The organism is Caproiciproducens lactatisolvens (genome assembly GCF_052443335.1).
In the GTDB taxonomy this organism is placed as follows: domain Bacteria; phylum Bacillota; class Clostridia; order Oscillospirales; family Acutalibacteraceae; genus Caproiciproducens.
Genome location: NZ_CP195750.1, coordinates 1,323,481 through 1,554,166, shown reverse-complemented (window position 1 = coordinate 1,554,166; position 230,686 = coordinate 1,323,481). Strand labels below are relative to the sequence as shown.

The window sequence follows — 230,686 nt, the reverse complement described above, 5'->3', positions numbered from 1 at the left end:
ATCGGCGGCAGACAGAGCAATATCAAAGAAAGTATTTTACTTGCCTGTGCCGAAACTGAAGAAATGGCTGATTTTGACGGTTTGGTCAGAACCTATGAGCTGATCGCAGCCTATCTGAAATGGACTGACCTTGCTCGTATATTGATTCCGTCCGTCGTGGAAAAAGGAGATATTCTGCAGACGGATGCACTAAAAAGGGTGGAAAGACTTGGATTATCAATAAAGTAAACCAGATTAGTATGTCTCTTTCCGATTGTTCCGGACCCGGTCCGGCGCGAGAGCGATGTTTCCCCCGTCTGCCCATAGCAAAAAACAGCAGTCAAACCTTACCGGTTAAACTGCTGTTTTTGTAAAAATGGTAGAAAAAATTTTTGAACTAAGCCGGAAAAATGAAGCCTGCAATCTTTCAGTTATGCTCCAAATCTCATAAGCTAAAATTATTTTTTACTTTTTGTGTCTAACAGACCATAGAATAAACGCACCCATGGTGGCAATTGCAGCGATGCTGCCGGCTCCAGATATATGAGATCCTGTACCAATAGACTCAGCAAACACACCCAAAATGATGGTTGCCACAAATGCAATGATTTCAAACATAAAGACTACCTCTTCCCCTATTTGTGTTTCACCATTTATCGGCGAATACAAAAATACCACTGCATCCATAATATCACATGCTTTATAAAAAAGAAGACATACATTCCCCTAAACGGAAAAAGTATGTCTTCTTGGTGCGAGGGGGGGGACTTGAACCCCCATGAAATTGCTTTCACATGGACCTGAACCATGCGCGTCTGCCAATTCCGCCACTCTCGCGTGACGACTCAACTATATTATCATATCAGTGCCCATGTGTCAATATCAAAAACGAAGTTTTTAACAGAAAATGTCGTTTTCCATTTAGTAAAGAGTTGACCGATGACGGGCTGATCAAATTCCGCCGCAGGAACCGTTTTTTGTTTTCAATTTTTTGCGAAAGAGATAATAGCGCGGCTGCTCCTCTTCAAAAATCCAACAGCGCAGGTAATCGTCCAGAACAATTCCCACCGCAGAAAGAAAATACCATCCTATACTGGAAGACAGGCAAATCTGCCCGAACAGATTGAACGGCTTTTGCGAGTAATCCCAAACCTCCCAGCCAAAATGGACATTGACAATCATGCCGGTGATAAATTCCAATGCCGTTATCAAAAGCATTCCGATCAGCATCTGTAAAACCAGCGGCGTTTCCCAGGACAGGAAACGGTTGATATATCCCAATCCTAAAAAGCAGACGCCGCCTAAAACAAACATGCTCCAATGGGAGTATCCCCGGTAACAGATTTCCATTATGAGATAAATGTCCCCGCCGATCACAAGCAGAAGGGCATCCTTCAACAAGAAATTCCGAACCTTACACAGCATAACATCACCCCCTTGATTGTATTCCGGAAACGGTTTCCCTATTCCCGGAACAGAAAGAAAAGAATGTTATGCATTACATAACCAAAATGAGCATGAACAGTATAATCGCTTTACAGTTTCGACAGAATCATTCATAATTAAAATAAAATTACAGATGGAGAATCCTGTTTTCTTTTGTATCAAAGCGGCTCAAACAGTGTTGAACAAAATATCTGTATCAAGCAGCAATCAGGAGCCGGCAAATACTTACCATCTGTAAAGTTCTATGGCTTTTCAGATGGTAAGCATTCTTCCTGCTTTTACCAGCAAAATTCATTATGCTTCCTTTTTAATTTTATTCATCTGATCAATTACTTTTCTGGAATAGGGCGTAGAATAAACCCCCTGTTTCCAAAGCTTCTGCGCACCGGCTTCTCCGTTGTTGTAAACCATCAGCGCCTGATTCATGTTGCTGTACTTATTGACGATCCACGAAAGCATGTGGACGCCGGCTTTAATATTCTGCTTGCTGTCCAGCAGATCCGTAACCTGCAGGTCCCGCTCCAAAGATTCCCTGTGACAGATATTAATCTGCATCAGGCCGTAATCATTGGTTTTGCTGATGCTTTTTGAATTATAATGGCTCTCCACACCAATCAGGGCGATTACGAGATCCTCCGGGACATTTTTTGTTTTGCATTCCCTGAAAATAGCATCCTGTATATCTGCATCCAGTGGAATGTCATAATATTTCGATGACTGAATCTGTTCCGTTTTTTCCTGCGGTTTTGGTTCCTGCAGTTCCGTCGTTTTTTCTGCCTTTGACTCGGGCTTTTCTGCCGTAGAATTCTGTTCCTGCCAGCTGGTTTCCTCAGATACCGCCTCGCCGGACGCCTGAGAGGAACTTTGTGAAAGCTGACTTTGTGAGGACGAGCTTTGGGTGACAATATGAGTTTCTACCGGAAGTGTCTGATTATGAAAGGATCGCCCGATACAGAAGATCGCAGCTATCATGCACAGCGCATAAATAGTTTCTATCCTGCAATGTATTTTTTCTGGAGTTTTCATTCTTTCTCCCCCGTTATTTTTAAAGAACCTTTCCTTTGAAATAGTTAGCCGATACGGCAATTGGGAGCTTCCTTTGATTTAGAATCTCCTATTTTGCAATTTTTGACCTTTCTTTCAGAAAATATTCAGAAAACGGCTGAGATGCAAAAATCAGTCCCCCTAACCGCCGTAGCGGCCGGAGGATGAAAAGCTTCTGAAACTCCATATTATAAAGCAATTTTGATGGTTTAAACTCCTATTTTCTGAACCCACATCATAGAATTTAATAAAAAGGAGGGATACCATGCAAAATTTGCTCGCTTGGGAAACCATCGGTTTTATTTTCGTGATGATCTTTGGCACTATTCTGCATTTCCTTTACAATTGGACGGGAAACAACCGGTTGATCGGAATGTTCAGCCCGATCAACGAAAGCGTATGGGAACATTTAAAAATGCTCTTTTTCCCCATGCTGATGTTCAGTATCGTGGAATATTTCGCCGTCGGAAAAGAGTACGGAAATTTTATTACAGCAAAATCGCTCGGCATCCTGCTCGGACTGCTTTTTATCATCGTCTTCTTTTACACTTATGCCGGAATGATCGGAAAAAATTATCTCTGGCTGGACATCCTCACCTTTATTTCAGGGGTGCTGATTGCTTTTCGTTACAGCGGAAGAAAGATTTCCGAATCCTCCAAGTCCGGTACCAAAACAGGCTGGGAAGGCCTGCTGTTCCTTGCGGCGCTTACTCTCAGCTTCTTTGTTTTTACCTTCCGCCCTCCACACATCGGATTGTTTTCCGCCCCGGCTTCAAAAAAATCAAGTAAATAATGGGTATTCAGCAATCATAAAGAAGAGGCTCCTTCTTTGCCTTAAGAAGGAGTCTCTTCATAGACACCCCGAAGAAGCTTGATTTCTGCGGCGTAACCGTCAAGATTGTTCGGCGTCTCCAGATAAAACGGCAAATGCCGTAAAGCGGGATGGTTGATCACGCGGGTGATCGCCTCGAGTCCGATCTTCCCTTCCCCGATTCTGGCGTGACGGTCTTTATGGCTGCCCAGAGGATTGAGGCTGTCGTTCAGATGGATGGCCTTCAGCCGGTCAAGTCCGATGACTTCGTCAAAGTGGTTCAGAACGTCGTCAAGACCGTTTACAATGTCATACCCGGCGTCAAACACATGGCAGGTGTCGAGACAGACACCCATTTGTTCCTTCCGCTCGACCCCGTCCAGAATCAGCCTTAGCTCCTCAAAAGTACGGCCTACCTCCGTGCCTTTTCCGGCCATTGTCTCCAGCAGAACCGTCGTATGCTGCTCCGGCTTCAAAATCGAATTGAGCATTGCGGTAATCCGTTCTATTCCCTTTTCCGCCCCCTGTCCCACATGGCCGCCGGGATGGAAGTTATAAAAATTCCCCGGCAAAAACTCCATCCGGTTAAGGTCGTCCGCCATTGTTTCCATGGCGAAGCTTCTGGTCCTCTCATCAGCCGAACAGGCGTTCAACGTATAGGGAGCATGCGCAAGGATGGGTGCGAACCGGTTTTCTTCCATCAGCTCCAGCAATGCCCGGACATCCTCCGGATTGATTTCTTTTGCTTTACTCCCTCTGGGATTGCGTGTAAAAAACTGAAAGGTATTCGCCTGTATGGTAAGGGCATCCTTTCCCATGGCCAGAAATCCTTTGGATACGGAAAGATGGCAGCCTATTTTCAGCATTTTATTGACTCCTTTCAGGACTTTTCTCTATTTTCCCTTATCCCGCTGCTTTACGGAGAAAACGGAAAATCGAAAGAAACGTCCATGGAAAATATAGCATAAAGCCTGATTTTCCGCAATACATTAGTACCATGAATCAATGAGCGGTTTTCAAAAAAGGATTTTGAGGTGAACCATCATGAGAACACTGCGATTGGGGATGTCCGGGACGGATGTCATGGAAATTCAGGCAATGCTGCAAAAGATCGGCTACAATCCCGGCCCCATTGATGGAATCTTCGGCCAGCAGATGCGCCGGGCAGTCCTGCAATTTCAGCGTGCGTTCGGTCTTACTCAGGACGGCATCATCGGCCCGGCCACCTATAGGGTCATGGAACGATACCTGCTGGGATATGACCTGTACCGGATCAGGCCGGGCGATACCTTCTACAGCATCGCCCGCCGGTACCATACGTCCCTTCCCCTGCTGCTCGGAGCAAATCCCGGTCTTGACGCCGAAAACCTCACGGTCGGCCAGCAGATTGTTGTTCCTTACGGTATGGACGTGGTCGACACCAACATTGACTATACTTATCAGATTTTAGAGCGGGACATTCAGGGACTGAAAGCACGGTACCCTTTTTTAGAGGTTGGTATTGCCGGGCTCAGCGTCCTTGGTAAAAACCTGTATTATTTAAGGCTCGGCTCGGGTCCGAATCAGGTTTTCTATAATGCAGCCCATCACGCTCTGGAGTGGATCACTTCCCCACTGCTGATGAAGTTTACGGAAAATTTCCTATATACCTATACCCTGAACCAAACGCTGGGCGACGGATATAGCCCCAGGGAAATCTGGAACCAGAGCAGTATTTATATCATTCCCATGGTCAACCCCGACGGAGTGGATCTGGTACTGAACGGCCTGCAGCCCGACAACCCTTATTATCAGGACCTGATTGTCTGGAATAACGGCAGTACCGATTTCTCTACGGTATGGCAGGCAAACAACCGCGGCGTGGATTTAAACCATAATTATAACGCCGCGTGGCAGGAGTCAAAGGATGCGGAAGCAGAATACGGCATTACCGGTCCCGGTCCGACAAGATATTCGGGACCATTCCCCGTGTCGGAGCCGGAAACACAGACTGTCGTCAATTTTACGCAGACCCACGATTTCCGGCTGGTGATCGCCTACCACACGCAGGGCAGGGTCATCTACTGGAATTTCATGGATATGGCTCCTCCGGAAGGCAGAACCATTGGAGAGGAATTCGCGGCAATCAGCGGCTACCGGCTGGACCAGACTGCCGGAATTGCCTCTTACGCAGGCTACAAGGACTGGTTTATTCAGGATTACCGCAGGCCCGGCTATACGATTGAAGTCGGTCTGGGCAGAAATCCGATTTCCATTTCGCAGTTTAACACCATTTATCAGGAAAACATCAACGTGCTGCTTCATGCCGCCACCGTATAGAACAATTTCTTATACAAAGCCCGCATAGATAAATCTATGCGGGCTTTCAAAAAATTGGAGCGCCATACCGAACGGCATGACGCTCCAACAATGGAAATTTTTACTTCATGTTCTGCTCGTAGCTTTTAATCATATTTTTGACCATCTGGCCACCGACGGAACCGGCTTCTCTGGAAGTCAAATCGCCGTTATAACCTTGCTTTAAGTTGACGCCGACTTCAGAAGCGGCTTCCATCTTAAACTTGTTCAGAGCTTCTCTTGCTTCAGGAACTACATTCTGTTTACTTGCCATAATCAAAACACTCCTTCAATAATTTTCAATTCTTTTGAATTTTGATTTGTTTTGCGTTTGCTTTCCTATTTTGTGTATGTGGGGTGTTTTTATGAATGTTAATTTTTGCATGTTAAAGTTCATAACCATTTGCGGAATCGATACCGGACAGCAACAGCACGGCGCACACTGCTAAAATACGTGTAGGACTGAGCTTTGGCGGGAATCTGACCGTAAAATCGCGGGGCTCTACCATTTTTCCGTCAAGCGTCATCACACTGCGCTGAAGGCTCAGCGCAGCACTCGTTTCATCGATACCGGCAATGCTGAGCGTATCTTTGGAGCTTGTGCCGCAGGTAATCGCCGCGGCTCCGGTTCCGTTGAGCAATTCTGCCGCGCTTGCATTTTTCATTTCCAGAATGGACAAGAATCCCTCCGGAATCAAAATTTTTTCTGAAGAATGAAAGCTGTTTTTAAACAGAATGATGCCGCTTTCCAGCTCGATTTGCGGCAGTTTTTCACAGTCGTAAAGAAGGAATTTGACTTTGTCGCTTCCAAGGCGCACAAGATGCCGCGTACTGAAATACTGTACTCCACCGTATTTTTCCAGCGCCGGAAGCAAAGCACATGAAACAGATGTGTCGGTTGATTTGCCACACAAAATAATGTTTGTCATTTTACACTCACTCCCGTAAATCAGTACAAACATTATTTGCGTTTGCTCGTAAAGTATGTAGCTAAGAAAAGAATTCATTCATGATTTATTTAAAAATTCATTTAAATAATTCCGAAGTCTTTCAGCCATTTCCGTATTCAGCTGCACATTCAGCGGACAGGTTTCCAAACCGGATTCCTGTCCTGCGGCGTGAACCCAAATGGAGAAATATTCCTGATTAAAGTTAACGTCCATTGCGGTCTTGTTATAGACGCTGATCAGTCTGCCGCACTTTCTGATATCCGTTATTTTCGCCATTTTTGTCCTCCTTTTTCTTACCATCACGATTTCCTTGACGAAACATGGCATGTCGTTTACATAAATCCATTGGAACTATTGTAGCATTCGTGCATTCACAAAACAAGCATATTTCGTGAAATGATTTTTTGCCTATTTTCCGCTTAATTCGTCCAAGGTCCCAAAGGTATACCCGGCGGTTTCCCATTTGGAGAGCAATTCGTCCAATATCGCGGAATTTGTTTTAGAGGTGCTGTGCAGCAGCACGATTGCCCCAGGGTGGATACGGGGAATCAGCTTGTCAAAAGCCTGTTCCTTTGTCGGCTGCTTATCTTGGTACCAGTCCACATAGGCAAGGCTCCAGAAAATCGTTTTATATCCGAGCTCGTTGGCCTGCTTCAGGTTATTTACACTGTATTTTCCCTGTGGGGGGCGATAATATTTCTGCATATCCTGCCCGGTGATTTCCTTGAATTTCGTTTCCACCGCTGAAATTTCCTTTTGAAACGATGTCATATCCGAAATTTTTGACATGTCGGGATGCGTATTGGTGTGGTTTCCGACAATATGGCCTTCCTCAATCATCCGTTTCACGAGATCTGGGCTCGTATTCAAATAATTTCCCACTACAAAAAAAGTTGCTTTTACATTGTGTTTTTTCAGCGCATCCAAAATCGCCGGTGTATACCCATTTTCATACCCAGCATCAAACGTCAGGTAAATCACCTTTTTATCTGCCGCCCCCACATAATAGGCGTTATACTGCTTTAAAAAATCCGCAGAGGCATTTCCTGTAGGCTGCTTGCCGTCCTCCCCAAAACCGAGCCCCCAGTTGGTATTGGCGGCAGCCGTCTGTACAGCGATTTCCTGCTGCTGATGGGTAAGCGTAAGAATGCCTGCCAGCAGAAAAAGAAAGACTGCCATGACAATTTCGATTTGCTTTTTTCTAACGGTTATATACACGGTATTTGTCACCTGCCTTACAGTAAAATATATTATGCCGTCACAGATAATATCAGAAAAATTTTCAGAAAATAAAAAAGTCCCTCCCAACCGCAATACAGGGTTGAGCAGGAACGGATAAGAAAGCTGGGATGATACCATAACAGGAACGAAGCGTAATTCGGTAATATAAAAACAGATTTTTTAAAGATGTGGATATCCGACCGCAAATTTAATACTGAACAAGATTTATTTTCCTTATAAATTGACAAATTTCCTTTTCCAGAACTGTATTCAGCTAAAATATTATCTATATTTCAATAAAACTTCCCCAAAATATATGTTGACATTCATAAAAAAGTGTAATATTCTTTAATCGTAAATAAGAATGATAATCGGGAGTTTTGCGTTATGAAAACAATCGAACCGGAGTAGTATCGTCAGATGGCGGATCTGTCCCCCAAAAAGTAATATTCCTCCATATTGACAACCGGTTGCTTGCAATTGAATTTATGGAGGGCCTTTCATGACCACTCCCTACTGGATTGGTCATTTTTATTATAAATCATCCTATCAAGATTCGAGGTGAAAAAAATTGGACATTCTCAGAAACCTGTTCACATCTGTGCGTTCGCCATAAGAAAGGAGATTCATTATGAAAACGAATGCCCGTTCCGTGGTCATCTGGAAAAAAACCTACGACACCGTTACAAAGGATGAAGGAAAACGTCATGAAGTGAAAACGATTCAATGGTGTCTGCCGAACATTAATTCAAAAAACCTTCTGAAAGCTTTGAATGTCTTTCTGCTCATTCTTTTACTGATCGCCATTCTTACGGACAAAATGAAAGAAGTTGCCCCAATAATGACGTTCATATTGGAGCAACTTCGCTGAAGAAAAAGCACATAAGCCCATACACATTATCCTGCAATGTGTATAAACTCTAATTTTTAAATTAACATAAAATTCATATTCTGTCAATGCTTATTTCACAACAATAATTATATTCCGGCACAAAAGGGTACCGCATGAATCCGCGGTGCCCTTTTTCTATCGATTTCCCTCCTCCAAAAGGCAAGGCGGAATGGATTTTTATCCGTTTTCTTTCACCTGCATTCCGGTATGGTCTATGGTGTAGTTGTCTTTATAGATCAGCTGTGATGCGGGGACGATCTGGTAACCCTGATTCTGCAGTGCTTCTATGATTTTGGGAAGGGCCGCCGGTGTATTTTTCGCACCGTTATGGAACAAAACGATGGAGCCGGGTTTTACCGTGGTGGTCACCCGGGTAACGATATCGTTGGGCGGCGGGTTTTTCCAATCCAGACTGTCCACGTCCCACTGGATACAGTACATATTAAGAGATTTTACGGTTTCAATCACAGCATTGTTATAATCGCCGTAAGGCGCACGGAAAAGCAGCGGACTGGTACCGGTTACATTTTTGATTTTATTGTTGCATTCCGTCACCTGTGCCGCCATTTCCGTCTGCCCGAGTTTCGGCATATGGGGATGCGTATTGGAATGGTTGCAGACCTCATGCCCGGCGGCCGCAAGCGCCTTGACAGATTCGGGATATTTATCCACCCAGGCGCCCACCACAAAAAAGGTCGTCTTGACGTTGTATTTATTCAGGATATCGATCAGCGTCTGTGTCTCTTCATTTCCCCACGCCGCATCGAAGGAGATCGCAATTTTCTTTTCATCTGTTTTTACACAATAAATTGGGATCAGACGCTTACTGGAAGATGCCTTGATTGCCGCTACGCCCTGAAATGCCAGAAATACAGCCAATATGCCGCAAATCAGGCAGCATAAGACCGTCAGTATTCTTTTTCTGGTCAGAATCAAAAATCTCATGAAAATGCCCCCTTGGCACAATTATATGCACCAAGAGGGTTTTCCTATTTTCTTTTTTACCCAGATTCTTAAATTCCTGTTTATTCTTTCAAGCGGCTCCCTGTGTTAAAGTTCTTTTGAATACACGGTGTCTTTCATTTGTTTTTTATTCTCATACATCAGCTTATCCGCACGATTCAGTGTTTCAAATAAATTTTTGTCATTTGGCTCGTATTCCGCGTAGCCGTAGGCGATTTCGATCCGGCTGGGATTTTTTTGGTTGTATTCGTTTAACAGCCTACTGAAATCATGGATACATGCTTTGGTACTGCTGACCAGATCGTTTTCAACAATCACTGCAAATTCATCCCCGCCGATACGGTAGCAGCTTCCATATCCTTCAAAGCTCTGCTGAATCACGTCCGAAGCCGCCAGAATCAGTTCATCCCCGCATTTGTGTCCAAAGTTATCGTTGACCGTCTTTAAATTATTTACATCAAACGCCACAATCGCCACATGGGAACAGTCACGCTGAAGATTTAAAGCTTCCATTTTGATTTCAAAGGCTGTCCGGTTCTTTTTCTGTGTCAGCACGTCAAGATAGGCAAGACGTTTCAGAACGCGGGCTTCCATGCCAAGCTCAATCATCGAAAAATATTGGGAAACCGTATCAATAGAAGGAAGAACGACAAAGAGGAAAAGCCCCGAGCGGCAAAACAGCGCCCCATCCTGATAAACACCCGTGTAATACCGGACCATATCGACCATAAAAAGAATAAACATCAAACCAAGTCCGGTTAAAAAAGGAATTACTTTATGGTCTTTGTACTTCAATAAATTTTCAAGCGCGGTATAAACAGAAAGGACGAGAGCCAACGCCATAATAATATGGGTCAAAAAGACTGTTTCAGGAAAATCCGACAGATTGAATACCTGCAAAAACGTGCAGATCAAAAAATTCGCCACGGCGGCGATACAAAGCAGATCGAACAGCTCCGCGTGGTGTTTCGCATAAACCGTTTTGATGAACAGTAAATAGGGAATGGAACAGAGCATGAGCGAAAAATACATGATATAGCCAAGCGCCAGAACATTTCCGGTTACAAGCTGCAGAACCGACGTTTCCGTCAATGCGGAAACAGAGATGCTGATGGCAAACAGGCTCTGATACAGAAGAGAAAGATTGTTTTTCATCCTTGTCCGGGCAATAAAATACAGCATCAACAGCAGAACTCCAAAAATCAGGACCAGAGAACTAATCATCGTGCTGAGAAAAAATTTCTGCATCAAATAGATAATATTCGCACTTCTCGTCCCGATGGTAATTGCATTGAATGTAGATGCATATTTCGTATAAGGAGAACAGATTTCAATGGTAACCGTCTTTCCTGCCGAGCCTTCCGGCAGAGGAACAATATGCCACGCCGTACATGCCGGGGATTTTCCAAACAGGAGATGCGTTTGATACCCAAACTCATCAATTAATTTGTCTCCTACAAAGACACGCATCCTCGCATGATAGGTCGGAAAGGAGAGCGTCATTTCACTGCCGAGATCAGAAGGAAGCTTGTTGGAAATAGAATCGGCCCTGTTTTTTTCAGCTCCCGGTACGGAGTGCACCGGCAAATCGATCTTCAGACTGCTCCCATCACTGCCTGTAAACAGCCATCCCGTGTTAAAATCGGTTACTTCTCCCCCATCCAGCCTGATTTGTTCCACTTGAAAAGTGATATAAATAAAGGCGATGACCACCGCAGACAAACTTACAAGAAAGAACTGAACATACAGCATTTTGGGTCTGCTCAAACGGTTCACCGCCTTTTTATTTTACACACGAAAAATTATAGCATATTCGACCTTAATCAGCAATCATTTATTGAATCAGACATTTTGTGACTATTATTTTTAAATATTGTATTCATCGCCAAATTTTAGTATTTCATAAGTAAATAAAGGATGCTATACTTAGAAAAGATTGTCAAAAATAAACCGGAGGAATGAAAATGTCGAAATTGTATTTCAAATATGGCGCAATGGGCAGCAGCAAAACGGCACAGGCGCTGATGGTGAAATTTAACTATGAAGAAAAAGGATACCGGGTAGGGTTATTAAAACCCTCTGTGGACAACAGGGACGGCCTTACCGTTGTAAAATCCAGGATCGGGCTGAAAGATACCGGTATTTTAATGGATAAGAGCGTGGACCTGTATCAATGGTTTCAGCAAAACCGTTACGATGTCCTGATTATAGACGAAGCGCAGTTTTTATCCGCCCCGCAAATCAATCAGCTCAAGGATATCGCGATCGAGTTTGTCCCCGTTCTCTGTTTCGGATTAAAGACCGATTTTCAGACGCATATGTTTGAAGGCAGCAAACGCCTGTTCGAAATCGCGGACTCACTGACGGAAATCAAGTCCGTTTGTACCTGCGGACGCAAGGCGGAAGTCAACGCAAGGATTTGCAATGGAAAAATCGTCCGGGAAGGGGAACAGGTCTTCATCGGCGGAAACGAAAGTTATATCGGCCTATGCTACGAATGCTGGAAAAACGACAGAATAGACAATCCACGAAAACAGAAATAGAACGAGGAAAGCCCGCGGTCAGTGAATGGACTGACCGCGGGCTTTATTCATGAAAATCAATTTGCAAGAGCGTCCGTCTCTTCGGCGTGGCCGGAATAAGTCGGTACCAGCTCATGAACGATATTCATCATTTCCACATTATTGGAACCGGCGACCTCCCTCAGCTGTTCAATCTGATTGATAAACGTATCCTCATTGAACGGGATCGGCGTACCAATATAGATCAATTCATGGGAAGTCTTCTGGCATCCGCCTTCGCTGTCCAGAAGAAGTTCTTCATAAAGCTTCTCACCGGGGCGCAGTCCCGTGTATTCGATTTTAATATCAACATCCGGCTGCAGACCCGAAAGGCGAATCAGGTTTTTTGCCAGATCAACAATTTTCACCGGCTGGCCCATGTCCAGCACAAAGATCTCACCGCCGCGCGCCATGCCTCCTGCCTGGATCACCAGACGCGCCGCTTCGGGAATCGTCATAAAATACCGGATGATATCCGGATGGGTAACGGTGACCGGGCCTCCGGCCGCAATCTGCTTTTTAAAAAGAGGAATGACACTGCCGTTGCTGCCCAAAACGTTGCCAAAACGGACAGCAACATAATCGGTCTTGCTGTGACGGCTGCTGTACTGAATGATCAATTCACAGATACGTTTCGTCGCACCCATGATATTCGTCGGGTTGACCGCCTTGTCGGTTGAAATCAGCACCATGCGCTTCACGCCGTATTTGTCGCAGGCCTGCGCCACATTCAGCGTACCGAACACATTGTTTTTCACCGCTTCTCCGGGGCTCAGCTCCATCAAAGGCACATGCTTATGGGCGGCAGCGTGAAAAACGACGTCCGGTTTGCAGACAGAAAAAATATGCTCGATCCTTGCCTTGTCCCGGACGGAGCCGATCAGGACTTCTAAGTTCAAATGTTTGAAGCGCATCAGAAGCTCATTCTGCAAATCGTAGGCGTTGTTCTCGTATATATCGAAAATAATCAGTTTTTTCGGATTAAAATAAGCGATCTGGCGGCACAGCTCGCTGCCGATGGAGCCGCCCCCACCGGTTACCAGCACAGTTTTATTTTTGAGATACCCGCTGATTTCCGCAATATTCAGCTTGATTTCATCTCTTCCCAGAAGGTCGACAATATCGACGTTCCTGACTTTCAGGGGATCGGCGCTGTCCTCGATGATTTCATACAGCGCGGGAATCGTCTTCAGCTGACAGCCTGTTTTCGCACAGATGCTCAGGATATCCTGCTTGTCCTTTTTACTGGCCGATGCAATAGCCAGCACAATCTGGTCGATATTATAGCGAACGGCCATTTTCGGAATGCTTTCACGGCCGCCGACCACCTTGACGCCATGGATTCTGGTTCCTCGTTTGCTTTTGTTGTCGTCGATGGCGATCACAGGAATGCCTTTGCTTTCAGGTGCGGCCTTCATATCCTTGATGACCATGGAGCCCATTTCTCCCGCACCGATAATCATCACGCGGTGAAATTCCTCGCCGTCTTCCCTGTTGATCTGACTCCTGCGCTTCATTCTGCGGATCAGCCGGAAGCTGAACCGGGAAGCGCCCACCAAAAAAATGGTCAATACCCAGCCGATGACATAGACACCCCATGGAAAACGCCTTACGTGAAAAACCCCCCATGAAATTTGCTGCGCAAAGGTAAAACCTAAAATGGTTACAAGCAAGGCCGCAAAGGTTGTCCCGTAAAAAATCAGCAATAATTCATCAAGGCTGGCAAACTGCCACATTGTCTTGTAAAAACGAAAGACCGTAAAAGAAGCAATATAAATGATTGAAATCCACGGAATCCATGTACAGAAGGATTCCCAGTCATAAGCGGGGAGATAAATCTTCCCATCATAACGTAAAACATAAGCAATCCAGTAGCTGAAAAACACACAGAGAACATCTATTATGATTTGAGCGAATGTTCTTCCAAAAGTAGCCCTTTGATTCTTCATATCATAAATTACCCCTACTAAAACGAATTTAACTGCATTAGTATAGCACAAACCCTGCACGAATGAAAGATGCAATTTGTAAAGAAACACAGCGGTATTGGAAGAATATGCAGATTTATGCAGGTTTTTTTACAATTATGTCAGCAATTCTGACCGGAGGGCCTTCCAGAATATAAATGACGTCGGCCAGCTTTTCCGCCTCCTCAAAATCGTGGGTAACAATGATTTTCAGCGCACCGGCCGTTTCCTTTTGAAGCAAAGCGATCATTTCATCCCTGCGCTCCGCGTCCAGCCCCTGAAAGGGCTCATCCATAAGATACAGGTCCCCGCCGTAAGCGAGCGCTCGCGCAAGGGCGACCCGACGCCGCATTCCGCCGCTCAGCTCCGCCGGTCTTTTGTCCCCCGCTTCCGCCAGACCGACCAGTCCGAGCCACTTTTCCGCCTGCTCCTCGTTCTGCCGGGCTTTGCCGCGAAGAACAGCGGTAATATTATCTTTGGCAGAAATCCATGGCAGTAGGCGGTTTTCCTGAAAAAGATAGGAAATCTTCCCGGTGCCGGCTCCTTCTATTTCACCGGAGTCAAAGGGCTCCAGACCCGCTATGCAGTTTAAAAGCGTCGTTTTTCCACAGCCGGAAGGGCCGAACAGACAGACTGTTCCGGTTGAAGGAAGCTGGAGAGAAAACTGATCCAGTACCATTTTTCCATTATAATTTTTGGTCAGATTATGAATTTTCAATTGACATCGCTCCATCACTGCACAACATTGTATTTCTGTCCCACTTTTTTCATGAACCGGACCATCAGCCATTCCAGAATGACGCTCATGGCGATGACGATCACCGTCCATGCAAACAAATCATCCGTTTCAATATAGATTTTGGAATTGTAGATTTGCCTGCCGATCGACAGCGGAGTGACGGAAAGCACTTCGGCGGAGATGCCGGCCTTCCAGGCAAGCCCCATCCCGGTTGTACAGGCTGCGGTAAAATACGGCATAACGGAAGGCAGGTAGACGCGTTTGACGGTTTTTACCAGTCCGAACCGATAGGACGCGGCCATCTGCAGAAGGTTTCTGTCGGTTTTTTTAATGCCGTTGACCATGTTTGCCCATATGATCGGCGTCACCATCAAAAAGGACGTGAAGGACGGCACATGAGTGGACGGAATCCACACAAGCGCGAGAATGATAAACGAAGCCACGGGCGTCGCCTTGATGATACTGATGACCGGATAAAAAAGTTCGTACATCATACGCGAAACGGAAGTCAGCACCGCCAGCACACTTCCGAAAACCACGCCGAGTAAAAAGCCTTCCACGATACGGAGCATGGACAAAAACGCGGTCAGCCAGAATTCTTTGGTCCGGGAAAGCTCAGACAGCCTTTGCAAAACACGAACAGGAGATACGATCAGTATCTCCTGCTTTACAGTGAAATAGGCCAGCTGCCATAGTCCAATCCAGAACACGGCGGCCAGAAAGGTTCTGAATCCCTTGTATTGAAAAAGATTCCTATTTTGTGTAGTAGAAGTCATCACCCGGTAATTTACCTCCAACGGACTTCTGATTGGCTGTGAACAGAACATTCAAAAAATCAGGAATTTTCGCTTTCATTTCGTCTCCGTCCATGTAAACGATATTGCAGTTGGGAATCGCCTTTTTGGCAACCGCAGCAGGCATGATATCGTATTTTTCGGACAGGGCAGCCGCTTCCTCCACCTTTGTGTTGGTATAATCGGTGGACTCCTTGTACTCCTTGAGGAACGCGTCAAAAGCTTCCTTATGCTGCTCTGCAAAATCCTTGCGGACAATCAGGCATCCCATGGTCAGAACGCTCTTTCCATCCGCAATCTTATTCCATTCATCCGTTATATTCAGCGCAATTTTTACGTCCTTATCTTTCGCCGTCACCTGAGTGACAAACGGTTCAGGCAGAACGGCAATCTTTGCTTTGCCGGAAACCATCAGCGCGGCAAGCTCCGCATGTTCCGCTTTATATTCTACCTTAACATCCTTACCGACTTCAAGACCGTTTTGGCTTAAAATGTAATTGAATGCATATTCCGGTGTAGAGCCCTGACCGGAAGAATAGACGGTTTTCCCTTTGAGGTCCTTGATGCTGGAAATGTCCTCCCCCTTTGTCAGGACGGAAAGCACGCCGAGCGTGTTGACAGCGGCCATCTGAACCTTTCCCTCCGTCTTGTTATACAGCGTAGCGGCAAGGTTGGTGGGAACGGCGGCCACATCCACTTCCCCTTTGGAAATCTTGGATACGATTTCATCCGGAGCGCCCACAATCGTAAATTCATAGTTTTCGGCGGCGGTCTTGGCGTCGTTGTCACTCATCAACTTTAACATGCCCAGTCCGGTCGGCCCTTTGAGCGCCGCAATCTTAATGGTCGTCTTTTCAGCAGCGGCAGAGCTCGGCTGCGCGCTTGATACCGCTTCGCTGGAAGCCGGCCCGCCGGAGGATGCCGCCGCAGGCCCGGCGCATCCGGCAAGGACGGACAAAGCCATACATGCGCTTAATCCCAGTGAAATTATTTTTTTCGTCAGTCTCATTTTTCTCCCTCTTTATCTATCATTGAATTATGATTCATCATCAAACTGACCGGACCGCAGCCGCTCAATCTGATTGATTGTCATCTTTCTTCCTTCGCGGGTGATGACGCCTGTATCGGACAAATCATCGAAAGCGCGGTACAGGGAAGCGCGTCCGATGTTCAGCGTATTGGCAAGCTGCGTCAGCGTACACGGCAGCTCCAATACAAGGGAATATTCATTCTGGGCGGACAGAGAAAGAAGAAACGTCGCCAGGCGGCAAACAGCAGTTCCCCCGGTAAAATTGTCAATCCTGCTATTTAAGAAACAGATCCGATCCGACAGATAGCTGATGTAATTCTCAGCAATCCTTGTATGATTCTCGAAAAGCTCATGCAGAAGCTGCTGGGACAAAAACAAAACGCGGCTTTTCTTGACAGCGATAATCTCGGAGACATACCGGCGCGAGTTGTTAAAAAGGCAGGCGACCCCAAAAATTCCTCCCGAATAAAAGGTATTCATAATCAGGTTTTCGTTTTCCGGCTTCATGGCCTTTACGACCCCGGAAAAAACGATTCCCAGGCTTTTTTTATAATTGCTTCTGGTGTATATTTTCTCACCGGCTTCGTATTCCATGCAGCTGAATTCGCTGTTTTGAAAAGCGGCTTCCGCTACGCCCTTCTCAATCCCATTGAACAGAAAACTCTGTGCCAACAGCAGACAGTATTTGTTTTGCTTTTTAATCAGTTTCATAAATGTTCACTTTCTGTTTCATTTGGTACACTTTTCCTATTATTATAAGCATGTTACCGAAATCTGTCAATACAAAAGCAAAAAGAGCACCGCACAAAGCAGTACTCTTTTCGTTCAGCCAAAAAGCTTTTTATTCGTGATTGCAGTCCTCGCAGCCGCAATCGCATTCCTCTTCGTCAATATCGAATTCCAGCGTTTCGCCGCAATTCGGGCAATCCATCTGGCCATCCTCAATAATATCTTCGGACAGGCAAATCGTTTCATGGCAATTTGGGCAGGTTACTTCATAGTAGCAGTCCCCGTCGTCCTCATCGTCATCTTCGTCCTCATAAAAATCTTCTTCCAGAGAACCAAGATCCTCGTCGACCGCGTCCAGCTGGTCGGCCAAGTCGTCAACGCTGTCCTGCATGTCGGATACGGATGCCGCCATGTCGTCCAATAAATCAATTATTGCGTTAATGACCTTTACTTCTTTTTTGTTCTCATCAAGCTCAAGGCCTTCCGCAAGGCCGCGAATGTAAGCAACCTTCTCTGTGTTTGTCATAATTCTGCCTCCTTAAACATCATTTACTGAACATGCATAGTGTTGGTTATGCGCGTTCCATATATTCGCCGGTACGGGTATCGATTCTGATTCTTTCGCCTTCCTCGATAAACAGAGGAACATTGATTTCAGCGCCGGTTTCCACTGTGGCAGGTTTCAGGGCGTTGGTCGCCGTGTTGCCCTTGAAGCCCGGGTCCGTTTTGGTGATTTCCAGCTCTACAAAGTTCGGCGGCTCAACGCCGAAGACGTTCCCTTTGTAGGAAAGCACCTTGCAGGTCATATTCTCCAGAACAAACTTGAAGTTGTCACTGAGAACGCTGTGGTTGATCGGAGTCTGCTCAAAGGTCTCCAGATCCATGAAGTAATAGAGGTCGCCGTCATTATAAAGATATTGCATATCCTTACGCTCGATATAAGCGGCAGGGTATTTATCGTTTGGATTGAAAGTTCTTTCTGTCACGCTGCCGGTAATGACGTTTCTGATCTTTGTGCGGACGAAAGCCGCGCCCTTTCCCGGCTTAACATGCTGGAACTCAATAATGGAAACGACGTTTCCATCCATTTCAAAGGTAACGCCATTTCTAAAATCGCCTGCAGATATCATCGTATTATCCTCCAATAATTTTTTCCGACTATTATCTTATAATAATTTCAGAAAATTTTCAAGATATTTTTATATGGAACTACATTAAATCCCTTAACGCCGCCAGCGCCAGAAAATAGCTGTTTTTCCCGAACCCGGAAATCTGGCCCGCGCACACTTCGGAGATCACACTTTTATGCCGGAAATCCTCACGCGCATAAATATTGCTCATGTGGGTTTCCACGAAAGGAATCCTGACACAGGCGATCGCATCGCGCAGCGCATAGCTGTAATGCGTAAGAGCGCCGGCGTTGATCACCACGCCATGATAGACCCCGCGCGCGCTGTGGATTTTGTCAATCAGATCGCCTTCGTGATTGGACTGAAAGATATCGCAGTCATAATCCAGCTTTTTAGCATTCTCAATAATCTGAAGATGAATACTTTCGGCGGTTTCGTCCCCGTAGACACCCTTTTCCCGAACGCCGATCATATTGAGGTTCGGCCCAAGAAGCACAAGGACTTTTTTCCTGCTCATTCAAACACCTTCTCAACTAAAATATTTCTTTCCACGCCCCGTCGCTTTGATTATGTAACGGATCGGTTTTTCCAAACCACGGCGTATTTTGAAAGAAAATGATTTTTCCTTGCCCGTTGGAACGAGCAGAATCGATTTCATAAACGACAAATTGGAGCCGATTACATCCGTAAAAACCTGATCCCCCACTACGACCACTTCGCTGCGCTTTACACCCATTTTACGGATGGCGCGGAAATAACCCAGGGGGATCGGTTTTAACGAAAGGGACAAAAAAGGAAGATCGTATTTCGCCGCAAATGGTTCAACCCGTTTTTTAGAATTGTTTGACATAATGATAATGCTGATACCGTTTTCGCGCATGTGGCGCGTCCACTCCACAGTACCCTCGAAAGGAGTCGGAGAACCGTGAATAGCCAAGGTGTTATCCACATCAAGAATAAGGGCCCGGGCGTGCATGGCACGGATCAGTTCCGGAGTAATATCCGTAACTTTGTCCACAGCAACAGTAGGCAGAAACAATGCCAATAACCATACCTCCGTTTCGGAGAAAATAAAATCAGGCTAAAAAAGCGGGCAATCAAGCCCGCTTTTCCGAATCATTTTTGTACTGTCACTTAAACTTGCGTTTGCGGGCTGCTTCGGACTTCTTCTTACGCTTAACAGAAGGCTTTTCATAAGCTTCTCTCTTACGAACCTCAGCAATAACCCCGGCTCTTGCGCACTGTTTCTTAAACCTTCTCAGAGCACTGTCCAAGGACTCATTGTCTTTAATTCTAATTTCAGCCATTTATCTTTTCCCTCCCATCCGCCATAAGGCAGGGGTATTAGTAAGTCATATTACATAAAAATAATTATACATAACGCACCGGAATATGTCAAGCCCAATGTGCTAACTTTACGTAAGTTCGACCGAGTTGTGAAATTTATATTGACAGGAAAAACAGAAAATGATAAGATAGTATCCGCAGTCTGAAAAGGGAACCATATAGGGGTATAGCTCAGTTGGTAGAGCAGTGGTCTCCAAAACCACGTGCCGAGGGTTCAAGTCCTTCTGCCCCTGCCAGTCAAGAGTCTCGATACGCAATTCGCGTACGGGGCTCTTTTCTTTACACCGGACGGGGCTGCACAAGATTCGCGCTCACAGCTTTGTGGGCGCGTTTTTTTGCGCTCAAAATAAATCAACCGTCATTTCCCCGGTCAAAAAGGTCGTTGACAAGCGGCAGAATATTGATTACCGGCTCTTCATAGGGATGGATGCTTTTGATCACCCGGACCGCGTTCGCGGCCAGTTCCCTTCTGCAGCGGATTTCCATCTTGCACTCTTTTCCCGAACAGATTTCTCCAGCCGTACCCTGATAGGGATGAGCGCCGTCCAGCGGGCGCCAGTATCCGCTGACCTTCGACACGGAAACACAGTGATCGTAGCTCCCGATCTTCCCTGCTCCCACACGGCTTAAAGCATCCCGGATAGGAACCACAAACTCCTCCGGCACAAAAATCTCCAGCTTTACTTCACGGAACTCCAACGGTAAGCCCCCTATTGGTTGGATTCGTTATGCATACAGTTGTCAATGGCAATCACCATGCTGGTAAAGAATGCGGCATCCTCCGGATTTGCCACCGTCAGGCAGTAAGTATCCCCCCAGGAAAGCCATTTTTTATGAATTTCACCGAAAGCCTGCCCGTTGTGATAAATGGAAAAATCCATTTCCATAAAGCCGCCCTCAATTTCAAAATCACCGTAGCTGCTCTGCACATTCAGCCTTGGGGTGAAGAAGGAAAACTCCTTCTTGATTCTTGCGCAAAACTGTTCACCGACAAAAATTTCATATTCGGGCAGAAAGGTCAGCACCTTCTGTTTAATATAATATAGCTCTCTGCCCATCAAATCATACAGATGAATTTTCGCTCCCCAGGTGAAAAGCTCTCCCTCCACCGTATAAACCGGTTCACCAAACTCATTACAGACGCTGTATTTATCTCTCAGAGAAAATATTTTTTGCTTAATGTACAGATCCAAAGAAATACCTCCATGATCAGGCGGCAGTGTCCGCTCTTTTATATTAATCTTATCATAAACAGAAGAATATGCAAGCATGACTTTTATTTTCTGAATCAGAATGATTACATATTTGTTTGTTGTTTTCATACGGGAATCATATTAGAATAGAAATTACCAAAATATTACTTTTTTCTTTTCTTAATTTAATATTGATTTAAGTTTGGAGAATCCGTATGAGCCTGATTTGTTTAAAAGATGTCCGCAAGGTTTACCATGTGGACAAAGAAAAAATTGTAGCGCTCGGCCGAATTAATATCACGATTGAGCCTCGGGAAATCTGCTGCGTGCTCGGGACCTCCGGCTCCGGAAAATCGACTCTGCTGAATATGATGGCAGGACTGGAAAAAGCGACCAAGGGCAGTATTATCATCGACGGAAAGGATGTCACGAATTTTTCCGAAAAACAGTGGGCGCTGTTCCGGCAGAAAAATATCGGTTTCGTCTTTCAGTCCTATAACCTGATGCCGACGATGACCGCGATCGAAAATGTGGCGATGCCCCTGATGTTCAAGGGCATGGGCAAAAACGAGCGGATCAAAAGGGCGGTACATATGCTGAAAATCGTCAATTTGGGCGATCGGCTGCTGCACAAGCCGATCCAGATGAGCGGCGGACAGCAGCAGCGCGTTGGAATCGCCCGCGCGTTTATCGCACGGCCCAAAATTGTGTTTGCGGACGAACCCACGGGAAATCTGGACAGCAGGACCAGCCGTGAGGTAATGGAAATCATGGTGGCCATGGCAAAAAAATACCATGAAACTTTGATTATTGTAACGCACGACGGGGAAATCGCCAAATATGCCGACCGGGTGATTACGATTCACGACGGCAGCGTGCAAAGCGACGTAAAGAATCTGTCTGTTAACAGTGGGGTAAACGAGGAGGAATTAAGTTCATGAAAAGAACAGGAAACCAGCGTGTTTCACTCATTTTGACGGTATTGCTGATTGCGGCATTTTGTTTTGGCGGTCTTCCCGCTTCCGGGGCAACTTATGCGGAACCGGCACCGACAGTAAGCAGTGAAAAATTGACTGTCTCTAAAGGAAGTCCTTTTGAAGCTACTTTCTATTTTAATCACCCTTCAGAGCATTTTAATAAAATTACAATCACTGTCGAAAGCTCCAATGACTCCATATCACTGAAGAAAAAAACATTCACCTCTGACAATGATGAAATTAGGCGTGTCGATGAAGACTATGAAGGCAATGACGCCGACTATAGCCTTACCATTCCGGAATTATATATGAAACGGATTGGCGACGGAGCGGGTACTCTGAAATTCACAATTTATTACGATGACGATAAATCAAAAACCTATTTGGCACAAAAGACCATTTTTGATCCTATCAGCACCAGCAGCGACACGGAGGATCAGGGAAAACTGGTCGTGCAGTCCTATCAGCTTGACCACACACCGGTCAAGGAGGGCGAAAAATTCAATCTGACCTTCACGCTGAAAAATACCGGCAGCGTCGTCTGCGACAACATCATGGCCGTGCTGGACACCTCCACGGCGGAAGGAGTCAGCATCAACGGAGTCACGGACACACAGTACATCAATACGCTGGACACCGGCGCTACCGCCACCATTTCCTATCCTATGACTTGTCTCTCAAAAATGACTACCAACAACTACGTCGTAAGCCTGATTCTTTCTGCGGATGAGCTGGACAAATCCGTTACTTCAAAAGTCTTTATTCCCGTGACCGGTACCAAAACGGACAAGGATGAAACCACCAACGAGAGCAAACCGCTGATTATCATAGAAAATTACGATTACGGCGGAAAAGCGGTGATGGGCGGCAAAGAATTCAATCTTGCCATGCGGTTTAAAAATACCAGCGTCAACACGCAGATTGAAAACCTGAAAATCACCGTCTCTTCCGTGGCCGGGGACGACGACAAATCCGTGGCGGGCGCGTTCACCCCCGCGAAATCCTCCAATACCTTTTATATTCCCAAAGTCGGTCCAAACGCGGTCTTTGCCGAACAGATCGCCCTGATTCCCAAAGCCGACGCCACCCCGAATTCCTACGGCGTTTCCATCGCCTTCAATTATGAGGCCGTTCTGGACGGCAAGCGGGAGGTCATTGAGGCAACAGAGACCATCGCCATCCCGCTGACGCAGTCCGACCGCTTTGAAGCAAACGAAGCGGAGCTGCAGGGACCGATTTTTCTGGGCGATTCCGGCCAGCTGAATATCAATTACGTAAATAAGGGAAAAAGCAAGATATTCAATCTTTCCGTCAAGCTGGACGGGAACTTTACCACGGGCGAGTCAAACACCTATATCGGCAATGTAGACTCCGGCGTCGGCGACACGTTTCAGGCTACGCTGAATCCCGCCGCCGAGGGAACCCTGACCGGCACGGCGACCTTCAGCTACGAGGACGCAAACGGAGAAATCAAAAATCTGGTCAAGGAATTTTCCTGCGAGGTAATGCCCGCAATGGCTCCGGGAGAAGGAATCGATTCCGAGCCCGCCGTCCCGGCAAACGCGGGCGCCTCTTCCCCGCCGCTCTGGGGAATTCTTGCGGGAATCGGTGGAGTAATAGCGGGAATCATCATATTGGCCGTCCTACTTAAAAAACGGAAGGCAAAGAAGCTGAAGCAGTTGGAGGAAAGCGACGATTACGATGACCTTCCCATACAAGCCAGTCAGTCTGCCAATGAGGAAAAGCCATGAAATGGAAAGACATGCTTTCAATGGCGCTCGGCAATCTGTTCAAACGCAAGGTCCGAACCCTTCTGACGGTGATGGGCGTTGTGATCGGGACCTGCGCCATTGTCGTCATGATGTCGTTCGGCATCGGGATTAAGCAGTCCATGGAAACCATGATGCAGAACATGGGCGACCTGACGGTCATCACAATCAAGAATGACTCCCGGACTCCGGATTCGGCGGCGCTGGACGACAAAGCACTGGAAAATGTAAAAGCAATGAAGGATGTTGTGGCCGTCACCCCCGTCTTTTACCTTGACCCTTCCGTTGTCACCATTAAAAGCCGGAAATACAACTATCAGGGAATGATTTACGGCGTTTCGATGAGCGCGCTGAAAGACTTCGGGTATCAGGCGGAAGCCGGAACGCTCCCGGCGGAAGGAGCCCCGGAAACGGCCATTCTGTTTGGCAAAGACGCGGAATACGATTTTATCGACAGCCGGAAATCCAGCAACAATATGATTTTTCCGCAGGCCGGCAAAAACGGAAAGATGCCCGACCCTTATGTTTCCGCCCTCACCGACAAATTTCAGGCCGAGATCAACCTGCCGGAGGACTCCACCGCGAAAGTCAAGCCGGTCAAGCTTCAATGCGCCGGTACTCTAATGGAAGACTGGGGAAAGGACCCTTCCCCCAGCCATTCCGTTTTTATGGATGTCACCCTTGCGAAGCAGCTTCGGGATAAATACAACAAGCTGAACAATATCAAAAAGGACCCCAACAAAAAAGACGGATACGACAGCGCAAGCGTGAAGGTCGCTTCCGTTGAGGCTGTCCCGGCCGCGGAGAAGGCAATACAGGATATGGGATTCTCCACCTACAGCATGGAAAGCGTCCGAAAACCGCTTGAGGAGCAGATGAGAACCATTCAGATGATTCTGGGCGGCCTTGGCGCGATCTCGCTTTTGGTGGCGGCTCTGGGGATTACAAACACCATGATTATGTCCATTTACGAAAGAACCCGTGAAATCGGGATCATGAAGGTGCTCGGCTGTGTCGTTCGGAACATCCGCACCATGTTTCTGGTTGAAGCCGGAGCCATCGGGTTTATGGGCGGAACCATCGGGATTGCGCAGAGTTACGCGATCTCTTTTCTGATCAACACCCTGTACGCCGCGCAGAGCGCGGGCGGCGGAGACGCAATGGGAACCGGAGGCGCCGCCGTTCAGATTTCCATCATTCCGGTCTGGCTGGCGCTGGGCGCACTTGTCTTCTCCACCATGGTCGGCCTGGTTTCCGGTTTTCATCCTGCAAACCGGGCCGTCAAAATCAGCGCGCTGACCGCAATCAAGCAGGAATAGCGGGAACTCTCCCCGATTTTCCGGGGAGGGTTTGTCAAATAAAAAATAATTATTTTTTTGTCGTTTATCTGTTGACAAGTAACGGCCTTTTCAGTATAATGATATTCGTTGTCCACGGTAAATGGCTCGGTAGTTCAGCTGGTTAGAACGCTAGCCTGTCACGCTAGAGGTCGTCGGTTCGATCCCGATCCGAGTCGCCATTTGCTGCTATGGCTCAGTTGGCAGAGCACATCCTTGGTAAGGATGAGGTCATGCGTTCGAATCGCATTAGCAGCTCCATAAAAACCCGCTAAAACTTGGTTTTAGCGGGTTTTTTGTGTCATCTGTCTTTGTAAAGCCCCTCCCGTCTGCCTGATGCCATCGAAACATAAACCAAACTTAAATTTCATAAAAAGCATTCATTTCCATGTGAAGGTACCGATATCATTCATAAGAGGAAAATTTATCAATATAAAGGACAGTGATTCATTATGAGCATTTCAGCGGTTTCAGGCATCGGCAGCTACACCGCGACATCAGGTACCGGCAATCAAAGCGAAATCAGCAAATTAAGAGCGCAGGAAAAACAACTGCAGCAGGAGCTTACCGAATTGGATACCGATTCCTCCGGACAGGATTCCGAACAGATTCAAGAGCAGAAGGCTCTGCTTCAACAGCAGATTTCCCAGATTCAGCAGCAAATTCAGCAGCTGCAAAATGAAGCGAATAAAAAGGCACAGGAAACGCAAATGACTGATACCGCACAAGCGGGCAACCGGATCGGAGATTCTGTCACTTCTCTAAGCGATCATCTGCTTGATATTACCGTATAAATCAACGTAAGCCCTCCCGCTATGATGTGGACTGATCCCCAACAAACAGACAAAGGAATAAAAGGCCTGTCGCAGAATAGATAGGATTTAGGCGGCCTTGCTCCGAATTTCGGACGGAGTGAGGCCGTTTTTCAGATTGATTCGCTCATAATTGTAAAACTGAACATATTCAGCCACTGCTTGTTCCACTTCGGTACGGCAGGAAAAATTCATACGATATAGGCATTCCGTCTTGAGTGTACCAAAGAAATTTTCCATAGCGGCGTTGTCATAAGGGCACCCGGGGCTGGACATGGACGGCTGAAAATGATATTCTTGACTTAGGTCAAAGTATGCTTGCGAGGTGTATTGAGACCCTTGGTCGCTGTGGAGGGCAAGTCCACCAGCGACCTTCTCTTTTTGTACGGCATCCCGGATGGTATCCGTCACCAGTGAGGCGGTCATGTCATTGCCGATACGATAGGCCAAAACCATTTTGCCGCACAGGTCTACTACCGCGCACAGATACAGCATTCCTTTTACAGTAGGGAGGTAGGTAATGTCCGTAACCCAGAAACGATTGGGCAAGGGCTGCTCAAAGGATCTCTGCAACAGGTTCGGATATTTATGTACTGCCTGTTTGTAATGGACATAGGGTCGACGCCGACGTATTTGTGAAAGCAGATCATCCTTTCGCATGACGCGCAGAATGGCTTTCAAATTGACTTTTTTTCCGGTCTGCCGCAGAATCCAGCGGCGCACCCGACGGCAACCGTAGGTCTGTTTACAGCGCTGCTGACAGTCCGCAATCAAGTCCGTCAGCCATTGGTCCTTTGCTTCTTTTTTCTGTCGATTCCGCCATGCATAGTAGCCGCTGCGGGAAACCCCGAAGGAACGGCACATGGCCTCAATGCTGTATTTACCACGAAATCGTTCAATGACGCGATATTTCAGTTTCACTTCCTTCCAGCTTCGGACAGAAAATTTTGCAGCAGTTCTACTTTCATCCGCAGCTCAATCAATTCGTTGTTCCGTTGCGTTTCTTTGTCAGCCGGTTTTTGTCTCGGCCGTCCCTTTGGACGAGGAACATAGCCATTGGCAATCAAGCGGGCTTTGTGATTCTGGCGCGTGACCAGCTTTTTAATTTGTTTTTTGCTTAGACCATAACTTTCCGCTATTTCTCGGTTGGTTTCGCCTGCTGCCTTTCTCCGGAACACTTCTTCGCTTAGAATTTCAACTTTTGTATATTTCCTGGACATGAAATGACCTCCTGTCGTAGTTTCCATTCTACAACAGGAGGTCTCTTTTTTCACTGTCCGTTCTTCGGGGGATAGTCCAGTCCACTTACGTTTGACGGGTTTTTGTTTTATCATAAGTATTTAGTAAAAGTACGATAAGGATCAAAAATCTACGCTGTCTTTCTCATGTTCAGCTCCTGCTGCAATACCTGATTGTACTGCGAAAGAATGGCAAGGCTGACGGAAAGAACCAGTACCGCACACGCCTGGATGGCACAGAACAGTTCCGTACCAAAATCGTATTCCCTTGCCGGTCTCTTTTCAATCAGGCCTCGCATCCTGCTATTGATTTCCGCTACACTCTCCGGAACGGCCGCATTTGCTACATAATCCATCTCGCGAAAAGCGGAATAATTTTCCCTCATAAATTGCAGCAATTCGTTCTCATACCGGACATGCTCTCTGATGCTGCCGCTGAATTGAGAGCTGTGTGCGCAGCAGAAGAAATCCGCGTAGTAGTGACACAAAATGCCAAGTTTTTTGGACGCCTTTGCGCTGATGATCTGATAATCGTTCCTGCAAAGCTTTTCCGTCTTTCTGAGCACCATTTTATTGCAGTATCTCATTTTGTGAGGACGTAGAAAAGAAATTCCATGGTCGGGGCATGTATTGCCCGTTAAAAAACGCGATTTATTTAAAACAATGCCGTATTTCTCGTTCAGGTACTCATACACAATGGTTCCAATTAAAATATGATTCATGCTGTTCAAATCCATTGTCCTCCTGCCGTCTGTTGTATAAACCTCAATATAACATACATGTTTTTATTTTTAATATTTTAAACGTATAACCATAACTTTCTATCGCCGGGCGCATAGAACTAAAAATGCCAAGCCCCCCTTCCTCACCAAACGGATTGTTTTTTATTATATCACCATAAAAAAGCAATTACAATGGAAAGGCGATTATACAAAGCCCAAAAGCTGCAAAGTATTCAGGAAAGCCGATAGGTAACAAATGGTTGCAATCAATTTACCAAACATTTGACTTGACAAAATCAATTATATCAGCTAAAATGATTACGTAATCAAAAATAATGCATTATGAGGGCGGAGTTATGAGAGTACAAATGCGGTTAAGCCAAGAAAGTGAATTTATCTTGAGAAAAGAAAAAGAAAATTATAAAGAAAAGGAAGATGTTTCAGCTACTTATGGCTGGTTAGTAAACAAAATCACCAAAGATGTATTTTCGAAGGATATAAATAAGATTGATTGGAAATTAGTAAAATCTTATCAATTAAAACTAGTTGATGAACCCCAGGCCAACGACTGCGAATATAATACAACATTAAATTTAGAAAAATCTGTTTTAGAAAACATTAATACCCTGCAAATAATGTTCAAAGATGTTTTCGATGCCGCCAGGATTCATAAGGCTTTTGTAGTCAGAATGCTTTTAAAAGCAAATTTTCTAATAAATCAAAACACTAATATTTTTAAGGAGAAGTAAATATGAAAATTCTAACAAACCCATTATCTTTTTATGAACTGATAGAGCGGCAACATTTAAGACTACCAACAAGCCTTTGTGATGCACGTAAAGTGCAGAAAGCCAGTTGTAAGCCATCATCATTTTGGGGAGAATTTGATTTTACAGACTCGGACGAAAGAAAATTACGGAAACATTTGGAAAGTCTTTATGACGGTAGAATCAATACTCCCTTTGTTTCAAATTTTGCATTGCGTTTTCTAAGGATAGCCCAAACTAACAGTACATTAGAGGAATAGACTGCAATAAACGGGAAGTTCATATCGGATCAGTTCGCAAAGCATTTATCGGAAAAACAAAAAAGAGGAATCGTATGATTTACTTAACTGGCGATATTCATGGCAACTTAGAAGTAGACAGGCTTACACGTTTTTTTGAGAATAAAAGAGTAACTAAGGAAGATTTCGTTATTATTCTGGGAGATGTGGGTGTGTGCTGGGACGGTGGAAAAAAAGACACATTACTTAGACAAATCCTCCGTGACCTCCCCCTGACTACGCTCTTCATTGACGGCAACCATGAAAACTTTGAACGATTAAATGATTATCCTGTATCTTACTGGAATGGCGGACAAGTGCATGAAATTGAACCAGATATTATTCATCTGATGAGAGGCCAAGTATTTGAAATTGAGAAAAAAACATTCTTCACCATGGGGGGAGCTGCCTCAACAGATAAAATGTATCGAACAGAAGGAATTAGCTGGTGGGCAGAAGAATTACCCTCGGAAGAAGAATATGAACAAGGATTAAAGGCATTGAACAGGAATGGCAATAAGGTGGACTACATTTTAACACATACTGCCCCATACGAAGTAATAAGCGCAATGGAGATGGAAATATTTGAGGAAGAAGATGTTCTTCGACAATATCTCCAGACTATTTCTGATGAAACTGAATTTAAGCATTGGTACTTTGGTCATTTTCATGAGGATTTGGATATAGAAGAAATCTATCACTGCTTAATGGACAGAGTTATCAGTTTACGGTAATTTAAGTTAAAAGGAAGAGGATTGGTATGGCTGTTCTTTTTTCCTTGAGTGACCCACACGGTGAAATAGAAACCTTTAAAAAGATGTTGAAAATAGTTGATTTACAAGACAAGGAAAATAAGCTTGTGCTTTTGGGTGATTACATAGACCATAAGCAGAAGAAATTTGAATTACTTTACTTTATTAAAAATCTGCAAGAGCAGTATAATGATCAAATAATTATTTTGGCAGGAAACCACGAATTCTTTTTATTGGAAGATATTGAAAACAAAACCATCTTTTTTGATGATGATTCAATGATAAACTGGCTGAAAGCCTTGCCATATTATTATGAAACTGATACGCAGATATATGTTCACGCTGGTATAGATGAAGAAGCAGGTGAATTCTGGAAATGGGGTTCAGAGGACTATTATTTCTGTTCCAAATATCCTTATACTATCGGCAAGTTTGAAAAGGATATCATAGCAGGACATATCGGCACTTCTACAATAACAGGGAATGAAAACTATCACAAAGTATTTTGGGATAAACAAAGCCATTTTTATATTGACGGAACGACAGAATTGAGCAAAATTCTTCCTCTTTTAAAATACGATACCAACAAAAAAAGGTATTCATCATTTGAAAAAATTACAGATGAAAACAACACTGATTCTTGGGTTGAATACACCATAAAGTAATTGCAGTAATTTACGTTAGTTGCAAAATGGTTGTTTAATAAAGGGAACCCCCCTCAAAAGTCTTGTCAAATAAGGCTTTTGAGAGGGATTAAACTCTATTCCCACTCAATTGTGGCGGGAGGTTTGCTGGTAATGTCATAGACAATGCGGTTGACGTGTTTGACCTCGTTCACGATACGGTTGGAAATTTTGTCAAGCAGGTCGTAAGGGATTCTGGCCCAGTCAGCAGTCATAAAGTCGGAGGTCGTTACGCCGCGCAGCGCAATGGTATAGTCGTACGTTCTGCCGTCGCCCATAACGCCGACGCTCTTGATGCCGGTCAACACGGCAAAGTATTGATTGATGCTCCTGTCAAGGCCCGCACCGGCAATTTCCTCTCGGAAGATTGCATCCGCATCCTTCAGGATATCCAGCTTCTCGGAAGTGATTTCGCCCATAATGCGGATGGCGAGCCCCGGTCCCGGGAACGGCTGTCTCCAGACCAAGGGGTCTGGAATACCGAGTTCCAGGCCGACTTTGCGGACCTCATCCTTAAACAAATTTCTGAGAGGTTCAATCAGGCCTTTAAAATCAACGTCATCTGGCAGTCCGCCGACATTGTGGTGGCTCTTGATGACCGCCGCATCCCCTGCCCCGCTTTCCACAACGTCCGGATAAATCGTGCCCTGGCACAGATAATCCACATGGCCGATCTTTCTGGACTCTTCTTCGAAAACGCGGATAAACTCTTCGCCTATGATTTTCCGCTTGCGCTCAGGTTCGGAAATACCGTTCAGCTTTGACAAAAAGCGTTCCTGCGCGTTTACGCGGACCAGGTTCATATCGAACTGCTTACGGAAAACATTTTCTACGTCGTCGCCTTCATTCTTACGCAAAAAACCGTGATCCACAAAAATGCAGGTAAGATTTTTGCCCACCGCTTTATGAACCAGCAGAGCCGCAGCAGAGGAATCCACACCGCCGGAAAGCGCGCAGATCACTTTTTTATCGCCCACGGTCTCTTTAATCTGCTGAATGGTCGCCGCCGCAAAAGAGGACATCTTCCAGTCTCCGGCACAGCCGCAGATCTTATAAAGGAAGTTCCTCAGAATTTCCTTGCCATGCACGGTGTGCTCCACCTCGGGGTGAAACTGCAGGGCATACAGACGTTTCCCCTCGTTTTCCATGGCCGCGGTCGGGCAGTTTCCGCTTGTGGCAGTCACCCGGAACCCGTTGGGAACCTGCGCAATATAAATGGTGTGGCTCATCCAGCAGACCGACTGCTTTTCCAGACCGGAAAGCAGCGCGCTGGCCGGATCGAAATCCACGGTTGTTTTTCCGTATTCGCGCACTTTGCTGCTTTCCACCCTGCCGCCGAGCAGATAGGCCATCAGCTGCGCACCATAGCAGATTCCAAGCACGGGAATCCCCAGTTCAAATATCCCGGGGTCACATTTAGGGGCATTCTCATCATATACCGTGTCAGGCCCGCCGCTGAAAATAATTCCCTTGTATCCTGCCGTCCCAATCTGTTCAGCAGTGGTCTTATAGGATTTAATCTCACAGTATACGTTTAAATCCCGGACCCGGCGAGCAATCAGCTGGCTGTATTGCCCGCCAAAATCGAGTATTAAAATTGCTTCGTTCTGCATCATATGTTCGTGCACTTCCATTCTTTGAACTGTCGCCGGATTTCACAAAAGCAACAGAGTAATCTTTTATTCAACAGTCACCGATTTTGCAAGATTGCGGGGTTTATCAATATCGCAGCCCTTCATCGACGCAACATAATACGCGAAAAGCTGAAGAGGAACGACCGCCAGAGACGGCAGCATCATCTCACACATCTCGGGAATGTACAGCGTATGGTCGGCTTCCTGCTCGATCTTTGTATTGTTTTCGGTGGTCAGGCCAAGCACAACGGCGCCGCGCGCCTTGACCTCTTTCACATTGCTCATCATTTTATCGAAAAGCACCTTCTGAGTAGCCAGCGCCACCACCAGCGTACCGTCTTCCACAAGGGAAATGGTGCCGTGCTTCAATTCGCCGGCCGCGTATGCATCGGAGTGGATGTAGGAAATCTCCTTCAGCTTGAGAGAGCCTTCCAGAGACATCGCATAGTCCAGGTTCCTGCCGATGAAAAACACGTCCCTTACATTAAAGAACTGCGACGCAAGGAATTGGATATGTTCTTTGTTGTTGAGAATCTCGGCAATTTTATCGGGAAGCTCCTGAAGTTGGGAAACGTAATAAGCATAATCCTCTTCGGAGAGGTTCCCGAGCTTATCGGCAAAATAAATCGCCAGCAGATAAATGACCGCAAGCTGGGTGCTGTAAGCCTTTGTCGTCGCCACGGCGATTTCAGGACCGGCCCATGTGTACAGCACGTCGTCGGAATCGTTGGCAATGGAGCTGCCGACCACATTGACGATAGAAAGCGTTCTTGCGCCGAGCTTCTTTGCCTCGCGCAGCGCCGCCAGCGTATCTGCCGTTTCTCCGGACTGGCTGATGACAAGCACCAGGACCTTATCGTCGATAATGGGATGGCGGTACCGGAATTCGGACGCAACATCCACCTCCACAGGGATGCGCGCAAATCTTTCCAGAATATATTTCGCGATCATCCCCACATGGTAAGCGGAGCCGCAGGCCAGAATAAAGATCTTTGAAAAGCTCTTCAGCTGTTCCGCCGTTAGGGTAATATTGTCCAGAACAATTTTCCCGTCCTGAATTCTGGGAGAAATCGTGTCTCTCACCGCTTTGGGCTGCTCCATAATTTCCTTGGCCATAAAATGCTGATAACCGCCCTTTTCGGCAGCGGAAATATCCCAGTCAATATGGCAGGGCTCCTTCGGAACAATTTCCTTATCCGTATTATAAATCATCACGGATTCTTTCTGAAGCACGGCGATTTCGTTATCGTTCAGACGGTAAATATCCCTTGTTTTGCTTAAGATAGCGGGGATATCGGAAGCAATAAAGTTCTCGCCCCTGCCAAGGCCGACGATCAGCGGGCTGTCTTTTCTGACGGCGACAATCTGGTCGGGGTTATCCTCACAGATGATGCCGAGGGCATAAGAACCCTCCACCTTATTGATGACGCGGATCACGGCGTCCAGAATATCCCCTTTGTAGTAGTATTCCAGAAGCTGAGCGACCACCTCCGTATCCGTTTCCGATACGAAATTGATCCCTTTTTTGATGAGCAAATCCTTCAACGAGAGATAGTTTTCAATAATTCCATTGTGAACAACGGCAAATTTGCCGGAGTCACTGACCTGGGGATGAGAATTGATATCCGACGGTTTGCCATGTGTCGCCCACCTGGTATGGCCGATTCCCACAGTACCGAGGACGTCTTTTCCCCCGTTGATCATGTCGCTTAATACCTTCAGCCTTCCCTTCGCCTTCATAACGTGGAGGGAAGTTCCGTCGTAAACGGCGATTCCGGCCGAATCATAGCCCCGGTATTCCAGTTTTTCCAGTCCGCTCAGCAAGAAAGGAGCAGCCTGGTCGTCTCCGATGTAACCAACGATTCCACACATAGTATCACACTTTCTCCGGTAGAATTTAATCTGAAAATAACGAGTGCCAACACTACCACCGGAAATGTTGGCGCTCCATTGCAGGAACCTTATCTGTAAATAATATCTTCACGCGCAGGGCCGTTGGAAACAATCTTAATCGGGACTCCGATCGCCTTCTCGGCGAATTCGATATACCGGCGTGTATTTTCCGGAAGATCCTCATAGTTTCGGATCCCGCGGATATCGCATTTCCAGCCGGGCAAAGTCTCAATAATCGGCTTGCAGTGTTTCAGCCGCACGGTCGGCGGGAAAGAATCGATCCGTTTGCCGTTCAGCTCATAGGCTACGCAGACCGGAATTTCATCCAGATACCCCAGTACATCCAGAACGGTCAGCGCAACGCAGGTAGCGCCCTGCACCTGACAGCCGTACCGGGAAGCGACCAGATCCAGCCAGCCCATTCTGCGCGGACGCCCGGTCGTGGCGCCGAATTCGCCGCCGTCTCCGCCCCTGCGGCGAAGCTCGTCGGCCTGTTCCCCGAAAATTTCGCTGACAAATTCTCCTGCGCCGACGGCGCTTGAGTAGGCTTTTACGACCGCAATAATTTCCCTGATTTCATAAGGGGGAAGGCCCGCTCCGATGGTGCCGTATCCGGCCAGCGTCGAAGATGAAGTAACCATGGGATAAATCCCGTGGTCGGGGTCCTTCAAAGCGCCGAGCTGTCCTTCCAGCAGGATGTTTTTTCCTTCCTGAACCGCTTTGTGCAGAATGGAAAACGTATCAGCGACATAAGGCTCCAACAGCTTTTTATATTCCATCAGCTGATTGTAAATCTCATCGGCCGTCAGTTTGGGCTGGTGATACAGATGCTCATACAGCACGTTTTTCAACGTAATGACCCGGTCGATCTTTTCCCTTAAAGAGCTCTCGTCGTCGTAAAGCTCGCTGATCTGGAAGCCGATCTTCGCGAACTTGTCGGAATAAAAGGGAGCGATTCCCGACTTTGTCGACCCAAAGGAATGGGAAGAAAGACGCGCTTCCTCAAACGTGTCGAGTTGAATATGGTATGGCATGACCAGCTGTGCGCGGTCAGAAATAACGATGTTCGGTTTCGGAACGCCGCGCTCCTGAAGCGCCTTCAATTCCTTGACGAAATTCTCCACGCTGAGCGCAACGCCATTGCCGATGATATTCGTGATATGGCTGTAAAAAACACCGGATGGCAGCTGATGAAGGGCAAATTTGCCATAATTGTTTATAATGGTGTGGCCGGCATTGCTGCCGCCCTGAAACCGAATGACAATGTCGGACTGAGCTGCTTCGACGTCGGTGATTTTACCCTTGCCTTCGTCTCCCCAGTTTGCGCCAACAATTGCTTTAATCATATACATTCACTCCGCCGTGCCGCTACGGAATTTGCTGAAAAACTGCCCTGCGGCCGAATTTAGGCAGTATGGAAACAACTCAATTATAATATCACACTTATTCTGAAAAGCAAAGCAGAATCAACAATAAAAAATAATTCTTATTTTGCTGTATCAGTTACAAATTTATTTCCGTTTTTTCATCGGGAACAAATTCGTAAGGCGCAATCGCCCTGCCGACTACCTCGGAAATAAACTCCTCCGTCTGCTGCGGCGCCCTGCCCACATACTTTTCCGGCTTGACAATCGCGTAAAGCTCCTCAAGCGTCACACCGAAGATCGGGTCGGCAGCAATGCGGGAAAGCAGGTCGTTTTCTCCGCCCTCTTCCTTGACCACCTTGGAAGCGGCCATGGAATGCACCCGGATCCTCTCGTGAAGCTGCTGGCGGTCCGCGCCGCGCTTGACGGCATCCATCATGATGTTTTCCGTCGCCATAAACGGCAACTCCCTTAAAAGGTGCTGCTCGATTACCTTCGGGTAAACAACCAGCCCGTCGGCGACGTTCGCGTACAGGTTCAAAATACCGTCCACGGCGAGGAACGCCTCCGGGACGCTGATGCGCTTATTCGCGGAATCGTCCAGCGTACGCTCAAACCACTGCGTCGCCTCCGTGATAGCAGGGTTGAGGCTGTCGACCATGACATATCTGGAAAGGGAAGCGATTCGCTCGCTGCGCATCGGATTGCGCTTATAGGCCATCGCCGAGGAACCGATCTGGTTTTTCTCGAATGGCTCTTCCACTTCCTTCAGGTGCTGCAAAAGGCGGATATCATTGGAGAATTTCGCCGCGCTCTGCGCGATCCCGCTCAGGGCGGAAAGCATCTGGCTGTCCAGCTTGCGCGAATACGTCTGGCCGGATACCGCAAAGCAGGAAGTGTAGCCCATCTTTTCGGCAATGAGTTCGTCCAGCTTTTTCACTTTTTCGTGGTCGCCGTCAAACAGCTCCAAAAAACTGGCCTGTGTGCCGGTTGTGCCTTTGGAGCCCAGAAGCTTTGCCTTGGAAAGCTGATACTCCACATCCTCCAAATCCATCAGCAGGTCCTGAATCCAGAGCGTAGCCCGTTTGCCGACGGTGGTAGGCTGGGCCGGCTGGAAATGGGTAAACGCCAGCGTGGGCAGGTCCTTATACTGCACGGCAAATTTGGAAAGTACGCGGATTACGCCGACCAGCTTGTTCCTTACCAGCCGCAGAGCCTCCGTCATGATAATAATGTCCGTGTTGTCGCCCACATAGCAGGACGTCGCGCCAAGATGGATAATCGGCATGGCCTTCGGACACTGCTGCCCAAAGGCATAGACGTGCGACATCACGTCGTGGCGCACCACCCTCTCTCGCGCTTCGGCGACCTCATAATTGATGTCGTCCTGGAACCGGATCATTTCATCAATCTGTTCCTGCGTGATGTTCAGCCCGAGTTCTTTTTCAGCCTGCGCCAGCGCAATCCACAGCCTGCGCCATGTTCTGAATTTCTTATCCGGTGAAAACAAATATTTCATTTCGTCGTCCGCATAGCGCGACGAAAGCGGTGATTCATAAGTATTTTTCAATGATATGATCCTCCAAACAGGAATTTTACAGCCGTTTGATCGGTGTGCAGTAGTCATAATTCTTATTTGCAATCAGATAATCCGGCACGGGCGCGGGATATTTTCCGGAGAAGCACGCGTCGCAGAAACCGCTGCACCCTCCCATCATTTTCGGCAGATTGTCAAGACGCAGAAAATCGATGGAATCCGCGAAGCTCATCTTCCCGATTTCCTCAATGCTGTGCTGACAGGCAATCAGATCGTCCTTGGACGGAATGTCCGTTCCGTAATAGCACGGCCATAAAAAAGGCGGAGAACTGATCCTGAGATGGACCTCCGTCGCCCCGGCGTCCTTCAGCATGGTGACGATGCGAGCGCTGGTTGTTCCGCGTACAATGGAATCGTCCAGCATAACCACCCGTTTCCCTTTTACGCAGGAGGAAAGCGCGTTCAGCTTGATCCGTACGCTGCGCACCCGCTCGGACTGGCTTGGCTTGATAAACGTCCGCCCGATATAGCTGTTCTTTACAATCCCCTTCTGATAGGGGATACCAGATTCCTCGCTGTAACCGATCGCGGCGTCAATTCCGGATTCCGGCACGCCTATTACGATATCCGCTTCGACCGGCTTTTGCCTTGCAAGCAGGCGCCCGGCTTCCTTTCTTGCCTCATAAACGCTTTTCCCGTCAATGTAGCTGTCCGTTCTCGCAAAATAAATATACTCAAAAACACAGAGCGATTTTTCCACGCTTACAGGGTCCTTGATGGAACGCAGACCGTTGCTGTCCACAACAACGATTTCCCCCGGTTCCACGTCGCGTACATACTCCGCCCCGCACGCGTCCAGCGCGCAGGTTTCGGACGCAAAGACATAGGAATTGTCAAGCCTGCCAATGCAAAGCGGCCGGAAGCCGTGCGGATCGCGCGCGGCAATCAGCTTCTGCGGGCTCATGACCACGAGGGAATACGAGCCCTGAATTTTCGGAAGCGCGCGGTGGACGGCTTCCTCAATCGAAGGAGCGTCCACGCGCTCCCGCGCAATGATATAGGCGATGACTTCGGTATCGATCGTCGTCTGGAAAATACATCCCCTGTGTTCCAGCTCATGGCGAAGCTCATAGGCGTTCGTCAGATTCCCGTTATGGGCAATCGCGAGGGTTCCCTTGATATACCGCATGACAAGGGGCTGGGCGTTTTCGCGCACGCTGCCGCCCGCAGTGGAATAGCGGACATGGCCGACCGCCATCTGGCCGACAAGATCGTCAAGGATTTTATCGTTGAACGCTTCGGTGACAAGGCCCATGTCCTTCGAGTAGGAAATCACCCCGCGGTCGCAGACGGCAATTCCGCAGCTTTCCTGCCCCCTGTGCTGCAAAGCGAGAAGCCCGTTGTAAGCAGCGTAGGCGGGCGCCGTCCCGCCGTCGGAATAGATTCCGAAAACGCCGCATTCTTCGTGCGGTTTGGAAAGATCGTAATCCATCACAGAGCTGTTCAAATACTCACCATCCCTATACATTATAAGCCGATGCGCTTCATTACCTCGGCGTAAGCCTCTTCCACTCCGCCCAAATCTCTGCGGAAGCGGTCCTTGTCAAGTTTTTCGTGGGTGTTGACATCCCAGAAGCGGCAGGTATCCGGGGAAATTTCATCCGCAAGGATAATCCCGTCGGCGCAGCGGCCGAATTCCAGTTTGAAGTCAATCAGCTCGATGTTGACAGAGAGGAAAAACTCTTTCAGAATTTCGTTGATCTTCAGCGACATGGCGCTGATCTGATCGATTTCTTCCTTTGTGGCGAAATCGGCGGCGAGAATGTGATATTCGTTGACCATCGGGTCTCCCAGTTCATCATTCTTATAGCAGAATTCCAGCACGGTGCTCTTCATCGGGGTGCCTTCCTCCAGGCCGAGCCTTTTTGCGAGGCTGCCGGCCGCTTTATTGCGGACAATTACCTCAAGAGGGACGATTTTGACCTTCTTTACAAGTGTTTCCCGGTCACTCAATTCTTTGACAAAATGCGTTTTGATACCGTGTTTTTCCAGCAGCTGGAACAAATAATTGGACATTTTGTTGTTGACAACGCCTTTGCCGACGATTGTCCCCTTTTTCTGTCCGTTAAAGGCGGTTGCGTCGTCCTTGTAATCGACGATGCAGTAGTCCTTATCATCCGTTGCATAAACCTTTTTTGCCTTGCCCTCATAAAGAAGTTCACATTTTTTCATCATTATTTTCCTCCTATAACTCATTTATATCCATGATCTGAATACGCGGATTTTTCTTATCCATTGTTGAATGGAGCTGTCAGATAAAGTTCAGGAACTTGGAAACCTTCGTGATATCAATCACGGAAAGCTGAGTGGTTTCCACGTGCTGGGCACAGGTCAGGAACGCATTGGCCGTATCCAGCGAAGTCAGGCAGGGAATGCCGGATTCCACCGCGTTTCTGCGTATTTTATAGCCGTCCCTGTTGTGCACCACCCCGCGGGACGGAGTATTGATGACTAAATCGATTTTGCCCGAGGTAATATGGTCAAGGATATCCGGGCTGCCCGTCCCGATCTTATTGGTGCGGATCGTCGGGATATCGTGGTCGTTCAGGAAATCGGAGGTTCCCGCCGTAGCGTAGATTGTCCAACCAAGGTCGTAAAGCCCCCTGGCAATGGGCAGGGCCTCTTCCTTATCGCTGTCCTTCAGGGTAAAAATCACCCTGCCGTTTTTAATCATGTGTACGCCCGCGCCGTAAAACGACTTGATCAGCGCCTCGTCAAAGGTACGTGCAATTCCCAGCACCTCGCCGGTGGATTTCATTTCCGGACCAAGATTGACGTCGGCCCCGTAAAGCTTTTCAAAGGAGAAAACCGGCATTTTGATGGCGATCAGGTCTTTTTCCTTCTGCAGCCCGTAGTGGTAGCCCATGTCCGGCAGGGTCTTGCCAAAGAAGGTGCCGACAGCCAGCGGTACGATCGGGATCCCCGTCACCTTGCTGATATAGGGCACGGTCCTGGAGGAACGCGGGTTTGCCTCGATGACATACACTTCCTGATCCTTGACGATAAACTGAATATTCAGCAGTCCCTTGACCTTCAGCGCCTTCGCGAGCCGGCGGGTATACTCCACAATCAGCTCCTGCATATCCTTCGGTACGCCGATGGCGGGGTAAACGGAAATGCTGTCCCCGGAATGGATACCGGCGCGCTCAATATGCTGCATGACGCCCGGAATGACCGAGTCGATTCCGTCGCAGACGGCGTCGACCTCCACCTCGGTGCCCATGATGTATTTATCCACCAGAATCGGATGCTCCTGCGCAATCCGGTTGATGATGCCGATCTGCTCGACGATGTCTTCGTCGGCATACGCGATATGCATGCCCTGTCCGCCAAGCACATAGGAAGGCCGGACAAGCACCGGGTAGCCCAGCTCGTTTGCCGCCCGGATGGCTTCTTCACAGGTAAAAACCATACGGCCCTCTGCGCGCGGAATCTGGCATTCAAACAGGATTTTATCAAAACGCTCCCTGTCCTCCGCCTCATCAATGCTGTCAAACGAGGTCCCGAGAATCGGAATCCCCATTTTTTCAATGGCCCCGGCCAGCTTGATGGCGGTCTGTCCGCCGAACTGCACGACGGCGCCGTCCGGTTTTTCCAGATCGACAATATGGCGCACATCCTCTTCGGTCAGCGGTTCAAAGTACAGCTTATCCGCAATGTCAAAGTCCGTGCTGACGGTTTCCGGATTGTTGTTGACGATGATGGTTTCATAGCCAAGGTCCCTCAGCGCCCAGACGCTGTGTACGGAACAGAAATCGAACTCGATCCCCTGCCCGATACGGATGGGACCGGAACCGATAACAAGGATTTTCTTTCTGTCGCTCTGCGGTACGGATTCATTCTGGATGCCGTAGCTGGAGTAATAGTACGGCGTTTCCGCGTCGAACTCGGCCGCGCAGGTGTCGACCATCTTATAGATGGGATGGATGTCCCACTCGTCTTCCATTGCCCGGATTTCTTCTACGGTCTTGCCGCTTAACTGTGACAGGGTTTTGTCCAGGAACCCAAAGTCCTTTGCTTTCAGAAGCAGGGCCTTATCAATCGGCCGCGTGGCAAAAGCTTTTTCGACCTCGATGATCGAGAGCAGCTTGTCCAGGAACCAGAGATCGATTTTCGTAATATCGTGAATCTTTTCCGGGGTCACGCCGCGCCTCAACGCTTCGGAAACCACCCAGAGCCGCCGGTCGTCGACGACATAAAGCCGCTGCTCCAGCTCGCTGTTCGTAAGGCTGCGGACATTGGGGTCGAGCAGGCTGAAAACATTCTGCTCCAGCGAGCGGATGGATTTCATCAAAGCCGCTTCAAAGGTCGGGGCAATCCCCATGACTTCGCCGGTCGCTTTCATCTGGGTGCCCAGGCTGCGTTTGGCGTAAACAAATTTATCAAACGGCCATCTCGGAATTTTCACCACGCAGTAGTCCAGCGTCGGCTCAAAGCACGCAAAGGTCTTTTTCGTAATGGCGTTCTGAATTTCATCCAGCGTATAGCCCAGCGCAATTTTGGAAGCCACCTTCGCGATCGGGTAGCCCGTCGCCTTGGAGGCAAGCGCGGAAGAACGGCTCACGCGGGGATTTACTTCGATCACGCAATACTCAAAGCTCTTCGGATTCAGAGCGAACTGAACGTTGCAGCCGCCTTCCACCTTCAGCTCCCGGATAATGGCAAGCGCGGCGGAACGGAGCATCTGCGTTTCCTTGTCCGCAAGCGTCTGACAGGGAGCGACGACAATGGAGTCGCCGGTATGGACGCCGACGGGGTCGAAGTTTTCCATGTTGCAGACCGTGATGCAGTTGCCGTTGCGGTCGCGCATGACTTCGTACTCGATTTCTTTCCAGCCGGAAATGCACCGCTCAATCAGCACCTGGTTCACACGGCTGCGGTGCAGGCCGAGTGTTGCGATCGAGAGCAGCTGCTCTTCGTCGGCCGCGATGCCGCCGCCGCTTCCTCCCAGTGTGTACGCGGGGCGCACAACAACGGGATAACCGATTTTCCTCGCGATTTTGACGCAGTCCTCAATATTTTCCGCAACGGCGCTCTGCGCGCAGGGCTGCTGGATGCGCTCCATGGCTTCCTTGAACAGCTCCCTGTCCTCTGCCATCCGGATGGTATCGGCGTTCGTGCCGATCATTTCCACGTTGTTTTCCTTTAAGAAGCCGGACTCCTCCAGTTCCACCGCAAGGTTCAGCGCGTTCTGGCCGCCCAGGGTCGGAAGGATACTGTCCGGATTTTCTTTGAGAATTACTTTTTTGATGGTTTCAACGGTCAGAGGCTCAATATAAACCTTATCGGCGATCTGCTTGTCCGTCATGATGGTCGCCGGGTTTGAGTTGATCAGGATGACCTCTACGCCCTCTTCGCGAAGCGCGCGGCAGGCCTGTGTGCCGGCGTAGTCGAACTCCGCGGCCTGACCGATAATGATCGGGCCGGAGCCGATGATAATTACCTTTTTGATATCTGCTCTCTTCATATCTGGCCTCCTCCTATCAGCTTGAGAAATTGATCGAAAAGAAAGCCTGTGTCAAGCGGGCCCGGAGAAGCTTCCGGATGGTACTGCACAGAAAACACTTTTCCATTTTTATAGTTCAATCCCTCAATACTGCCGTCATTCATGCTGATAAAGCGGACGTCGGCTATTGAAGGATTGATCGTGTCACCATTGACCACAAATCCGTGGTTCTGGGAAGTAATATACACCCTGTTGGTACTTAAATCCTTGACCGGGTGATTAATTCCTCTATGGCCATATTTTAATTTATAAGTATCAAATCCCTGAGAAAGCGCCATCAGCTGATGTCCCAGGCAGATCGCAAAGGTTGGGACGCCGTGAGCGTACACCCTTTTCAGTTCGGAAATAGCCTTTGTGCACTCCTTCGGGTCGCCGGGGCCGTTGGAGAGCATGATGCCGTCCGGTGAAAAAGACATCATATCCTCAAACGAGGCGTAGTACGGGAAGCATTTTACGGTACAGCCGCGCCTCACAAGCGAACGGATAATGTTGCTCTTCACCCCATAATCCGCCAGAGCGATCTTAACAGGCCCGTCGCCGTACACCTTCTGTTCCCCGCCGCTGACAAGAGGGACGCAGGATTCCAGCACAAAGGCGTCGATCTGTTTTTTCATTGCCGAGGGATCAATCTGATCTCCGTAAGCAATCATGCCGCGCATGGTGCCGCTTTCACGCAGCACCTTCGTGACGGTGCGCGTATCCACCCCCTGAATGCCGGGAACGTGGTTCTGCTTCAAAAAGGTGTTCAAATCCACGTCACAGCGGAAATTACTGGCCGCGCCGGAAACGGACCGTACAATAAAAGCCCGCAGCCACGGCTTTGTAGATTCCGTATCATCATAGCAGATGCCGTAATTTCCAATGAGAGGATAGGTCATGACAACCCCCTGCCCCGCATAGGACGGGTCGGTCAGCAGCTCCGTGTAGCCGCACATGGCGCTGTTGAACACGACCTCGCAGAGGATGTCATGTTCATCGCCAAAACCTGCTCCCTCAAAGGTCATTCCATTTTCAAGCATCAGCAATGCTTTCATTTAATCACCAACCATTCTTATTATTAACATCAATCGCGATTGTTCAGACAGCAAATCGGCTCGTTACGCTTTGAAGGAACGGATGATTCTCTCCACCGCTTTTTCCGTATTTTCCTTCGTGTTAAAGGAAGTCAGGCGGAAATAGCCTTCGCCGCCCACTCCGAAGCCGGAACCCGGAGTACCGACCACGCCGGTTTTTTCAAGCAGCAGATCGAAAAATTCCCAGGAAGTAAGTCCGTCGGGCGTTTTCAGCCAGACATAGGGCGAGTTCACGCCGCCGTAAACTTCAAATCCCGCCTTTTGCAGGCCGTCCACAATGATCCTGGCATTCTTGAGATAGTAAGCGATATTTTCCCTGACCTCGCGCCGGCCTTTCTCGGAGAAAACCGCCTCTGCACCGCGCTGGACGACATAAGAAACACCGTTCATCTTTGTAGACTGGCGCCGGTCCCACAGCTTGTTCAGAGAGACTCCGCCAAACACCAGTTCCTTTGGAAGGATGGTGTACGCACAGCGCGTTCCGGTAAAGCCGGCGGTCTTTGAGAAGCTTCTGAACTCGATCGCGCATTTTTTCGCGCCCTCTATTTCATAAATGCTGTGCGGCATGTCCTCTTCCGTGATAAATGCTTCGTACGCGGCGTCGTAGAGGATAACGGATTGATTCGCAAGCGCGTAATCCACCCACTTTTTCAGCTCCCCGCGGCTGATTCCCACACCAGAAGGATTGTTGGGGAAACAAAGATAGATCATATCGACGCGTTCTTTGGGCAGCTCGGGCAGAAAGCCGTTTTCTTTCCGACAGGGCATGTAAACGATCCTGCTCCATCCCCTGCCCTCGCTGTACTCCCCTGCTCTTCCGGCCATCACATTGGTGTCTACGTAAACCGGGTAAACCGGGTCGCACACCGCAACCACGTTATCCACGCCGAAGATATCGCCGATGCTGCCGGTATCGCTTTTCGCGCCGTCGCTGACAAAAATCTCATCGATGTCAATCTGTACCCCGCGCTTTATAAAATCGTTTTCCGCGATCGCGGTACGAAGAAATTCATAACCGGCTTCCGGGCCGTAGCCGCGGAAGGTTTCCGCTTGGCCCATCTCTTCCGCGGCAGCCTGCATGGCCTTTACCACCGCTTTCGGCAGCGGGCGGGTAACATCCCCGATTCCCAGGCGGATAATCTCCGTTTCCGGGTGCTGTCTGGAAAATTCGTTTACCTTTTTCGCAATATCCACAAAGAGGTAGCTTGCGGGCAGTTTTATAAAGTTTTCGTTCACTTTTAACAAAATACTACATTCCCTTCCTCCATGATTTCCGGCAGACAGAAGCTAAATCTCTATCGTCCCGTCAAAGACGAATTCCGCCGGACCGCGCATCAATACCTTATCCGTCTTTTCTTCCCATTTGATATGCAAATCACCGCCCTTGAGATGGACGGTTATACTGCGGCCTGTCTTCCGGTTCGCCGCACAGGCGACCGCCACGGCGCACGCCCCGGTTCCGCACGCCCAGGTTTCCCCGGAGCCGCGTTCCCACACGCGCATGTTCACTTCTTCCGGACTCAGCACCTGGACAAACTCAATGTTTGCCCTGTGCGGAAAAATTTTGTCGCACTCCAGCATCGAACCGATTTTTTCAATCTTCACCTTGGTTACATCGTCGACAAACAGCACGCAGTGCGGATTTCCCATAGAAACGCAGGTCACCCTGTATTCCGTTTCACCGAACACAACAGGCTCGTCGATCATCCGGTCCTTGGGGTACGTCACCGGAATATTTCCGGCCCGAAAATCCGGTCTTCCCATGTCCACGGTAACGGAAACGACTTTCCCGTTCTCCACATCCAGGTAAAGCGTTTTTACGCCGCTCATGGTGTCGACCTTCAGAACGTCCTTTTTTACCATTCCGCGTTCATACACGTATTTGCCCACACAGCGGATCCCGTTGCCGCACATCATTGCCTGCGACCCGTCCGCGTTATAAATATCCATACGGCAGTCGGCTTTGTCGGACGGTTCAATTAAGATAATCCCATCCGAACCGACGCCGAAATGTCTGTCACTGAGCTTTATGGAAAGCCCGGATGGATTTTGGACTTTTTCCTCAAAACAGTTAATATAGATATAGTCGTTGCCGATGCCCTGCATCTTTGTGAATTTCAACAAAATCCACCTCCCTATAAATTCAGAATAATCATTGCGGTTTCTATCATTTTTTTGCCGGAATCCATACTTTTCTTTTGAATAAACCGGTGTGCCTGCGGTTCGGTAAAATTATTGCGTTCCATCAGAATATTTTTCGCCTGTTCAATCACCTGTTTTTCATCAAAGTTCCCGCTGGCGATCTTCTTTTTAATGGTAAGGCTGCTGTAATCGGAAATATTCAGCAGCATATTCACGGAAGAAATCAGGTCCATCCGGTTGATCGGCATGATTAAGCTGGCGCAGGAAAGCGATTCGGAAATATCCATCTGCTGGGACTTTACGATAAACAGAAAATCGTAATTGGAACCGACCGTTCTCGGAAGGTTCAGCGCCGGCATATCCATCAGCTTTACGCTGCAGACCACCACGCCTCCATGATAATGTCTGTTCGCAAAATCGATTACCTGCGAGCCGGTTGTACACACACCACTGACATTCAAACCGCCGGTACGGAGTACGGCCGCTATTTTTTTAGCGTAATCCGCGTTTGAATTCGCTACAAGAATACTGCTCATCTTTAACAACTCCGTAGAAAGGAATGTGGTGTTTACTGCAGCCCAATCAGAATTTATTCAGATACTGATCCAATTCCCACTCCGTAACCGTAGTGGAAAAGTCGTACCACTCTCTTTCCTTCGCCTCGGTGTATTTGTTAAACACATGGTCGCCCAGGACTTTTTCGATAAAAGGGTCCGCCTTCATTTCCGAAACGGCGATGCTGAGGTCGGTCGGCAGCGCCTCTATTCCCGCAGCCGCTCTTTCCCCGATATCAAAATCATAAATGTTCGCGACAACCGCATCCGGCGGTGTCAGGTCGTTTTTGATTCCGTCCAGCCCCGCCGCGAGCAGCACCGCAAACTCGAGGTAAGGGTTGCAGGCGGGATCGGGATTGCGCAACTCCACCCGCGTGCTTTGCCCTCTGGAGGCGGGCACACGGATCAGCGCGCTGCGGTTACTTAAGGTCCAGGCGATATTGCAGGGCGCTTCAAAGCCCGGAACCAGTCTCTTGTAGGAATTGACCAGCGGATTGGTAATGGCGCACATCCCCTTGATATGCTTTAAGATACCCGCAATAAAATTATATGCAATATGGCTCAGCCCGGTTTCGCTGTCCGGATCGTAAAAGGCATTCTTTCCGTCTTTAAACAAAGACATGTTGGTATGCATTCCGGAGCCGCAGCGCCCGTAAACCGGTTTGGGCATAAAGGTGGCGCAAAGCCCGTGAGAATCCGCACAGGACTTCACGACCATCTTAAAGGTCAGAATATTATCCGCCGCAGAAAGCGCTTCGCTGTATTTAAAATCGATCTCGTGCTGCGCAAAGGCGACTTCATGGTGCGACGCTTCGATTTCAAACCCCATCTCTTCAAGATTCAGGCAGATATCGCGGCGCGCGCTTTCGCCCAAGTCGGACGGCCCAAGATCAAAATAGCCGGCAGTATCGTGTGTGACGGTCGTGGGATGCCCGAATTCGTCCGTGTTGAACAGGAAAAATTCGCATTCGGGGCCCACGTTGAACGTGTATCCCATCTCCGCAGCTTCCTTCAGCGTCCTTTTCAGGACATAGCGGGGGTCGCCCTCAAACGGTTCTCCGTTCGGCTTATAGATATCGCAGATCAGCCGGGCGACACGGCCGTGCTGCGTGTGCCACGGAAGGATGGTAAAGGAATCCAGGTCCGGTCTGAGGTACATGTCGGACTCTTCAATCCTGACGAACCCTTCAATGGACGAGCCGTCGAACATGCACTGATTGTCAAGCGCCTTTTCAATCTGGCTGGTCGTAATGGCCACATTTTTCAAGGTACCCAGAATATCCGTAAACTGCATGCGGATAAACCGCACATTGTTTTCATCAATCATCCTGATGATGTCGTCTTTTGTATATTTACTCAAATCGATACCTCCCTGAAAATAAAAATAACAAGGGTGCTCCTTTACAGAACCTCCTTGTCTACATAATTTCAATAATAAGTATATTCTATTATATTCTGTAAGCAGTGTCAATCTTTTTCGAATTGAAAGGGACATTTCATTTTAATGCACAAATTTTCAATCGTTCCCCTTTATTTTCCGTCTTTTTGCAGAATTGATACGCTTGTCCTGCAAAAAGCAAGGATTTTTTTATAAATTTTAATTGTAAATGATTGTATCCGGGCTTTTGCTGTGCTAAACTGTTGAATTGAGAAGTATTATTAAGTCGAATAATACCGTTCTCAATTTTATATAGGAGGATATACCCATGTCTTATGTTAAAGAGCAACTCGCAAACGTAATCCAGCAAAATCCCAGCCAGCCCGAATTCATTCAGGCGGTAACCGAAGTTTTAACGTCCCTGACTCCGGTTATTGAGCAAAATTCCCAGTATCAGAAAGCCGGTATTCTGGAAAGGCTGACCGAGCCGGACAGACAGGTGAAGTTCCGCGTAGCCTGGGTGGACGACGCAGGCAACGTACGGGTAAACCGCGGCTACCGCGTTCAGTTTAACAATGCAATCGGACCGTATAAGGGCGGCCTTCGCTTTCATCCGTCCGTAAACATCGGTATCCTGAAATTTCTTGGATTTGAACAGATTTTCAAGAATTCTCTGACCGGCCTGCCGATCGGCGGAGGCAAAGGCGGTTCCGACTTTGACCCGAAAGGCAAATCCGACCGCGAAGTCATGGCTTTCTGCCAGAGCTTTATGACGGAGCTCTGCCGTCACATCGGACCGGACACAGACGTTCCCGCCGGCGATATCGGCGTAGGCGGCCGTGAAATCGGCTACCTGTTCGGCCAGTACAAGCGCCTCAGGAACGAATACTCCGGGATTCTGACAGGCAAGGGGCTGACCTTCGGCGGCTCCCTTGTCCGCACGGAAGCGACCGGTTTCGGCCTGCTTTACTTCACCGACGCAATGCTCCGTAAAAACGGCAAATCCATCGAAGGAAAAATCATCGACATTTCCGGTTCCGGCAATGTCGCCATTTATGCCTGCCAGAAGGCGCAGGAGCTCGGCGGAAAGGTCGTGACCATGAGCGATTCCACCGGCTGGATCTACGACGCCGAGGGAATCGACCTTAAGGCGATCAAGGAAATTAAGGAAATCAAGCGCGGACGCCTGTCCGAGTATCGGGCATATCGCCCGAATTCCGTATACCATGAAGGCAAAGGCGTTTGGAGTACTCCATGCGACATTGCGCTTCCCTGCGCCACCCAGAACGAACTGCTTCTCGACGACGCGAAAGAACTCGTGAAAAACGGTGTATTCGCCGTGGCGGAAGGCGCCAATATGCCGACCAGCATTGAAGCTACGGAATACTTCCAGGCAAACGGCGTTCTGTTTGCCCCCGGCAAGGCGTCCAACGCCGGCGGCGTCGCAACCTCCGCACTGGAAATGAGCCAGAACAGCATGCGTCTTTCCTGGAGCTTTGAGGAAGTCGACGTAAAACTGAAGAGCATTATGGAAGACATTTTCGCAAACGCTTCCGACGCCGCGGAAAGATACGGCTGCCCGAAGAATTATGTAACGGGCGCCAACATTGCGGGCTTCGTCAAGGTAGCGGATGCCATGCTTGCGCAGGGCACCATTTAATAGCAGGATACAGAACATAGCAATCAATTACCGCCGTCCGGAAAATTTCCGGACGGCGGTTTTTATGTGCTCATACCGTGCGGCCTGCACCGTTCAAAAGCGATTATTTGTGGTATTTGCCGTGACGGATGATTTGAAAGGCGCGGTATATCTGTTCGCAGAGCATCACACGGGCCAACTGATGAGGAAAAGTCATCGGCGAGATGGAAAGACGGAAACCGGCCCTTTGTTTTACTGCCTCGCAGAGCCCAAACGAGCTTCCGATGACGAAACTGACCGTGCTGGTTCCGTTCACGGCCAGCGTGTTGATTTGATCGGAAAGCTGCCCGGAGGAAAGCTCTCTTCCTTCAATGCAAAGCGCAAACAAGGCGGAACTTCCCGCGGCGGAAAGAATGGAGTCCCCCTCTGTTTTCAGGGCGGCCCTGATCTGAGCGTCCGACGGATTGTCCGGCAGCCTGCACTCAGGCAGCTCGATGATGGAAAAGCCGCAGAATGGACGCAGCCTTTTTTCGTACTCCGCGCAGGCGTCCCTCCAATAGGCTTCCTTCAGTTTTCCGACACAGATAAGACGAACCGTAAGCATAATTCCACCTAAAAAATAATTCCTTTTCCCGTATTGTTTTCTCTCGGCGCAACGGAAAGCTGGAAATCGACGCCCTCCTTCAGCCCGGCCTCGGAAAGAGAACAAAGGGCCGTTTGAAACGCAAGCTCCGGCGTGTTGTTTTCAGCGCTCAGGTGCGCCAGAATAAACCGCGTTGTTCCCTTTTGCGCCAGATTCGTAAGTTCATCCGCGCAGGCCTGATTGGAAAGGTGGCCCGTGTCGGACAAAATTCTCCGTTTCAGCGGGTACGGATATGGCCCGTTTTTCAGCATTCCGACGTCATGGTTTGATTCCAGCACCACCAGATCCGCGCCGGTCAGCTGATTGCGCACCGTGTCGGACAAAAAGCCGAGGTCGGTGGAAAAGCCGACGCTTCGCCCGTCGTGGGTCTGCACACGGTATCCGACGCTTTCCGCACAGTCGTGGGAGGTATGGAAGGGCCTGATAAACATACCGGCACATTCCATTCCCTTTTCACCGATCACATCCGCCCGGAAAGTTCCGTTGGCGCACCCCATCTTTTCCAACGCGTTTAAAGTGCCGGAAGAAGTGTAAACCGGAATGTGCTTCCGGGAAGCCAACACGCGCAGGCCCCGGATATGGTCGATATGTTCATGCGTGACAAAGATCGCTTTCACCGACTCGATTCCTATCCCGCAGGTTTCCAGCATATTGTTGAGCTGCTTTGCCGTTCTTCCCGCGTCGATCAGAATCCCCGCGCAGGAAGAGCCTATGTAATAACTGTTTCCGCTGCTTCCGCTGAAAAGCGGACATATTCTCGCCATGGACGCCTCCCCAAATAAAGAAAAGGGAAAGACCGATGTCAATCCCTTTCAAATCGTTCAAAAATATTCAGATTGCCTGCGCCACTGCCGGCTCAGGAACATGAACCCGCTGAATATCCGCTCCTAAATTCAAAAGCTTCTGCTCTACATTTTCATATCCGCGCTCAATATGATTGATGTCCTCAATCTGAGTGGTGCCCGACGCCGCAAGCGCCGCAATCATCATCGCCGCACCGGCACGCAAGTCGGTTGCCTTTACAGGTGCCGCATTCAGGTGATCAACGCCTTCCACAACAGCAAGCTTGCCGTCAACGGAAATCTGCGCGCCCATTCTTCTGAGCTCTTCCACATAGCGGAAGCGATTGTCCCAGACACTCTCATTAATGATACTCGTCCCGTTTGCCATAGAAAGAAGCACCGCAATCTGCGGCTGCATATCCGTCGGGAAACCCGGATGGGGCATTGTCTTGATATTGCATTTGTTCAGTTTTCCCGTCCGGCTGACGCGGACTGCGTCGTCGAATTCCTCCACCTGAACGCCCATTTCCTCCAGCTTTGCGGAAATGGATTCCAAGTGCTTGGGAATTACGTTTTTAACAAGGACATCCCCGCAGGTCGCCGCGGCGGCGACCATATAGGTACCCGCTTCAATCTGGTCTGGAATAATGGAATAGGTGGTTCCGGCCAGGTGGGTCACACCGTATATTTTGATCACATCGGTGCCGGCGCCCCTGATATCCGCTCCCATGGAATTCAAAAAGTTGGCGAGGTCGACAATATGGGGTTCCTTTGCAGCATTTTCAATGACTGTCATTCCTTTTGCCTTTACAGCAGCCAACATAATATTTACGGTTGCGCCGACAGACACAACGTCAAGATAAATATTGGCTCCTGTTAAAGCCTGCGTATAGACGTCCACCATGCCGCCTTCCAGCTTATAGGCCGCGCCCAGGGCCGCAAAGCCCTTCAGGTGCTGATCAATCGGGCGGACCCCGAAGTCGCATCCGCCCGGCATGGTAACCACCGCGTGGTTAAAGCGGCCAAGCAAAGCGCCTAAAAGGTAATAAGACCCACGTATATGGCGCGCCAGTTCGTAGGACGCTACGTGGGTATGAATCGGTCTTGGATCAATTTCAATCGTCGATTTGTCGATATTGCGAATTTTAGCTCCCATATCATACAGGATCCTTGTAATGGAAGCAACGTCTGTAATATTCGGAATATTTTCAATACAGCACACATCATCTGCCAAAATCGCTGCCGGTATAATTGCGATCGCGGCATTCTTTGCACCGCTGATGCTGACTTCACCGGTCAGACGATTGCCACCTTTAATAACGTACTTGTCCAATGCGGCACGCTCCAATCTAAAGTTAAACAATACTATTATTACATTTTTACGCAAAATATTAAGCGTTTTCAATGAATATATTGTTGTAAATATTTTGAAAGTAATCAAGTAAAATATACGAAAAAAGCAGGAAAAAATAGCCAATTATTGATTTCGTTGCACTGTTAATGATCATAATACACAATGATGGAAAAGTCAATAACCAACAAAACAAATAGTCTGTTTTTGTAAATATTACTAAAAAGCGTTCTTTCCCCCGTTCTGGGAAACAGAACGCTTTCCGTATTTTGCCCAAACGTTACCTGCTGACATAACTCAGCGGATTTACCTTGGTACCGTTTTTTATCACTTCAAAATGACAGTGCGGACCGGTGGAGTTTCCGGTGCTTCCGACAAGGGCGATCGCCTGCCCTTTGGAGACCCTTTGGCCCGCCGAAACCAGAATTTTGCTTGCATGGCCGTAAAGCGTCTGCAGCCCTCCGCCATGGCTGATTTTTACACAATAGCCGTAGCCGCTGCTCCACCCCGCCGATACAACGGTGCCGCCGTCGGCCGCAACAATCGTTTTCCCGTAAGCGCTGCCGCCGGATATATCGATACCGGTATGGAAACTGCCCCAGCGCCATGTGAAATAAGTGGTAATGGTGTGAAGGGACGGAACAGGCCACATCAGGCTTCCGCTGCTGACGCCGGCGCCGCTGTATTTCGGACGCTTCTTGGTTCCCGTGATTACCACCTTATCGGTAGACGGCACCACAACGGTTCTGCTGATGACGTCGCGCTTCTGCTCAACGCCGTTTACATAATACACCTTGTCAACACATTTCTGCGTTCCGTTTACTCCCTCGGTCTTCACTTTGGAATAATCGGTATACTGGGAATCATCCTTGATCGTTACTGTTTTATACGAAAGAGGGACTTCATACGTCAAATTTTTGGTCAGCTGAACATCCAGCGTCGGGACCGCAACCTGCAGGTTGATCAAATCCCCCGGCATCAGATTGTCCCCCAGCTGGTTGTTGTTGATTTTGTTCAGCTCGGAAATGGTCGTGTGGTTTACCTTGGCAATGGAAGTAACCGTGTCCCCCTCTTTTACGGTATAAGTCACCGCCGCCTGAGAAGTGCCGTTGATCAGTTTATCCATTGACTCGGTAGCCATAATGGTTGTGGTCGGAAACAGTCCGTTGATGGTCTCCACATCCTGCGCAAAGTCCACCGATGCGCTTGTGTCCCCGCCCTTTGCCTTGTTCAAAACATTCTGCAGCATATAGCGCAGATCCGCGCTGCTTTTCACCGCGCCGAGCAGCTCGCCGTTTACATAAAGGCCGCTCGCTTCCTCAATGATTCCGTTTGACTGCTGGATAATCTTGTCGCAGACCGAATTAACCTCCAACAAGCTGTTTGCATCCACTACTTCGAGTCGGAACGTGGGGGTGACATTGATATTGATATCACTGTCGGCCGTGTCGTGAACCATGCGCTGGCTCACCATTTCGCTCGCCTGTTCAAAGGTTTTTTCATCCTGAATGGTAGCGACTTCCTTCCCGTCATAAGCAAGAACCAAGCCGTAATTCAGTCCGTTCCAGAAATGCACGGTAGCCCCCAAAAGAAAAATTGCTCCTATGGGAACAACCATATTCAAAATCGAAAACACAAAACCCCTGTGACGGACAAAGCTTTTTCCCGTGACGGTAAGATACTCTTTAAAAACACGTCTGTAGCCCAGTTTTCTCGCCTGCGCGATCCTGTCGCGGGCAATGGAAAATCCTTCCCGGATGGACTGAAACTCTTCTTTCAGGCGGGCAATCCGTTTGCCGACTGTGGCGGCGTAGATCGATTTGCATAAATTCGTAAACGGTCTAAAAAACCGGGAAAGCCTGCGTCCGACTCTTTTCAGGATTCTGACCGTCTGGATACCTACAATATATAAATCATCCGCTGTTTGATTCAACATCTTATAACCGGAATCTCTGCATACGCTTTTTGTTTTCTTTAGCCTCGAGAGCTGCATGAAACAAAATCCTTTCGGGTTAATAAATTGTTACAAGTTTGTAATACGTTTTTAATCATATAACAAATTTGCCTATTTTGCAACCCGTTGGAATCAAATTAACAAATATGCAACAATTTGGCAATTAAAATTCAGCTTAAATAACGGAGCTTCTCCTCAGTCCACCCCATAATCACCGGAAGGAACGCTTTTGCCTCTTTCTTCGCGCCGTCAAGATCGTGTTCCAGATAATTTCCGCACTCCGCCGCCGCGGCCCCAGGGATAGCCCCTTCAAAATCAGCGATAAAGGCAAAGGCCTCGATGATCAGTTGAACAGCGTCCGCGTGGCTCAGGTTTCTGGTCAAAAAATAGAAACCGGTCCGGCAGCCCATTGGGCCAAAATAAATAATATGGTCCTTATGACTGCTGTTGCGTACAAAGGTCGCGAACAGATGCTCGATGGTGTGCATGGCGGCATTCGGGAGAAACGGCGGAATATTCGGCCTTCTCATCCTGATATCATAGGTTACGATATCGCCGTCGATACGGGAAGTGTAAATACCGGGCATCAGCTTGGTATGGTCGACACAAAAACTTGCGATTCTTTCCATTATAAATCTCCTTCATATAAAGAAAATGTTGTCCGTCAATTTTTCAAAATCATCCGTTTCCAGAAAACCGCCGATCAGGTGGAGACTGTCCTCGACGGACTGCTCATAAAGCTCCGGAAAGCTTTCCGTACGGACGGTTTCACTGTCCGCAGGCCAGCTCCATTCATTGTGCAAGATATTTGCGTAATCACACCCGTCGCCTTCGCTGAGCCCGCGGAAATGGCAGGAAACGGTCCGCTTCCCTTTTCTTTCCCTCCGCTCTATCCATGCCTGCTTCAGAGTGGTGCGGTCGTTTAAAAGGCCGAACACCGTGCGGCAGTCGTTGGTCGCCTGATACAGCGGGACGCCAGCGTCCTCAACCCCGAATAACCCGTGAAGCAAAAAAGCGTACAAATCCGCAATGTGAAGCTGGACATTATCATTCTTCGGAACCGTCAGCTTCAGGTCAAACTCCGTCGGCAGCGCCGCCCTTTCATACCGGAGCAGAATCACATCGAGCGCGGATTCTATCTGGTTGTGCAGGATTTCTTCATCCTGCATCGGCTCCTGCTCAAGAAGCGCCTTCGCCCCGGACTGAATAAAAGGATGGCAAATCCGGTCCAAGGAGTAATGGCAAAGGAAGCCGTCGATATACGATAAAACCAGTGCCTTATTCGGCTGCCGCAGATAATATTCCCGCATCAGCGCCAGCGTTTTTGAAGGATTCTCCAGATGGAGCTTTCCGGCGTAGTCTTTCAGGCTCTCTCCCCTCTGCCACGGCAGATAGCGGTGGCAGTACAAAAAGTCCGGCCCCTGTGCTCCCCAAAGAAACGCGGCCAGATTCCGTTCACCGTTCGCCTGTGTCTGTTGCAACTGTTCCAGAACTCTTTGCGCATGGAGATAATGCGTGATCGCAGCCGGCATCTTCCAAGAACCACCTTCACAAAAATAAGAGCGCGGTATGTACCGCGCTCTTATTTTATCATATTCGTATTGTTTTTTAAAGAACTTTAGATAAAAAATCCTGCAGGCGCGGATTCTGCGGATGGTCGAAGAACTGATCCGGGGCGTCTTCTTCCAGAACCTGGCCGTCGTCCATAAAAAGTACACGGGTGGCAACCTCACGGGCAAAGCCCATTTCATGTGTCACCACCACCATGGTCATCCCCTCGGCGGCAAGTTCCTTCATTACCTGTAAGACTTCTCCGACCATTTCGGGGTCGAGCGCGCTGGTGGGTTCATCAAAAAGCATGACGTCCGGGTTCATGGCAAGCGAACGCACAATCGCAATCCGCTGCTTTTGTCCGCCGGACAGCTGAAGCGGGTATGCTTCCGCCTTGTCCGCCAGCCCTATCCGCTCAAGCAGCTGTTTCGCCTGCTGCTCCGCCTGCTCCTGTGTTTTCAGCTTTAGCGTGATCGGCGCAAGCGTAATGTTCTGGAGCACCGTCAAATGCGGAAATAAATTGAAGTGCTGGAACACCATCCCCATCTTCTGACGGAGCTGGTTGATATCGCACTCCGGCACATTGATCTGAACGCCCTCAAACCAGACCTCGCCGTCGGTCGGCTGCTCAAGCAGATTCAGGCAGCGCAGGAACGTGCTTTTCCCGGAACCGGAAGGGCCGACAATTACAACCTTCTCGCCTTTTTCAATATTTTGGTCAATGCCCTTCAGAACATCCAGATCGCCGTTCAGGGTCTGGAACGTCTTATGCAGATTCTTAACGGTTATCACTTCTGTGCAGCCTCCTTTCAAGCTTGCCGAGCAGGGCGGTCAAGCCCATGACGATCAGCAGATAAATGCCCGCAACAGCCAGAAGGGAGGTGTACGGATCATAGGTGATGCTTCTGATGATATCGCCGCCCTTGGTCAGGTCCTGTATCGCGATGTAGCCCGCGACGGAGGTTTCCTTTAAGAGAGCGATAAATTCATTGCCGATTGCCGGCAGGACGTTTTTCAGAGCCTGAGGAAATACGATCTTCACCATGGTATCGCGCTGGTTCAGTCCGAGGGAACGCCCGGCCTCGACCTGCCCTTTGTCCACGGACTGGATCCCGCTCCGGATGACTTCCGCAACGTAAGCGCCGGAATTGATGCCGAACGCAAAGATCGCCGCGACAACCCGGTCCAGATTCACGGGCGGCTGAAAGACGATGTACCACATAATCATCAGCTGGACAACGACCGGCGTACCGCGTATCACCGTCAGGTATACACTGCACACTGCATTGAGAAATTTCAGCTTTGACTTGTCATTATTGTGCGTCACCTTGACAAGAGCGACGATGGTCCCCAGAATAATCCCGATGATGACCGCAAAAAAGGTAATCATAAGGGTATTTCCCAGACCGAACACTATGTTTGTATATCTGTTCTTCAGAATAAACGCATCATAGAATTTCTGCGGGAATTCCGAAAAATAAGAGAGCGGCAGGGCCGCCGTCAGTATATCCATAATTTACCCCCGTTTTTAAACTGAGAAAAGCAGGGGGAGCAGATTTTTCCGCCCGCCCTGCATTCTGTTGATAAGTGGGAAAATCAGGCGCCCAGAGCCTCTTTGTACTTCTCAATAATCTTGTCAAGCTCACCGCTCGATTTTAATTCGCCCAGAACACTGTTGACGGTGTCCAGCATCGCTTTATCACCCTTCGGCACCGCGATGGCATACTGTTCGGTGGTCAGCGCCTCATCCAGCTTAACCAGTTTGTCGGAATTTTTTTCCACAAATTTCTTGGCCGGGAAATCGTCGATGACGACCGCGTCGATTTTGCCGTTGATCAGATCGGTGACGGCGTCTACGCCCTTGGCATAGCGCTCGGTGGAGCCAACCTTGATGTCGTTCTTTCCGTCTTCATTGGTGCAATAGGTATCTCCGGTCGTCCCCTGCTGCACGCCGACCTTCTTGCCGTTCAGGTCCGTACGGGATTTGATCGCGCTGTCTTTTGATACGATGATCGCCTGGGAAGCGTCGAAATAGGTGTCGGAAAAATCGACATTTTTCTTTCTGTCCTCATTCGCGGTCATACCGGCGGCTACGAAGTTGGTCTTTCCGGAACCAAGCTCCGTGGTAAGAGTGTCGAAAGCAATATCGTTGATTTTCAGCTGAACGCCGAGCTTCTCGGCAATTTTATTGGAAATATCAATGTCGATGCCAACGATCTTGTCTCCGTCCTTGTACTCGAACGGCTCAAATTCCGCGTTGGTAGACATGATGACGACTCCGTCCGCCTTAACCTTATCCACGCTGGTCTGCTCGCCGGCCGAAGCGGCGGTCTGGCTGCCTGTCGCGGACGCCGTGGTTCCCGATTGGGCACAGCCCGCCGAAGAAAGCGTCATGGCGGCAACGAGTAAAAACGCCGCTATTTTAGAAAACTTTTTCATCTTGTTAACCCTCCGTAAAATGAAGTTGGATTTGTTTGTTTAGGATAGTTTGTATTATAGCGCATAAATATGCAAAAATCAAGTATTAATATAAATAAAAATTCATTTTAATGGATTTGTATGCATTTGCGTTGTATTTTTACTCTGTTTTTGTGTATTCTTCCATACCGCATCCAGCAAGCAGCGATCGCATATCGCTTGGAAGCGTGCAGGAAAGGTCTGTTTCCCTTTGGGTAACCGGATGAATAAAATGAATATTCATGCAGTGGAGTGCCTGTCTTGAAAGGAACCGCAGGCCGCCGCCGTAAAAATCATCCCCCGCGAGGGGATGACCGATATGTGCCATATGCACGCGAATCTGATGGGTTCTGCCCGTCCTCAGCCGGAAGGAAACCAAGGTGTGTCCGCCGCCGCTTCTCAGCGCCCTCCAATGCGTAACCGCCCTCTCCCCTTTTTCCGTGACCTCACGCTGAATGCTGTGCCCCTCTTTCAGCCCGATCGGTTCATCGATCGTTCCCTCTCCCATAAGAATTCCCTCACACACAGCAACATATTCCTTTTCAATTTTGGCGGCGAGCTGCGCCGCGCAGTAAGAATTTTTCGCCAGGACGACCAGCCCGGTTGTATCTTTATCCAACCGGTATACGGGACGGAAGGAAAGCCGCTCCCCTTTGGAAAGAGAATACGCCGCAACCGCGTTTGCAAGGCTGTCGCAGTCGTGGCCGGGCGTTGGATACATCGGCATACCGGAAGGCTTATCGACAATCAGAAGATCGCTGTCCTCATAGACGACCGCAAGGGGGACGCTGAGCGGTTCGTGCAGCTTCGTGTCGCCCGGCATCCGGATACATACCGTATCCCCCGCGTTTAGCGTTTCCGTCACAATGGCATGCAGGCCGTTTCTCGCAATGCCCATGGGCTCGCGTTTCAACCGGATCATCAGCCGGGCGGAGATTCCGCAGTACGAACGCAGAAAGCTTTTCAGCCTGATTCCGTCGTATTCTTGTGGCACTGAAAAAGAAAGCTCGCGCATAAGTCCTCCTGAAAAGGAAAAGGCGGCGCAACCAACGCCGCCTGAAAAACTTTTCGACAATCGAAATTATTTTACTTCAACAGTCCAGCCGAATTCGTCTTTGATCTTTCCCCATTGAATTCCCGTCAGGGTATCGTAAAGGCGCTGGGAAATCGGCCCGATTTCTCCGTTGTTGATGTCCATTACATCGTCTCCCCATTTCAGATGGCCGATCGGGGAAATGACGGCGGCGGTGCCGGTACCAAACGCTTCCTTCAGCTGACCGTTTTCCGCGGCCTTTGCAAGCTCATCGATGGACAATTTGCGCTCGACGACCTTCATGCCCCATGATTTGAGCAGTTCAATGGAGGACATGCGGGTGATTCCCGGAAGAATGGAGCCCTGCAGCTCGGGGGTTACGATTTCATCTCCAATGACAAAAAATACATTCATGGTGCCGACTTCTTCAATGTATTTGCGCTCTACGCCGTCCAGCCAGAGAACCTGGGTGTAACTCTGCTTTTCCGCTTCATCCTGCGCTTTTAAGGAAGCCGCGTAGTTGCCGGCCGTTTTGGTATAGCCCATCCCGCCCTTGACGGCGCGCACATAGTTGGTTTCCACATAAATCTTCACCGGATCCAGCCCTTCCGGATAATAGGCCCCGACGGGCGAGCAAAGAATAATGAAAAGCAGATGCTGTGCCGGATGTACTCCGATATGGGGATCGATTCCGATAATAAACGGACGGATGTAAAGGGAGGTTCCTTCCGCGGACGGAATCCAGTCCTTTTCAATGGATACCAGCTTCTCGATCGCTTTCTGGCTGAACGCTTCATCGATCAGCGGAATGCAAAGCCGGTCATTGGAAGAATTGAGACGGGCCATATTCTTGTCCGGTCTGAAAAGCAGGATTCTGCCGTCAACCGCACGATAAGCTTTCATTCCCTCAAAAACAGACTGGCCGTAATGCAGGCACATCGCCGCCGGCGATAGTTCAATCGGTCCAAACGGGACAATTCTGGCGTCGTGCCAGCCCTCTCCCTCATCATAGTTCATAATGAACATATGATCTGTAAAGATCGTACCGAATCCGAGTTTACTTGAATCGGTTGGCTTGGATTGTGGATGTTCAGTCAGTTCAACTCTGATTTCCTGCATTTCAAAGGCCCTCTTTCAAATTAATTACCGATTATTATAGCATCCTTTTCGGGTAATTTCAAGCTTTAGCATCTTAAAGTGTTTTGAAATATGCCCGTCAGGAAGAAAGCATCAATGATTGCGCAGCCCTTTGGGATACCGGTTTTTCAGGCGGCCGCCGGAGCATTTTCCGAAGCCCGTGAGAACGCCGTCAACCGCAACGCCGGTAAAGCCGTGACAGCGCGGATCCGACTCCATTTCTTCCCCGCGCAAAAAAGCGGCGATCTGTTCCGAATCGTGCGGCAGATCGATGACCGAATTCAGCTCCTGCGGCTTCGCGGACATGAACAGTGCGTGAGCCGGTTCCATACGGTTTTTCTTTGCTTCCCCAAGCAATACGCCCGCGCGGATCACTCCAAGCCCTTTCAAGTAAGGGAGCTCCCGCGGAAGGATCAGGAAGGATTCGCCCACCTGCTCCACCGGGGAGGACAGCTCCATTTTAAAAACCTGTCTGTATAAATCCTCCGCCATCTCCATCATGGAGGGCTTCTTCGGCAAATAAGGAGCCGGATACGCGCTGCTGCCGGAAATCCGGCGCATAACAGCTACGAAATGCCCCTCACCCCCGTCCATGGGGAAAACACGGCGCGCCTGAGGGAGAAAAGCGGGACGGCCGAACGGTACCCCGCAATCGGTCAGGGCAAAGTCTCCTCTTTCCTTCAAAAACGCGGAAACGACTTCTTCGTTCTCTTCCGGGGAAAACGTACAGGTGGAATAGACCAGCACGCCGTTTTCCTTTAAGGCATGGGCGGCGCTGCGCAGAATGGCGAGCTGACGGACGGCGCAGGCTTCCACATGTTCCTGGCTCCAGTCCTGCAGTGCCTGTTCGTCGCGCCGGAACATCCCCTCACCCGAACAGGGGGCGTCCACCAACACCTTGTCGAAATATCCGGCAAGCCCGCTGCAGAGCGCCTCCGGATGGCAGGAAGAAACCACGGCGTTCCTGACGCCCGTCCGCTCCAGATTGGAAAGCAGCACATTTGCCCTGCTCCTGACGATTTCATTGGACCAGAGCAGCCCGCTTCCCTGTAAAAGAGCGGCGATCTGCGTCGATTTTCCGCCGGGAGCGGCGCACAGATCCAGCACCCTGTCCCCGGGCACGGGGTTCAGCGCGGTTACCGCGCTGGCCGCAGACGGCTCCTGCGAGTAAAACGCACCTGCATGGTGCATGGGCAGGGAGCCGACCTTTTGCGCATCCTGCGGGATATAATAGGAAACCGGCGAAAAAGGCGTCGGCTCCAAAGAAAACGGCAGAGAGGCCTTGAGCGTTCTTTCGCCGCATTTCAGCGTATTCAGTCGGATACCCCGGTAATACGGTTTCTGATAGTCGTTTAAAAACACCGGATATTCCCCGCCCAGCATGGATTCCATTTTATTTTTAAAGCTCTGCGGCAGCTCAATCAAATCCGTCAACTCCTGAATTGATCTGTATAATTCGCGTAAAGATACTAATAATACGGGTGAAGGGGGTGAAAATTTTGGATAATCAGACTTCAAAAACGAACCGCGCTTCCAACAACAGTACAAATGAGAGCACAAACCGTGCTTCCAACAGTACGAACCGTGCGTCAAACAACAGCACGAACACCAGCAACAACAATCATTACAGCAACAAAACTTCTAACAATGCAACACAGGCTACAAACAAATCTTCCGATAACTGCAAATAACGGAAAAGCGGCAAGCCAAAGATTGATTCACCAATGCGGGAACAGGCGATTCTGTATGGAAATACAAGACCGCCTGTTCTTCATTTTTCATTTTTCTTTGCATTGACGTGCGCAATCAGTTCTTTCAGCGTCTTATCTTCCGCTTTGACCTGACGGAAGCCCTCGCCGGAAATTTCTCCCGCATCGCCGATAATCATAAACGCGTCGTGGTCGTGCGAGCGGACAATGTCCTTCACCTTGACGACCTCGTAACGGCGGACAGCACACAGCAAAACCTCTCCCTCTCGTCCGCTGTACGCGCCGCGCGATTTCAGCACGGTGACCCCGCGGTCCATATCGGTCAAAATATCCTGCGCAATTTCGTCGTTTTTCACAGACATGATAAACAGCAGCTTCCCGGTCCCGGTGTCGGTGCCGTAGAGGAGCGCGTCGATCAGGCGGGTGGAAACGAAAATGGTGATCGTGGCGTAAAGCGCGCTTTCAATATTGCCGTACACAAAGGCGGAGGCGACGACAACCATCATATCCACACAGAGCATCAGCTTTCCCATGGATAGATTGCGCAGCCTTCTGCCGAGCAGACGGGCCACAAGGTCGGTGCCGCCCGTGGTTCCCCCGCGCATGAATACGAGAGAAAGCCCGATTCCCTCAATGATTCCGCCAAAAATGGCAGCCAGCATCTTTTCGCCGGTATAAGCGGGCACGATTTTTCCGACCAGGTCAATGGAAACCGATACGAATACCGTCGCCACAATCGTTTTGCCGACGAGCTTGTACCCGATTTCCATAATCGCCCAGATGAAAATAGGAATATTCAGCAGCAGGCCGGTCATACCGATCGGCCAGCTGAACAGATAGTTAATCATCGTACTGGCGCCGGTAACGCCGCCCGGCGCAATCTGATTCGGGGCGGTAAACACATTGACGGAGACCGCGTAAATCAGGCTGCCGACAACGAAAAACAGAATATCCTTTAAAAGGCCTATTGCTTTTTCCTTCGGAGTTTCGGAAAGCATAACAGCATCTCCCAAATCAAATTAAATCGTCACACACAATCTTAAAAATCTCGCGCAGGCGTTCAATGTTACCGGAAAGGTAAAGATAGCCGAACAGGGCTTCAAAAGCGGTTGCGGCGTGATAGTCCTCAACCGCCGCATTTTTTGGGACATGGTTCGTGTGCGCATTGCGGCCGCGTTTGAAGACCTCCAGCTCCTCTTCCGTCAGAAGGGGAAGAAGCCTTTTGGAAACCTTTGCCTGCGCGCCGCAGCAGACCTGTTCCACCGACTTTTTATGAAGGGATTTGACCGGGCAGTTTCCCTGACACACAAGGCGTTCGCGTACAAAAAGCTCAAAGACGCCGTCGCCCACGAAAGCGAGCGTCAGCGGGCTTAACAGTTTCGGATTACAGTCTGCGGGAAATAATCGTTCCAAGCAAAACGCTCCTCGTCATTGATAGATTGGAAAACATGAGTGGAGATTACTCCATAAAGTCAAATTCAATATCGTAGATACTGACGGTGTCGCCTTCCTGAACACCCGCCTCACGCAGCGCGTCTATGACGCCGGAATGGATGAGTACGCGCTGAAAATACTGAAGCGATTCATAATCGTCAAAATTAACCGAATTGATGACGGGTACCAGCCACTCGCCCTCCACCACAAACACGCCGTCCTGGTTGGTCACCTTCACGTCATTATGTCCGATTTCCTCCACGGAGACGAGCGGAGCAGGCTCCGGCTCGAACTGCCTGACAGGCGGCAGCTTGCTGAGCATCTCTGAAATTTTATTGAGCAGCGGGTCGACCTGATAGCGGATCGCCGCCATAATCGGGAAAAACTCATAGCCCAGCTTTTCCGCATAATTTTTGAAATCCTCAATCTGCTCGTCCGTCGCGAGGTCGCATTTGTTGCCGGCAACAATCATCGGTCTTTCGGCTAAGTCGGGATTGAATTTTTTCAGCTCCGCGTTGATGGTCTGAAAATCCTGTTTCGGGTCCCGGCCTTCGCTGCCGGCGACGTCGACGATGTGTACGAGCATCCTGCAGCGCTCCACATGCCGCAGAAACTGGTGCCCCAGTCCCGCGCCTTCCCCCGCACCCTCGATCAGCCCGGGAATATCGGCAATGACGAACGATTTGCCCTCACCCATGCGGACAACGCCGAGCACGGGGGTAATCGTCGTAAAATGATAATTGGCGATGGTGGGTTTTGCTTCGCTGACGACGGAAACAAGAGTCGATTTTCCCACATTCGGATAGCCGACCAACCCGACATCCGCCAGAAGCTTTAGCTCCATCAAAAGCTCCATGGACTCGCCCGGCATCCCCGCTTTCGCAAAGCGCGGAGTCTGGCGTGTCGCGGTCGCGAAATGGGTGTTGCCCCAGCCGCCCCGGCCGCCTTTCGCAATCGTCTGCGGCTCGTCGGCGGACAAGTCCGCGATCAGCCTGCCGGTCGCGGCGTCCTTTAACAGGGTTCCCCGTGGGACCCTGATTATCAGGTCGTCCGCTTTTTTCCCAAAGCAGCGTTTTCCCCTGCCGTCTTCGCCGTTTGAAGCAACATATTTTCTTTTATAACGGAAGTCCGCCAGCGTGGAAAGGTTGTCGTCCACCTGAAAGACGATATTTCCACCCCGGCCGCCGTCGCCGCCGTCCGGACCGCCGGACGCCACATATTTTTCACGGTGAAACGAAACCTTGCCGTTGCCGCCGTTTCCCGCTTTGATCGTAATTTTTGCACTGTCAATAAACATGAGCCTTACCGCCATTTCTGTGAAATATTGCCTTCGATTAGTATATCATGTTTTGTTCGGAAAAGCCAAAAAATCCCGGGCGAAAACGGCCCGGGATTTTCATTCACCTGAAAAGGCTTATTGCTCCACCGCGTAAACGCTGACCTTTTTGCGGTCACGGCCAAGACGCTCAAACTTTACATGACCGTCAACCAGGGCAAAGAGGGAATCGTCGGAGCCGATGCCGACGTTCTCACCCGGATGAATATGGGTTCCGCGCTGTTTGACAAGGATGTTTCCGGCAAGTACAAACTGGCCGTCCGCACGCTTCACACCAAGACGTTTGGATTCTGAATCACGGCCGTTCTTGGTGGAACCCATTCCTTTTTTATGCGCAAATAACTGAATATTTATCTTTAGCATTTCCTTACACCTCCGTATAGCTTACATGAATATTTTGAGGATACTGTTCTTCAAGCTCCAGCATATGGAGTTTGAAACCCGCGAGAATGTCGCGGCAGTCTTTCGCCTCATTTGATGAAATTCTGACGAGCATATAACCGTCTTCAACAGTAACCTGGGCATTTGCTCTGACAACTTCCGTAATGGTGTTGGCTGTCATATATGCCGCAGAGGAAACCGCCGCACAGACGATATCCCTGCCCGCTGCCCCGTTGTGACCGCTCAGGGAAAATCCCAGAAGAGCGCCGTCAGGCCGGGTGAAAAATTCTGCACAAATCATGACAATTATGCGTTAATTGCGGTAATCTGTACTTTGGTATAGGGCTGTCTGTGACCCATCTTACGCTTCTCGCTTTTTTTCGCCTTGTAAGTAAAGACCGTGATTTTCTTTCCCTTACCGTTTTTAAGAACCGTACCGGTTACGGTAGCTCCCTCAACATAAGGAGCACCCACTTTGAGTCCGTCGTCGCCGTCAAGTGCAACCACTTTGAAATCGACGGAGGAATTTTCTTCTGCCGCAAGCTTCTCGATATAAATGACATCGTCATTTTGTACCTTGTACTGCTTGCCGCCTGTTTCAATTACTGCAAACATGAATGAAAGGTCCTGCCTTTTCTCTAAACTCGCTATCACCGGGCGGGTTTCCCGCTTATAAAGCCCGTAATATGCGGCTTAACAATATTATCATATTCCGTCAATTTTGTCAATAAACACGGCAAAATTCCTTACTTCTTACGAACGGCCAGTTTTTTTGCAAATTCGGTAAGGTATTCGGCTTCCTTGCCAAAGCAGCCAAGCGCCTCCACGGCCTTCGCGGTCAGCTCGTCGACGGTTTTCGAGGCGTTTTCCAGCCCCATCAGGGAAACATAGGTGCTTTTATTGTTTTCACTGTCGCTGCCGGCCGGTTTCCCCAGCGTCCGGGTATCCCCCGTCACATCCAGGATGTCGTCCACAATTTGAAACGCCAGGCCGATTGCCCGCGCGTAGCTTTCGGCGGCCCGCATCTGTTCGTCGCCGGCCCCGGCAAGGACGCAGCCCATCTGCGCGGACGCCAGAATCAGCGCGCCGGTTTTATTTTCATCCATTTTCTTCAGAGTTTCCAGCGAAATGGCCCGGCCTTCGCTCATCAGGTCAATCACCTGTCCCCCGACCATGCCGTACGCACCGGCGGCGCGGGCAAGATATCCCGCGGCCTTTGCGGCCCTTTCGGCCCCGGCAAGCCGCACGGCTTCCTTGGAGAGCATGGCTTCAAAGGCCATGGTCAGCAGCGCGTCCCCCGCGAGCAGGGCAATATCCTCGCCGAACACCTTGTGGTTGGAAGGGCGTCCGCGGCGCATATCGTCGTCATCCATGCAAGGCAGGTCGTCGTGGATCAGCGAATAGGTGTGGATCATTTCGACCGCACAGGCAAAAGGCAGCGCAGCTTCTTCCTCCCCGCCGCAGAGCCTGCAGAATTCCAGCACCAGAATCGGCCGGATTCGTTTGCCCTCTCCGAGCAGGCTGTAGCGCATGGCGTGGATCAGGTCGGCCTGTATGATTTCTTCCTCGGGAAGGTACTGTGCCAGTTTGGCGTCTATCCTCTCGATCAGGTGTTTTTCCCGCAGATCAAGCATTTTTTTCACCGCCGGATTCTTCGAGTTCGGTGATCTGCCTGATTTTCTGCTCGGCGCCCTCCAACTTGCCGTAGCACAGGGCGGCCAGCGCGGAGCCTTCCTCAAACAGCTTCAGAGAGCTTTCCAGCGACTCATTGCCGTTTTCCAGCCGATCGACGATTTCGCTCAGTTTGATCATGGCTTCTTCAAAGCCCATTTTCTTATTCACCTTTTTCCTCCATGCTGTCCACTACACAGCCCAGCGTTCCTTCGTTTAACAGCACCGAAATCCGTTCACCCGTTTTAACGTCGGAAACACGGGTGACGACATGTCCGTCCTGACCGTAAATAATAGAATATCCCCGGGAAAGCGTTGCCAGCGGGCTTAGGGCATTCAGCCTGCCGCTGACGGAAGAAAGCGCGGACCGGGCATCCGCCGTTTTCCTGCGCATGGATTGATTGAGCCTTACGGCAAGCTGATCCGTACGAATCCGCTCCAGTTCAATCCGATTCAAAGGATCTTTAAAAGAATGGCGGGAGGTCAGCGCGTCCAGATTCTGTTTGAGGCCCGCGAGCTTTTTCTGCATGCTTTGCTTTAGCCGCGACAGGTCGTAGCGAACCGTATACTCCAGCTCCGCGCGGTCGGGCACGGCGAGCTCCGCGGCAGCCGACGGGGTCGGCGCGCGAAGGTCGGCCACAAAGTCGCAGATCGTAAAGTCGGTTTCATGCCCTACGGCGGAAATGACCGGAATTTCGGAGGCGGCTACGGCCCTCGCCACTATTTCCTCGTTAAAGGGCCAGAGGTCTTCCAGCGAACCGCCGCCGCGCCCGAGAATAATCACATCGGCACACAGAAGGCGGCTGAAACGGGCAAGCGCGTCCACAATCTGCGGCGCCGCGCCCTCCCCCTGCACCAGCACGGGACAGAAAACAATTTCAGCCAAAGGGTACCGCCGCGCGAGAATCGAGGTAATATCGTGTACTGCCGCACCGGTAGGCGAGGTAATCACACCGATCCGTTCCGGAAAAGCGGGCAGCGGTTTTTTCCGCTCCGGGGCGAACAGGCCCTCCGCCTCCAGCTTTGCTTTCAGCTGTTCAAAGGCCAGGTTCAGCGCGCCGAGGCCGTCCGGCTGCATATCGTCAATATAAAGCTGATACTGTCCCGTCGCCTCATAGACGCTTACGCGGCCCCGCACAATTACCTTCATGCCGTCCTGTGGCAGAAAGCGGATACGCCGGGCGTTCTGGGCAAACATCACAGCCCGAATCACGCATTTTTCATCCTTGAGGGACAAATAGAAATGTCCGGACTTGTAGTGATTGGTGAAATTGGAAATTTCGCCGCTGACAAAAACATGCGCCAGATTTTCGTCGCCGTCAAATTTGGATTTGATATAAGTATTCAGCTGCGTTACACTCAGCACAACCGGAAAATCCGTCATAAGTCATTATGCCCCCTTTATTGAGGTTAAAACCGCAATTCCCGCCGCGTTGTCCGCTGAAAATTCCGGGGCGGCGAAAGCGGCGCCGTATTTTTCCGTCATCGCGTCACGGATCAGGCTGTTGGACATGACCCCGCCCGCGAACAGCAGGGGAAGCCTGCCGTATTGCTTCAGCAGTTCGGCGGTCATTCCGTCCAGCGCCGCCAAGATCGAGCACAGGCAATAGGCCGCGACCTCTTCTTTCGGCGCTCCTGTTTTCAGCATTCCGGCACATTGGTTTTCCACGCCGGAAAGGGAACAGTCCGCCCCTTTGAGCGACGGCCTGACACGATAGGTTTTATTCGCCCGTAAGGCCAGCTGCTCCAGCGCTTTCCCCGAGGGAAACGGCAGGCCGAGCAGGACGCCCACCCTGTCCACAGCCTGTCCGCCTTTTAAATCCAGAGACTGCGCGATGATCCGCGTACGGAAGATCGTCCGTTCGTCCGGCGTGACGAGAACCGCCTCCGTCGTACCTCCGGAAACATGGAACGCAATGAATTTTTCGTGAAGCAGGTTCAGTTTGCCGGCGGAATACAGCGCGGCGGCAATGTGCCCCGCCTGATGGGAAAACAGATACAGCGGTACCCCCAGCGAAAGCGCAACGGCCTTTGCGGTACCGAGCCCGACCGTAAAGCAGGGCATGTAAGAGCCTTCCAGGTCGCGCGGTCTGTCCGACACCCCTACCGCGCCGACGGAAAGCTTTTTCCGAATCAGCGCTTCCAGCACCTGCGGCAGCTGCTGCACATGGTGGAACACGGCGTCGCTCTGCCGGAGTCCGAGCTCCCCCTGCTTTACGGGCAGAAGCATTTTCTGCTGAGAAATCGTCCCGCCCTGAAAAAGAGCAGCGGAGGTTGTGTAATTGCTGGTGTCGATGCCAAGCGCGTCAATCGGCTCTTTCATGGGATTCCTTCTCACCAAGCTCTTTTGCCACCGAGCCCAGCACGCCGTTGACAAACGGAGCGTCGTCCGCGCCGCCGTATTTTTTCGCAAGGTCGACCGCCTCGTTGATGGAAACACTCACGGGAATGTCCTTCTCAAACATCATTTCGTAGATGGAGAGCTTCATCAGGGCCAGAGCCACCTTGGAAAGGCGGTTCATTTTCCAGCCGCGAATATTTTTTTCGATCCGGGCGTTGAGGGCATCTTCGTTTTCTTCCACGCCGACGGCGACTCTTTCGGCAAAATCATCGACGATAATATCTCTGGACAGGCCGGCCGCGTCAATAATCTGTTCCGTTGGATCGTGGTTGATACTTCTTTCAAAAATCAAGGCAAACGCCTGTTCCCTCGCCTCGTGTCTTTTCATTTTCTTCCTCCGTCTTTTCAGCCGTCTTTCTTCCGTATATGAAAAGAACCCTCCACTGAACTGTGGAGGGTTTTAACCGCTGATTATATTTTCAAACATCCACGGGTACATTATACCACAATCTTTTTCAGAATCAAATATTTTATCTGATGCTACAGCAATTCCATTTCAGCCTGCAAGATAAAACGCGTTCCTTCCCCGCCGAAGGCGGGGAAGGAACGCAACCTTGTTGCAGAATCAACTGGGAATGCTGTAATTTCTCAATAATCAGCAGAAATAAATTTCAGTTTCTCCTGTTGTTTATAGAAAATCAGCATAAACAGAAAGGAATTGAAAATTCTATGTGCGGCAATCAGGTTGTAAAATCCGGGGACGCTATTTTACTTCGACGATTTTAATCTTGTCATACGAGACGCCCGACTGGCCGGAAACAATGTCTTTGATGACAATCGCGTTGTTCTGTGAAGAATCGTTCGTTTTCACCACAACATTGCACTCCGAGTTCTGGAGAAAGACCACGCAGTCCGAAAAGCCCTTTGCCTTGATCAGACTTTCGGCATTGTTCTCCTTCAGAGTATTCTGTGCGATGACAGCCGCCTGTGCGACCGCGTCCTTTTTTGCCGCATCGTTGGATTTCGCGTCGGTCAGAACTTTTTCCAGAAGCTCAACCGCCGTGTCTCTGGCTTTCTGGCGCGACAGGCGCGCCTCACTGAAATAGCTGGCCGCAGGCGCGTTCGCCTGTACGGATGATGATGAGCCGGAAGTCGTCTTGGACGACCCGGATACCGGAGCATCCGCAAGCTGGGCTTCCCCGAATTCATGATCCGCCGTTGAGGTAACCGCGTTGGTGGCGAGCAATTGATTGTCGCCCGAGAACTGCCAGTTTAAATACACCGCCGCACCGAGCGCCACAATCAAAGCCGCAAGAACAAGCTGACGCTTTCCCATAGTCATAGAATAAATTCCCCCCGTTTAAAATTATTTTGCTTTTATAACGCATACCCGCACAGAAGTAATATCCAGCGCTGTTGTCACAGCGGAAATAATATCCTGCTGTACGGCCGGATTGTCGCCGCCGTCACAGACAACGACAACACCCTTTATGATCGGCTGAACCTCAGTTACCGCAAGCGCTTTCTGGGCACCGTCGGCATCCTTGACAAGTATGTAAGTGGTCTCCGTGTTGTCATTCGCCTCGTTTTTGGTGGTGGAACCGTCGGATTTGTCCTCGGTGGTCTGATTGCTTCTTTTTTCCTCGGTAGCATACACATACTGCTTACTCCGTTCAAGCGTTACCAGGACCTTGGCCTCCCCCGCCCCCTGTATCCGGTTCACAATATCCGTCAGGCTGGTTTCCAACTCTTTGGCGTACTGCTCGGCCGTAACCACGGACTGGGACGATACGTCTTTCGTATCGGTGCGGTCATGGTTCAGATAGCCCGAGAGGAAAATCAGGGCGATTCCGATCAAACCGCCGATAATAATGACCTTGCGGTAAAAATCATTGTCCGCCAGCTTAGAGAAAACCGTCTTCTTTTCCTCCTCGAAGCCGCTATCCTTAGCTTTCATCGGAAGATACCTCCATTTTCAGTCCTAACGTTTTTTCCAGATGAGCCGAAGCCTTTTCTCTGTCCTTGCCATACCCTTTTGCCAGAATGACAACCACCTTGTTAATTGATATGCTGCCATCTTCGTTTGTATCCATAATCACATTAACATTTTTGCATTTAATATCGATATTGTTCAACTCCGATACGACTAAGTTCGTAATACTCTCCTGCGCGGCGGCGGAATACTGCTTTTCCACCGTTTTTTCAAGCTGTGAATTGACTGGGCTGTCTGAATCCGTCTGAATGCTCATGGAGATTTCCGGCACGATTTTTGCGAGCGGAACGATCAGCGCGCAGATCACAAAAGCGCCGATGACAAATTTGACCATCCTTTCCATGGAGCCGCTTGGAACAAGCCCCTGCAGCATTGCGGCGACAAGGGCCGCCATGCAGATTGCGGCCGACCATTCCCTGACCGCGTTCATGACCCACCTCCGATAATCAGCAGAATCACGGTGGAAACCATCAGGATCATCATGCAGCACAGAATGATACTGATCAGCGTTTCAATCACGTCCCCCGAAGCCTTCAGCAGCGAGCTGATTTCCTTCAGCTCAAAGATATCGCCGATCCCGATGCAGACCTGAAGGGTCAGCAGCCAGACAAGGCACTGAATAAGAATCGGCAGGAAAACAAAAAGCCCCGCAAGCAGTCCGAACGCACTGACACCGGATTTCAGCATTTTGACGCACCCGTTGATGGTATGGAGCGCCTCCCCCAGCGCGTTGCCCACCACGGGCACAAAGCTGCTGACGACAAACCTTGCCGCGCGGGTCCCCGTTGTATCCAGTGCCGTTGCAACAATGCCGTGCATGGTCAGCAGTCCGGTAAAAATGGTCATACAGAACCCCATAATCCATTTCACGGCCTTGCTGAAGGCTTCGCACAACCCGTTCAGGTTGATGTTCGGGGAAATCGCGGACACGATGGAAAGCGCCAGAAAAATGTTCATCATCGGCACCAGGATATTGGAGGACAGCAGAGAAATCACATTTCCCGCCGCCATCATCAACAGATTGTAGGAACCGGCCGTGGCGGGTTGTCCGGCCACGATCATGATTCCCGCCAGGACCGGAACACAGGCCAGCAGAAACCCGGCGGCCGTTTTGATCACCGCCGCCGCGCTGGAAATACACGACACAATCGGGTTTACAACAATCACACAGATACAGAGCGTGGAAACCATGCCGATGACTCCGCCCAGCGACTTTTCGCCGAAGGAAAGCTTCATCCCGTTCAAAAGCGCGCACAGAAGCATGACCGCGATTACCGAAACGGCCGCCCGGAACGGCTCCCCCGTTTTGCCCGCTACCACGGAAAGGATCTGGTCAAACAGGCTTTTCGGCGTGATGGAGGGAATGCCTTCCCAGTTGGTATCCTCAATTCCCATCTCTTCCAGCGCTTTTCTGGTGTCATTGGGCAGTTTGTCCGCAAGGTCCGCCGCCCCGCTTTCCTGAAGCTGGCGGGAGTAATAATCGTCCTGCTTCGACGCGGCGTGCACCGGCAGGGAAAACGCCGTCATCAGGAGCAGCAGAACGGCTAAGCATACAATTTTTTTCATCCTTATCCACCAATCAATCCTACCGCCGTGCTTGCGATCTTTTCAAAGAGCGGCAGCGACAACACCACAATCGCGATTTTTCCGGCGAGCTCCACTTTCGAAGCCAGCGCGCTTTCCCCCGCGTCCCGGCAGGAATCGGCGGCGAACTGCGCCAGAAAGCAGATTCCAAGGGATTTGAAAAGAATTGCGGCGTACTCCGCGGAAAGTCCTGCCGAGGAAAGCAGGGTATTGATCTGCTGAACCGCGGGGGCAATATTCTCCAGTATCGCAAACAGGATGAGAGCACCGGCGCAGATACTGACGACGACGGAATATTCCTGATGATACCGCCTCAGCATAACCGCAAGAATCGCCGCGATCACTGCAATTCCCGCAACGGCAATCATATTCATGGCTTACAAACCGAATATGGATTTAATAGACTTAAACAGAGCGTCTATTTGCTGGATAATCATCATGAGCACTACGATCAGACCGGCAATAGTCGTCATCATTGCCTGGTCTTCCCTGCCCGAACGAATCAGCAGCTGGTTCAGCACCGCAACGATGATGCCGATCGCAGCAATTTTAAAAATCAAATCCACATCCATTTTTTGATTCCTCCATCCTTAACATAGCAGGAGTGCCGCCGCCATTCCGGAAAACACGCCAAACATTTGATACAGCCTTGATTTTCGTTCCTTTTCGCCCCTTGCCTCTTTCAGGTTCTGGGCCGTGAGCTCATAATAGAGAGCGCAGTGCGAAAGCTGCCCATCGGTATCGCTTACGCCGAAGCCGCTCCCAAAGCCTTTCAGCAATTCCACATCTTTATCGTTAAACCCGCCGCTTTTCGCACAGCCTTTGACCCCGGCCTGCCACGCGGACTGGAAGTCTCCGCTCTTTTGAAAAGAGTCCCCGCACTGCCGCAGAAACTCCAAATCGCTGCCGTGCCTCTGCACGATCTGCTCTACCGGCAGCGCGGAAAAGCGGATTTCCGTCTGTGCGGAGGAAACAAAACGCAGAAACCGTTCGAGCTGCTCCACCCGCACGGCAAGCCTATGCGACTCCATATACCCCGCAAGCGCCCCTGCGGCTATCAGAATCAAAGCGCCCGTCAATTTTAGCAAGCAAATCACCAGCCTTGTAAATTCCTTGTATTTTTCCCGGTTCCCTGTGCCCGTTCAGCATGGCCACACAGCCGAAGGCCCCTGTTTTCAAGAGGCGCACCGCCTGTTTTTTCATCAGGAATTCCTCAATGCTGCCCGCGTGAATGGAGGAAATCATGCTGACGCCCGCGTTCAGGCTCTGCTCCACCGCGGCAACCTCGTCGTTTCCGCCAAGCTCGTCACAGATTATGAATTCCGGAGAAAGACAGCGGACGGCCTGCATGATTCCTTCCGCCTTGGGGTACCCGTCCAGCACGTCGCAGCAGAAGCCAAGGTCGTTCTGCGGTATCCCCAGACAGATACCGGCCAGTTCCCCGCGTTCGTCGACCACGACCACCTTCCGGATATCCCCGCAGGTGCCGCTGGACAGCTGGCGGGCAATGTCGCGCAGGAGGGTGGTTTTTCCGCTTGCGGGCGGGCCGGCAATGAGCAGGCCGGAATGAATCTCCTTTTTCAGGGAATGAAAAATTTCGGCAGCCGATCCGGGAATCTCCCGGGAAACGCGGATGTTGATGGAGGAAATATCCCGGATACCGGTAATTTCACCGTTCTGGAACACTGCGGTTCCGCTGATGCCGACCCGGTGCCCCCCGGCCAGCGTGACAAACCCGTTTTTGATCTCATTCTGATGGCTGTAAATCGAATAGCTGCAGATATTCCGGAAGCATTCCTCAATATCTTCCCTGGTGGAAATCATGGCATCCCTGCCCGGATAGCACGTCAGTCTTCCGGTTTGATTCAAAAAGTAGATTCCGCCCGTACAGCAGATGGAAATTGGTTTATTGACGCGGAGCCTGATCTCCTGCGCCTGTTTTTTAATGTCTCCGGGCAAAAGCGAGAAATGGCCTGCGATTCTGCCGCAGATTGCTTTTGCCGCCGAGTCAAATCTTGGGTCGCTGTAGTTATCCATATCCCTTGTCCTCTCTTTCAATAACATAGATATGGACAACTTGGCCGTGTTAGAACCAAAAAAATAACTCCGCGGGAGGATTTCCCGCGGAGCCGATTTCTCTTTTTATTCCATTGGAAGGCGGAGAGCCGTCCATTTCTGCAGATTCATCTGCTGAAATTCGATTTTCTGCGGATTCTGATCCCGCAGAAAATTTTCCAGATCCTTTTTTAAGGAAGCATCCTTTGTATTCCGGTACAGTTCCAGCGCATAGGGCTTTGCAGCATCCGGAGCGCCGTACATGATACCTACGTCGACCGTTTCCAGCGTCCCGCTTTGGTACCGGCCGATATTATACCTGACAATCCTTCCGTCGATATTTGCGTAGCAGAGGATCAGAAAGCTGACGGCGCAGGTCAGTACGATGCTGCGAGCCAGATTGATCTTTTTAAACCGGGAGACGATAATAAGGACAAAAATCACCGCCAGAACCGCCATGAACCAACTGGTATATACCCGTTTCGGGGTCAGCCCGTAGCGGGCGATATACAGAATCATCTTGCTGAGGGCGGAAGCAATCAGCAGAAGGGTCTCCGTTGAAAGGAAAATATGAATGGCCCTCATCAGGCGGAATTCCCCTTCCTCCCTCCGGATCAGTACGGAGGAAAAAGTGATCACGGCAAAGTTGATCGTCGCGACTTTGCAGAGCTCAAAGAACCCCCGCCGGGCAAATTCCGCAAGCGTCAGCCCGTTCTGCCCCTGCCCCGAAAAGGCGCTGAACAGGGAGGCTGTCTGCGCCCCGAAGAAAATCAGGTACAGAATGCACAGGAGCACGATTCCCGTTACAGCGGCGGCCGTGGGAACGACTCTGCACTTCTCGGAAAATTTAGCGGCTTTCTCAGCCGTAATCGAGTCGGCCCGCCTTTTCTGGATATTGCCGTACAGCAGGCCGAACAGATAGCTTCCCGTCAGAAAGGCCGGAAGAAGCCGGAACAGAAAATTGACGATATGGGTTCCCACGTCGGCGGAAAACTGCTTCACCAAAGCCTGAAATGCCCCGTCCGCCTGCATCAGAAGCGAAAGGACAATCCAGAGAACCGGCAGCGCCGCCAGCGCACCGCCCAGTGAAGCCAGAAGGACCCTGCTTTTCTTGTTTTTCACCGCCGAACGCCGGATGATTTTGGAAGCGCAGCCGAAATTCAAAAACGGGATTTTGAAAAGCTGATTCACCATATCGGGCATAAAACAGGCACCCAGCCTTTCTTCCATCCGGCCCGAGGTCAGTACCGCGACCCAATAGACCGCGCAGCCCATCAAAAACAGAAAGTTGAGAAACTGCAGAGAGACATTGGTGAACAGGGAAAAATTGACGGACGACAGAACCACCAAAGCCAGCCAGAACCAGCTGTTTTTCGGAACGGGTTTTCCACGGTTTTTCAGGTACAGAAGTACCAACGTACAAAACGCGGCGGTAAAGAGGGTCACGCCCAAGCCAAAGCATTCCGGCGTAATCAGCCAGACAAAAAGATAACCGCACACCAGAAACAGCAGTGCAAACAGGGTATCCGTACCGGTAAAAGGAATCGGGATTTCCGATCTTTTAGCGGCGGGAATTTGGCCGTACCCCAGCGTTGAGGGCAAAACAGGCGCACCTGTGGTTACGGGTACCGAAGCGGTCCCGTTTTCTTCAGCGATATTCATAGTAATCTCCTTTATTCCGTATCGGTATATTCCAAAATATCCGCGGGCTGGCACTTCAGTTCACGGCACAAAGCTTCCAGAGTGGAAAAGCGGATTGCCTTCGCCTTATTGTTTTTTAAGATGGATAAATTCGCCGGCGTGATTCCTACCTTTTCCGCAAGATCACCGGAGGTGATTTTCCGCTTCGCCATGACGACGTCTAAATTAATGATAATGGGCATATTTTTCCATCCTTTAAATCGTGAAGTCATTTTCGCTTTTCAGCTCAATCGCCTGCTCAAAGACGTTTTTAATGACACGGATAATCAGCGCAAAGAAAGCGCAGGCTACCGCGACAATAAAAAACGAGGCATAATAAAAGCCCGAACCAAAAGTGATGACGCCAGCGGCGATACAGCTCCAGGAAATAATCCGCAGCATTTTTGTGTTTTCCAGCACAAAAACGCTGCCCACACGGATATTTTTCAGCAGGGTATTCAGGCAGTAAAGCAGGATAAAACCCGGTACCGCGCAAAGATAGATGGTGACGCGAAACGGCAGGTGCAGCGCCTGTATCGCCGGAGCATCCCCAAAATACCAGCTGACAATCGCGGGCGCAGCGCATACGCCCACCGCCAGCAGGACGGCAAACAGTCTGGTACAGAAAATAGAAAGCGTCAACGATTTTGAGTTGTTCCACATACAGCAGAATCCCCCTCCTATGTTTTCCTTTGTATTATATCATATCAATTACTAATTATCAATATTATTTTATTTTTTATCGATATATTTTATTCGTTGTTCAATAATTTTGATGAAATATATTTTGCAGCCAAAGGATTTATTTGCGCTGCTAAAAAAATGACATAAAAAAATCGCGGAACACAAAACGTGCTCCGCGGATTTTAAAGCATTCTATAAAAAGTCACTATTGAATCATCTCATTGAATTCCTCTTCGGAAATGACCGTTATCCCCAGCTGCTGCGCTTTTGTCAGCTTGCTGCCGGCGTCTTCTCCCGCCAATACATAATCGGTCTTTTTAGAAACGCTGCCGGACACCTTCCCGCCCATCTTTTCTATGATGGCGCCCGCCTGCGTCCGGGTCAGGGTCGGGAGCGTTCCCGTCAGCACAAAGGTCTTGCCGTAAAAGCGGTTGTCGTCCACCACTGTTTTACAGAGCATATTGACCCCCGCGTCGCGCAGCCGGCCGATCAGATGCGCCGTATTGTCCAGTGCGAAAAACTGAACGACACTGTCCGCCATTACCCCGCCAAAGCCGTCGATCGCGGCGATTTCTTCCGCCGTAGCATGGAAGATCGCGTCCATATTCCGAAAACAGGAGGAAAGCAGTTTGGCGGCCTTCAGACCGATATGGGGAATTCCGAATGCATAAACCAGCCGGTAAAGGTCGTTTTCCTTCGACCTCTCAATTGCGTCGATCAGATTCTGAGACGATTTTTCACCCTTGCGTTCCAATGACACGATCTGGTCGTGACGCAGAGTATATAAATCCGCAGGAGAGGAAAGCAGTCCCTGCTGAATCAGCTGTTCAAGCACCGCCGGGCCAAGTCCTTCAATGTCCATGGCATCGCGGCTGGAAAAATGGATCATATGGCGCAAAAGCTGCGCCGGACACTCGGGATTGGTGCAGCGCGTAGCCGCCTCACCCTCCTCGCGCGCCACCCTGACCCCGCAGGACGGACATACCTCGGGCATGACATACGGTTCGGAATCCTGCATATGCGATACAACGGAAACAACTTCCGGAATGATTTCCCCGGCTTTTCTCAGGATGACGGTATCACCGATACGGATATCTTTTTCATGGATAAAGTCTTCATTGTGAAGCGTGGCGCGGCTTACCGTCGTTCCCGCCAGCGTGACCGGCTCAAAAACGCCCGTCGGGGTCAAGACGCCGGTACGCCCGACATTGATTTCAATACTGAGCAGTCTGGTTTCCTTCTCTTCCGGCGGATACTTGAACGCTTCCGCCCATTTGGGGAATTTTGAGGTGCTCCCCAAAACATCGCGCTGAACAAAAGAATTGACCTTGATGACGGCGCCGTCGATGGAATAGTCCAGCGAGCCGCGCAGCTCCCCGATCCGGTTGACCTCGTCTATGACCTCCTCCACCGTGGAACAGGAGGTAAAAAAAGGCGGTACGGCAAATCCCAACTCCTTTAAAAAGTTCAGGGCATCATCATGGTTGTGAAGCTCCTCTCCGACCAGCTGCTGCACATTGAACACAAAAATGTCCAGGGTGCGGGAAGCGGTAACCCTGGAATCCTTCTGCCGGAGGGAACCCGCCGCGGCATTGCGCGGATTTTTAAAGGGCTTTTCATCGTTCAGCTCCTGACGCTCGGAAAGGCGGAAAAAGCTCTCATGCGACATATATACCTCACCGCGCACTTCCAGAAACGGCAGCGGCCGGGTCAGCTGTTTCGGTACGGTGCGGATGGTTCTGAGATTATCCGTTACATCCTCTCCAACTGTGCCGTCTCCACGGGTGGAGCCCCTGACAAACTGGCCGTCACGGTACTCCAGCGAAACGGAAAGACCGTCAAATTTCGGCTCAACAATGTAGACCGGGTGGTCCACGGCAGCACGCACCCTGCGGTCAAAATCAATCAGCTCCTGCTCGGAAAAGGAATCGTGCAGGCTTTCCATGGGAACGGTGTGCACGACGGGCTGAAATTTATTCAGGACCTCCGCGCCAACCTTCTGCGTGGGAGAATCGGGAGTGACCAGCTCTGGAAACTGTTCTTCAAGCTGCTGCAGACGGCGGTACATCATATCGTACTCATAGTCGTCGATTTCCGGCGCGTCTTCCGTATAGTACTTTTTATTATGATATTCGATTTGCTTCCTCAGTTCTTTCAGCTGCTTTTTCGCTTCTTTAACATCCATGAAAATCAACCCTCTCGCTACTAATAATAGCAGATTAATTTATGTTTGCAACTACCTGCGGTACATCGCCTACAATGATTGTTTCCGCAACGGGGACATTGGTGTCCACTTCCGTAGTGGTATCAAAACCCGGCAGAAAAGAATACACACTGGTGTGCACATTCAGAATGATCTGATGCTTCGTCTGGTTGATTCCGGCGGACTCAAAGGTGCTTTTGAAGTCCGCGTTCACGTTTCCGGAAAGCGTCAGCCTGAGCGGCACCTTCGGGCCCCAGCCATGAAGCAGATCACTGCCTGTAAGCGTTCCCAAAGGAACGCCTACATCCATATGGCCGTCGTCTCCGATTTCCTTCTGTACATTGGAGATAATGGCAGATTTCAGTTCATTCATCTTTACCATCTGCGTTGTAATCGCCAATATTTTGCCCCTACTGTCCCGTTCCACCGATACCAGATCCTGATAGGTCACCCCGTTTTGGGCCAGCTCTTCGGTTACGGCGTTGTTAATGGTGTCGATGGATTGAATGCGGGCCTGATTGGTCGTAATCGATTTGATGATGGGACGAAAATGGGAATCAATTAATATTATAAACCCCAGACAAAGAATTATGACAATCAGCGATTTCCAGTAAATTCGCGTATGTATACGGTTACCATATCCGAACCTGTGCCACCTTCTCATAGCAACACCTCCCAAGTCTCATACCTTCATAATACTCGGAAGGAATCAAAATGTGAAAGGACAGCAAAAAAGCGCAAAGAAACCTGAGTTCCTTTGCGCCGTTTACGATCGAAAATTATTCGGCAGGTACCTCTTCGACAGCCTGCTCAACAGGTTCGAGCAAAGCTCTGATCGAAAGGCTGACACGCTTTTTGTCAAAATCGATCTCGGTGATTTTGGCTTTTACAACGTCGTTGACCTTCAAAACATCCTGCGGCTTTTCGATTCTGTGATCGGCGATTTGAGAGATATGTATCAAACCGTCGATACCAGGAATAATTCTTGCGAAAGCGCCGAAAGCGGTCATGCCGACAATCGTAACATCGCAGACTGTGCCCACAGGATAATCACGCTTGAGGATTTCCCACGGATTGTCCTCCGCACGCTTGTAGCCAAGGGAAATCTTACCCTTTTCCTGATCGAGTCCCTTGATATAAACCTGAACCGTATCGCCGACATTGACGACCTCGGAAGGGTGCTTGATCCTGCCCCAGGAGAGCTCGGAAATATGGATCATGCCGTCGATGCCGCCCAGATCGACAAACGCGCCGTAAGCGGTCAGAGACTTGACAACACCGGTATATTCCTTGCCTTCCTCCGCGGTTTCCCAGAACTTCTCCGCCTGTGCTTTTCTCTCGTCCTTCAGTACGGAACGGATGGAGCCGACAGCGCGTCTGCGGCCGCGGTTTACTTCGATAATGCGGAATTTGACTTCTTTCTTCAGCAGGTCCTCCAGCGGATCGCCGCGGGAAGCGGTAGCCTGAGAAGCGGGGATAAACACACGTACGCCGTTTGTGACGGCGATGACGCCGCCCTTGATGACCTCGGTGACAATGCCGGTCAGAACAGCTTCGCTTTCCTCAGCTGCGGTAACGGCTTCCCAGCCCTTCGCGGCATCCAGGCGCTTCTTGGAAAGCATGATGGTTCCTTCCTGGTCGTTGGTGCGCATGATGAGAAGATCCATCTCATCGCCTACCTTAACAAGGTCCTCGGGCCGTACGTTGGGATCGGCGGAAAGCTCCGCGGCAGGAATAAAGCCGGCCTGCTTTCTGCCTACGTCGACATAAACTTCGCTGGGAGTAATGCCGACAACTACACCGTGTACCTTTTCATCTGTATTTAAATTCTTTAGGGATTCCTCGAGCATTTCCTCGAAGTTTCCCTCGGCATTATTCTCCATTAAATTTTGACCAGCACCCTCATTGATTTCTGACATGGTATCAAGTACCTCCTTTATAATGCTTGCCGGCGTTGAAGCACCGGCAGTAATGCCAATACATTCGGATTCTTTTAGAACGGACAGCGGCAGCTCGTCCGCTGTTTCTATCAGATAAGTGGTGCAGTTTTTCATGCACACATCACGAAGTTTTGCTGTATTGGAACTTTCCCTGCCGCCGATCACAATCATTGCGTCGCACTGTCTGGACAGAAACTCCGCTTCCGATTGACGCTTAGCAGTCGCATTACATATTGTATCAAAAATTGTTGCATTTGTATATACCCTTTTTAGCATTTCCAAACAATTTTCCCATTCAGAGACGCTGAAAGTCGTCTGAGCAACCACACAGGGAGAATCTTCCCGTGCAACCGGAAAACGTTCCAAAATATTTTGCAGCTCCGCGGCATTTTTGAAAACATAACATTTTCCTGTGCAGTGCCCCCGGATACCCTCTACTTCCGGATGATGGGCATCGCCGGCAATCAGCACCGTTTTTCCCTCAGCGGAAGCTTTTGAAACAATATTGTGTATTTTTGCGACGAAAGGACAGGTTGCGTTCACAAAATCGGCTTTTTTCTCAAGCAGGCTGTCATAAACCGCCTTCGGCACTCCGTGGGAGCGGATGACCATGGTCGAATCCGGAGGTGCCTGATCGGGCGAGTCCACGATTGTCACACCGCGCGAGGCAAGCTGTTCCAAAGTCTGCGGATTGTGAATAATCGGGCCCAGCGTGCAGACCTTCTTCCCCTGATCCAAAAGCCCATTGACCATTTCCACTGCCCTGTTCACGCCGAAACAGAAGCCAGCGGAACGGGCGACGATGATTTTCAATGTTTTTCCTCCAGCATGTTGTTGATTTTTTCCGCGATCGTTCCCGCCGCCGCGCGGAGGGAAACGGACGAATGGTCCTTCAGCCCCAGTTTCTCAAAGGGAATCGGCTCACCAAAACGGACGGTCACCCGGCGAAACGGCCTGATGACGCCGTCGCAGTAAATGGATACCGGCAATACAGGCGCCTGTGCTTTATAGGCAAGCATGGCCACTCCGGCTTTCGGCCGGAACGGCGCGTTGTCAAAGACACATTTCCCCTGCGGGAAAATCCCCAGAATCCCGCCGTCATACAGGATATGCAGAGCGGTCTTCATGGACTGCGCGTCAGCGCTTTCCCTTACAACCGGGAAAGCGCCCATGCGGTACAGCCACCAGCACGCCAGCTTTCCGTGATTTTCAAAAAGTTCGGACTTCGCCATATAACGGACCTGCCGTCTGAAAGGCGCCGCAAGAAAAAGCGGGTCGATCACCGATTTGTGATTGCTGCAAACAATCAGCTTTCCGCTGCCGGGAATATTTTCAACTCCCCTGTACTGTACCCGGTAAATGAGCCGGGCCAGAGGGGCAGCCAGACGAAGACAGAAAAAATACAGCATTCTTTCAGACCCCTGCGGCCAGAAAAGTGTCCAGGTCCCGCTCGCGAAGTTCGGCCATTTTCTCCATCACAAAACGGGAGGCACTGCGATATTCACTGCCGGAGCCGTTTTCAATGCCGAGTTCGTCCGGCTGGATCAGCTTTCCGTACGACACCATGCATTTGTGGAACATTTTCGGCACCCCGCCGTCCTTTGCAGTAATGCAGCACGGCAGAATCGGGGTGTTGTATTTATGGGCAAGCATCACCGCGCCCGACTTCGGCTGAAGAAACTCCCCCGTTTTGGAGCGCGTACCCTCAATAAAGACACCCAGCGCCTGCTCGTTTTCAAGCAGCTCTCCCGCCCGGTTGATCGCTGTTCTATCGCCTCTTCCCCTTTGTACGGGGAAAGCGCCGAGCGAAGAAAGCAGCAGCCCCAACGCTTTGTTTTCAAACAATTCCGCTTTGGACATGAAAAAAATCTGACGCTGCTGTGTAAAAGCCAGCCGGACCGGGTCCGACAGGCTGACATGGTTGCAGCAAACAATCACCCTGCCGTATTCGGGCATATTTTCCCTGTTATTCACCCGATAGGGAATAAAATATTTCAGAAAGCCCTGAACAAAAATCTTGCCAAAATTATAAAGCGGCGTACGTTTCATAGTCTCACCAGTTTCATTTATTATATTGCAGATTTTCTTTAATAATTGCAACCAGCTGTTTCACCGACTGCTCCAGCGTATTGCCCGTAGTGTCCACGATCACGGCGGTTGCAGCGGGGACAAGGGGCGCGACGGCACGGTGCGAATCGTTGTAGTCCCGCGTTTTCAGATCGCTCAGCACATCGTTATAATCCGCATGCTCGCCCTTTTTTATCATTTGCTCGTATCTTCTTCGGGCCCGTTCCTCCGGAGAAGCAGTCAGAAAAATTTTGACCTGCGCGTCCGGCAGCACGACCGTTCCGATATCGCGGCCGTCCATAACCACATCATTGTTCTTTGCGATATCCTTTTGCAGGGAAAATAAGAAATCCCTGACGGCGGGAATTGCCGAAACATTGGACGCCGCCATGGAAACCCCTGCGGTGCGGATCGCGCTGGAAACGTCTTCTCCGCAAAGAATCACCTTCTGCTCCCCGTTTTGAAAGGTCAGCGTAAGATGGACCTGCCGAAGCAGCGGAGTCACGGCACGGGCGTCCGACGTGTCCACTCCCTGTTGCAGCATATAAAGCCCGACGGCACGGTAAAGCGCGCCGGTATCTACGTAAATAAAGCCGATTTCCCTGGCCGCACGGCGGGCGATCGTGCTTTTGCCCGCTCCGGCAGGCCCGTCAATGGCAACTGCAGTCATTCGTTTTCCTCCTGCCTGTTCAGTGAATTTGCCGCAAGGCGGCCGGTGCAAAAAGCGATCTGCAGATTGAAACCCCCGGTGTATGCATCCACATCGAGCACTTCCCCGGCAAAATAAAGTCCCCTGACCAGCTTTGATTCCATGGTTTTGGGATTGATTTCCGAGGTTTTCACTCCGCCGGAAGTGACAATGGCTTCCTCGATCGGCCGGAAACCAGAAATGGAAATTTTAAAGGATTTCAGCAGGCCCGCAAAAGACCTGCGCATTTCCCTCGTGATCTGGTTGCATTTTGTTTCAGCGGGAATCCCGGATTTTTCTACGACGATGGGAATCATTTTACTGGGCAGCAGCGCCGACAGCGAATTTGAAAAGTCCTTGTTATGGTTCAATTCAAAATCGCGCTGAATCCGGGCGTCAAGCTGCTCCGGAGAAAGCGCCGGCTTCAAATCGATCGAAACACAGTAGCGCCCCGGTGACATCTCCCCCATATGGGCGCTCGCGCTCAGAATCATGGGGCCGGAAACGCCGAAATGCGTAAAGAGCATTTCTCCGAAATCCTCATAAATATTTTTTTTCTTTACCGTATCCCACACCTTTATGGCGACATTTTTCAAAGAGAGTCCCATCATCCTGCGGCACTCTTCGCCGTAAGCGGTCAGCGGAACCAGAGAGGGACGCAGCCGGGTCACCGTATGCCCGGCCTGTCTGGCAAGGCGGTAGCCGTCGCCGGTGGAACCGGTCCCGGGATAGGAAGCACCGCCGCAGCAGACCACAACGGAATCGGCCGGAATTTGGGAACCGTTCTGCAATTCCACTCCGAAAACTACATGGTCTTTTAAAATCAGCCGTTTTACCTCGCCGGTTATGACGTCCGCCCTACTGTCCCTCACAAAATCGACCAGCTTATCGACTACGTCGGCCGCTTTGTCCGACTGCGGGAACACCCGGTTTCCTCTCTCCGTTTTGACCGGAAGTCCCAGCTCCTCGAAAAAGCGGATGGTGTCCTGCGGGGAAAACCGGTTGGCGGCGCTATAAAGGAACCGTCCGTTTGATGGAACAGAAGCGATGAAGGTCTGCACGTCGCAGTTGTTGGTGATATTGCATCTGCCCTTTCCCGTAATCATCAGCTTCCGGCCGGGGCGGGTGTTTTTTTCGACCAGGCAGACGCGCAGCCCGTTGCCCGCAGCAGTCCCGGCGGCCATCAGGCCTGCGGCTCCGCCGCCGATAATCAGCGCGTCATAAGGCCGGTTCAATGGATTTATCATCTACCTTTTCATACACTCCGTATTCATCCCAAATATCTTCCAGACGCTTAAACACCTGAGAAACCTCTTCCGACTTCTTCAGCGTGGTCGTAACAATCAGCGCGTTGATCAGGCTGAGCGGCGCCACCAGCGAATCCACAATGGATGCGATATCGCTGCGGGCAAGCAGAAGGTTGTCCGCCTCCATTGCCAGAGGGGACAGCGCGCTGTCCGTAATGGCAACGACCGTAGCACCCCGGTTGTGGGCAAAGTTCAGCGCTTTGACCGCCTTTCTGGAGTACCGGGGGAAGCTGATGCCGATCACAACATCCCGCTTGTCCACGCGGATCATCTGCTCAAAAATCTCACCTTCGCTGGTAGACTGCACCAGAAGGACGTTTTCAAAAATCAGATTGAAGTAATAGGATAAAAAGGTGGCCAGAGCTAAAGAGCTTCTCGCACCTAAAATGTAAATTTTGCGCGCCTTGACAATGGCGTCCACCGAACGGTAGAAGTCCTCGTGCGGCGTTTCCTCCATGGTTCTGCGGATAATATCGATGTCCTGATTGAAAACGGAATCAAGGATATCGTTGTTGCCGATGCGGCTCGCCGTTACTTCCATTCTCTGGACGGAGGTAAGCTTGTTTCGGATCATCTCCTGCATGGCCTGCTGAAGCTCCGGGTACCCAGTGTACCCTATTTCCGTCGCGAAACGGACGACCGTCGACTCGCTGACCCCGACGGTTGCGCCCAGCTTGGAAGCGGTCATAAACGCCACCTTGTCGTAGTGTTCCTCAATATATTTTGCAATCAGCTTTTGCCCTTTTGAAAAGTCGCCCATCCTGTTTTTTATTCTGACGGCTAACAAATTATTCATTCTACCAACTCCTGTTACTCATATTAATTCGAAACGGAATAAAAATCAAGTGCCTTTCTATGTTTTTGCAGGAAGTAATTCCCAGCGATTCATTTTTCTGCCCTTCGCAAAAAAAATTCCCCTTTACAGGGGGAGCATTAGAGTGTGTATGCAAATCGGAAAAACGACGGATATTTCGCTGAGGAGGAGGGACTTCAAGGAAAAAAGCACACGAATACTTTCCGTATTCGGAGCATTTTTGACGACGAAGGAACCCTTCTCAGTAGAAATAGACTATATTTTGGAGTTTGCATACACGCTCTATCATAACCATCTCTTATTTCAGCCATTTGCCGACAAACCGGTGGAATCTCTGAAAATACAGGGCAACGAGGGAGGAAATCGCGTAGTCATACACGGCGAACACAAAATTGCCGGCAACCAGAAAGACCCACGGAAGATAAATCCCGAAAACGGTAAAGCTGTCTTCCGGTACGCCGAGCACCCGGATACTGAGAAAAAATCCCAGGATCATCGCGGCATTAAAAACCGCAAACTTCAGGAAATAAGACAAAACACGGCGGTGCAGCCCTTCAATCTGCGCTTTCAGAATCGGGTAATAGCCGAAAAAAACGACGAACAGCATGGCAGCCTCTTTATCCCCCGCAAGCAGAAGAGAAAGAACCGACGACGCAAGATAGACAGGCCACGCCCAGCCCACACCCAGCTCGACGACGACCACGATGAGTAAAATGCCTGCAAAAGCGGGCAAGGCATAGGTTCCGATGGAAATCAGTCCGGTCAAAAACATCGTCACGGTGCAAAGCGCCGTGATGACTCCGCAAAAGGCCAGACGAATCGTTCTGCTCAAATCGATTCCTCCCCGAACAAAATCAGCAGCAGGGGATCAAATCTCCGCCCATACATTCGCAGCAGCAGTCGGTACAAATCAAGGAAGAGCAGATATCGCACCCGCTGCAGCTGCCGGTGCGCGGCACATTGGGGTTGTACCCTCCATACACGCCGTTGCGCTGATTGGTAACCTGATTCATAGCGGCGCGGTATTCGCCGTTGTAGGGGTCCATCTGGCAGGCCCTGGCAAAATTATTGTAGGCCTCTTCCAGCCAGCCCCTTTTGTACAGCACGGTCCCCTTTAAGAAATACCATTCGGCATTCCTGCTCTCCGACGGAACGCCGTTGAGAATCTGTTCCGCGTCCGCAATGCGGCCCAGCATAATCAGATTCCGCACGTCATTGAAGCCGGAGGAATAGGAATTCCCGTAGCTCTGGCCGGTATAGCCCGTATTTGGCGCCGTATACCCGGCGTAGCCGCCGTTTTTCTGCTGTTTTCTTTGTGCGACAACCGTATCGTAAGCCTCGTTAATTTCTTTCATCTTTTCACCGGCAAGGTCGGCGATCGGACTTCCGGAATAATTATCGGGGTGATATTTTTTGGCAAGTTCGCGGTAAGCGGCTTTTATCTCGTCGTCTGTCGCCGTTGGAGATACTCCCAATACCTTATAAGGATCTGACATGCACTTTCTCCTTCTTAAATAGTAATTCTTTTTGTATTTCCGGCAAGCCCTTCAAAACAACGTTCTGAATGATCTCGCCAAAATGATCCAAATCCAAAATATTCAAAGCGGCCGTCAGTTGGGAAAGCGTCAGGTTCAGAACCTCATTTGCATAGCTTTTCGCCTTTTCCAGTTCCTCCGGACTGCTGGCATCATTTAAGCCGCATTGGATAATAAACGGGTTGAACGACGCTGTTTTCAGATCCTTTTCCATATCGTCCGCGGCGTCAATAATATATACCCAGCGGCCTAAAAAATAACCAAACTGCCGCAAAATCCGTACTTTGGGAGAATCCGGCTCCCCGTCCTCCCCGGCAGATGCCTCGAAAACCTGCTGCAGCATCTTCGCCGTCGGCTCCGCGCAGGAATCAAGGCATGGGTCGGGCGCCTGCTCCGCGGCCTTCTGTTCTTCCATGGAAGCCGAAATAATCGCGTCCAGCCGGGGAAAATCGGCGGCGGCTTTTCTGTGCGCCCGCGCCGCGAGAAGCAGCAGGGCATATGCGCGAAGCTTTCCCCAGAAGCGGGAATCCGCAATATCGTCCCTGATTTTATAGTAAGTCATAATGACGGAAAGGGCTGAAGCAGAGACGAATTCCGGTTCCCCGGAACTGCAGAAGGTGCATTTTTTTAACGGATTGACAACGCAGCGTCCGCTTTGAAAGCCGGGACACTCCGGACGAAACGCAAGCAGCATCAGTGCATAGAAAGTGCAGTCATAGCTTAAAGTAAGACGCGACACCATTCCGTAGCTTTTGCCCAGCTGACGGCACAGGGAACAGTATACCCCCTTGTACTGTTCATACTCACGGACAAGCAGCTCCGATTTTTGCGGTCTTACATAACCAAACACAGAATCATCCTTATAATCATAGCATATTTTAAAGTATTCGTATATTATTTTACTATATCTGACACCATAATTTAATGAACGATATGTAAATTTTATAGATTCCACATTCAAAGGAAAAGAATGGCTGAAATTTTTTCCAATTTTATTTTCAAAACTAATTTTTGCACAAATTCATTCACTTTAAATTGTGCATAATGTATGGTAATATCATTATATAAAGAAAAGAATTCTTTTCTTTGATACTCTTATTTAAGACAGTAAAGAAAAGATCCATCGGCGGGTTATTGTATTTGTCAAAGGCACATGCTATAATTTGCTCAGAAGGAAATCCCATTATTTAGGAGGTTAAGAATATGAAGCTGTACGACATTGATGTGGTAAAACTGATTGAACTCTTGGACAAAGCAAAAGGGAATGTCTACCTGATTACCGAGGACGGAAACACCCTGAATCTGAAGAGCAAGCTCTGCCAGCTGTACGGTGTGCGGGCGCTTTTGGAAAGCGCGAAAAATTCGACGGTTTCAGCCGAACTGAACGTAGAAAATCCGGAAGATGAACTGATGTTTATCAACTATATGATGAGCAAATAAATTTTTACCGATAATGACAGCCGCCGCTGCAGTACTGCAGCGGCGGCTGTTTTCATACAATGCCGGTTATTTTTTCAGTTCAAACCGCGCGACCCTGTCGCGGAGCAGACCGGCCTGAGCGGACAGTTCTTCCGCGGCGGCGGCGCTTTCCTCCGCAGTTGCCGAATTGTTCTGGACCACCGCTGAAATCTGCGAAACACCCACATCGATCTGTTCAATGAAATTGGCCTGCTCGCTTGAAGCGGCGGCGATCTGCGTGACCAGATGATTGACTTCCGTGGATTTCTGAACGATCTGATTGAGCAGGTCCGCCGTTCTATCGGCGATTTTGGTTCCGTTGTCCACAGCCCTGACGGAATCCTCAATCAGCGTGGTGGTATGCTTCGCCGCCTCCGCGCTCTTGCTGGCGAGGTTTCTGACTTCGTCGGCCACCACGGCAAAGCCCCTGCCGGCCGCACCCGCCCTGGCCGCTTCCACCGCGGCGTTCAGCGCCAGAATATTGGTCTGGAAAGCGATATCGTCAATGGTTTTAATGATCTTTGTAATTTCGTCGGACGATACCCGAATGCGGTCGATCGCCCCGGTCATCTCCCCGATTGTCTGTTTGCCAATATCCAGCTGCCGTTCCGCGTCCTGCGCAAGCTGTTTGGCGTTGCCCGCGTTCTCCGCATTCTGTTTGACCTGCCGCGATACTTCATTGATGGAGGCCGACAGCTCTTCCAAAGAGCCCGCCTGTTCGGTCGCCCCGCTGGAAAGCGCCTGCGCCCCGTTGGCGATTTCGCCCGCCCCGCTGGCTACCTGCTGGGCCGCCACTTCAATTTCCCCGAACACCTTATTCAGAGAATCAATGATTTCCAGAAGCGCCTTTTTAATAGGGGCAAAATCCCCGACATAGTCCTGCTCAACTTTCAGACGCAGGTTTCCGTTGGACATATTGACAAGCACGTCGGATATTTCCTCTATGTAACTGCTCAGCTTTCCGGAAGTATCTTTGAAAATAGCCGCCAGTTCGCCGAGTTCGTCCCTCGTATGTACCTCAATATCGGAATGGAGCTTTCCGTTTCCCATATCCGTCGACAGCGCGACAATACTGTCAATCGGAGAAAGCGACCGTCTGATCTGATAAAATACGACGGATCCGATGGCGGCGATCCCTATGAGGCCGACAATTCCGACGAGAACGATCAGGACGCTGATTTCCCTCAGGGCTTCCGACTTCTGGACAACAAACGTGCTGGTCCAGTTTTCGTCGATTCCCTCAATTTTCAGCGGCTGGGTAACCCTGAACTCCTGACTGCCTGTCTTGCCGTCGTATTTGGTCCCCGCCTTTGTCTGATCGGCCGTATTGGAAACATAGTTCGAACCGGCGGAAAGAATATAATTGCAGGAGGTGGAATATCCGCCCAAATCGTAACTGAGATGATTGATGGTATCCGTCAGGATATCGGTGTTAGCCACTCCCAGAAAATTGTTGTCCTCGTCCAGAATCGGATTGCTGATGGTAATCAGCCAGACCGTTTCCCCGGAACTCAGCTGATAGGAATACGGCTCCGAAATATGCGGCTTTTTCGTCTGTTTGCTGACCGCATAATATTCCCCGTCCTTGTAGGTACTGTAATCGCTTAACGTATCCAGCTTCTTTTCGGTGCCGAATTTATAGGCGTAATAGGACCGGCCGTCCGCGGTCTGTTCAAACATGGCGTTCGGTTCAAACGCCACATAGGCCGAAAAGATGCGCGAGTCGTCCAGATATGCGGACAGATCCTTTTTGATAAACTGATCGCGCGTATAGGAGTCCAGCTCCTTGTAGCGATAAACTTCGAGTGCCAACGCTTTTGACAGGGTCTGCATGTTGTTCAGATAGGAGGACGCCATATAGGCGTTGTTTTCAGCCAGATTATTGATATTGTTCACGACCGTTTTTTCCTGTGACGCAGACAGGTAGATGTTCAGGAACACACACAGCGCCACCATCATAACGGCAACGGCAGAAATAATCCGGAGCGGGATTTTGAATACCAGCTTATTTTTGTCGGCTTTCAGATGAATCTTTCGAAACCGAATTTTATTGAAATTCAGTTTTGGAATTTTGACTTTGGGTAATTTAATCTTTTTCATTTTTTTCTCTCCTCTCAACCGCGCCGCATCAGGGTTATAGCCGCGCCCTGATGATTAATGTTATATATCGACATCTTTTTTGCAAAATGAAGCAAGCGGGATATGAAAAAAGCATTGTTGTAAAAACTCACAACAATGCTTTGTTTTTGAAATCATTTCTATTTAATTAATAAGCGGCGCTCAACGGATTCAGTACGCCGTAGCCCTTATTTTGTATGTCGTCAATAAACTGAATGGCCTTGCCCGCTCCCAGCGCAACGCAGATCTGGGAATCCTCGGCAAGCTTCACCGGCATTTTCGCCTTTTTGGAAATCAGCGTATCGACTCCGTAAAGCTGGGCCGACCCGCCCGTCAGAATAATGCCGTCCGAATAAACGTCCCCCATCAGCTCCGGCGGCGTTTTTTCCAGCATCTCCTGAATGGTCCGGACAATCTGCATCGCCGGTTCAATCAGGGCTTCCAGCATTTCGTCGCAGGAGATATCCGTCCACTGCGGCAGCCCGGTCATTGCATTTCTGCCCTTAATTCTGTGACTGCACAGATCCTTTCTGGGATACACGCAGCCAATCGCGGTTTTTGCTTCCTCAGCCATCCGCTGACCGATAATTAAATTGTATTTTCTTCGGATATACTTGATGATTGCTTCGTCAAAGGCATTCCCGGCGACCTTAATGGAACGCGAGATCGCGATGCCGCTCAGGGAAAGCACCGCCATATCCGTCGTGCCTCCGCCGATATCGACGATCAGGGTGCCGTGCGGCGTGGAGATATCCACACCGGCGCCGAGCGCCGCGGCCACAGGTTCCTCAATCAGACAGATTTTGCGCACGCCCGCCGCGCTGATCGCGTCCACTACCGCGCGTTTCTCAACCTCTGTAATCTGGCACGGCACGCTGACGACAACGCGGGGCATAAAAACCCTGCTCCCGCTGATTTTTTTCAAATAGTTGCTGATCAGATACTGCGCCAGATCAAAATTGGAAATGACGCCGTTGCAAAGCGGATGGGAAACGGAAATCTTGTCCGAGGTACGTCCCACCATCCTGTAGGCTTCCGAGCCGATTGCCACAACTTCGTCCGTTTCCACATTAACGGCAACAACTGCCGGTTCATTAAGTATAATGCCTTTCCCGTCAAGGTAAATCTTGACGGCTGATGTACCAAGATCTATCGCAATGTCAGTACCCAGCACGTAATCACATCCAATCTATATTCATTTTATTATATTATTACAAAATCAGAAATTTTTCAACTTAAAGTGCGCGGGCCACTGCAGCACACGTTATCTTCTTTGCTCCTCCGCTAAGCAGAACACAGCCGCACTCCCCCAGCGTGGCGCCGGTAGTCACAATATCGTCTATCAGCAGGATGTTTTTTCCCGATGTCTGCTCCCCGTCCTTTATCCGATAGACACCCCGGACATTGCTGCGGCGTTCCTTTTCGCTCAGCTTGTGCTGTTCCCGGTTGTTCCGGATTTTGACCAGATACTCCCGGTAAGGCAGGCCGAGGCGTTTTGCGACCGCCCTTGCCAAAAGCTCCGACTGATTATAGCCTCTCGCTTTATAGCGCTCCCCGGAGATGGGAACGGACGTAACGGAATCGAACCGCGCTTTGGGAAAGCTTTTTCCGATTTGCGCGGACATGCCCTCCGCATAAAAATCAGCAAAATCCTTTTGCCCGTAAAATTTGAACCGGAGAATGGATTCCCGGATTTTTCCGCTGTATAAATAGGGTGCGGTACATAAAATAGTTTCACCGGAACCCGGCAGATAAATGCATTTTTCGCCGGAGGTATATGAAATTTCTTTTTCGCATTTTTCACATATGGATTGCCCGGATGGAACGATCCCGCGGCAGAAAATGCACTTCGGCGGAAAAATCATATCCAGAAGCACGGAAAAAAGCTTAGCACTCATTCTGCGCGCCTCCGGTCAGAAAATAGTAGAGTCCGGAGTACCGGCGCATTTTTTTATCGTTTTCAACCATGTGCTGAATCGCTTTCTGCGACCCGACAAGAATCAAAAGGGACTTTGCACGCGTAATCGCGGTATACAGCAAATTTCTGTAGGAAAGCTGAGGCGCTCCCTGAAACATGGGCATCACAACGGCGGTGAATTCGTTTCCCTGGCTCTTGTGCACCGTCATGGCATAGGCAAGCTCCAGCTCCGCCGCGGTCTCCAGCTCGTAAAGCACCATGCGGTCATCCATCTGCACCGTAACGGTGGAAGCCCGGCGGTCAATGCCGCACAGAATGCCGAGATCGCCATTAAAAACGCCCTCCCCGCTTGTCCCATCCGGTTTCACCCAGGCCAGGTTATAGTCGTTTTTGATCTGCATCACCTTGTCGCCCTCCCGGAACAGGGTGCCGTTAATGGTGATTTCATTTTTCGTTTTCTCCGGAGGATTGATCACTGCCTGCAGCTTTTTGTTGAGCTCCACGGTACCCAGTTCCCCTTTTCTGGAAGGAGACAGTACCTGGATATCCGACAAAGGCGAGTATCCGTAGCTTGCGGGCAGACGGGCCGCACACAAATCAACAATCGTGGAACTGATTTCTGCGGGGCTTCCGTACGGCAGAAAGAAAAAGTCGCTGTTTCTGACGGAAAGCTCCGGCATCTGTCCTTTTACAATTCTGTGCGCGTTCATAACAATCAGGCTTTGCATGGATTGGCGGAAAATCTGATTGAGCTGGACAACGGGCAGCAGTCCGGTGGCGATCAGATCGCCCAGCACGTTGCCCGGCCCGACGCAGGGCAGCTGGTCGCAGTCGCCGACCATGATGAGACGGCAGCCGAGCGGCAGGGCGCGCAGAACCGCCTCGAAAATATTGGCATCCACCATGGACAGCTCGTCAATGACCAGCGCGTCGCATTCCAGAAGATTTTTCTCGTTTTTGGAAAAGACAGGCAGATCGTTTTCATCCCATTCCACCTGCAGCAGGCGGTGGATCGTTTTCGCGTCCTGTCCTGTCAGCTCGGACATCCGCTTGGCCGCTCTGCCGGTCGGCGCGGCAAGCAGAACCTTCTCCCCCTTCGTCTCCAGAATCTTGATGATCGCGTTGAGGGTGGTGGTTTTTCCGGTTCCCGGTCCCCCCGTCAGAATCAGCATTCCCTTGGAAAGAGCCTCTTTTATCGCCTGCTTTTGCCCGTCGGCGTACTGAATCTGAAACGTTTCCTCAATATTTGAGATATAATTGTCGATTCCAAGGATGGACTGCGCCGGAAAGCGAAGCATCATGTTCAGCCTTCCCGCGGAGTACAGCTCGGACCGGTACAGCTTGGGGGTAAAAATATACTCCCGGCCATCAAAAAGGACGGCGCAGACAGACGCTTCCGCCTTCAGGGCTTCCAGCGTGTCAAAGGCCTGCTCCGGCCCAATGCCGAGCATCTTCTGCGCGGCGGTCAGAAGCTTGTCCGCGGGCAGGCAGGTGTGGCCATTGCTGATATTGTGCTTCAGAACGTGCAGAATGCCTGCGCGGACCCTGCAGCCGTCGTCCTGCGGCCGCTCAAGCGAAGCGGCAATATCGTCGGCACGCTCAAAGCCGATTTCCAGCCCGTCCCCGCACAGGCAGTAGGGATCCTCCTGCACGCGCTCCGCGGCCTGCGGGCCATAGAGCTTCCAGACTCTGACGGCCTCGTCGGGCGAAATGCCGAAGCTGCTCAAATACAGCATGATTTCCCGGATGCCGTGTATCTTTTTGAACTCATCGCCCATTTTTTTCGCCTTTGCCCTGGTAATGCCCTTAATGGCGCAAAGGCGCTCCGGTTCCTCTTCCAGCACCTGCAACGCGTTCATGCCGAACATGTCCACAATTTTCCCGGCGGTAGCCGGGCCGATGCCCTTAACAGCGCCCGACGAAAGATATTTCAGCATAGCGGCCGCAGTGGAGGGCTTCGAGCGCTCAAAGCCCTCCACCTTAAACTGGGTCCCGTAGTTCGGATTGTTGATCCAGCCGCCCACAACGCGCACTTCCTCGCCCGCGCCGACCAGCGGCATCGTGCCCACGGCCGTAACCAATTCTTCCCCGTTATTGATTTCTATAATCGCATATCCGTTCTTCTCATTTTTAAAAATGACCTGTTCTACCGAACCGGCCATTTCCAGCATCTGATCTTCCCGCATGAAACTCCCTCGTATTTTATGATTCATAAATTCAGTATAATACATGAGCTATGTATTTGCAAATTTATTGACATAGAATATCCGGCAGTTCTTTGGGAGTACAGACCTCTACCCCGGGGTTCCGGTTGGAAATAATTCTGCATACCACGTTTGTTTCTTCATCCATTCCCTTGTCAAGACAAATCAGCATTTTTTCATCTCCGCGGATCCATTTCAGTCTTTCGATCGCGCTTTCCAGCAGCATTTCGGCGCCTTCATCGTGGCCTTCCACGGAAACGACCAGATAAAGCTTGCCCGGACGGGAGGGCCTGAGCATCCAGAAAATAATATTCCTGACGATTTCAGCGGCGCCGATGATGGCCAGAAGAACAAAAGCGATTTTTGCAAGGATCTCAAGCATAAAAAGTCACCTCAACACAGTTTATGTGCCGAGGCGACCAAATGCTATGCTTATTTTGCCAATGCGGCTTTTAGAGCGTCGACCTTGTCGCGCTTTTCCCACGCAACGTTCAGGTCCTCACGGCCCATATGGCCGTAATTGGAAATCGCGCGGTAAATAGGACGGCGAAGATTCAGGTTATGAATAATCGCCGTGGGACGAAGGTCAAACACCTTTTCCACCGCCGCCGCGAGCTCGTCGTTGCTGTATTGGGAAGTGCCGAACGTATCCACCATAATGGAAACGGGTCTTGCCACGCCGATCGCATAGGCGATCTGAATTTCACACTTTTTCGCCAGGCCCGCCGCAACAACATTCTTTGCCGCGTAGCGCGCCGCGTAAGCCGCGGAACGGTCGACTTTGGTAGGATCCTTTCCTGAGAAAGCGCCGCCTCCGTGCCTGCCGTAGCCGCCGTAAGTGTCAACGATGATTTTTCTTCCGGTCAGTCCGCTGTCGCCCACCGGACCGCCTATCACAAAACGGCCAGTCGGGTTGACAAAGAACTTTGTCTTGTCATCCAGCCATTTTTCTGGGATCACCGCTTTTATCACACGCTCGATAATATCCTTTCTGATTCGCTCCAGAGTGACGTCGGGGTCATGCTGGGTGGAAACGACAACGGTGTCCACGCGCACCGGTTCGTCCCCGTCGTACTCCACGGTTACCTGTGTTTTGCCGTCCGGCCGCAGATAGGACAGGGTACCGTCCTTTCTGACCTGGCTCAGGCGCTTCGACAGCCTGTGCGCCAGTGAGATGGCAAGCGGCATCAGCTCCGGCGTTTCGTCGCAGGCGTATCCGAACATCATGCCCTGGTCGCCCGCGCCGGTCACATCGTTTGCGTCCGTCGCGCCCTGCTTCGCCTCATAGGACTGATTGACACCCATCGCGATATCGGGCGACTGGATATCGATGGAGGTGATCACGCCGCAGGTGTTGCCGTCAAAACCGCAGGCGGGGTCGTCGTAGCCGATGTCCTTGACTACCTGCCGTGCAATCGACGCAATATCCACATAGCAGTCGGTAGAAATCTCTCCCATGACATGGATTACGCCGGTGGTGGCCGTTACTTCACACGCAACGTGGGCTTCCGGGTCCTGTGCAATAATTTCATCCAGCACAGCGTCCGCAATCTGGTCGCAGAGTTTGTCCGGATGGCCTTCCGTTACTGATTCCGATGTAAAAAAATGTCTTGCCATTGAGCAATCCTCCTAAAATAAAAATAAAAAGAAAATGCCGTCCGGAAAATCCGAACGGCGTGTATAATTACCTCATCTTTCGGCTTTACCGCAGGAATTAGCACCTTACGCTTTGTAGGTTGCCGGACATCATAGGGCCTGTTCCCTCCGTCACTCTTGATAAGGGCATATTTAATTTTCAATATGATTATAACATACATTACATTGATCGTAAAGAACAAAAATAGGCAAAGTGCATGTCCCTGACTGGGGATAAACTGTACGGTTTCAATAAAGAATTATCTTCTGCCGATTCTGTTGTGCAGAATCGGGCTGACACGCTTATAGGTCAGCATGGTCACAGCGGAGACCAGCACCCCCTTCAGCAGGTTGAACGGCGCTACCGCAAGCATGACAAAGGATGTAAGATCGTTGATGGAAGGATTGACCGCGTGGCCCATCGCGACAAGCGCGTCCAGCGGCATATTAAACACCTTGGCGTAAAACGGCAGCAGCACAAAAGCGTTCAGCAGGCTTCCCGCCACAATCAGCGTAAACGTACCGACCGCCATACCGATCAGCGCGCTTTTCTTCGACTTATGGTGTCTGTAGATCAATGCGCTGGGAATGACAAACGAACAGCCGATGATAAAGTTCGCGATATCGCCGACTCCGCCCGTCGAGCTTCCGTGAATGATAAGGTAGAGCAATATCTTGACCAGTTCAATGACAACGCCGGCAAAGGGGCCCATGGCAAAGCTTCCGATCAAAACGGGAAGCTCGCTCAGATCGATTTTATAAAAGCTGGGCGCAAACCAGAGCGGTATTTCCACGACCATCAGGACGGCGGCGATTGCGGACAGAATTCCGATTTGCGCGATGCCTCTGGTATCCAATAATTTCGCTGACTTTTTTTCATTTGTAATCGTATTCATGATTTCTCCTATCTTCTTCATAAGTATTTTCGCTTCGGCACTAAAGCGGAGTGAAAAGGATGCAGGGAACACGCGGGTTACTTCATCTTCCTCATTTAAAAACTCCTTTTCTTAGTTGCCAACGAAAAAAAAGTCCCACAGTAAAAACTGCGGGACGAAAGCATACGCAAATACGCGCAATCTTCTTCCATCCGGACTATACCGTCGGCTTTGGAATCAAACCAAATCAGCTTTCGCTCGCGGGCTCGTCGGCTTACGCCGCTTTACCGCCGGTGGGGAATTACACCCCGCCCCGAAGACAACTTTATTTAATTTATATTATTATAGCACTATGAAAATTGTGTGTCAATCTTTCTGCAGATATTCTTTTGGAATACTCTGATTGACAATATTGTTGATGTATTTCAGGCTGAACGCCGGAGTATAACGCTTTACGCCGTGAACGGTGGCCAGAGCATCCGTGTACTGACTAAGCGGATAGATCGTAATGCCTGCGCATCCCTTGCCGTAGTGCGTGACGATCGGCTTGAATTTCATATCCGTAAAGGTCGTTTTGTCCGTTGTAAAATCCTTGGTCATTGTAACGGTCAGAATGCCGCTGACCATATTGTCCCCGCTCTGCTGGGCGGAAACAAGGTTGCCGAACGCAAAAATGACCGGGCACTGCGTCCCGTCCTTCCGGGTCAGGACCGTCAGCTTCTGCAAAACATGGGGGTGATTTCCGAAAATGATATCCGCTCCCCAATCGACCATATTCTGCGCAAGCGTTTTCTGCTTGTCCGAAAGCGTATAGGTATTCTCATTTCCCCAATGCACGGAGATAACCACGACGTCCGCCATTGATCTTGCTTTTTTGATCAGTTTTTCTATCAGTTCGGTTTCGTTTGCGTAAATCAGCCGGTATTTGGAATTTTTGGGAAGATAAAGCCCGTTTGTCATTTCCGTAATGCCGATATGGGCGGTTTTGATTCCCTTCGACTCCACGATCCGGATATTCTGCAAATCTTCCTCATCGCGGTAGGCGCCCACGACCTTTACGGACGGTTTGGTCGCCCAGTAGTCCAGTGTGGCGGCAAGGCCCGCTTCGTTTTTGTCCAAAACATGGTTGTTGGCGTGATTAATGACGTCAAACCCCAGATTGACCAGCTCGTCCCCCAATTCCGTAGGTGAGTTGAAGCGCGGATAACCCGACGGCGGCGCGATTTTTCCCGCAATCGGTGTTTCCTGATTGATGACGGAGATGTCCGCGTTCTTGATATCCGCCGCTATGCGCGTATAAACCGGAGAAAAATCAAAGCCCTTCCCTCCCGTCCGGCTCTGCGCCTGCTTATAGATCACATCGTGAATCAGGTCGTCGCCGACGCCCAGAATCGTAATGGAAACCGGCTTTTGAACCGGTTTTGACTCCGCTTTTGAGACCGCTTCCGACGAAGCCGCCGCATGCACCGGCGCGGATGCGCCGGACGGCGCTTTCCCCTTTCCCTGATTCTGCAGGAATAAGACCATGGAGGCAACACAGGCGCCTGCCAGAATCACAGCCAGACACACACGGAAAACGACCCGGGATAGATTGTTTTGATCCTTCTTCATATAAAAACCCCTAAATAGTGATTTGAATACTTCCCCGCCAGGCGGTTCAGTATGTTTTTCTTCAATAAAAATGCGATATTTTATTGAATTCACGTTTTATTTTTCTACATTATAACATGGCTGCCGGCAGAAAGCTACTTTTTACCCGCACAAACACACCCGTTCAAAACACAAAAAGGCCCTGCCCTTTCGGGCAAGGCCTTAACAAACAAGAGTCACAGATTACTGAGCGTTGATCTTGATAACAACGCCGGAGCCAACTGTGTGGCCGCCTTCACGGATAGCGAAGCGGAGGCCCTCTTCAATAGCGATCGGAGTGATCAGCTCAACGTCCATTTCGACGTTATCGCCGGGCATGCACATCTCAGTGCCTTCCGGAAGAGAGATAACACCTGTAACGTCTGTGGTTCTGAAATAGAACTGAGGACGATAGTTGTTGAAGAAAGGAGTATGACGGCCGCCTTCATCCTTGGTCAGGACGTAAACCTGGCCGCGGAATTTTGTGTGCGGATGAATGGTTCCCGGCTTTGCAAGAACCTGGCCGCGCTCAATTTCCGTTCTCTGGATACCACGGAGAAGAACACCGACATTATCGCCGGCCTCTGCGAAGTCAAGGGTCTTTTTGAACATTTCCAGACCTGTGATAACGGACTTTCTGCGCTCTTCGGTCAGACCGATGATCTCAACTTCTTCGCCGACCTTAGCCATACCGCGCTCGACCCTGCCGGTAGCAACAGTACCACGGCCGGTAATGGTGAAGACGTCTTCAACAGGCATAAGGAAAGGAAGGTCGGATTTACGCTCAGGAGTCGGGATGAAGCTGTCGACAGCGTCCATCAGCTCATGAATGCATTTGTACTCCGGTGCGTCCGTATCCGTAGATTTGGATTCGAGAGCTTCAAGGGCGGAGCCGCGGATGACCGGTGTGTCGTCGCCCGGGAACTCGTACTCGTTCAGAAGGTCACGGATTTCCATTTCAACAAGATCAAGGAGCTCGGGATCGTCAACCTGGTCGACCTTGTTCATGAATACAACAATATAAGGCACGCCAACCTGACGGGCCAGAAGGATGTGCTCTCTGGTCTGCGGCATCGGGCCGTCAGCAGCGGAAACAACAAGGATAGCACCGTCCATCTGTGCAGCGCCGGTGATCATGTTCTTTACATAGTCGGCGTGGCCCGGGCAGTCAACGTGAGCATAGTGACGGGCAGCCGTCTGATACTCAACGTGAGAAGTATTGATGGTAATACCGCGCTCTCTCTCTTCAGGAGCCTTATCAATATTTGCATAGTCAACGAAATCAGCCTCACCGCTGAAGTTAAGGACCTTGGTAATCGCCGCGGTCAACGTGGTCTTGCCATGGTCAACGTGGCCGATAGTACCAATGTTTACGTGGGGTTTTGTTCTGTCAAATTTTGCTTTTGCCATTGGAATTCCTCCTTTTTATTTACACGATAATAATTTTAACGATTCAGCTATGCCTATCATTTTATCAATAACATCAATAAAAATCAAGCGTATTTTTACAAGTTATTCGGACTTTTTGCTGCGTGAAGAAATAATGTTTTCCGAAACCGACTTCGGCACTTCCGTAGAAGTGGCGGGTTCCATGACGTACTGGCCTCTGCCCTGTGTCTTGGAACGCATATCGGTTGCGTAGCCAAACATTTCAGAAAGCGGAACATGCGCCCTGATCTGCTCTGCCCCCGGAATCGCATCCATGCCTTCGATCATGCCGCGGCGGGAGTTCAAATCGCCGATGATGTCGCCCATGTACTCCTCTGGCACGGTAACGGTAACCTTCATGATCGGTTCCAGAATGACCGGATTCGCCTTTCTCATAGCCTCTTTGAAAGCCATGGAACCGGCGATTTTAAACGCCATTTCGGAGGAGTCGACCTCGTGGTAAGAGCCATCGTAAAGGGTTACCTTGGTGTCGACTACCGGATAGCCGGCGAGAACGCCGGTGAGCATAGCGCCCTGAATACCCTGGTCAACGGCAGGGATATATTCCTTCGGGATCGCGCCGCCGACGACGGCGTTGACAAACTCGTAGCCTTTGCCCGGATTCGGCTCAATGCGGATCTTAACGTGGCCGTACTGGCCGCGGCCGCCGGACTGACGGGCATACTTGGTGTCGACGTCCGCATTTCCGCGGATGGTTTCCTTATAGGATACCTGCGGCTTGCCGACGTTCGCTTCCACATGGAACTCTCGCAGCAGTCTGTCGACAATGATCTCAAGGTGAAGCTCGCCCATGCCCGCGATGATCGTCTGACCCGTTTCCTCATTGGTATATGCCTTAAAGGTAGGATCTTCTTCCGCAAGCTTTGCGAGGGCAATGCCCATTTTTTCCTGGCCGGCCTTTGTCTTCGGCTCAATTGCGACTTCAATAACCGGATCCGGGAATTCCATGGATTCAAGAACAACCGGATGCTTTTCATCACAAAGCGTATCACCTGTGGTGGTGTTTTTCAAACCAACCGCAGCCGCAATATCACCGGCATAAACAACGTCGATATCCTGACGGTGATTGGCGTGCATCTGAAGAATACGGCCCAGACGTTCGTTGTTATCCTTGGTCGAGTTGTAAACGCTGGAGCCGGCCTGAATGGAGCCGGAGTAGACGCGGAAGAAGCACAGCTTTCCGACATACGGATCCGTGGCAATCTTAAACGCCAGAGCGGCGAACGGCTCTTCGTCACTGGAATGGCAGTCCTGTTCCTCGCCGGTTTCCGGATTGACACCCTTGATCGCGGGGACATCCGTCGGAGCGGGCATATAAGCGATAATAGCGTCGAGAAGCTTTTGAACGCCCTTGTTTCTGTAAGAAGTACCGCAGGTGACGGGAACCATATGGTTGGCAATCGTGGATTTACGGATTGTAGATATGATTTCTTCCTTCGTGAGGGTCTCCCCGTTCAGGTATTTTTCCATCAGAGCATCGTCCTGCTCCGCAACATGCTCAATCAGTTCGGTATGATACTTGTTGGCAAGCTCGAGCATATCCTCCGGGATATCCTCCACTTTCATGTCCTTGCCCATATCGTCGTAGTAAATATCAGCCTTCATATCGACAAGGTCGATGATGCCCTTAAAGGTATCCTCGCTGCCGATGGGGAGCTGGATCGGCACGGCATTGCACTTCAGCCGATCTTTCATCATCTGGACAACACGATAGAAATCCGCGCCCATGATGTCCATTTTATTTACATAAGCCATACGGGGGACATGATATTCCTCAGCCTGACGCCAAACCGTTTCCGACTGCGGCTCAACACCGCCCTTGGCGCAGAAAACCGTTACCGAACCGTCGAGCACGCGCAGCGAACGCTCAACTTCCACGGTAAAGTCAACGTGGCCAGGGGTGTCAATGATGTTGATCCGGTGGCCCTTCCAAAAGCAGGTAGTCGCAGCGGAGGTAATGGTAATCCCTCTCTCCTGCTCCTGCACCATCCAGTCCATGGTCGCAGCACCATCATGCACTTCGCCAATCTTATGGTTAATCCCTGTGTAATACAGGATACGTTCCGTTGTTGTTGTTTTACCGGCATCAATGTGCGCCATAATACCGATATTGCGGGTTAATTCAAGTGATACCTGCCTTGGCATAGTTTCCTCCTTAAAGTCTGAGATGTTGGGATTTGTACACTATTTCAGGTAACAGACCAACATGTGTTGGATTACCATCTGTAATGAGCAAATGCCTTATTGGCCTCCGCCATCTTATGCGTATCGTCACGCTTCTTGGCAGCGCCGCCAGCACCATTTACAGCATCAAGAATTTCACCGGCAAGTCTCTCTCTCATCGTCTTCTCAGATCTAAGTCTTGAATAGTTGGTTATCCAACGTAAGCCTAATGTTTGTCTTCTTTCAGGGCGAACCTCCATAGGAACCTGGTAGGTTGCACCGCCGACACGGCGGGCTTTGACTTCGAGGGCCGGCATAACATTTTCCATAGCGGCCTCAAAAACCTCCAAAGGCTCTTTCCCTGTTTTCTCGTTAATAATATCAAATGCGCCATAAACGATCTTCTGGGCTACGCCCTTCTTACCGTCGACCATAATATTATTGACGAGACGTGTTACAAGCTTGGAATTATACAGTGGATCGGGCAAAACGTCACGTTTTGCGATATTACCTCTTCTTGGCACTTTACTTCCCTCCTTCACATAAATGATATCACAGGTACTCGAAAGCGACAAACTCCCGTGGCCAACACAGAGGCGTTTCTATATGAAAAACGCCGCTGCATTCTGTTTCAAAACATGCAGCCGTTCGGTTTCTGTCAATTTAAACTACCTTATTTTTTCGCAGCCTTCGCCGCGCCGGCCTTCGGCCGCTTTGCGCCATACTTGGAACGAGCCTGCATACGCTGTGCTACACCCTGCGCGTCAAGCGTACCGCGGATAATGTGGTAACGCACGCCAGGCAGGTCCTTCACACGGCCGCCGCGGATCATCACGACACTGTGTTCCTGAAGATTATGGCCGACACCGGGGATATAAGCACTGACTTCAATTCCGTTGGAAAGCCTGACTCTGGCGATCTTTCTGAGCGCGGAGTTCGGTTTCTTCGGAGTCGCGGTCTTTACCGTTGTGCAGACACCACGTTTTTGCGGGGAATCCTGATCAATGGAAATACGTTTCTTGGAATTCCAGCCCTTCAAAAGCGCAGGGGCTTTCGCCTTTGCTACAGCAACTTCTCTGCCCGTATGGACTAACTGGTTAAATGTTGGCATAAGACACCTCCTCACATCAATTTTATTATGTTAAGCGAATAGATAGTATATCCGCCGTAACAGTAAAATAATCTTTAAACAACTTATTCCTGTCCTGAAGGATCAGCCTCAGAACAGGAATGAAGCGCTCAATCAGTAAACCATCACAATTGTTTATTATAAGGCTACACCGCGTCGTTTGTCAAGTCTTGATTTACGGGCTCTATCCTCACGTCGCTGTAGCATTTCATACCCGTACCGGCGGGGATCAGCTTGCCGATAATGACATTTTCCTTCAGTCCGAGCAGCGGGTCGACCTTTCCCTTGATTGCGGCGTCGGTCAGGACACGCGTCGTCTCCTGGAAGGAGGCGGCCGACAGGAAAGAATCGGTGGCGAGCGAAGCCTTTGTAATACCAAGCAGAACCGGTGAAGCGGTAGCTTCTCTCAAGTCCGTCTCGCCGTTTTTGATACGGTCGCGGATGACCTGGTTCTCTGTTTCCAGCTCCGCCTTCTCAATCAGCGAGCTCGGCAGAAGCGTGGTATCACCGGAGTCCTCGATCTTGACCTTCTTCATCATCTGGCGGACAATGACCTCAATATGCTTATCGTTGATATCAACGCCCTGCATCCGGTAAACGCGCTGGACTTCCTCAATGAGGTAGTCCTGAACGGCGTGGGTACCGCTGATTGCAAGAACGTCGTGAGGATTGACGGAGCCTTCGGTCACCCTTGTTCCAGCCTTGATCAGCTGACCTTCCGCGACAATCACGCGGGAGCCGTACGGGATCAGGTAGGACTTGGAATCGCCCGTTTCGGAGTTCGTCACGACGACATGGCGGTTCTTCTTGATCTCCTCAAAGGAAATTGAGCCGGCTATCTCACTGATAATGGCAAGATGCTTTGGCTTGCGGCCTTCGAAAAGCTCTTCAACACGCGGCAGACCCTGTGTAATATCTTCCGAGCTGGCGACACCGCCGGTGTGGAAGGTTCTCATGGTCAGCTGTGTGCCCGGCTCGCCGATGGACTGCGCCGCGATAATTCCGACCGCTTCGCCGACCGCGACCGTCTGGCCGTTCGCAAGGTTCGCGCCGTAGCATTTCTTGCAGACGCCGTGCTTCGCGCAGCAGTTCAGCACGGAACGGATTTTAATATGCTCTACGCCGCTCTTGACAATCACGTCGGCGTCCTGGTCGTTCATCAGCTTATCCTTGGAAACAAGGACTTCGCCCGTCTTCTTATCGACAAAATCATCGACAAGATATCTCCCGAGCAGACGCTCATGAAGGGTCTCGATCGCTTCCTTGCCCTCGCGGATGTCGTATACCTCAAGGCCGTCGGTTGCGCCGCAGTCGTCCTCACGAATGATGACGTCCTGGGAAACGTCGACCAGGCGGCGGGTCAGGTAGCCGGAGTCGGCCGTTCTCAGAGCGGTGTCCGCCAAGCCCTTTCTGGCGCCGCGGGAGGAAATGAAGTATTCCAGAATGTTCAGGCCTTCACGGTAGTTGGCCCTGATCGGAATTTCAATGGTTTTACCGGATGTGTTGGCAATCAGTCCGCGCATACCGGCCAGCTGGCGAATCTGGCTCATGGAGCCACGGGCCCCGGAATCCGCCATCATGAAAATCGGGTTGTAGCGGTCCAGGTTCTTCTGCAGCGCAACGGAAACATCCTCCGTCGCCTTTGCCCAGGTTTTCAAAACCGCGTTGTAACGCTCATTGTCGGAAAGAAGGCCCATCTTGAACTGGCCGTCAACATTATCGATCTGCTTTTCGGCGGTTTCAATGATCTGCTTTTTCTCCGGCGGAATCGTCGCGTCGCTGACGGCGACCGTAATCGCGCTCAGGGTGGAGTATTTATAGCCCTGCGCCTTGATGCTGTCCAGCACGTCGGCCGTCTGAGCGGTGCCGTGCGCCTTGATGCATTTGTCAATAATGGCGCCCAGCTGCTTTTTGCCGACCAGAAAATCGATTTCATACTTAAACAGGTTATCCGGATTGGAACGGTCGACGTAGCCCAGATCCTGCGGAATCGGCCTGTTGAAGATCATACGGCCAACGGTGGTGTCCACCAGCCGGGAAACCTCTTCCCTGTTGATTTCCATTGTTCTGCGGACCTTGATCTTAGCGTGAAGGCCGACGATCTTGGAATCATAGGCCATAATGGCTTCGTTATAATCTCTGAATACTTTGCCTTCGCCGGGTTCCCCGTCCTTTTCCAAAGTAAGGTAATAGGAACCCAGCACCATATCCTGTGTAGGAACGGTAACGGGGCGTCCGTCGGAAGGCTTCAGCAGATTGCCTGCGGCCAGCATCAGGAAACGGGCCTCAGCCTGCGCCTCTGCGGAAAGCGGAACGTGAACAGCCATCTGGTCGCCGTCGAAGTCCGCGTTATAAGCCGTACAGGCCAGCGGATGCAGCTTTAAGGCACGGCCCTCAACCAGTACCGGCTCAAACGCCTGAATACCGAGTCTGTGCAGCGTAGGCGCGCGGTTCAGCAGAACCGGGTGGTTCTTGATGACGATTTCCAGCGCGTCCCAAACCTCGGGTTTCGCGCGCTCCACCGCTTTTCTGGCGGCCTTGATGTTTCCGGCGGCGCCGGTTTCCACAAGGCGTTTCATGACGAAAGGCTTGAACAGCTCCAGCGCCATTTCCTTCGGAAGGCCGCACTGGTACATTTTCAACTCCGGGCCTACCACGATAACGGAACGGCCGGAATAGTCGACGCGCTTGCCCAGAAGGTTCTGGCGGAAACGTCCCTGCTTGCCTTTCAGCATGTCGGAAAGGGATTTCAGCGGACGGTTGTTCGGTCCGGTTACCGGACGGCCGCGGCGGCCGTTGTCGATCAGGGCGTCGACGGCTTCCTGCAGCATGCGCTTTTCGTTGCGGACAATGATATCGGGAGCGCCGAGCTCCAAAAGCCTTTTCAGGCGGTTGTTTCTGTTGATTACACGGCGGTAGAGGTCGTTTAAGTCGGACGTTGCGAAACGGCCGCCGTCGAGCTGTACCATCGGACGGATATCCGGCGGAATGACCGGAACCACATCGAGGATCATCCATTCCGGACGGTTGCCGGAAAGGCGGAAGGCTTCGATCACTTCCAGACGTTTCAGAATGCGGACACGCTTCTGGCCGGAAGCGCCGGCAAGCTCCGACTTGAGCTCTTCGGAAACAACGTCGAGGTCGATTTCCGCCAGAAGCTTTTTGATCGCTTCGGCACCCATGCTGGCTTCAAAGTCGTCTTCATACTTTTCACGCATATCGCGGTACTCTTTTTCGTTCAGAAGCTGCTTTTTCTGCAGCTCGCGGACGTTGCCGGGGTCCGTTACGATATACAGTGCGAAATACAGAACCTTTTCCAGCATACGGGGCGATATATCAAGGATCAGTCCCATTCGGGACGGAATCCCCTTAAAATACCAGATGTGGGAAACAGGAGCGGCCAGCTCGATGTGGCCCATGCGCTCGCGGCGAACCTTCGCCCGGGTTACTTCAACGCCGCAGCGTTCGCAAATCTTCCCTTTATAACGAATTCTCTTATACTTTCCGCAATGGCATTCCCAGTCCTTTTGGGGCCCGAAGATACGTTCACAGAAAAGACCATCGCGTTCGGGCTTGAGGGTACGATAATTGATCGTTTCCGGTTTTTTTACTTCGCCATGGGACCATTCTCTGATTTTTTCCGGTGAAGCAAGTCCGATCTTGATTGATTCAAAAACATTAAATTCCATATTGCAACCCCATTCTATTATATTTCGTCGCTGCCGTCAGAATTAAGGTCAAAGGGTTCGTCCTTATCAAATTCATCTTCCTCATCACTGTCATCGCTGGTGTCGTCTTCAATATAGTCGTCCACGTCGTCAAACAGGCTTTCGTCGTCATCCGTGTCCTCCACCGAATAGCCCTCAAGGTCGTCGGCAACATTCGGCTCGTCAAAGCTTTCGTCCGAAGGATTGAAGCCCATGTCGTCGTCATCGTCAAAGTTCTGCTTCAGATCGATTTCCTCGTTGTTCCGGTTCAGCACCTTGACGTCAAGGCCCAGGGACTGCAGTTCCTTAATCAGAACCTTAAACGATTCCGGAACGCCCGGCTTCGGAATGTTCTGGCCCTTCACGATCGCTTCGTAGGTCTTTACGCGGCCCACGACGTCGTCGGACTTGACGGTAAGAATTTCCTGCAGGGTATACGCCGCGCCGTAAGCTTCCAGCGCCCAGACTTCCATTTCGCCGAAACGCTGGCCGCCGAACTGCGCTTTGCCGCCCAGTGGCTGCTGCGTGACAAGGGAATAAGGGCCGGTGGAACGGGCATGGATTTTATCGTCAACCAGATGGTGCAGTTTCAGGTAATACATAATTCCGACGGTAACCGGGTTGTCAAAGAACTCGCCGGTACGGCCGTCCTTCAGAACGGTCTTGCCGTCCTCGCTGATGCCGGCCTTCTTAAAGCATTCGACAATGTCGTCCTCATGCGCGCCGTCGAATACCGGGGTCATGATCTTCCAGCCGAGCGCCTTTGCGGCATAGCCGAGGTGAACCTCGAGCACCTGTCCGATATTCATACGGGAAGGAACGCCCAACGGGTTCAGAACAATGTCGAGCGGGGTGCCGTCCGGCAGGAAAGGCATGTCTTCCACTGGAAGGATACGGGAAACAACGCCCTTGTTGCCATGGCGGCCGGCCATCTTATCTCCCACGGAAATTTTACGCTTCTGGGCAATATAGCAGCGGACAACCTTGTTGACGCCGGGGCTGAGCTCGTCGTGACTGTTTTCGCGGGTAAATACCTTTACATCGACCACGATACCGTATTCGCCGTGAGGCACTCTCAGAGAGGTGTCCCTCACCTCTCTGGCCTTTTCACCAAAGATGGCGCGCAGCAGGCGCTCTTCGGCGGTCAGCTCCGTCTCGCCCTTCGGCGTGACCTTACCGACAAGAATATCACCGGCACGCACCTCGGCGCCGATGCGGATGATTCCGCTTTCGTCCAGGTCGTGAAGCAGATCCTCGTTCACGTTCGGAATATCCCTTGTGATTTCCTCCGGCCCGAGCTTCGTGTCTCTGGATTCAATTTCGTATTCTTCAATATGGATGGAAGTGTAAACATCGTCGCGGACAATCTTTTCGCTGATGAGAACAGCATCCTCGTAGTTGTAGCCTTCCCATGTCATAAAGCCGATCAGGGCGTTTTTGCCCAGACTGATTTCGCCGTCCTTGGTCGCGGGGCCGTCAGCAATGACGGAACCGGCCTCCACTCTCTGGTTGACATCGACAACGGGAACCTGATTGATACATGTTCCCTGGTTGGAACGCATAAACTTAGTAACATGGTAAATTTCGACGCTGCCGTCGTCACAGGTCACCCGGATTTCATCCGCGCTTACGCTGCGGACAACACCGGAGTGTTTGGCGATCACGCATACGCCGGAGTCGACGCCGGCTTTATATTCCATGCCGGTTCCGACGATCGGAGATTCGGTTTTCAGAAGCGGAACCGCCTGCCGCTGCATGTTGGAACCCATCAGCGCGCGGTTAGCGTCGTCGTTTTCCAGGAAGGGAATCATCGCGGTGGCGACGGAAACAACCATCCTTGGCGAAACATCCATATAGTCCGCTTTTTCGCGCTCAATTTCAAGGAACTCGTCGCGGTAACGGGCGTTGACCTTGGCATTTTTGAAACGGCCCTGCTCGTCGAGCGGTTCGTTCGCCTGCGCAACGATATAATCGTCCTCAATATCCGCGGTCATATAAACCACTTCTCGGGTAACACAGCCGGTCGCTTTATCCACGCGGCGGAACGGCGCCTCAATAAAGCCGTACTCATTGATTCTGGCAAAGGTCGCCAGATAGGAAATCAGTCCGATGTTCGGACCTTCCGGCGTTTCAATCGGGCACATGCGTCCGTAGTGGCTGTAGTGGACATCACGGACTTCGAAGCCCGCGCGGTCTCTCGACAGGCCGCCGGGACCCAGGGCGGAAAGACGGCGCTTATGCGTCAGCTCCGCAAGCGGGTTCGTCTGGTCCATGAACTGCGACAGCGGGGAGGAACCGAAGAATTCCTTGATCGCCGCCACAACGGGACGGATATTGATTAAGGAATGAGGGGTCAGGACTTCCAAATCCTGTGCCTGCAACGTCATTCTTTCACGTATAACGCGCTCAAGTCTGGAAAAACCAATTCTGAACTGATTCTGAAGCAGTTCGCCGACCGAACGGATACGGCGGTTTCCCAGATGGTCGATATCGTCAAGATTGCCGAGGCCCATGGCCAGGCAGTTCATATAGTTGATCGAAGAGAAAATATCGTCGATAATGATGTGCTTCGGAATCAGCTCATCCACTCTGGTCTTAATGGTTTCTTTCAGTTCCTCGTCGGAGGAACAGGAATCCAGAATTTCAGCCAGCACGCTGAAACGCACTCTCTCGTTGATTTCGCACTCGGCTTTCGCGTCGAACTCGACAAAGTTGTTGATGTCAACCATGCCGTTGGAAATCACCTTTACCTCGCGCTCGTTGACATTGACGAACGCGATGGACACGCCGGCGTCGTCAATTTCGTGCGCCTTGTCATGAGAAAGAATTTCACCCGCTTCCGCCATCAACTCGCCGGTAAGCGGGTTGACAATGGGACGGGAAAGCTTCTGGCCGGTAATGCGTCCGGCAAGATTCAGCTTCTTATTGTATTTGTAGCGGCCGACACGGGAAAGGTCGTAGCGGCGGGCATCAAAAAACAGGCCGTTGATGTGGGACTGAGCGCTCTCAATCGTCGGCGGTTCGCTTGGCCTTAATTTTCTGTATACTTCAAAAAGAGCCTCTTCGGTGTTTTTGCAGGGATCTTTTTCAATAGTGGCGTTCATACGGTCGTCGTCGCCGAAATATTCGCGGATTTCCTCGTCGGTTCCAAGGCCGAGCGCGCGGACAAAGACCGTTACCGGAATTTTCCTGTTTTTGTCGATACGGACATAGAAAACGTCGTTGGCGTCGTTTTCATATTCCAGCCACGCGCCGCGGTTCGGGATAACGGTGGAGCTGAACAGTTCCTTGCCCGTCTTGTCATATTCCATTTTATAATAAACGCCGGGTGAACGGACCAATTGGGAAACAATCACGCGTTCCGCGCCGTTGATAACAAAAGTTCCGCTGTCCGTCATGAGCGGGAAGTCGCCCATGAAAACCTCGGATTCTTTTATTTCCCCGCTTTCCTTGTTGAGCAAGCGGGCGGTAACTCTCAGAGCGGCCGCATAGGTAGCGTCGCGCTCTTTGCATTCTTCCACACTGTAATTCGGTTTGTCGTCGTCCAGTTTGTAATTCACAAAATCCAGCACAAGATTGCCGGTATAGTCAGTAATCCCGGAAACATCTTTGAAAACCTCTTTGAGGCCTTCGTCAAGAAACCACTGATAGGAATTCTTCTGTACCTCGATCAGGTTTGGCATGTCCAAGACTTCATCAATACGCGCGAAGCTCATGCGAACATTTTTGCCTACTTGCACCGGTTTGACATTCACCATTGGCTCGATCACTCCATTCATATATTTACCATCTTCGCAATAAATAAAGCACAAAAATAAGCCGCATCCATCTCCCCTTTTGGAAGGTTTTCATGGGAACCTCTTGCCTTTTTGAAATTGTTGTGATATGATAGAGCAAGATAGACATGAGTATATGTTTCCATGATGATGCAGTATATTATTTTATTACAATATATTGTGTTTGTCAAGCCATGTTTTACAAATTTATTATTGAAACGGTAAAAATCCGACGACTAAACAGCCGCCGGATTTTTTTATGTTCATTTTTCCCCTTTTTTCCCCATGATATCGCCTGTGTCGCCATTGCTGAGGGAATCGAAGGTATAGGAGTCCAGTTTTTTACGTACAATGGACGAAATCTCGTCGTAGATCTGATGAACCTTACAGCAGGTGTTATGCTGGCAGGCGTACTCGTCCTGCTGGCATCGGCTGATCATATACGGGCCTTCGACCGACTCAATCACTTCCCGCAGGGTGATTTTGCCGGGTTCCCGCGCAAGCATGTAGCCCCCGTGCGCACCCTTGTACGAGACGATCAGGCCGCCCGCCACCAGCTTGCGCAGAATTTTCAGCGCAAACCGCAAAGGCACATGGGCCTGGTCGGAAATGGACCTCGCGTCTATTTTTTGATTGGATACCGCCAGCATTTCCACAATCCTGACGGCGTAATCGGCTTCCAGTGTCATGACCATTGCAGTCATCCCCTTAATCCAGGAAATCTTTCAGCTTTTTGCTGCGGCTTGGATGGCGCAGCTTGCGCAGAGCCTTCGCCTCAATCTGTCTGATACGCTCTCTGGTAACATTGAATTCCTTTCCGACTTCCTCCAGAGTGCGGGAACGGCCGTCTTCCAGACCGAAGCGCAGACGGAGCACCTTTTCCTCCCTGGGGGTCAGCGTGTCGAGCACATCGGCAAGCTGTTCCTTCAAAAGCGTGTGGGAAGCGGCATCCGCCGGCGCCGGGGCGTCGTCGTCCGGAATAAAGTCGCCGAGATGGCTGTCCTCTTCCTCGCCGATCGGCGTTTCCAGAGAAACCGGCTCCTGTGCGACGCGCATGATTTCACGCACTTTGTCCACCGGCATATCCAGCTCTTCGGAAATCTCGTCGGCGGTCGGCTCGTGGCCGTTGGTGTGCAGAAGCTGACTGGAGACCTTCTTTACCTTATTAATGGTTTCCACCATGTGAACCGGGATGCGGATGGTCCTTGCCTGGTCGGCAATGGCGCGGGTAATCGCCTGGCGGATCCACCACGTCGCATAGGTGGAAAATTTAAAGCCCTTGGAGTAATCGAATTTTTCCACCGCCTTAATCAAACCTAAGTTGCCTTCCTGAATCAGGTCCAGGAACTGCATGCCGCGCCCCAGATAGCGCTTCGCAATGCTGACGACCAAGCGGAGGTTTGCTTCGGAAAGGCGCTTTTTTGCGGTCTCGTCCCCGTCGGAAATACGGATGGCAAGGTCGATTTCCTCCTCCGGCGTCAAAAGGGGAACCCGGCCGATTTCTTTCAGGTAAACCTTGACAGGGTCGTCGATCGCGATTCCTTCCGTGCTGAGCGCAGATTCCATGTCTTCGTTTTCGTCCACCTGCGTGTTAAAATCAAGATCATCCAGCGCCGCGTCGGCAAAGTCTTCAATAATTTCCACACCCTGTGCTTCCAGCGTATCATAGAATTTTTCGATCTGCTCGGGTTCAAAATCCAGTTCTCCGATTGCATCCAGAATTTCCTTGGTCGAAAGCTGTCCTTTGCTCTTTCCCTGCTCGATCAATTCCCTGATCACTGTTTTCTTGTCCGGTGCTCCCATAAATTAGTCCCCCTATTTCTTCTGTGACCTCAGCTTTTGCAGGTAATCCTGTATCTCCTGCGGCTCTGCTGAATTTACGTTTTCTACGCTCATTTTTTCATATTCCTGCTGAATAACATCGATATATTCCTCTGCGTCCCGCATCGTGACGGAAACACCGTGAAATTTCGCAAAAATCTTGGCAATGGAAGAAATCTCCTCCACGGAGAACTCTTCCGCTATATCTGTAAGGCTGACCGCCTTAGCATTCCTAATTCTTTCCATTATTGTCCCATATACACGGCGGTTAAACGTTGTCGCAAATTTTTCGGCCGGCAACAGCCTTTCTATTGCTATAGCGTTCTCAGGGTATTGAACAATATACGCAATCAGCGCCTCTTCCGCGCTTGCAGCCCTTAAATGCTGCACTTTTTCGGGATTAATGCTGTCGCGCACACCCGCCGACTGCTGCTGGAACGCCCTGAACGCCTTTTGCTCCTGATTCTTTTTCAGTTTCGAGCGGTTCTTCCGTACCTGCTGCAAAATGGCCGTACGCTCAATTCCGATTTCCTCCGCAAGCTTTCCCGCGTATACCTCCTGCTCAATCGGGTTGTCCAACGTCGCCAGCACCGCGGAAGCACCCGTGAGATAATCTACCCCGCCCTGCGGCGTCTGAATATTGCAGCCCTGCCGGATTTTCTGCAAACGGTATTCCACGTCGTTTCCGCTGGCGTCAATCAGCTGCTTGAATTTCACCCGGCCGTTCTGGCCGTTCGATCGTATGTATTCGTCCGGATCCTTTCCTCCGGAAATCGTAAGCACTTTCACAAGCAGCCCCGCTTCGCGGAGAATCGGGATGGCGCGCGCGGTCGCCTTCTGCCCCGCCTCGTCGGAATCGTAGGAAAGAACCACTTCTTTCGTATACCGCGCCATCAGGCGGGCCTGATTCGGCGTCAGCGCCGTGCCCAGCGTGGCGACCGCATTGGTGAACCCGGCCTGATGCATGGAAATCACGTCCATGTAGCCCTCACACAGGATCAGCTGCTCGGTGCCGCTGTTTTTGGCAAAATTCAGCGCGAACAGAAAATTGCCTTTATTGAACACGGGCGTGTCCGAAGTATTGAGATATTTCGGCTTTTCATCGGTCAGCACGCGGCCGCCGAAGGCAATCACGTTCCCCCTCAGATCGATGATGGGGAACATCACCCGCGAAAAAAAGCGGTCCACAGCTTGTCCCGACCTGCCCTTGAAAGCGACATTGGCCAGAATCATTTCGTTCTGTGTATAACCCTTCTTCTCCAGATATCCCACCAGAGAGTAACGGGAAGCCGGAGCGTACCCCAGTCCGAAATGGCGGATCGTATTGGGCGATAAGGCGCGGCGGTTCAGATAATCCATTCCCGCCTTCCCCTGCTCTGAATTTAATATCGAATAATAGTACCGCGCGGCCTCGCGGTTGATTTCCAGAATACGCGCCCGCAGCCTGGCCATGCCGTCGTCGACCTGGTTTTCCGGCACCTGAATCCCGGCGCGCTGCGCCAGAAAGCGAACCGCCTCCATGTAATCCAGATTTTCAATGCGGCGGACAAACGTAATGACGTCGCCGCCCGCACCGCAGCCAAAGCAGTAAAACGAACCGTTTTCCGGATACACGTTGAAGGACGGCGTCTTTTCATTGTGAAAAGGACAAAGTCCGACCAGATTCCTGCCGCTGTGCCTGAGATTGACATAAGAAGCGACGACTTCGGATATTTCGCAGCGCGCCTTCAACTCCTGCATAAAAGCTTCCGGCAATGGCATATCGTCACCTCATTTTTATTCAAATTTATATTTTCCAGGATTTCGGCACATAAATATCCTGAAACAGCTGGACCGCAAAATGATCGGTCATCCCCGCAATATAATCGCACGCGGCGCGCTCGATTCCGTCCTGCTCCGCAGTCAGGCACATATCGGGCGGGAAACGCTCGGGCCGCTGCAGATAATAGCTGTACAGCGAGCCGATCAGGTTCGGAACCTTTTTCTCTTCCGCCTTTGCGTAAGGATTCAGGTAGACGGACTCAAACATAAAATCGTGCAGCCTGTCAAAGGCCTCCTGAACCCCCGGGTCCATTCTGATTTCCCCGTTCCGGCTGTTGTTCACGACGGAATGGACCAGAGTATCAATTCTTTCCGTCCGCCGTACGCCCAAAACGGATTTGATGTCTTTCGGAATATCGCTTTCCAGCAGTACCCCCGCCCGTTCGGCGTCGTCCATATCGTGATTGATGTAGGCAATCCGGTCCGCCGTACGGACAACCCTTCCCTCGAGCGTCATTGCTTCCCTGCCCTTGGTATGGCACAGGATTCCGTCGCGCACCTCTTTTGTCAGATTGAGCCCGGCGCCGTTTTTCTCAAGCTTTTCCACGATACGCACGCTTTGCTCGTAGTGGCGGAACCCGCCGGGACAAAGCTGGTCCAGCGCCCGTTCCCCCGCGTGGCCAAACGGCGTATGCCCCAGATCATGGCCGAGGGAAATCGCCTCCGTCAGATCTTCGTTCAGCCGGAGCGCCCTTGCTATGGTGCGGGCAATCTGTGAAACCTCCAGCGTGTGGGTCAGGCGCGTGCGGTAGTGGTCCCCCTCCGGGGAAAGAAAGACCTGCGTCTTATGCTTCAGCCGGCGAAAAGACTTGCAGTGAAGGATTTTGTCCCGGTCCCGCTGATAGGGCGTGCGCAGATCGCACTCCTCCTCGGGAACATCCCTGCCCAGCGTATTCCTGGAAAGCGCGGCATAGGACGAAAGGGTCTGTTCTTCAATCTCCTGTGTACGTTCACGGACTGTCATCATATCACCGCCTGTTTCTATAATCCTTTGGGTTTCATATAGATATACGCAGGATGATACAAAATTCCTTCAATTCTCAGGAAAATTTAAAAAACTTTTCTCCTGTGACCTCCGCCCTGCACTGACCGCAGGTGGCATCGGCCAGTTTTTGTTCAAAGGAGCGCATATCTTCGTCGCTCATATGAAAAGATAGCCTTACAGAGTCGGTAAACTCCGCATTGTCCACCGTCCCGCCGCTTTCCGGTATCAGCGCGCTTACTCTGCCGTACTGATTGTAATCGCAGCAAACCTCGACCGTCAGGCAGGTTCTCATCGTAATGATTCCGGCCTGCTCCAGCGCGATGGACGCCCCGTGGGAATAGGCCCGCACAAGGCCCCCGGCGCCGAGCAGAATCCCGCCGAAATACCGGGTGACGACGACCGCCGTATCCACCACGCCGGACTTCATCAGCACGTCCAGCACCGGAATTCCCGCCGTGCCCTGCGGCTCGCCGTCGTCCGAATAGCGCCTGATCTGTCCCTGGCGGAGCGAGTACGCGTAGACGTTATGGGACGCGTTCCAGTTTTTGGATTTTATGGAATTGATGAATGAAACCGCCTCTTCCTCGGTTTTTACGGGCTTTACGCAGCCGATAAAGCGCGAGCGCCTCTCGACAAACTCTGCAAGGGCTTCCTTTTTAACCGTTCGATACTCAACCACGGGCATCCTCCACAAAAAATAAGCGGCGCAGAAAGCCTGCGCCGCCTAAGCTAATCCAAGAAAACTCAATCGTGTCAATTACTTGCCCATACCGTAACGCCTCTTAAACATATCAACACGTCCGCTTGTATCAACAAGCTTTTGCTTACCTGTAAAGAACGGGTGGCACTTGGAGCATATTTCAACGCGGATGTTTTCCTTCGTGGACTTTGTGTTTATAACATTCCCGCATGCGCATGTGATCGTAGTCTCTTTATACTTGGGATGTATATTTTCCTTCATTACCTGTCACCTCTTTCAACCAAACTGCAATTTAACATTTGAATTTTACCATAGAGATTCCAAAATTGCAAGTAAAAAATCGTATTTCAGGAATATTTCTGCTTATTTCGGACTTTGCTTGTGGATATACGCCGCAAATTCTTCCAGGCACATGGAATATTCCCGCATCTTTACGGCGTTGCCGCTGCCGACATACCGAAAATGACGCGGGCTGAACGCCACACCGGTGATCGCGGTCTTTGCTTCGGTGTACCGCAGCACGAAACCGTACTGCACGCTGTTCTTGACAAGCCATTTATACTGCGGTGTAGTGGAAAAATCAGTACCCGCGGTTTCTCCCTCCGCCGCAAACTCCACCGCCATGCCGGTCTGATTTTCATTGTACCCTCCGCGCCCGACGGTATTCTGCACCTGATTTTCCGCCCGTACCTGCGTAAAACCCTGATTCTTCACCAGATCCTGTACGGCGGCGGCAAAGAGCTTGTCCTGCTCCTTCGCGTCCACATAGCCCCTTGTCAGCTTCAGGGGACATCCCGCGGATTTCGCATCGTCCATCATTTTTTGGAGCGCGGGAACGATTCTGGTATCGACGGTGATTCCCTCCAGCTGCCCGGGCTGAACCTGAAAATCAGACTTGATCGGGGTGGACGCGTTTACCACCATTAGATTATAGGAATCGTCGTAGACAGGCAGCGCCCCGCTTTTGGAAGAGGTTTCCTCGACCGTACCGGAAACCGAAGCGGACGCCGGTTTCGTGAACGGATGCTTGAGCTGGGCCCACACCAGAATGGCTCCCGAGGCAACCGAAATACAGACGATGACCGCAATGACGGTCATAACGATTTTTATTTTTCGCACCTGATCGGCATTCCGCCAGCCGGTGCGGCTTTTTATGATTTTTTCTCCGCGTCTGCGCAATGAGCCGCCCCCTTTTCTACGGTTCGCTTTACCGCAATCCGCCAAACCGATTTTCCTTTGCGGATGGAAAACCGGCAGCTTTCTTATAATGATATCATTGTATAACTTAAATCAAATAATTTCAACCGCTTTCTCAATTTCAGGCTTGTATACAATATCTGACAATTCATTTGATTTATGGTGATAAATATAATATCATATATACTGGGTGAAATTTTTGATTTCTATTTTTACGTTAGGATTGGAGTCTTAGAACATGAGAAAAACCAAAATCATATGTACTCTCGGCCCTGCGACAGATAATATCGATGTACTGCGGCAGCTGATGCTCGCCGGCATGGATGTCGCCCGACTGAACTTCTCCCATCAGACCTCTGCGGAACAGAAGGTGCGCGCGGACGCGGTCAAAAAGCTGCGCAGCGAACTCAAGATTCCCGTCGCGCTTCTGCTCGACACCAAAGGGCCTGAGATCCGTGTCAGGGACTTTAATCAGCCAAAAATTACACTGAAAACCGGCGAAAGCTTTACGCTGACCAACCGGGATATTGTCGGTGATGAAACCATTGCTTCCATCACCTTTGAGCGGCTTCCGTTGGAGGTTTCCACCGGGGCCAGAATTCTGATCGACGATGGCCTGATCGAGCTGAAAGTACTTTCCTGCACCGAAACCGACATCCACTGCAGCGTCGTCAACGGCGGGACCATCTCGGCCCATAAGGGAATCAACGTACCGGGCATCAGGCTCTCCCTTCCGTTTATCAGCGAAAAGGACAAGGAAGATATTGCCTTCGCCGTACGGGAGGATTTTGACTTTATCGCCGCTTCTTTTACGCGCAGCGCAAAAGACATCATCGACCTGAGAACGGAGCTGGAAAAGCACAACTGCCATAAAATCCGCATCATTGCGAAAATCGAGAATTCTGACGGCGTGGAAAATATTGACGATATTATCCGGGTATCGGACGGCATCATGGTCGCCAGAGGCGACCTCGGCGTAGAGATTCCGCTTCAGGAAATCCCCGTCATTCAGAAAAAGCTGATCAAAAAGGCTTACAATGCCGGGCTGCAGGTCATTACGGCGACTCAGATGCTGGATTCCATGATCAAGAATCCGCGCCCGACGCGTGCGGAAGCTACCGACGTTGCAAACGCCATTTACGACGGAACCAGCGCCATCATGCTCTCCGGTGAAACCGCCGCGGGGAACTACCCGATTCAGGCTTTGAAGACCATGGCGATCATTGCGGAGCGCACCGAACAGGATATCGATTACAAGGGCCGCTTTGAAAAACGCGATTTCACCGAACAGCCCAATGTCACCTCCGCGATCTCCCACGCAACCTGTACAACCGCTCAGGACCTCGGCGCGGTCGCGATTATGACCGTAACGAAATCCGGCAGAACGGCCCGCATGATTTCCAAGTACCGCCCCGAATGCCCGATCATCAGCGGAACCACCGATCCCACCGTCCAGCGCCAGATGAATCTTTCCTGGGGCGTGGTGCCGATTATGATGGACGAAAAGGACAACACCGACGAACTGTTCGATCACGTAGTCGACGTTGCCCGCAGTCAGGGCCTTGTCAAAAACGGCGACCTCGTGGTGATTACCGCCGGTGTACCGCTCGGCGTTTCCGGCACCACCAATCTTCTGAAGGTCCAGCTGGTCGGCGACGTGCTGGTGTCCGGCATCGGCGTTACCAAGGGCGCCGTCTGCGGCAACCTGTGCGTCTGTGCCGACGAAGACGAGGCTTTGAAAAATTTTAAGGACGGCGATATCCTCGTCATTCCGCAGACCAGCAACAAAATTCTCCGTATCATAAAAAGCGCTGCGGGAATCATCACCGAATTCGGCGGAATGAACTCTCACGCGGCGATTGTCGGGCTGACGCTGGACAAGCCGGTGATCGTCGCGGCGGAAAACGCGGTGCAGATTTTAAAGAGCGGCACGACGGTCACGCTGGACGCGTCCCGCGGCATTGTGTTCAGCGGAATTGAAAAATGTACGCTGTAAGCCATCCGCTCAGCCTCAAAAAAGCCTGAGGTTTCGTATTTGAAAGATACAAAAACAGCCTGACACTGTGGGGAAAACACAGGTCAGGCTGTTTTCATTTCTCTTTAGCTTGCCTCGTAAAAAGCCTTGATTCCCTTATAAGTCATATAGACGTCCAGCTTCGCCACAACCTCAAACGGAGAATGCATCGAAAGAACTGGAACGCCGACGTCGAGAACATCCACATTCAGGTTGGCAATGTATAATGCAACGGTTCCGCCGCCGCCGCCGTCCACCTTGCCCAGTTCGCCGATCTGCCACAGCACGTTATTCTGCTCAAAAATGTTTCTGATTTCGGCGACGAATTCCGCAGACGCCTCGCTGGAGCCGCTCTTTCCCCGGGAGCCGGTGTATTTGGCCATACCGACACCGTCATTGATATAGCAGGAGTTGGTCGGCTCGTACGCGCTGGCGTAGTTCGGGTCATACGCGGCCGTCACATCGGCGGAAAGGCATTTGGATTTGCTTAGAACATGCCTTGCTTCCAGCCCCTCGGCATGAGCCAGGTCGGAAATGAAATAACGCATAAACTGGGAGTTCAGGCCGGTGTTTCCGTCGCTGCCGATCTCCTCCTTGTCGGCCAGAACTGTAAGGATGGTACTGTCGGGCGTTCCGGCATGCAGCGCGGCCATCAGAGCCGGATAGGCGCAGACCCTGTCGTCGTGGCCGTAAGCGCCGATCATGCTGCGGTCGAAGCCGATGTCGGAGGCTTTGAATGCCGGTACGAACTCAATATCCGCGGAGACAAAATCCTCTTCGGTCATACCGTATTTGTCGTGAATCAGCTTCATAATGTTCAGCTTCACCAGATTTTCACCCTCGTCGGCCCGGACGGGACGGCTGCCGGAAACGATGTTCAGGTTTTCGCCCTCGATCGCTTTGGAAAGCTTCTTTTCCATCTGTTCGGCGCTGAGGTGCGGAAGCAGATCGGTTACGCAGAACTGCGGTTCGCCCGGTTCCTCGCCGATGCGGATTTCCACGGAGACACCGTCCTTGCGTACGGCAAGCCCGTGCATGGCAAGCGGAATGGCGGTCCACTGATATTTTTTGATCCCGCCGTAATAGTGGGATTTGAAGAACGCAATATCGTCTTTCTCATAGAGCGGATGGGGCTTCAGATCAAGCCTTGGCGAATCGATATGGGCGGCGGCGATACGCACGCCGTTTTTGCAGCCGTTCTTACCGATCACCGCAAGGATCACAGCCTTTCCGCGGTTGTTGTAATAAACCTTATCTCCCGCCTGATATTTTTTCTGAGGGTCAAAGGGCACAAACCCGGCCTTTTCAGCCGCCTTCAACGCAAAAACGGTCACTTCGCGCTCTGTTTTTGCAAGATTCAAAAACTTTTTGTAATCCTCGCAGAAATCATCGGCTTTTTTAACCGTCTCATCCTCCATTTGAAAATAGCCGTTTTTCCGGTTGAGCAAAAGCTCCTCCGTCAGCTTTTTCAATTCGTCTTTTCCCATATTTTTAGCCATCGATCGTTTCTCCTTTGCTGTTAAATTGATATAGTTTTTTATAATTCGCATAATTTTTTAAAACGGCGTCCACATAGTTCCTCGTCTCCTCGTAGGGGATGCTGTCAAGCACGGCGCCGTCTTTGGAAATATCCGGATTTTTCAGCCACGTGTTTACCGTACCGATTCCGGCATTGTACGCGCTCAGCGCGGTGGCCTTCTCGCTGTACCGTTCAAGCAGAAGGGCCAGAAGCTTGCAGCCGTAACGAATGTTGATGTCCGGCGCGTAAAGGTCCTCTTCCTCATATTTCGTATCGCTTTTCAGCTTGGTCTGTATCCACTCAAAGGTATCCGGCGTCATCTGCATCAGGCCGACGGCCCCGGCGTGCGACCGGGCGTTCGGGTCAAAATTGCTCTCCGCCTTGATCACGGAATAGACCAGCGCGGGGTCGAGCCGGTTGGCCGTCGCCTCTTTCGCCACAAGCTGTGTATATTGAAGGGGATACGCCCTTTTCATAAAAAAAGTATACCCCCGATTCAATGCAAAATAACCGATCAGCAGCAAAACGGCGGCGGCCGCGCAGGCCAGAAGAATTCTTTTAAAATGTTTCATGCATAATCTCCGATAATTCTCTCCAAAAGCTGATTCACTCTTTCCTGGATATCGCCGTCACTCATAGTGCCGGTAAGCTGATATTGCGCGCGGGAGCTGTAATAGGCGTCGTCCTGCTGCGTGCTCATCCGTGCCCTGGCCAGCTCCGGCGTGATGGAATCGCGGTTTACAATGCGGTAAAGCCGGACTTCGGCGGGCGCGGTGACGGCCACGGAGGTCGTGCAAAGCGAATCGGCTCCGCTTTCAAAAAGGAGCGGAGCGTCCAGAATAATCGCCTTCGCCGTTTGTTGCCGGTATTCGGCGATTTTGCGGGTCACTTCCTCTTTGATGAGCGGATGGGTGATCGCGTTCAGCCGCTGTGTGCTTTTTTGATCGGCAAAGGCGCGCTGCGCCAGCAGCGTGCGGTTCAGCCGGTTGTCTTCCCCGACAATATCATTCCCAAATTCGGCTTTTAAAGCCGCAAGGCATTTTTCGTCCGCAATGGTTTCGCGGGCGATCCGGTCCGCGTCCACAATCAGGCAGCCAGCCTTCTGAAAGGCGGCGGCCACGGTCGATTTTCCGGCGCCCGTCGGGCCGGTCAGTCCGATTACCAGATCAGTCAAAATGAAGCACCTCAAATCCAGCCGCGCGGATCAGCCGGTTATAAACGGCAAGGCCCACGCCTTTCGGCTCCGGGCAGCGTGCGTAAACGGTTTTCGCGTGAATTTCGTCAAGGCGGCGCAGTGCGTCGAAAAGCTCGCGCGCCTGCTCGCCGTAATCGTCTTCCCCGCCGTAGCAGACGGTCGGAACCGTCAGCTCCGCATCCTCCCCGCTGTAGCAGAGGGCCGCGGTACCGTCGCCGCCGTGGCTGTTTACATAATTTCTATATGCGTCAAAACTGCCGTCAATGATAATTACGTTCGCTTTCGGCGAATAATGCTTATATTTCATGCCGGGAGAAGAAGCGCGAACGCCTTCCTTCAGCGGATGCAGCACCGCGCTGTCCATTTCCACCGTTCCCAGAACACTGCGGAGCTGCTCCAGCGTAATGCCGCCCGGCCTTAACAGGCGCGGGGGATCGCAAGCTAAGGTAACGACGGTCGATTCCACCCCGACCCCGCAGGGCCCGCCGTCCACCACCGCCTCTATTTTCCCGTCCAGATCGTTCAGGACGTGCCCGGCGGTCGTGGGGCTGGGGTGCCCGGAAAGGTTGGCGGACGGCGCGGCAAGCGGAATCCCCGCGGCATCGATCAGCGCCCTGGCGGCGGGATGGGACGGAAAACGGATCGCGACCGTGCCGAGCCCGGCGCTCACCTCGTCCGGAATTTTGTCCGACTTCGGCAGAATGATCGTCATCGGACCGGGCCAGTATGCCTTTGCCAGCTTTTCGGCTTCGGGCGTTACTTCCCGAACCAGCCGGCCAATCTGGTCAAAATCAGAAATATGTACAATTAAAGGGTTATCCATGGGCCTGCCTTTCGCGGCAAAAATACCGGCGACGGCTTTTCCGTCCAGCGCGTTGGCGGCAAGCCCGTAAACCGTTTCCGTCGGGATGCCGACCAGACCGCCGTCCCTGAGAATCCGGGCGGCGGTAAGGATGTCTTCCCGGTTATTTGCGTTCAGCCTTAGGGTCTGCATACTTTATTCTCTCTCTTCCGATTGGTTGTCTATGGTGTTTTGAAGCTTTGCGGCTCTGTCAGCCGTAATCAAAGCGTCTATCATTTCATCGAGACTTCCATTTAAGATATCGTCCAGGCGGTAAATTGTCAGACCGATCCGATGGTCGGTCATCCGCCCCTGCGGATAATTGTAGGTGCGTATCCGCTCGGAACGGTCGCCGGTTCCCACCTGTGACCGGCGTTCGGAGGCGATTTTTTCGTCGTGCTCCCGCAGCTTCGCCTCATACAGCCTGGAACGCAGCACTTTCATTGCCTTGTCTTTATTTTTGTACTGGCTCCGCTCATCCTGGCATTCCACCACCGTGCCGGTAGGCAGATGGGTGATCCGGATCGCGGAGGAGGTTTTATTGATATGCTGGCCGCCCGCTCCGCTGGAACGGTAGGTGTCGATCTGTAAATCCTTCGGATTGATCTCGATTTCCACTTCGTCGGCTTCCGGCAGAACGGCGACCGTGGCGGTGGAAGTGTGCACCCGGCCCTGCGTCTCCGTTTCCGGCACGCGCTGCACGCGGTGCACGCCGCTTTCATATTTCAGGCGGGAATACGCCCCGTCGCCGGTAATCATAAAGCTGATTTCCTTAAATCCGCCCAGCTCTGTTTCGCTGACGTTCAGAATTTCCGTTTTCCAGCCCTTCGTTTCCGCGTACATGCTGTACATACGGTACAGGACGGCTGAAAAAAGGGCGGCTTCCTCGCCGCCGGCACCGCCCCGGATTTCAACGATGACGTTTCGGTCGTCATTGGGGTCGCGCGGCAGAAGCAGGATTTTCAGCTTCTCGGAACACCGCTCGATATCCGATTTCGCGGCCTGAAACTCCTCGTCGGCCATTTCCTTCAGATCTTTATCGAGGCCGCCGTCCTCCAGCAGCTCGCGCGCTTCCGCCATGGAGCGGACGGCCTTTTGGTATTCCCTGTATTTTTCGACGATGGGCGTGATATTTTTATGCTCCTTCATCAGTTCGGTATATAGTGTCTGATTGGATAAAACCGAAGGGTCATAGAGCTTCTGGTTCAGCTCCTCATACCGTTTTTCAAAAACTTCCAGATTTTCAAACATAGTCATTCTCCTTTATTGATTCTATTGATAAATAAAGGAGCTACAATTCATGCTGCGGCTCTTCTCTGATAATCTTTTTGATATTTTTTTCGCATTTCAGTCTGGGGACCATGATCTCATGCCCGCAGGAGGTACAGCGAATTTTAAAATCCATGCCGGAACGAAGAACAAGAAAGGTTTTACTTCCGCATGGATGCGCTTTTTTCATCTGCAAAATATCACCCGGCCTGACATCCATGTTAAGCACCCCGCTTTCCTCAATTTACTTTCTTTAGAACACATATAATATAGTATATCACTAAATCCGCTGAACCTACAATATATTTTTCATATTTGCTTGCCCGCTTACTGGGAAAAAGGGTATAATCTGTTTATAATTATGAAATAAAGGCCGTGATCGCATGTCTACGAAGGACGAAATATTAAAATACCTGCAAGGGCGCAACGACTATGTTTCGGGCGGGGAGCTCAGCGAGCAGCTGCTGGTCTCCCGCACCGCCGTATGGAAGCACATCAACACCCTGAGAAGCGCGGGCTATGAAATCGAATCCGTTACAAACCGCGGCTACCGCCTTGTTTCCTCCCCCGATCAGATCACGCCGGAGACCATTCTTTCTGGTCTGAAAACAAAAGCGCTCGGAAAAACCGTTTTCAGCTTTGACAGCATCGATTCCACCAACGCGCAGGCAAAACGCCAGGCTCTTTCCGGCGCTCCGAACGGCAGTTTGTTTATTGCGGAGCGGCAGACCGGCGGCAAGGGCCGCCTTGGCCGTACCTGGGAATCCCCTTCCGGAACGGGGCTGTGGTTTTCCGTGCTGCTGCGGCCGGACAGCCTGCCCGTACAGGTAACGGGCATCACGCTCTTAGCCGGGCTCGCCGTCTGCCGGGCGATCCGAAAACAGACGGATACCCCGGCCATGATCAAATGGCCGAACGACATTGTGATCGGAAGCAAAAAGGTCTGCGGCATCCTGACGGAAATGGCTGCGGAAATCGACCGGATCGAGTACGTCGTCGTCGGCATCGGCATCAATGTGAATATGGAAAATTTCCCCGACGAGCTGTCCGGAAAGGCAACCTCCCTGCGCAGGGAATGCGGCCGGCCAATCGCCCGTATAGGACTGCTTCAAAAAATCCTGAAGGAATTCGAAGAGATTCTGTGCGATGATATCGACCGTCCCGAAGCGATCCTTGCGGAATACAAAACGCTCTGTGTTTCCTTAAACCGCACCGTCGCCTTTACCCGGAACCAGCAGTCCGTCACCGCGACGGCGGTGGATATCTCCCCCGCCGGGGAACTGATCGTCCGGTGCGGGGACGGAAGCCTGTTATCCATCAACGCCGGAGAGGTCGCCGTACAGGGAATATACGGGCAGACATAAAAACTCGCTGCTTTTCCGGCAGCGAGTTTTTGCATTCCTTATTTCTTTTTGAAGCTGTCTTTCAGAGATACGCAGCGGTTAAAGACCGGGTGCTCCGGCGTACTGTCGCGGCTATCCTGGCAGAAATATCCCTGACGCATGAACTGATAGGAATGAACTCCCTCCGCTCGCGCGAGGGACGGTTCCACCTTACAGTCGGTCAGCACCTTGAGGGAATCCGGGTTCAGCTGGGTAAGGAAGTCCCCCGCTTCCGGGTCCGGCACGGTAAACAGGCTGTCATACAGACGTACTTCCGCATCGGCGGCGGTTTTTGCGTCCACCCAGTGGATGGTGCCCTTGATCTTTCTGCCGTCCGGCGTATTGCCGCCGCGGGTCTGCGGGTCATATTCCGCGTAAACCTCGGTGACATCGCCGTTTTCATCTTTCTTACAGCCGGTGCAGCGAACAATATAAGTCGTTTTCAGCCGCACTTCATTGCCCGGGAAAAGCCGGAAGTAACCCTTTACCGGCTCTTCCATAAAGTCTTCCTTCTCAATCCACAGTTCGCGGGAGAAAAAAACCGTCCTTGTGCCGTCCTCGGGGCGCTCGGGATTGTTCTCCACTTCAAATTCCTCGGTTTTATCCTTCGGATAATTTGTCAGGACCAGCTTGACCGGATTCAGCACCGCCATGGTGCGCTGCGCGTTCCTGTTTAAATCTTCCCGCAGGCAGTGCTCCAAAAAGCCGTACTCCACCGTGCTGTTGACCTTGGAAACGCCGATACGCTCACAGAAATTCCGGATGGAGGACGGCGTGTAGCCCCTGCGGCGAAGCCCGCAGAGCGTGGGCATGCGGGGGTCGTCCCAGCCGCTGACATCATTGTTTTCCACCAGCAGGCGGAGCTTGCGCTTGCTCATGACGGTGTTGTTGATGCCCAGACGGGCAAATTCGATCTGTCTGGGCTTGTCCGGCAGATCGATGTGGTCGATGACCCAGTCGTAAAGCGGCCTGTGGTCTTCAAACTCCAGCGAGCACAGCGAATGGGTGATTCCCTCCAGCGCGTCCTCGATAGGGTGCGCGAAATCGTACATGGGGTAAATGCACCAGGTGCTGCCGGTGCGGTGGTGCGTCATATGGTTGATGCGGTAAATCACGGGGTCGCGCATGTTGAAATTCCCGGAGGCCAGATCAATTTTGGCGCGGAGCGTCATTTTCCCATCCTCAAATTCCCCGTTTTTCATGCGCTCAAACAGATCGAGGCTTTCCTCCACCGGCCTGTCGCGGTACGGGCTGACCGCCGGGTTTGTCAGGTCGCCCCGGTTCTCGCGCATCTGCTCCGGAGTCAGCTCGCAGACATAGGCAAGGTTCTCCCGGATCAGCTTGACGGCCAATTCATACATTTTCGGAAAATAATCGGAGGCATAATAAAAACGGTCGTCCCAGGTGAAACCCAGCCAGCGGATATCCTCCTGAATGGCGTCCACGTACTCCGTGTCCTCCTTGGTCGGGTTGGTGTCGTCCATCCTCAAATTGCAGATGCCGCCGAACTTCTCCGCGGTACCGAAGTCGATGCAGATCGCCTTCGCGTGGCCAATGTGCAGGTATCCGTTCGGCTCGGGCGGAAAACGGGTGTGGACCCTTTTCCCCTCAAACCTGCCCTGCGGAGCAATATCCTCTTCTATAAAGGTATGAATAAAATTACCGGAAGCTTCCGCTTCGCCGCCAGTCGTTATTTCGTCACTCATTTTCGTTTCCGCTCCTTATGCCTGCAATTTTTCAAGACCGATACGAAGCCTGCGGATGGATTCCCTCTTGCCCAGTATGGCAAGGATTTCCATCGCTCCGCCGGGCGTGACCGTCATCCCCGCCGCCGCGATGCGCACCGGCCAAAGCAGGGTCCCGTTTTTCACTTCCAGCCTTTGTGCAAGCGCAATCAGCAGCTCGTGCAGTCCTTCCACCGACCAGTCGTCCGTCTTCTCCAGTTGCGCAATGGACTCTTTCAGCATCTGAACCGAATTTTCAAGATTGGTCCTGCTTTTCTTATTCACAAAGAAATCGGCCGGATATTCCGGCAGTTCCTTCAAAAATCCGATCATTTCCGGAATCTGCGTAAGCTTGGTCACGCGGGGCTGTAAAATGGAAGCGAGCACCCGCCAGTTCAGCTCCGCGTCCGGAAAAACCTCTCTGAAATACGGCATGGCGTTTTCTATAAATTCCTGCTCCGACATGGCGCGGATATATTCCCCGTTAAACCAGGTCAGCTTATCGTAATCGAACACGGCGGGCGATTTGCTGATGCCGTCGATCGAAAAATTTTCAACGAGCTCGGAAAGCGTAAACAGCTCGCGGTTTTCCTTCGGGCACCAGCCCAGAAGCGCGATATAATTGACAATGGTCTGCGGCAGATACCCTTCCCGTATCAGGTCCGCAAAACCGGTGGAGCCGTGGCGCTTGGACAGCTTGGAAACGCTGCCGTCCTCATTTTTTCCCATAATCAGCGGAAGATGGACATAGGTAGGCACGTCCCACCCGAAAGCCTGATAAAGCAGGTTGTACTTCGGCGTAGAAGTCAGGTACTCGCAGCCTCTGACCACGTGGGTGATCCGCATCAGGTGGTCATCGATGACGTTCGCAAAATTATAAGTCGGATAACCGTCGGATTTAATGAGAATCTGATCCTCCAGCTCCCTGTTTTCAATCGTGATGGAACCGTACACAGCGTCGTCAAAGGTGGTGGAACCCTCTATCGGCATCTTTTGGCGGATCACATACGGCGTGCCCTCCTGAAGCAGCCGGCCGACCTCCTCTTTGGGCAGGTCGCGGCAGTGGCGGTCATATCCCCCGGAAAAAGTCCCGTCCTCTTTGCTTTCATGCAGCGCGTCCAGCCGCTCCTTGGTGCAGAAGCAATAATACGCTTTTCCTTCCCTGACAAGCTGTTCCGCATACGGTTTGTAAATATCCTTGCGCTCGCTCTGTACGTAAGGGCCGTACCCGCCGCCGATGTCCGGTCCCTCGTCGTGCTTCAGGCCGACTTTTTCAAGCGTATTGTAGATAATATCCACGGCGCCTTTTACAAGCCTTTCCTGATCGGTATCCTCAATACGCAGTACAAAAGTGCCGCCGAGCGATTTTGCAATTAAATATTCATACAAGGCCGTACGGAGATTCCCGACATGCATAAAGCCTGTCGGGCTCGGTGCGAACCTTGTCCTTACTGTTTTTTGCTGCATTGATTGCCAGACCCCTCTCGTTGTTATGAAATTGGAAACCTGTTTATTGGTTCATTATACCAAACTCGAGGGTAATATTCAATGAGAAGCAGTTTGATTTTTATTGAAATAGTCTATATATTCCTCAAGGCACAGATTCAGTTCTTTCATTTTCTTCGCGTGTTCCACCCCGACATAGCGGAAATGCCATGCTTCGTATTTGATATGGGTGATATCCTGCTTGTCCTTTGGATAACGGAGGATAAAACCGTAATCCTGTGCGTGCTCCGAAAGCCAGTGGAATTCTTTGGTACCGCCGAAATCTTCAAGCACACCGTTCACATCAATGGCAAGCCCCGTAATATGCTCGCTGGTACCCGGAGGCGCAACCGATCTGGCAGCCTCGCTTACCGCGTCCTCATAGCTGATCCCTGTTTTGTAAAAAGCCTCAATTTCTTCCGAATAGAGTTTCTGCTGCTTCTCATCATTGCGATAGCCTGAAGACAGCCACAGGTGGATATCATCCTTTAAAGCGGCGTCTCGCATCTGGCGAAACGGTTCGACAATTCTTGAGTCCATGTCCACATTGAATTCATGTACGATTTTCGATTCGAAGGTATCCGGAAGCGTATGCTCGTAATTGACCAGAACAAGCCTCCAGTCATCCGGCTGCTTAAACTGCTGACCGGCCGGCCGACTCGACTGGCTTGGGCTCGACTGTGTGGCGGAGGACGAAGGCACACTGCTGCTGGCTGTCGGTTTTGCTTCGGTGTTTTTTGCGTCCACGTGTTCAAACGCCATAACAAAAACGACAGTCGTCGCCGCCATGAGAGCCAGTTCTACTATGATAACAGCAAATGCTGAAAGTGTTTTCCGAATTTTATTCTTTTCCTGATACATCCTTTTCCCACCCAATAAAAACAAATCGTTTTTATTATAATACAAACCCGACTAAAAATGCATCCTCCTTTTTCTGTCAATTACATTTTCCCTGCGTATAATATAACATTGGGAATAAAGAGATGATATTTCATGTATGACCATTATCCGTTTCAGCCTCTTCCTCTTTCCTATACATATCATGCTCTGGAATCTTATATCGACGCGGAAACAGTAGAAATTCATTTTTTCAGAAAGTTTGAGCTGACATGAACAACTGTTGTGGTGAAAAACTTGTAACACTTGCTGCGGCTATTTCCATGCAGATTGCCCATTGCGTCACAAATGACGAATTGGCAGTATTAGGAGAACTCTTCACAGTCATTGGTGATCAGTTGTCCCTGCTGGCTGTCGCAAATCCGCTATGCTGCCCGGACAGCGGTAAAAAAGTGCCGCCAAAACAGGAAAACGACAGCGCATGAATCCACCGCAAGTGCGGAGAATACTCTTCGGGGTGAATTTATGAATGAAGAACCCAGCCATCTTCCGCCGGAATTCAGCATGCTTTTCTCAAACGATCTGAGAGTTCAGGAATACCTGAATTCAAGGCCCGCTTCTCAGCGATATCAGGCGGAAAAATATCAATATGAGAACTATGCAAAAAATGAGTCGCCGCACAGCGTCCGGGAAAAAGAGGACGAAGAATAGTCAGGTCAGCATCAGAGCTTTTTCTGATGCTGATTTCTTTACGATTGCTATCCTTTCAGGTTCGCTGTAATCGCGTCATCAAAATCAGCGGAGAGATTTTTGAGCAGTTATCGGTAAAAATAGAAGTTTTCACTTGCAAGGCTTTGGATGTTGTGATATACTAATTAACGTTGTTTCCGGGTGTGGCGCAGTTGGTAGCGCGCTTGACTGGGGGTCAAGAGGCCGTGAGTTCAAGTCTCGCCACTCGGACCATGGGCAAGTCCTTATAGGACTTGCCCATTTCTTATGCAAATATTTTTTGTCTTTCACGACTTTGAAAGGGCTTTTAAGCGATCACGGCCAAAGTTATGTAGTTTTCGATTGTTTTTAAAGGCTCAATGTCAATAGTTGCCTTGCGGAGGGAAACTTTCACTTATTTTAGCGGGTTAAGTGAAAGGGTGTTTTTCTATTTTGAAGGAGGCAATAAGATGACAGAAGAAAATTATAAGTATCGCACAAGTCCTCTTTTCCTTCGCAATCAGTAGGAGAAACTGCAAATTCCGGTTATTCCTAAATTTCAAATTCGATCAGACGATTTCAACGATTTGCTTCTTATTGGATTTGATAAAATCAGCACAAATGATACAAAGCATTTCAGCCGAATGGTTCATTTCTTCCTGTATGATTATAAATTTGAGCGTGTCTGGAAAAATCCCGATACCGATCTGGAAAAGCTAAAACACTATCGTGCGGTGCTCTCTCCTGATTTCAGTATGTATGTCGAAATGGCACCCGTTTTGCAGCTTTACAATATGTTCCGGAATCGCTGGTGTGGCGCTTACTTTGCGTCAAAGGGAATCCGCGTCGTTCCAACCGTTAGCTGGGGAGACGAGAATACGTTTGAGTTCTGCTTCGACGGAATCGAAAAAGGCTCAACGGTAGCGGTGTCCACTTATATGGTGTCGGAACACGACAACCGCCAGGACCAGAAAGAGTTTTTCCTAAAGGGCTATAACGAGATGCTCCGCCGGATCGAACCGGAAAAAATAATCTGCTACAATACGCCATTCCCCGAGATGCAGGGCGATATTGTGTTTGTCGACTATGAACTAAGCTCGTGGAGATATATGGGCGACGACCCGTACACGCCGTCCATATATGCGAAATACATCTGCGGGGAGGCACCCCTTCCTGCAGGAAGCAATCTCATTATTAAAAGCGGATATGTTGTAAGTGAGAATGATGAGTACTATAATAACATTATTCAGACTGGAATGGGCAGCGCCTACGGGGGAATGTGGAAACCGAACCCCGACAAAGCAAATGAAAGGATTTTATGGGGCCCTCCAAATACGATCCAGAAATATTATGTAGAAAACAGAAAAGGAACAAACGGTTATTGGGTATCTGTAAAATACGACAGCAGAGGTTGGGCGATCAAAACTCGGCATTATACAGACCATGATCAACCGTGGGCTCATACGGACCCTCATGATAAAATTATGAAATGGGATTCAAACAATGGAAGACCGGATTTCTCAAATGATGATATTAACTATCCGCCGAAAGAATATCCGAACGGAGCGCCTGAATTTAAATTTTATAAATATAAAGGAAAGATGCCTATGAAGTTGACGGTTAACGGAGATGCCTATCAGTTCAAAACTCTGAGTGAATTTAAAAGCAGTATGTCAAGAGGCGGAGACGTGAAGTTTGAGTGGAAAGGAACTGACTACACCATCAGTTCCGTCTGGCCGAACGGAAAAATGAAATTTTCGGCTGGTCCGTGTACCCGCGTAGAAAAAGACTGTACAGTTTACGATACCATCGATGAACTTTTGGAATATAAAGTGGGCGGCGACCGTTTGCGGGATATTATTACGCAGGCAGAAATTATTGACAGGACATTATGACAGTTTCCTATCTGGAAAAGATGAACCATTGTCGCGCCGCTATTCCGAATTTCAGTATATATGTAGAAATGACCTTCGCGCAGCTTTATGTGTGCTTTTTGGTGTAAATACTCCTTGCAGATTTCCCGCAAACTGTTGATATTACCGGGTTTCTCCAAGTCCTATAATTTCACTCCGACCATTGAAAAGGCCGTCGACTTTTGTCGGCGGCCTTTTGCTATGCCAGCATTCATGCGGTGTTGTAGATAGTAAGTCCTATAAGGACACTCGAAAGCAAAATTAAATGACAGGATTTATTTTAAATGGTATAATTACTTTAATAGTAACAACACTTCTTTCTGTTCAGGAGTAATTTATATTATGATTTACGAAAGCTCTCCTTGGAAACAAGAACTTAAAAGGCGTGTAAAGCAAATTGAAAAATATAATACTGTAATACGCTTTGATGATAAATTTGATGCAACATATATTATTATGGAGAAGAACCTCATGTTTTCTGCATTTGCTACCAGAAAATTGATTGAATGCGAAAAGCTAAGTGATAGTGCTGATTCCTATTCCTTTCCAATAAAAGCATACAGACCATTAAAGTCTGTTGATCGAATACATCGTTGGCCAGATGAAGATACACATGATTGGAATCATCCCGTTCAGTTGACTGCTTTAGGAAAAAATATCTGCAACTGGCTTATTCATTCATACATATTTTGTCTTTTGTTTGAAGAAAACGGGCCTGTAACAGGGCTTTATGTGTCTTCGGATTATGATAGAAATAAATATCTATATGAGATTGAATTGAAAAGCTGGCTCGATTATTTGAACTATGTCGCAGAGGATAATATCGTTGATATGGAATCTCATTATGATGATAGTAAACATGATTATATTGTCATTAGGAAAGAGCGCGGAGATTATTTGTAAATACTACTTGCCGACTGCCTGCAAACCGTTGGTATTACTGGATTTTTCCAAATCCTATAATTCCACTCCGACCAAAGAATAAGCCGCATGGATACTGAAAAATTCAGCGTTCATGCGGATTTTGCTGTTTTTGTGTGGTTTTATGAAAGACTCAAAAGGCCAATATTGGCACTTTTATGTGGCGTTTTGTCTTTACCCTATGTCTTCCTACTTAAAATCGTCGCTAATATCGTCAAGTCCAATAAGATACAAAAGAAAAATAAAGTGACAGATTTTACTTGGAATGTTATAATTTAATTAAACCATATGTTCAGAAATGAGCGCAATAAAAAGGTGAATGCTATGAAATATCACAGTTCCATTTTAGAGGAAGAAAAATGGAGTATCGACATTGATTTATGTGCTGATTTTAACGCTATTCTGTGGCACCGGCTAAAAAATATGGGATACACTCCATCGTCCGCAAAACACAGCGCTACTGAATATTTTAAGGTGAAGAAGCTGCAGATTCCACAAAAAAAACGGCAGGCATGCTATTCAAAAGAATTTTCCTGTCCGTCAGGTTATGAAGCAGCCTTGTCCGAATTCCAGTCACGCGTGGAAAATGGAAGCGACTTAACAGCCTTTATGACTACGAGGCGGGTAAATCCAAATTTCAATGACCTATTGCTCAATGACTGGAATATTCATCATTTTCATTTAACGCGGCGTTTTCATCCGAACGGATTGGCAAAGCGGAGCGACTACGAGCTATTTGTATATTTTACGGATACAACAGCCTATTTTTTGCAAGTATACCGTCATCAGAAAAAACATCTGTTCGCGTCGCAGGATTTGGTTCGTATTCTTCATGACAATTGGCCGGAACTTATTTCCAACCGGAAGCTAAATGACGTCCTGTCACTTTATCCCCATGCCCCATCGGACGAAGAATACGACTGCTTACGTAAGGCCCATGTCTTAACGATGGTGGAAGTTAAGCCCGGCACCGTTTATTTCCCGTTGGGAGGCGGATATGCGAGCGACGGCTCATCGACAGACGCGGTACGGCTTTCGGACCATTGGCATAATCTTCTCAAACGGATAGAGATAGAAATGGTCAGCAAACCCAAGGAACTCATTTCCGCTATAAAAACAATCTGTGAAAATGATGAACAGGCAGCGGACGTGTCTTTCAAATTGATTGCCGTATCCGGTCAGGAACTGCTGCTGTTTGAAGAAAGGAACAGTATTGTCATGCAGTTTTTCTTAAATACAGACAGACCCGCAAGATTATGCAGGCCCGCTGATTTATATCCATCTGATATTTAATCGAAAAGAGCCGCAGATTATGGCATAATAGAGGAACCCTGCAGTTCATTATAAAACGCCTAAACTGCAGGAATCGTTTCAGAAGCATATGGTAATTTCTGTAATCATATAATAATCGCATTTCGGCAATTAATGTTCAAGAAAAATCGGTATAATGGAAGAACATTAATTTGATTGGAGATGTAAACGATGGTAAAAGCAGAGACAAAGGTAGAAACAGCAGAAAAAATAAGGCGTATGCTTCAGGAATTAGGTTGGTCCGATGAAGTAATAAATGATTATCTTGTAAATTCTCCGGACTTAGGAACTCAGATTCCTACGACACCGAAACAGCAATGACTACATAACATGAAGCTTCCAGGAAGTATATTGCCGGACAATATCTCCCATGCTTTTCCCTTTGAAATCTGACATTGTCTGAATAGTTTTGTATAAAACAAGAAATCCGGTCCCAAAGGGGTCTTCAATGGATCGAATACGCCGGTCTAATTTTTTGATTTCTTCTTGTGTCATTTTGTTGTTACCCCCTAAAATATTTGTTTTTATTATAATCGATTTTTCGTCAATTTTCGACACATGTAACATAATGTAACAAATTTATCTTTTAGATGAAAATGAAAATGTTTCTCCGACAGCCGCAAGGCAACAGCAAAACGGGCTCATCGAATTCATGGAATCCCGATGAGCTCTGGTCTTTATTCATAAAATCATCAATTTGGCATGTTATCTCGTAGTACAAGTTTCATTATTGGATTTTACCACATAGACTTATATCAGATATGTCAATTCTCTGAAATAAACAGAGCCTGGCAAATATAATAATCCTTCTTCAAATAATGAAATGATGATTTACCACCAATTCCAATCTGAAATAGCAAATAAAAAGCCCTCCCAGACGGTAAGACTGAGAGGGCAAATTATTAAAGAAGATACTGAGAGAATCCCCCGTTGGCAAGCCGGCCGACGGGGGATTCAGCATATTGCCGCGCTGCAGACATCAGAGGTCATTTTCTACAAACTGAATGGCAACACCGTTAGGATCCTTCACAAAAAAGAAAGAGGCCCCCGGTACTTTTTTGGGTCCGCCGAAAGGGGCGAGTTTTTTGGATTTGACCATGGCAAGCGTATCCGTAAGCGATTTCACTGCAAACCCCAAGGAGATACCGTCTTTTTCCGCGCCGACAGATCTGCCGTTTTGCAGCAGCTCAATCTCAAAGCCGTTTTCGTCTTCGAGAAAAGCGATTTCTGTACCCGGATTGGGTGAAAAGCGCCGCGCTACGGAGAGCCCGACGACCTCCCTGTAAAATTCCACGGACTCGTCCAGTTTTTCCGTCGTAATCGTGCACCAGCAGCAGTTCATAAATTGATCCTTCCCTTCGTGTCTGCTGTCGTTTTGGATTATATCAGCAGTAATTTCAGTATAGCATCGCAAAACCGCATTGTAAAGCTATGTAAACTACTGAAGATACTGCTCCGCCTGCTTCCTTCGTGCTCCGATCAGTTTGATCAAGGACCACATCAGCCACGCGTGAAAAACAATATCGATGATATAAAAAGTAAAATCGTCAAGCGACAGATAAAGCACAACCAATGTATCCAGCACGACCAAAACCAGGGTGGCTACAACGGGCCAGAACCTTTTCTTTGCAAGCAGGTAAAGGAGCAAATACACGGAGGCAAAAATCACAGAAAGCACGATCCCTGAGACGAAAAGAACCGTGGATGGGGACTCTTCATTCCACGACAAAGCAATGCCGAGAACAAGCTGAGGAACGGTTGCACTGAACGGAAAAGAAAGAGAGGCATTCATCAGAATCAGGATCAGGTTCACATAAGTAAGGCCGACAAAAGTCAGAAAAGCTCCCATTCCCGCCCTGTCGTTTGCAATGATCGGGTTCTGGCTCTCTTGAGCGGAACGAAAAGCGGACAGTACGGTTTCTTCCATTGGCGTTCCCGTTTCCAGATAAACGCCGTCCAGTATCAGTCCGACGGGGTGATTTTTCAAGTCAAGCCTTAGGATGATCTCGCTTCCATCCACCTCAAACGGACAGAACATACCAACCCCCTTCACTAAAAAAGGGGAATATACAACCGGGATCCCGTCAATACGGAGTTTGATTTTTCCTGAAATTTTACATCCTTCAAAAACAATTTCATGCTTGATTCCATTTACAAAAATATCCCATTGGCGCATCGGCAATCACTCTTTCTCTTTCTTTTTCTTAAATTATACTGAATCGATTTCAAATACACAAAGGTAATATCTGGAAGCCGGAATACCCAAAAACAAGAAAGCGCCTGCCCAAAGGCAAGACGCTGTTTATTTTCGCTATTCGGCTGCCATCGCATCGGCTTTGTTCCTATGGACTGTCCCCCAAGGATGCTGGGGCGGCGCATAAATTGAATATAATTTTATCGGGATATTTCCGATATTGATTAAGTTGTGCCATTTCCCCGCTGGGATTATGATCGCATGATCCGCAGAAACCCGTCTTTGAAAATATAAATTATCTTTCTGATCTCCCATTTTGATCATTCCCTGCCCTTGTTCAATACGGAGAAACTGGTCAAGGTCCGGATGAATTTCCAAACCAATGTCATCCCCGACGTTAATGCTCATCAGAGTAAGCTGCAAATGGTTTCCTGTCCATAAAGCGGTCCGAAAAGTATTATTTTTCCTGGTAGCTTCCTCAATGTTTATCGTAAAAGGTTCGGGGCCATAATCCTTAGAAATCATATGATTGCAGTTGTCCTGACAGGGGCACCTGTTATACATAGTTCCTTACTCCTTTCCATTCTTGTATGCCATCATATGAGGGATGCTCCTGGAAAGTGCCGAATAAGAACCGATCATGTGAAAGAACGGCCGCAAGTAAATTAACGCCGGAAGTATTGAGGCCTTGTAATCTCTCTGTGCACAAAGGCATATATTGAAATTATCCCAACAGAAAAGAGGTAAATGAATGAGCGGCACTTACAACGTTACTCTGCATACGCCAATGGGGGGCCAAAAGGGAACCGTAACCCTTGTTGACGATCACGGAACGCTAAGCGGCTCTATCCGTTCTATGGGAAGCACAAGCTTTTTCAGGAACGGGAAAACCCGTGGAAATTCCTTTGAGTTTTCCGGAACTCTCGGCCTCGGATTTTTTCAATTAAGGTACCTTGCGAAGGGGACCGTAGAAGGGGATATCATCAAAGCTGTTGCCATGACCAATTCCGGAACGTTCCAGATAAACGGAACACGGGCGGCATAAGAAAACGCGAGCATGAGAAGCGCCTTCTGAAAATGCTGAAAATCCGGCGTTCATAAAAAACAGCCCTTTCGGCCTTTACGACTGAAAGGGCTGTTTTCTCCTGTGTTACAAACAGGATGATCCGGATATTAGACAACAATCTTGGCATATTATTTTTAAAAGCAAGGTTGGTGTATGTACTTTGACACTGAATATGATCATCGGATTTATCATCCCGTGGATAGCGGCGCTGATCTTCATACGGGAAAGAAAGGTACTGTTTCTGATCGCCCCTTTTTCCGCCGCTATGGCCTTTTTGATTAACGATATCGGATTCCTTTATTACTGGAAGCTGTATCCTTTTCATCTTTATAATCTCGCGTCGCTCCCGTTTACATTGGGGTTATTCTGCCTTTATCCATGTTTTGCAATTTATTTCATACGTAAATATCATTTCCCCGATCATGCCGTCTTAATATTGTCCAGTCTTCTGCTGACTTTAACAGAAGGCTGCGGTTTTTTCATAAAAAGAGTTTATTATCTGAACCAATGGAATATTATAGCGACTTTCTTATCTTACTATATCGCGCTTCTGGGTTCCTATATCTTTTATCGAATACTGAAGCGAAACGGATATCTATAGCGGCAGGCTGCCGAACCTGCCCTTATACCTTTTCCCGGAAGAAGCGTTCCAGGGCAGCAGCCGCTTCGGCTTCATCAGGGCCTTCTACGGAAACGCGGATTTTTTCTCCCTGCTTGACCGCGAGCTGCATAACCGCGAAAAGCTTCTTCAAATCGGCGGAGCTTTTATCTCTGCTGATTGTAACGGAAGAGCTGTATTTTTTTGCTTCCTTTGCAAGGATGCCTGCCGGACGGGCATGGATCCCCATCTCGTCCCGAACGGAATAGTAAAATTCTTTCATAGGAAATCTCCTTTTGCAGTAAAAAGGTATTCATTACAAGCAGGGTCCCGGTGAATTTACCGCCGGGGATCCTGTTCTGTCATTCTGTAAAATTACTTTACCAGCCCGGTAATGATCTTATAGAGTTTACGGACCTCTTCAATCCTGGTATCCCCCGTCTCCTGATCGATGATGGAGGAATAGACATGCGGGATGATTTTCAACACCCCGGCATCCAGAACAATCTGCAGAATTTCGCCGAAGTTTTCCGTGGTGATCCCTCCGGTGGGCTCCAGCCCGAAATCCGCGTCGGCACAGGCCTTCGCCACTTCCGTGAGCTCATCCCGTACCTTCAGGCCGCCCATCGGGAAATATTTCAGCGAATCCGCTCCCTGCTCCTTCGCCATGGCGATTGCCGCGGCAACCGGCGCAATCACAGGCTCCAGTTTCCCGCTCACCGGACCGGTTGAAATGCGCACGTAACCCGGCCTGCCGCAGGGGGCCACCATCGCGTTCAGGAAAGGACCCTCTCCGGTCTTTCCGCGGGTAAACCCCGTGGCCGTAAAGGTCTGATTGATGTGTTTGGGAATGATCTGGGAAGAAATTTCGGCCACCGCGCGCCACTGGTTCGGGTTTCCGGCGCCAAGTCCTACGGAAATATTGTTGTCCACCGCTTTCTGATAAATTTCCATATCCTTGACCGCGCTGGCGACATCGGGATAATTGGCGGACAGAATCCCCACTACCACATGGCCGTCCGCCGCCGCCAGAATTTCCCGCGCGTTGCGTACGGAATTGGTCAGGCAGTTCAGCGCGACGCGGCCTTTGTAAAATTGAATTTCGTCCATATTAATCTCCTTTGCTAAGACGTTTCATGCTGTTGTAGATTGTTTCCAGCTCCTGCGCGGAACGCAGCGGACGGGGGTCAATGGCAATTGAGCCTAAATTCGCCTGATAATCGCGGGTATAAATGGCCGGATTCCCTTTTTTCAGCTGTTCCACAACCTCTTCGGCACTGAGGCCGAACTCTTCTCCGAACGTAATCTTGCACCGGTAAATCAGCCGTCCCGCCTCGTCCTGTACAATCTGCGTACGGCATCCGGGGATGGAGCTTATTTTTTCGGCAAACTCTCTGAGCTGATCCAGATTGACCGCAGGCTGGTGCTCGCCGGCAAGATATTCTTCCATGGCCTTGAGCAGGCCCATGATATTTTCTTTGCCCACCTTCATGGCCCGTCCGATTCCCTTATACTGCAGGCGCATATTGGCGGCAAGTTTTTCCGTTTTGCAGACAACCAGCCCGCTGGTGGGGCCCTCGATCGCCTTGGCCCCGCTGTAGCAGACAAAATCCGCACCCAAACGGTTGTAAAGGCTTAAATCTTCCTCCGCAGCAGCGTCCACAATGCAGGGAATCCCCAGCGAATTTGCCAATTCGATTGCCGAACGGGCATCCACCATTTCTTTCTGTACGCAGTGATGCGACTTCACGAATAAGATCGCCAGCGTTTTTTCACTGACCGCGGAGCGGATATCGCCCAAGGTGGATTTGTTGGCGTATCCAACCTCCACCACTTTTCCGCCGCCGATCTGGATCATCTCGCCGACCGGCGCACCGAAGTCCACATTCTGCCCTTTCAGGAGAATGACTTCCCGGCGCTGTGTGTCGGGGAGAAGCTCGTACAGATGCTGCACCCTTTCCAGACTGTCTTTGCAGATCAGGGAGGCGACCGAAAGCGCGATGCCCGCCGAGGCGCTGGAGGTAACGCACGCATTCTGTGCGCCGACCATGGAGCCGATTTTCTTCCCGGCATATTTCATCAGGTCTTCTATAACGACATAGTGGTCGGCTGCTTCGGCAACCGCCCGGCCCACTGCTTTGGAAACCGTGGACACTCCCAGAATGGTCATGCGCCCGGAAGCGTTTATCACCTCCTGCAATCCGTTTTGGGTGTAAATATTTGCCATGATATCAGTTTCCCTTCTTTTATGCTTTCGTCCGTTGTATTGCGGCGTTCTTTACAGGATTCCCAGGAAGGCCGCAGCAACGGAGATCACAACGATCGTTCCCAGAATCAGGTTGTAGCGGGGGCCGCGCTTTTTCAGGTAGAAATAGATGAGGAACACCGCAAGCAGCGGCAGCAGGCCGGGAACGATCAGATTCAGAATATCCTGAAGTACAATTTTGTTTCCGCTCGAGAACACAAAGGTCAGCGGAGTGCTGAGCTTCACATAGCTTGCCGAAAGCGCGCCCATCATGGTAAGCCCGATGACGTTGGCGCTGAAAATAATGGACTGCATCTTTCCGCCGTTCAAAAGAGAGGTTACGGATTTCTTTCCGAGTGTATATCCCTGGTGAATCAGAACATACGAAACGCCGATCGTGATCAGCGGATAAAGAATCAGCGGAAGCAGCCCGCCCACCGGCGAACCGTTGGAAGCAAAGGGCAGGAAAATGGAAATGAGGATCGGCATGAGCGCCGCCCAGATAATAGCGTCGCCAATACCGGCGATCGGGCCCATCAGGCCGGTTTTCAGTCCGGTAATCGCATCGTCCGTCACGTCTTTGCCGTTCGCTTTTTCTTCTTCCATCATAATGGCGATTCCCTGAATGACCGCGCCGAACGTACCCTCTGTGTTGAAAAACACAAGATGGCGTTTGAGCGCTTTGCTGAGCTCCTCGTCCGTGTCATACAGCTTTTTCAGCACGGGAGTCATGGAAGCGCAGAAGATCAGGCTCTGTAAACGCTCATAGGAATTGGACAGCTCTGCGCCGAGGTAGTAAATCCACATCGCCTTGGTGATGTCTTTTTTCTCCAGCCGGCTGGTTTTCTTCTCGGCCGGCTCTTTCAGGGCCTCTGTTTGTACCGTCGTCATATTGTCCATTTTTACGCCTCCTCCTTAATCTTGAACAGGTTCAGCAGCAAGGCAGTGCAAATCGCAAAGATTGCCATTGCCATGGTGTCCAGTTTCAGATACTGCACGGCGAAAAAGCCGATGATGAAAAAGGGCAGCAGCTTCTTTTTGCCGATCACCATCAGGGTAATCGCGAAGCCCAGTGCCGGAAGAATTCCTCCCATGACCTCGAATGAGTGCATCAGCCAGGTGGGAACAACGGTCATAAATGTTTTGACCGCGTCGACGCCAAGATAATCGATGACAAACACGATTGGAAAACGGATGACAAATCCGAGCAGGGCCGGGAACAGAAACGCGGCCATCAGGATTCCCTTCGTGTTGGCCTGCTCCGCGTAACGGTCTGCCATATGTACCCAGATGGCGTTGGTGGAACGGCGGAGCTGGTCGACGAAAACGCCCAGAACACCGAATGGAATCGCCAGCGAAATAGCGACCTCCGGTTTCATGTTGGCAAGCACGCCCAGCGGGATCGCCACACAGCCCGCAAGCGCGGGATCGCTGGGAACATTGCCGCCGGGAGTGGAAGTGACCCCTAAATAGACCAGCTGCAGCCCCGCGCCGATCTGCATGGACAACGCCATGTTGCCCGTGAGTATGCCGACAAAGATACCGATGACAACGGGCTGAAGCAGCATGGATGAAAAGGTGTAGCCAAGCCGCAGCCGGGAGAACCAGTAATAGATACCCATTGAAATAGCAAGTGGCAAAACGCTCATTGTTGTTTCCTCCTCAAGTATTTAGTTTTGATGATACTTCTTCAAGATTCCTTCCAGGTTCTGGGGAGCGTCCTCCGGGATTGTCTGAAAAATGATTTTCACACCTTTCTGCTGCAGTTCGGTAAGGATCTCCACATCCGCATCGTCCAGCGTGATATTCTGAAAGACCACTTTCCGGTTCGGCGCTCCGCCAAGACCGCCTACCTGGATGTCGGTAACCCGGATGCCTCCGTCATAAACCTCTTTCATTGTCTTGAGATTTGGCAGCAGAAGCAGCACTTTTCCCTCGCCGAATTGGTCCGCATTCCAGTTCTCAATAACATCCTTCTGGGTATAACAGCTCACCTTGACATCCCGCGGCGCGGCCAGAAGATAAATCTCCATCATGAAAGGATCTTTTGCAAGCTCATCACTGACTACGACGATTTTGTTCGCCCCGGACTGATTGACCCATTTGGTCATGACCTGCCCGTGAATGAGTCTGCTGTCAATTCTGCACAGAACAATTTCAGCCATTTTTTTCCACCTCCTTTTCCTGAAGCGATTTTGTGATCTTTTCGATTACATCCATAACGGAAGATTTCCCCGTCTCCAAAACAGAATCGAAGTCTATCCTGCCTTCCTCCATCAGCCCGAGACACGCCTCGATCAGAAGCGGGGCATTCAGCCCGGAAAACACCCTGATGTTTTTTTCCCACCCTACGAGCGCGCCCGCGTTGGTCGTGGTCCCGCCAAACATATCGGTAAGGATCAGCGACCCGTCGGGCATTGCATCGGCAGCTTCCCGGACAAGCGCAAGATATTCCTGAAAGGTAACCTTTGGTGTCAGCGGCACTTCCTTCACGAAATCGACCGCGCCGATCACCATCCTGACCCCTTCCATCAGGGACATCCCCCACCCTCCGTGAGTCAGCAGTAAAATCTGTGGTTTCCCCATAAAACACTCTCCTAATGGCTAAAAAATCGAATTGTCATATACTTTATTATTCTGTAATTATTGTAGTACACTACATTACCCGCGTCAATTCACAAATCAGATAAAGAAACCCTCCTGTTTTTGTAATTTACTACAAATCGTATCAATTCAATGTAGGCAATCAAAAAAAACTATGATATAATAAAAAAATAATAAGGATCGGCTGCATGACAAAATTATTTGGTGTTCTTAAATAGTACTATTCCCTTTTATTATGCCAGATCAACTGTAAAATGTTGGATTGCTGACGCAAAATCCTAATTCAAATATGGAGGTACCCATCCGCAATGGCACAAGAGAACGATTGGTCCAGTCTGATTACACGGATGAACGCAATGTCGAACCAGTTTACAAAGACCGACTGGAAAATTGTCAATTATATTAAAAAGAAAGCGGAAGCCATTCTGAACTGCAACGCGCAGGAGCTTGCGAAAGCAATCGGCACATCCGACGCAAGTATCATCCGCTTCACCCAGAAGGTGGGATATTCCGGCCTGAACGAATTCAAATACGTGCTGCAGCAGCAAATTGCGAAACCCGCAGCGGAGACCGGAACGGGAGATTATGCCGCTCTGCTTCAGGACAACATAACGCTCCTGGAACTTCTGTATCAAACGGTCAAGCCGGAAAATGTGGACCTGCTGCGTAAAAAGATGCTGGCTGCGGAAAGGATTTTTATCGTCGGCCTGGAAATCAATCAGCATGTGGCGGAAATTCTGGCGTTTAAATTCGCGAAACTCGGATTGCCGATCTGTGCTGTAACAAACTACGACGTGCTGAAGGTCTACAGAAAAATTTCCACCCCCCGCGACCTGTTCATTACCATCTCACTTTCCGGGGAGGATGAGCTTCTCTCGGAAACGCTCGCAGATTTTATTAACAACGGCAGTTATATTGTGCTGTTCTCCAACCATGAAAAATCCCTGTGCGCCGCCTACACGGACCTGCTTTTCCTGATCCCGAAAACGGACCTTCTGTCAAGCTCCAACGTAATCTGCCGCGAAATCCTGCTGCTTCAGCTTGGAGACATGATTTTCCAGAATTTTCTGGCGAAGGACAGCCCCTCCTACAAAACATTTCTAAAAACGGCTTCCTATGCCGTCCCCGACGACGAAGACGATTAGCAGAAGAATGGCTATAAAAAAGATCGCTGCCCCTGTGAAATAAAAAGGGACAGCGATCTTTTTGTTCTGTTTCACGATTTCAAAGCACAAAATCCGAACTTCAAGCTTCCATCGCTTCGCTGAAAAATTTATTGTGTACCGCCGTGACGGCCTTATCCGCATCGGAGCGGTCGATCAGGACCGAAATCTTGATTTCACTGGTAGCAATCATCTGGATGTTGATATTTGCTTCAAACAGCGCTTCAAACATCTGGGCGGCCGTGCCGGGATGCGTTTCCATTCCCGCGCCCACAATGGAGACCTTGGCGACATTTTCATCGTAGACGACGCTGGTCGCGCCGATCAGCTCCACATAGGGGCTCAGGATATCGATCGTCTCCTTCAGGTTGGCCTGGCTGACCGTAAAGCTGATATCCTTTGTACCGTTTCTGCCGACGGACTGGAGAATAATATCAACATTAATATTTTTCGCGGAAAGCTTTGAGAAAATTTTGAAAGCGAGGCCCGGTCTGTCGGGTACGCCGATGATTGAAACGCGGGCCACATCCTCGTCTTTCGCAATACCGCTGATCAACATTTTTTCCACTTTCGTTGCCTCCTTAACAATTGTGCCGGGTTTTCTTGTCATGCTGGAAAGGACCTCGAGCTGAATTCCGTACTTCTTTGCCATCTCAACCGAACGGTTATTGAGCACCTGCGCGCCCAAAGTCGCAAGCTCAAGCATTTCATCATAGGAGATGTAGGCAAGCTTCCTTGCGTTTTTTACCTTGCGCGGGTCGGCGGTATAAACGCCCTCCACATCCGTAAAGATCTGGCACAGGTCCGCATTCATCACTGCCGCGATGGCGACCGCGCTGGTGTCCGAGCCGCCCCTGCCGAGCGTCGTCATGTCGTTGTAGCGGTTGATTCCCTGAAATCCCGTTACAATAACGATATTTCTTTTATCCAGTTCCTTCTTGATACGGTCGGGCACGACTCGTTTGATTCTCGCGCTGCCGTAGGCCGAGCTGGTATAAAACCCGGCCTGCCACCCCAACAGCGAGACAACCGGGTAACCCAGCTTTTCAATCGCCATTGCGAGCAGCGAAGCGGATATCTGTTCGCCCGAAGTAAGGAGCATATCCATTTCTCTTTTGGAGGCATAGGGATTGATTTCTTTTGCTTTATCGATCAGATCGTCTGTCGTATCACCCTGTGCGGAAACGACGATGACAATATCGTTGCCCTGTGAATAGGTCTTTGTGACGATGTCCGCCACATTAAAAACACGTTCCGCATTCGCAACGGAACTGCCGCCGAACTTCTGGACTATAAGGCTCATTCGGTTCCATCCCCCATATTAAAGTAAAAGTATTATTATTCAATCGATATCTGCGCACCTTTTGAATCCGTATTCAAAATCTTGATCTCCCAGCCCGTAATCCCTTTTTCCTCCAGATGGTTCGCCGCGTATTTGGCAAAGACATCCGTATCGGAGGCATCGATCATGGAGATAATCGTCGGGCCGGCCCCGCTGACATAAGTGCCGAGCGAACCCAGTTCATAGCTCAGACGGAACACGTCGTCCAGATGATCGATCAGGCTGGCCCTGTACGGCTGGTGAATCTTATCCTGCACCGCCACACGCAGGTTTTCCAGTTTGCCGGAAAAGAGCGAGGCCGCCATCAGCGCGGACCTTGAAAGATTATAAACGGCGTCGCTTCTCGAATACTCTTTGGGAAGCACGGAGCGCGCCTTCTCTGTTTTCAGTTCAAAAGGCGGAATAAACAAAGCAAACCGGATCTTTTCCGAAACGGGAACGCTCACGCTGTAAACCCTTCCCGCTTCCATGGCGGAGGCGGCAAGGCCGCCTTCGATCGCGGGCGTGGTGTTATCGGGATGTCCTTCGATTTCAGCCGCGAGGTTAATCAGCTCCTGTACCGAAAGAGGGCCGCCCAAAAGGCGGTTCGCGCCGGAAATTCCGGCGACAATGCACGCCGAGCTGCTGCCCAGACCGCGCGCCATCGGGATATTGTTCAGCTGAACGATTTTAAGGCCCGGCAATTTGCGGCCGCACCGCTCATAAACCTGCTTTGCGGCCCAGAAAATCAGGTTGCTGTCATCCGTCGGCACCTGAATATTGTCTTTGCTGGAAATATCAACGGTATCGGATTCTTCCATCCAAACCTGATTGTACAGGTCCAGCGCAATTCCAAGGGAGTCAAAACCGGAACCAAGGTTTGCGCTGGTAGCCGGTACCTGAATTCTTATCATATCATATCAACATCCTAATCCTAAATAAATGAATTTACAGATCCCCTATGCGGATGGTATTCTTTACCGTTACACCCAGCGGTTCCAGTTCCGCAAGCTTCGCGACGATTTCTTTTTCCCGCATGACCTCTGTCACAAAAGCGATTTCGCCGCGGGCCGGTTTCCTGCGGGAAAGCCGGGTAACTCCGCCGAAAATCTGATTGATGTTTTTAAAGGCGAGGTCCTCGTCGTCCGTTTCGGCGCGGACGAACATGGCGACCTCGTTCAGGAGGTAGTCCTCCACATAATCCTTTGAGCCGTCTTCCCAGTAGAGGTATTTTCTGGCCCTGAAATGCTTCACGCAGTCAATGACGTCCGCAACAACCGCGCTTGCGGTCGGGAGCTTTCCGGCGCCCTTTCCGTAGAACACGACATCGCCCGTCGAGTCGCCGCGCACCATAATCCCGTTGAACACGTCGTCGACATTGGCAAGCTGGCTTTCGCGCGGAATAAACATCGGGCAGACAATGATCTGCAGTTTTCCGCTCTCCATCATTTTGACCTGTCCGATCAGTTTGACCACTCCGCCCCAGGCGGCGGCGTATTCCACATCCGCCAGAGCGATCTTGGTGATGCCTTCGGTGTGCACCTGATCGGGGTAGACGTGCTTGCCGTAGGCCAGAGAGGACAGGATGCAGATTTTGCGGCAGGCGTCCTGGCCCTCCACATCCGCAGCCGGGTTGCGCTCCGCATAGCCCAGCTTCTGGGCAAGGGCAAGTGTATCCTCAAAGGTCATCTGCTCACGGATCATTTTGGTCAGTATAAAATTGGTGGTACCGTTTAAAATACCCGCGATTTCCACCACGTCGTTTGCCGCAAGACACTGGCTGATCGGGCGGATAATCGGGATGCCGCCGCCGACACTCGCTTCGAACAGGAAATTCAGGTTGTTTTTCTGCGCGATTTTCAGCAGTTCGGCCCCTTTGGCGGCCACCAGCTCCTTATTGGAGGTAACCACGCTTTTTCCCGCTTCCAAGCAGCGTTTCACATAATCGAAGGCCGGGTTCAGCCCGCCCATTACTTCCACCACGATTTTTACTTCCGGATCATTCAGGATTGTATCAAAGGATTTTGTGAATTTGCTTTCAAACGGACTGCCGGGGAATTCACGCAAATCCAGAATATATTTGATATCGATTCGCTCTTTGGCGCGTTTGGCGATATTCTCCGCGTGATTGGTCAAAACCTCCACCACACCGGAGCCGACTACGCCGTATCCCATTACAGCTATTTCTACCATATGTAGCACCCCTTACTATTTCTACTGATCTCCGAAAAAAACAGATAAGCACTTTAACAGTTTACCACGTTTCAGTGTGACAATCAATTTACAAATTAACCGAAATGCAGATGCCCGCGAACAGGCATCCGCATGAAAATGACAGAGCGGTCAGTCGGCCGCAGCCGCCAAATCCCCTTGGGGACGGCCCGGCTTCGACGGTTTATCCGGGCGGGAATTCCTTGCGGACGACGTATGGGACTCCGGCGTTGTGGAAGACGTCGGAGCTTCTGAGGAAGTGTCGGGATTTTCGTGCGACTCCCCGCCGCTTGAAACGGCGCTCTCCCCGCTTTCCGTACCGGACTCAACGGGATGGGAAACAACGGAGGAGGCCGATCCGGCGTGGATACCGTCACAGATAGCCGGCATATGGCTCTTGTCGTACCAGCCGATCTGGGTATCCTTGTCGTTAGCCGGGTTCGCCAAAAGTCCGGTCACTGTACAGAACCTGGCCGAAACCACGTTGGGATCGTAGGTAAAGGTCAATTTCTCTTTATTTTTCAGATACGACGCCATAATATTCTTCCATGTAGAGGCGGCATAGGTCGTATTGGTCAGATGCGCGGGCGTCAGATAGCCTGTCCAGATGCCGGCGACCGCGTAGGGCGTTCCGCCGATGAACCAGCTGTCCTTTTCATCGTTGGTGGTACCCGTTTTGCCGAACACCTCCCACCCGCTGATCGCCGCGCCGCGCCCGGTTCCGTGGGCGCCCGTCACGACATTGTTGAGCAGATGATGCATGATAGACGAGGTGGCGGAGCTGATTGCCTGAACGGAAGTCTGATTGCGGTTGTCCAGAATCACATTGCCGTCGTGGTCGTCCACATGATAAAAGGTATAGGGCTGATAATATTTCCCGCCGTTCGCGAAAATCTGGAAACCGGCCGTCATCTCGCGAACGGTAACGCCTTCGCTCAGGCCGCCGATCGCCATAGGCGCGCGGTTGTTGTCCGCGGGAAGCAGGCTGGTAAAGCCCAGCTTTTCTTTCAGAAAATTAAAGCTGACGTTTGGCGTAATGGCGTTTCCGACCTGCGCCGCACTGGCGTTGAGGGAACGCTCCAGCGCCCATTCCAGAGGAATGGGGCCCCAGTATTTTCCGCTTGTGTTCCCCGGTCCCCAGTTTTTCGGACCGGAGCTGCCGTCGCTGAACCAGTTCGGCAGCGGATTGTCATTGACTAAAGAAGAATAATTGTATTTTCCGGATTCTATCGCCGGCCCGTAGACCGCCAAAGGCTTGATGGTGGAACCCGGCTGTCTTTTGGAGTCCGTAGACAGACTGAACAGGCGGTTGCTCTTTTTCTCCCCTCTGGAACCCACCGTGGCCAGCACCCGTCCGGAGTAGTCCATGGCAAGGTACCCCGCTTGCATCTTGGTATTGCTTCCGAAGAGCTTGTCCGATTTGAACGTATTTTCCGCAATGTTCTGCAAATCGGTATCCATTGCGGCGTAAATCTTCAGTCCGTCATGGTAAATCATATCCACAGCCTTCTCGCTGGAGCAGTTATAGTGCTCCATCAGGCCGCTCTTGACGTCTTCAAACAGGGTATCCACATACCAGTTCCAGATAGGAACGTCGTCTACGACATTTTCGGCTTTCTTCCCCACAAAGGTCATATGTTCCGATTTTGTCATCGCGGTGTTGTACTCCGCGTCCGTAATCATTCCCTGAGCATGCATCTCATTCAGTACCGTCTGCTGGCGTTCCTTGTTCTGATCCGGATGGACGAGCGGGGAATATTTCGTCGGGTTCTGCGTGATGCCCGCAATCGCGGCACACTCCGCTATATCACAGTCCTGAATATTCTTGCCAAAATAAAGGTTCGCCGCGGCCTGAACGCCGTTGCTGCCGCTGCCGAAGGGGACGACATTGAGATAAGCGGCGAGGATTTCCTCTTTGGTATATTTTTGTTCCAGATTCAAGGCACGGAAGATTTCCTTTACCTTTCTGGTAAGACTTACGTCCTTGTCCCCCGTGATGTTTTTAATCAGCTGCTGGGTAATGGTAGAACCGCCGTAGCTGCTCCCTTTGGAAAACAGCGTAGTCACCGCGCCGGCCGTCCGTATCCAGTCAACGCCCTTATGATCCCGGAAACGCTTGTCCTCGATCGCGACAATGGCGTCTTTCATGGACTGCGGTATTTTGTCGTAATCCACCCACACCCGGTTTTCACTGCTGTACAGGCTCTGGTACTGAACGGGGTTGGAACTGTCGTCGTTGGGGCCGTTTACATAGATGAAGCTCGTATAATTCAACTGCAGCTTATGCAGGTCATAATCGACGGATTCATTGCTCAGGCTGAACACAAAGGAAAGCAGCGAGACAGACACAATGATGCCGGTAATGAATAATATAGTAAAAACGGTGAAAAGACTCTTTAATACAATCCGACCAACGGACCTTGCTTTGCCGTCTTTTTCTCCGTTTCGGGAGCCGACATATTGATTGATATCGGTTTTTCTCATCGGGAACCACCTCCTTGATAAAAAATGGATTATTGCAACAAAAAATGAATAATTTTCCAATATTTTCAAATAATACCTATGAGGTGATGCTATTTGAAAAGAAACTGGATTGTGCTGCTGGGTACAACTGTTATTATAATCGGAATGTTAATGTGGGGTTTTTCTCAAACGAGAATAAACCAAATACCTGAAGTTTCAAGCTCAGATATATTAGATAATTCTACCTCAAATGAGGCTTCAAGTCAAGAAAACAGCGAAATTCCGACCATGGCAAGCCGAAGCAGCAGCGTGAACACCTACACGGTAAAGGAGTATGAAGGGCATATCGGAGTCTTTTACAACAACGAGAGCACTCCCTATCAGGAGATCGACGTCGACGTCGCATCGCTGCCACAGGCGGATCAGGTGCTTTTAAAAGATGGAATCCGGGTCACGGACGTTGACCGCCTGAACAGTATCATTGAAGATTATGAAAGCTAAAAGAATGCTTTTCGCCGGTTTTTGTGCTATAATTTGAAGCTGTAAAATAACATTGCAATACAGGAGGCAGCTATGGATTGTTCACCCTTTGTAATCGGTGTTGCCGGCGGCACCGGTTCAGGAAAAACAACGCTTTCGACGAAGCTGAAACAGGCAATCGCCGACGACGCCATCATTTTATCCCATGATTTTTATTACCGCGCAAATTCCGATATTCCATTCGAACAGCGTGTCAAAATGAATTATGACCATCCTCACGCATTCGATACCGATTTACTGATTGAGGACGTAAAAAAACTCAAAAGCGGCCGGGCGATCGACCATCCGGTTTATTCTTTTGTCACCTACACCAGAACCGGCGAAACCGTACACATGGAGCCGGCACGCGTGATTATTGTGGAAGGGATCCTGATTTTTGAAAACAAAGACCTCCTGAATTTAATGGATATGAAGCTGTTTGTGGACACGGACGCGGATATACGGCTTCTCCGCCGTCTGACCCGGGACGTGAAAGAACGCGGCCGCAGCCTGGATTCTTTTATGTCCCAGTACATAAATACGGTCAAGCCCATGCATGAACAGTTTGTAGAACCCAGCAAGAAATACGCCGACATCATTATTCCCCAGGGCGGAGAAAACCCCGTCGCCCTGCATATGCTGATCGACCATATCAAGGCGCTGATCCGTAAAACGGACAAGCTTGCCGTTACCCGTTAACAAAAACGCTCCGCGGAAAATCCGCGGAGCGTTTTTGTTCGTCTGTTCTATCAGATATCGGTGGTAACAAAGCCGATGGGATTGCCGCCGGAAGCGTTCAGGCGGTGGAACGAATCCTTGAATTCATGATACGGAGTCGAACCGTATTTTGCGACCATAATCACAGAACCGGCAAGCCTTGCGATATTATCCGCCTCCGGATACCGCACTTCGGAAGGCGTATGAATAATCACATAATCGAACTTTTCGGAAAGCTCCCGGAACAGCCCGGTAAATTTTTCGGAAAACAGTACGTCCGCGGGATTCTGGGATGCTTCCGTGCCGGAAACAAGGCTCAGGCCCTTGACGGAAGTCTGTGAAACCGCCTCTTGTGCGGAACAGGTCCCGTTCAAGGCATCTGTGAGGGAATGCTGCGGTTTTACATTCAGCAGCTTTCCGATCCCGTTTTCACGGAGGTCCGCGTCAATCAGAAGCGTGGTCTTTCCGGAACAGGCCAGCGCGCCCGCCATTCCGGCCGCCACGGAGGCAGCGCCGTTGTGCTCGCAGACATCGGTGACAAGGAAGCTGGTCTTTCCCTGTGCACAGTGAACCGCCGCGGCACGAAGCTTGCGGAAGCTGTCTTCCTTCTTTTCGCGGCCGCCTTTCTTCGGAACCGTTCCCAGAAGCGCGGTGTTCAGCGCTTCGCTGACATAGCGGCTGTTGCGGATCGTTCTGTCCGTCAGCACGACAATAATGCCGTAGCATACATACACGATAAAGCCGATGACGAGGCCAATGATACCGGCCTTGAGCATGGTGGACTTATTGGACTCCGGCTCCGCCGGAATCGCAGGGTCGGCGATCACCGCCGTCAGCTTCGGGGACGGGAACGCGCCGGTAAGCTTTTCCCCCAGCACCTCGGCCGCTGTGTTGGCAATACGGTCCGCCATGGCGGCGTTCGGGGTTTTCACGGTCAGCTTGACGACCGGAGCCGTATTGACCTGAACCGCGCCGATCGAGGTGATTTCCTTCTCATCGATCCCAAGCTTTTCGGCGGTCTGAGAAATCATATCTTTGCCCGTCGCAATGGCGATGGCGGTCTGCACCCTGCTGTTCAGAATGCTGGTGTACTGCAGCCGGTAGTCCGTCTGTGCGTCCTCGGGTACCTCACAGGAAATGATCATGGTGGTATCGCAGGTATATTCATTGTGGACAAATTTGAGGGGCATCAGCCCAAACACAATTCCAAAAGCAGCGACGACGATGATAAATTTCAGGATGCTCCTCTTAAAATATTCCAGTATTTCTGAAAAGCTTACGAAAAGTTCCATATTTAACCTCCAAATATCGTTGATCAATCTATATTCATTGAAGCTCCGGCAAAATCAAGGACCTGCTTCATAATGGTTTTCCAGTCGTAATTCTTCTCCGCGAATTCGCGTTCCTTCTGCGCTATGGACGGGTCCCTGCGGCAATTCCGGACAAATTCGATGACGGCGTCCATATCCACCGCCGTCCCGTCGTTCGGCAGCCTGAGCGCAAACGGCGTATCCCGTCCGATCTTCGCGTCGTCGTAGGCATACAGGAAAGGCAGCGCCGCGGCGCAGTATTCGCGCGCTTTTAAGGAAGAGCAGGCGGTCAGGCCCCTGCGGTAACAGCCGAGAGAGGATACCCCCACGTCGACCGTTTTATATATATCGGAAAGCTCCTTCCCCTTTTTAAAGCCGCAGAACGTTACGTCTTCGGTCAGGCCAAGCCTGTCCACCAGCGCGCGGAATTCGGGCATCTCTGTGGCGTCGCCGCCGACCAGCACAAATTTCAGCGCGGGCGCGCCGTCCGGTTTTTTCTTTTTATACTCGCTTATTCCTTCAAGGACCCGGTCGTAGCCCTGCCACCAAAGGGTACCGGCAACCCCGAGAAACACAATGTCCTTGTCGACGTCCCCGCAGTGAGGGACGGACGATATCCCGTCGATGTTGATGCCGTTGTCTCCGTTCATGGCTTTGACTCCGAAAAACGAGTCCGCCCGGTTTCCGTACAGCACCACCGCGTCCACATACCGTTTCAGCCTTCTGCCCGACAGACGGTCGTCCGCCACCGTTACGGCCACCTTTGCGGCGGTCACGGCACGGTTTTTGAGCGTTTTGGCATATTGGATGTTGCGGATATAGTCCCCCAGATAAGGATAATTCGGGATTTCGACCACAATGGTTTTTACCCGGTTTTCCCGCGCGGCCCTGCAGATTCTGAGCATGTCGGAGCTGACGCGGTCAAGACGCAGATACAGGACGTCAAAGCTGTGTTTTCGAACATACTCAAGGGCGATCCGCGTAAGCTGCTTCATGATTCCGCCGGCGGAATCAAAGCCGCTTTTCTGCGGCTCGGCGCCGAAGAACTGAAACGTGCTCCCCTGCCACATGGAATAGGTCACCTGGTAGCCCAGCTTCTCAAACGCGCCGACCTGGCCCTCGATTTTATTTTTCACACCCAGATACAGCGGAGCATCCTCCTGAAAAGTAAGATACATCAGTTTCATTGACTGATCTCCTTGTAAAAGTTCCGGTAGTTTTTCTGCGCATTGAATTTTTCGGCCCATATTCTGCGCGCATTCCGGCACAGACGGTCATAATCCTCATCCGGCAGCTCTTTCAGTTTCTTCAGTCGGGACAGCAGCTCTTCCGGCGAAAAATCCGACGGAAGCAAATAGCCGTTTTCCCCGTCGTACACCGCTTCCCGGGTACCGCCGACATCCGTGGCGATCACGGGAACGCCGAAGGAGCAGATTTCCATAATGGAAACCGGGATCCCTTCGCTGGCGCTTACATTGACAAAGGCGGAAAGGTCATGGGAACGGTAATAATTCATGATGGCGGCGTTGTCCATCTGCCCCTTCCATTCCGTACGGACACAGTCCGGCAGCTTCGACGCCATCCCCTCGACTTCCCCGCGCAGCGGCCCGGAACCGATATGCGTCCACAAAATGGGGAAATCCGCTTTTTCCAGCGCCTGCACGATCAGATGCAGACGCTTGACCGGGGCTATGAAAGAACAGGATACGATATGCAGACCGTTTTCTCTGGTACCGTGTTTTTCGCCGTGGTCGGCCGTCCCCAGAAAAGCGGGCGCTATTTTTTCCGCGTACCGGGGATACCGTTTTTGAAGGTACTCCGCGCCGGAAGCGGAACAGGGCAGCACTCGGTCGATCCGGTCCAGCAAAAACTCCCTCATCGGAAGGTAATTCATTTTCGCAAACTCACTGTAAAGGTCAAAGCGGTGGGCACGGGAAATCTGTTTCACCCTTTTTCCCCGCCGTTTCAACTCCTGCGCAAGCAGCGCCCCCGCAGCCGCGGCGTCAAACAGCCAGTAGCTGTAAATGGTGACTTCATCGGCAGAGGCAAGCTCCGGGATCTGTGCCAGCGCCGTATCAATCTCGTAGGCGCGCTTCATAAAGAAAAGCACTTCATGCGCCCTTTGCAAGGTAAATGTCCCGGACTTCATCATACTGAGCAGCTCGTCCCGTACAAAAGGCCTGAGCATCAGCCCGGCGTAGGCCGACTTACCGCCCGGAACCGTTTTGAGCGGAACACAGGAGATAAAATCAGGCAGCTTCTTTGTAACGGCGGAATTCGGTTTCAGGTTGCAGGGACAAATCAGTACCCGGTCGTATCCGCTGATATAATTGACCTCATTGAGCAAAAACTCTTCCCCGTTGTCGTATGGAAACGAGGTGGTAAGCAGCAAAAGCAGCTTCATGGCTGTTCCTCCCATGTCAACCATCCGCCCCGGGCATGGGAAAGCGAGCGTGCGTGCGTTCCTTTCGCAATCAGCAGCGCCGCAAGGTAGATCCCCACAAAGAAGCAGATATAGGTGATGTTAAAAACCTCGGTAACCCACAGAAACGCAAAGTTGCGCGGAATATATACAAAGTTTTTCAGGGCGAGCAGCCCGAAGGCAATGGTCACCCAGGAACGGGTCAGCAAGGAAGAGAAAAAGCGGAAGATGACGCCGATCATCGCGCTGACCAGGACGACCCCTAAAATGCCGTAGGCGACATAGGCCTCGGCCACATAGGAGGTGCCGAAACCGCCCCCGCTCAGGTAACGGTCCGGATCGACCATAAAGGTCAGGGCATGTCCGAAATTATGGGTGGTGCGGACAAATTCCGTGTTCTGCACCTCGATGATCGGGGTCAGGCCGAACAGGGTTTTCGTAACAATATTATTATGGACGAACAGTTCAAACGGATAGAATAAATACCAGTAGGCTGTGGAAGGATTGAACAGATCGATATGGTTGACCGTCTGGACAACGACGCGAAAGCTTGCCCCCTGGGAATCGATAAAGCTGACGAGCATTTCTCCCAGTCCCCTGTCCGTGTCCAGGCCCGCGCGGATCAGCGCCAGAAGCTGAAGCAGGTACATGGCGGCAATTCCGAACACGCCCCCGTAGGCAACCGTTCTTTTTTTCAGAACCCTTTTCTCTTTTTCCAGCATAGAGTCCCGCAGGACAAAATAGGCGATCAGCATCAGCGCTTCCGTTACAATCGTATTTCTCCGTCCCGTCAGAAGGGACGCGAGCATGTAGGCCCCGTAGACGGCAAGCGGCAGCTTCATCTGATTTTTGCCGGGCAGAGTGGCAAGAAAAACCGCAAACGCCGGGACAAAAAACATGGAAAGGCGGCTGACGGCGGAAGGAATACTGGCCGTATTGGTGTAAGAGCTGAGATACCCATCTCTCAGAACCGCCAGACCCGAAGTGAACAGGATATAGAAAAACGGAACGGAACTGATATACAGTACAACCGCGCTGATCTGACGGATAATGGGATTCAGGTCGTTCCGGGTGACGGCGTGGATTCCTTTTGTCTGTATCGCAGATTCCCTGCGGTAAAAAAACGGTCCCATGGCACGGTAAACCGCGTAAACACAAAAAAGCGACAGCGCGACAATCTGGAGGGACTGAAACAGCTTCGGAAAATCATCCGCCTCCAAAAGCATCAGCAGCTTATGGTGATAACCAAACCAGGAAGTATACACACGCCCCAAAAGGAGGATATTGTAGGCCCCCACAAAGATCAATAACGCAAAATCACGCCTGATATTGACAATCAGGCTGCTGATAATTGCAACATTCATCATGATGAATGCAAAAAACAGGACGTCGACCGCCGCTTCCGCCCTGCCGAAAACGGTCATCAGATTGGCGGCGAACATCAACAATATCGTAATTCCAAAAAGGATGGTATCTCTCAGAAAATCGGATGTTTTTATTTTTAGCATCGGCACACTTCCCAAATAGATTATTGGTTATTATAACATGAATCTCATGTTTTTACCAATTTAATTTGCTTTGCGGCTGTCTGTAAATGCAGCATCCGGGGTAACGTAAACGGTTTTATAGTTTACATAAATAACCATGCCGGGTTTTGCGCCCTGAGGCTTGCTGACATTGCGCACCTCCGTATAATCCACGGGAACCTTGGATGAGTCCTTTCCCCTGCTGTGGAAAGCCGCCAGCATGGCCGCTTCGTAAATCGCGGTTTCCGTCACAGCGCGCCCCTGCGTCGAAAGGATGGTGTGGGAGCCGGGAATGTTTTTCGTATGGAGCCAGAGGTCGTTGTTATTGGCCTGCTTCATCGTCAGGTGGTCGTTCTGACGGTTATTGCGCCCCACCAGAATGGGAAAGCCGTCCGAGGAAACAAATTCGATGGGTCCCATGGCCGCAGGCTGCTTCTGGCGGCCTTTCGGCGCGCGGATATAGCCCTGTTCGATCAGCTCGGCGCGGATTTCGGAAAGGTCGCGCTCCGTCGCCGCCCGGCTGAGCTCCTCAAACACGGTGTCGATATAGCTGAGTTCCTGCTGAGCCTGCTGAAGCTGAGCGGTCAGCATCTCCTCGGCGGTACGCGCTTTGCGGTATTCCTTATAATATTTCTGCGCGTTCTGGGAAGCGGAAAGTGCGGGATTCAGCTTGACCTTGACCAGAGGCATCGACTCCTCATAAAAATTCTGCAGTTCAACCATCGCCGAGCCTTTCGGGATATTGTACAGATTGGCGTTGATCAGGTCGCCGCAGATCCTCAGGTCGTCTCGCTCCGCGCAGTGCGCAAGCTCCGCCCGCTGCAGGTTCATCTTCCGGCTGAGACGGTCGGAGGTGGTGGTCAGAACGCGCAGCAAATCCTGCGAACGCACCCGCATACGGTCAATCCGGTCGCGCTCGTCGTAAAACGCGTCCAGAAGGGTGGAAAAATCGCAGTACGGTTTCACAACCGCGGTCAGACCGTACTGCTCAATATTCATAAAAGAGAAGTCCATCGGCTTCTGGACGGGGCTTACCACCATGTGCGGCGTTCCGCCCACATTTTTGACCGTATCCGCCATTCTGCCCAAAAAGAAAGCAAGCCGTTCCCACTGCTGGGCAGACATCGATTTCGTGCTGATATCGCTCCCATGGCCGGTCAGATGTTCTAGCTCGCGGCAGACGATCGGGGAAACCCCCTGCAGCGTATTTAAAATAGCTTTTGAAAGCTCCATGTCCGAGGGGACCCGCTGAATTCTTTCGATTATGTCAGGAACAGAGTCCGTTAAAAGGCACAGCTTGTCCTGCGGCGGCGGCAGCTGATACGTCAGCCCCGGCAGCACCAGGCGCTCGGAAGACATTTCCGCGTCCACCCGTTTGAGGGCGTCGATGATTTTTCCCGCTTCATCGACGAAAATAATATTGCTGTAGCGCCCCATGATCTCCATGACCAGCGTCAGGCGGATTTCGTCGCCCAGTTCGCTGACCGCGTCGAAATCCAGGCAGAGCATCCGCTCCAGCCCGGGCTGACGCACTGCGGCAAGGCGCGCCCCGGCCAGCCTTTTGCGCAGCAGCATGCAGAGCATCGGCGGGACCTTCGGATTTTCCGGGACAGAGCGCGTAAAATGGATCCTGGCGCTGTTGGCCCTTGCGGACATCAGCAGCTTCAGGGTTTCCCTGTACGTGCGCAGGGAAAGAACCATTTCCTCTCTGTTCGGCTGGTAGATCTTATCCACCCTTGCGCCGATTGCGCTTTCCTCTATTTCTTTTTTGATATGATGTAAAAATGCTCCGTCAAGAGCCATTGATATTCCTCCCGTGTATGTGCATTACAGATATTTCGCGGGGCTGTGCATCCGCTTTGACTCAAAGAAGGCTACGTCGGGGAATTTTGTTTTCAGCTTTACCGCAAGCGGTAAAATCACGGGATTTTCCGTATGGAAATGCCCGGCGTCGACCAGAGTCACTCCCATGTTTTCGGCATCCAGCAAAATATTGTGCTTGCTTTCCCCGGTTACGAACGCCTGACAGCCGGCCTGTGCCGCGTCATAGACCAAATCCGCACCGCCGCCGCTGCAAAGGCCCACGTGCGTGATCGTACGTTTTCCGTCCGTAAAGCGCAGCCCGTCGCAGCCCAGCACTTCCTTGACAAACCGCGCGAAGGCTTCCGGCGTATATTCGCAGCCGGTTTCCCCCTCCAGTGCCTCGGGCAGGCCGGAATCCTCGTATTTCCTGAGCGTCCGCACATTCCTGAGCCTCAGCCGCTCCGCCAGGCAGGTGTTCACCCCGCCAGCCGCCATATCGAGGTTGGTGTGGGCGCAGATTGCCGCGATGCCGTATTGGGCCAGCAGATAAGGCGCGGAATCCGCGGAAAGGCTTTTCAGCGGATGAAAAATGACCGGATGGTGGCTGACAATCAGTTCCGCCCCGAGTTCATGGGCCTCCTGAACGACTGCGGGCGTAATGTCCAGCGACAAAACCGCCGAAGACACCCCGGCTTCCCTGTTTCCGACCAGCAAACCCGGATTGTCAAAGCTCATTGCCGACCGAAACGGCGCAAAGCTGTCAATGTAATCGTAAATCTCACCAACGGAAATCATATTACCGCTCCTTTTGCATTTTTATTTTGATTTGTTCCGCCGTACGGATCAGCGCGGCGGCTTCTTCCTGCCGGCCGGAAACGGACAGTCCCCCGGCCTTTTTTTCAAGCTGGGCGATCACCTTACGCATGTACGCGCGGCTGTCCTCCGTCGCGGCGTCCAGCTTCCCGATATAGGGGTACAGGCTGTCCGTGCCGGTTTTTTCGGGAGCATACTGTACCTGCATGGCCGAATAAGCATGGCCGTCTTCCACAGCCGCCTGTTCCTGCAGAACCGCAAAGCCCTGCTGCGCAAGAAATTCACGCAGCTGGGGGATCGACGTCATCGGCTGCAAAATCAGCCTTTTTTCTCCGTCCCGCAGCCAGGGCGCGTTTTTAATAATCCGGATCATCATTTCGCCGCCCATTCCGGCGATGACGATATCGTCCGCCTCCACGGAAAAAATCGCTTCCAGCCCGTCGGACAGACGTGTGGAAACAAGCTCCTCCACACGGTAGCGGCGGATATTCTGCTGTGCGGACTGAAGCGGCCCCGGGCGGATATCCGCCGCAATGGCGCGGGAAACAAGCCCCTGCTTCGCAAGCCAGATCGGCAGGTACGCGTGGTCGGTGCCGATGTCCGCCAGGGCCGTACCCGGCCGGACCATGGAGGCGCAGAGCTGAAGCCTGCCGCCCAAAGTGAATAAAGGATGAAGTCCCATCCGGCACACCCCTTTATAAAGTGATATTCGCCGGCTTCCCTACGGACAGAAATGCCCGCACAGCTTCCTATCGGCATCAGAGGAAACCGGGACAGGGGAACGGCAGCCCAAAAAAGCACGCACCGTCCCCCATACTTAAGAACCGCCCGGCAACTTGATTGCCGGGCGGCCGTGTTCAGAAATTCTTTTATTTAGACGCGATGTGATCGTTCAGCTTTTTCAGCATTGCGTCCGGATCCACGCCGTGAACCAGGCAGGCCTGCTCAAGGGTTTCTCCGCGGGAAGCGGGGCAGCCCAGACAATGCATGCCCATTTCCAGGAAATAAGGCGCCGTGGTTTCGTCAATATCAAGAATATCACCAATAATGGTATCTTTCGTTATAGCAGCCATTGTTTAGAATCCTCCAGCTTTTCAATAGATTTCATGTATATTATAATACCCGTGTCCAAGCTTTGCAATACATTTCTGATTTGGCGAAAATAAAATACCCCGGAAATCAATCCGGGGTACCTGGTCACGAATAAGAAATATCAGGCTATATGCTTATTCTTCCCTCATCTTTGCAAAGCACTCGCTGCAATATACAGGACGGTCTTCACGCGGCTTAAAGGGGACCTTTGCTTCCTTGCCGCAGCTTGCGCAGATAGCGGTATACATTTCACGCTCTGGCTTGGCAGCATTTTTACGAGCATCGCGGCAGGCTTTGCATCTTTGCGGCTCATTTACGAACCCTTTGGAAGCATAAAATTCCTGCTCACCGGCGGTGAATACAAATTCAGCGCCACATTCCTTGCAGATGAGAGTCTTGTCTTCGTACATTTAATTTACCTCGCTTTGGATAAAGATATTTGCCCATAGACGGATTTGCACCGCCGCCTTTGATTACCAACGCTCTACTTAAGCTACCCGGGCATATGAAATGAATATACTAAACTAAGAGCAACTGTTTTAATTTCAGCCGAACCCGCTGCAGAGCATTATCGACTGCCTTTGAGGAAACACCGAGTTTCACCGAAATATCGTGGTAACTGCAGCCGCCCAAATAAAGCGTAAGCACCTGCTGTTCCAGCTTTGAAAGCAACTGTTTCATCCGCAGCTGCATGGCCGCGTAGCTTTCGCTGTCCATCAGCACCGCTTCAGGATCCGAGGCGCAATCTGTCATATCCATGTGCGAACCGTCGTCGCTGAGAGAAACAAAATTATTCAGCGGAAGATTTTTGCGGCTGGCCGCCGTGCGGTAAGCCATAATAATCCGGTTATTGATGCAAACGCCGGCATATGTTTTAAAACCGGCCTTCCCGGCTGAGTCATAAGTACGCGCCGCATTTAAAAGGCCCAAAAGTCCTTCCTGGCACAGATCGTCGGCTTCCAGCATCGCACAGCGAAACGGCGCCGCCTTGACTCTGATCAGCGACATATAACGCGCGGTAAGTTCCACAAAAGCATCCGAATTTCCGCTGTTCACAAGGCAGGCAAGCTGACTGTCGGTATAATCTGCCATTTTATTAAAATGGTTGTTATCAACCAAGCCCAACACCTCATGGCTCACATTAAACTTGAATTCTGCATCTATCATACCTCATTGTGTCTATTAAGTCAACAAATATTTTGCTTTTGAAGCTAAATATTTGTTTTATTTAGTTAAATTTTATAAAAATACCAATTTTGTCGGACAATGTCTGATTTGACCTCCGCAATATTTTTCATTTACACAGATCAAGCCCTGTTTGTAAAGCAAAAATCCTGATCGGCTAAAATCACGCCCGACCGCATCAAAAGCACCCGGCATACGGCAGCTGCGCCTGCAAACACGTTTGGCCCGGAGGTTCCCTCAGAGGGCCTCAAAGCGAAGTGTGCAGAAAACCGTATTGAATAGGCCATAGCCGTGGGTGACATAGGCGGGTAAGACGCTTTGCATCCGAAAATCCATCGATTTTTTATTTACAAACAAGGCCTGATAAAGGAACATTTTCATTATATCATAAGGATCGTAAAACATCCAGAAAAATCTTAATCAGCGCTTTTCTCCGCTCCCGTGGGAAGCGGAAGCTTTTCCATCAGCACGGCGCGCCTGACGGAGGCTTTTCCGTATTTGTTTCTGACATGCTCCATACGGCTTTCCAGCTGTTCCATTTTTTCATCGCACAGGACACTGTGAAAAAGGGATGTCTGCTGCATTTCCGACTCCGGCAAAAGGCCGAATCCGCTGATGCCCAGCGCCCGCACAGGGCAAGACCATCCGTAGCCTTTCTGAAACAGCTCTTTCGCCGCCCGCGCCAGATCCATCGTCAGCCGGGTGGGAACCTCCAGCTGCATCTGATGCTGCGAAACACGCAGGCGGTTATCCTTGATGGAAAGCTGAAGGCCCGAAGCGATCACCCCGGCGTCCCTCATGCGGAAAGAGACTTTTTCGGCAAGATACAGCAGCACCGGCCAGACCTCATCCAGGTCGAAGAGATCATGAACGCAGGTGATGCTGTTGCCAATGCTTTTCGGCGCGGAGGAAACCTCGCTTGAGCATACCCCGGAATCATCCAGCCCGTTCGCGTTTTTCCACATGTCGTATCCCATTTTCCCGAAGGAAGAAACGATGTATTTGGAATCGGTGCGCGCCAGGTCGCCGATCGTTTTGATTCCCAGCGAATTCAGGCGCCGGGCGGTCACCCTGCCCACTCCCAGAAGGGAATCCGTCGGAAGGGGCCACACCTTTTCCCTGAAATTTTCCCGGGTAATCACGGTAGTGGCGTCCGGTTTTTTCATATCGCTGCCGAGCTTCGCAAAGATTTTGTTGAAGCTGACCCCGATGGAAACGCCCAGGCCCAGCTCCGATTTTGTACGGTCCCGTATCTGATCCGCTATCTCCGGCCCGTTTCCGAACAAGCGGGTGCTTCCGGTCACATCCAGCCAGCATTCGTCGATGCTGAAAGCCTCCACCTGATTCGTATAGCTGAGATAAATCTGTTTTACCAGACCGGAGAAATACAGATACCGGTCAAAATGAGGCGGAACGACCAGCAGGTCCGGACATTTTTGCTTCGCCTGCCAGACGGGCTCCGCCGTTTTCACGCCGAAGCCTTTGGCCCGCTCGTTTTTAGCCAGCACAATCCCGTGACGGTCCTCCACGCTGCCGCAGACCGCGACGGATTTTCCAAAGAGTTCGGGATGGTCCCTGCATTCCACGGAAGCGAAAAAATTATTCAGATCACAGTGTAAGATAACCCGCTCCACGATACATTCCTCCGCATACCGTTTTTCAGTATCCCCCGCCCTATCTTAATGGGTACTGGGGAATCTGCTTATTTTTCATTGTAGAATCAATAGAATACAGAGTATCGAAAAACCTGTCATGCACCGAGAAATCATGTCAAGACGGTAAGCGCGGCCAGCGCAGAAAGCAAAATCGTCCCGCAAGTTTGCGGTTGCATGACTTCTTCGATTGGTAATAGAACAAATGTTTGATATTATTATATACCGAGGAGCGGATTCTGTAAAGCGTCCATTTTATTCCAAGTCAGGAATTGCCAACAGAATTCGACAGGAGTATAATCATTTTAGAAAAATAAAGGGAGGAATGGGGATGGTATGAACTGCACCCCAAAAGTTAGACAGTATGATATACTGAAACTAACGGAAGGGGTGCAGTTTTTATGCCCAAAGGAATACCACTCAAGAAGTATACTGGTAAATTTAAGCAGCTGGTAGTAGAAACAGTCCGAAAGGACGGATTAAGCTATCGTGAAGCAATGCGCATATTTGAAATTGGCGGAGCAGAACGAATCAAGAAATGGGAACGAATTTATCTTGAAGAGGGACCGGCAGGGTTGTATGTCGAGCGTCGAGGCCGAGCCAGTGCCGCCAGCGGAACCCAGAAAGGCCGACCACCAAAACTGGACAAGCAGATGGAAGAAGATCTGATCGCAGAGAATCAGCGACTGCGTGCAGAGGTGGCGTACCTAAAAAACTTGCAAGCCTTGGTTTTGGAAGACGAGCGAAAAGCGCGCAAAAAACGCTGGTGATTCGAGGACTGAGGCAAAGTTATTCATTGGAAATTCTGTTGGAAGTGGCTCAGCTTGCGCGCTCGACTTACTACTACCATGAGAAACGGCTGGCAAAGGCAGATAAATACGGCAACGCCAAAGAGGGCATTGCCGCAATTTACCACGAGAACAAAGGGCGCTATGGCTACCGGCGTATTACCGCAGAGCTGCGCCGCCGCGGTTTCCCACTAAACCACAAGACGGTGCAGCGGCTGATGAAGCAGCTTGGCCTTGTCTGCCGTGTACGGATGAAGAAGTACCACTCTTACAAGGGCGCGGTTGGCAAGGTTGCGTCAAATCTGCTGGAACGAAACTTCGAGGCGGAAAAGCCAAACCAGAAGTGGGTGACCGATGTCACAGAATTTAGTCTGTTTGGGCAGAAGCTCTATTTGTCACCAATTCTTGACCTGTGTAGCCGTGATGTTGTAGGTTACTCAATCTCGGACAAACCAGCGCTCTCCATGGTGACAGAAATGCTGGACAAGGCTTTTGCAAGAATTCCAGACGGGACAAACCTGATCCTGCATTCCGACCAGGGCTGGCAATACCAGCACAAGCAATACCAACGTATGCTCAAAAAGAAAGGCGTCCGGCAGAGTATGAGCCGAAAAGGCAACTGCCTGGACAATGCCGTGATTGAGAACTTTTTCGGTCTGCTCAAGAGCGAACTGCTATATTTACAGACTTTTGAGTCCATGGAGCATTTTAAAACTGAACTCGTCGATTATATTGACTATTATAACTACCGCCGCTCCAAGGCAAAGCTAAGGGGCCTGCCGCCTGCTCTTCACAGACAACAAGCCCTCTCGGCTGCCTAATTAAAATATTTGTCTAACTTTTTGGGGTCAATTCAGTATCACGTTCCTACAGCATGGGGCTGTATGGTCTGGACTCCTTTACCGTGGCTGTTGAAGCCGACATCAGCGTCGGTCTGCCCGGTTTTGACGTGGTCGGACTGCCGGACGCGGCAGTGAGAGAATCCCGGGACAGAGTGCGCTCCGCGATGAAAAACTGCGGGTTTCAATTTCCCGTACATAAAATAACGGTGAATCTTGGTCCGGCCGACAAGCGCAAGGAGGGACCGATTTACGACCTGCCCCTCTTTGTCGCGCTGATGAAAGCAAGCGGCCAGCTTGACGCCGGGGTGGAGGACAGCGTGTTTATCGGAGAGCTGTCGCTTACGGGAGAGGTACGCCCCGTAAAAGGCGTGCTTCCCATGGCGATCAAGGCAAAGGAGGCGGGCTTTCAAAAGCTCTACGTACCGGAAGCGAATTCCGCCGAAGGCGTGGTCGTGGAGGGGATTTCCGTTTACCCCGTCAGGGACCTGCCGACGCTGATGAGGCATTTCGCCGGAGGGGAAGAAATTCTCCCCGCCTCGGAAGTACCGGCATCGCGGCAAAATCATCCTCCTTTACCGGACTTTTCGGAGGTGCGGGGGCAGAACGAGGCGAAGCGCGCGCTGGAAATTGCCGCGGCGGGCGGGCATAACGTTCTCCTGATCGGCCCTCCCGGCTCCGGAAAAAGCATGCTCGCGAAACGGATTCCATCCATTCTTCCCGACATGACGTTTGCAGAAACCATTGAAACCACCAAAATTCACTCCATTGCGGGCACCCTTCCGGACGGAGTTTCCCTGATCACCTCCCGCCCGTTCCGTTCGCCCCACCACACGGTATCGCCCGCGGGCCTGTCCGGCGGCGGAAACGTTCCGCACCCCGGAGAAATTTCCCTGGCGCACAACGGGGTGCTGTTTCTGGACGAGCTGCCCGAATTTTCCCGCGGAGCAATGGAAGTCCTGCGACAGCCGATCGAGGACGGCAAAGTGACGATTTCCCGCGTCAACGGTACCATCTCCTATCCCAGCGCCGTGATGCTGGTGGCGGCGATGAACCCGTGCCCCTGCGGTTACTTCGGGCACCCGACCAAGCCGTGCACCTGTTCCTCCGGCGCGGTCTCCCGCTATCTTTCCAGGGTTTCCGGTCCGCTGCTGGACAGGCTGGACCTGCACATAGAGGTCCCGCCGGTAGAGTTCGACGAAATCAGTTCCCGGGAAAAGGCCGAAAGCTCCGCGGTTATTAAAGAACGAGTAAACAGCGCCAGAAAGCTGCAAAATGAGCGTTTCAAAGGCACGGCCGTTACCTGCAACGCGAGAATCACGCCAGATATGCTCCAGGAGGTATGCCGGCTGAGCGAGCCGGGACGGGAGCTGCTGAAAAAAGCGTTTGAAAAGCTCGGGCTTTCGGCAAGGGCCTATGACCGGATTCTGAAGGTTTCCCGCACGATTGCGGACCTGGATCAAAGCGAAGAAATCGAACCGCGGCATGTCGCCGAAGCGGTGCAGTACCGCAGCCTTGACCGAAAATACTGGACAAAAGAGCTCTGATCCCATGAAAAATCCCTGCGGCCGAACTGGAACCGGCCGCAGGGATTTTATGATATCGGAATTTAATATTTGCTGCTCTGACCGCTTTCGGAAACGGAACCGGCGTCAAGAGAGGAAGCCGTGCCTCCCGCTCCGTCCGGGACGCTTCCGGCGGAATCCTTCAGCTTCAGGAACGCAAGGGATTCCTTGAGCTGCTGCGCCTGTGCGCTCAGTTCCTCGCTGGTCGCCGCGCTTTCCTCCGCCGTTGCGGAGTTGGTCTGCACCACGGCGGAAATCTGATCGACACCCATCGTGACCTGATTGATGGAAGAAGCCTGACCGTCCGAGGACTTTGAAATCTCCCCGATCAGACCCGTAGTCTTTCTGGTGCTGTCTATAATTTTATTGAGAGACTTCGCGGTCTCATCCGCGATCTTTGTGCCGTTTTCCACCGCCCTGATCGAGCTTTCAATCAGGTCCGTAGTATTTTTTGCGGCTTCCGCACTCTTGCTCGCAAGATTACGGACCTCATCCGCGACAACGGCAAAGCCTTTCCCCGCCGCGCCGGCACGTGCCGCTTCCACCGCGGCGTTGAGCGCGAGAATATTGGTCTGGAAGGCAATGTCCTCAATCGTCTTTATAATTTTGCCGATCTCCTGTGAAGTTTCGCTGATCTGCGCCATGGCTTCCACCATCTGCTGCATGTGCTCGTTTCCGACCTCAACTTCGCTGGACGCTTCCAACGACAGCTGACTCGCCAAACGGGAATTGCTGGCATTCTTATTGACTTCGTCCGCAATTTCCGTAATGGAGGCCGAAAGCTGCTCAATGGAGCTCGCCTGCTCCGTAGCGCCCTGTGAAAGCGCCTGCGAGGCGGAGGAAACCTGGCCTGCACCGTTCGCCACCTGATCCGCCGATCCGTTGATACTCGAGAAGATATTGTTCAGATTGTCGATAATGGTGTTCAGGGACGTTTTGATCGATACAAAATCACCCTTATAATCCTCTGTTACTTCAATCGTACAGTCACCCATGGAAAGGCTGTCCAGAACCACGGCAATCTCTCCTATGTAGCTGGTCAGTGTATCGATTGTATTGGAGAAGGTCTCCGCAAGAACGCCAATTTCATTCCTGCTTTTGATCACAGGTACTTCGGAGTGGAGATCGCCTTCCGACAGTTTCTCAATACGCTGTACAAGGCCTTCGACCGGCTTGGCGATCGGCCCGGCGATTCTGAAGGCAACCACGACGGACAAAAGAATGAAAAGAAGCATTAAACCGACGGTGATGGCGACCGCGGTATAGCATCCGCTCATCATCTCATTGACATTCGCGCTGACCGCCATGGACCAGCCGTCCGTACCGCTGATCGGAGCATATCCTACCAGCTGCTTGGTGCCGTTTAACGTAATGGTCGCGCTTCCCGTTTTTCCTGAAGTCATATTTTTGACGATTGACGCGGCACCCGCGTAGGAACTGTCTTCTTTCGCCTTATTGATATAATTAACGAATTCAAGGACATTTTTTCTGTCCTTATGGGCGATGATCGTACCCGATTTGTCAACGATAAACCCGTACCCGGATTTGCCGACGGCAATATTGTCGATCATCTGGCTGAAAGTATCGCTGGCCAAAGCCGCGTAGACGACGCCGCCATGGTTGCTTCCGTTGTTCACCTTGGCCGCAACGTAAAGCACAACATTGGAATCGGTTTTTCTGACCACGGGGCTGGAAACATAGGTGGTCCCTATTGTCTGTGCTGTCTGAAAATAGTTGCTGTCACTGATGTCGGTGCCGTCCAGCGTTCTTCCGTTGGAATCCGCAAGACCGACTTCCATGAAACTATACCGCTGGCAAAGCGTCTGCAGCACTGCTTTTCTGGAGGAAACGGGCAGCGTTTCGTCGGTGATCTGTTCATTGGTGGCGATGGATTCCGCCCTCAGCTTATACATATCGATCGCCTGCTGCACGGCATAATTATAAGCAACCGAATTTGTGTTGATCAGGGAAACCATATTGCTGCTGGAATTGGAGTAAAGCAAAAAAGCGTTTGTCACGCCGCAAACGACGCTGATTGCAACCGCCAGGCCCACCATTCCGAGAAGAAGAGTTTTTTTCAGGCTGGTCTTCTTTTTTACCTTGATCTTCTTTTTTCTTTCTTTTTTCACTTAATACCACGTACCCTTCTGAAGTGCTTTTTCTGGAGTGCTTTTCGCTACAGCTCAAGCACGAAAAGTAACGCATTCTCACACACAACCACAACCAAAGAATGCTTTTCCCTATTCTATATCGACAATATTTCGTAAAATTTAATCAATTTAGACAAATATTTTCACCATAAATATTATTTATTTAATTTTTGGATGACCAGTCTGGCAATGGAGGAACAGGGAGCCTGTTTTTCAACCGCGCCGATCTCAAATGCCACCATCGGCATTCCATAGACTACGGAGGACTGTTTGTCCTGTCCGATGGTATAGGAGCCCTTCTGCCGCATTTCCAAAAGCCCATTCGCTCCGTCCTTGCCCATACCGGTCAGGATAATGCCCATGGCGTCCTTACCGGCCGTTCTGGCCACCGAGCGGAACAAGACATCCACCGACGGGCAATGGCCGCTGACCTTTTCCCCCGCGGCGCACTTCACATAGTAGCCCTTGAAATCCTTCTCCAGGGTCATATGCTTGTCCCCGGCGGCAATCAGTGCCTGCCCCTGCACGACCCGGTCCCCGTCACTCGCCTCTTTGACCGTAAATTTGCAGATTTTGTTCAGCCGGTCCGCATACATCTTGGTAAAACCCGCGGGCATATGCTGCACCACCAGAATCCCCGGTATATCGCCGGGAAGCTGCTGCAGAATTTCGGCGGTAGCCTCTGTGCCGCCCGTAGACGCTCCGATAGCGATAATATGCTCCGTCGGGTCCTTGCCTGACAGAACAAGCGGGAGGGAAGCGATCGAGGCAAGGGAGGGCGTGTGCTTTACCTTTGCGGAAGAAGCGATCTTGATCTTGACGCACAGCTCCTGACAAAAAATGGAAAAGTCGTTGCTGTCGCGCAGGTTCGGCTTCAGCACAAAATCAACCGCTCCCGCGCTTAAAGCCTCAAAGATTCCAATATCGAGCGAGCTGACCAGAACCACCGGAACCGGATGGACGGGAATCAGCTTTTTCAGGAAATCCGTCCCCTTCATATCCGGCATTTCCACATCCATGGTCACGACGTCCGGAGACAGGTCCATGATTTTTTTCTCCGCTTCGGCCACATTGGATGCGCTCCCGATGATTTCAATATTCGCGTCGCTCAGCAGCGCTTTCTGCAGCGCTGTTCTGAAAAAGAGAGAATCGTCTACAATGAGGACCCGGATTCTTCGATTCATCGGCATATTGATACTGATCCTTTCTGATAGACTGACGGTTCAACATATAAAAATTTCGAGGTATCTCTCTGCACTGTTTCGGAATGTCCGATAAAAAGATAGCCGCCCGGCTTCAGCACGTCGTAAAACTTGTTGATCAGCGCATTTTTGGTCGGCTGGTCAAAATAGATCATGACATTTCTGCAGAAAATCAAATCAAACGGCTGCTGGAACGAAAACGGTTCCATAAGATTCAGCCGTTTAAAAAAGACCTGATTTCTGACTTCTTCCTTTAATTCAAAAAGATTTTCGCCCTGTTTGATAAAATACCTTTGTTCCCAAGCCTTTGGAATATCCTTCAGGGATTCCGTTCCGTACAGTCCGTGTTTCGCCGCTTCCATAGCTTTCAGGGAAATATCCGTCGCGAGGATCCGGAAATCCCAGCCGGCCCTTTTCAGCCCAAAATAATCCATCATCGTCATGATGGCGGTATACGCTTCCTCCCCCGACGAGCACCCGGCGCTCCAAATGCGGATGTCCCTGCGGGCGTTCATCTTTTCCTGCATCGGCAGGATGGTATTCTTTAAAAAATTGAAATGTGCGGGTTCTCTGTAAAAATAAGTATGGTTCGTCGTAAGCTTATTCAGCATTGCGGTGATTTCGTCGGATTTATTCTGCTTTATCAAATCAAAATAGTCCGAAAAATTGTCAATTCCCTTTCCGAGCAAAACGGATTGCATTCGCGATTCTATCAGCTGTCTCTTGTTGGTAAGGTTAATCCCGTAATTGCCTTTTATGTAAGCTACGATATCGTTGAACTCTTTATCGGTCAAACGTATCATCGTTTTCCTCCGCGAATTTCATATCTCCCCTGAAACATCAGTGATTGTTGTAAAGATTGAGGATATCCAGAATCAGGCTGATGCTGCCGTCGCCGAGAATGGCGCATCCAGTGATGCCGGTTTCTTTCACATTGTACTGGTTGAGGTAAATCGGCAGGGATTTGACGACCACCTGCTGTTCCCCCAAAAGAGCATCCGCAAAAATGCAGTACGCCTTCTCGTGCGTCTCCACAAGAATGACGATGCCGCTGCCGATGTCGGTAATTTCGGTTTCGATCCCGAAAATCTTGTACAGCCTGAGGACCGGATAATACTGGTTGCGGACCATGATGATCTCGTTCATGTCGGTGTCATAGTGGAGGCTGGACTGATCCACCTTGAACGACTGGCGGATATTGTTGATCGGAATCGTAAACACCGTCTCACCGACGGAGATTTTCATGCCGTTCACAATGGCCAGCGTAAGCGGGATTTTAAAGAGAATTTTGGTTCCCTTCCCGACCTCGCTGATCAGGGAAACGTCTCCGCCAACCTTCTCCACATTCTTTTTTACAACATCCATTCCAACCCCCCTGCCGGAATATTCCGTCACGACGTCATTGGTGGAAAATCCGGGCATGAGCAGAAAGTTATAGATTTCGCGGGTGGAATACTCTTTTTCCGGCTTTTTCAGGAGTCCCTGTCTTTTTGCTTTCTCCAGGACGGATTTTTTGTCGATGCCCTTGCCGTCGTCCTGCACCGAAATCAGAATTTCACCGCCCGTGTTCTGAGCGGAGAGCGTAATGGTGCCTCTGGGGGATTTATTCGTCTGCGCGCGCTCTTCCTTTGTCTCAATCCCGTGGTCCATGGCGTTGCGGACCAGATGCATGATCGGATCGCCGATATTGTCAATGATGGTTTTGTCCACCTCGGTGTCCTCGCCGACCATGACCAGCTGGACATCCTTGTCCAGCTTTTTGCTCATATCGCGCACGATACGGTTCATTTTCTGGAATACGCCGGAAATCGGAACCATCCGGATGGACATTACAACTTCCTGCAGCTCGTCCGTCAGCTTGCGCAGCTGGCGGGACGCCTTGTTAAAGTTATTGTCCACTCCCGCGCCGCTCTGGGCGGAAGGAGTCGTTGTCACCATGGACTCGGTAATCACGATTTCCCCCATCAAATCCATCAGGTTGTCCAGCCTGGAAAGATTGACGTTGATCAGATTCTGCTTAACGGAGCCATGATTGGTTCCCTGGGTTTCCTGACCGGCCGCGCTGTTCCCCGAAGCCGTTTTTTCCGCAGATTCTGCTCTTGACGCATTCCCCGGTTTGTCCAAAACGGTATAATTTTTGGTATAGACAAAATTCTCAATAATTTTCAGCACGCTCGCCAGGCCCTGCTGCTCTTTAAAAGAAATCAGGAAGCCGTTCCTGATGATTTCTTCGGCGCTGGCGGGATTCGTTTCGATATCCTGCGGAAAATACCGGATATCCTGATAAATATCCCTGATTGCATTTACCAGAATGACGGCGCGAAGGTTCTCCATTTCTGTTTCTTCATCGAAAAACACCCTGACAGAATAGGGATAATCCGGATCTGCCTGAGCGGGAGCGGCAGACGCCTGAATCTGTTTGGAAGCTTCTTTCACAGGAATGGCTTTGGACGGAACCGCAGGCTGTTCGGGAACCGGAATCTGAGACTGAGTTTCGGCGTGTCCGGGTTCTTTTTGAGAAATCTTTTTAAGGAAATCGTTAATTTCCTGCTCAAAAGTGCCGATATCTGTTGTGAGCGGCTCATTGTTTTCCACCTTGGATATTTCGTCCTTGATAAAGTCGCTGGAACGGAACATCAGCTCGAAAAGCTCCGCGTTGTACTTTTCGTCGATGCCGTTCTCACGTACATAGTAAAATAAGTCTTCCGCCTTGTGCGAAATCGTCATCAGACTGTTGAACTGCATCATTGCGGAAGAGCCTTTAATCGTATGCATGATCCTGAAAATCTCGTTGATGCTGTCGGTATCGAAAGCATTCGCCTTCTCACAGTTAATCAGGATTTCATCAAGGTGCTCAAGCAGGTCGTTTGCTTCAAATAAATATACTTCCAGCATGGATTCCATATTGTTGTCCATTAATTTTCACCGCCTAATAATACTTTGTAATATATATATCGTAACAAATTTTATAAAATTAACGTCAATTTATATTTTCGAGGTGATTTTATGCCCGATAACCTGAGAATTACCGCACCCGTTACCACAAATGAAAGCCTTCCTAAAATTTCATCGACAAAACAGCCGGAATCCATGGTGCCCATCGACCCTACGAAGGTGCTTCAGCCAAATACCGACAAGCAGGGCAACCAGAACAGCAACTTTGATCTGCTGCTGAACCGGAATTCCGTTTTCAGTAAATTTCTGCAGCAGCTGGGCGAAACGCCCGCGCTTTCACAGACTTTGCAGAAAATCGTATTTGAAACTTTCAGCCGCTCGGAAAACGTCCATGACAACAGGCCGGTCTCCCTGCTGATGAAACAGCTCTCCGCCGCAATGAAAATGCAGCCGGACGACATGTTGAAAAACCTCATGTTTCAGGGAAGCAATCACACGAAATTTTCCGGGCCCGTGTTCGACGTTCTCCGAAACCTGATGAACGAATATCCGGAAAGCGGCCTGGAAAAGCCTCTGGCCGATTTTCTGAAGGCGTTCGACGGGTATTTTTCAATCTCGGAAACCACATCGGCGATCGCCCAGAACCTTGACATCCTCGCCCGTCAGATTCCCGGCGCCTACGGCAAACAGCTGCGGGAGCTGGCGGATCAGATGATGACCGAGCAGCCTGTCAACAGCCTGGATAGGAACCTCAACCTGCTGAAGGAGAAAGTTCTTCCCCTTTTGAGCAAGTATGTCGCTTCCACCAACGACTTCGGCGCGGCAAGGGACACCATTACCCTTCTGGTCCATCATACCGCCCGCCTGAACATCAGCTCCCATCAGGAAGTCGTGGAGAAGCTTACGGCACTGCTCGACTACTGCAAATACGAGCTCAACCTGCCCGAGGACAAAATGAGCCAAATCCGGGCCATGTTTCTAAAGAGCGTCACCAACGCCGCCCAGAAGCCGGAAAACCAGCTGTACGATTCCCTGATGAAGGTCCTTTCCGAAAACCTGCGCCAAAGCCCTTCCGGCGCAAGCCAGTCGGTTTACAAGGATACGGTCCTTTCCCTGCTGCTGGACAACAGCGTTTATATGCCCTTCACCCATCTTCTGCTGCCGCTGAATTACAACGGTCAGTTCCTGTTTTCAGAAATCTGGATCGAAAAAGACGACGACAGCGAAAAATTTTCAAAAAGAAGCCGCGGGGAACCGAAGCCGGTCCGGCTCTATCTGTCGTTCGACATCAAGGCTCTGGGAAATTTTGAAGCTTCCATTGCCCTTTCCCATGGGAAAGCCGACATCCAGATGCGCTGCCCGCCCGCTTTAATGAAAAACAGCCGGGAAATCGGAAGCCGGATTTCCGAAATATTTGCCAAAAACGGCCTGTCCGCGCAGAGCGTTGAGTTTCTGCAGGAAGGCAGCCCAAGTATAGAAAAGCGGGTTTTAAAAAGAATCTACGAAAGGAAGAATGTCATCGATGTCACAGTATGACCGGACGAATCACGCCGCCGCCCTGCGGTATGCTCAGGATTCCCCGCACAGCGCACCGGTTGTCGTCGCTTCCGGTTCCGGCTACGCGGCGCAGAAAATCATAGACATTGCGCAGGAGAACGGCGTGCCGGTTTATCACGACGACTCCCTCGCTTCCCTCCTTTCCCAGCTGGAAGCGGGAACGGAAATCCCCCCCCAACTCTATCAGGCCATTGTGGACATTTACGTATATTTTTTAAACTACTCCTTCGAGGCTGCGGGAAAAGGAACGGCCCCTTCGCAGAAGGACCCCGTACCCGCTCCGGAAAAAAGCGCGGAAAAACAGATATTTTCCGAGCTGTAATACTAATTATTTTGAAATTAAGCCGATATATATCTATAGGATTTTTTATATGACCTGATGATTGCGCGCCGCCAAAATAATGCCGGGATTGGCGGCACAAAAACTCTTACCGAAACGGCAGCGGTAGAAAAGGGAAAACAGTATGGCAGAAACAACAGCGGTAAAAAACAAAATTACGACCTCGGCCAATGAGAATATGACGACGGAAAAATATCTTACCTTCTTTATTGACGGGCAGCTGTTCGCAATTCCGAGCAGCCAGGTGGTCGAGATCATCCGGATGCAGCCCGTCACCTTCATCCCTAATTTGCCGCCTTTTATCATCGGCGTGATTAATCTGAGGGGAAAAATTGTTCCGCTGGTGGATATCAGGCTGAAGTTCAACAAGGCTCCAAAGGAGTATGACGACCACACCAGCGTCATCGTGGCTGAGACCGGCGATCTGAGCGTCGGATTCATCGTCGACAGTGTAAACGACGTCACAAACGTTTCCAAAAACCAGATCAGCGAGACCCCCAGATTCGCAAGGGACACGGCAAACCATTATGTAAAGGGAATTGCCACCCTGAACGAAAATGCGGTAATGCTTCTGGATATTGAAAAAATCCTTTCAGACGGTGAGGAAGTCCAACTCCCTGTTAAGTAATTTTGCCGAATACGTTTGTTTGGAGGTTCTTCCCATGTATCCGCTTTCTGAACAATATCAGCACTCGCCCTGCGAAATCAAGACTCTTACCAACGAACTGCTCACTACCGGAATCCTCAGCGAAATCCGTAAGGACTCCGTTAAAATTCAGAACAGTTTTGACATCCTGCCGACCCTGCATTGCAATATGCCTGTGAAAATCAATATATACAATGAATCTCTGGGTTTCAAAGTACTGATTGGGAAGGTTTTTCTTTCTACCCCGGAAATGATGACGATTACGGATCTGCAAAGCCTTGCCGAATTTGAGCGGAGAAGCTTTTTCCGCCTGAAAGTCAACATCCCGACGCGGGCTTTCCTGCTTCAGAAGGATTCCTCTCCCGAAGAGGAGGAAACGAAGCTGTTCGGCGTAACCGTGACGGATCTGAGCCTGAGCGGCGTATTTATCAAAACGAGGGAATATCTCGATATTGGCCAGTCCTTTATCATGACGCTGGATCTGTATGATATGGAGGTCACCTTTTGCTGTCAGGTTCAGCGGACCAGTTCCGTGGATTATGCACTGAACGGGTACGGCTGTTCTTTTCTGGATAACTCAACCCGCCAATTTGACCTTTTGTGCAAATTTATTTTTGAAACGCAGAGGGAACAAATCCAAAACTCACGCGAAGAAAAAGACGAGTCGAAATAAGATATACATATTTTATATTGATGATAGGGTGGTAAAAATGGAGAATGAAAAAAATCTGGCATTATCGGATGAGGAAATCGAAACCAATGAAATGAAGGGCAAATACCTGACCTTCTGGACCGATCACCAGCTGTTCGGCGTTCCGATCGCGGACGTGGTCCAGATCATTGGCAAACAGGAAATCACACCCATCCCCGACTCCCCCAGCTACGCCAAGGGAGTCATTAATCTCCGCGGCGATATCATCCCCGTGATAGACGTACGCCTGAGATTTAAGAAAGAAGAAGTGGAATACGACGAGCATACCTGTATTATCGTAACGAAAATTGAAGAAACCCATATCGGGTTCATCGTGGATTCCGTCGACGAGGTTACGACCATCGGCGACGAGAATATTTCGCCCGCTCCAAGGATGTCCAAGGATCGTACCACGGCGTATCTGACCGGTATCGGGAAGGTGGACAACAAAGTCGTCATGCTGCTGGACACCAGCAAAATACTGAATGAGAAAGAAATTGAAATTGTCAGTAACGCTGCAAAAACAGAAGCAGAATAAATACATAGAGGGGAACTATAAAAATGCGATTGGATAATATAAAAATCTCAAAGAAACTGATGTTTTCATTTGTCGCGGTGACGGCGCTGTCCATAGTCTGCAGCGGGGCCGCGGTTTACCTGTACCTGAAATCCAGCACCCTTTTCCCGCTGGCCATTGTGCTGATCGCGGCGGCCTTCCTCATATCGGTCATCGCCGCGAAGCTCAGCTCGTCCGGAATCCGCCGCCCGCTTGCGGAGCTGACGCAGGCCGCCGAACAGATGGCTCAGGGAAATCTGGACGCGGCCGTTCAATATCAGTCAAAAAATGAAATCGGCAAACTTGCAAAGACATTTTCCGATACCATCTCGGATCTGAAACAAAACATCAATGAAATCACGGAAGCTTTAGGCGAAATGGCAAACGGCAATTTTGACATTCAAATTTCCCGTGATTTTCAGGGTGATTTCGCGGAAATCAGGACGGCGCTTGAAAATATTTCTTCCAAACTGAACACTTACATGGTTCAAATTGACCGTTCCGCCGACCAGGTCACGAGCGGCTCCGTACAGGTCGCAAGCGCGGCTCAGGCTTTGGCGCAGGGCGCTACGGAGCAGGCAAGCTCCATTCAGGAGCTGTCGGCCTCCATCACCGAAATTTCAGGACAGGTAAAGCAGAATGCCGCCAACGCGGCGGAAGCGAACCGGGCTTCTACCGAAGCGGAAAATAAAATTCAGGGCGTTTCTCACGAAATGAATCAGATGCTGCAGGCGATGAGCGAGATCAGCGAGTCGTCCACCAAGATCAGCAATATCATTAAAACCATCGACGATATTGCGCGCCAGACCAATATTCTCGCGCTGAACGCCGCCGTGGAAGCGGCCCGCGCAGGTGCGGCGGGCAAAGGCTTCGCCGTTGTCGCGGATGAAGTCCGCAATCTTGCGAGCAAGAGCGCGGAGGCAGCCAAGGACACCACCGCCCTGATTGAAAATTCGCTTTTGGCAGTCGAAAAAGGCAAGAAAATTACGGACGCCACCGCGGCCACTCTGAACGACGTCATTCAGGCGACCCTGAAATCCACCAATCTGATCACCAGCATTTCAGAAGCTTCCAACGCACAGGCGACCGCAATCAGCCAGGTCACCCTGGGCGTGGACCAGATTTCCGCTGTGGTTCAGACCAACTCCGCCACCGCCGAACAGAGTGCGGCGGCAAGCGAAGAAATGTCCGGCCACGCACGGAATCTGAAAAAGCTGGTCGGCCAGTTCCATGTCAAAGCCGACGCGGACGGCGAAATTCCGGAATCCGCCGATACACAGCCAGTATTGGATATGGCAGCCGGACAGGATTTTTCATTGCCGAAATACTAAGCGATTCCGCTTTCCTAAAACGGGGAGGGCATCAGACCACGGTCTGATGCCCTCCCCGTTTTCTGTTCAATAATTTTCCGCCGTTTTTACATCACAGATATTTTCGATAACGATATTCTGTACGTCGCGCTGCATGCACAAATCCATCAGGACATCCGGCTTATTGAAAAGGCGGATCACCGGCCTGGACGGATTATAATCGTTTTGCTTGACAATAATGGCAAGCTCTCCGCTGCTCAGCCTGACGCATGAGCCAATCGGGTAAGGGGCGACCTTGTTCAGGAACGCCCGTACAATGGCAAGGTCGAACGCAATGCCGCTGGAACCCATGATATATTCAATCGCTTCCGCCGGGGTCGACGGCTTTCTGTATGGCCTGAACGAGGTTAAAGCATCGTAAACATCGGCTACGGAAATAATCCTTCCGAACAAAGGAATATCGTCGCCGGAAAGGCCGTTGGGATAACCGGTCCCGTCGTACTTTTCATGATGCGTAAGCACGCCGGCGCAGATTGCATTGTTGGCCAGATGGTGCTTTAAAAAGAATTCCGCGCCCTTGGCGGGGTGCTGCTTGACTATATTGAACTCCTCCTCCGTCAGTTTGGAGGGCTTAGCAATAATGGAAATAGGTACCGCCATTTTTCCGATATCGTGAAGCAGGGCGCACAGGCCAAGGTCATACAGATCCTGTGTTTTCAGCCCCAGCTCCAGCCCAATGGCAATGGAAAGAATGGAAACTCCCAAAGAATGGTTATATGTATAATCGTCATACATCTTCAGGTTTGCAATACTGATTTTAGCCTCTACGTTACATCTTAACGAGTTGACAAGCTTTTTGGAAATATTCATCGTCTGGTTGATGCTGCTGACGTTAATTTTCTGTGCTACCTGGTTGAACATGTTGTATACCTGATGGATATTGCTGAGGGCTTCCTGCCGCAGCTCCCTTTTGACCGGCTGCCGGGCATGCGTTTGCGCCGTGGTGATCGTTCGCTCTTTCTCCTGATCGGTATGAATATAAGCGCCAAGAATATCGAATTCGTGCAGTCTTTCAATATATGCCTGTGTCAACATCTGCCCGCATCGCAACATAATGATTTTTGAAGTGATGCTGTTAAACAGATAGATATCTCTGTCCAGGATCATTCCCGCCTTCAATTTGTCGATCGGAACAAAAGTCATATTCTATACCATCCCCTTTATATCTTCAAATTCGGATCAATTGTATCCATGTATCCATATCATACCATATTACGATATATATCGTCAAAAGAAAATGCTTCTTTAAAGATAATTTTATGATCTTTTATCCTTTTGCTAATTTTTTAGCTATTTCATACGATATATAAGACAAAGAAGTTACTATGGAAGGCATTTTCTGTCAGGAGGTAAATTTATGATCAGTACAGCGTCATCCAGTCTCGCATCTTCCTTAAATGCGACTGCGACTTCATCCAAGCGCCTGAGCGGTCTGGTATCCGGCCTGGATACGGACACCCTGGTCAAACAGCTGACGTCGGGAACACAGAGTAAAATAGACAAACAGGGACAATTAAAACAAATTGCCCTTTGGAGACAGCAGTCCTACAGGGAAGTCACCAAGGCCCTGCAGGAGTTTCAGTCGAAATATTTTTCCTCGGCCACCAGCAGCTCCAGCATTCTGAACGCGGCCTTTTTCAATTCAACATCCATCAAGAACACCTCTTCCTTTTTAAATGTGAGCGGAAGCGCAAGCGCCGCTAAAAATATGGTTGTGACCGGAATCACGCAGCTCGCACAGCAGGCCGGTTTCGCTTCAAAGCACAAGGTGTCGGATCAGACGATTTCCGGCGCCGTGAGCGACGTCTGGCGTCCGAGCACGGTTGCGGGCTCCACCATTACGGTCAATTATGACGGCAAGGATTATCAGCTTGCCCTTGACAGCGATTTTACGTTTGCAAAGGACGACGATATCAGCAAGGTTACGGATGCCCTGAACGCAAAGATCGCGAAAACGGACGGGCTGGCCGACAACGTAAATTTTAAAGTCGAAGATGGAAAAGTAATTCTGGCGAAAACAGGCTCTTCCAGCGCGGATATTAAAATAACGGACGGAAGTGACGGTCTTCTCAAAGGCTTGGGCTTGTCGAAGGATACCTCCGGCAGCACCGTGATAGAGGGCGGAGACACCAATACGGACAGCTTCTTTAAAAGCACGCTGACCGCCGGTTCTACACTGGATATTGAAATCGACGGTAATGCCTATACGCTGACCATCCCCTCCGACACGTCCATATCGTCGGAAGATTCGCTCGGCACCCTGTCTGTGAAAGCTATTCTGGAGGAAGCGATCCGCTCCAATCCGGATTTAAAAGATAAGCTAAGCGTGGACATTACCGGCAATACCGTTTCTTTCAGCAGCTCGGCGGGAGCTTTGAAGATTACGGGCGGAAGCCAGAACCTGCTGCAGGGCCTTGGCCTGACAAAAATTGAGGACAAAAATTTTGCTCTTACCGGTACATACAGCTATGAGAATCTGGTAAGCAGCTATCTGGGCGATTCCCTTTCCGGTTCCACCCTGACGGTCAGCTTGGACGGAGTCGATAAATACATCACCTTTAAAGAGAGCGATAACCAAAAAGGCTTATATTCCACGCCTGAAAAGCTGGCCGAATATATTCAGAACTCCCTGACGGCGTCCTACGGAAAGGATGCCGACGGAAACAGCAAATTTCAGGTTTCTTACGACGACACTACCAAAAGCTTGAATTTCAAGGCGGCGAGCAGCACCTCTATCATTGCGATTGAATCGAGCGACGTGTCCGGCATCCTGGGGAAAACCGGAGCGCTGGGAATTTACGCGGGCGAAACGAACCGCCTGAACACCAACAAGGACCTGGAGGACGTACAGGAAAACCTGGCGACCCCTTTGGTCGCGTCTTCTGCGGACGGTACCTACGGCATTACCATCAACGACAAGACCTTTACCTTTAAAAGTACCGATACCATCAATACCATTCTCAAAACCATCAACAACGACGCGCAGGCCAACGTAACCATTACCTACTCCAGCGTCAACGATACGTTCAGCATCACCGCCAAGAACGGCGGCAGCGGCAGCCGCGTGGACATTGAAGAGGTCGGCGACGGCAACCTTGCCGCGGTGCTTTTCGGGACCGTACCGCCAAAGGGCGCGAGTGAAAGCACCGAGGATTATACTCTGCAAAAGGCACAGGACGCGGTCATGACCGTCAGCTTTGACGGCAACCCGGCAAACGCGATTACAATCACGCGATCGGAAAACAAGTTCACGCTGGACGGCGTCGACTTTGAATTGCTTGCAGAAATGGACTCCACTGTAGAAAAGCCTATCACATTCTCCGTCAACAACCAGACGGACGATCTGTACGACAAGATCAAAAGCTTTGTCGACGACTACAACGCGATTATCAAGCTGTGCAACGACAAGGTCAGCGAGCGCAAGGACACGGACGAGACCTACGATCCTCTGACGGACGCGCAGAAGGCGGACATGAGCGAGGACGAGATCAAGAACTGGGAAGCAAAGGCGAAAAAGGGAATCTTAAACGGCGATTCCATCTTGAGCAATCTGAGTGTTGATCTGCGCAGCTCCATGACGGACCAGGTCGCGTCGATGAAAGCCGCTCTTTATGAGATCGGTATCGCGACCAAGGCCAACGATTATTCCGCCAACGGCCAGTTGACAATCGACGAAGAAACGCTGAAGAACGCCCTGAACAACAACCCGGACAAAGTCGCTTCGCTGTTCACCAGCGAGGACGGCATTGCAGCCCGGATGCAGAGCATCATCAACAAAAACATCAAGACCACCGGTGGAGACGGCATCTTGATTACAAAAGCCGGTGTGGACAACAGCACAAAGGTAGACAACAGCACCCTGACACAAGCGGTAACCGATTATAACACGAAAATCAAGGAGCTGAAAACGCTTCTTGAAACGCAGCAGGAACAATATTACGCGAAATTCACCCGGCTGGAACAGTATCTGAGCAACATGAATTCCCAGGCCGCCCTGTTCCTGACCGACACTTCAAGCTGACAGCCCCGATAGAATCAAACCCGCAGGAGGATGAAAATCATGCAGAGCAATCCGATTATGCAGTATAAGGAGCAATCCATCAACACCATGTCCAAAGGAGAGCAGCTGGTCACTTTGCTGAATGAAGCGTTAAAGAACCTCCATTACGGTTCTATGATGCTGAAGGACAAGAACTACGCCACGGCTGAAAAATGTACCGGAAAAAGCAAGAATATTTTCAGCTACCTCTCTTCCGTATTGGACTGGAATTATGAAATCACCCATGATTTATATGATCTGTACTATTTCTTCAATCAGGAGATCATCAAAGCGGAAGTCAGACGCGACGCCGCCGTGCTGGATGAATTGGTACCGCTGGTGGAACAAATGCGGGATACGTGGGAAGAAGCGGAAAAGCTGAGCCATATGAATAAAAACAATGGGGTTTGACACCCTTGCCCTGCGGAGGACTTATGTCAACAGAAAATATCATTACCTGCCTTGACCAAAAAGTGATCTTACTGACTCAAATCTGGGACCTGACAAAACAAATTGAATTGCGCTGTACGCAGGACGATATTCAGCTGGACGATTTTTTGGAACGGCGCGGCGTGTTTATTGAACGTATCAATAAGTGCAATGACCTGATTGGCCGGCTGACCGCAGAACTCCCGCCGGAGCAGTGGGAACGCATGACAAAGCTTCTGAACGGAAAAGGAACGGAAGCGGACTGCGGAAACGAAGAGGACCGGCATATCCTGAAGCTCTCCAGGAAGTATCGTTTCATTCTGCAAAAAGCGGCTGCGCTGGATCAGTCCGCCCGCGATAAACTCCGGAAGCAGTGTGACGAACTCAGAGAGAAGATCAATCAGGGCCGCCGGACCGAAGGACATGACGGCATATTTCAAAACATCAAATAATTCCGATAAAAAACAAAGGTTTTCTTTCAACCTGCCTGAAAGAAAACCTTTATTTTTTATCCATTATGTTCATTCGGATTAATATGTCCTGATCCCATTGGAGAAAGATTTGACCACCATCCTGCCGTCCTCTGTATAAAAATAGACTGTCCTGCCGTAGTTCAGTCCCGTATCTTCCGCACAAATCCTGATTTGCAGCTTATTCAGGGTATTTTTGACCTCCGAAACATTGCGCTGGCCAATATTGCCGAAACTGGAATCATCCGCAACCTCAAACATCTTTGCTCCCCCGGCAATCTTAGCCGTAATCCGCCGGCGGTTGCAGCCCAGCTTTTCCATTTGAAGGAGCATTTCCGGGATACAGGTGTCCGCAAAGCGGAAACGATTTTCTTTGGGATTGTTAACCGGGTAGGTTGGGAGCATGATATGTCCCAACCCCCCTATTTTCATTACCGGATCGTATAAACAGATTCCCACACAGGAACCAAGCGCGTAAGTCACAAGCGAGTCCATACTTTTGGCAACCTTCATATCCGATATCCCGATCGTAAACGTTTCACTCATAGTTGAATACCTAACTTCTCCATTAATCTATTCAGGGACTCAATAGAAGGCACCAGCAGCATATTCGCCGTAACGTTGTCGTTGCCGCTTAAAAAATCATCTTCGATAAAGATAATTTTATCTGAAACGGAACCCATTTCTATGGCCGGTACGCTGAGGATAGCGCCGACCATATCCACAGTGATCGCGGGCACGGTGGTTTTCAGGTTCATCTCCGAAAGCGTTCCGATGGAACCCGTATACGACGCGATCATGATATTTCCGATCTCCGAGATGGCGGAAAGCTCCATATCGGATAACCGGTCACAGCTGACCTCCTGAACGCCCAGCAGGGAAGTCAGGATGGATTTCCCGAAATCCTGCTCAATGATGAACATCATGATTCCTTCGATGTCACCCTTCAGCTTTGACAAAATACCGATGACGACGTTTTCCGGGCCGCCCAGCAAATTCGCGGCTTCTGAGATATCCAGAATTTTGACGACCGGCGTCGTCATGTTTACTTCCGTATCCAGCATTTTTGACAGGGATGTAGCGGCATTTCCAGCCCCGATATTGCCGATTTCTTTTAAAACATCAATGTGCATTTCATTCAGTTGATCAAGCTTTTGAATGGACATCATAAACTCCGTACCGCCGCACTTCGGCCGTAGCAAAAATAAGCATCCAGTATGCGGTTTTATTTGGAAACTTATCAAAAGAAAATCAGGGCAGGTCGGAAAGAAGGACTGGGGCGGAAACAATTCCTTCCGGACCCGCGTAGAATTTTGTATTGCTGTAGTCATTGTTGATATTCATGATGAATGGCCCGATCGTCATTTTTGTTCCGATATAGATAATGCTTATTCCAACGATTTTGTAGTCCGACAGTTGGTTCTTGGTTTCTTTCAGCTTCTGAATTTTCGCATCGATGGCTTTGATCGCTTCCCCCATCTGGATTTTTTTCATTAAGGCGGCCTTCACCATCAGATTTTCTCTTCCTGAATCGTTCCTGCCGCCCAGAGCAGTCAGTTCCATAAATTTTTTCTGAAATTCCTCGAATTCATTCTGAGCCTGCGAACGCTGATGTTCCAGCTGCTCCAAACTGTTTTCTTCTTTTCCGATTACGAGCTTATCGTTAAGCTGTTTGGACTGGATCGATACCTGCGTCGTTGTATAGGACGGCGCTCCGATATTTTTGACAACTATTTTCTGCCCGGCCTGATAACTGCCGCCGATCAGGGAACCTCTGCGCCCTTTCAAAATGATGGAACCCTGTGCGGTCGCCTTGCAGTTCATGAGGATATCCGCGTAAATATCGTTTTCAGAAATTAAAATCGCATTTTCAAAATACTTGCCGACGATATTTCCGCCCGCTTTCAAAGTCCCCTTCCCCATTCCGTTCATCCCGTTGGAAATAGAGATGGTTCCCTGCGCTTCTATCAAAGCTCCCTCGGCCATTCCGCGAATGGAAATGTCTTTTCCCGCCTTGACGGAAAAGCCCTCTCTCACATCGCCCATAACCACCACCGAACCAATCGCGTTGATGTTGCCGGAAGCGCTGTCCACATCGCCGCGCACATAAAAGACCTCGCTGACATTGACGGACGAGTTTTTGCATTCAATGCATCCATCCACACCGGCAATCAGGCTCAGTCGGTCTTCCGAAACGACCGTATTATTTCCCGTGGGCAAGGCCGGAAAGCGCCCCGGCTTAAAGGGAACCGCCCGACTGAAAATATCCGTGCCGTCCGTACCGTCCTTCGGCGGCGTAATCGTACAGAGAACCGTATCCTTCTTTACGTTCTTGACAATCTCCAAATCGCGGAAGTCGATGGTTCCGTCTTCTCTTTCCTTTGGTTTATAATCCGTACTGGTGTTGAAGAAATAATCAATAGAGCCGTCGGTGCCGTCAACGGGATAGGTACCCTTCGCGCAGAGTATCTCGGAATAGAACTTTTCCTCCTTACAGAAAAGGCGGATTTGCTCTTCGCAGATGCCGTAAGTGATTCCCTGCTGAGCCAAAGCGGCGCTGACATCCTCATAGGAGATTTTCTGTCCGGAATACGCCGGTTTGATTCTCAGGTACGCCGCCATATTGTCCATGGATACTCTGATATCGATCCGGGGCGGCTGCTCCTCTTTCACCGGGCTTTCCTGATTCGCATTCTCCGCATTGATATTAATTTGGTCTAAACCGGACTCCGTACTCATTTCATGACTCCTCCCCAGATTTTGAGGTAACCAGCTTTACCGCAAAGAATTCACAGTCTGCATGATTTCATCCGAAAGCTGCACCATTTTGGAATTAAACTGAAAAGCTCTCTGCATCTCAATAACGGAGGTCATCTGATCCGCGATATTCACGGCAGAATCCTCCAGATAGTTTTGTTTCATTTCCGGGTCGGTTACCGCGGCAGCCGCGCCGGAAAGGTTGCTCAGCTGAAAACAGGTGTTTCCGGACCGGACAAGCCCGTCCTCATTTTCCACGGAAAAGACCCCGATGGCCGGAGTATCCTCTTCCCTTTCCATGGCGATCCGGCCGCCGTTGGCATCCAGCACATAGCCGCCGTCCGAAGAAACCAGATAACTGGCTCCGTCTTCCACCGAAAGATGGAAATTTCCGTTACGCGTATATTTTACTTCCCCGTTGGACTCCACCGCAAAATAATTGTTGGGGTTTACCAGCGCGTAATCAAGAGCGCGTCCCGTCTGTCTGAGGCCGCCCTCGTTAAAAATGGTGTCGGTCTTTTCCACCTTCGTTCCGTGGCCGCTTTTCAACTCGCTGTCGGCTCCCGGCTCCGCGTGGATATTCGTATAAATCAAATCCGCAAAGGAGGCGTTGGAAGGCTTGTAGCCAACCGTAGACACGTTTGCGATGTTGTTTGCCGTGACATCAAAGCCGGACTGCAGGTTTATGGCTCCGGTAGCCGAGGTATAAAAAGAACTGATCATCGTTCATCCACCCTTCCTGTGCTAATTATATTTTGGCGATATTGGTGACGGCATCCGACAAAACCTGATCGTACATCTTGATTGCCTGGGAACAGTTCTGCAGATTGCGCTGGGCCGAAAGAGCATCCGTCATTTCCTCGGCGGCGTTTACATTGGAACCTTCGATCGTTTTCCACATGATATCCGGATTTTGTACAAGCACTGCATTGGTACCCGTGAACATTCCGTCGCCGGATATCCGAAGGTTATTGTAATCGTCAAAACCGTAAACGGCGATTTTGTCGACAACATTTCCCTCGACCGTCAGGTTTCCCTGCGCGTCGGCGGTAAACTGGTCGGTTCCGATCCGAATGGGGCCGTTCTGTCCCATCACGCGGCCGACATTGTCCAAAACAAGATATCCTTCCGCGTCAACGTTAAAGCTGCCGTTGCGCGTGTAGACCGTTCCGTTTGCCCCCTGGACCGCGAAGAAGCCCTCGCCCTGAATGGCAAAATCCAGCGGGCGTTCCGTATTCTTGAGGGTGCCCTCGGAATGAATGACGTTGGTTTTATCCGCCGCTGTAATCAGGCTCATGGTGCCGATGGGCGTTTTCTGTGAATCGACGCGGTTAATCACCATGCTGCCGAATGTGGAGGCGGTGACTTCCTTCTTCTTATACCCCGGCGTTTCGATATTTGCCAAATTGTTGCTGACGCCGGTCAGGATCCTGCTCTGTGTCAGCATCCCGGAACCGAGCGCGTAAAATCCTCTGACCATGGCTGTTTCCTCCTACATTCTATTGATTCAGGTATTCCGCCAGAGATTTTTTCAGCTTTCTCAGCGCGCTGGAATGAATCTGCGACACTCTGGAATCGCTGATCCCCATCACGCTGGAGATTTCCTTGATTTTCAGCTGTTCCTTGTAATACAGCGAAATAACCACCTGTTCTTTCTCATTGAGCAGTTCGATATCCTTCGCAAGCACGGCCTGCAGCTCTTTTTCCGCCACAACCTGCTCCGGCCCGTGAATAGAGTCCCCCGACTGGCTGACCTGAATATTTTCAACGCCCTTTTCATAGATCATCTCTTCAAAGGAAAGCATATTGAGCACGCAGGTTTCCGCCTGCATTTTTTCATAGTCCGGCAGGCCGATCTGCAGAAAATCCGCGATTTCCTGATCCGTAGGATTGCGCCCCAACTGATGGTTGAGCGTGTTTTCCGCCTCGCTGATATTTTTGGCGATGCGTTTGAGCCTTCTGGGGAAACAGTCCTGTTTGCGTATGTAATCAATCATGGCGCCGCGCACTTTGATGGAAGCATAGGTTTCAAACTTCACTTTTTTTTCAAAATCAAATTTCTCCACAGCGTCCAGAAGAGCGATCAGGCCTTCATTGACGATATCGTCCATATAGTTGAAATACTGGTAGCGACCGACTGTTTTCAACGCTATGCACTTCACGATATAGCTGTACTGAACAACAAGCATATTCCGCAGGTCGGTGTTTCTTGTCTGACGATATCTGGTCCATAACTCCGCTGCTCCTATCTTTTCCGTTTCCGTATTCTTCACTGCAGCCGCCCCCTCCTTTCAAGCTTAAAATTGATCATGGAATCCTCTGTTTATTCCAAAGTAACATTGGCAACCGCCTGGATCTGAACATTGGAATTCAGTTCGTTAAACGACAGAACCACCGCGTTGGGATAAAACTGCTCCAGCATTTTGCTGAAATAAATCCTGACCAGCGGGGAGGTCAGGATAATCGGGATATTGATCGCGTCCTTAACCTTTGTGATACACTCCATCAGCTTGGATATGATCTTCTGCGTGGACTGGGGGTCGAGCGAAAGATAAGTGCCCTGATCGTTTTTGCTGATGGAATTGATGATCAGCCTCTCGACCTCGCTGTCCAGTGTAATCACCCTGATCTGGCCGCCGTCGGACCATTTGCGGGTGATCGTGCGCTTCAGGGCCTGCCGCACATATTCGGTCAGGACCTCAAGGTCGCGGACAGTGGAGGCGTTGTCCGAAATCGTTTCCAGAATGGTTTCCATATCCCTGATGGGAACGCCCTCCTTCAGCAGGTTGCACAGAACCTTTTGAAGGCCGCCGAAGGTAATCTGGTTCGGGATGACGTCGTCCACAATGGTGGAACCGGTCTTTTTGATGTTTTCCAGCAGCTGGTTCAAGTCCTGTCTGGAGAGCAGCTCATGCGCATATTTCTTGACGGTTTCGGAAAGGTGCGTTACCACCACGGACAGCGGGTCAATTACGGTATAGCCGTAAATTTCAGCCATTTCCTTCTTGTCCCGGGTGATCCACTTGCTCGGGATGCCGTAGGCCGGCTCAATGGTCTCTATGCCGTCGATGGTCCCGGTAAGGTTGCCCGGATCCAAAGCAAGGTAATAGTCGACCAGAATCTCGCCGCGGCTGACCTCCTCGCCCTTGATCTTGATCACATACTGATTGGGGTTCAGCGTGCCGTTGTCCCTTAACCGTACGGCCGGAATGACGATTCCCATGTCCACAGCGAACTGCTTCCGGAAGGTAACCAGCCGTTCAATAAAACTGCTGCCGCTGTTTTCGTCGACCAGCGGAATCAGGCTGTAGCCGAATTCCATTTCAATGACGTCGATTTTCAGCAGGTCGTAGATATTATCGATATTTTTGAAATAATCCGTATCGTCCGCCTGCTGCTGTGTTGCTGCGTGAGCCGTTTCGGCCTTGGCGGCCACAGCCGCCGCAAGCTCGTTCCTTTTCCGGAGGTTGAATCCGGCAAACAGCATACCGACCGCCACGATCAAAATCTGCGGAACCGGCATACCGGGGATAAAGCAAAGACTGATCATGGTACAGCCGCTGATGATCATAACGACGGGATGGGAAAAAAACTGCCGCGAAACGTCCATGCTCAGGCTGGAATCGGACGCCGCGCGCGTAACGATCATACCGGTCGCGGCGGAAATCATCAGTGCGGGAAGCTGCGATACAAGACCGTCGCCGACGGTCGCAATCGAATAGACATTCAGCACCTCCTGAAAGGTACTGCCACCCTGAACCATGCCGATCACGGTACCGGCGATAAAATTGATAAACGTGACGATGATGGAGGCGATCGCGTCGCCCTTTACAAACTTGGTGGCGCCGTCCATGGCCCCGTAAAATTCCGCCTCGCGCTGGATATCCGTCCGGCGCTGGCGTGCCGTCGATTCATCGATCAGCCCGGAGCTCAGGTCCGCGTCGATCGCCATCTGTTTTCCCGGCATCGCGTCCAGCTTGAACCTTGCGGAAACCTCGGAAACACGTTCCGCGCCTTTGGTAATAACCAGAAAGTTGACAATGACGATGATCAGAAAGACGATGAAACCGACGATGACATTTCCCTTTAGTACAAAGCTGCCGAAGGTTTCAATCACCTGTCCGGCTTTCCCGGACTGGGTAAGAATCAGCCTGGTCGAAGAAATGTTCAGTGCCAGACGGAACAGTGTGGTAATGAGCAGCATCGACGGAAAGACGGAAAACTGGAGCGCGTCCTTCACGTACATGGTCATCAGCAAAATCATAACGGAGATCGTAATATTTATGATAAACATCATATCCAGCAAAAAAGGAGACAGCGGAATGATGATAAATCCGACTATGAGGATGACAAAAATTGCTACGACGTTATCGAGGACCTTCAATATCACCTCATCTCCTTTTTCAATGAATATACCCAGGCCATAATTTCAGCAAGAATCACATAATATTCCTCCGGAATTTCCCGGTTGACATCAACCGTTTTGTATAAAGCCCTTGCGAGCTGTACATTTTCCGTCATCGGGATATGGTTTTTCTCCGCAATCTCTATAATTTTCAGCGCAACGTGATCCTGCCCTTTGGCAACCACAATCGGGGCGCTGTTTTTTTCGATATCATATTTAAGCGCTACGGCAAAATGGGTCGGGTTCCTGACGATCACATCCGCAGTCGGCACCTGCTGCATCATTCTCTGCATGGAGATTTTGCGCTGCCGTTCCTTGATCTGTCCTTTAATCTGCGGGTCGCCCTCCATCTGTTTGTACTCTTCCTTGATTTCCTGCTTGGACATCTTGATATTCCGCTCATACTCCCACCACTGGTACAGATAGTCGAAGGCGGCGATCAAAATAAAAACCATGGAAAGCTGTATGACAATGTCCATGATGGAATTCAGGATGAACTGCACGGCATCGAAAATATCTTCGAACATCAGCTTCGTAAAATATTTTGCAATGTTCATGAACGACGAGTACAGGATGTAAAAAATAACGGAAATTTTGAGCATGGCTTTGACCAGTTCGGTGACGGAACGGATGGAAAACATCCGTTTGATTCCCTGCAGGGGGCTGATCCTGGAAAACTTCATTTTCAGGTTCTCTTTGGACACCTTAAATCTGGTCTGCGCCCCGGTAGCGATCACACCGACCGCTATGGCGGTGAGCATCATCGGCCCGGCCAGTGAAAAAAGAGCGATCAGCGCATCTTTGGCCACGTCCATTGCAAATTCGGCCGAAAGCACCGGAATCGTCTTTGCATAGGCAATATACCGGGAAAGGAAAAGGGAAAGAGAATGATAGATAAAGGGAAAAAGCATCTTTAAAATCAGAAAAAGCGACAGAATGGACAATGCGCTGATTACGTCGCTGCTTTGAAAGATATTGCCTTTTTTTCGTTCGTCTTCCCTTTTTTTCGGGGTCGCTTTTTCGGTCTTGCTGCTGTCTGCCATATCATCCCCCCTAAAATCAGATCCGAACGGAACCGGAAGCTACAGCAATGCCTGAAACACCTGATTGATATTGTCAAACATCAGTAAAATCAGTTTTTCAAGAAAAGATGCCAGAGGCGGCGCCATAATGATGATGATAACGAACCCAAGGATTACTTTCAGCTGGATATTGATGACGAAAACGTCAATCTGGGGAACAGCCCGCATCACCAGGCCCACGGCGATCTCGGTAATCAGCTCCGCCGCAAGGACGGGCAGCGACATTTTCACCGCGTACACCAGGATGAGGGAAAACATGTCGATGAGCGGCTGGTACATGGCCGGTTCAAAATGGAGGGTACCGTAGGGAACCATGACGCACAGCTTCACAAAAATCTGAATCAGTGTCAGATGGCCGTTTACAGCGAAAAAGATCAGAATAAACATCGTATTGATAAACGATGCGGAAAGAGGCATGGACACATTGCTTTGCGGGTCGTAGATCTTCGACATGGAAATACCGATCTGCATGTCCATATTTTCGCCGCTGATGAGCATGACCGACAGAAACAGCTGGATGACATATCCCACCATATAACCGATCAGCAGTTCTTTCAGCAGGCTGACGGACAGGACCAGAAAAGAAGGGATTTCCAGTGTCTGGGCGGGAACAAGGTGGTAGGAAAAAACCGAAAGCATCAGGGTGAGACCGACTTTAAGAATAACCGGAAGATTTTTTCTTCCCAAAATGGGGTTGAACAGAATGCAGCCGGACATTCTCATGAAAATGAAAAGCAGAAGAGTAAAATCATAATTCAATTCCATTTTTCGTTTATGACCACACCTTCCTGCCGTTCTGGAAAAGAGGCTGTTTTAATTTAATTTTGTTATCAGGCTGAATATGTAGATGGTAAAATCATTCATGGTTTCCATCATCCACGGTCCTAAAATCACCAGAATCAGTGCGATGGCCACCAGTTTGGGAACAAAGGTAAGGGTCTGCTCGTGAATCTGCGTGGCCGCCTGAAAGATGGACACGATCAGTCCCAGTAAAACACTGACAATCAGAATGGGCGCGGACAGCTTGAGCGCCGCAACCATTGCAGCCTGTATCACTTCCGTGATTTGCGATGTTGACATGCCTGCATCCTCCCACAGTTATTTGAAAGCCAAGCTACAGATTGAAACTGGCCGCCAGGGTTTTGAACAGGAGTCCCCACCCGTCCACAAGCACAAAAAGCAGCAGCTTAAACGGCAGCGAGATCATCGCCGGAGGAAGCATAATCATGCCCATCGACATCAGCGTGCTTGCCACAATTAGATCGATAATCAAAAAGGGAATAAAAAGCAGGAATCCGATTGTAAACGCCCGCTTCAGTTCACTGGTCATAAACGCGGGAATCACTACCGTAATGGACAACTCATCGACCGACTTGACCTCCTTTGCTTTGGAAAGATTGATAAACAGGTTCAAATCCTCTTTTTTTGTCTGCTTGAGCATAAATTTCTTCATTGGGACAGCCGCCTTATGCAGGAACTCCTCCTGCGTGATTTTCTGTTCCTTGTAGGGCTGGTACGCTTGCGTATTCACTTCATTGAGCACGGGATTCATGATAAAGAGCGACAGAAACAGCGCGATCCCAATCAGCACCTGATTCGGGGGCGTCTGCTGCAGCCCCAGCGCGTTGCGAAGAAAAGACAGAACAATGATAATCCTGGTAAAGCAGGTCGTCATAATCAGAATGGAAGGCGCAAGGGCAAGGACCGTAAACATTTCGATGATTTCCAGAGTGTCCATTCCTTTGCCGTTCACATCGACATTGACGGACGCCGCGGAAGCGCCGACCGGGAGCAGAAAAATCAGCGCAAGAGAAATCGTAATCAGAATCAGAGCCTTTTTACTGAGCTTACTTTTTTTCTTTTTTGTCTTCGGAGTCTTCAGTTTTATCGGCTCTTCTGAATATTGCATCGCTTATTTTCACATCCCATCTGCTTTTCAGCGTCGAGTTCAAAACATCAAGAAAGGTATCCTTCTGCAAAGATCCGGGGATGTTCAATTCTGCTTCATCCAGTTCTTTCAGAATCTCGATATTGTTGTTTGCAAAACCCACCAGATAGTACCGTTTGCAGACTTCAATAATGACAAGCCCTTTGTCCTGTGTCAGGGCCACCCGCTCCAGTACCTTGATATTTCCCGATTTTGAAACGTTGTTGACCCTGTTTGCCATGAACCTGCTGAATGCATAGCAAAGATACAGCACAAAAACAATCGCAATCAGGGAAAACAGAAGCGGCAGGATATCTGAAAAAAAGCTGAGCAGCGGCAAAGCACCCCAAGCAAAATTCAACACGGTTCCTCCTTTATTCAGCCGTCGGCATCATCACCCTAAAATACCGTTTACCGTTTTCATAATGCGGTCCGGCTTGAACGGCTTTACAATAAAGTCCTTTGCGCCCAGCTTCAAGGCTTCAACCACCATTGCTTCCTGACCCATGGCGGAGCACATGACCACTTTGACGTTTGCATCCATCTCCTTTAATTGCTTCAGGGATTCCAGACCATCCATGACGGGCATTGTGATATCCATGAGAATCAGATCCGGCTTTTCCGCAGCGTAGACGGTAAGAGCTTTTTCTCCGTTTTCCGCTTCGACAATTTCCGTATAGCCATTCTGCTGCAAAGTATTTTTAATCATCATTCTCATAAAAGCCGCGTCGTCTACCAACATAATTTTTTTGCTCATTTCTGTTCCTCCTAAAAATACACCTAACGGCGTTTATATTAATTTCATTATTTCATTATTGCTCAGCACTTCTGTAATTCTTACACCGTAAAAGTCGTCTACCACAACGACATCTCCCTTGGCAATCGGCTTGCCGTTCACGAAGATATCGACCTGAGAACCGGCCTGCTTATCCAGTCCCACAATCGTTCCCGAAGTGAAATCCAGGATATCTTTGATGGGCTTTCTGATCCGGCCGATTTCCACGGTAATTTGAAGAGGGACGGACATAATCATGTTCAGGTTACTGCTCTGATCGCTGGTAAGAATCGAATCGGCTTCGTCAAAGCTTTGATAGGACATTCTTCCCACATTGTAATTCTGCTGATAACCCGGCTGCGGTTCCGGTTTTGCGGCGGGTTCCGGCACCGTCGTCTGTACCGGCTCCGGTGTCTTCTCGGCGCTGCAGGCGGCTGGGGGGCTCTGGGCGTTTCCGGCTGCGGGGAAGGCGCAGGCTGCTGCACCGGCTGTGGATGTTTTTCCTGTGGGGCAGACGAACCAAAGTTAAAGGAGGAAATAATTTCTTTCGCGAGGTTGACTGTCATTAAGCTGATAAATTCACTATTGACCAGATCCCCGATCATCAGATTGAATTTAACGGAAACAACCAGTTCATCGCTGCTGAAATATTTGCTTTTAAACTGTTCGGAATTATCGATCTGAAAGGAATTCGGCGGCGAAATATTGATCGCCATATTCAGGAATTGGGAAAGCGCGGTGGCGGAGGCGCCCATCATCAGATTCATTACTTCACAAATGGCTCCAATGCTCATCTCATCCATAACAAATTCCTGATCGGAATAATCGGTATGAAGCAGAAGTCCCACAATTACCTTTACATCCGACTCTTTCAGAATCAGGATGTTTTTTCCGCTCAGGCCGCTGACATAATTGATTTCGACCGCAACGGCCGGCTCCATGGATTCAAAATGGACCTCAGAGGAAGGCTGTATTTCAACATGCGGCGTCGTTATGTTGACCCTCTGTTCCAGCATTTCCGAAACAGAAGTCGCTGACGAACCTAAGCTGATATTCAGTATCTCCCCTATCGCATCAATTTCCATAGGAGAAAAAGTTTCTTCATTATTCGGCTCCATAGAAATCACCTTTCATCGTTTATTGCAGAGATTTGTCAATTTTAACTGCGTATTTTTTCTTTTTTGTTCCTATTACGCCGGTAAACCACGGCAAATTCTCCACTTCCAGGACAATAGAGTCTTTGTTTACCTGAGTATTGAGGGGGATAATATCGCCGACCTGCAGATTCAGCAATTCTTTCAGGCTGATTTCCGTTTTGCCTAATATTGCACACACTGTCAGCGGAGAGCTTTTCAGCCCATGCATAATAGCCGACTTACGCTGCTGCTCCATCATGGGGTCGTCTTTTTTCGGCGGCTTGACATACTTGGAATTGAAAAAGCGAAATACTTCTTCCAATGAGGAAGCAGGCAAACAGATATTCATATTTCCCTTCAGGTTTTCAATCGTTATTTCGATTGCAACAATCGCAACCGCTTCATCCGGCTGTATGAGCTGAATTAACCGGGAATTGGTTTCAATCATATCCAGGGTATGATCGATTTCCATATAATTGCTCCAGGCATTATTTAAAAGAGGAGTGACCTGCTTAAACAGATATTCGAGCAGCGAAAGCTCAATATCCGTATAATCTCTTTCAATTTCGTAGCCCGTTCCGTTGCCGCCGAGCATACGGTCCATGATGGAGAAGGAGATGGGACGCGACAGTTCGATCAATATCTGTTTATCCTCTATTTTATTTTCGGCATTGTGCATTCCGAAGATGGCGACCAATATGGAATCACCCAAAGCGTTGTTGAACTCCCGGTACTCTTCCTCTTCGACCTGCAGGATTTCCATCTGACAGGTCGACCGGAGCATTCCGCCAAGCTGAAGGCTGAACATCCTCGAAAAGTTATCGAAAACATTATCCAAAAGCTTCAGCTGTTCCCTTGTAAATTTTTTAGGCGACATGAAGTCGTACTCTTTTACCTTGGAAGCCGTCGTCTGTTCTTCTATTTCATTAAAATTAACATGACCACTCTGCAAATTGCCCAACAATTCATCAATTTGCTTCTGTGATAATACTTCTGCCATAAAACCTCCCATTCCCCGCACACAAGGCATACGGAAAATTTAATACTGTCAAGCGAATCACTTGCTGCTTACAGTGCCCTTACTGTCAGCAGACCCAATGTCCTTATAAACCTCATCCAAAACGGAACTGACCTTACCCGCTTTGGAAATATAAATTTCGACCCTTCTGTTTTTTGCCCGGGTGGCTTCCGTCCCGTCATGCGGTACGATCGGCCGGTATTCTCCGTAGCCCTCTGAAACCATTTTGGCCGGGTCAATTATATTTTTCAACTGGACATACAGCAAAACATTTTTTGCCCTGTCGGATGACAAAGCGCGGTCAAAAGCCTGTGCGGTGGTAGTGGTGGAGTTACCCGCGCGGGCGGTATGGCCATAGAAACGGATTTCGCCGATCTGATCCGGAATGTTTTTAATTCCGTCACAGACAAAGTCCAGAATTTTTTTCCCATCATCTCGCAGTTCAGAGCTGTCTCCGTTAAAAAAGATGCTGTTCTGAAAAGTCAGAAAGGTGTAATTATCTTCTTTATGTACCTGCACGGAATCCTGCAGGCCATTTTTATGGACGTAATCGTTTAAATATTTGTACAGGCTGTCAAAGTCCGTTACCTGATCGCTTCCGTCCCCGCTGCCGGCCTCTTCCCCCTGTCCGGATTCGGAACTCACATTGCTGGCACTGGCATCGGCATCGAAATAAGAGCCGCTGTCAGAATTCAGGGCATCCGACTGTATGGCCTGTTCCATGGTCGCGGCCGCTTGTTTATTCGTAGAGAAAGCTTTTACAAGCTTCTGCCATTTGGTAGCGTCCATGGTCGACATGGCAAACAGCATCACAAAAAAAGTCAGCAGCAACGTTACCATGTCCGCATATGTATCCAACCAGTTCGGGCCGCCGCCGCCGGGATCCGCTTTTTTTCTGGCCATTTTCTCACACCCCCGCTTTTATATAAATACGCTGAAACTCAGCTTCTGTTTTTGAACAAAGTTACTTCTTCTTACTGCGTTTTGGCTTTTTTCCTTCAGGCACGCTGGACGTGCTTTGAGAAGGACTCTGCCCTCTGTTTCCGGATTCGATTCTCTTCTTTTCGCACACGTAAGCGTTCAGTCTTTCCTCAATATGTTTCGGGTTATCTCCCGCCTGAATCGCCATAACGCCTTCCACAACAATTTCCTTACACACCATTTCTTCATCATGACGCATATGCAGCTTGTGAGCAAGCGGCGTCAATAACAGGTTGGACATCATAGACCCGTAGAATGTGGTTACCAGTGCCGTAGACATGCCCTGTGCCATTCTGGTAGCGCCGCCGTCCGCATTCATGTCCAGATTGGCAAGCATATTGATCAGTCCGATCAGGGTACCGATCATGCCGAACGCCGGGCCGAAGGTGGAAAACTTTTCGTAGAACTGCCATGCATGGGAATGGCGGTCCTCCAACCCGTCCAATTCGTCGTCCAGGATTTCCTTTACCTTTGCCGGGTCAATGGCGTCGACGATCAGCATAATGCTGTTTCTGAGGAACGAATCCTGCTCCTGATTTGCCTTATCTTCCAGAGAAAGCAGACCCTTTCTTCTGGCTTCCTGCGCAAAATCCACAATCGTATCGATGTACTGCTGCGGATTGTACCTGTTCCGTGAAACAACGATTTTCATATGCTTCGGAATGTCTTTGAAATAAGTAATCGGGAATGCAATGACGGTAGCGGCAATCGCACCGCCAAAAGTAATTGCCATGCTCGGTACGTCGACGAAATTCATGATGGTTGACCAAATAACTCCGGCGGAAGGATCGAAAACGATTCCGAAGATAACCAATCCAAGGCCGGCTATCAAGCCTATGATACTGGTAAAATCCACATAAACACTCCCTTGGTAAAGATACATATTACGGAATATCCCGTTAAGTTCATCTTATAATTTAATGGTATTCTGAAATATCTGCCGATTGTAATGAATGATTTTATCGATAATATCCTGTCTTTCTTCCGCGACAAGAAAATATTTTCCCGTGGTCAGGGTGATTTTTGTTTCCGGTATATTTTCTATCGTTTCAATCAGATTGGAATTCAAGGCAAACGAAACACCGTTTAAGCTGGTTAAATTTATCATCTCAATTCCCCTTTTTTAACTAACTGACCGTTTCTGAGGCCGCAGTTGACCTCAGAAACGGCAGTCATTCAATTATCTCTTTAAATTGACGAGATCCTCAAGCATTTCATCGCTGACCGTGATGATTTTTGAGTTGGCCTGAAATCCGCGCTCGGTGATGATCATCTGTGAAAATTCATTCGCCAGATCCACATTGGAGGATTCCAGCGCGCTGGTGACTAAGCTACCGGTTGCGCCGCTGCCCGGGGTGTAATATGTCGAAGTTCCTGTATTGCTGACCGGCTTTAAATAAGAACCGCCCTGCAAGGTAAGGGCATCCGGGTTCGGGATGTTGGCAAGGGCGATTGAGCCAAGCGTTGTCACGGTACCTCCTTTTTCTCCGGTAATTTTTCCGTCGCTGCCAATGGTGATATTTGTATAGTCTTTGTAATCTGCAACCTTAATCGCCGCGGGAGCCGTAACTTCACCAGTTGTCGCATTCGGTAGCGGAACTAATGCACCAGACACCACATTGCTTCCACAGATAATTTTTTTATTGCCGTCTATCAGGTTACCGTCTCCGTCAAACCCCAAGGAACCAACCCGGGTGTAAAGGTAGCCGCTCCCGTCCTTGACGATAAAATACCCTTCGCCGTCGATATAGCAGTCCGTTGGTCTGCCTGTTGTAGCCATGCCGGAACGGGTGTTGAGCACATCCACCGTTGCGGCGGTAGCGCCGTAACCGATCTGGACAGGGTTGCCGCCGCCAATGCTGCTTGTGGCATTCGAGGCGGAAGAGCCGGAGAGCGTCTGATAATAAACGTCGCGGTAGGTTGTTCTGGAGGACTTAAATCCGTAGGTGTTGACGTTGGCGATATTGTTGCCGATGACGTCCATACCGGTCTGGTACGCTTTTAATCCGGCTACTCCGGAAAACAATGATCTCATCATAAGTTTGATCTCTCTCTTTCTTTTTGAAACCGCATGAGCTTATCTGTCAGTCAAAGCTCAATAACTTCCTCAAGAGGTCCAGTTATAAAATTACGGCTCCGTCAATATTTGTAAATACGTTTTCTGTCATTTCCCGGCCGCTCATGGTTGTTACAACCGTACTGCTGGGAACATTCACAATAAATGCAGTCTGCCCGTTTAAAATCAAAGCGTCTTTAATGCCTTTCGATTTTGCTTTTTCAACCGCGCCGTTGATCTGGGAAACGAGCTGCGGGGAAACCGGAATATTTCTGGAATCCATGCGCTGCAGTGCGTGTTTGGAAAAGGTAAGCTGCTGCTGTTCCACAGTCTTGCGGAAAAGCTGCCCGAATTCGCTGTTGCCCGGATCAGCAGCGCTGGTCTTCTGCGTATTTGTGCTGACGGGGGGCACCGTGTAATTCGGATTGATAAACGAGGAATAATTCTTTTTGAATTGAATGTCATCCATGACTGTGCTCCTAACTGTTTCGTCCTGTAAAAAGCGGATTCAAACCGATTCTCCGCTTGTATCCGGTACCGAATCATCTGGATCATCCGGCGTTTCCTCGGGTGGTGTTGCGGCATCCGGATTGACGACCTTCATGACGGAGGAAAGATCATACGCCTTGCCGTTGACAACAAGGACATTGGAACCGGTAGCAAAGTTGACGCTGTCTACAATGCCGGTATCTTCCGTATACTTTCCGTTCGTGTCATAACTTGCGACCACAACCTTTTTGCCGACAAGGGACGCCCCGTATTGCGTATAAGTTATTTGCGAAAGCTCCTGCATGGCCTGCAGAGCGGAAAACTGAGCCATCTGGGAAATATACTCCGTATTGTCCGTCGGATTCATTACATCCTGATTGGCAAACTGGGCGGCCAGAAGCTGCAGAAAGTCATTCAGGCCCAGTACAGATGAATTTTGGGAGGCAGCGGTTTGCGAAGTGCCGGAAGCGGAATTGGTACCGGAAGTGGAATTCGTGCCGTAGGAATAGGCATTGATCTGATTGATTGCCAAATGAAGTCCTCCTTTCCTTGAATTTTACAGCGAATAGGCCTGCTGCTTCAGCAGCTGCATAACGGAAAGAAAATCGCCGGTGCTGGTATCGTCGTCCCGTAAACCGACCCGGTGGAGCTGCTGATTGTGCTGCTGTTCTTCCTGTTGCTGCTGCGCCTGATCCTGCCGGCCCTGCTGATCCTGCTGGTACCATGCCTTTTCCTGGGCGGGTTCTGAAATCTGCACCGGCTGGGTAACGGTTGTCTGCAGAAGGGTACGGATGTCGGAGCTGTTTTCCATCAGCATGCTCTGGGTCTTGGGATTCGACGCCTGAATGGAAACAGTCAGCACACCGCTTTGCATTGCCAGCTTCACTGACACTTTCCCCAGATCCCGGGGATAGAGGTCCATCTGAAACTCCGGTTTGCCCGCCTTATAGTTGACAAGGATCTGGTCGGCAACCTGCTTGCAGGTCGTCCTGGCGGCATCCGACGGAGCGTCGGAAATTTTGATCACCACATTGCCCGTCCGGTAAATGTCCGAAAACTGCGCCGTGCTCTGGCTTTGACCGTCTGCCGGAGCAGCATCCCTGTCATCAGCAGGAGAAACATTCTTCGGCCGAATTTCAAGCGTTGGAGCAGAAGCAGAGAGCGTTTTCTCCGTACCGGGTTTTGCCTGCACCTCTGAAAGTGTCTGCTGCGCCGGTAAACTCTTTTCCTGCGGCTGTGCTGGAGACTGGACGGAAACGGCGGTTGCCGCATCCGAAACCTGCTGAGAGGGATTGACACCCGGCTGATGATTCGTCAGCGGAGCCATCTGTACAGGAGCATCGGTACCGGCGGCAATAGGAGCCTGAACGGACTGTGTTTCCGCACTTTGGCGGGAAGTCACCTGTGCGTCGGCTGCGCTTACGGACGAGGCCGCATCTGCCGTCATCTGCTGAGACGCATTGCCGGACACCGGGATATTCACTGCCGTCTGCGGGAGGGTATCCGCCGTCAAAAGCGGGGTCGCGGTTTCTGCCTGCGGCTGGATTTGCTGAAGGAATCCGGAACCGGCCGGCAGCTGCTGGACGGTATCCGCACTCAGAACCTGGTCCGCAGTCATTGCCTGCGGTAAAACCTGTAACGGCTCCGGTACAACGGATGGGAACTGTCCGGATGGCAGCAGCTGGCTCAAAAGAGAAACATCCGCTGCATTGAAAACCGGTAAATTTCCCTCGGAAACAGCTTTGCCGCCTTTTGTTTCCTTTTCTTCGGGTTCAGCGCCCGTCTGGGCCGTACTTTTCAGCGCCCTGCCAAGGGTCGCCAGCTGCATGAAAGTATCAAAGGCGTTCGTGGGATTCTTTGTCTGGGATGCTTTGGAATTTTGCGGTACGGTGGAACGTGTGACTTGCTGTATCGTTTTTATCACCTCCTTATCAGAATATTTTATAAATAAAAATATTTATAAGCATTTAAACGGCGCCGCGCGCCTGCCCGACATATTCATCCATTGCGAGCTCCTCGCTTTTCTGAATCTGCTTGAGATACTCCGCCAGCTGTTTGTCGCGAAGCTTTTCCAGCCCCGAAATCTCGCTGTTGACGGCTACAATGTCGGCTTTTTTCTGTGCGATAATATCTAAAAGCTGTTTTTTCTGATCGATTAAATGTAAAATTTTCTGATTCAGGGTATTGAAATACGTTTTATAAATAAGCATATCGCCGGCACTCAGCCCATTTTGCAGCTCCTCGAGCATTCTGCGGTTGGTAGCTGTGAACTGATCGTTCAGCGCATAAATTTCTTTTTCCAGTTCGGTCAGCTTCATCTGCAGCAATGCAAGCTCGTTCTTTTTGACATCGAGCGTCTGCTGTTTAAAGCCGAGTACTTTTTCAAGCGAAAATGCAAACTTTTTCATCTTACAACTCTTTCATCCTGTTCAGGGTTTCTTCAAACGAAAAGCTCTCATCGGTTCTCTGACACAAAAAAGCATTGATCGCGTCTATTTTTTTAACCGCCTCGTCCAGTCTTGGATTCATCCCCGGCTTATACGCGCCGATCGAAATCAAATCGTAATTCTGGTAATAGACGGACAGAAGGTTCCGGACCTTCGCGGCGGCCTGCTTATGTTCCTCCGACACAATATCGTTCATCAGTCTGGAAATGCTCCCGTTCACATCGATCGCGGGATAGTGGTTTTTATGGGCAAGGGAACGGGTCAGAACAATGTGACCGTCGATGATACCCCGGACGGTGTCGGAAATCGGCTCGTTGGTATCGTCTCCCTCCACCAGCACCGTATAAATGCCGGTAATGGAACCTTCCCTGAAGTTTCCGCTTCGCTCCAGAAGCTTGGGAAGCTCGGCATAGATGGAAGGCGTATATCCTCTGGCAACCGGAGGTTCCCCGGCCGCCAGGCCGATTTCCCTCTGTGCCATTGCAAATCTGGTCAGGGAATCCATCATCAGCAGGACGTCCTTGCCCTGATCCCTGAAATACTCGGCAACCGCGGTGGCGACCGTAGCGCATTTCACGCGGTACATGGCCGGCTGGTCGGAGGTGGCGACCACCAGAACGGAGCGCGCCAGCCCTTCCTTGCCCAGGTCCTTTTCAATAAACTCGGTAACTTCCCTGCCTCTTTCCCCGACAAGAGCGATTACGTTGATATCTGCTTTGACATTTTTCGCAATCATTCCCATGAGAGTGCTCTTGCCAACGCCGCTTCCGGCGAAAATCCCCATTCTCTGCCCCTTGCCGATCGTCAGCATCCCGTCTATCGCCTTGACGCCAAAGGTCAGCTGCTCACTGATCCTGGGCCTTTCCAGAGGATTGGTATAAGTGGAATCGACATCGTAATACTGCCGGATATCAAATTCGCCCAGTCCGTCAATGGGCCTGCCCGCGGCGTCGATGGTCCTGCCCACCAGGAAATCCCCCACCGGAACGCGGAGCTTGCTGCCGGTGGAACGCACCAGGCTGCCGGGGCCGATGCCCTTGATATCGCCGTAAGCCATCAGCAGGATATTGCTGTTTTTAAACCCGATGACTTCAGCCATGACTGTTTTTTCGTCGTTGGAATTGCGGATGACGCAGATATCGCCGACATTGGCCCTCAGGCCGGTGGTCTCTATCATCATACCGACGATATTTTTCACCTTGCCGATATAACAGAGCGGATTCAATTTTTCCAAAACATCGTAGGAATCCTGAAAATTCAACATTTTTCGCTCCATCTTTAAAAATTGACTGTTATACCTGGAGTGCCTGTTTGATTTTTTCCATCTGCGTATTTACGCCGGCATCGACCATCCGGTCAGGCATTTCTATAATACAGTCGCCGTCGTCCATATCGGGAGAGACTTCAATTTTAATGCTGTCGGAGACATCGCTGAGCGCCTCAACAATGGACTTGTCCACCTTCTGAAGCAGCGTTTTCGTGTTTTTGGAGACGAAGATTCTGACCCATTCCTGATTGCGGTAGGCATCCACAGCGCTGGTAATGATGGATTGCATCGCTTTTTCATTCATGCTCAGTTCCCGCCGGATGACTTTTTCCGCAATCGAGACGGCCAGCTTTTTAAGATCGGCCTCATATCTTTGCAGGATTTCGGCCTTCCTGGTTTCGACGGTATCCAGCATCCCGGAAAGCTCTTCGGCGGCCGCCCGATTCTCTTCTTCGGCTTTCTGCAGACCGGCCTGCCGGCCTTCCTCATAACCGTCCCGGTACCCGAGCTCCCGTCCTTCTTTTTTTCCTTCCGCAAAGCCCCTGCCGTAGCCTTCCTCCCTGCTTTGCACCAGAACCTGAGCGGCTTCCTGGTTCATCTGCTGGGTGGATTCCCGCACCTTGTTCACGGTGTAATTCTGGGCGGCTTCTATAATCTGCTGAGCTTTCTGAAAGGCTTCGTTTACAATCTTTCTATGCTGATCCTCTTCCAGAGGCGGATCAGGCGCTTTCGGAACGCTTCCGTTGTTCGCCGGGAAAGCAGTCCCGTTTTTAACCGTGACATACTGGGAAGCTTTGATAACGTTAGGCAATAACCTCATCCTTTCCGCCCTTGCTGATGACTAACTCGCCTTCGCTTTCAAGACGCCGGATAACACCGACAATACGCTGCTGTGCTTCTTCGACATCCCTGAGCCGGACGTTGTGCGTGAATTCCAGATCGGATTTGATGGTTTCGGTTGTACGGTTCGACATATTTTTGAAGATGACGTCGGAGACCTCCTGATTGGCTCCCTTGAGCGCGAATACCAGATCCTTGGAATCCACTTCGCGCAGGAAACGCTGAATGGACATATCGTCCAGAACGGTGATGTCTTCGAAGACAAACATTCTCTTTTTGATTTCATCGCAGAGCTGTGCGTCCTTACGCGTCAGTTCATCAAAGATATACTTCTCGTTGGCGCGGTCCATATTGTTCATAATGTCGGCAATATAATTGACGCCGCCGAATTCCATGAAGTCCAGAGACATCAGCGAGGAGAATTTATTTTCAAGGTTATTTTCCACAATCCTGATAATTTCAGGGGAAGTGCGGTCCATGGTGGCAATCCGCTCCACGACGTCAAGCCGCTTGTCCTTCGGAAGCTCCGCAATCACCATAGCCGCCTGATCCGCTCTGGCATAGGAAAGAATCAGGGCGATGGTCTGCGGATGCTCGCTCTGAATCATTGCCATCAAATTTTTGTAGTCTGTTTTCCGGATAAACTCAAAGGCCTTGGTTCTCAGCGACTTGGTGACGCGTTCCAGAAGAGACGACGCCGTCTGGGCGCCATACGCCTTTTCCAGAACATTTTTTGCGTATTCCATGCCGCCTTCCGTAATGACTTTCTGAGTCAGGCAAACCTGATAGAAATCTCCGAGGACATTTTCAATTTCTTCGGAAGACATATGGGACATTCTCGCTATTTCATAAGTCAGCTGTTCCACTTCGTCTTCTTTCAGATATTTATAGACCTTGGAAGCATTTTCCGCTCCCAACGAGATAATGACAGCGGCGGCTCTCTGCTGGCCGCTCATTTGTTGATTAGCCATTGCCATCGTCTCCTCTCAGCCAGGATCGGATCAGTTGAGCGGCAATTTCAGGATTCTGTGAGGAGAAGTCCTGAATTTCTTTTGTAAGAGCCTGTTCCTTGGACGCTTTTTCAGCACGTGCGTCTTCAATCGCCTGCAGCTCAATCGCTTCTTCCTCCGGCTGCTGCTCTTTCTCCTCTTCCAGACGGTCTTTCAGAGAAGCATCCTCCTGATTTTCGTCCTCTTCCAGTTGGGCCAGTTCAAGCATCTTTTTCTTCTTGCGTCCGCGCGCAACCATCGCCGCAACAAGGATAACGATCAACAGGGTGAGCAGCGCGACACCGCCGAGAATCAGAATCTGGTTTAACGGGAGGGCCGTCGGCGACGGGCCGCCGGTCTGCTGATCCCCGCCCGGGAAGACGGCGTTGTATACAGCCACCTTATCCGGCTGTATGGCGGCGGCGTAGGCGGCAAGCTTTGCAATCTCCTGCTTCTGGGTGTCGTCCATCATTTCCTTATTGACGGCAACGGAAATCGTCATGTCCGCAACGCTTGCGGCATCTCCCTGAATCTGCTGTTTCACCTGGCTCACAAGATATTTGTAGCTTTCGCTGTCTTTCGTGTAAATCGTATCGCCGTTCACGGTCACGCCCGGATAGGTCGTGGTTTCCGTATTGGATTCGGTCCCGGCGGCTCCCCCGGTTGTTTTCTGGCCGCCCGTTTCCTGCTCCTTCTGCGTTTGGGATTCGCTGATAACACCCTTATTGTCCTGTGACGGATTATAAGTGATGATCTCCTGTACTTTTTTATCCACATCCATTACGCTTTTGGCGGTCACTTTTACATTGTTCTGGCCAAAAAGCGGCGTCAGGACCTTTAGAACGCTTTTCTCAATATCGTTTTCATATTCCTTTTCGATTTCAAGCTTAAACTGTGAAATGTTGACCTGGTTCCCTCCGTCCGTGTCGGAAACATTCAACTCATTGCCGGTGGCCGTATCGATGACCGCAACGTCGTCCGTTTTTAAATTCGGCACGCTTTTCGCAACCAATTGCTTGATTCCGTTGACCTGGGACGATTCCAGCGTCTTTCCCGTCGCCAGCGTTACCGTGACGGAAGCGGTCGGTGTCTCGGAATTTTCATCCCACGCATAGCCGCTGCTGTCGGGAATGCTGATGGTCACATTCGCGTTCTTGATGCAGTCCAGCGTTTTGATAACGGCCTCCAGCCTTTGGTTCAGCTGGTATTTTTCTATGGTTTTCTTTTCAAAATCAGTGGACATGATATCGACATTATTGGTAAAGAAATCATAGTTCGGGGCCGTTTTCGGATACCCCTCGTTGGCCAGTTCCATCCTCAGGGCATTTTCTTTGTCCTTAGGAACCATGATGGTGCCGTTGTCCTCTTTATAACTGATATCCCGGTCCTTGAGCTCGTTCATAACCTCAACGGCCTCTGTATGATCCAAGCCGGGATAAAGCACTACATAGGGCTGCCTGTTCAGCAGGATCCCTGCGATTACAGAAAGCAGGACAATTCCGCCCAGAACGCTTATGATGATTATTTTTTTCTTCTTTGTCAAATTTGCCCAAAAAGTTTTGATTGGGTCAATATATTTTTTAATTTGTATATTCATTGTTTAACCCGCAATCACCCTTCCAGTATACTTTGGCCTAAACACTGATCCTCATGACTTCATTATACGCATCAAGGGCCTTGTTGCGGAGCTGAACCAGCATCTGCACGGAAAGGGTTGCTTTTGTAGATGCAATAGCGATATCATGCAAATTGTCGGACTGGCCGGTGGTCAGCTTGTAAAGCTCCCGGTCAAGGTCGGCGTTGGTCGTTTTTACATTCTGGACAGCGTCCTGAAAAAGGTCCTGAAACGGAACTCCCGCGGTATTTCCGGAAGGAGATACTGTTCCGGAACTTTCAGGGGCAAGAACGGAATTGATTTTTTCGATCGGCGTTATCTGCACTTTACGTTACCTCCCTAATTCCAAAGCCTTTACCGCCATTCCTTTTACGGCGTTAAAGGCGGTCAGATTTGCATCGTATGCTCTGGTGACCGACATCATGTCCAGCGTTTCCTTGATCGGGTCCACGTTCGGCATCATCACATAGCCCTGTTCGTTCGCGTCCGGGTTGGTGGGGTCATAAACGGGGGTAAACTCGCTGGGATCTTCCGCAATTTTTGAAACCTTGACCCCTTTCGGCGTCTGCTCCGATTCATTTTCACTCATTTTTCTGTCAAAAATGTGCCGGAACGAATTTTGTTCCGCCGGTTCATAAACGACGATTTTTCTGCGGTAGGGTCCCCCGTTTTCCGTTTTGGTGGTGGAGGCGTTTGCGATATTCTCAGAAATAACATCCATGCGAAGCCTGCTCGCAGTAAGGGCAGAACCGCTGATATCCAGCGAATTTAAAAAGGCCACACGAATTCCTCCTACTATTTCAATTTAGGGAAGCCCCTCAGGCTTTCCCGTCCGTAATGGCGTATCTCAGACGTGAAAAATAGTCCGAAAGCTCGCGCAGGGAATAATTATAGTTGATTTGTGTCCTCGCAAGCTCTATATTCTCTTTTTCCGCGTCCACGTTATTTCCGTCCAGCCGTAAGGATTCGTCATCCGACACGCTGGTCTGCGGAGTTGTACTTTCAATCCGGCTGATCAGATCGCCGCTGTTTTCCCCGCCCTCGGCCATCAGCTTTTTCAGCTGGTCCTCAAAGCTGACGGACTTACTCTTATACCCCGGCGTTTCAATATTGGATACGTTGTCGGAGATTTCCCGCTGCCTGACCCACAGGCCGTCCAAGTCCTTGTTTAATAGCGCAGCAGAAACACTGTTGAACCAATCCAAAGCAATCCCTTCTTTCATTCATTAAAGCGCGGTCACGAATTTCTCTGAATAACTTGATAAATAATTTCAAAGATATAAATTCGTGACCAAGCTTATAAACAATAATAATTGTTTTATATCATATATTTTACCTAATTATATATGCAAATAATGACAAAAGTCAACTGAAATTCGTTTAAAATCCTCTTAATTCGAAATATTTCGATTGTATTTTTTATTTCATAATCATACAATCATTGATATAGTAAAAAAGTATTTAGAAATTAAGCATTTTTTTCTAAACATTTAATGAAACATGCCGATAATTTCTGCAGAGGTGAGTATTGATGATTATTAATAGTGCTGACCATAATTTCAATTATATAACCAGCCAATATCCCGCCAAACAGCCGGGCCGGGTTGACACCGACGGCACAGCGGCCGGGCCGGCGTTTTCCGGCAATCTGAATAAGGCGGTAAATGCTTCCAAGATGGATAAAATTGAAATCTCGCAAGGCGCTGCGCGCCTTTCAAATAACAGTCAGTTTATTTCGGAAACCAAAGACAAGATTGTTGCGGAAATAAATAAGGATAAAGACGAGGAAGCCGTCAGCAGAATCAAGGAACAGCTGAATGTCAGGCAATATGCCGTAAGCCCTGTGGAAATCGCGAAAATTCTTTTGACGGACAATAACGAATGAATATACAAAACAAATGCAAAAAATCAAAGGGCGGGTGAACAGAGAGAATGATCGAGAAAGAGCTTACTGAAAAACTGCTGAAATTCCTTCGCGATTACCTGAATTTTTATAAAAGCTTTCTGGAGATTGAATCTGAAAAATATAACGATTTAGCAAACAACAACGTCACCACCCTGGACGGGCATGTCAGAAAAGAAGAGGCGTTCATGCTCAAGGCCAGAGGGCTTGAATTGGAGCGCGACAAGCTGGTCGCACAGACCGGCAGTCCAAAAGCGACCTTCCGGCAGCTGATCCCGATGTTCGAGCCTTCCCTGCAGCCGCAGGCCAAAAGCATTTTTGACGAACTCTCGCAGGTGACGCTGGACCTGAAGGAGATCAACCTCCGTTGTAATCAGCTCACCGAGCTAAAGCTGCACAGAATCGAAAAAGACGTCAGTAAACTGAAAAACAATCCCGAACTGCAACGGATATACTCCTCAAAAGCGGAAGAGGGATCCACTCCCCCCAGCATTCTGTCCAAAAAGGTTTAAGGAGGTATTCCCATGTCGTCAACTTTTTCCGGGTTCTACGTTGCCAAAAGCGGAATTCAGGCAGCCCGGGCCAATCTGCAGATAACCGGTCAGAATATGACCAATGTAAATACCACAGGCTACACAAGGCAGCGGGTGGACTCCTATTCTGTCGGCCCGACCGGCAGCAACATGCGTTATACGGGCGGCAACCTTGCTATCGGCAACGGCGTGTACTGCAGCGGGACCAGTCAGATCAGGGACCCCTATCTGGATATCCGCTACCGCGCGGAACATGCCTATGTGGGCAAAACCGACGTCCAGCTGGATACCCTGAGCGACCTTGAGGATATTTTTGACGAATCCTCCAAGGACGGACTCAGCGCACAGTTTTCGGACCTGATCACACAGCTGAATACACTCGCGTCTTCCCCCACCTATTCCAGCGAAAACATCGTCAAAAACTCCGCCATGCTTCTGACCAAGGCTTTCAACAGCGCGTCCCAGCGGCTGTCGAAAATCCGAAAAGAGCAGACAAAGTCTCTCCAGGACGACGCGATTACAAAAGTAAATAATCTTTTAAAAAATATAGCGCACCTGAATCAGGAAATTAAAAGCTCGGAAATTTCCGGCACCTCCGCGCTGGAACTGACCGATCAGCGCAATACCATGATCGACGAGCTGTCAAAGTACGCCAATATCGAGGTTTCCACAAAAACGGTGGAGATCGGTTCCGACCGTTCGGTTTCGGAACTGCACATCGACCTTGTGTCCGGCGATCAGAAATTCAGTCTGGTGGCGAACGGGGATTACAGCGAATTCAGTATGACGACGGACAGCGGCACAGTCAAAATGGAGCTGAAGGATGTCGCTTCCGACACCTCCGTTCCGGCAAGGGACTCCGACGGCAACATCCTCAAAGATGCCGATGACAACCCTATCCCTATGACCAACGCGGACCTGACGGAAGGAGCGTTCGGCGGATATCTTTCCATGCTGAACGAAAGCGGGGAATTCGACCCTGTCACCGGGGAACGCGGCCTCGGCTATTATGAGAAGATGCTGGACAAGCTCGCCGTCGATTTTGCGGACACAATGAATCAGGCAAACAGTACAAATGAAAGCGGAGTTTACAACAAGCCGCTCTTCACCACCACGGACGGCACGTCGACCACCGGCATCACCGCCGGGAACATCAGTATTTCCACCGCTTGGAACACCGCGACCAGCTCTTATATCACCGCCACCAAGCAGACGGGCGATGTGGATACTTCCAGCAATGGCGACAACGTGCTTTACATGATCAGCGAGCTGGGCAAAGACAAAACTTACAAAACTACGGACGACGCGGATGCCAAGACTCTGTTTACTACCTCCATCGACTCGTTTATGTCGGACTTATCGGTTTCCGTGCTCGCCCTGCAAAAAAGCGACGTCAACCGGCAGAACACCACTTATAATTCAACCCTTACGGAAATCGACACGCAGAGAGCCGCCGTATCCTCTGTCGACGTCAACGAGGAAGGCATCAACCTGATTATGTACAACCAGGCGCTGACCGCTTCTTCCCGGTTTATGACTACGCTGGACGAGGCGCTGGAAACGATCATCAACAAAATGGGCATCGTCGGAAGATAATCCCCACGGTTTAAAAGGAGGACGGCAGTATGAGAATCACCATGGGCATGGTCATGAAGCAATACAATAAAAACCTCAATAATTCCTTAAACGCGCTGAACGAAGCAAGCCTGCGGGAAACAACGCTGCGGAAGTTCAACAAAGCGTCGGAAGACCCGTTTTCGGCTTCCAAGGCATTTGCGCTTCGGCGCGAATACCTGAAAAACCAAAGCTATCAGAGCGAGTTGAGCGACGCGGCGGATAAGCTTACAACCGCGGACTCCACCCTTCAGAGCATCAGCAAGGTCCTGTCGGAAGCGGGATCGGGCGAATGCATACAGGCCATCAGCGACACCACTTCCGATACCGGCCGGAGCGCGATTGCGAAAACGCTCCGCGGGTATCAGCAAACCATTTTGACGCAAATGAACACCCAATTCGGCGAAGGCTACCTTTTCGGCGGCGCCAATACCAACAACCCGCCTTTTTCCGTCGGCGCAAGCGGGAATCTGTTGTACCGCGGGATCGACGTCAATACGGGCAAAATCGAGGCCGGTCCCACCCTGAGCTATAACGGCGCGCAGATCACGCTGGGCGATACGCAGTTTAACGGCTATACATTTCAGGTTCAAACCGGAGCCACTCCTTCCGCTTCAGTGGATACCGATTCGCAAACGCTGACTGTCACCCTGCCGACGGGCGCGAAAAACAGCGATGTGCTGGCAGCGCTGAAAGGCTCTCCGGACTTATCGTCTTTCGACTTGTCAAAAGCGGCGATTTCGGGCGATTTGAACCGCCCGGTGGACACGAGCCAGACGGCCACGGCGACGGATACGATCGAGCCGGAAGGCCTGAAGAAGCTGGCCAGCGAACAGACTTTCGTCAACATCGGTCTGGGGCTCAGCACGGAAAACGGCACGGAAATCAACAGCCAAAGCGTCTACAACTCCGCTTTGCCCGGCATCTCGTTTATTGGTTACGGCGCCAACGACAACGGCGCTTCCAACAATCTTTACACCCTGCTCGGACAGATCGCCGACAAGCTTGACGGCGGTGAGAATGCCTCTAACTTTACTTATTCTTACGATGAAATAAAGCCCCTTCTGGACAATTTCAGCGATCAAAGCGACGTCCTGACCGATAAAATATCGGAAGTAGGCTCAAAATCCAATTTTCTTTCGACCACTCTGACGAACCTGACGTCTATCGGCGATAAAGTCCTTGAAAAAATCGACAACACCGAATATGTGGATTTCGAGGACGCCGTTATGGACCAAAGCTACCAGCAGTACGCTTACACCGCTGCTTTAAAGATTGGTTCACAGCTTCTTCAGCCGACCTTTTTGGACTTTATGGATTAGGAATCATGCAGCAGGCGAGGTGAGTGAAAATGGAACAGCTTCTGGATATCATTCATGTTCCCATTTCTTTTGAAATGAAGGTCCACAATGCGAAACTGGAAATATCCGACGATACCTTTTCCCAGCAGGGGATTGTGGATTTTACGGATTTAACCCCGTATACATCCAGACTGTATTTCGATACGCATGAGTACAAATACAAAGCAAGATCAACCGCCGCGCAAAACCAAGCCGGTCAGGTTTCCTACGAAGATCAGATTCTGATGTCCATGAGCGGCACCGCCGATCTTGCAAAGGAAGAGAAAACGCTGATGGAAACACAAAACAGCACAAGCACATTGGGCGCCTTTGCTTTTCAGCATCTTCAGCCCACCATTCAAAGCACAATCGGGATTCCTTCCTATCCAACCGATTTTTCCTGGGACGCGCAGAGTCTTTCCGTCCAATACGAAACGGACAGGCAGAATTACGATTGGCTGACGAAAAACAGGCCGAAGCTGAAATTTACCCCCGCAAGCGTTGAGTTTGTCGTGAAGGAATACGCTCATGTGGAGTTCAAATATCTGGGCAAGCCCCAGTACGTTCCGCCGTCGGCCAGCCCCGACTATGAGCCGCCGAAGCTCAATGTGACCGCATAACGCAAAATAGATACAGCCCCCCTTGGGAGGCTGTTTTTTCTGACAGCTAACAAGGAGGAAATTATGGACACGAATCAGGCAGAATTGCAGAACACGGAAACCAACGTTCAAAATATCATTTATTTTGAAGAGGGGATTTTAGGCTTTGAGGATATCAAGGAATATCTTCTGTACCATGAAAAAGGGAACGGGATTATCTGGAGCCTGCAGGCCGCCCACAGCGACATCCCCTCCTTCGTGGTGGTGGACCCCTACCCGATCGTCCATGACTACAGTCCCGTTTTCCCCCAGTCGGAGCTGGACTATTTCGGGGAAACGGACGCGGAAAACCTTTGTGTTCTGGCAGTGGCGGTCATCAAGCCGAATTTGAGCGAATCCGTCATTAACCTGAAAGCGCCGATCGTGATCGACGTCAACACCAAAAAGGCGAAACAGATCATTTTGGAAAATTCAGATTACCCCATCCGTTATCCATTATTCAGCGATAAAAGATAGGAGGCGCTTCCGATGCTCGTCATCAGCCGAAAAGTCTCCGAATCCATTATCATTGGAGACAACATTGAAATTATTGTATCCGAAATCAGCGGCGACCGCGTTAAAATCTGCATCAACGCGCCAAAGGAAATTCCGATTATCCGCAAAGAGCTTTGGGATACCCGCGCCATGAATGAGGAAGCCAGCGTGGCGCCTAAAAAGCAGGCCCTTGATCAGCTGAAAAAAGCTTTGCAGAAAAAGCCAAAGGAGTAAACTGCTCCCGAACTCCTTCCGTCGCGCCCGGCGGACCTATCTCCCGAACTCCCTCCGTCGCGCTCGGCGGACCTATCTCCCGAACTCCTTCCGTCGCGCCGGGCGCGACACCTCCCTCAAAGAGGGAGGCAAGGAAAAGGCCCCTTCTTTGAGGGGGCTGGCAGGCGCAGCCTGACTGGGCGAGTCCCCCACCCAGTTCCCGAACTCCCTCCGTCGCGCCGAGCGCGACACCTCCCTCAAAGAGGGAGGCAAGGAAAAGACCCCTTCTTTGAGGGGGCTGGCAGGCGCAGCCTGACTGGGGGAGTCCCCCACCCCAGTTCCCGAACTCCCTCCGTCGCGCCCGGCGCGACACCTCCCTCAAAGAGGGAGGCAAGGAAAAGGCCCCCTCCGTGAGGGGGCTGGCAGGCGCAGCCTGACTGGGGGAGTCCCCCACCCAGCTCCCGAACTCCCTCCGTCGCGCCGGGCGCGACACCTCCCTCAAAGAGGGAGGCAAGGAAAAAATATTTTGAAATTCTGCAAAATACCCTAAACTTTTCCAGATTCATACCGAAATATCAGTTGTAAGCAAAAAACTTACACAGTATCTTGTTTCTGCTGCGACAGGGCCCGTCGGGGCAGGAATCCAACCGCACAGCAAAGAACATGGACGTTCTTTCAAAAAGGCGTGACCGGCTTTTTGCCGCACGTACTAAACAAAATTCAGGAGGAAAAAAATTATGCGTATTCAACACAATATTGCAGCCTTAAATGCAAACAGAATGCTGGCCAGCAACAACAACGCCGTCAGCAAAAACCTTGAGAAGCTGTCTTCCGGCTACCGCATCAACAGCGCTGCCGACGACGCCGCAGGCCTTGCGATTTCCGAGAAAATGAGAAGCCAGATCCGTGGATTGGATCAGGCCGAAAACAACGCAAACGACGGTATTTCCCTTGTACAGACCGCTGAAGGCGCTCTGAATGAGACCGCTTCCATTCTGCAGAGAATGAAAGAGCTGGCCACCCAGTCTTCTAACGGTACTTACCAGAACGACGTTGACCGCGAGAACATCAGCAAAGAAGTTGAGGCCCTGTCAAAGGAAATCGACAGAATTTCCTCTTCCACCAACTTCAACAAGATCAACCTGTTGGATGGCACCCTTGGCACATCGGAGATTACTTCTTCCTCTAATAACGCAGTAATTGTAGCTCATGCCGCAGAGAAAGGCACCTTTGAAGCTGCCGCTGTTGGAACGCCTGCCGCTTCAGGATCGTACACTGTTTCCTATCTTGATTCCAATGGTAAAAAGCAGACTACAACCATAAACTTTACGGATGCTGCTGGTACTCCTGATGCAAAAACTAACGGTGCTGAGATTGCTAAAGCATTAAATGAGAATGCTGTTATTGCTGCTAATTTTGACGTAGCTGCAGATGCAGGCACAGGCAAACTTACTTTTACTGCAAAAGTAGCCGGTAAGGACGGAGCCAGTGTTCTTACTGCTACAACCGCTGTTACGGATAAAGATACTGCCAAAAACGAATATTCTACAATTACGTTTACAGACGCTCCTACTGCGGGTGACACCGTTTCCATTGGCGGTCGTACCTATGAATTCCAGGCTGCGGACACTCTTACAGATGTCAAAGCCGGAAATATTGCTGTTGTAATTGGCGACGTGAGCAGTGGCGATGAAGCCGCGGCAAATCTTACAGCTACTCTGGCGGCATATGATATTAGTTCTGCGAGTAATTCTACTAACATCGTTACGATTTCTGATATGAAAGAAGTCGGTGGCAAGGGTCTTACTTTACAGATTGGTGCAAGCGCTTCTGAAGATCAGCAGGTTTCGCTGAACATTGCCAGCATGAGTTCCAAGGGCTTAGGCATCGACAAGATTTCTGTCGCCAGCCAGGACAATGCAAATGCCGCTATCGACACCATCGAAACCGCTATTAACATCGTTTCCGGCACAAGAGCCGACCTTGGCGCACTGCAGAACAGACTTGAGCACACTGTAAACAACCTGGGTACCACCAGCGAGAACCTGACTTCCGCTGAGAGCCGTATCCGTGACGTTGACATGGCTGCTGAGATGATGGAAATGACCAAGAACAACGTTCTTGCTCAGGCCGCTCAGTCCATGCTTGCTCAGGCAAATACACAGCCTCAGAACGTTCTGAAACTCTTACAGTAATTCTTTTTCCTACAGCGTATTACTTCATTTACAAAGCGCCCACGGACAATGTCCGCGGGCGCTTTTCGCATTGCAGTGTAACTCGCTCCCGAACTCCCTCCGTCGCGCCGGGCGCGGACCTGGCTCCCGAACTCCCTCCGTCGCATCCGGCGCGGCACCTCCCTCTAAGAGGGAGGCAAGGAAAAGGCCCCCTCTCCGAGGGGGCCTCAGCTTGTAGGCAAACTGCCAGACTGCGGGGGTTCGCTTTTTAGCTCAGTCCCGCCGCCGCGTTGGGATAGGTGTAATTGTAACGGTTGAACTTCACCGCTTCATAATCGCCGTAATTGTAAACGTTCGCTTCGCCGAGCCTTCTGTAGAACAGGCCGGCATAGAATTTGCCGCCCGCCTGATTCCAGCGGATCAGGTCGGAGCCGAACGCGTTGGCGTTGGTATAATTGAGGTCATGGGTCAGCGAGTCGGAGTTGGACAGATTGATGTATCCGGAATTGACCCAGCCGGTGCTTCCATTGGAAAGCTGTACCTTATACCAGCCGTCCTTCGTGTTGGCGAAGTTGCATTCGGTCACATTGAGCGAAGTGCCCGACAGCACGCCGCAGACCTCATTCCCGCCGATACCGGGCTGATCCCTGACGATAGTGTCCTTCGTCACAGTCGCCGCAAGCGTTTCCCCGGAGAAGAGCGCAGGCGGAACCACCGCGTTTTTCATGATCCTTCTGAAATCCATCTCCGCGCTGCTGTTGAAGTAGCCCGCGCCGACATTATAGGCAAAGCTGATCAGGCAGTCGGCCTGATTCTGGCTCATCAGGAAACGGTTGTTCTGAATCATTTTATTCAGTTCGGTTGTGTAAGAGGAATGATTGATCTTGTTGATGAGAAGCGACCATGCTTCCGTCTCCGTCATATTGTTGTAGAAAATCGCGTTTGCCCCGAAGGTACAGCCGTACCCGATCGTGGGCACCTGATTGGACGTCAGCTGGTCGGCGTATACGGTCGGGCTGTAGCCCTCCCATTTGGCAATCAGGGAAATCATCTGGTCGCTGGCCCTGCGCTCCTCGCTGGAAGTCGTAACGAAATCCTGCTGGTTGGAAACATACGCGTTGGTGGTATAGCCCGTAGAACTCATGCTTCCGTTCAGCGACGAATAAGCGGTAAAGGAATAGGTTCCCGCCGCACTGAAGGTCGTGGTAGCCGTCCATTTTTTCGTATCGGTGTTTTGTTTGGACTCGTTCGTACAGGAATCGGCGTTCAGCGCTCTTTTGCTGCCGTCCGGCATCGTAATGACGAACTGCACGCCGTCGCGCGTGGTGTCGGTCACCGCGGTCAGCGTTACCGTCGCGCCCGTACTCGCAATATTCGGAGATGCAAACGCGGTCTTTACCGGTTCCGCATCCGTTACCGTTACATTGCACGCCGCCGTGTAGGTTCCCGATTTGGCCGTGATCACGGCGGTGCCGTTGGAGACGGCATAGACATATCCGTTTGAAACCGTGGCGACATTCGAATTGCTGCTTGTCCAGCTGATATAGGTTCCGCTCGGGGAAATGCTGGCCTGAATATACAGCGTCTTCCCTACCGGGATGCTCTGGGCTGTGGTGGAGAGCGAAAGCGCGGTGGTATTCGTTACATCGTCGGAATAATGAAGCTGAATATACTCCGAGCTGACATAGCCTGCAACCCCGCTGGCGGTCTGCACCTTGGTCCAGGCCGAATTGGAAGTGTCCAGCACCGTCAGGCTCGTCCCCCTCGGCAGGTTTGCGAGAATTTTGGCGCTTGTATCGGGCGATTCCCTGAGCCGCAGCATGTCGGCCGTTACGCTCGCACCCGTAATGGTGTGGGAATCGGAGCCTGTATTATCCCCGGAACCGGGATCCGCTCCGGTGTCCGTATTGGTATCCGTGCCGTTATTGTTGCCGGTCTGTGTGGTGGAGATGTTCAGGAATTCCTTGCTGCAATAGCCTTCCTTTCCATCGGAAGTCTTTATTTTTGCCCATGATGCATTGGAATTGTCCGTTACCGTCACGGTAACGCCTTTGGCCAGCGTAACAAGGATGCTGTAGCCGGTCCCCGCGCCGCTGCGTACATTCAGGGAAGCGGTCGTCACCGCCGTGGCAGTGCCGGTGGTTCCCGTGGAAGGCGGGGGATTGGTATCCGTATTCGTGCTGGTCCCGGTGGAAGTGCTGATATTCAGATACTGCTTGCTGCAATAGCCCTCCTTCCCATCCGACGTCTTGATCTTTGCCCAGACGGAATTGGAATTATCCGTTACCGTCACAGTGACGCCTTTCGCCAGCGTAACAATGATCCCGTAGGTCGTTCCCGCGCCGCTGCGCACATTCAGGGAGGAAGTAGTTACCCCCGTAACAGTGGCGGCGGCTCCCGTTCCCGTGGAAGGAGGGGTATTGGTATTCGTTCCGCCGGAAGTGCTGAAGTTCAGATACTGCTTGCTGCAATAGCCCTGTTTTCCGCTGGGAGTCTCCACCTTTGCCCACTGGGCGTTGGAGTTATCCAGCACCTTTACGGTCGTCCCCTTGCTGATGGTCAGGATCACTTTATAATTGGTACCAGCGCCCTCGCGCAGGTTAAGATAGTCCGTGGTCAGCGCCGACGCCGACGACGCCGTGGAACCGGTATTGGCGGAGCCCGTATTTGTCGTCGTACCGGAGCCGGATGAAGCGGACACGTTTAAAAACTCCTTGCTGCAATACCCCTGTTTGCCATCCGCTGTCTGCACCTTCAGCCAAGAAGGGTTGGAGCTGTCGATCACCTTGACGGAAGTCCCCTTCGGAAGGGTAACGATAATTTTGCTGGTGGTGCCCGCGCCCTCGCGCATATTTAAAGACGCTGTGGTAACCGCGGTCGTCCCGGAAGACGAGGCCCCGGAATTGGAAGCGGCGCCGGAGATGCTGAGATACTGCTTGCTGCAGTACCCCTGTTTGCCGCTGGAAGTCTGCACCTTCGTCCATGTTGCGTTGGACGAGTCAAGAACCGTGACGGTGACTCCTTTGCTGAGCGTCAAAATGACTTTTTTATCCATACCCGCGCCTTCGCGCAGATTCAAATAATCCGTTGTTTGTGCGGTCGCAGCCGCCGCTACGGAAACAGCCGGCGGCAGGGTAATCATAACACCTGCGGCACAGATCAGCGAAACCGTTCCCGCTACAATCCGCTTTTTCAGACTTTTCAATTCATTCACTCCAATTATGTATTATTGATTCAATATAAAATAAACCGGCAGCAATCCCTGATAAGGAACAATTTTTCTTTCCTGTAAAATACAGGCGCTGCCTTACAATCAAATAAGTTCTGGCATCCGTTGACATTACTGGTTCGATTATACCTTAAAAACTGGCAATTATCAAGTTAATATGTCAAATGTTAACAATTTCCGCCCCTTTGGAACAGGTGATTTTTTCCGGCTGCCGCATCCATTTTTTTAATCTCTTTTTTATAGAAAAAAGCGGAAGATATCGGATACACCAATTGACATTTTCAGTAAATTGTGCTATTTTTAATAAAGGTAGTTAGCTTTTGCTAACTGATATGAAAAACCATAAGGAGGGCAAGCAATATGTCTGACTATCGTATTAAAAATATTGTTGCAAGAGAAATTCTGGATTCCAGAGGCAATCCAACGGTTGAGGCGGTCGTAACGCTGAACGACGGCACCGTGGGAACGGGTTCTGTTCCGAGCGGAGCGTCCACAGGCTCGTTTGAGGCCCTTGAGCTTCGCGACGGAGATTCTGCCCGCTACGGCGGAAAAGGCGTCTTGAAAGCGGTCGATAACATCAACACGGTGATCAACGATGCTCTCAGCGGATGGGACAGCACCCGCACGGCGGCCATCGACCAAAAGCTGATTGAGCTTGACGGCACCAAAGAGAAGTCCAAGCTGGGGGCAAACGCCATTCTGGCGGTTTCCCTTGCGGCGGCAAGGGCTGCGGCAAGCGCGCTCCATCTGCCGCTGTACCGTTTTATCGGCGGCGTAAACGCCGACACCCTCCCCGTTCCCATGATGAACATCCTGAACGGCGGAGCGCACGCGGCAAACAACGTGGACATTCAGGAGTTCATGATTATGCCCGTAGGGGCGCCGTCTTTCCGGGAAGGGCTGCGCTGGTGCGCGGAAGTGTTCCATAAGCTCGCTTCCATCCTGAAGGAAAGAGGGTTGTCCACCTCCGTCGGCGACGAAGGCGGCTACGCCCCCAACCTCGACACGGACGAAGAAGCGATCGAGCTGATTTTAGAAGCGATCAAAAAAGCGGGCTACCAGCCTTCCAGGGACTTTGTTCTCGCGATTGACGCCGCCTCCAGCGAATGGAAGTCCGGCAGCGGCTACCTGCTTCCGAAGCATCATACCTCCTATACGACGGACCAGCTCGTCGCGTACTGGAAGACCCTGAGCCAGAAATACCCGATCCGCTCCATTGAAGACCCGCTGGGCGAGGACGACTGGCAGGGCTGGGAAAAGCTGACGGCAGAGCTGGGTGATTCGGTACAGCTTGTCGGCGACGATCTGTTCGTTACCAATACGGAAAGGCTAAAGAAGGGAATCAACCTGCACTGCGCGAATTCCATCCTGATTAAACTGAATCAGATCGGCTCCCTGACAGAGACAATGGACGCCGTGAAGATGGCGCATAAAGCCGGCTATACGGCGATCATCTCCCACCGCTCGGGCGAAACGGAAGACACGACCATTGCCGATCTGGCGGTCGCGCTGAACGCGGGGCAGATTAAGACCGGCGCCCCGAGCCGCAGCGAGCGTGTCTCAAAATACAACCAGCTGCTGCGGATTGAATCCGATCTGGGAAACGGCGCCTGTTTCCCCGGGGACAGCTGCTTTCATTAACAACCGTTATTCTTCATAATTGATTTCCAGGATGATACACGAAGCAAACGGATAAAAGCTGTTCCAATAGGTCCGCCCGACGGAATTCACCTGATATCCCAAGCTTCTGAGAAAATTCGCGGCTTTGTATCCAACTTTTTTATCAAAGAATCTGATAATAACCGTTTGCATGCGATCACCTCAATTGAAAAGAATGGATCAATATCAGGATATTCCATAAGCCGCCGTCTGTTTCATAAATTCCGAAAGCAAAAGTAAAGAGATGGAAGCGAAAGCTTCCCGAAAATCAGCAAAGCAGGCAGAGTGACCACTCTGCCTGCTTTTGATGAAATCGAACCATTTTAAACGCGTTTGCTTCTTCGAGGGTGACTGCCGTAAACCGGCCGGACAGATTTTAATCCGTTTCCTTCTTTAAGCGGAATTTTCCGACAAGCGACCGCATGATCTGCACCTGCGTAGAAAGCTCCTCGCTGGCGGCGGCATTTTCTTCCGCGGTCGCCGAGTTGGTCTGAACCACCGCGGCGATCTGATCGGCGCCCTGTGTCACCTGACTGATGGACTCCGCCTGACGGCTTGACGCCTCTGTGATCTGCGCAACGGCATCCGAAACGGATTCTACGCTCTCCACTACCTGAAGAAGGGCTTTCGCGGTCTGGTCCGCGATTTTTGTGCCGTTCTCCACCTGTCTGGCAGAATTTTCGATCAAAGCGGTGGTGTTTTTCGCCGCCTGCGCGCTTTTGCTCGCCAGATTACGGACCTCGTCCGCCACAACGGCAAAGCCCTTTCCCGCGGCCCCCGCTCTCGCCGCCTCAACAGCCGCGTTCAAAGCGAGGATGTTGGTCTGGAAAGCGATATCCTCAATGGTTTTGATGATTTTTCCGATTTCCCCGGAGGATTCATCGATCTGAGCCATTGCGGACACCATTTCATCCATATGCCGGTTGCTGGCTTCTATTTCGGTTCGGACAAGGCTTACATTTTTATTTGCTTCGGCCGCATGCTCCGCATTCTGTCTGACATGGGTGGAAATTTCGGTAACTGTGGCCGCAAGCTCTTCGACGGAACTTGCCTGTTCCGTCGCGCCCTGCGCCAATGCCTGCGCCCCGTTGGCGATCTGGGCCGAACTGGAATCCACCTGCGCCGCGGAGCGGCTGATCTCCGTCAGGGTGCTGTTCAGAGAATCCGTGATCTTTTGGATGGAGGCTCTGATGGAAGCGAAATCGCCCAGGAATTCCTGCTGAAGCTCAAAATCAAGCTGTCCGTTCGCAATGCTCCCCAGCGCGGAATCAATTTCCGCAATATAATGCTTCATATTCTCTACCGTGTAAAAAAGGGAATTTGCCAAAACCCCGACGTCGTCCTTTGTTTTGACGGAGGGAACTTCGGAGTGAAGGTCGCCGCGGGAAAGCAGCTCCAGCCGCTGGCTGAGCTTTTTCAGCGGAATCTGAATCGCGTCCGTAAATTTCCATACGGCTGCCAAGCCGATCAGTAAAGTCAGGAACGCAATCAAAAGCACGGCGGTGGAAACGCTGAAGGTTGCGGCGTCAATCTCCTTTTGGGGAATCATCGCTATGACCTTCCAGCCCGTATTGGGAGAAGTATAAACATTGGTAAGGAATTTCTCCCCGCCCAATCCGGTGCTCTTTACCCCATCGGTTATCTTCTCCGCATTTTCCAATCCCGTGATTTTCAGTTCTTCGATTTTCTTGAGGTTATGCTCCTTGTCCATGGAGTCGGAAATAACGGTTCCGTTCTGATGGACGAGGATCAGGTATCCGCTCTTTCCGATCTTCACCTGATTAAGCATTTCCGTCATGGAATTCAGGTTGACGTCAATTCCGGAAACGCCCAGAAGATCATTGCCGTCGTATACCGCCTTGACCAGGCCCAGGATAATATTGCCGTCGTTTTCGTACGGCTCCGTATACACATATTTCCCTTTGCCCGTAATCGCGGTCGTGTAAAACAGCCGCTGTGTGGGGTCGTAGTTCGGCACTACCGCCCCGCCCTCCGGACTCTGCATATATTCCTTGCTTTCCAGCCCGTAATAGACGTAGGTGACATAGGGATGCGCCTGCCGGAAGGAGTCGAAGGACTGGAAAATTTCCTGCTCCATCCCGCCCGCTTTGGAAGACCGGATTACCCTGTCGTCGTTTTCCCCTCTGTTCACATAGCTGGTCAGATGCCCCTTCGACGTTTTCATCAGGCTCGCCGGCGCCATATAGTCAAGATTGTACTGAATCTCTGAAAAGAAAGTTTCCATGTTTTTATCGGCCAGCTTCAGCTGCTGGCTGCTGGACTCGACGTACTGCGACTGAATCTGGTTGGGCAGTATGAACAGGGACATCACTGCAAAAGGAACTGCAATCACAATAGCAAAAATGATGCTGAGCTTTTTCTTCAAACTGGATTTTTTAACTGATTTGTGAGATTCTTCCCGAATTGTTGCGGAACGTTTAAAGAAATGAAACATTCTACTCTTCAACCTTTCATCAATATACTTTCCGGAAAAGGGCTTTCAGGAAAAAAATACCAAATCGGGAATGAATAAAAAAAGAGGCGGTTTATCGCCGCCTCAATCATCATTTCCCGTTTTGCATTCCTCCAACCGTTGGCCAAAGCCTTTATAAATGAAAATTGCCGCGTTCCTGCTGTGTGCCTGTCTCCGGATCCTTTTAACCCGCTGTCATAATTGGCTCAATTGACCCGTCTGCAGCGGAAGGCGCACCTACGGGCGCTGCACAGGCGGCAGCCGTAAAGCAGGACACGGCGCTTTCCGGCCAGAGCAATCAGGCATAAATTATATTAAGAAACGAATCTGCCTTCTCAAAAAAGGGAAGGCAGATTTCTATTTTTAGGAGGATTATGATGAACAGTTTTGTTTCAAGAATAGGCGGAAAGAGGCTCCTCAGCAAAGCGATTATCAGCCGCTTTCCCAGCCCGTTTCCGGAAAGATACATTGAGGTCTTCGGAGGGGCCGGATGGGTAATGTTCGCGCTTCAGAACATCGCCAAGTTAGAAGTTTTCAATGACATCGATGGGCAGCTGATCAATCTTTTTCGGTGCGTAAAATATCACTGTGAAGAGCTTCAAAAAGAAATCAGGTGGGCGTTAAATTCGCGCGAAATCTTCTTGGATTTCCGGGAACAGGAGCGGTGCAGAGGTCTTACAGATATCCAGCGGGCCGCGAGATATTTTGTCCTCATAAAAGAGAGCTACGGCTCAGACGCACGTTCATACGGCTGCTCAAGGCGCAATCTGCACGATCCGGTTGAATACCTTTCTGCGGTGCAGGACCGGCTGAGAAATACCGTGATCGAAAGCAGGGACTTTGAACCGCTCATTAAAACATATGATAGAGCTGGTTCGCTGTTTTATCTCGACCCACCCTATCACGGGACAGAGGGGTATTACCCTGACACGTTTTCCGAGGACGATCATAAGCGCCTTGCCGAGATTCTAAAAGGTATCAAGGGCCGGTTCGTTCTTTCTTATAATGATGATTCATTCATCCGGGAATTGTACAGTGGTTTTTCGATTGAACCTATATCGCGGCAAAACAGCCTTCAGACCAGATACCAAGCGGGTGGAAAGTTCAAAGAACTTCTCATTATGAATTATTAAATCTTTCGCGTGTTTTTTTTAGGACATAAATAACCGGATACGTTATATCCTAACAAAATCACATGAAAATTCTGGAATGGTGTTATTATCCCCTTAGGAAAGGGGGGAATAATGCATGATAAGAATCTACTTATCTAAGCTGCTGGGAGAGCGAAAGCTGACGCAGAATGATCTCGCTCAGATGACCGGTATACGTCCGACCACCATCGGAGAAATCTATCATGAGATCGTCCAAAGGATTAACATCGACTACATTGACAAAATTTGTGAAGCATTAGGATGCACCATTGCAGACCTGATGGAGTATGTCCCAAAATCTCACGCCAGCCATAATTCTCCTGATTCCGTGCATACAAAAACGGAAAGCCCGCGCCACCGATAAAGTGGAAGGATTTCCGTAATTTTATGCAGTTTAAGGGCCTTTAAGACGGTTTCAAACCCGTTTTAAAGGCCCGCACTTTTTGTATTTTGTGTGCAAATTTTTTGTATTTTATTCGCAAAGCAACAGCCGCTCTCTGCTGTGTCTTTGCTTTCGTTCTGTTCCGGATTGTCAAAAAGGACGAAAAGAAGGCGGGCAGCACCGAAACCGCCTGAACTTGATAAAAACTTTGTTTAACCCTTGCTCAACAAACGCTCCGAACAAAGACTGCCGCCAAACGACAATTGTCGTTTGGCGGCAGTCTTTTGTAATCAGATCATTCTTTTTATAATACACCCATATACGGGTGTAGCCCTACGTCCGCGGATATTTTCGTGATACGCCAAAAGTCGCCGTCTTTGACGACCGTCAGCGCAGCGTTATAGTCTCCGGCGGGACCGCCCGATGTTGCAGTGGAAAAAGAAAGCCGAATCGAATATTGGTCGCTTCCCGTCTGCGTCTGATTGGTGATTTTATAGCTTTCTATCCAAGGGCTGGACATTCCTGTTACCCAATTGGGATTGTATTGGTCAAGCTGTTTGACATACTCCTTTTTGAGTTTGGAATCCATTACGGAATATTGCATCGCCCCGCTTCTGCTTTTCAGGCCATCGGCCCATACCACGGCGGCGGATTCCGGCGCGCATACCCCCACCCGGTCCATTGCATCCATCAAAAGCCGGGTCCTTACTTCGTATTGATCCACCTCGGCCACCGCTGCCGCAACGCTGATATATTTACAGTGAAAGAAGTACCCTGCCGCATTAAAAAGCGCCGCAACCAGCAAACAAACGACAATTACAAGCCCAACGAACCTTTTTACCTGCTTTGAGAAAAACAGTTTCATACAAACTCCCCCCTATCATAACATTTCCATAAAGTGTATGACGGGTAATGGAGAAATAGGAAAAATTCCCGCAGTTGAGAGGGAGTCCCAAATTGTGAATTGAGCTAATGATTGTATTATAGATTCGTGCACAAACCTATCCCCCAAAATTATAAAAGCTCAATTTTAATTGTATTATAGCAGAATAATTAATGATTTTCAAGAAAAAAACTCACAATTAATCCGATGCGGCTTTGTCTATGAAGCTGTTAACAGGAGCACCCCTGCTATTCGGGAAGAATATGATTGTACAATCAGGAAAAAGTGAAGTATAATAAAATAAAGCAGGTGATGATTATGAAGGGAAAAATCATTCGGAACTTAACAGATTATAACGGAAGACCGGTTTGGGTGGAATTTGAAAACCCGGACGCATGCAGCTGCGCAAACTGCGGAGCCTGCCGGTCAAGCGATGCCGAAGCGCATCTTTACACCAGCGGGGTATATCGTGCCGAGGGCCATTTCCTCGTTTCGCTTACGAACGAAGAACATCGTTTTCATGAGTTCACGCCGCGTATCCTCGCCATTTACGAGTGGCAGGAATAGAGAACGGCTATCGGATATCATCCACATAAATTTTAACTTCTCAGAAATAATAGTAGAAATAAATCTACAGGAGTTAGTTATGGGGATTGTAAATATGAATAATAAAAATCAAACCTGCATTGACGAATGCAACAAATGCGCACAGGCATGTTTGGAATGTATGAAAATGTGCCTTGACGAGCCCGACGCAGCAAACAGGAAGAAGTGCATTGCCAAACTTCATGAATGCGCCTCTATCTGTAAGGAAGCAGCATCCTTTATGGCGGCGGATTCTTGCCATGCGATGGAATTATGCAAACTATGCGCGACGATTTGTAATGAGTGCGCTCAGGAATGCGGAGCATTTAAAGACGACCACTGTGCGAAATGCGCCGCAGAATGCAGAAAATGCGTGCGGGAATATCAGTCCATGCAGTAATCGACGGCGGGATTTGTAGATCATATTTTAAATTGAGTTTGCGGCTCTCACTTCACGGTGAGAGCCGTTTTTTGATAAAATCCAAGCGATTGGACAGGCTAATTTCCGAAAGGAGATTGAATTGATGAAAGAAAAATCGCTTGTGCCTGATCCAGACTCGGTTTCTCCCGCACATATTCCAACGGTTCCGGCTCCGGTGCCAATACGAATGCCGACCCCCAGAAAGGATAAGGAAACTACGAAACCTGCTCAAAACGGAAGTACGAAAGACAGCGACCCAACCATGTGATTCTCTTGCCGTCCGCAGCGGGCGGCATTTTTGCACTCAGAAGACCGCTCTCCGGATGAATGGTTTTCCGGATATAAAAAACCGGGAATCCAACATTCATACGGATTTCCGGGTTTTTATTGGAGTAATAATGCAAAAAAACTGCGGAAGGAGATGCATAATACCTCCTTCCGCAATTCTGTATGAAATGATATAAGAGAACTTCATTTCCTACATATAACTTACTATTTCAATCCACAGTCCACAGAGTTGAACCGACATACTAATATTAGTATTAATCATTCAAAAAACTTGTCGAATCCTTCACCTCAATAAATTATTTCAGTAATTTATAAGTAGGAGTCATATTACACGTAGAGATCGGCATAAGATTATAGTAAGATGAAAGAAAAGAGATGATAATGATGCTGATCCGCGCGCCACCGATCATGTCAAATCAACCAAGAGGAGACGAAAAAAGTAGCCAAAATCCAAAAAAGGAAGAACAGGCTATGCCTGTTCTTCCTTTTTTGGTGCGCGAGATGGGACTTGAACCCATACGTCATACAACACACGCCCCTCAAACGTGCCTGTCTGCCAGTTCCAGCACTCGCGCGAATCAGCGAGATTTATTATATCATTTTATCCGTTCGATTGTCAACCCCAAATGATGAATTTTTAAAAAGTTTGTCAATTAAACTGCAAAATTCGTCGTAAGTCATAATGCTGTTCAGAACGCCGACCATCGAATTTACCGCCAGATGCTCCGGCAGCGCCAGCTCCTTCAAAAATGTCCTTCTTTTCTGCGCGCTGTTTTCCCCGCCTGACAGGCCGGCAAGATAAAGGTCCGTCTTGGCAATCTTCCGTCCCGCGGGGGCTTCATCCTCGCTGCAGGTAACACCCGCGCGCCGCAGGGCGTCAACGATCGCCTGCACAGGCACCCCTTCCACCCCGAGCTTTCCTTCTTTAGAAGGCTTATCCTTGCGGCCCTCTTTTCCGAAAATATCGGGAATATAGGCATGCTTGATTTTATCCGGGCCGACCGCGCCGGAAAGATAGTTCCGGATGAGGAATCCGGCCGAATCGCTGTCCGTCAGAATCAAAATTCCGCGTTTGTCCGCCAGCCGGCGGATCATTTCCATCTGTTCTTTATCGCGGAAGATCCGGAATCCCCGCGTCTCTATAATTAAACCGTCAATGATCGAGGAAAGCTTGATCTTATCGTACTTCCCCTCTACTATGACCGCTTCCTTTACTTTAATCAAGCCGTTTTCTCCCTTTCCGCTATGAGTAAAAGCTGCGCGATCAGCTTTTCCATAATGATGCGCCGGTCGCCGCGCGCGCTTTTCAGCGCGGTATCCGCCCCCAGAAGTGCCTGAAGGCTCTGGCGCAGCATGGGAGTGGTCAGTTTCTTCGCGTCCCGCTCCGCGTTGGTGAGCCTGAATTCCTTGCGGGCATAGTCAAAGTGCTTTGCGGGCTCCGACGCGGTGAATCCGCTCTGAATGGAAACCCTGACGCGGTACATGTCGACATACGCGGAGGAAAGTACCGCCAGAACGGAAACAGGCTCCTCATTCTGATAAAACAGCAGGTCCAGAATCCCGTAGGCTTTGTCGTACTGGCCCGCGATAATCGCCTTGGACAGATCATACACCCGGGTTTCCAGATTCTTCACCACCAGCGCGTCAATCGCCTGCGCGGTGATCGCGCCTTCCTTTACAAAAGCGCACAGCTTTTCCAACTCGTTGAACAGCGTCTGCAGGTCGTTTCCGCAATAACCGACAATACGCCCCGCGTTCTGCCGCGAGAGCTCACAGCCCCGTTTTGCCGCCGCGGCGCACAGGGCTTTCTCAAGGTCCGGCCCGGAGCGTTTTTTCAGGTGAACCGTCACGCCCGCCTGATTGACCGTATCCATCAGCTTTTTCCATTTCTTATCTTTTTTATAATCGATTTCCGCGGACGGCAGATAAAGCACCAGCACGGTTGTGTCCGGAACGCTTTTCAGAAGCTCGTCCAGCTTGGCCGCTTCCTGCGCGCGCAGGCCTTCCACATCCAGGTCGGAAACTGCCACGCATTTGCGCTCCGCCATGAAAGGGAGCGCTTCCACCGCCGCCGCGATCTGATCGACCGCAGCGGAATCGTCAAAGCGCTGAAAATTAAAATCCAAAAACGCGGTCCCCGCGGCTTTGGCAATCAGTTTTTTCGCATAGAACCCAACCAGGTATTTTTCTTCCCCATGCAGAAAATAGAGGTTCGAAAAATCCGCCTTTTCAATCTGTTTTTTCAGCTCCGCTTCGGTAATTTCGGGCATATTACTCCCTCCTTAATTGTAAAGTCCCGTCGTCCTTGATCTGCAGCACAATATTTCCGGCGCCGCCCGTCACAATCGGGTTCAGCTTTTTTATCTGTGAAACGTTCCCCATCGTTTCCCCATCCGCAGAAAGGACGGTAAACAGGGGATGAAGCAGGTCTGCGTTTTTCGGAACGGAATCCGCCGCCGCAAAATCGGAGGCAAGCCATTCCTCCGGCAGGCCGTCAAGCTTTGCCCCGGCGGGGCAGACCAGAACCGACACGCCGCCGGCCGTAATCCGCGCCGCGGCAGCGGTGCCGTCAAACCGCACCTGCACCTTTGTATTCTCCCACAATTTCGTATCGGCAGAAAGATCGTATGGATCCACGCTGCCCGTTTGCGGAACCGCCTTCCGGATAAACGTATCGATCATCCCGTCCTTTGGGATCACAAGCCTGTCCGGCGTAAACGCATTCATCAGCTCCGCCGCATTTTTTGCTTCCTCCGCCGCCAGGGTCAGCGGCTGAAGGACGTCCAGCTTCGTTACCCCCTGGCTGCGCAGATAGCTGCCGATGGTTTCCGAGCGAAAGCCCCCGCAGCCGATCACCGCCGCGCGGCCGTTGCGCGTAAGAACGACGGACCCGGCGCCGTCCAGAACGGCAAGGCGCGTCACGTTGCGCATGGAGAGCTGATAGGAAAAAATACCGGTCAGAAGCAAAATCAGCGAAAGCAGCGCGGTGACCCGGAACAGCTTCCAGCTTTTCATCATCAGGACGGTCGCGGCAATCAAAAGAACCGTACCGGAGAGCCAGACCGTCACAAAGCCGTAGGACGCCGAAACAGAGGCGAACGGAGTTTGCGCGAGCCAGTGCGCGCAGGCAAGCATATATTTCGCCAGCAGGCCCGAAGCCAGCGCAAACGGCATGGCGAGAAAGGACTGCGGGGCAAT

At 50.3% G+C, this 230,686-nt stretch carries 230 protein-coding genes, 6 tRNA genes, 1 pseudogene and 2 riboswitches (2 of these 239 running past the window's edge); of the genes and pseudogenes, 56 read left to right on the top strand and 181 right to left on the bottom strand.

Annotated elements, in window-relative coordinates:
• Nucleotides 1-228, top strand: partial view of a flavodoxin family protein gene (locus ACRQV7_RS07650; protein WP_444660103.1) — the 3' end only. Its footprint begins 321 nt before the window's first position; only the last 228 of its 549 coding nucleotides appear in the window; its start codon lies off the left edge, out of view; it ends in the stop codon at nt 226-228.
• Between the two features lie 216 nt (nt 229-444).
• Here ACRQV7_RS07650 and ACRQV7_RS07645 read toward each other — a convergent pair whose 3' ends face one another.
• From ACRQV7_RS07645 to ACRQV7_RS07630, 4 genes are all read right to left on the bottom strand, one after another.
• Nucleotides 445-666 carry a hypothetical protein gene (locus ACRQV7_RS07645; protein WP_444660101.1) on the bottom strand — a complete coding sequence of 74 codons (222 nt, stop codon included), beginning with the start codon at nt 664-666 and terminating at the stop codon, nt 445-447.
• 63 nt (nt 667-729) lie between these two features.
• Nucleotides 730-816 (bottom strand) — tRNA-Leu (locus ACRQV7_RS07640).
• 114 nt (nt 817-930) lie between these two features.
• Nucleotides 931-1,404, bottom strand: coding sequence for a putative ABC transporter permease (locus ACRQV7_RS07635; RefSeq protein ID WP_275715684.1), 474 nt, complete (start codon nt 1,402-1,404; stop codon nt 931-933).
• A gap of 315 nt (nt 1,405-1,719) precedes the next feature.
• Nucleotides 1,720-2,451 (bottom strand): transglycosylase SLT domain-containing protein, encoded by a 732-nt coding sequence (locus ACRQV7_RS07630; RefSeq protein WP_444660098.1) that lies wholly within the window; start codon nt 2,449-2,451, stop codon nt 1,720-1,722.
• A 283-nt stretch (nt 2,452-2,734) separates the two neighbouring features.
• On the opposite strand from ACRQV7_RS07630, the gene ACRQV7_RS07625 reads away from it, so the two are divergent.
• Entirely contained in the window at nt 2,735-3,262 is a 528-nt protein-coding gene (locus ACRQV7_RS07625) for a DUF6512 family protein (protein ID WP_275715680.1), read from the top strand.
• A 41-nt stretch (nt 3,263-3,303) separates the two neighbouring features.
• Here ACRQV7_RS07625 and ACRQV7_RS07620 read toward each other — a convergent pair whose 3' ends face one another.
• On the bottom strand, nt 3,304-4,146 hold the full coding sequence (locus ACRQV7_RS07620) for a deoxyribonuclease IV (RefSeq protein WP_444660096.1): 843 nt from the start codon (nt 4,144-4,146) through the stop codon (nt 3,304-3,306).
• A gap of 178 nt (nt 4,147-4,324) precedes the next feature.
• Here ACRQV7_RS07620 and ACRQV7_RS07615 point away from each other — a divergent pair, with 178 nt between their 5' ends.
• Nucleotides 4,325-5,599 carry a M14 family metallopeptidase gene (locus ACRQV7_RS07615; protein ID WP_444660094.1) on the top strand — a complete coding sequence of 425 codons (1,275 nt, stop codon included), beginning with the start codon at nt 4,325-4,327 and terminating at the stop codon, nt 5,597-5,599.
• A gap of 100 nt (nt 5,600-5,699) precedes the next feature.
• On the opposite strand, the gene ACRQV7_RS07610 is transcribed toward ACRQV7_RS07615, so the two are convergent.
• From ACRQV7_RS07610 to pdaA, 4 genes are all read right to left on the bottom strand, one after another.
• Nucleotides 5,700-5,891, bottom strand: coding sequence for an alpha/beta-type small acid-soluble spore protein (locus ACRQV7_RS07610; protein ID WP_038324061.1), 192 nt, complete (start codon nt 5,889-5,891; stop codon nt 5,700-5,702).
• Between the two features lie 112 nt (nt 5,892-6,003).
• The gene (locus ACRQV7_RS07605) at nt 6,004-6,546 is read right to left on the bottom strand and encodes a hypothetical protein (RefSeq protein WP_275715674.1); all 543 of its coding nucleotides are present in this window, start codon (nt 6,544-6,546) and stop codon (nt 6,004-6,006) included.
• A gap of 78 nt (nt 6,547-6,624) precedes the next feature.
• Nucleotides 6,625-6,843, bottom strand: coding sequence for a hypothetical protein (locus tag ACRQV7_RS07600; RefSeq protein ID WP_275715672.1), 219 nt, complete (start codon nt 6,841-6,843; stop codon nt 6,625-6,627).
• A 132-nt stretch (nt 6,844-6,975) separates the two neighbouring features.
• The gene (gene pdaA, locus ACRQV7_RS07595; RefSeq protein WP_444660091.1) at nt 6,976-7,785 is read right to left on the bottom strand and encodes a delta-lactam-biosynthetic de-N-acetylase; all 810 of its coding nucleotides are present in this window, start codon (nt 7,783-7,785) and stop codon (nt 6,976-6,978) included.
• 634 nt (nt 7,786-8,419) lie between these two features.
• Between pdaA and ACRQV7_RS07590 the strand changes: the two genes are divergently transcribed.
• A complete protein-coding gene (locus ACRQV7_RS07590; protein ID WP_444660089.1) occupies nt 8,420-8,659 on the top strand; it encodes a hypothetical protein in 240 nt (79 codons plus the stop codon).
• Between the two features lie 198 nt (nt 8,660-8,857).
• On the opposite strand, the gene ACRQV7_RS07585 is transcribed toward ACRQV7_RS07590, so the two are convergent.
• Together ACRQV7_RS07585 and ACRQV7_RS07580 are read right to left on the bottom strand one after the other, a co-directional pair.
• Entirely contained in the window at nt 8,858-9,625 is a 768-nt protein-coding gene (locus ACRQV7_RS07585) for a polysaccharide deacetylase family protein (RefSeq protein WP_444660087.1), read from the bottom strand.
• A 105-nt stretch (nt 9,626-9,730) separates the two neighbouring features.
• Complete coding sequence (locus ACRQV7_RS07580) at nt 9,731-11,410, bottom strand: GGDEF domain-containing protein (RefSeq protein ID WP_444660085.1); 1,680 nt, start codon at nt 11,408-11,410, stop codon at nt 9,731-9,733.
• 197 nt (nt 11,411-11,607) lie between these two features.
• On the opposite strand from ACRQV7_RS07580, the gene ACRQV7_RS07575 reads away from it, so the two are divergent.
• Nucleotides 11,608-12,186: a thymidine kinase gene (locus tag ACRQV7_RS07575; RefSeq protein WP_444660083.1), complete on the top strand. Its 579-nt coding sequence runs from the start codon at nt 11,608-11,610 to the stop codon at nt 12,184-12,186.
• Between the two features lie 56 nt (nt 12,187-12,242).
• Here ACRQV7_RS07575 and ACRQV7_RS07570 read toward each other — a convergent pair whose 3' ends face one another.
• From ACRQV7_RS07570 to rpsU, 10 genes are all read right to left on the bottom strand, one after another.
• Nucleotides 12,243-14,153, bottom strand: a complete 1,911-nt coding sequence (locus ACRQV7_RS07570) for a polysaccharide biosynthesis protein (protein ID WP_444660081.1) — start codon at nt 14,151-14,153, stop codon at nt 12,243-12,245.
• A gap of 115 nt (nt 14,154-14,268) precedes the next feature.
• A complete protein-coding gene (locus ACRQV7_RS07565) occupies nt 14,269-14,889 on the bottom strand; it encodes an ABC transporter ATP-binding protein (protein ID WP_444660079.1) in 621 nt (206 codons plus the stop codon).
• 14 nt (nt 14,890-14,903) lie between these two features.
• A complete protein-coding gene (locus ACRQV7_RS07560; protein WP_275715659.1) occupies nt 14,904-15,686 on the bottom strand; it encodes an ABC transporter permease in 783 nt (260 codons plus the stop codon).
• Entirely contained in the window at nt 15,664-16,713 is a 1,050-nt protein-coding gene (locus ACRQV7_RS07555) for an ABC transporter substrate-binding protein (protein WP_444660076.1), read from the bottom strand. The genes ACRQV7_RS07560 and ACRQV7_RS07555 overlap by 23 nt, the downstream gene beginning before the upstream one ends.
• Nucleotides 16,714-16,740: 27 nt before the next feature.
• Nucleotides 16,741-17,445 carry a Crp/Fnr family transcriptional regulator gene (locus tag ACRQV7_RS07550; RefSeq protein WP_444660074.1) on the bottom strand — a complete coding sequence of 235 codons (705 nt, stop codon included), beginning with the start codon at nt 17,443-17,445 and terminating at the stop codon, nt 16,741-16,743.
• Between the two features lie 130 nt (nt 17,446-17,575).
• Nucleotides 17,576-17,989 carry a CD1247 N-terminal domain-containing protein gene (locus ACRQV7_RS07545; protein WP_275715653.1) on the bottom strand — a complete coding sequence of 138 codons (414 nt, stop codon included), beginning with the start codon at nt 17,987-17,989 and terminating at the stop codon, nt 17,576-17,578.
• Nucleotides 17,990-18,035: 46 nt separating this feature from the next.
• Nucleotides 18,036-18,593, bottom strand: a complete 558-nt coding sequence (gene efp, locus ACRQV7_RS07540; protein ID WP_444660072.1) for an elongation factor P — start codon at nt 18,591-18,593, stop codon at nt 18,036-18,038.
• 79 nt (nt 18,594-18,672) lie between these two features.
• Entirely contained in the window at nt 18,673-19,110 is a 438-nt protein-coding gene (gene aroQ, locus ACRQV7_RS07535) for a type II 3-dehydroquinate dehydratase (protein WP_444660070.1), read from the bottom strand.
• Nucleotides 19,111-19,122: 12 nt separating this feature from the next.
• Nucleotides 19,123-19,638 carry a YqeG family HAD IIIA-type phosphatase gene (locus ACRQV7_RS07530; RefSeq protein WP_444660068.1) on the bottom strand — a complete coding sequence of 172 codons (516 nt, stop codon included), beginning with the start codon at nt 19,636-19,638 and terminating at the stop codon, nt 19,123-19,125.
• Nucleotides 19,639-19,723: 85 nt separating this feature from the next.
• Nucleotides 19,724-19,900 carry a 30S ribosomal protein S21 gene (gene rpsU / locus ACRQV7_RS07525; RefSeq protein WP_009060718.1) on the bottom strand — a complete coding sequence of 59 codons (177 nt, stop codon included), beginning with the start codon at nt 19,898-19,900 and terminating at the stop codon, nt 19,724-19,726.
• 200 nt (nt 19,901-20,100) lie between these two features.
• Between rpsU and ACRQV7_RS07520 the strand changes: the two genes are divergently transcribed.
• Nucleotides 20,101-20,176: transfer RNA gene (locus ACRQV7_RS07520), tRNA-Trp, on the top strand.
• Between the two features lie 115 nt (nt 20,177-20,291).
• On the opposite strand, the gene cutA is transcribed toward ACRQV7_RS07520, so the two are convergent.
• Together cutA and ACRQV7_RS07510 are read right to left on the bottom strand one after the other, a co-directional pair.
• Nucleotides 20,292-20,639, bottom strand: a complete 348-nt coding sequence (gene cutA, locus ACRQV7_RS07515) for a divalent cation tolerance protein CutA (protein ID WP_444660066.1) — start codon at nt 20,637-20,639, stop codon at nt 20,292-20,294.
• Nucleotides 20,640-20,650: 11 nt separating this feature from the next.
• Nucleotides 20,651-21,133, bottom strand: a complete 483-nt coding sequence (locus ACRQV7_RS07510; protein ID WP_444660064.1) for an LURP-one-related/scramblase family protein — start codon at nt 21,131-21,133, stop codon at nt 20,651-20,653.
• Nucleotides 21,134-21,348: 215 nt separating this feature from the next.
• Here ACRQV7_RS07510 and ACRQV7_RS07505 point away from each other — a divergent pair, with 215 nt between their 5' ends.
• The 6 genes from ACRQV7_RS07505 to ACRQV7_RS07480 all read left to right on the top strand — a co-directional run bounded on the left by ACRQV7_RS07505 (nt 21,349) and on the right by ACRQV7_RS07480 (nt 26,010).
• Complete coding sequence (locus tag ACRQV7_RS07505) at nt 21,349-22,074, top strand: ABC transporter ATP-binding protein (RefSeq protein ID WP_444660062.1); 726 nt, start codon at nt 21,349-21,351, stop codon at nt 22,072-22,074.
• 344 nt (nt 22,075-22,418) lie between these two features.
• Nucleotides 22,419-23,861, top strand: a complete 1,443-nt coding sequence (locus ACRQV7_RS07500) for a cell adhesion protein (protein WP_444660060.1) — start codon at nt 22,419-22,421, stop codon at nt 23,859-23,861.
• Complete coding sequence (locus tag ACRQV7_RS07495; protein ID WP_444660058.1) at nt 23,858-25,198, top strand: ABC transporter permease; 1,341 nt, start codon at nt 23,858-23,860, stop codon at nt 25,196-25,198. Before ACRQV7_RS07500 ends, ACRQV7_RS07495 begins: the two co-directional genes overlap by 4 nt.
• Before the next feature lie 123 nt (nt 25,199-25,321).
• A tRNA-Asp gene (locus tag ACRQV7_RS07490) sits at nt 25,322-25,398 on the top strand.
• Between the two features lie 3 nt (nt 25,399-25,401).
• Nucleotides 25,402-25,477: transfer RNA gene (locus ACRQV7_RS07485), tRNA-Thr, on the top strand.
• 191 nt (nt 25,478-25,668) lie between these two features.
• Nucleotides 25,669-26,010 (top strand): FlxA-like family protein, encoded by a 342-nt coding sequence (locus ACRQV7_RS07480; RefSeq protein WP_444660056.1) that lies wholly within the window; start codon nt 25,669-25,671, stop codon nt 26,008-26,010.
• Nucleotides 26,011-26,097: 87 nt separating this feature from the next.
• Here the strand turns inward: ACRQV7_RS07480 and ACRQV7_RS07475 are convergent, their stop codons facing one another.
• The 3 genes from ACRQV7_RS07475 to ACRQV7_RS07465 form a co-directional block, all read right to left on the bottom strand.
• A complete protein-coding gene (locus ACRQV7_RS07475) occupies nt 26,098-26,949 on the bottom strand; it encodes an IS3 family transposase (protein WP_444659264.1) in 852 nt (283 codons plus the stop codon).
• A complete protein-coding gene (locus tag ACRQV7_RS07470) occupies nt 26,946-27,248 on the bottom strand; it encodes an imidazolonepropionase (RefSeq protein WP_444659263.1) in 303 nt (100 codons plus the stop codon). Before ACRQV7_RS07470 ends, ACRQV7_RS07475 begins: the two co-directional genes overlap by 4 nt.
• A 149-nt stretch (nt 27,249-27,397) precedes the next feature.
• Entirely contained in the window at nt 27,398-27,988 is a 591-nt protein-coding gene (locus ACRQV7_RS07465) for a zinc dependent phospholipase C family protein (RefSeq protein WP_444660255.1), read from the bottom strand.
• A gap of 356 nt (nt 27,989-28,344) precedes the next feature.
• Between ACRQV7_RS07465 and ACRQV7_RS07460 the strand changes: the two genes are divergently transcribed.
• From ACRQV7_RS07460 to ACRQV7_RS07445, 4 genes are all read left to right on the top strand, one after another.
• Nucleotides 28,345-28,737 carry a hypothetical protein gene (locus tag ACRQV7_RS07460; RefSeq protein ID WP_444660054.1) on the top strand — a complete coding sequence of 131 codons (393 nt, stop codon included), beginning with the start codon at nt 28,345-28,347 and terminating at the stop codon, nt 28,735-28,737.
• Nucleotides 28,738-28,739: 2 nt separating this feature from the next.
• Nucleotides 28,740-29,015 carry a hypothetical protein gene (locus ACRQV7_RS07455; protein ID WP_444660052.1) on the top strand — a complete coding sequence of 92 codons (276 nt, stop codon included), beginning with the start codon at nt 28,740-28,742 and terminating at the stop codon, nt 29,013-29,015.
• 74 nt (nt 29,016-29,089) lie between these two features.
• Nucleotides 29,090-29,767 carry a metallophosphoesterase family protein gene (locus ACRQV7_RS07450; protein WP_444660050.1) on the top strand — a complete coding sequence of 226 codons (678 nt, stop codon included), beginning with the start codon at nt 29,090-29,092 and terminating at the stop codon, nt 29,765-29,767.
• 26 nt (nt 29,768-29,793) lie between these two features.
• Nucleotides 29,794-30,450, top strand: coding sequence for a metallophosphoesterase (locus ACRQV7_RS07445; RefSeq protein WP_444660048.1), 657 nt, complete (start codon nt 29,794-29,796; stop codon nt 30,448-30,450).
• Between the two features lie 95 nt (nt 30,451-30,545).
• Here the strand turns inward: ACRQV7_RS07445 and guaA are convergent, their stop codons facing one another.
• The 12 genes from guaA to glnA all read right to left on the bottom strand — a co-directional run bounded on the left by guaA (nt 30,546) and on the right by glnA (nt 47,591).
• Nucleotides 30,546-32,081 carry a glutamine-hydrolyzing GMP synthase gene (guaA, locus tag ACRQV7_RS07440; protein ID WP_444660253.1) on the bottom strand — a complete coding sequence of 512 codons (1,536 nt, stop codon included), beginning with the start codon at nt 32,079-32,081 and terminating at the stop codon, nt 30,546-30,548.
• 66 nt (nt 32,082-32,147) lie between these two features.
• The gene (glmS, locus tag ACRQV7_RS07435; protein ID WP_275715597.1) at nt 32,148-33,974 is read right to left on the bottom strand and encodes a glutamine--fructose-6-phosphate transaminase (isomerizing); all 1,827 of its coding nucleotides are present in this window, start codon (nt 33,972-33,974) and stop codon (nt 32,148-32,150) included.
• Between the two features lie 89 nt (nt 33,975-34,063).
• Nucleotides 34,064-35,341: an adenylosuccinate synthase gene (locus ACRQV7_RS07430; protein ID WP_275715596.1), complete on the bottom strand. Its 1,278-nt coding sequence runs from the start codon at nt 35,339-35,341 to the stop codon at nt 34,064-34,066.
• Between the two features lie 157 nt (nt 35,342-35,498).
• The gene (purB, locus tag ACRQV7_RS07425; RefSeq protein ID WP_275715594.1) at nt 35,499-36,929 is read right to left on the bottom strand and encodes an adenylosuccinate lyase; all 1,431 of its coding nucleotides are present in this window, start codon (nt 36,927-36,929) and stop codon (nt 35,499-35,501) included.
• A 25-nt stretch (nt 36,930-36,954) separates the two neighbouring features.
• Nucleotides 36,955-38,388, bottom strand: a complete 1,434-nt coding sequence (gene purF, locus ACRQV7_RS07420) for an amidophosphoribosyltransferase (RefSeq protein WP_444660251.1) — start codon at nt 38,386-38,388, stop codon at nt 36,955-36,957.
• Between the two features lie 35 nt (nt 38,389-38,423).
• Complete coding sequence (purC, locus tag ACRQV7_RS07415; protein ID WP_275715959.1) at nt 38,424-39,128, bottom strand: phosphoribosylaminoimidazolesuccinocarboxamide synthase; 705 nt, start codon at nt 39,126-39,128, stop codon at nt 38,424-38,426.
• Between the two features lie 79 nt (nt 39,129-39,207).
• The gene (gene carB / locus ACRQV7_RS07410; RefSeq protein ID WP_444660045.1) at nt 39,208-42,423 is read right to left on the bottom strand and encodes a carbamoyl-phosphate synthase large subunit; all 3,216 of its coding nucleotides are present in this window, start codon (nt 42,421-42,423) and stop codon (nt 39,208-39,210) included.
• Nucleotides 42,420-43,496 (bottom strand): carbamoyl phosphate synthase small subunit, encoded by a 1,077-nt coding sequence (locus ACRQV7_RS07405; RefSeq protein WP_444660043.1) that lies wholly within the window; start codon nt 43,494-43,496, stop codon nt 42,420-42,422. The genes carB and ACRQV7_RS07405 overlap by 4 nt, the downstream gene beginning before the upstream one ends.
• A gap of 63 nt (nt 43,497-43,559) precedes the next feature.
• A complete protein-coding gene (locus tag ACRQV7_RS07400; RefSeq protein WP_444660041.1) occupies nt 43,560-44,780 on the bottom strand; it encodes an LL-diaminopimelate aminotransferase in 1,221 nt (406 codons plus the stop codon).
• A gap of 42 nt (nt 44,781-44,822) precedes the next feature.
• Complete coding sequence (gene dapF / locus ACRQV7_RS07395) at nt 44,823-45,656, bottom strand: diaminopimelate epimerase (protein ID WP_444660250.1); 834 nt, start codon at nt 45,654-45,656, stop codon at nt 44,823-44,825.
• Nucleotides 45,657-45,670: 14 nt separating this feature from the next.
• Complete coding sequence (locus ACRQV7_RS07390; RefSeq protein ID WP_275715584.1) at nt 45,671-46,213, bottom strand: ANTAR domain-containing response regulator; 543 nt, start codon at nt 46,211-46,213, stop codon at nt 45,671-45,673.
• A 46-nt stretch (nt 46,214-46,259) separates the two neighbouring features.
• The gene (gene glnA / locus ACRQV7_RS07385; RefSeq protein ID WP_275715582.1) at nt 46,260-47,591 is read right to left on the bottom strand and encodes a type I glutamate--ammonia ligase; all 1,332 of its coding nucleotides are present in this window, start codon (nt 47,589-47,591) and stop codon (nt 46,260-46,262) included.
• Between the two features lie 346 nt (nt 47,592-47,937).
• On the opposite strand from glnA, the gene gdhA reads away from it, so the two are divergent.
• Nucleotides 47,938-49,269: an NADP-specific glutamate dehydrogenase gene (gdhA, locus tag ACRQV7_RS07380; protein WP_444660038.1), complete on the top strand. Its 1,332-nt coding sequence runs from the start codon at nt 47,938-47,940 to the stop codon at nt 49,267-49,269.
• A 103-nt stretch (nt 49,270-49,372) separates the two neighbouring features.
• On the opposite strand, the gene rlmH is transcribed toward gdhA, so the two are convergent.
• The 45 genes from rlmH to ACRQV7_RS07155 form a co-directional block, all read right to left on the bottom strand.
• Complete coding sequence (gene rlmH / locus ACRQV7_RS07375) at nt 49,373-49,852, bottom strand: 23S rRNA (pseudouridine(1915)-N(3))-methyltransferase RlmH (protein ID WP_444660036.1); 480 nt, start codon at nt 49,850-49,852, stop codon at nt 49,373-49,375.
• Nucleotides 49,853-49,860: 8 nt separating this feature from the next.
• Nucleotides 49,861-50,655: an MBL fold metallo-hydrolase gene (locus tag ACRQV7_RS07370; RefSeq protein ID WP_444660034.1), complete on the bottom strand. Its 795-nt coding sequence runs from the start codon at nt 50,653-50,655 to the stop codon at nt 49,861-49,863.
• Between the two features lie 67 nt (nt 50,656-50,722).
• Nucleotides 50,723-52,006 carry a UDP-N-acetylglucosamine 1-carboxyvinyltransferase gene (locus tag ACRQV7_RS07365; protein WP_275717831.1) on the bottom strand — a complete coding sequence of 428 codons (1,284 nt, stop codon included), beginning with the start codon at nt 52,004-52,006 and terminating at the stop codon, nt 50,723-50,725.
• Between the two features lie 298 nt (nt 52,007-52,304).
• Nucleotides 52,305-53,960, bottom strand: a complete 1,656-nt coding sequence (locus ACRQV7_RS07360) for a peptidoglycan DD-metalloendopeptidase family protein (RefSeq protein ID WP_444660031.1) — start codon at nt 53,958-53,960, stop codon at nt 52,305-52,307.
• A gap of 188 nt (nt 53,961-54,148) precedes the next feature.
• Nucleotides 54,149-54,607 (bottom strand): S-ribosylhomocysteine lyase, encoded by a 459-nt coding sequence (locus ACRQV7_RS07355; RefSeq protein WP_275717829.1) that lies wholly within the window; start codon nt 54,605-54,607, stop codon nt 54,149-54,151.
• A 12-nt stretch (nt 54,608-54,619) separates the two neighbouring features.
• A complete protein-coding gene (locus ACRQV7_RS07350; protein WP_444660029.1) occupies nt 54,620-55,510 on the bottom strand; it encodes a zinc dependent phospholipase C family protein in 891 nt (296 codons plus the stop codon).
• Nucleotides 55,511-55,586: 76 nt separating this feature from the next.
• Entirely contained in the window at nt 55,587-56,321 is a 735-nt protein-coding gene (locus ACRQV7_RS07345; RefSeq protein WP_275717827.1) for an amino acid ABC transporter ATP-binding protein, read from the bottom strand.
• Entirely contained in the window at nt 56,308-57,042 is a 735-nt protein-coding gene (locus tag ACRQV7_RS07340; protein ID WP_275717826.1) for an amino acid ABC transporter permease, read from the bottom strand. The genes ACRQV7_RS07345 and ACRQV7_RS07340 overlap by 14 nt, the downstream gene beginning before the upstream one ends.
• 83 nt (nt 57,043-57,125) lie before the next feature.
• On the bottom strand, nt 57,126-57,968 hold the full coding sequence (locus ACRQV7_RS07335; RefSeq protein WP_444660027.1) for a transporter substrate-binding domain-containing protein: 843 nt from the start codon (nt 57,966-57,968) through the stop codon (nt 57,126-57,128).
• Between the two features lie 139 nt (nt 57,969-58,107).
• Nucleotides 58,108-59,001 carry an RluA family pseudouridine synthase gene (locus ACRQV7_RS07330; RefSeq protein WP_444660025.1) on the bottom strand — a complete coding sequence of 298 codons (894 nt, stop codon included), beginning with the start codon at nt 58,999-59,001 and terminating at the stop codon, nt 58,108-58,110.
• Nucleotides 59,002-59,067: 66 nt separating this feature from the next.
• Nucleotides 59,068-60,138 carry a branched-chain amino acid aminotransferase gene (locus ACRQV7_RS07325; RefSeq protein WP_444660023.1) on the bottom strand — a complete coding sequence of 357 codons (1,071 nt, stop codon included), beginning with the start codon at nt 60,136-60,138 and terminating at the stop codon, nt 59,068-59,070.
• A 111-nt stretch (nt 60,139-60,249) separates the two neighbouring features.
• A complete protein-coding gene (locus tag ACRQV7_RS07320) occupies nt 60,250-61,581 on the bottom strand; it encodes an RsmB/NOP family class I SAM-dependent RNA methyltransferase (protein ID WP_444660021.1) in 1,332 nt (443 codons plus the stop codon).
• A gap of 346 nt (nt 61,582-61,927) precedes the next feature.
• Nucleotides 61,928-62,863 carry a YitT family protein gene (locus ACRQV7_RS07315; RefSeq protein WP_275717821.1) on the bottom strand — a complete coding sequence of 312 codons (936 nt, stop codon included), beginning with the start codon at nt 62,861-62,863 and terminating at the stop codon, nt 61,928-61,930.
• A 16-nt stretch (nt 62,864-62,879) separates the two neighbouring features.
• Nucleotides 62,880-63,278: a Mini-ribonuclease 3 gene (locus tag ACRQV7_RS07310; protein WP_444660019.1), complete on the bottom strand. Its 399-nt coding sequence runs from the start codon at nt 63,276-63,278 to the stop codon at nt 62,880-62,882.
• 46 nt (nt 63,279-63,324) lie between these two features.
• Nucleotides 63,325-64,596: a GTPase ObgE gene (gene obgE, locus ACRQV7_RS07305; protein ID WP_444660017.1), complete on the bottom strand. Its 1,272-nt coding sequence runs from the start codon at nt 64,594-64,596 to the stop codon at nt 63,325-63,327.
• 117 nt (nt 64,597-64,713) lie between these two features.
• A complete protein-coding gene (gene rpmA, locus ACRQV7_RS07300) occupies nt 64,714-64,998 on the bottom strand; it encodes a 50S ribosomal protein L27 (RefSeq protein WP_038323988.1) in 285 nt (94 codons plus the stop codon).
• A 4-nt stretch (nt 64,999-65,002) separates the two neighbouring features.
• Nucleotides 65,003-65,317, bottom strand: coding sequence for a ribosomal-processing cysteine protease Prp (locus ACRQV7_RS07295; protein WP_275717818.1), 315 nt, complete (start codon nt 65,315-65,317; stop codon nt 65,003-65,005).
• Nucleotides 65,318-65,322: 5 nt separating this feature from the next.
• On the bottom strand, nt 65,323-65,631 hold the full coding sequence (rplU, locus tag ACRQV7_RS07290; protein ID WP_038323986.1) for a 50S ribosomal protein L21: 309 nt from the start codon (nt 65,629-65,631) through the stop codon (nt 65,323-65,325).
• 131 nt (nt 65,632-65,762) lie between these two features.
• The gene (locus tag ACRQV7_RS07285) at nt 65,763-66,650 is read right to left on the bottom strand and encodes a polyprenyl synthetase family protein (protein WP_444660016.1); all 888 of its coding nucleotides are present in this window, start codon (nt 66,648-66,650) and stop codon (nt 65,763-65,765) included.
• Nucleotides 66,643-66,858: an exodeoxyribonuclease VII small subunit gene (locus ACRQV7_RS07280; RefSeq protein WP_038323985.1), complete on the bottom strand. Its 216-nt coding sequence runs from the start codon at nt 66,856-66,858 to the stop codon at nt 66,643-66,645. Before ACRQV7_RS07280 ends, ACRQV7_RS07285 begins: the two co-directional genes overlap by 8 nt.
• Nucleotides 66,851-68,071, bottom strand: coding sequence for an exodeoxyribonuclease VII large subunit (gene xseA, locus ACRQV7_RS07275; RefSeq protein ID WP_444660014.1), 1,221 nt, complete (start codon nt 68,069-68,071; stop codon nt 66,851-66,853). Before xseA ends, ACRQV7_RS07280 begins: the two co-directional genes overlap by 8 nt.
• A 6-nt stretch (nt 68,072-68,077) precedes the next feature.
• Nucleotides 68,078-69,010, bottom strand: coding sequence for a peptidase M22 (locus ACRQV7_RS07270; RefSeq protein WP_444660012.1), 933 nt, complete (start codon nt 69,008-69,010; stop codon nt 68,078-68,080).
• Nucleotides 68,994-69,416 (bottom strand): transcription antitermination factor NusB, encoded by a 423-nt coding sequence (gene nusB / locus ACRQV7_RS07265; protein WP_275717814.1) that lies wholly within the window; start codon nt 69,414-69,416, stop codon nt 68,994-68,996. The genes ACRQV7_RS07270 and nusB overlap by 17 nt, the downstream gene beginning before the upstream one ends.
• A 375-nt stretch (nt 69,417-69,791) precedes the next feature.
• A complete protein-coding gene (locus ACRQV7_RS07260) occupies nt 69,792-70,370 on the bottom strand; it encodes a SpoIIIAH-like family protein (protein WP_444660010.1) in 579 nt (192 codons plus the stop codon).
• 24 nt (nt 70,371-70,394) lie between these two features.
• The gene (locus tag ACRQV7_RS07255; protein WP_444660009.1) at nt 70,395-70,985 is read right to left on the bottom strand and encodes a stage III sporulation protein AG; all 591 of its coding nucleotides are present in this window, start codon (nt 70,983-70,985) and stop codon (nt 70,395-70,397) included.
• A complete protein-coding gene (locus ACRQV7_RS07250) occupies nt 70,975-71,451 on the bottom strand; it encodes a stage III sporulation protein AF (protein ID WP_275717811.1) in 477 nt (158 codons plus the stop codon). Before ACRQV7_RS07250 ends, ACRQV7_RS07255 begins: the two co-directional genes overlap by 11 nt.
• Nucleotides 71,448-72,587, bottom strand: a complete 1,140-nt coding sequence (locus ACRQV7_RS07245) for a stage III sporulation protein AE (RefSeq protein WP_444660007.1) — start codon at nt 72,585-72,587, stop codon at nt 71,448-71,450. The genes ACRQV7_RS07250 and ACRQV7_RS07245 overlap by 4 nt, the downstream gene beginning before the upstream one ends.
• Nucleotides 72,588-72,589: 2 nt before the next feature.
• Nucleotides 72,590-72,979 carry a SpoIIIAC/SpoIIIAD family protein gene (locus ACRQV7_RS07240; protein ID WP_275717809.1) on the bottom strand — a complete coding sequence of 130 codons (390 nt, stop codon included), beginning with the start codon at nt 72,977-72,979 and terminating at the stop codon, nt 72,590-72,592.
• A 3-nt stretch (nt 72,980-72,982) separates the two neighbouring features.
• Nucleotides 72,983-73,177, bottom strand: coding sequence for a stage III sporulation protein AC (gene spoIIIAC / locus ACRQV7_RS07235; protein WP_038323975.1), 195 nt, complete (start codon nt 73,175-73,177; stop codon nt 72,983-72,985).
• 18 nt (nt 73,178-73,195) lie between these two features.
• Entirely contained in the window at nt 73,196-73,636 is a 441-nt protein-coding gene (locus ACRQV7_RS07230) for a stage III sporulation protein AB (RefSeq protein WP_275717808.1), read from the bottom strand.
• A complete protein-coding gene (locus ACRQV7_RS07225) occupies nt 73,623-74,642 on the bottom strand; it encodes a stage III sporulation protein AA (protein ID WP_275717807.1) in 1,020 nt (339 codons plus the stop codon). Before ACRQV7_RS07225 ends, ACRQV7_RS07230 begins: the two co-directional genes overlap by 14 nt.
• 105 nt (nt 74,643-74,747) lie before the next feature.
• Nucleotides 74,748-76,322 carry a DUF4153 domain-containing protein gene (locus tag ACRQV7_RS07220; protein ID WP_444660005.1) on the bottom strand — a complete coding sequence of 525 codons (1,575 nt, stop codon included), beginning with the start codon at nt 76,320-76,322 and terminating at the stop codon, nt 74,748-74,750.
• 11 nt (nt 76,323-76,333) lie between these two features.
• On the bottom strand, nt 76,334-76,543 hold the full coding sequence (locus ACRQV7_RS07215) for a helix-turn-helix domain-containing protein (RefSeq protein WP_275717805.1): 210 nt from the start codon (nt 76,541-76,543) through the stop codon (nt 76,334-76,336).
• Between the two features lie 13 nt (nt 76,544-76,556).
• The gene (locus ACRQV7_RS07210) at nt 76,557-77,003 is read right to left on the bottom strand and encodes a DUF2975 domain-containing protein (RefSeq protein WP_444660003.1); all 447 of its coding nucleotides are present in this window, start codon (nt 77,001-77,003) and stop codon (nt 76,557-76,559) included.
• Between the two features lie 226 nt (nt 77,004-77,229).
• Nucleotides 77,230-79,209: an NAD-dependent DNA ligase LigA gene (gene ligA / locus ACRQV7_RS07205; protein ID WP_444660002.1), complete on the bottom strand. Its 1,980-nt coding sequence runs from the start codon at nt 79,207-79,209 to the stop codon at nt 77,230-77,232.
• A 34-nt stretch (nt 79,210-79,243) separates the two neighbouring features.
• A complete protein-coding gene (gene yunB, locus ACRQV7_RS07200) occupies nt 79,244-79,891 on the bottom strand; it encodes a sporulation protein YunB (protein ID WP_275717802.1) in 648 nt (215 codons plus the stop codon).
• 115 nt (nt 79,892-80,006) lie between these two features.
• Entirely contained in the window at nt 80,007-81,980 is a 1,974-nt protein-coding gene (locus tag ACRQV7_RS07195; RefSeq protein WP_444660000.1) for a bifunctional 4-hydroxy-3-methylbut-2-enyl diphosphate reductase/30S ribosomal protein S1, read from the bottom strand.
• Nucleotides 81,977-82,576 carry a lysophospholipid acyltransferase family protein gene (locus tag ACRQV7_RS07190; RefSeq protein ID WP_444659999.1) on the bottom strand — a complete coding sequence of 200 codons (600 nt, stop codon included), beginning with the start codon at nt 82,574-82,576 and terminating at the stop codon, nt 81,977-81,979. Before ACRQV7_RS07190 ends, ACRQV7_RS07195 begins: the two co-directional genes overlap by 4 nt.
• Before the next feature lie 4 nt (nt 82,577-82,580).
• Nucleotides 82,581-83,216, bottom strand: a complete 636-nt coding sequence (locus ACRQV7_RS07185) for a lysophospholipid acyltransferase family protein (protein ID WP_444659998.1) — start codon at nt 83,214-83,216, stop codon at nt 82,581-82,583.
• A gap of 13 nt (nt 83,217-83,229) precedes the next feature.
• Entirely contained in the window at nt 83,230-83,904 is a 675-nt protein-coding gene (cmk, locus tag ACRQV7_RS07180) for a (d)CMP kinase (protein WP_444659997.1), read from the bottom strand.
• Nucleotides 83,901-85,169, bottom strand: coding sequence for an NAD(P)/FAD-dependent oxidoreductase (locus ACRQV7_RS07175; protein WP_444659995.1), 1,269 nt, complete (start codon nt 85,167-85,169; stop codon nt 83,901-83,903). Before ACRQV7_RS07175 ends, cmk begins: the two co-directional genes overlap by 4 nt.
• Nucleotides 85,141-86,025, bottom strand: coding sequence for a MurR/RpiR family transcriptional regulator (locus ACRQV7_RS07170; protein ID WP_444659994.1), 885 nt, complete (start codon nt 86,023-86,025; stop codon nt 85,141-85,143). Before ACRQV7_RS07170 ends, ACRQV7_RS07175 begins: the two co-directional genes overlap by 29 nt.
• Nucleotides 86,026-86,341: 316 nt before the next feature.
• Entirely contained in the window at nt 86,342-86,875 is a 534-nt protein-coding gene (locus ACRQV7_RS07165; protein ID WP_444659992.1) for a hypothetical protein, read from the bottom strand.
• A 22-nt stretch (nt 86,876-86,897) separates the two neighbouring features.
• Nucleotides 86,898-87,539: a DnaJ domain-containing protein gene (locus ACRQV7_RS07160; RefSeq protein ID WP_444659991.1), complete on the bottom strand. Its 642-nt coding sequence runs from the start codon at nt 87,537-87,539 to the stop codon at nt 86,898-86,900.
• Complete coding sequence (locus ACRQV7_RS07155; RefSeq protein ID WP_444645330.1) at nt 87,523-88,428, bottom strand: DUF5685 family protein; 906 nt, start codon at nt 88,426-88,428, stop codon at nt 87,523-87,525. The genes ACRQV7_RS07160 and ACRQV7_RS07155 overlap by 17 nt, the downstream gene beginning before the upstream one ends.
• 353 nt (nt 88,429-88,781) lie before the next feature.
• On the opposite strand from ACRQV7_RS07155, the gene ACRQV7_RS07150 reads away from it, so the two are divergent.
• Nucleotides 88,782-89,018, top strand: coding sequence for a hypothetical protein (locus tag ACRQV7_RS07150; RefSeq protein WP_141825118.1), 237 nt, complete (start codon nt 88,782-88,784; stop codon nt 89,016-89,018).
• Nucleotides 89,019-89,084: 66 nt separating this feature from the next.
• On the opposite strand, the gene ACRQV7_RS07145 is transcribed toward ACRQV7_RS07150, so the two are convergent.
• The 21 genes from ACRQV7_RS07145 to ACRQV7_RS07045 form a co-directional block, all read right to left on the bottom strand.
• Nucleotides 89,085-91,136, bottom strand: a complete 2,052-nt coding sequence (locus tag ACRQV7_RS07145; RefSeq protein ID WP_275717792.1) for a methyl-accepting chemotaxis protein — start codon at nt 91,134-91,136, stop codon at nt 89,085-89,087.
• Between the two features lie 166 nt (nt 91,137-91,302).
• Entirely contained in the window at nt 91,303-92,328 is a 1,026-nt protein-coding gene (locus ACRQV7_RS07140; protein ID WP_444659989.1) for a rod shape-determining protein, read from the bottom strand.
• A gap of 61 nt (nt 92,329-92,389) precedes the next feature.
• Nucleotides 92,390-93,052 carry a ComF family protein gene (locus ACRQV7_RS07135; RefSeq protein WP_444659987.1) on the bottom strand — a complete coding sequence of 221 codons (663 nt, stop codon included), beginning with the start codon at nt 93,050-93,052 and terminating at the stop codon, nt 92,390-92,392.
• Entirely contained in the window at nt 93,042-95,258 is a 2,217-nt protein-coding gene (gene recD2, locus ACRQV7_RS07130; RefSeq protein WP_444659985.1) for an SF1B family DNA helicase RecD2, read from the bottom strand. Before recD2 ends, ACRQV7_RS07135 begins: the two co-directional genes overlap by 11 nt.
• A gap of 64 nt (nt 95,259-95,322) precedes the next feature.
• A complete protein-coding gene (locus ACRQV7_RS07125; protein ID WP_444659983.1) occupies nt 95,323-95,658 on the bottom strand; it encodes a hypothetical protein in 336 nt (111 codons plus the stop codon).
• 50 nt (nt 95,659-95,708) lie between these two features.
• Nucleotides 95,709-96,893 (bottom strand): methionine adenosyltransferase, encoded by a 1,185-nt coding sequence (metK, locus tag ACRQV7_RS07120; protein ID WP_275717786.1) that lies wholly within the window; start codon nt 96,891-96,893, stop codon nt 95,709-95,711.
• 69 nt (nt 96,894-96,962) lie between these two features.
• Nucleotides 96,963-97,059, bottom strand: a riboswitch (SAM riboswitch).
• A 112-nt stretch (nt 97,060-97,171) separates the two neighbouring features.
• A complete protein-coding gene (locus ACRQV7_RS07115) occupies nt 97,172-97,807 on the bottom strand; it encodes an ECF transporter S component (protein WP_275717785.1) in 636 nt (211 codons plus the stop codon).
• A 175-nt stretch (nt 97,808-97,982) separates the two neighbouring features.
• Nucleotides 97,983-98,111: riboswitch (FMN riboswitch) on the bottom strand.
• Between the two features lie 41 nt (nt 98,112-98,152).
• Entirely contained in the window at nt 98,153-99,397 is a 1,245-nt protein-coding gene (locus tag ACRQV7_RS07110; protein ID WP_444659980.1) for a CapA family protein, read from the bottom strand.
• Nucleotides 99,398-99,619: 222 nt separating this feature from the next.
• On the bottom strand, nt 99,620-100,825 hold the full coding sequence (gene tuf / locus ACRQV7_RS07105; RefSeq protein ID WP_444659978.1) for an elongation factor Tu: 1,206 nt from the start codon (nt 100,823-100,825) through the stop codon (nt 99,620-99,622).
• A gap of 102 nt (nt 100,826-100,927) precedes the next feature.
• Complete coding sequence (gene fusA / locus ACRQV7_RS07100; protein ID WP_444659976.1) at nt 100,928-103,009, bottom strand: elongation factor G; 2,082 nt, start codon at nt 103,007-103,009, stop codon at nt 100,928-100,930.
• 71 nt (nt 103,010-103,080) lie between these two features.
• On the bottom strand, nt 103,081-103,551 hold the full coding sequence (gene rpsG / locus ACRQV7_RS07095) for a 30S ribosomal protein S7 (protein WP_038323934.1): 471 nt from the start codon (nt 103,549-103,551) through the stop codon (nt 103,081-103,083).
• A gap of 149 nt (nt 103,552-103,700) precedes the next feature.
• Complete coding sequence (rpsL, locus tag ACRQV7_RS07090) at nt 103,701-104,138, bottom strand: 30S ribosomal protein S12 (protein WP_275717781.1); 438 nt, start codon at nt 104,136-104,138, stop codon at nt 103,701-103,703.
• Nucleotides 104,139-104,302: 164 nt separating this feature from the next.
• Nucleotides 104,303-107,845 carry a DNA-directed RNA polymerase subunit beta' gene (rpoC, locus tag ACRQV7_RS07085; protein WP_444659973.1) on the bottom strand — a complete coding sequence of 1,181 codons (3,543 nt, stop codon included), beginning with the start codon at nt 107,843-107,845 and terminating at the stop codon, nt 104,303-104,305.
• 17 nt (nt 107,846-107,862) lie between these two features.
• A complete protein-coding gene (gene rpoB / locus ACRQV7_RS07080; RefSeq protein WP_444660249.1) occupies nt 107,863-111,621 on the bottom strand; it encodes a DNA-directed RNA polymerase subunit beta in 3,759 nt (1,252 codons plus the stop codon).
• Nucleotides 111,622-111,902: 281 nt separating this feature from the next.
• Entirely contained in the window at nt 111,903-112,334 is a 432-nt protein-coding gene (locus ACRQV7_RS07075; RefSeq protein WP_038323928.1) for an RrF2 family transcriptional regulator, read from the bottom strand.
• A 13-nt stretch (nt 112,335-112,347) separates the two neighbouring features.
• Complete coding sequence (gene rpoD, locus ACRQV7_RS07070) at nt 112,348-113,442, bottom strand: RNA polymerase sigma factor RpoD (RefSeq protein WP_275717779.1); 1,095 nt, start codon at nt 113,440-113,442, stop codon at nt 112,348-112,350.
• Between the two features lie 12 nt (nt 113,443-113,454).
• Nucleotides 113,455-115,221 carry a DNA primase gene (gene dnaG, locus ACRQV7_RS07065; RefSeq protein ID WP_444659971.1) on the bottom strand — a complete coding sequence of 589 codons (1,767 nt, stop codon included), beginning with the start codon at nt 115,219-115,221 and terminating at the stop codon, nt 113,455-113,457.
• 25 nt (nt 115,222-115,246) lie between these two features.
• Nucleotides 115,247-116,245: a deoxyguanosinetriphosphate triphosphohydrolase gene (locus ACRQV7_RS07060; RefSeq protein ID WP_444659969.1), complete on the bottom strand. Its 999-nt coding sequence runs from the start codon at nt 116,243-116,245 to the stop codon at nt 115,247-115,249.
• Between the two features lie 76 nt (nt 116,246-116,321).
• Nucleotides 116,322-116,945: a YigZ family protein gene (locus ACRQV7_RS07055; RefSeq protein ID WP_444659967.1), complete on the bottom strand. Its 624-nt coding sequence runs from the start codon at nt 116,943-116,945 to the stop codon at nt 116,322-116,324.
• Nucleotides 116,946-117,023: 78 nt separating this feature from the next.
• The gene (gene rpmE, locus ACRQV7_RS07050) at nt 117,024-117,227 is read right to left on the bottom strand and encodes a 50S ribosomal protein L31 (RefSeq protein WP_444659966.1); all 204 of its coding nucleotides are present in this window, start codon (nt 117,225-117,227) and stop codon (nt 117,024-117,026) included.
• A 102-nt stretch (nt 117,228-117,329) separates the two neighbouring features.
• Entirely contained in the window at nt 117,330-118,145 is an 816-nt protein-coding gene (locus tag ACRQV7_RS07045) for a M15 family metallopeptidase (protein WP_444659964.1), read from the bottom strand.
• Nucleotides 118,146-118,401: 256 nt separating this feature from the next.
• Between ACRQV7_RS07045 and pyk the strand changes: the two genes are divergently transcribed.
• Nucleotides 118,402-120,159, top strand: coding sequence for a pyruvate kinase (gene pyk, locus ACRQV7_RS07040; RefSeq protein ID WP_444659963.1), 1,758 nt, complete (start codon nt 118,402-118,404; stop codon nt 120,157-120,159).
• Nucleotides 120,160-120,263: 104 nt separating this feature from the next.
• Here pyk and ACRQV7_RS07035 read toward each other — a convergent pair whose 3' ends face one another.
• From ACRQV7_RS07035 to ACRQV7_RS07010, 6 genes are read right to left on the bottom strand one after another with little or no spacing between them, the layout of a single operon-like run.
• Nucleotides 120,264-121,676 carry an aminopeptidase gene (locus ACRQV7_RS07035; protein ID WP_275717773.1) on the bottom strand — a complete coding sequence of 471 codons (1,413 nt, stop codon included), beginning with the start codon at nt 121,674-121,676 and terminating at the stop codon, nt 120,264-120,266.
• Entirely contained in the window at nt 121,669-122,268 is a 600-nt protein-coding gene (locus ACRQV7_RS07030) for a lytic transglycosylase domain-containing protein (RefSeq protein ID WP_444659962.1), read from the bottom strand. The genes ACRQV7_RS07035 and ACRQV7_RS07030 overlap by 8 nt, the downstream gene beginning before the upstream one ends.
• Complete coding sequence (coaE, locus tag ACRQV7_RS07025; protein WP_444659961.1) at nt 122,265-122,870, bottom strand: dephospho-CoA kinase; 606 nt, start codon at nt 122,868-122,870, stop codon at nt 122,265-122,267. Before coaE ends, ACRQV7_RS07030 begins: the two co-directional genes overlap by 4 nt.
• Nucleotides 122,863-123,885, bottom strand: coding sequence for an L-threonylcarbamoyladenylate synthase (locus ACRQV7_RS07020; protein WP_444659960.1), 1,023 nt, complete (start codon nt 123,883-123,885; stop codon nt 122,863-122,865). Before ACRQV7_RS07020 ends, coaE begins: the two co-directional genes overlap by 8 nt.
• A 3-nt stretch (nt 123,886-123,888) precedes the next feature.
• Nucleotides 123,889-124,983 carry a peptide chain release factor 1 gene (gene prfA / locus ACRQV7_RS07015; protein WP_444659959.1) on the bottom strand — a complete coding sequence of 365 codons (1,095 nt, stop codon included), beginning with the start codon at nt 124,981-124,983 and terminating at the stop codon, nt 123,889-123,891.
• A gap of 40 nt (nt 124,984-125,023) precedes the next feature.
• Nucleotides 125,024-125,221 (bottom strand): DUF951 domain-containing protein, encoded by a 198-nt coding sequence (locus ACRQV7_RS07010; RefSeq protein WP_038323909.1) that lies wholly within the window; start codon nt 125,219-125,221, stop codon nt 125,024-125,026.
• Between the two features lie 163 nt (nt 125,222-125,384).
• On the opposite strand from ACRQV7_RS07010, the gene ACRQV7_RS07005 reads away from it, so the two are divergent.
• A complete protein-coding gene (locus ACRQV7_RS07005) occupies nt 125,385-126,365 on the top strand; it encodes a biotin--[acetyl-CoA-carboxylase] ligase (RefSeq protein WP_444659958.1) in 981 nt (326 codons plus the stop codon).
• A 38-nt stretch (nt 126,366-126,403) separates the two neighbouring features.
• Here the strand turns inward: ACRQV7_RS07005 and ACRQV7_RS07000 are convergent, their stop codons facing one another.
• From ACRQV7_RS07000 to ACRQV7_RS06990, 3 genes are all read right to left on the bottom strand, one after another.
• Nucleotides 126,404-128,089: a glutamine--tRNA ligase/YqeY domain fusion protein gene (locus ACRQV7_RS07000; protein ID WP_444659957.1), complete on the bottom strand. Its 1,686-nt coding sequence runs from the start codon at nt 128,087-128,089 to the stop codon at nt 126,404-126,406.
• A gap of 15 nt (nt 128,090-128,104) precedes the next feature.
• The gene (gene gltX, locus ACRQV7_RS06995; RefSeq protein ID WP_444659956.1) at nt 128,105-129,574 is read right to left on the bottom strand and encodes a glutamate--tRNA ligase; all 1,470 of its coding nucleotides are present in this window, start codon (nt 129,572-129,574) and stop codon (nt 128,105-128,107) included.
• A 78-nt stretch (nt 129,575-129,652) separates the two neighbouring features.
• Complete coding sequence (locus tag ACRQV7_RS06990; RefSeq protein WP_444659955.1) at nt 129,653-130,453, bottom strand: M15 family metallopeptidase; 801 nt, start codon at nt 130,451-130,453, stop codon at nt 129,653-129,655.
• A 248-nt stretch (nt 130,454-130,701) separates the two neighbouring features.
• Between ACRQV7_RS06990 and ACRQV7_RS06985 the strand changes: the two genes are divergently transcribed.
• The 7 genes from ACRQV7_RS06985 (at nt 130,702) to ACRQV7_RS06955 (ending at nt 135,603) form a co-directional block, all read left to right on the top strand.
• Entirely contained in the window at nt 130,702-130,914 is a 213-nt protein-coding gene (locus ACRQV7_RS06985; protein WP_275717762.1) for a DUF6774 domain-containing protein, read from the top strand.
• A 40-nt stretch (nt 130,915-130,954) separates the two neighbouring features.
• Entirely contained in the window at nt 130,955-131,140 is a 186-nt protein-coding gene (locus tag ACRQV7_RS06980) for a hypothetical protein (RefSeq protein WP_275717761.1), read from the top strand.
• 176 nt (nt 131,141-131,316) lie between these two features.
• Nucleotides 131,317-131,392 (top strand) — tRNA-Pro (locus ACRQV7_RS06975).
• 278 nt (nt 131,393-131,670) lie between these two features.
• Nucleotides 131,671-133,032: a DUF4417 domain-containing protein gene (locus tag ACRQV7_RS06970; RefSeq protein WP_444660247.1), complete on the top strand. Its 1,362-nt coding sequence runs from the start codon at nt 131,671-131,673 to the stop codon at nt 133,030-133,032.
• A 360-nt stretch (nt 133,033-133,392) separates the two neighbouring features.
• On the top strand, nt 133,393-133,953 hold the full coding sequence (locus ACRQV7_RS06965) for a hypothetical protein (RefSeq protein WP_444659954.1): 561 nt from the start codon (nt 133,393-133,395) through the stop codon (nt 133,951-133,953).
• A gap of 342 nt (nt 133,954-134,295) precedes the next feature.
• The gene (locus ACRQV7_RS06960; RefSeq protein WP_444659953.1) at nt 134,296-135,264 is read left to right on the top strand and encodes a hypothetical protein; all 969 of its coding nucleotides are present in this window, start codon (nt 134,296-134,298) and stop codon (nt 135,262-135,264) included.
• Nucleotides 135,265-135,453: 189 nt separating this feature from the next.
• On the top strand, nt 135,454-135,603 hold the full coding sequence (locus ACRQV7_RS06955) for a hypothetical protein (protein WP_275717759.1): 150 nt from the start codon (nt 135,454-135,456) through the stop codon (nt 135,601-135,603).
• A 658-nt stretch (nt 135,604-136,261) separates the two neighbouring features.
• On the opposite strand, the gene ACRQV7_RS06950 is transcribed toward ACRQV7_RS06955, so the two are convergent.
• From ACRQV7_RS06950 to ACRQV7_RS06940, 3 genes and pseudogenes are all read right to left on the bottom strand, one after another.
• A complete protein-coding gene (locus tag ACRQV7_RS06950) occupies nt 136,262-136,624 on the bottom strand; it encodes a VOC family protein (protein ID WP_275714309.1) in 363 nt (120 codons plus the stop codon).
• Nucleotides 136,625-136,720: 96 nt separating this feature from the next.
• Nucleotides 136,721-137,320 carry a hypothetical protein gene (locus ACRQV7_RS06945; RefSeq protein WP_444659952.1) on the bottom strand — a complete coding sequence of 200 codons (600 nt, stop codon included), beginning with the start codon at nt 137,318-137,320 and terminating at the stop codon, nt 136,721-136,723.
• 273 nt (nt 137,321-137,593) lie between these two features.
• Nucleotides 137,594-137,995, bottom strand: a pseudogene (locus ACRQV7_RS06940) (cupin domain-containing protein); the annotation flags it as partial.
• A gap of 232 nt (nt 137,996-138,227) precedes the next feature.
• On the opposite strand from ACRQV7_RS06940, the gene ACRQV7_RS06935 reads away from it, so the two are divergent.
• The gene (locus tag ACRQV7_RS06935; protein ID WP_444659951.1) at nt 138,228-138,521 is read left to right on the top strand and encodes a hypothetical protein; all 294 of its coding nucleotides are present in this window, start codon (nt 138,228-138,230) and stop codon (nt 138,519-138,521) included.
• A 644-nt stretch (nt 138,522-139,165) separates the two neighbouring features.
• Here ACRQV7_RS06935 and ACRQV7_RS06930 read toward each other — a convergent pair.
• The 7 genes from ACRQV7_RS06930 to ACRQV7_RS06900 form a co-directional block, all read right to left on the bottom strand.
• Nucleotides 139,166-139,423, bottom strand: coding sequence for an HPr family phosphocarrier protein (locus ACRQV7_RS06930; RefSeq protein ID WP_444659950.1), 258 nt, complete (start codon nt 139,421-139,423; stop codon nt 139,166-139,168).
• 92 nt (nt 139,424-139,515) lie between these two features.
• Nucleotides 139,516-140,250 carry a 2-dehydro-3-deoxy-phosphogluconate aldolase gene (gene dagF / locus ACRQV7_RS06925; protein ID WP_444659949.1) on the bottom strand — a complete coding sequence of 245 codons (735 nt, stop codon included), beginning with the start codon at nt 140,248-140,250 and terminating at the stop codon, nt 139,516-139,518.
• 1 nt (nt 140,251) lies between these two features.
• Nucleotides 140,252-141,367: a DgaE family pyridoxal phosphate-dependent ammonia lyase gene (locus ACRQV7_RS06920; protein WP_444659948.1), complete on the bottom strand. Its 1,116-nt coding sequence runs from the start codon at nt 141,365-141,367 to the stop codon at nt 140,252-140,254.
• Nucleotides 141,368-141,418: 51 nt separating this feature from the next.
• Complete coding sequence (locus ACRQV7_RS06915) at nt 141,419-142,285, bottom strand: PTS system mannose/fructose/sorbose family transporter subunit IID (RefSeq protein WP_275714295.1); 867 nt, start codon at nt 142,283-142,285, stop codon at nt 141,419-141,421.
• A 2-nt stretch (nt 142,286-142,287) separates the two neighbouring features.
• Nucleotides 142,288-143,034 carry a PTS mannose/fructose/sorbose/N-acetylgalactosamine transporter subunit IIC gene (locus ACRQV7_RS06910; RefSeq protein ID WP_038323887.1) on the bottom strand — a complete coding sequence of 249 codons (747 nt, stop codon included), beginning with the start codon at nt 143,032-143,034 and terminating at the stop codon, nt 142,288-142,290.
• A 21-nt stretch (nt 143,035-143,055) separates the two neighbouring features.
• Complete coding sequence (locus tag ACRQV7_RS06905; protein WP_444659947.1) at nt 143,056-143,550, bottom strand: PTS system mannose/fructose/N-acetylgalactosamine-transporter subunit IIB; 495 nt, start codon at nt 143,548-143,550, stop codon at nt 143,056-143,058.
• Nucleotides 143,543-143,971, bottom strand: coding sequence for a PTS sugar transporter subunit IIA (locus tag ACRQV7_RS06900; protein WP_444659946.1), 429 nt, complete (start codon nt 143,969-143,971; stop codon nt 143,543-143,545). The genes ACRQV7_RS06905 and ACRQV7_RS06900 overlap by 8 nt, the downstream gene beginning before the upstream one ends.
• 326 nt (nt 143,972-144,297) lie before the next feature.
• Here ACRQV7_RS06900 and ACRQV7_RS06895 point away from each other — a divergent pair, with 326 nt between their 5' ends.
• Nucleotides 144,298-145,134, top strand: coding sequence for a MurR/RpiR family transcriptional regulator (locus tag ACRQV7_RS06895; RefSeq protein ID WP_275714287.1), 837 nt, complete (start codon nt 144,298-144,300; stop codon nt 145,132-145,134).
• Nucleotides 145,135-145,234: 100 nt separating this feature from the next.
• On the opposite strand, the gene ACRQV7_RS06890 is transcribed toward ACRQV7_RS06895, so the two are convergent.
• The 4 genes from ACRQV7_RS06890 to ACRQV7_RS06875 form a co-directional block, all read right to left on the bottom strand.
• Entirely contained in the window at nt 145,235-146,455 is a 1,221-nt protein-coding gene (locus tag ACRQV7_RS06890; RefSeq protein WP_444659945.1) for an aspartate kinase, read from the bottom strand.
• Nucleotides 146,456-146,490: 35 nt separating this feature from the next.
• Complete coding sequence (gene thrB, locus ACRQV7_RS06885; protein ID WP_444659944.1) at nt 146,491-147,387, bottom strand: homoserine kinase; 897 nt, start codon at nt 147,385-147,387, stop codon at nt 146,491-146,493.
• A 34-nt stretch (nt 147,388-147,421) separates the two neighbouring features.
• The gene (locus ACRQV7_RS06880) at nt 147,422-148,666 is read right to left on the bottom strand and encodes a homoserine dehydrogenase (RefSeq protein WP_275714281.1); all 1,245 of its coding nucleotides are present in this window, start codon (nt 148,664-148,666) and stop codon (nt 147,422-147,424) included.
• Between the two features lie 150 nt (nt 148,667-148,816).
• The gene (locus ACRQV7_RS06875) at nt 148,817-151,168 is read right to left on the bottom strand and encodes a transglycosylase domain-containing protein (RefSeq protein WP_444659943.1); all 2,352 of its coding nucleotides are present in this window, start codon (nt 151,166-151,168) and stop codon (nt 148,817-148,819) included.
• 267 nt (nt 151,169-151,435) lie between these two features.
• On the opposite strand from ACRQV7_RS06875, the gene ACRQV7_RS06870 reads away from it, so the two are divergent.
• Together ACRQV7_RS06870 and udk are read left to right on the top strand one after the other, a co-directional pair.
• Nucleotides 151,436-151,648, top strand: coding sequence for a BofC C-terminal domain-containing protein (locus ACRQV7_RS06870; RefSeq protein ID WP_275714276.1), 213 nt, complete (start codon nt 151,436-151,438; stop codon nt 151,646-151,648).
• A gap of 72 nt (nt 151,649-151,720) precedes the next feature.
• Nucleotides 151,721-152,365: a uridine kinase gene (udk, locus tag ACRQV7_RS06865; protein ID WP_444659942.1), complete on the top strand. Its 645-nt coding sequence runs from the start codon at nt 151,721-151,723 to the stop codon at nt 152,363-152,365.
• A 50-nt stretch (nt 152,366-152,415) separates the two neighbouring features.
• Here udk and ACRQV7_RS06860 read toward each other — a convergent pair whose 3' ends face one another.
• The 11 genes from ACRQV7_RS06860 to dinB form a co-directional block, all read right to left on the bottom strand.
• Entirely contained in the window at nt 152,416-153,675 is a 1,260-nt protein-coding gene (locus ACRQV7_RS06860; RefSeq protein ID WP_444659941.1) for a hypothetical protein, read from the bottom strand.
• Nucleotides 153,676-153,698: 23 nt separating this feature from the next.
• Nucleotides 153,699-154,880, bottom strand: a complete 1,182-nt coding sequence (locus ACRQV7_RS06855) for a glycosyltransferase (RefSeq protein WP_444659940.1) — start codon at nt 154,878-154,880, stop codon at nt 153,699-153,701.
• On the bottom strand, nt 154,877-156,097 hold the full coding sequence (locus ACRQV7_RS06850) for a glycosyltransferase (protein WP_444659939.1): 1,221 nt from the start codon (nt 156,095-156,097) through the stop codon (nt 154,877-154,879). The genes ACRQV7_RS06855 and ACRQV7_RS06850 overlap by 4 nt, the downstream gene beginning before the upstream one ends.
• Nucleotides 156,094-157,623 carry an O-antigen polysaccharide polymerase Wzy family protein gene (locus ACRQV7_RS06845; protein ID WP_444659938.1) on the bottom strand — a complete coding sequence of 510 codons (1,530 nt, stop codon included), beginning with the start codon at nt 157,621-157,623 and terminating at the stop codon, nt 156,094-156,096. The genes ACRQV7_RS06850 and ACRQV7_RS06845 overlap by 4 nt, the downstream gene beginning before the upstream one ends.
• Before the next feature lie 60 nt (nt 157,624-157,683).
• Complete coding sequence (locus ACRQV7_RS06840; protein WP_444659937.1) at nt 157,684-159,444, bottom strand: Rqc2 family fibronectin-binding protein; 1,761 nt, start codon at nt 159,442-159,444, stop codon at nt 157,684-157,686.
• A gap of 24 nt (nt 159,445-159,468) precedes the next feature.
• On the bottom strand, nt 159,469-160,239 hold the full coding sequence (locus ACRQV7_RS06835) for a Nif3-like dinuclear metal center hexameric protein (protein WP_444659936.1): 771 nt from the start codon (nt 160,237-160,239) through the stop codon (nt 159,469-159,471).
• Between the two features lies 1 nt (nt 160,240).
• Nucleotides 160,241-160,939, bottom strand: coding sequence for a class I SAM-dependent methyltransferase (locus ACRQV7_RS06830; RefSeq protein WP_444659935.1), 699 nt, complete (start codon nt 160,937-160,939; stop codon nt 160,241-160,243).
• Nucleotides 160,940-161,126: 187 nt separating this feature from the next.
• Nucleotides 161,127-161,330 (bottom strand): DUF1858 domain-containing protein, encoded by a 204-nt coding sequence (locus ACRQV7_RS06825; RefSeq protein ID WP_275714258.1) that lies wholly within the window; start codon nt 161,328-161,330, stop codon nt 161,127-161,129.
• Nucleotides 161,331-161,483: 153 nt separating this feature from the next.
• Nucleotides 161,484-161,759, bottom strand: a complete 276-nt coding sequence (locus tag ACRQV7_RS06820) for a zinc-ribbon domain containing protein (RefSeq protein WP_038323857.1) — start codon at nt 161,757-161,759, stop codon at nt 161,484-161,486.
• Nucleotides 161,760-161,868: 109 nt separating this feature from the next.
• A complete protein-coding gene (locus tag ACRQV7_RS06815; protein WP_275714254.1) occupies nt 161,869-162,468 on the bottom strand; it encodes a sigma-70 family RNA polymerase sigma factor in 600 nt (199 codons plus the stop codon).
• A gap of 482 nt (nt 162,469-162,950) precedes the next feature.
• Nucleotides 162,951-164,168, bottom strand: coding sequence for a DNA polymerase IV (gene dinB, locus ACRQV7_RS06810; protein WP_444659934.1), 1,218 nt, complete (start codon nt 164,166-164,168; stop codon nt 162,951-162,953).
• A gap of 419 nt (nt 164,169-164,587) precedes the next feature.
• Here dinB and ACRQV7_RS06805 point away from each other — a divergent pair, with 419 nt between their 5' ends.
• The 3 genes from ACRQV7_RS06805 to ACRQV7_RS06795 are packed head-to-tail and all read left to right on the top strand — an operon-like array spanning nt 164,588 to nt 167,360.
• Entirely contained in the window at nt 164,588-164,956 is a 369-nt protein-coding gene (locus ACRQV7_RS06805) for a helix-turn-helix domain-containing protein (protein ID WP_444657875.1), read from the top strand.
• On the top strand, nt 164,953-165,795 hold the full coding sequence (locus ACRQV7_RS06800) for an IS3 family transposase (RefSeq protein WP_444658431.1): 843 nt from the start codon (nt 164,953-164,955) through the stop codon (nt 165,793-165,795). The genes ACRQV7_RS06805 and ACRQV7_RS06800 overlap by 4 nt, the downstream gene beginning before the upstream one ends.
• Nucleotides 165,796-165,848: 53 nt before the next feature.
• Nucleotides 165,849-167,360, top strand: coding sequence for a YifB family Mg chelatase-like AAA ATPase (locus ACRQV7_RS06795; RefSeq protein WP_444659933.1), 1,512 nt, complete (start codon nt 165,849-165,851; stop codon nt 167,358-167,360).
• A 62-nt stretch (nt 167,361-167,422) separates the two neighbouring features.
• Here the strand turns inward: ACRQV7_RS06795 and ACRQV7_RS06790 are convergent, their stop codons facing one another.
• From ACRQV7_RS06790 to ACRQV7_RS06775, 4 genes are all read right to left on the bottom strand, one after another.
• Nucleotides 167,423-169,507, bottom strand: a complete 2,085-nt coding sequence (locus tag ACRQV7_RS06790) for a methyl-accepting chemotaxis protein (RefSeq protein ID WP_444659932.1) — start codon at nt 169,505-169,507, stop codon at nt 167,423-167,425.
• Nucleotides 169,508-169,683: 176 nt separating this feature from the next.
• Complete coding sequence (locus ACRQV7_RS06785) at nt 169,684-170,718, bottom strand: protein-glutamate methylesterase/protein-glutamine glutaminase (protein WP_444659931.1); 1,035 nt, start codon at nt 170,716-170,718, stop codon at nt 169,684-169,686.
• The gene (locus ACRQV7_RS06780) at nt 170,709-171,533 is read right to left on the bottom strand and encodes a CheR family methyltransferase (RefSeq protein ID WP_275714244.1); all 825 of its coding nucleotides are present in this window, start codon (nt 171,531-171,533) and stop codon (nt 170,709-170,711) included. The genes ACRQV7_RS06785 and ACRQV7_RS06780 overlap by 10 nt, the downstream gene beginning before the upstream one ends.
• 37 nt (nt 171,534-171,570) lie before the next feature.
• Complete coding sequence (locus tag ACRQV7_RS06775) at nt 171,571-173,646, bottom strand: chemotaxis protein CheW (protein ID WP_444659930.1); 2,076 nt, start codon at nt 173,644-173,646, stop codon at nt 171,571-171,573.
• 90 nt (nt 173,647-173,736) lie between these two features.
• Between ACRQV7_RS06775 and ACRQV7_RS06770 the strand changes: the two genes are divergently transcribed.
• The 6 genes from ACRQV7_RS06770 (at nt 173,737) to ACRQV7_RS06745 (ending at nt 178,746) form a co-directional block, all read left to right on the top strand.
• Nucleotides 173,737-175,161, top strand: a complete 1,425-nt coding sequence (locus ACRQV7_RS06770; RefSeq protein ID WP_444659929.1) for a hypothetical protein — start codon at nt 173,737-173,739, stop codon at nt 175,159-175,161.
• Nucleotides 175,148-175,504: an EscU/YscU/HrcU family type III secretion system export apparatus switch protein gene (locus ACRQV7_RS06765; protein ID WP_444659928.1), complete on the top strand. Its 357-nt coding sequence runs from the start codon at nt 175,148-175,150 to the stop codon at nt 175,502-175,504. The genes ACRQV7_RS06770 and ACRQV7_RS06765 overlap by 14 nt, the downstream gene beginning before the upstream one ends.
• A gap of 142 nt (nt 175,505-175,646) precedes the next feature.
• Nucleotides 175,647-176,150 carry a chemotaxis protein CheW gene (locus ACRQV7_RS06760; RefSeq protein WP_444659927.1) on the top strand — a complete coding sequence of 168 codons (504 nt, stop codon included), beginning with the start codon at nt 175,647-175,649 and terminating at the stop codon, nt 176,148-176,150.
• Between the two features lie 34 nt (nt 176,151-176,184).
• Nucleotides 176,185-176,841, top strand: a complete 657-nt coding sequence (locus ACRQV7_RS06755; RefSeq protein ID WP_444659926.1) for a PilZ domain-containing protein — start codon at nt 176,185-176,187, stop codon at nt 176,839-176,841.
• Nucleotides 176,842-176,878: 37 nt separating this feature from the next.
• Nucleotides 176,879-177,397, top strand: coding sequence for a chemotaxis protein CheW (locus ACRQV7_RS06750; protein WP_444659925.1), 519 nt, complete (start codon nt 176,879-176,881; stop codon nt 177,395-177,397).
• Nucleotides 177,398-177,420: 23 nt separating this feature from the next.
• Nucleotides 177,421-178,746 carry a methyl-accepting chemotaxis protein gene (locus ACRQV7_RS06745; RefSeq protein ID WP_444659924.1) on the top strand — a complete coding sequence of 442 codons (1,326 nt, stop codon included), beginning with the start codon at nt 177,421-177,423 and terminating at the stop codon, nt 178,744-178,746.
• Nucleotides 178,747-178,812: 66 nt separating this feature from the next.
• Here ACRQV7_RS06745 and ACRQV7_RS06740 read toward each other — a convergent pair whose 3' ends face one another.
• Complete coding sequence (locus ACRQV7_RS06740) at nt 178,813-179,928, bottom strand: HD-GYP domain-containing protein (RefSeq protein WP_444659923.1); 1,116 nt, start codon at nt 179,926-179,928, stop codon at nt 178,813-178,815.
• A gap of 214 nt (nt 179,929-180,142) precedes the next feature.
• Between ACRQV7_RS06740 and fliD the strand changes: the two genes are divergently transcribed.
• From fliD to ACRQV7_RS06725, 3 genes are read left to right on the top strand one after another with little or no spacing between them, the layout of a single operon-like run.
• Nucleotides 180,143-182,806: a flagellar filament capping protein FliD gene (gene fliD / locus ACRQV7_RS06735; RefSeq protein WP_444659922.1), complete on the top strand. Its 2,664-nt coding sequence runs from the start codon at nt 180,143-180,145 to the stop codon at nt 182,804-182,806.
• 39 nt (nt 182,807-182,845) lie between these two features.
• A complete protein-coding gene (locus ACRQV7_RS06730; protein WP_275714224.1) occupies nt 182,846-183,235 on the top strand; it encodes a flagellar export chaperone FliS in 390 nt (129 codons plus the stop codon).
• 23 nt (nt 183,236-183,258) lie between these two features.
• Nucleotides 183,259-183,705, top strand: a complete 447-nt coding sequence (locus ACRQV7_RS06725; RefSeq protein WP_444659921.1) for a hypothetical protein — start codon at nt 183,259-183,261, stop codon at nt 183,703-183,705.
• Nucleotides 183,706-183,783: 78 nt separating this feature from the next.
• Here the strand turns inward: ACRQV7_RS06725 and ACRQV7_RS06720 are convergent, their stop codons facing one another.
• The 31 genes from ACRQV7_RS06720 to flgB form a co-directional block, all read right to left on the bottom strand.
• Nucleotides 183,784-184,269 carry a chemotaxis protein CheD gene (locus ACRQV7_RS06720; RefSeq protein ID WP_275714220.1) on the bottom strand — a complete coding sequence of 162 codons (486 nt, stop codon included), beginning with the start codon at nt 184,267-184,269 and terminating at the stop codon, nt 183,784-183,786.
• Complete coding sequence (locus ACRQV7_RS06715; protein ID WP_275714218.1) at nt 184,266-184,925, bottom strand: chemotaxis protein CheC; 660 nt, start codon at nt 184,923-184,925, stop codon at nt 184,266-184,268. The genes ACRQV7_RS06720 and ACRQV7_RS06715 overlap by 4 nt, the downstream gene beginning before the upstream one ends.
• Nucleotides 184,926-184,974: 49 nt before the next feature.
• The gene (locus ACRQV7_RS06710) at nt 184,975-186,462 is read right to left on the bottom strand and encodes a DUF342 domain-containing protein (RefSeq protein ID WP_444659920.1); all 1,488 of its coding nucleotides are present in this window, start codon (nt 186,460-186,462) and stop codon (nt 184,975-184,977) included.
• A gap of 36 nt (nt 186,463-186,498) precedes the next feature.
• Entirely contained in the window at nt 186,499-187,203 is a 705-nt protein-coding gene (locus ACRQV7_RS06705) for a flagellar hook-basal body protein (protein WP_444659919.1), read from the bottom strand.
• A 25-nt stretch (nt 187,204-187,228) separates the two neighbouring features.
• Nucleotides 187,229-187,960, bottom strand: coding sequence for a flagellar hook-basal body protein (locus ACRQV7_RS06700; RefSeq protein ID WP_444659918.1), 732 nt, complete (start codon nt 187,958-187,960; stop codon nt 187,229-187,231).
• Nucleotides 187,961-187,979: 19 nt separating this feature from the next.
• Complete coding sequence (locus ACRQV7_RS06695; protein ID WP_444659917.1) at nt 187,980-188,753, bottom strand: sigma-70 family RNA polymerase sigma factor; 774 nt, start codon at nt 188,751-188,753, stop codon at nt 187,980-187,982.
• 50 nt (nt 188,754-188,803) lie between these two features.
• Entirely contained in the window at nt 188,804-190,864 is a 2,061-nt protein-coding gene (gene flhA, locus ACRQV7_RS06690) for a flagellar biosynthesis protein FlhA (protein WP_444660245.1), read from the bottom strand.
• A 2-nt stretch (nt 190,865-190,866) separates the two neighbouring features.
• The gene (flhB, locus tag ACRQV7_RS06685; protein WP_444659916.1) at nt 190,867-191,928 is read right to left on the bottom strand and encodes a flagellar biosynthesis protein FlhB; all 1,062 of its coding nucleotides are present in this window, start codon (nt 191,926-191,928) and stop codon (nt 190,867-190,869) included.
• A 39-nt stretch (nt 191,929-191,967) separates the two neighbouring features.
• Entirely contained in the window at nt 191,968-192,732 is a 765-nt protein-coding gene (locus ACRQV7_RS06680) for a flagellar biosynthetic protein FliR (protein WP_444659915.1), read from the bottom strand.
• Nucleotides 192,733-192,780: 48 nt separating this feature from the next.
• Nucleotides 192,781-193,047, bottom strand: coding sequence for a flagellar biosynthesis protein FliQ (fliQ, locus tag ACRQV7_RS06675; protein WP_444659914.1), 267 nt, complete (start codon nt 193,045-193,047; stop codon nt 192,781-192,783).
• A gap of 34 nt (nt 193,048-193,081) precedes the next feature.
• Nucleotides 193,082-193,876, bottom strand: coding sequence for a flagellar type III secretion system pore protein FliP (gene fliP / locus ACRQV7_RS06670; RefSeq protein WP_444659913.1), 795 nt, complete (start codon nt 193,874-193,876; stop codon nt 193,082-193,084).
• Nucleotides 193,815-194,255, bottom strand: coding sequence for a FliO/MopB family protein (locus tag ACRQV7_RS06665; protein WP_275714203.1), 441 nt, complete (start codon nt 194,253-194,255; stop codon nt 193,815-193,817). The genes fliP and ACRQV7_RS06665 overlap by 62 nt, the downstream gene beginning before the upstream one ends.
• Before the next feature lie 33 nt (nt 194,256-194,288).
• Nucleotides 194,289-194,651, bottom strand: a complete 363-nt coding sequence (locus ACRQV7_RS06660; RefSeq protein WP_444659912.1) for a response regulator — start codon at nt 194,649-194,651, stop codon at nt 194,289-194,291.
• 33 nt (nt 194,652-194,684) lie between these two features.
• Entirely contained in the window at nt 194,685-194,993 is a 309-nt protein-coding gene (gene fliN, locus ACRQV7_RS06655; protein WP_444659911.1) for a flagellar motor switch protein FliN, read from the bottom strand.
• Complete coding sequence (locus ACRQV7_RS06650; RefSeq protein WP_444659910.1) at nt 194,930-195,787, bottom strand: chemotaxis protein CheC; 858 nt, start codon at nt 195,785-195,787, stop codon at nt 194,930-194,932. Before ACRQV7_RS06650 ends, fliN begins: the two co-directional genes overlap by 64 nt.
• A 19-nt stretch (nt 195,788-195,806) precedes the next feature.
• Nucleotides 195,807-196,805, bottom strand: coding sequence for a flagellar motor switch protein FliM (fliM, locus tag ACRQV7_RS06645; protein WP_444659909.1), 999 nt, complete (start codon nt 196,803-196,805; stop codon nt 195,807-195,809).
• Between the two features lie 57 nt (nt 196,806-196,862).
• Nucleotides 196,863-197,726: an OmpA/MotB family protein gene (locus ACRQV7_RS06640; RefSeq protein ID WP_275714199.1), complete on the bottom strand. Its 864-nt coding sequence runs from the start codon at nt 197,724-197,726 to the stop codon at nt 196,863-196,865.
• A 61-nt stretch (nt 197,727-197,787) separates the two neighbouring features.
• Entirely contained in the window at nt 197,788-198,660 is an 873-nt protein-coding gene (locus tag ACRQV7_RS06635; protein WP_275714198.1) for a motility protein A, read from the bottom strand.
• Nucleotides 198,661-198,714: 54 nt separating this feature from the next.
• Complete coding sequence (locus ACRQV7_RS06630; protein ID WP_275714197.1) at nt 198,715-198,912, bottom strand: flagellar FlbD family protein; 198 nt, start codon at nt 198,910-198,912, stop codon at nt 198,715-198,717.
• Nucleotides 198,913-198,984: 72 nt separating this feature from the next.
• The gene (locus ACRQV7_RS06625) at nt 198,985-199,842 is read right to left on the bottom strand and encodes a flagellar hook-basal body complex protein (RefSeq protein ID WP_275714196.1); all 858 of its coding nucleotides are present in this window, start codon (nt 199,840-199,842) and stop codon (nt 198,985-198,987) included.
• 82 nt (nt 199,843-199,924) lie between these two features.
• Nucleotides 199,925-200,329: a TIGR02530 family flagellar biosynthesis protein gene (locus ACRQV7_RS06620; RefSeq protein WP_444659908.1), complete on the bottom strand. Its 405-nt coding sequence runs from the start codon at nt 200,327-200,329 to the stop codon at nt 199,925-199,927.
• Nucleotides 200,330-200,368: 39 nt separating this feature from the next.
• The gene (locus tag ACRQV7_RS06615; RefSeq protein ID WP_275714192.1) at nt 200,369-200,881 is read right to left on the bottom strand and encodes a flagellar hook capping FlgD N-terminal domain-containing protein; all 513 of its coding nucleotides are present in this window, start codon (nt 200,879-200,881) and stop codon (nt 200,369-200,371) included.
• A 24-nt stretch (nt 200,882-200,905) separates the two neighbouring features.
• Nucleotides 200,906-202,273 (bottom strand): flagellar hook-length control protein FliK, encoded by a 1,368-nt coding sequence (locus ACRQV7_RS06610; RefSeq protein ID WP_444659907.1) that lies wholly within the window; start codon nt 202,271-202,273, stop codon nt 200,906-200,908.
• 43 nt (nt 202,274-202,316) lie between these two features.
• Entirely contained in the window at nt 202,317-202,757 is a 441-nt protein-coding gene (gene fliJ / locus ACRQV7_RS06605; RefSeq protein WP_275714188.1) for a flagellar export protein FliJ, read from the bottom strand.
• A gap of 1 nt (nt 202,758) precedes the next feature.
• A complete protein-coding gene (fliI, locus tag ACRQV7_RS06600; protein ID WP_444659906.1) occupies nt 202,759-204,060 on the bottom strand; it encodes a flagellar protein export ATPase FliI in 1,302 nt (433 codons plus the stop codon).
• 28 nt (nt 204,061-204,088) lie between these two features.
• Nucleotides 204,089-204,874 carry a FliH/SctL family protein gene (locus ACRQV7_RS06595; protein ID WP_275714184.1) on the bottom strand — a complete coding sequence of 262 codons (786 nt, stop codon included), beginning with the start codon at nt 204,872-204,874 and terminating at the stop codon, nt 204,089-204,091.
• Complete coding sequence (gene fliG / locus ACRQV7_RS06590) at nt 204,867-205,874, bottom strand: flagellar motor switch protein FliG (protein WP_275714182.1); 1,008 nt, start codon at nt 205,872-205,874, stop codon at nt 204,867-204,869. Before fliG ends, ACRQV7_RS06595 begins: the two co-directional genes overlap by 8 nt.
• Nucleotides 205,867-207,489, bottom strand: a complete 1,623-nt coding sequence (gene fliF / locus ACRQV7_RS06585) for a flagellar basal-body MS-ring/collar protein FliF (RefSeq protein WP_444659905.1) — start codon at nt 207,487-207,489, stop codon at nt 205,867-205,869. Before fliF ends, fliG begins: the two co-directional genes overlap by 8 nt.
• Nucleotides 207,490-207,526: 37 nt before the next feature.
• On the bottom strand, nt 207,527-207,832 hold the full coding sequence (gene fliE / locus ACRQV7_RS06580) for a flagellar hook-basal body complex protein FliE (protein WP_444659904.1): 306 nt from the start codon (nt 207,830-207,832) through the stop codon (nt 207,527-207,529).
• 6 nt (nt 207,833-207,838) lie between these two features.
• The gene (gene flgC / locus ACRQV7_RS06575; RefSeq protein WP_444659903.1) at nt 207,839-208,288 is read right to left on the bottom strand and encodes a flagellar basal body rod protein FlgC; all 450 of its coding nucleotides are present in this window, start codon (nt 208,286-208,288) and stop codon (nt 207,839-207,841) included.
• A gap of 37 nt (nt 208,289-208,325) precedes the next feature.
• On the bottom strand, nt 208,326-208,712 hold the full coding sequence (gene flgB / locus ACRQV7_RS06570) for a flagellar basal body rod protein FlgB (RefSeq protein WP_275714174.1): 387 nt from the start codon (nt 208,710-208,712) through the stop codon (nt 208,326-208,328).
• Between the two features lie 326 nt (nt 208,713-209,038).
• Between flgB and ACRQV7_RS06565 the strand changes: the two genes are divergently transcribed.
• The 8 genes from ACRQV7_RS06565 to ACRQV7_RS06530 all read left to right on the top strand — a co-directional run bounded on the left by ACRQV7_RS06565 (nt 209,039) and on the right by ACRQV7_RS06530 (nt 216,438).
• A complete protein-coding gene (locus ACRQV7_RS06565) occupies nt 209,039-209,392 on the top strand; it encodes a hypothetical protein (protein WP_444659902.1) in 354 nt (117 codons plus the stop codon).
• Between the two features lie 47 nt (nt 209,393-209,439).
• The gene (gene flgN, locus ACRQV7_RS06560; protein ID WP_275714170.1) at nt 209,440-209,922 is read left to right on the top strand and encodes a flagellar export chaperone FlgN; all 483 of its coding nucleotides are present in this window, start codon (nt 209,440-209,442) and stop codon (nt 209,920-209,922) included.
• A 12-nt stretch (nt 209,923-209,934) separates the two neighbouring features.
• Nucleotides 209,935-211,539 carry a flagellar hook-associated protein FlgK gene (gene flgK, locus ACRQV7_RS06555; RefSeq protein WP_444659901.1) on the top strand — a complete coding sequence of 535 codons (1,605 nt, stop codon included), beginning with the start codon at nt 209,935-209,937 and terminating at the stop codon, nt 211,537-211,539.
• 29 nt (nt 211,540-211,568) lie between these two features.
• Entirely contained in the window at nt 211,569-212,879 is a 1,311-nt protein-coding gene (flgL, locus tag ACRQV7_RS06550) for a flagellar hook-associated protein FlgL (RefSeq protein ID WP_444659900.1), read from the top strand.
• Between the two features lie 29 nt (nt 212,880-212,908).
• Nucleotides 212,909-213,517, top strand: a complete 609-nt coding sequence (locus ACRQV7_RS06545) for a DUF6470 family protein (protein WP_444660244.1) — start codon at nt 212,909-212,911, stop codon at nt 213,515-213,517.
• 63 nt (nt 213,518-213,580) lie between these two features.
• Nucleotides 213,581-214,012, top strand: a complete 432-nt coding sequence (gene fliW / locus ACRQV7_RS06540; protein ID WP_444659899.1) for a flagellar assembly protein FliW — start codon at nt 213,581-213,583, stop codon at nt 214,010-214,012.
• A 12-nt stretch (nt 214,013-214,024) separates the two neighbouring features.
• Nucleotides 214,025-214,264, top strand: coding sequence for a carbon storage regulator (locus ACRQV7_RS06535; protein ID WP_444659898.1), 240 nt, complete (start codon nt 214,025-214,027; stop codon nt 214,262-214,264).
• 716 nt (nt 214,265-214,980) lie between these two features.
• Entirely contained in the window at nt 214,981-216,438 is a 1,458-nt protein-coding gene (locus ACRQV7_RS06530; protein ID WP_444659897.1) for a flagellin N-terminal helical domain-containing protein, read from the top strand.
• A 247-nt stretch (nt 216,439-216,685) separates the two neighbouring features.
• Here ACRQV7_RS06530 and ACRQV7_RS06525 read toward each other — a convergent pair whose 3' ends face one another.
• The gene (locus ACRQV7_RS06525) at nt 216,686-219,622 is read right to left on the bottom strand and encodes an SH3 domain-containing protein (protein WP_444659896.1); all 2,937 of its coding nucleotides are present in this window, start codon (nt 219,620-219,622) and stop codon (nt 216,686-216,688) included.
• Nucleotides 219,623-220,006: 384 nt separating this feature from the next.
• Between ACRQV7_RS06525 and eno the strand changes: the two genes are divergently transcribed.
• Nucleotides 220,007-221,287 (top strand): phosphopyruvate hydratase, encoded by a 1,281-nt coding sequence (gene eno, locus ACRQV7_RS06520; RefSeq protein WP_444659895.1) that lies wholly within the window; start codon nt 220,007-220,009, stop codon nt 221,285-221,287.
• Between the two features lie 394 nt (nt 221,288-221,681).
• Here the strand turns inward: eno and ACRQV7_RS06515 are convergent, their stop codons facing one another.
• Complete coding sequence (locus ACRQV7_RS06515; protein ID WP_444659894.1) at nt 221,682-223,691, bottom strand: methyl-accepting chemotaxis protein; 2,010 nt, start codon at nt 223,689-223,691, stop codon at nt 221,682-221,684.
• Between the two features lie 464 nt (nt 223,692-224,155).
• Between ACRQV7_RS06515 and ACRQV7_RS06510 the strand changes: the two genes are divergently transcribed.
• Together ACRQV7_RS06510 and ACRQV7_RS06505 are read left to right on the top strand one after the other, a co-directional pair.
• Nucleotides 224,156-224,911 (top strand): DNA adenine methylase, encoded by a 756-nt coding sequence (locus ACRQV7_RS06510; protein WP_444659893.1) that lies wholly within the window; start codon nt 224,156-224,158, stop codon nt 224,909-224,911.
• Nucleotides 224,912-225,026: 115 nt separating this feature from the next.
• The gene (locus tag ACRQV7_RS06505) at nt 225,027-225,293 is read left to right on the top strand and encodes a helix-turn-helix domain-containing protein (protein WP_444659892.1); all 267 of its coding nucleotides are present in this window, start codon (nt 225,027-225,029) and stop codon (nt 225,291-225,293) included.
• A gap of 322 nt (nt 225,294-225,615) precedes the next feature.
• On the opposite strand, the gene ACRQV7_RS06500 is transcribed toward ACRQV7_RS06505, so the two are convergent.
• Nucleotides 225,616-226,176, bottom strand: coding sequence for a hypothetical protein (locus tag ACRQV7_RS06500; protein ID WP_444659891.1), 561 nt, complete (start codon nt 226,174-226,176; stop codon nt 225,616-225,618).
• Nucleotides 226,177-226,461: 285 nt separating this feature from the next.
• On the opposite strand from ACRQV7_RS06500, the gene ACRQV7_RS06495 reads away from it, so the two are divergent.
• The gene (locus ACRQV7_RS06495) at nt 226,462-226,761 is read left to right on the top strand and encodes a hypothetical protein (RefSeq protein WP_444659890.1); all 300 of its coding nucleotides are present in this window, start codon (nt 226,462-226,464) and stop codon (nt 226,759-226,761) included.
• 79 nt (nt 226,762-226,840) lie between these two features.
• Nucleotides 226,841-227,179, top strand: coding sequence for a four-helix bundle copper-binding protein (locus ACRQV7_RS06490; protein ID WP_444659889.1), 339 nt, complete (start codon nt 226,841-226,843; stop codon nt 227,177-227,179).
• 799 nt (nt 227,180-227,978) lie between these two features.
• On the opposite strand, the gene ACRQV7_RS06485 is transcribed toward ACRQV7_RS06490, so the two are convergent.
• The 4 genes from ACRQV7_RS06485 to ACRQV7_RS06470 all read right to left on the bottom strand — a co-directional run.
• Nucleotides 227,979-228,063, bottom strand: a tRNA-Leu gene (locus ACRQV7_RS06485).
• A gap of 16 nt (nt 228,064-228,079) precedes the next feature.
• A complete protein-coding gene (locus tag ACRQV7_RS06480; RefSeq protein ID WP_444659888.1) occupies nt 228,080-228,712 on the bottom strand; it encodes a toprim domain-containing protein in 633 nt (210 codons plus the stop codon).
• Nucleotides 228,709-229,758 carry a DNA polymerase III subunit delta gene (gene holA / locus ACRQV7_RS06475; protein WP_444659887.1) on the bottom strand — a complete coding sequence of 350 codons (1,050 nt, stop codon included), beginning with the start codon at nt 229,756-229,758 and terminating at the stop codon, nt 228,709-228,711. Before holA ends, ACRQV7_RS06480 begins: the two co-directional genes overlap by 4 nt.
• 1 nt (nt 229,759) lies before the next feature.
• Nucleotides 229,760-230,686 carry the end of a ComEC/Rec2 family competence protein gene (locus ACRQV7_RS06470; protein WP_444659886.1) on the bottom strand. Its footprint extends 1,290 nt past the window's final position, so 927 of the gene's 2,217 nt are visible here — the last part of the coding sequence; its start codon lies beyond the right edge, outside the window; the stop codon is at nt 229,760-229,762.

Coding starts and splice junctions, on each gene's coding strand:
- ACRQV7_RS07645 (WP_444660101.1), bottom strand. CDS start 666: ATGGATGCAGTGGTATTTTTGTATTCGCCGATAAATGGTGAAACACAA.
- ACRQV7_RS07635 (WP_275715684.1), bottom strand. CDS start 1,404: ATGCTGTGTAAGGTTCGGAATTTCTTGTTGAAGGATGCCCTTCTGCTT.
- ACRQV7_RS07630 (WP_444660098.1), bottom strand. CDS start 2,451: ATGAAAACTCCAGAAAAAATACATTGCAGGATAGAAACTATTTATGCG.
- ACRQV7_RS07625 (WP_275715680.1), top strand. CDS start 2,735: ATGCAAAATTTGCTCGCTTGGGAAACCATCGGTTTTATTTTCGTGATG.
- ACRQV7_RS07620 (WP_444660096.1), bottom strand. CDS start 4,146: ATGCTGAAAATAGGCTGCCATCTTTCCGTATCCAAAGGATTTCTGGCC.
- ACRQV7_RS07615 (WP_444660094.1), top strand. CDS start 4,325: ATGAGAACACTGCGATTGGGGATGTCCGGGACGGATGTCATGGAAATT.
- ACRQV7_RS07610 (WP_038324061.1), bottom strand. CDS start 5,891: ATGGCAAGTAAACAGAATGTAGTTCCTGAAGCAAGAGAAGCTCTGAAC.
- ACRQV7_RS07605 (WP_275715674.1), bottom strand. CDS start 6,546: ATGACAAACATTATTTTGTGTGGCAAATCAACCGACACATCTGTTTCA.
- ACRQV7_RS07600 (WP_275715672.1), bottom strand. CDS start 6,843: ATGGCGAAAATAACGGATATCAGAAAGTGCGGCAGACTGATCAGCGTC.
- ACRQV7_RS07590 (WP_444660089.1), top strand. CDS start 8,420: ATGAAAACGAATGCCCGTTCCGTGGTCATCTGGAAAAAAACCTACGAC.
- ACRQV7_RS07585 (WP_444660087.1), bottom strand. CDS start 9,625: ATGAGATTTTTGATTCTGACCAGAAAAAGAATACTGACGGTCTTATGC.
- ACRQV7_RS07575 (WP_444660083.1), top strand. CDS start 11,608: ATGTCGAAATTGTATTTCAAATATGGCGCAATGGGCAGCAGCAAAACG.
- ACRQV7_RS07570 (WP_444660081.1), bottom strand. CDS start 14,153: ATGAAGAATCAAAGGGCTACTTTTGGAAGAACATTCGCTCAAATCATA.
- ACRQV7_RS07560 (WP_275715659.1), bottom strand. CDS start 15,686: ATGACTTCTACTACACAAAATAGGAATCTTTTTCAATACAAGGGATTC.
- ACRQV7_RS07555 (WP_444660076.1), bottom strand. CDS start 16,713: ATGAGACTGACGAAAAAAATAATTTCACTGGGATTAAGCGCATGTATG.
- ACRQV7_RS07550 (WP_444660074.1), bottom strand. CDS start 17,445: ATGAAACTGATTAAAAAGCAAAACAAATACTGTCTGCTGTTGGCACAG.
- ACRQV7_RS07545 (WP_275715653.1), bottom strand. CDS start 17,989: ATGACAAACACAGAGAAGGTTGCTTACATTCGCGGCCTTGCGGAAGGC.
- efp (WP_444660072.1), bottom strand. CDS start 18,593: ATGATATCTGCAGGCGATTTTAGAAATGGCGTTACCTTTGAAATGGAT.
- aroQ (WP_444660070.1), bottom strand. CDS start 19,110: ATGAGCAGGAAAAAAGTCCTTGTGCTTCTTGGGCCGAACCTCAATATG.
- rpsU (WP_009060718.1), bottom strand. CDS start 19,900: ATGGCTGAAATTAGAATTAAAGACAATGAGTCCTTGGACAGTGCTCTG.
- ACRQV7_RS07505 (WP_444660062.1), top strand. CDS start 21,349: ATGAGCCTGATTTGTTTAAAAGATGTCCGCAAGGTTTACCATGTGGAC.
- ACRQV7_RS07500 (WP_444660060.1), top strand. CDS start 22,419: ATGAAACGGATTGGCGACGGAGCGGGTACTCTGAAATTCACAATTTAT.
- ACRQV7_RS07495 (WP_444660058.1), top strand. CDS start 23,858: ATGAAATGGAAAGACATGCTTTCAATGGCGCTCGGCAATCTGTTCAAA.
- ACRQV7_RS07480 (WP_444660056.1), top strand. CDS start 25,669: ATGAGCATTTCAGCGGTTTCAGGCATCGGCAGCTACACCGCGACATCA.
- ACRQV7_RS07470 (WP_444659263.1), bottom strand. CDS start 27,248: ATGTCCAGGAAATATACAAAAGTTGAAATTCTAAGCGAAGAAGTGTTC.
- ACRQV7_RS07465 (WP_444660255.1), bottom strand. CDS start 27,988: ATGAATCATATTTTAATTGGAACCATTGTGTATGAGTACCTGAACGAG.
- ACRQV7_RS07460 (WP_444660054.1), top strand. CDS start 28,345: ATGAGAGTACAAATGCGGTTAAGCCAAGAAAGTGAATTTATCTTGAGA.
- ACRQV7_RS07455 (WP_444660052.1), top strand. CDS start 28,740: ATGAAAATTCTAACAAACCCATTATCTTTTTATGAACTGATAGAGCGG.
- ACRQV7_RS07450 (WP_444660050.1), top strand. CDS start 29,090: ATGATTTACTTAACTGGCGATATTCATGGCAACTTAGAAGTAGACAGG.
- ACRQV7_RS07445 (WP_444660048.1), top strand. CDS start 29,794: ATGGCTGTTCTTTTTTCCTTGAGTGACCCACACGGTGAAATAGAAACC.
- guaA (WP_444660253.1), bottom strand. CDS start 32,081: ATGCAGAACGAAGCAATTTTAATACTCGATTTTGGCGGGCAATACAGC.
- glmS (WP_275715597.1), bottom strand. CDS start 33,974: ATGTGTGGAATCGTTGGTTACATCGGAGACGACCAGGCTGCTCCTTTC.
- ACRQV7_RS07430 (WP_275715596.1), bottom strand. CDS start 35,341: ATGATTAAAGCAATTGTTGGCGCAAACTGGGGAGACGAAGGCAAGGGT.
- purF (WP_444660251.1), bottom strand. CDS start 38,388: ATGGATTACGATCTTTCCAAACCGCACGAAGAATGCGGCGTTTTCGGA.
- purC (WP_275715959.1), bottom strand. CDS start 39,128: ATGAAAAAATGTGAACTTCTTTATGAGGGCAAGGCAAAAAAGGTTTAT.
- carB (WP_444660045.1), bottom strand. CDS start 42,423: ATGAAGAGAGCAGATATCAAAAAGGTAATTATCATCGGCTCCGGCCCG.
- ACRQV7_RS07405 (WP_444660043.1), bottom strand. CDS start 43,496: ATGAAAGCATTGCTGATGCTTGAAAATGGAATGACCTTTGAGGGAGCA.
- ACRQV7_RS07390 (WP_275715584.1), bottom strand. CDS start 46,213: ATGAGCAGTATTCTTGTAGCGAATTCAAACGCGGATTACGCTAAAAAA.
- gdhA (WP_444660038.1), top strand. CDS start 47,938: ATGTCTTATGTTAAAGAGCAACTCGCAAACGTAATCCAGCAAAATCCC.
- rlmH (WP_444660036.1), bottom strand. CDS start 49,852: ATGCTTACGGTTCGTCTTATCTGTGTCGGAAAACTGAAGGAAGCCTAT.
- ACRQV7_RS07370 (WP_444660034.1), bottom strand. CDS start 50,655: ATGGCGAGAATATGTCCGCTTTTCAGCGGAAGCAGCGGAAACAGTTAT.
- ACRQV7_RS07360 (WP_444660031.1), bottom strand. CDS start 53,960: ATGTTGAATCAAACAGCGGATGATTTATATATTGTAGGTATCCAGACG.
- ACRQV7_RS07355 (WP_275717829.1), bottom strand. CDS start 54,607: ATGGAAAGAATCGCAAGTTTTTGTGTCGACCATACCAAGCTGATGCCC.
- ACRQV7_RS07350 (WP_444660029.1), bottom strand. CDS start 55,510: ATGCCGGCTGCGATCACGCATTATCTCCATGCGCAAAGAGTTCTGGAA.
- ACRQV7_RS07340 (WP_275717826.1), bottom strand. CDS start 57,042: ATGGATATACTGACGGCGGCCCTGCCGCTCTCTTATTTTTCGGAATTC.
- ACRQV7_RS07335 (WP_444660027.1), bottom strand. CDS start 57,968: ATGAAAAAGTTTTCTAAAATAGCGGCGTTTTTACTCGTTGCCGCCATG.
- ACRQV7_RS07330 (WP_444660025.1), bottom strand. CDS start 59,001: ATGCGCGAGCTTTCTTTTTCAGTGCCACAAGAATACGACGGAATCAGG.
- ACRQV7_RS07325 (WP_444660023.1), bottom strand. CDS start 60,138: ATGCAGGAAATCAGAGTTGAACTGACTGAACATCCACAATCCAAGCCA.
- ACRQV7_RS07315 (WP_275717821.1), bottom strand. CDS start 62,863: ATGCTTTCCGAAACTCCGAAGGAAAAAGCAATAGGCCTTTTAAAGGAT.
- obgE (WP_444660017.1), bottom strand. CDS start 64,596: ATGTTTATTGACAGTGCAAAAATTACGATCAAAGCGGGAAACGGCGGC.
- rpmA (WP_038323988.1), bottom strand. CDS start 64,998: ATGCTAAAGATAAATATTCAGTTATTTGCGCATAAAAAAGGAATGGGT.
- ACRQV7_RS07295 (WP_275717818.1), bottom strand. CDS start 65,317: ATGATTTGTGCAGAATTTTTCACCCGGCCTGACGGCGCTCTTCTGGGA.
- rplU (WP_038323986.1), bottom strand. CDS start 65,631: ATGTTTGCAGTAATTGAAACAGGCGGCAAGCAGTACAAGGTACAAAAT.
- ACRQV7_RS07285 (WP_444660016.1), bottom strand. CDS start 66,650: ATGCTTGATCTGCGGGAAAAACACCTGATCGAGAGGATAGACGCCAAA.
- xseA (WP_444660014.1), bottom strand. CDS start 68,071: ATGACGGATTTTCCGGTTGTGCTGAGTGTAACGCAGCTGAATACTTAT.
- ACRQV7_RS07270 (WP_444660012.1), bottom strand. CDS start 69,010: ATGAAAGAGCCGATTGACGCGCTTGGCATCGACACCAGCAATTACACA.
- nusB (WP_275717814.1), bottom strand. CDS start 69,416: ATGAAAAGACACGAGGCGAGGGAACAGGCGTTTGCCTTGATTTTTGAA.
- ACRQV7_RS07260 (WP_444660010.1), bottom strand. CDS start 70,370: ATGACTATGGGAAAGCGTCAGCTTGTTCTTGCGGCTTTGATTGTGGCG.
- ACRQV7_RS07255 (WP_444660009.1), bottom strand. CDS start 70,985: ATGAAAGCTAAGGATAGCGGCTTCGAGGAGGAAAAGAAGACGGTTTTC.
- ACRQV7_RS07250 (WP_275717811.1), bottom strand. CDS start 71,451: ATGAACGCGGTCAGGGAATGGTCGGCCGCAATCTGCATGGCGGCCCTT.
- ACRQV7_RS07245 (WP_444660007.1), bottom strand. CDS start 72,587: ATGAAAAAAATTGTATGCTTAGCCGTTCTGCTGCTCCTGATGACGGCG.
- ACRQV7_RS07240 (WP_275717809.1), bottom strand. CDS start 72,979: ATGAATATGATTGCCGTTGCGGGAATTGCAGTGATCGCGGCGATTCTT.
- spoIIIAC (WP_038323975.1), bottom strand. CDS start 73,177: ATGGATGTGGATTTGATTTTTAAAATTGCTGCGATCGGCATCATCGTT.
- ACRQV7_RS07230 (WP_275717808.1), bottom strand. CDS start 73,636: ATGGAGTCGCATAGGCTTGCCGTGCGGGTGGAGCAGCTCGAACGGTTT.
- ACRQV7_RS07225 (WP_275717807.1), bottom strand. CDS start 74,642: ATGGATAACTACAGCGACCCAAGATTTGACTCGGCGGCAAAAGCAATC.
- ACRQV7_RS07220 (WP_444660005.1), bottom strand. CDS start 76,322: ATGAATATCGCTGAAGAAAACGGGACCGCTTCGGTACCCGTAACCACA.
- ACRQV7_RS07215 (WP_275717805.1), bottom strand. CDS start 76,543: ATGCCCATTATCATTAATTTAGACGTCGTCATGGCGAAGCGGAAAATC.
- ACRQV7_RS07210 (WP_444660003.1), bottom strand. CDS start 77,003: ATGTGGAACAACTCAAAATCGTTGACGCTTTCTATTTTCTGTACCAGA.
- ligA (WP_444660002.1), bottom strand. CDS start 79,209: ATGGATGTTAAAGAAGCGAAAAAGCAGCTGAAAGAACTGAGGAAGCAA.
- yunB (WP_275717802.1), bottom strand. CDS start 79,891: ATGAGAAGGTGGCACAGGTTCGGATATGGTAACCGTATACATACGCGA.
- ACRQV7_RS07190 (WP_444659999.1), bottom strand. CDS start 82,576: ATGCTGTATTTTTTCTGTCTTCGTCTGGCTGCCCCTCTGGCCCGGCTC.
- ACRQV7_RS07185 (WP_444659998.1), bottom strand. CDS start 83,216: ATGAAACGTACGCCGCTTTATAATTTTGGCAAGATTTTTGTTCAGGGC.
- cmk (WP_444659997.1), bottom strand. CDS start 83,904: ATGACTGCAGTTGCCATTGACGGGCCTGCCGGAGCGGGCAAAAGCACG.
- ACRQV7_RS07175 (WP_444659995.1), bottom strand. CDS start 85,169: ATGATAAATCCATTGAACCGGCCTTATGACGCGCTGATTATCGGCGGC.
- ACRQV7_RS07170 (WP_444659994.1), bottom strand. CDS start 86,025: ATGAATAATTTGTTAGCCGTCAGAATAAAAAACAGGATGGGCGACTTT.
- ACRQV7_RS07160 (WP_444659991.1), bottom strand. CDS start 87,539: ATGTCAGATCCTTATAAGGTATTGGGAGTATCTCCAACGGCGACAGAC.
- ACRQV7_RS07150 (WP_141825118.1), top strand. CDS start 88,782: ATGAAGCTGTACGACATTGATGTGGTAAAACTGATTGAACTCTTGGAC.
- ACRQV7_RS07145 (WP_275717792.1), bottom strand. CDS start 91,136: ATGAAAAAGATTAAATTACCCAAAGTCAAAATTCCAAAACTGAATTTC.
- ACRQV7_RS07135 (WP_444659987.1), bottom strand. CDS start 93,052: ATGAGTGCTAAGCTTTTTTCCGTGCTTCTGGATATGATTTTTCCGCCG.
- recD2 (WP_444659985.1), bottom strand. CDS start 95,258: ATGCGGGAAGATCAGATGCTGGAAATGGCCGGTTCGGTAGAACAGGTC.
- ACRQV7_RS07125 (WP_444659983.1), bottom strand. CDS start 95,658: ATGCTTGAGATCCTTGCAAAAATCGCTTTTGTTCTTCTGGCCATCATC.
- metK (WP_275717786.1), bottom strand. CDS start 96,893: ATGGCAAGACATTTTTTTACATCGGAATCAGTAACGGAAGGCCATCCG.
- ACRQV7_RS07115 (WP_275717785.1), bottom strand. CDS start 97,807: ATGAATACGATTACAAATGAAAAAAAGTCAGCGAAATTATTGGATACC.
- ACRQV7_RS07110 (WP_444659980.1), bottom strand. CDS start 99,397: ATGAAGAAGGATCAAAACAATCTATCCCGGGTCGTTTTCCGTGTGTGT.
- tuf (WP_444659978.1), bottom strand. CDS start 100,825: ATGGCAAAAGCAAAATTTGACAGAACAAAACCCCACGTAAACATTGGT.
- fusA (WP_444659976.1), bottom strand. CDS start 103,009: ATGCCAAGGCAGGTATCACTTGAATTAACCCGCAATATCGGTATTATG.
- rpsL (WP_275717781.1), bottom strand. CDS start 104,138: ATGCCAACATTTAACCAGTTAGTCCATACGGGCAGAGAAGTTGCTGTA.
- rpoC (WP_444659973.1), bottom strand. CDS start 107,845: ATGGAATTTAATGTTTTTGAATCAATCAAGATCGGACTTGCTTCACCG.
- rpoB (WP_444660249.1), bottom strand. CDS start 111,621: ATGGTGAATGTCAAACCGGTGCAAGTAGGCAAAAATGTTCGCATGAGC.
- ACRQV7_RS07075 (WP_038323928.1), bottom strand. CDS start 112,334: ATGGTCATGACACTGGAAGCCGATTACGCCGTCAGGATTGTGGAAATG.
- rpoD (WP_275717779.1), bottom strand. CDS start 113,442: ATGGGAGCACCGGACAAGAAAACAGTGATCAGGGAATTGATCGAGCAG.
- dnaG (WP_444659971.1), bottom strand. CDS start 115,221: ATGCCATTGCCGGAAGCTTTTATGCAGGAGTTGAAGGCGCGCTGCGAA.
- ACRQV7_RS07060 (WP_444659969.1), bottom strand. CDS start 116,245: ATGACAGTCCGTGAACGTACACAGGAGATTGAAGAACAGACCCTTTCG.
- rpmE (WP_444659966.1), bottom strand. CDS start 117,227: ATGAAGGAAAATATACATCCCAAGTATAAAGAGACTACGATCACATGC.
- pyk (WP_444659963.1), top strand. CDS start 118,402: ATGAGAAAAACCAAAATCATATGTACTCTCGGCCCTGCGACAGATAAT.
- ACRQV7_RS07035 (WP_275717773.1), bottom strand. CDS start 121,676: ATGGCTAAAAATATGGGAAAAGACGAATTGAAAAAGCTGACGGAGGAG.
- ACRQV7_RS07030 (WP_444659962.1), bottom strand. CDS start 122,268: ATGAAACATTTTAAAAGAATTCTTCTGGCCTGCGCGGCCGCCGCCGTT.
- ACRQV7_RS07020 (WP_444659960.1), bottom strand. CDS start 123,885: ATGCAGACCCTAAGGCTGAACGCAAATAACCGGGAAGACATCCTTACC.
- prfA (WP_444659959.1), bottom strand. CDS start 124,983: ATGTTTGAAAATCTGGAAGTTTTTGAAAAACGGTATGAGGAGCTGAAC.
- ACRQV7_RS07010 (WP_038323909.1), bottom strand. CDS start 125,221: ATGGATGTCAGGCCGGGTGATATTTTGCAGATGAAAAAAGCGCATCCA.
- ACRQV7_RS07005 (WP_444659958.1), top strand. CDS start 125,385: ATGTCTACGAAGGACGAAATATTAAAATACCTGCAAGGGCGCAACGAC.
- ACRQV7_RS07000 (WP_444659957.1), bottom strand. CDS start 128,089: ATGAGTGACGAAATAACGACTGGCGGCGAAGCGGAAGCTTCCGGTAAT.
- gltX (WP_444659956.1), bottom strand. CDS start 129,574: ATGCAGCAAAAAACAGTAAGGACAAGGTTCGCACCGAGCCCGACAGGC.
- ACRQV7_RS06990 (WP_444659955.1), bottom strand. CDS start 130,453: ATGTATCAGGAAAAGAATAAAATTCGGAAAACACTTTCAGCATTTGCT.
- ACRQV7_RS06985 (WP_275717762.1), top strand. CDS start 130,702: ATGAACAACTGTTGTGGTGAAAAACTTGTAACACTTGCTGCGGCTATT.
- ACRQV7_RS06980 (WP_275717761.1), top strand. CDS start 130,955: ATGAATGAAGAACCCAGCCATCTTCCGCCGGAATTCAGCATGCTTTTC.
- ACRQV7_RS06965 (WP_444659954.1), top strand. CDS start 133,393: ATGATTTACGAAAGCTCTCCTTGGAAACAAGAACTTAAAAGGCGTGTA.
- ACRQV7_RS06960 (WP_444659953.1), top strand. CDS start 134,296: ATGAAATATCACAGTTCCATTTTAGAGGAAGAAAAATGGAGTATCGAC.
- ACRQV7_RS06955 (WP_275717759.1), top strand. CDS start 135,454: ATGGTAAAAGCAGAGACAAAGGTAGAAACAGCAGAAAAAATAAGGCGT.
- ACRQV7_RS06950 (WP_275714309.1), bottom strand. CDS start 136,624: ATGAACTGCTGCTGGTGCACGATTACGACGGAAAAACTGGACGAGTCC.
- ACRQV7_RS06945 (WP_444659952.1), bottom strand. CDS start 137,320: ATGTTCTGTCCGTTTGAGGTGGATGGAAGCGAGATCATCCTAAGGCTT.
- ACRQV7_RS06935 (WP_444659951.1), top strand. CDS start 138,228: ATGAGCGGCACTTACAACGTTACTCTGCATACGCCAATGGGGGGCCAA.
- ACRQV7_RS06930 (WP_444659950.1), bottom strand. CDS start 139,423: ATGAAAGAATTTTACTATTCCGTTCGGGACGAGATGGGGATCCATGCC.
- dagF (WP_444659949.1), bottom strand. CDS start 140,250: ATGGACGAAATTCAATTTTACAAAGGCCGCGTCGCGCTGAACTGCCTG.
- ACRQV7_RS06920 (WP_444659948.1), bottom strand. CDS start 141,367: ATGGCAAATATTTACACCCAAAACGGATTGCAGGAGGTGATAAACGCT.
- ACRQV7_RS06915 (WP_275714295.1), bottom strand. CDS start 142,285: ATGGACAATATGACGACGGTACAAACAGAGGCCCTGAAAGAGCCGGCC.
- ACRQV7_RS06910 (WP_038323887.1), bottom strand. CDS start 143,034: ATGAGCGTTTTGCCACTTGCTATTTCAATGGGTATCTATTACTGGTTC.
- ACRQV7_RS06905 (WP_444659947.1), bottom strand. CDS start 143,550: ATGGCTGAAATTGTTCTGTGCAGAATTGACAGCAGACTCATTCACGGG.
- ACRQV7_RS06900 (WP_444659946.1), bottom strand. CDS start 143,971: ATGGGGAAACCACAGATTTTACTGCTGACTCACGGAGGGTGGGGGATG.
- ACRQV7_RS06895 (WP_275714287.1), top strand. CDS start 144,298: ATGGCACAAGAGAACGATTGGTCCAGTCTGATTACACGGATGAACGCA.
- ACRQV7_RS06890 (WP_444659945.1), bottom strand. CDS start 146,455: ATGAGCCTTATAGTCCAGAAGTTCGGCGGCAGTTCCGTTGCGAATGCG.
- thrB (WP_444659944.1), bottom strand. CDS start 147,387: ATGATAAGAATTCAGGTACCGGCTACCAGCGCAAACCTTGGTTCCGGT.
- ACRQV7_RS06880 (WP_275714281.1), bottom strand. CDS start 148,666: ATGGTAGAAATAGCTGTAATGGGATACGGCGTAGTCGGCTCCGGTGTG.
- ACRQV7_RS06875 (WP_444659943.1), bottom strand. CDS start 151,168: ATGAGAAAAACCGATATCAATCAATATGTCGGCTCCCGAAACGGAGAA.
- ACRQV7_RS06870 (WP_275714276.1), top strand. CDS start 151,436: ATGGCAAGCCGAAGCAGCAGCGTGAACACCTACACGGTAAAGGAGTAT.
- udk (WP_444659942.1), top strand. CDS start 151,721: ATGGATTGTTCACCCTTTGTAATCGGTGTTGCCGGCGGCACCGGTTCA.
- ACRQV7_RS06860 (WP_444659941.1), bottom strand. CDS start 153,675: ATGGAACTTTTCGTAAGCTTTTCAGAAATACTGGAATATTTTAAGAGG.
- ACRQV7_RS06855 (WP_444659940.1), bottom strand. CDS start 154,880: ATGAAACTGATGTATCTTACTTTTCAGGAGGATGCTCCGCTGTATCTG.
- ACRQV7_RS06850 (WP_444659939.1), bottom strand. CDS start 156,097: ATGAAGCTGCTTTTGCTGCTTACCACCTCGTTTCCATACGACAACGGG.
- ACRQV7_RS06845 (WP_444659938.1), bottom strand. CDS start 157,623: ATGCTAAAAATAAAAACATCCGATTTTCTGAGAGATACCATCCTTTTT.
- ACRQV7_RS06840 (WP_444659937.1), bottom strand. CDS start 159,444: ATGGCTCTTGACGGAGCATTTTTACATCATATCAAAAAAGAAATAGAG.
- ACRQV7_RS06835 (WP_444659936.1), bottom strand. CDS start 160,239: ATGATTTCCGTTGGTGAGATTTACGATTACATTGACAGCTTTGCGCCG.
- ACRQV7_RS06830 (WP_444659935.1), bottom strand. CDS start 160,939: ATGGGACTTCATCCTTTATTCACTTTGGGCGGCAGGCTTCAGCTCTGC.
- ACRQV7_RS06825 (WP_275714258.1), bottom strand. CDS start 161,330: ATGGCTGCTATAACGAAAGATACCATTATTGGTGATATTCTTGATATT.
- ACRQV7_RS06820 (WP_038323857.1), bottom strand. CDS start 161,759: ATGTACGAAGACAAGACTCTCATCTGCAAGGAATGTGGCGCTGAATTT.
- ACRQV7_RS06805 (WP_444657875.1), top strand. CDS start 164,588: ATGCCCAAAGGAATACCACTCAAGAAGTATACTGGTAAATTTAAGCAG.
- ACRQV7_RS06795 (WP_444659933.1), top strand. CDS start 165,849: ATGGGGCTGTATGGTCTGGACTCCTTTACCGTGGCTGTTGAAGCCGAC.
- ACRQV7_RS06785 (WP_444659931.1), bottom strand. CDS start 170,718: ATGCCGATGAATCGAAGAATCCGGGTCCTCATTGTAGACGATTCTCTC.
- ACRQV7_RS06780 (WP_275714244.1), bottom strand. CDS start 171,533: ATGATACGTTTGACCGATAAAGAGTTCAACGATATCGTAGCTTACATA.
- ACRQV7_RS06775 (WP_444659930.1), bottom strand. CDS start 173,646: ATGGACAACAATATGGAATCCATGCTGGAAGTATATTTATTTGAAGCA.
- ACRQV7_RS06770 (WP_444659929.1), top strand. CDS start 173,737: ATGCCCGATAACCTGAGAATTACCGCACCCGTTACCACAAATGAAAGC.
- ACRQV7_RS06765 (WP_444659928.1), top strand. CDS start 175,148: ATGTCACAGTATGACCGGACGAATCACGCCGCCGCCCTGCGGTATGCT.
- ACRQV7_RS06760 (WP_444659927.1), top strand. CDS start 175,647: ATGGCAGAAACAACAGCGGTAAAAAACAAAATTACGACCTCGGCCAAT.
- ACRQV7_RS06755 (WP_444659926.1), top strand. CDS start 176,185: ATGTATCCGCTTTCTGAACAATATCAGCACTCGCCCTGCGAAATCAAG.
- ACRQV7_RS06750 (WP_444659925.1), top strand. CDS start 176,879: ATGGAGAATGAAAAAAATCTGGCATTATCGGATGAGGAAATCGAAACC.
- ACRQV7_RS06745 (WP_444659924.1), top strand. CDS start 177,421: ATGCGATTGGATAATATAAAAATCTCAAAGAAACTGATGTTTTCATTT.
- ACRQV7_RS06740 (WP_444659923.1), bottom strand. CDS start 179,928: ATGACTTTTGTTCCGATCGACAAATTGAAGGCGGGAATGATCCTGGAC.
- fliD (WP_444659922.1), top strand. CDS start 180,143: ATGATCAGTACAGCGTCATCCAGTCTCGCATCTTCCTTAAATGCGACT.
- ACRQV7_RS06730 (WP_275714224.1), top strand. CDS start 182,846: ATGCAGAGCAATCCGATTATGCAGTATAAGGAGCAATCCATCAACACC.
- ACRQV7_RS06725 (WP_444659921.1), top strand. CDS start 183,259: ATGTCAACAGAAAATATCATTACCTGCCTTGACCAAAAAGTGATCTTA.
- ACRQV7_RS06720 (WP_275714220.1), bottom strand. CDS start 184,269: ATGAGTGAAACGTTTACGATCGGGATATCGGATATGAAGGTTGCCAAA.
- ACRQV7_RS06710 (WP_444659920.1), bottom strand. CDS start 186,462: ATGAGTACGGAGTCCGGTTTAGACCAAATTAATATCAATGCGGAGAAT.
- ACRQV7_RS06705 (WP_444659919.1), bottom strand. CDS start 187,203: ATGATCAGTTCTTTTTATACCTCGGCTACCGGAGCCATAAACCTGCAG.
- ACRQV7_RS06700 (WP_444659918.1), bottom strand. CDS start 187,960: ATGGTCAGAGGATTTTACGCGCTCGGTTCCGGGATGCTGACACAGAGC.
- flhB (WP_444659916.1), bottom strand. CDS start 191,928: ATGGCAGACAGCAGCAAGACCGAAAAAGCGACCCCGAAAAAAAGGGAA.
- ACRQV7_RS06680 (WP_444659915.1), bottom strand. CDS start 192,732: ATGGAATTGAATTATGATTTTACTCTTCTGCTTTTCATTTTCATGAGA.
- fliQ (WP_444659914.1), bottom strand. CDS start 193,047: ATGTCAACATCGCAAATCACGGAAGTGATACAGGCTGCAATGGTTGCG.
- fliP (WP_444659913.1), bottom strand. CDS start 193,876: ATGCAATATTCAGAAGAGCCGATAAAACTGAAGACTCCGAAGACAAAA.
- ACRQV7_RS06660 (WP_444659912.1), bottom strand. CDS start 194,651: ATGAGCAAAAAAATTATGTTGGTAGACGACGCGGCTTTTATGAGAATG.
- fliN (WP_444659911.1), bottom strand. CDS start 194,993: ATGTCCTATCAAAGCTTTGACGAAGCCGATTCGATTCTTACCAGCGAT.
- ACRQV7_RS06650 (WP_444659910.1), bottom strand. CDS start 195,787: ATGGAGCCGAATAATGAAGAAACTTTTTCTCCTATGGAAATTGATGCG.
- fliM (WP_444659909.1), bottom strand. CDS start 196,805: ATGGCAGAAGTATTATCACAGAAGCAAATTGATGAATTGTTGGGCAAT.
- ACRQV7_RS06640 (WP_275714199.1), bottom strand. CDS start 197,726: ATGGCCAGAAAAAAAGCGGATCCCGGCGGCGGCGGCCCGAACTGGTTG.
- ACRQV7_RS06630 (WP_275714197.1), bottom strand. CDS start 198,912: ATGATAAATTTAACCAGCTTAAACGGTGTTTCGTTTGCCTTGAATTCC.
- ACRQV7_RS06625 (WP_275714196.1), bottom strand. CDS start 199,842: ATGATGAGATCATTGTTTTCCGGAGTAGCCGGATTAAAAGCGTACCAG.
- ACRQV7_RS06620 (WP_444659908.1), bottom strand. CDS start 200,329: ATGGATGACATTCAATTCAAAAAGAATTATTCCTCGTTTATCAATCCG.
- fliJ (WP_275714188.1), bottom strand. CDS start 202,757: ATGAAAAAGTTTGCATTTTCGCTTGAAAAAGTACTCGGCTTTAAACAG.
- fliI (WP_444659906.1), bottom strand. CDS start 204,060: ATGTTGAATTTTCAGGATTCCTACGATGTTTTGGAAAAATTGAATCCG.
- fliG (WP_275714182.1), bottom strand. CDS start 205,874: ATGGCTAATCAACAAATGAGCGGCCAGCAGAGAGCCGCCGCTGTCATT.
- fliF (WP_444659905.1), bottom strand. CDS start 207,489: ATGAATATACAAATTAAAAAATATATTGACCCAATCAAAACTTTTTGG.
- ACRQV7_RS06565 (WP_444659902.1), top strand. CDS start 209,039: ATGATTATTAATAGTGCTGACCATAATTTCAATTATATAACCAGCCAA.
- flgN (WP_275714170.1), top strand. CDS start 209,440: ATGATCGAGAAAGAGCTTACTGAAAAACTGCTGAAATTCCTTCGCGAT.
- flgK (WP_444659901.1), top strand. CDS start 209,935: ATGTCGTCAACTTTTTCCGGGTTCTACGTTGCCAAAAGCGGAATTCAG.
- flgL (WP_444659900.1), top strand. CDS start 211,569: ATGAGAATCACCATGGGCATGGTCATGAAGCAATACAATAAAAACCTC.
- ACRQV7_RS06545 (WP_444660244.1), top strand. CDS start 212,909: ATGGAACAGCTTCTGGATATCATTCATGTTCCCATTTCTTTTGAAATG.
- fliW (WP_444659899.1), top strand. CDS start 213,581: ATGGACACGAATCAGGCAGAATTGCAGAACACGGAAACCAACGTTCAA.
- ACRQV7_RS06535 (WP_444659898.1), top strand. CDS start 214,025: ATGCTCGTCATCAGCCGAAAAGTCTCCGAATCCATTATCATTGGAGAC.
- ACRQV7_RS06530 (WP_444659897.1), top strand. CDS start 214,981: ATGCGTATTCAACACAATATTGCAGCCTTAAATGCAAACAGAATGCTG.
- eno (WP_444659895.1), top strand. CDS start 220,007: ATGTCTGACTATCGTATTAAAAATATTGTTGCAAGAGAAATTCTGGAT.
- ACRQV7_RS06510 (WP_444659893.1), top strand. CDS start 224,156: ATGAACAGTTTTGTTTCAAGAATAGGCGGAAAGAGGCTCCTCAGCAAA.
- ACRQV7_RS06505 (WP_444659892.1), top strand. CDS start 225,027: ATGATAAGAATCTACTTATCTAAGCTGCTGGGAGAGCGAAAGCTGACG.
- ACRQV7_RS06500 (WP_444659891.1), bottom strand. CDS start 226,176: ATGAAACTGTTTTTCTCAAAGCAGGTAAAAAGGTTCGTTGGGCTTGTA.
- ACRQV7_RS06490 (WP_444659889.1), top strand. CDS start 226,841: ATGGGGATTGTAAATATGAATAATAAAAATCAAACCTGCATTGACGAA.
- holA (WP_444659887.1), bottom strand. CDS start 229,758: ATGCCCGAAATTACCGAAGCGGAGCTGAAAAAACAGATTGAAAAGGCG.